General features: G+C 60.9%; 208 protein-coding genes and 1 pseudogene (1 of these 209 cut by a window edge). 93 read left to right on the top strand and 116 right to left on the bottom strand.

What is annotated here, in order from left to right:
- Positions 1–1,064 carry the 5' portion of a phosphoglycerate dehydrogenase gene (gene serA / locus J2X19_RS10105; protein ID WP_310373034.1) on the bottom strand. It extends 166 nt beyond the left edge of the window, so 1,064 of the gene's 1,230 nt are visible here — the first part of the coding sequence; the start codon lies at positions 1,062–1,064; its stop codon lies off the left edge, out of view.
- A 282-nt stretch (positions 1,065–1,346) separates the two neighbouring features.
- Here serA and ugpB point away from each other — a divergent pair, with 282 nt between their 5' ends.
- The 6 genes from ugpB to J2X19_RS10075 all read left to right on the top strand — a co-directional run bounded on the left by ugpB (position 1,347) and on the right by J2X19_RS10075 (position 7,384).
- Entirely contained in the window at positions 1,347–2,660 is a 1,314-nt protein-coding gene (gene ugpB, locus J2X19_RS10100; RefSeq protein ID WP_310373033.1) for a sn-glycerol-3-phosphate ABC transporter substrate-binding protein UgpB, read from the top strand.
- 20 nt (positions 2,661–2,680) lie between these two features.
- Positions 2,681–3,562 carry a sn-glycerol-3-phosphate ABC transporter permease UgpA gene (gene ugpA / locus J2X19_RS10095; protein WP_092756668.1) on the top strand — a complete coding sequence of 294 codons (882 nt, stop codon included), beginning with the start codon at positions 2,681–2,683 and terminating at the stop codon, positions 3,560–3,562.
- 12 nt (positions 3,563–3,574) lie between these two features.
- Entirely contained in the window at positions 3,575–4,426 is an 852-nt protein-coding gene (gene ugpE / locus J2X19_RS10090) for a sn-glycerol-3-phosphate ABC transporter permease UgpE (RefSeq protein ID WP_116603960.1), read from the top strand.
- Positions 4,427–4,641: 215 nt separating this feature from the next.
- Positions 4,642–5,670: a sn-glycerol-3-phosphate import ATP-binding protein UgpC gene (locus J2X19_RS10085; protein ID WP_116603961.1), complete on the top strand. Its 1,029-nt coding sequence runs from the start codon at positions 4,642–4,644 to the stop codon at positions 5,668–5,670.
- Positions 5,671–5,746: 76 nt separating this feature from the next.
- Positions 5,747–6,496: a glycerophosphodiester phosphodiesterase gene (gene ugpQ, locus J2X19_RS10080; RefSeq protein WP_310373032.1), complete on the top strand. Its 750-nt coding sequence runs from the start codon at positions 5,747–5,749 to the stop codon at positions 6,494–6,496.
- A gap of 42 nt (positions 6,497–6,538) precedes the next feature.
- Complete coding sequence (locus J2X19_RS10075) at positions 6,539–7,384, top strand: GGDEF domain-containing protein (protein ID WP_310373031.1); 846 nt, start codon at positions 6,539–6,541, stop codon at positions 7,382–7,384.
- Here the strand turns inward: J2X19_RS10075 and J2X19_RS10070 are convergent.
- Positions 7,381–7,650 (bottom strand): hypothetical protein, encoded by a 270-nt coding sequence (locus J2X19_RS10070; protein ID WP_310373030.1) that lies wholly within the window; start codon positions 7,648–7,650, stop codon positions 7,381–7,383. The two genes, J2X19_RS10075 and J2X19_RS10070, sit on opposite strands and share 4 nt — an antisense overlap.
- Positions 7,651–7,717: 67 nt before the next feature.
- On the opposite strand from J2X19_RS10070, the gene hemA reads away from it, so the two are divergent.
- From hemA to J2X19_RS10045, 5 genes are all read left to right on the top strand, one after another.
- The gene (gene hemA, locus J2X19_RS10065; protein ID WP_116603965.1) at positions 7,718–8,986 is read left to right on the top strand and encodes a glutamyl-tRNA reductase; all 1,269 of its coding nucleotides are present in this window, start codon (positions 7,718–7,720) and stop codon (positions 8,984–8,986) included.
- Positions 8,987–9,068: 82 nt separating this feature from the next.
- Positions 9,069–10,151, top strand: coding sequence for a peptide chain release factor 1 (gene prfA, locus J2X19_RS10060; protein ID WP_310373029.1), 1,083 nt, complete (start codon positions 9,069–9,071; stop codon positions 10,149–10,151).
- A gap of 14 nt (positions 10,152–10,165) precedes the next feature.
- On the top strand, positions 10,166–11,170 hold the full coding sequence (gene prmC / locus J2X19_RS10055) for a peptide chain release factor N(5)-glutamine methyltransferase (RefSeq protein WP_310373028.1): 1,005 nt from the start codon (positions 10,166–10,168) through the stop codon (positions 11,168–11,170).
- 167 nt (positions 11,171–11,337) lie between these two features.
- Entirely contained in the window at positions 11,338–11,664 is a 327-nt protein-coding gene (gene grxD, locus J2X19_RS10050; RefSeq protein WP_116604272.1) for a Grx4 family monothiol glutaredoxin, read from the top strand.
- Between the two features lie 148 nt (positions 11,665–11,812).
- Complete coding sequence (locus J2X19_RS10045; RefSeq protein WP_116603968.1) at positions 11,813–12,808, top strand: AAA family ATPase; 996 nt, start codon at positions 11,813–11,815, stop codon at positions 12,806–12,808.
- Between the two features lie 12 nt (positions 12,809–12,820).
- Here the strand turns inward: J2X19_RS10045 and J2X19_RS10040 are convergent, their stop codons facing one another.
- The 5 genes from J2X19_RS10040 to J2X19_RS10020 are packed head-to-tail and all read right to left on the bottom strand — an operon-like array spanning position 12,821 to position 21,378.
- Positions 12,821–13,630, bottom strand: a complete 810-nt coding sequence (locus J2X19_RS10040; protein ID WP_310373025.1) for a S1C family serine protease — start codon at positions 13,628–13,630, stop codon at positions 12,821–12,823.
- A 37-nt stretch (positions 13,631–13,667) separates the two neighbouring features.
- The gene (gene prsT, locus J2X19_RS10035) at positions 13,668–16,445 is read right to left on the bottom strand and encodes an XrtA/PEP-CTERM system TPR-repeat protein PrsT (RefSeq protein ID WP_310373023.1); all 2,778 of its coding nucleotides are present in this window, start codon (positions 16,443–16,445) and stop codon (positions 13,668–13,670) included.
- Between the two features lie 33 nt (positions 16,446–16,478).
- Positions 16,479–17,840 (bottom strand): PEP-CTERM-box response regulator transcription factor, encoded by a 1,362-nt coding sequence (gene prsR / locus J2X19_RS10030; RefSeq protein WP_116603970.1) that lies wholly within the window; start codon positions 17,838–17,840, stop codon positions 16,479–16,481.
- Positions 17,837–19,948 carry an XrtA/PEP-CTERM system histidine kinase PrsK gene (gene prsK / locus J2X19_RS10025; RefSeq protein ID WP_310373020.1) on the bottom strand — a complete coding sequence of 704 codons (2,112 nt, stop codon included), beginning with the start codon at positions 19,946–19,948 and terminating at the stop codon, positions 17,837–17,839. The genes prsR and prsK overlap by 4 nt, the downstream gene beginning before the upstream one ends.
- A 53-nt stretch (positions 19,949–20,001) precedes the next feature.
- A complete protein-coding gene (locus tag J2X19_RS10020) occupies positions 20,002–21,378 on the bottom strand; it encodes a TIGR03013 family XrtA/PEP-CTERM system glycosyltransferase (protein WP_310373017.1) in 1,377 nt (458 codons plus the stop codon).
- 354 nt (positions 21,379–21,732) lie between these two features.
- Between J2X19_RS10020 and J2X19_RS10015 the strand changes: the two genes are divergently transcribed.
- Complete coding sequence (locus J2X19_RS10015) at positions 21,733–22,938, top strand: FAD-dependent monooxygenase (RefSeq protein WP_310373016.1); 1,206 nt, start codon at positions 21,733–21,735, stop codon at positions 22,936–22,938.
- 45 nt (positions 22,939–22,983) lie between these two features.
- On the opposite strand, the gene kynA is transcribed toward J2X19_RS10015, so the two are convergent.
- From kynA to J2X19_RS09985, 6 genes are all read right to left on the bottom strand, one after another.
- Entirely contained in the window at positions 22,984–23,823 is an 840-nt protein-coding gene (gene kynA / locus J2X19_RS10010) for a tryptophan 2,3-dioxygenase (RefSeq protein ID WP_310373014.1), read from the bottom strand.
- Between the two features lie 13 nt (positions 23,824–23,836).
- Positions 23,837–25,123, bottom strand: a complete 1,287-nt coding sequence (kynU, locus tag J2X19_RS10005; RefSeq protein ID WP_310373013.1) for a kynureninase — start codon at positions 25,121–25,123, stop codon at positions 23,837–23,839.
- 18 nt (positions 25,124–25,141) lie between these two features.
- Positions 25,142–25,780 carry an arylformamidase gene (gene kynB / locus J2X19_RS10000; protein ID WP_310373011.1) on the bottom strand — a complete coding sequence of 213 codons (639 nt, stop codon included), beginning with the start codon at positions 25,778–25,780 and terminating at the stop codon, positions 25,142–25,144.
- 64 nt (positions 25,781–25,844) lie between these two features.
- Complete coding sequence (locus J2X19_RS09995; RefSeq protein ID WP_310373010.1) at positions 25,845–26,153, bottom strand: YkgJ family cysteine cluster protein; 309 nt, start codon at positions 26,151–26,153, stop codon at positions 25,845–25,847.
- A gap of 56 nt (positions 26,154–26,209) precedes the next feature.
- On the bottom strand, positions 26,210–27,121 hold the full coding sequence (gene argF / locus J2X19_RS09990; protein ID WP_116603978.1) for an ornithine carbamoyltransferase: 912 nt from the start codon (positions 27,119–27,121) through the stop codon (positions 26,210–26,212).
- Positions 27,118–28,320 (bottom strand): aspartate aminotransferase family protein, encoded by a 1,203-nt coding sequence (locus J2X19_RS09985; RefSeq protein ID WP_310373008.1) that lies wholly within the window; start codon positions 28,318–28,320, stop codon positions 27,118–27,120. The genes argF and J2X19_RS09985 overlap by 4 nt, the downstream gene beginning before the upstream one ends.
- A gap of 303 nt (positions 28,321–28,623) precedes the next feature.
- Between J2X19_RS09985 and J2X19_RS09980 the strand changes: the two genes are divergently transcribed.
- Complete coding sequence (locus J2X19_RS09980) at positions 28,624–28,929, top strand: DUF3579 domain-containing protein (protein ID WP_310373006.1); 306 nt, start codon at positions 28,624–28,626, stop codon at positions 28,927–28,929.
- 170 nt (positions 28,930–29,099) lie between these two features.
- Here J2X19_RS09980 and rpsT read toward each other — a convergent pair whose 3' ends face one another.
- A complete protein-coding gene (gene rpsT / locus J2X19_RS09975) occupies positions 29,100–29,405 on the bottom strand; it encodes a 30S ribosomal protein S20 (RefSeq protein WP_176954981.1) in 306 nt (101 codons plus the stop codon).
- Positions 29,406–29,500: 95 nt separating this feature from the next.
- Here rpsT and murJ point away from each other — a divergent pair, with 95 nt between their 5' ends.
- Together murJ and J2X19_RS09965 are read left to right on the top strand one after the other, a co-directional pair.
- Positions 29,501–31,081: a murein biosynthesis integral membrane protein MurJ gene (murJ, locus tag J2X19_RS09970; protein WP_310373004.1), complete on the top strand. Its 1,581-nt coding sequence runs from the start codon at positions 29,501–29,503 to the stop codon at positions 31,079–31,081.
- 31 nt (positions 31,082–31,112) lie between these two features.
- Positions 31,113–31,964, top strand: a complete 852-nt coding sequence (locus J2X19_RS09965) for a SirB1 family protein (RefSeq protein WP_116603982.1) — start codon at positions 31,113–31,115, stop codon at positions 31,962–31,964.
- 36 nt (positions 31,965–32,000) lie between these two features.
- On the opposite strand, the gene tcuC is transcribed toward J2X19_RS09965, so the two are convergent.
- The 6 genes from tcuC to J2X19_RS09935 all read right to left on the bottom strand — a co-directional run bounded on the left by tcuC (position 32,001) and on the right by J2X19_RS09935 (position 38,034).
- Positions 32,001–33,287 (bottom strand): MFS transporter, encoded by a 1,287-nt coding sequence (gene tcuC, locus J2X19_RS09960; protein ID WP_310373000.1) that lies wholly within the window; start codon positions 33,285–33,287, stop codon positions 32,001–32,003.
- A gap of 144 nt (positions 33,288–33,431) precedes the next feature.
- Entirely contained in the window at positions 33,432–34,688 is a 1,257-nt protein-coding gene (gene hemW / locus J2X19_RS09955; RefSeq protein WP_310372998.1) for a radical SAM family heme chaperone HemW, read from the bottom strand.
- Positions 34,685–35,287 carry an RdgB/HAM1 family non-canonical purine NTP pyrophosphatase gene (gene rdgB, locus J2X19_RS09950; RefSeq protein ID WP_310372996.1) on the bottom strand — a complete coding sequence of 201 codons (603 nt, stop codon included), beginning with the start codon at positions 35,285–35,287 and terminating at the stop codon, positions 34,685–34,687. Before rdgB ends, hemW begins: the two co-directional genes overlap by 4 nt.
- 20 nt (positions 35,288–35,307) lie before the next feature.
- Positions 35,308–36,060 (bottom strand): ribonuclease PH, encoded by a 753-nt coding sequence (rph, locus tag J2X19_RS09945; RefSeq protein WP_310372993.1) that lies wholly within the window; start codon positions 36,058–36,060, stop codon positions 35,308–35,310.
- A gap of 61 nt (positions 36,061–36,121) precedes the next feature.
- Positions 36,122–37,030, bottom strand: coding sequence for a PP2C family protein-serine/threonine phosphatase (locus tag J2X19_RS09940; RefSeq protein ID WP_310372991.1), 909 nt, complete (start codon positions 37,028–37,030; stop codon positions 36,122–36,124).
- Complete coding sequence (locus tag J2X19_RS09935) at positions 37,027–38,034, bottom strand: serine/threonine protein kinase (RefSeq protein ID WP_092756803.1); 1,008 nt, start codon at positions 38,032–38,034, stop codon at positions 37,027–37,029. Before J2X19_RS09935 ends, J2X19_RS09940 begins: the two co-directional genes overlap by 4 nt.
- Before the next feature lie 73 nt (positions 38,035–38,107).
- Here J2X19_RS09935 and J2X19_RS09930 point away from each other — a divergent pair, with 73 nt between their 5' ends.
- Both J2X19_RS09930 and J2X19_RS09925 read left to right on the top strand, forming a co-directional pair.
- Positions 38,108–39,025, top strand: a complete 918-nt coding sequence (locus J2X19_RS09930; protein WP_116603992.1) for a YicC/YloC family endoribonuclease — start codon at positions 38,108–38,110, stop codon at positions 39,023–39,025.
- A 111-nt stretch (positions 39,026–39,136) separates the two neighbouring features.
- Positions 39,137–40,984, top strand: coding sequence for a diguanylate cyclase (locus J2X19_RS09925; RefSeq protein ID WP_310372987.1), 1,848 nt, complete (start codon positions 39,137–39,139; stop codon positions 40,982–40,984).
- A gap of 66 nt (positions 40,985–41,050) precedes the next feature.
- Here the strand turns inward: J2X19_RS09925 and hisF are convergent, their stop codons facing one another.
- The 9 genes from hisF to J2X19_RS09880 form a co-directional block, all read right to left on the bottom strand.
- A complete protein-coding gene (gene hisF / locus J2X19_RS09920) occupies positions 41,051–41,830 on the bottom strand; it encodes an imidazole glycerol phosphate synthase subunit HisF (protein WP_116603994.1) in 780 nt (259 codons plus the stop codon).
- Between the two features lie 21 nt (positions 41,831–41,851).
- The gene (locus J2X19_RS09915; RefSeq protein ID WP_310372985.1) at positions 41,852–42,694 is read right to left on the bottom strand and encodes a D-hexose-6-phosphate mutarotase; all 843 of its coding nucleotides are present in this window, start codon (positions 42,692–42,694) and stop codon (positions 41,852–41,854) included.
- On the bottom strand, positions 42,687–43,433 hold the full coding sequence (gene hisA / locus J2X19_RS09910) for a 1-(5-phosphoribosyl)-5-[(5-phosphoribosylamino)methylideneamino]imidazole-4-carboxamide isomerase (RefSeq protein ID WP_092756808.1): 747 nt from the start codon (positions 43,431–43,433) through the stop codon (positions 42,687–42,689). Before hisA ends, J2X19_RS09915 begins: the two co-directional genes overlap by 8 nt.
- A gap of 31 nt (positions 43,434–43,464) precedes the next feature.
- Complete coding sequence (hisH, locus tag J2X19_RS09905) at positions 43,465–44,136, bottom strand: imidazole glycerol phosphate synthase subunit HisH (RefSeq protein ID WP_310372981.1); 672 nt, start codon at positions 44,134–44,136, stop codon at positions 43,465–43,467.
- Between the two features lie 51 nt (positions 44,137–44,187).
- Complete coding sequence (gene hisB / locus J2X19_RS09900; protein WP_116603997.1) at positions 44,188–44,790, bottom strand: imidazoleglycerol-phosphate dehydratase HisB; 603 nt, start codon at positions 44,788–44,790, stop codon at positions 44,188–44,190.
- Positions 44,787–45,851: a histidinol-phosphate transaminase gene (gene hisC, locus J2X19_RS09895; protein ID WP_310372977.1), complete on the bottom strand. Its 1,065-nt coding sequence runs from the start codon at positions 45,849–45,851 to the stop codon at positions 44,787–44,789. Before hisC ends, hisB begins: the two co-directional genes overlap by 4 nt.
- Positions 45,848–46,816, bottom strand: a complete 969-nt coding sequence (locus tag J2X19_RS09890) for a bile acid:sodium symporter family protein (protein ID WP_092756812.1) — start codon at positions 46,814–46,816, stop codon at positions 45,848–45,850. Before J2X19_RS09890 ends, hisC begins: the two co-directional genes overlap by 4 nt.
- A gap of 147 nt (positions 46,817–46,963) precedes the next feature.
- Positions 46,964–47,776, bottom strand: coding sequence for an NUDIX hydrolase (locus J2X19_RS09885; RefSeq protein ID WP_310372974.1), 813 nt, complete (start codon positions 47,774–47,776; stop codon positions 46,964–46,966).
- Positions 47,773–48,765 (bottom strand): quinone oxidoreductase family protein, encoded by a 993-nt coding sequence (locus J2X19_RS09880; protein WP_310372973.1) that lies wholly within the window; start codon positions 48,763–48,765, stop codon positions 47,773–47,775. Before J2X19_RS09880 ends, J2X19_RS09885 begins: the two co-directional genes overlap by 4 nt.
- 64 nt (positions 48,766–48,829) lie before the next feature.
- Between J2X19_RS09880 and J2X19_RS09875 the strand changes: the two genes are divergently transcribed.
- Complete coding sequence (locus J2X19_RS09875) at positions 48,830–49,729, top strand: DMT family transporter (protein ID WP_092756815.1); 900 nt, start codon at positions 48,830–48,832, stop codon at positions 49,727–49,729.
- On the opposite strand, the gene J2X19_RS09870 is transcribed toward J2X19_RS09875, so the two are convergent.
- The 23 genes from J2X19_RS09870 to J2X19_RS09760 all read right to left on the bottom strand — a co-directional run bounded on the left by J2X19_RS09870 (position 49,726) and on the right by J2X19_RS09760 (position 77,076).
- Positions 49,726–50,952, bottom strand: a complete 1,227-nt coding sequence (locus J2X19_RS09870; protein ID WP_310372970.1) for a carboxylate--amine ligase — start codon at positions 50,950–50,952, stop codon at positions 49,726–49,728. The genes J2X19_RS09875 and J2X19_RS09870 overlap by 4 nt on opposite strands.
- On the bottom strand, positions 50,936–52,039 hold the full coding sequence (locus tag J2X19_RS09865) for an acyltransferase family protein (RefSeq protein WP_310372968.1): 1,104 nt from the start codon (positions 52,037–52,039) through the stop codon (positions 50,936–50,938). Before J2X19_RS09865 ends, J2X19_RS09870 begins: the two co-directional genes overlap by 17 nt.
- A gap of 12 nt (positions 52,040–52,051) precedes the next feature.
- Positions 52,052–53,005 (bottom strand): polysaccharide deacetylase family protein, encoded by a 954-nt coding sequence (locus J2X19_RS09860; RefSeq protein ID WP_310372965.1) that lies wholly within the window; start codon positions 53,003–53,005, stop codon positions 52,052–52,054.
- A complete protein-coding gene (locus tag J2X19_RS09855; protein ID WP_310372963.1) occupies positions 53,002–53,595 on the bottom strand; it encodes an arsenate-mycothiol transferase ArsC in 594 nt (197 codons plus the stop codon). The genes J2X19_RS09860 and J2X19_RS09855 overlap by 4 nt, the downstream gene beginning before the upstream one ends.
- A 134-nt stretch (positions 53,596–53,729) precedes the next feature.
- Positions 53,730–54,695: a polysaccharide deacetylase family protein gene (locus tag J2X19_RS09850; protein ID WP_310372961.1), complete on the bottom strand. Its 966-nt coding sequence runs from the start codon at positions 54,693–54,695 to the stop codon at positions 53,730–53,732.
- A gap of 4 nt (positions 54,696–54,699) precedes the next feature.
- Complete coding sequence (locus tag J2X19_RS09845) at positions 54,700–56,004, bottom strand: putative O-glycosylation ligase, exosortase A system-associated (protein WP_310372959.1); 1,305 nt, start codon at positions 56,002–56,004, stop codon at positions 54,700–54,702.
- 17 nt (positions 56,005–56,021) lie between these two features.
- Positions 56,022–57,170, bottom strand: a complete 1,149-nt coding sequence (locus J2X19_RS09840; protein WP_310372958.1) for a phenylacetate--CoA ligase family protein — start codon at positions 57,168–57,170, stop codon at positions 56,022–56,024.
- Between the two features lie 205 nt (positions 57,171–57,375).
- Complete coding sequence (locus tag J2X19_RS09835) at positions 57,376–58,626, bottom strand: glycosyltransferase (RefSeq protein ID WP_310372956.1); 1,251 nt, start codon at positions 58,624–58,626, stop codon at positions 57,376–57,378.
- The gene (locus J2X19_RS09830; RefSeq protein ID WP_310372954.1) at positions 58,619–59,839 is read right to left on the bottom strand and encodes a TIGR04063 family PEP-CTERM/XrtA system glycosyltransferase; all 1,221 of its coding nucleotides are present in this window, start codon (positions 59,837–59,839) and stop codon (positions 58,619–58,621) included. The genes J2X19_RS09835 and J2X19_RS09830 overlap by 8 nt, the downstream gene beginning before the upstream one ends.
- The gene (locus J2X19_RS09825; protein WP_310372952.1) at positions 59,836–61,770 is read right to left on the bottom strand and encodes an XrtA/PEP-CTERM system amidotransferase; all 1,935 of its coding nucleotides are present in this window, start codon (positions 61,768–61,770) and stop codon (positions 59,836–59,838) included. Before J2X19_RS09825 ends, J2X19_RS09830 begins: the two co-directional genes overlap by 4 nt.
- A gap of 5 nt (positions 61,771–61,775) precedes the next feature.
- Complete coding sequence (locus tag J2X19_RS09820; RefSeq protein ID WP_310372951.1) at positions 61,776–62,966, bottom strand: TIGR03088 family PEP-CTERM/XrtA system glycosyltransferase; 1,191 nt, start codon at positions 62,964–62,966, stop codon at positions 61,776–61,778.
- Complete coding sequence (locus J2X19_RS09815) at positions 62,954–64,234, bottom strand: nucleotide sugar dehydrogenase (protein ID WP_310372949.1); 1,281 nt, start codon at positions 64,232–64,234, stop codon at positions 62,954–62,956. Before J2X19_RS09815 ends, J2X19_RS09820 begins: the two co-directional genes overlap by 13 nt.
- Before the next feature lie 25 nt (positions 64,235–64,259).
- Complete coding sequence (gene xrtA / locus J2X19_RS09810; RefSeq protein ID WP_310372947.1) at positions 64,260–65,810, bottom strand: exosortase A; 1,551 nt, start codon at positions 65,808–65,810, stop codon at positions 64,260–64,262.
- Positions 65,807–67,039 (bottom strand): TIGR03087 family PEP-CTERM/XrtA system glycosyltransferase, encoded by a 1,233-nt coding sequence (locus tag J2X19_RS09805; protein WP_310372945.1) that lies wholly within the window; start codon positions 67,037–67,039, stop codon positions 65,807–65,809. Before J2X19_RS09805 ends, xrtA begins: the two co-directional genes overlap by 4 nt.
- Before the next feature lie 5 nt (positions 67,040–67,044).
- Entirely contained in the window at positions 67,045–68,112 is a 1,068-nt protein-coding gene (locus tag J2X19_RS09800) for a FemAB family XrtA/PEP-CTERM system-associated protein (protein WP_405048629.1), read from the bottom strand.
- Positions 68,093–68,956, bottom strand: a complete 864-nt coding sequence (locus tag J2X19_RS09795) for an XrtA system polysaccharide deacetylase (RefSeq protein ID WP_310372941.1) — start codon at positions 68,954–68,956, stop codon at positions 68,093–68,095. Before J2X19_RS09795 ends, J2X19_RS09800 begins: the two co-directional genes overlap by 20 nt.
- Before the next feature lie 17 nt (positions 68,957–68,973).
- Complete coding sequence (wecB, locus tag J2X19_RS09790; protein WP_310372939.1) at positions 68,974–70,119, bottom strand: non-hydrolyzing UDP-N-acetylglucosamine 2-epimerase; 1,146 nt, start codon at positions 70,117–70,119, stop codon at positions 68,974–68,976.
- Positions 70,109–71,218 carry an XrtA/PEP-CTERM system-associated ATPase gene (locus J2X19_RS09785; protein ID WP_310372936.1) on the bottom strand — a complete coding sequence of 370 codons (1,110 nt, stop codon included), beginning with the start codon at positions 71,216–71,218 and terminating at the stop codon, positions 70,109–70,111. The genes wecB and J2X19_RS09785 overlap by 11 nt, the downstream gene beginning before the upstream one ends.
- Positions 71,219–71,221: 3 nt before the next feature.
- Complete coding sequence (locus J2X19_RS09780; RefSeq protein WP_310372934.1) at positions 71,222–72,781, bottom strand: TIGR03016 family PEP-CTERM system-associated outer membrane protein; 1,560 nt, start codon at positions 72,779–72,781, stop codon at positions 71,222–71,224.
- 23 nt (positions 72,782–72,804) lie between these two features.
- The gene (locus J2X19_RS09775; protein ID WP_310372931.1) at positions 72,805–73,737 is read right to left on the bottom strand and encodes an XrtA-associated tyrosine autokinase; all 933 of its coding nucleotides are present in this window, start codon (positions 73,735–73,737) and stop codon (positions 72,805–72,807) included.
- Between the two features lie 6 nt (positions 73,738–73,743).
- Positions 73,744–75,321 (bottom strand): XrtA system polysaccharide chain length determinant, encoded by a 1,578-nt coding sequence (locus J2X19_RS09770; protein WP_310372930.1) that lies wholly within the window; start codon positions 75,319–75,321, stop codon positions 73,744–73,746.
- A gap of 64 nt (positions 75,322–75,385) precedes the next feature.
- A complete protein-coding gene (locus J2X19_RS09765; protein ID WP_405048664.1) occupies positions 75,386–76,021 on the bottom strand; it encodes an XrtA/PEP-CTERM system exopolysaccharide export protein in 636 nt (211 codons plus the stop codon).
- 173 nt (positions 76,022–76,194) lie between these two features.
- Positions 76,195–77,076 carry a ThiF family adenylyltransferase gene (locus J2X19_RS09760; protein WP_310372928.1) on the bottom strand — a complete coding sequence of 294 codons (882 nt, stop codon included), beginning with the start codon at positions 77,074–77,076 and terminating at the stop codon, positions 76,195–76,197.
- An 81-nt stretch (positions 77,077–77,157) separates the two neighbouring features.
- Between J2X19_RS09760 and J2X19_RS09755 the strand changes: the two genes are divergently transcribed.
- Positions 77,158–78,267, top strand: coding sequence for a nitroreductase family protein (locus tag J2X19_RS09755; protein WP_310374499.1), 1,110 nt, complete (start codon positions 77,158–77,160; stop codon positions 78,265–78,267).
- Here the strand turns inward: J2X19_RS09755 and J2X19_RS09750 are convergent.
- A complete protein-coding gene (locus tag J2X19_RS09750; RefSeq protein ID WP_310372926.1) occupies positions 78,233–79,129 on the bottom strand; it encodes a DMT family transporter in 897 nt (298 codons plus the stop codon). The genes J2X19_RS09755 and J2X19_RS09750 overlap by 35 nt on opposite strands.
- A 195-nt stretch (positions 79,130–79,324) precedes the next feature.
- Here J2X19_RS09750 and J2X19_RS09745 point away from each other — a divergent pair, with 195 nt between their 5' ends.
- Positions 79,325–80,152 carry a PEP-CTERM sorting domain-containing protein gene (locus J2X19_RS09745; protein WP_310372924.1) on the top strand — a complete coding sequence of 276 codons (828 nt, stop codon included), beginning with the start codon at positions 79,325–79,327 and terminating at the stop codon, positions 80,150–80,152.
- A gap of 207 nt (positions 80,153–80,359) precedes the next feature.
- On the opposite strand, the gene J2X19_RS09740 is transcribed toward J2X19_RS09745, so the two are convergent.
- Genes J2X19_RS09740 through J2X19_RS09715 form a run of 6 tightly spaced genes read right to left on the bottom strand, consistent with a single transcriptional unit; the run spans position 80,360 to position 86,688 of the window.
- Positions 80,360–81,343 carry a PIG-L deacetylase family protein gene (locus tag J2X19_RS09740; RefSeq protein WP_310372922.1) on the bottom strand — a complete coding sequence of 328 codons (984 nt, stop codon included), beginning with the start codon at positions 81,341–81,343 and terminating at the stop codon, positions 80,360–80,362.
- Positions 81,336–82,481: a glycosyltransferase gene (locus J2X19_RS09735; RefSeq protein WP_310372920.1), complete on the bottom strand. Its 1,146-nt coding sequence runs from the start codon at positions 82,479–82,481 to the stop codon at positions 81,336–81,338. Before J2X19_RS09735 ends, J2X19_RS09740 begins: the two co-directional genes overlap by 8 nt.
- Positions 82,482–82,490: 9 nt before the next feature.
- Positions 82,491–83,762 carry a hypothetical protein gene (locus tag J2X19_RS09730; protein ID WP_310372919.1) on the bottom strand — a complete coding sequence of 424 codons (1,272 nt, stop codon included), beginning with the start codon at positions 83,760–83,762 and terminating at the stop codon, positions 82,491–82,493.
- Positions 83,763–83,766: 4 nt separating this feature from the next.
- Entirely contained in the window at positions 83,767–84,537 is a 771-nt protein-coding gene (locus J2X19_RS09725; protein ID WP_310372918.1) for an outer membrane lipoprotein-sorting protein, read from the bottom strand.
- A 19-nt stretch (positions 84,538–84,556) separates the two neighbouring features.
- Entirely contained in the window at positions 84,557–85,954 is a 1,398-nt protein-coding gene (locus J2X19_RS09720) for an ABC transporter permease (RefSeq protein WP_310372917.1), read from the bottom strand.
- A complete protein-coding gene (locus J2X19_RS09715) occupies positions 85,951–86,688 on the bottom strand; it encodes an ABC transporter ATP-binding protein (RefSeq protein ID WP_116604030.1) in 738 nt (245 codons plus the stop codon). Before J2X19_RS09715 ends, J2X19_RS09720 begins: the two co-directional genes overlap by 4 nt.
- Positions 86,689–86,897: 209 nt before the next feature.
- On the opposite strand from J2X19_RS09715, the gene J2X19_RS09710 reads away from it, so the two are divergent.
- Positions 86,898–87,395, top strand: coding sequence for a low molecular weight protein-tyrosine-phosphatase (locus J2X19_RS09710; protein WP_310372916.1), 498 nt, complete (start codon positions 86,898–86,900; stop codon positions 87,393–87,395).
- Positions 87,396–87,398: 3 nt separating this feature from the next.
- Here J2X19_RS09710 and J2X19_RS09705 read toward each other — a convergent pair whose 3' ends face one another.
- Entirely contained in the window at positions 87,399–88,406 is a 1,008-nt protein-coding gene (locus J2X19_RS09705; protein ID WP_310372915.1) for an NAD-dependent epimerase, read from the bottom strand.
- Between the two features lie 96 nt (positions 88,407–88,502).
- Between J2X19_RS09705 and J2X19_RS09700 the strand changes: the two genes are divergently transcribed.
- The gene (locus J2X19_RS09700; RefSeq protein WP_310372914.1) at positions 88,503–88,787 is read left to right on the top strand and encodes a ComEA family DNA-binding protein; all 285 of its coding nucleotides are present in this window, start codon (positions 88,503–88,505) and stop codon (positions 88,785–88,787) included.
- On the opposite strand, the gene J2X19_RS09695 is transcribed toward J2X19_RS09700, so the two are convergent.
- Positions 88,784–90,001, bottom strand: coding sequence for an MFS transporter (locus J2X19_RS09695; protein ID WP_310372911.1), 1,218 nt, complete (start codon positions 89,999–90,001; stop codon positions 88,784–88,786). The two genes, J2X19_RS09700 and J2X19_RS09695, sit on opposite strands and share 4 nt — an antisense overlap.
- Positions 90,002–90,338: 337 nt before the next feature.
- Between J2X19_RS09695 and J2X19_RS09690 the strand changes: the two genes are divergently transcribed.
- Positions 90,339–90,806 (top strand): META domain-containing protein, encoded by a 468-nt coding sequence (locus J2X19_RS09690; RefSeq protein ID WP_310372909.1) that lies wholly within the window; start codon positions 90,339–90,341, stop codon positions 90,804–90,806.
- Between the two features lie 72 nt (positions 90,807–90,878).
- Here J2X19_RS09690 and gshA read toward each other — a convergent pair whose 3' ends face one another.
- The 4 genes from gshA to J2X19_RS09670 form a co-directional block, all read right to left on the bottom strand.
- Positions 90,879–92,471, bottom strand: coding sequence for a glutamate--cysteine ligase (gene gshA, locus J2X19_RS09685; RefSeq protein WP_310372907.1), 1,593 nt, complete (start codon positions 92,469–92,471; stop codon positions 90,879–90,881).
- Positions 92,472–92,589: 118 nt separating this feature from the next.
- Complete coding sequence (locus tag J2X19_RS09680; RefSeq protein WP_310372905.1) at positions 92,590–94,047, bottom strand: efflux transporter outer membrane subunit; 1,458 nt, start codon at positions 94,045–94,047, stop codon at positions 92,590–92,592.
- A complete protein-coding gene (locus J2X19_RS09675; protein ID WP_310372903.1) occupies positions 94,037–97,189 on the bottom strand; it encodes an efflux RND transporter permease subunit in 3,153 nt (1,050 codons plus the stop codon). Before J2X19_RS09675 ends, J2X19_RS09680 begins: the two co-directional genes overlap by 11 nt.
- 14 nt (positions 97,190–97,203) lie before the next feature.
- Positions 97,204–98,439: an efflux RND transporter periplasmic adaptor subunit gene (locus J2X19_RS09670; protein WP_310372901.1), complete on the bottom strand. Its 1,236-nt coding sequence runs from the start codon at positions 98,437–98,439 to the stop codon at positions 97,204–97,206.
- Positions 98,440–98,603: 164 nt separating this feature from the next.
- Here J2X19_RS09670 and J2X19_RS09665 point away from each other — a divergent pair, with 164 nt between their 5' ends.
- From J2X19_RS09665 to J2X19_RS09625, 9 genes are all read left to right on the top strand, one after another.
- A complete protein-coding gene (locus J2X19_RS09665; protein ID WP_310372899.1) occupies positions 98,604–99,242 on the top strand; it encodes a TetR family transcriptional regulator in 639 nt (212 codons plus the stop codon).
- Positions 99,243–99,265: 23 nt separating this feature from the next.
- Positions 99,266–99,658, top strand: coding sequence for an S-adenosylmethionine decarboxylase family protein (locus tag J2X19_RS09660; protein ID WP_310372896.1), 393 nt, complete (start codon positions 99,266–99,268; stop codon positions 99,656–99,658).
- Positions 99,658–100,461, top strand: coding sequence for a glycine-rich domain-containing protein (locus J2X19_RS09655; protein ID WP_310372894.1), 804 nt, complete (start codon positions 99,658–99,660; stop codon positions 100,459–100,461). The genes J2X19_RS09660 and J2X19_RS09655 overlap by 1 nt, the downstream gene beginning before the upstream one ends.
- Before the next feature lie 311 nt (positions 100,462–100,772).
- Positions 100,773–101,801 (top strand): SPFH domain-containing protein, encoded by a 1,029-nt coding sequence (locus J2X19_RS09650; RefSeq protein ID WP_310372892.1) that lies wholly within the window; start codon positions 100,773–100,775, stop codon positions 101,799–101,801.
- Positions 101,802–101,813: 12 nt separating this feature from the next.
- Entirely contained in the window at positions 101,814–103,316 is a 1,503-nt protein-coding gene (locus tag J2X19_RS09645; RefSeq protein WP_310372891.1) for a DUF4178 domain-containing protein, read from the top strand.
- Positions 103,317–103,361: 45 nt separating this feature from the next.
- On the top strand, positions 103,362–103,580 hold the full coding sequence (locus J2X19_RS09640) for a DUF350 domain-containing protein (protein WP_310372889.1): 219 nt from the start codon (positions 103,362–103,364) through the stop codon (positions 103,578–103,580).
- The gene (locus J2X19_RS09635) at positions 103,577–105,133 is read left to right on the top strand and encodes a polyamine aminopropyltransferase (protein ID WP_310372887.1); all 1,557 of its coding nucleotides are present in this window, start codon (positions 103,577–103,579) and stop codon (positions 105,131–105,133) included. The genes J2X19_RS09640 and J2X19_RS09635 overlap by 4 nt, the downstream gene beginning before the upstream one ends.
- Positions 105,134–105,155: 22 nt before the next feature.
- Entirely contained in the window at positions 105,156–105,611 is a 456-nt protein-coding gene (locus J2X19_RS09630) for a thiol-disulfide oxidoreductase DCC family protein (protein ID WP_310372885.1), read from the top strand.
- Positions 105,612–105,615: 4 nt separating this feature from the next.
- A complete protein-coding gene (locus J2X19_RS09625; RefSeq protein ID WP_310372883.1) occupies positions 105,616–107,292 on the top strand; it encodes a saccharopine dehydrogenase family protein in 1,677 nt (558 codons plus the stop codon).
- A gap of 11 nt (positions 107,293–107,303) precedes the next feature.
- On the opposite strand, the gene J2X19_RS09620 is transcribed toward J2X19_RS09625, so the two are convergent.
- Positions 107,304–108,233, bottom strand: a complete 930-nt coding sequence (locus tag J2X19_RS09620; protein ID WP_310372881.1) for a delta(1)-pyrroline-2-carboxylate reductase family protein — start codon at positions 108,231–108,233, stop codon at positions 107,304–107,306.
- A gap of 8 nt (positions 108,234–108,241) precedes the next feature.
- Positions 108,242–109,252, bottom strand: a complete 1,011-nt coding sequence (locus J2X19_RS09615; protein WP_310372879.1) for a proline racemase family protein — start codon at positions 109,250–109,252, stop codon at positions 108,242–108,244.
- Between the two features lie 173 nt (positions 109,253–109,425).
- Here J2X19_RS09615 and J2X19_RS09610 point away from each other — a divergent pair, with 173 nt between their 5' ends.
- A complete protein-coding gene (locus J2X19_RS09610) occupies positions 109,426–110,613 on the top strand; it encodes a DUF418 domain-containing protein (RefSeq protein ID WP_310372877.1) in 1,188 nt (395 codons plus the stop codon).
- A gap of 74 nt (positions 110,614–110,687) precedes the next feature.
- A complete protein-coding gene (locus J2X19_RS09605; RefSeq protein WP_310372874.1) occupies positions 110,688–111,146 on the top strand; it encodes a tetratricopeptide repeat protein in 459 nt (152 codons plus the stop codon).
- Positions 111,147–111,155: 9 nt separating this feature from the next.
- On the opposite strand, the gene soxR is transcribed toward J2X19_RS09605, so the two are convergent.
- Positions 111,156–111,614: a redox-sensitive transcriptional activator SoxR gene (soxR, locus tag J2X19_RS09600; RefSeq protein ID WP_310372872.1), complete on the bottom strand. Its 459-nt coding sequence runs from the start codon at positions 111,612–111,614 to the stop codon at positions 111,156–111,158.
- A gap of 157 nt (positions 111,615–111,771) precedes the next feature.
- On the opposite strand from soxR, the gene J2X19_RS09595 reads away from it, so the two are divergent.
- Both J2X19_RS09595 and J2X19_RS09590 read left to right on the top strand, forming a co-directional pair.
- Positions 111,772–112,887, top strand: coding sequence for a hypothetical protein (locus J2X19_RS09595; protein WP_310372870.1), 1,116 nt, complete (start codon positions 111,772–111,774; stop codon positions 112,885–112,887).
- Positions 112,888–112,979: 92 nt separating this feature from the next.
- Complete coding sequence (locus tag J2X19_RS09590) at positions 112,980–114,557, top strand: FAD-dependent oxidoreductase (protein WP_310372868.1); 1,578 nt, start codon at positions 112,980–112,982, stop codon at positions 114,555–114,557.
- Here the strand turns inward: J2X19_RS09590 and J2X19_RS09585 are convergent.
- The 3 genes from J2X19_RS09585 to J2X19_RS09575 form a co-directional block, all read right to left on the bottom strand.
- The gene (locus tag J2X19_RS09585; protein WP_310372865.1) at positions 114,554–115,846 is read right to left on the bottom strand and encodes a gallate dioxygenase; all 1,293 of its coding nucleotides are present in this window, start codon (positions 115,844–115,846) and stop codon (positions 114,554–114,556) included. The genes J2X19_RS09590 and J2X19_RS09585 overlap by 4 nt on opposite strands.
- A gap of 57 nt (positions 115,847–115,903) precedes the next feature.
- Positions 115,904–117,586 carry a subtype B tannase gene (locus tag J2X19_RS09580; RefSeq protein WP_310372863.1) on the bottom strand — a complete coding sequence of 561 codons (1,683 nt, stop codon included), beginning with the start codon at positions 117,584–117,586 and terminating at the stop codon, positions 115,904–115,906.
- Positions 117,587–117,861: 275 nt separating this feature from the next.
- Positions 117,862–118,776: a LysR family transcriptional regulator gene (locus J2X19_RS09575; RefSeq protein ID WP_310372861.1), complete on the bottom strand. Its 915-nt coding sequence runs from the start codon at positions 118,774–118,776 to the stop codon at positions 117,862–117,864.
- Positions 118,777–119,032: 256 nt separating this feature from the next.
- On the opposite strand from J2X19_RS09575, the gene J2X19_RS09570 reads away from it, so the two are divergent.
- From J2X19_RS09570 to pip, 9 genes are all read left to right on the top strand, one after another.
- Positions 119,033–119,632, top strand: coding sequence for a TetR/AcrR family transcriptional regulator (locus J2X19_RS09570; protein WP_310372859.1), 600 nt, complete (start codon positions 119,033–119,035; stop codon positions 119,630–119,632).
- Between the two features lie 83 nt (positions 119,633–119,715).
- Positions 119,716–120,528 carry an oxidoreductase gene (locus J2X19_RS09565; RefSeq protein WP_310372857.1) on the top strand — a complete coding sequence of 271 codons (813 nt, stop codon included), beginning with the start codon at positions 119,716–119,718 and terminating at the stop codon, positions 120,526–120,528.
- A gap of 53 nt (positions 120,529–120,581) precedes the next feature.
- Positions 120,582–121,568 (top strand): acrylyl-CoA reductase (NADPH), encoded by a 987-nt coding sequence (gene acuI, locus J2X19_RS09560; RefSeq protein ID WP_310372855.1) that lies wholly within the window; start codon positions 120,582–120,584, stop codon positions 121,566–121,568.
- A gap of 20 nt (positions 121,569–121,588) precedes the next feature.
- Complete coding sequence (locus J2X19_RS09555; RefSeq protein ID WP_310372853.1) at positions 121,589–121,975, top strand: hypothetical protein; 387 nt, start codon at positions 121,589–121,591, stop codon at positions 121,973–121,975.
- Between the two features lie 88 nt (positions 121,976–122,063).
- Entirely contained in the window at positions 122,064–122,513 is a 450-nt protein-coding gene (locus J2X19_RS09550) for a DUF2147 domain-containing protein (RefSeq protein ID WP_310374498.1), read from the top strand.
- A gap of 8 nt (positions 122,514–122,521) precedes the next feature.
- Positions 122,522–123,523, top strand: coding sequence for an NADP-dependent oxidoreductase (locus J2X19_RS09545; protein WP_310372851.1), 1,002 nt, complete (start codon positions 122,522–122,524; stop codon positions 123,521–123,523).
- 33 nt (positions 123,524–123,556) lie between these two features.
- Complete coding sequence (locus J2X19_RS09540; protein ID WP_310372849.1) at positions 123,557–124,261, top strand: SDR family oxidoreductase; 705 nt, start codon at positions 123,557–123,559, stop codon at positions 124,259–124,261.
- 309 nt (positions 124,262–124,570) lie between these two features.
- Positions 124,571–124,999 carry an Hsp20/alpha crystallin family protein gene (locus tag J2X19_RS09535; RefSeq protein ID WP_310372845.1) on the top strand — a complete coding sequence of 143 codons (429 nt, stop codon included), beginning with the start codon at positions 124,571–124,573 and terminating at the stop codon, positions 124,997–124,999.
- A 73-nt stretch (positions 125,000–125,072) separates the two neighbouring features.
- Positions 125,073–126,038: a prolyl aminopeptidase gene (pip, locus tag J2X19_RS09530; RefSeq protein ID WP_310372843.1), complete on the top strand. Its 966-nt coding sequence runs from the start codon at positions 125,073–125,075 to the stop codon at positions 126,036–126,038.
- 9 nt (positions 126,039–126,047) lie between these two features.
- Here the strand turns inward: pip and J2X19_RS09525 are convergent, their stop codons facing one another.
- Positions 126,048–126,806 carry an IclR family transcriptional regulator gene (locus J2X19_RS09525; RefSeq protein WP_310372841.1) on the bottom strand — a complete coding sequence of 253 codons (759 nt, stop codon included), beginning with the start codon at positions 126,804–126,806 and terminating at the stop codon, positions 126,048–126,050.
- Positions 126,807–126,900: 94 nt separating this feature from the next.
- Between J2X19_RS09525 and J2X19_RS09520 the strand changes: the two genes are divergently transcribed.
- From J2X19_RS09520 to J2X19_RS09510, 3 genes are all read left to right on the top strand, one after another.
- Positions 126,901–127,884, top strand: coding sequence for a Bug family tripartite tricarboxylate transporter substrate binding protein (locus J2X19_RS09520; protein WP_310372839.1), 984 nt, complete (start codon positions 126,901–126,903; stop codon positions 127,882–127,884).
- A 113-nt stretch (positions 127,885–127,997) separates the two neighbouring features.
- Entirely contained in the window at positions 127,998–128,687 is a 690-nt protein-coding gene (locus J2X19_RS09515) for an RraA family protein (RefSeq protein ID WP_310372837.1), read from the top strand.
- Entirely contained in the window at positions 128,684–129,616 is a 933-nt protein-coding gene (locus J2X19_RS09510; protein ID WP_310372835.1) for an NAD(P)-dependent oxidoreductase, read from the top strand. Before J2X19_RS09515 ends, J2X19_RS09510 begins: the two co-directional genes overlap by 4 nt.
- A 34-nt stretch (positions 129,617–129,650) precedes the next feature.
- Here the strand turns inward: J2X19_RS09510 and J2X19_RS09505 are convergent, their stop codons facing one another.
- The 5 genes from J2X19_RS09505 to J2X19_RS09485 all read right to left on the bottom strand — a co-directional run bounded on the left by J2X19_RS09505 (position 129,651) and on the right by J2X19_RS09485 (position 136,935).
- Positions 129,651–131,723, bottom strand: coding sequence for a LamG-like jellyroll fold domain-containing protein (locus J2X19_RS09505; protein ID WP_310374495.1), 2,073 nt, complete (start codon positions 131,721–131,723; stop codon positions 129,651–129,653).
- Positions 131,724–132,076: 353 nt separating this feature from the next.
- Entirely contained in the window at positions 132,077–134,197 is a 2,121-nt protein-coding gene (locus J2X19_RS09500) for a putative bifunctional diguanylate cyclase/phosphodiesterase (protein ID WP_310372833.1), read from the bottom strand.
- Positions 134,198–134,271: 74 nt separating this feature from the next.
- Complete coding sequence (locus tag J2X19_RS09495; RefSeq protein WP_310372831.1) at positions 134,272–135,594, bottom strand: HAMP domain-containing sensor histidine kinase; 1,323 nt, start codon at positions 135,592–135,594, stop codon at positions 134,272–134,274.
- A 2-nt stretch (positions 135,595–135,596) separates the two neighbouring features.
- On the bottom strand, positions 135,597–136,280 hold the full coding sequence (locus tag J2X19_RS09490; protein WP_310372829.1) for a response regulator transcription factor: 684 nt from the start codon (positions 136,278–136,280) through the stop codon (positions 135,597–135,599).
- A 169-nt stretch (positions 136,281–136,449) separates the two neighbouring features.
- Positions 136,450–136,935 (bottom strand): Spy/CpxP family protein refolding chaperone, encoded by a 486-nt coding sequence (locus J2X19_RS09485; RefSeq protein WP_310372827.1) that lies wholly within the window; start codon positions 136,933–136,935, stop codon positions 136,450–136,452.
- Positions 136,936–137,734: 799 nt separating this feature from the next.
- On the opposite strand from J2X19_RS09485, the gene J2X19_RS09480 reads away from it, so the two are divergent.
- Positions 137,735–140,563 carry a putative bifunctional diguanylate cyclase/phosphodiesterase gene (locus J2X19_RS09480; protein ID WP_310372825.1) on the top strand — a complete coding sequence of 943 codons (2,829 nt, stop codon included), beginning with the start codon at positions 137,735–137,737 and terminating at the stop codon, positions 140,561–140,563.
- A 70-nt stretch (positions 140,564–140,633) separates the two neighbouring features.
- On the opposite strand, the gene J2X19_RS09475 is transcribed toward J2X19_RS09480, so the two are convergent.
- A complete protein-coding gene (locus J2X19_RS09475; protein WP_310372822.1) occupies positions 140,634–141,587 on the bottom strand; it encodes a tRNA dihydrouridine synthase in 954 nt (317 codons plus the stop codon).
- A 154-nt stretch (positions 141,588–141,741) separates the two neighbouring features.
- Positions 141,742–142,251, bottom strand: coding sequence for a DUF1993 domain-containing protein (locus J2X19_RS09470; RefSeq protein ID WP_310372821.1), 510 nt, complete (start codon positions 142,249–142,251; stop codon positions 141,742–141,744).
- Between the two features lie 488 nt (positions 142,252–142,739).
- On the opposite strand from J2X19_RS09470, the gene J2X19_RS09465 reads away from it, so the two are divergent.
- From J2X19_RS09465 to J2X19_RS09450, 4 genes are all read left to right on the top strand, one after another.
- The gene (locus tag J2X19_RS09465) at positions 142,740–143,228 is read left to right on the top strand and encodes a hypothetical protein (RefSeq protein WP_116604073.1); all 489 of its coding nucleotides are present in this window, start codon (positions 142,740–142,742) and stop codon (positions 143,226–143,228) included.
- Positions 143,229–143,315: 87 nt separating this feature from the next.
- The gene (locus tag J2X19_RS09460; protein ID WP_310372817.1) at positions 143,316–145,430 is read left to right on the top strand and encodes an EAL domain-containing protein; all 2,115 of its coding nucleotides are present in this window, start codon (positions 143,316–143,318) and stop codon (positions 145,428–145,430) included.
- Between the two features lie 73 nt (positions 145,431–145,503).
- The gene (locus tag J2X19_RS09455) at positions 145,504–147,081 is read left to right on the top strand and encodes an EAL domain-containing protein (RefSeq protein WP_310372815.1); all 1,578 of its coding nucleotides are present in this window, start codon (positions 145,504–145,506) and stop codon (positions 147,079–147,081) included.
- Positions 147,082–147,197: 116 nt separating this feature from the next.
- On the top strand, positions 147,198–147,665 hold the full coding sequence (locus tag J2X19_RS09450) for a CHRD domain-containing protein (protein WP_310374493.1): 468 nt from the start codon (positions 147,198–147,200) through the stop codon (positions 147,663–147,665).
- A gap of 48 nt (positions 147,666–147,713) precedes the next feature.
- Here the strand turns inward: J2X19_RS09450 and J2X19_RS09445 are convergent, their stop codons facing one another.
- The 11 genes from J2X19_RS09445 to J2X19_RS09395 form a co-directional block, all read right to left on the bottom strand.
- Positions 147,714–149,291: a methyl-accepting chemotaxis protein gene (locus J2X19_RS09445; protein ID WP_310372813.1), complete on the bottom strand. Its 1,578-nt coding sequence runs from the start codon at positions 149,289–149,291 to the stop codon at positions 147,714–147,716.
- A 46-nt stretch (positions 149,292–149,337) separates the two neighbouring features.
- Complete coding sequence (locus J2X19_RS09440) at positions 149,338–152,934, bottom strand: hydantoinase B/oxoprolinase family protein (protein WP_310372811.1); 3,597 nt, start codon at positions 152,932–152,934, stop codon at positions 149,338–149,340.
- A gap of 37 nt (positions 152,935–152,971) precedes the next feature.
- Positions 152,972–153,505: a nuclear transport factor 2 family protein gene (locus J2X19_RS09435; protein WP_310372810.1), complete on the bottom strand. Its 534-nt coding sequence runs from the start codon at positions 153,503–153,505 to the stop codon at positions 152,972–152,974.
- Positions 153,506–153,514: 9 nt separating this feature from the next.
- Complete coding sequence (locus J2X19_RS09430; protein ID WP_310372808.1) at positions 153,515–154,489, bottom strand: TRAP transporter substrate-binding protein; 975 nt, start codon at positions 154,487–154,489, stop codon at positions 153,515–153,517.
- 48 nt (positions 154,490–154,537) lie between these two features.
- Positions 154,538–155,305: a putative hydro-lyase gene (locus J2X19_RS09425; RefSeq protein ID WP_310372806.1), complete on the bottom strand. Its 768-nt coding sequence runs from the start codon at positions 155,303–155,305 to the stop codon at positions 154,538–154,540.
- A gap of 27 nt (positions 155,306–155,332) precedes the next feature.
- Positions 155,333–156,037 carry an ABC transporter ATP-binding protein gene (locus J2X19_RS09420; protein WP_310372804.1) on the bottom strand — a complete coding sequence of 235 codons (705 nt, stop codon included), beginning with the start codon at positions 156,035–156,037 and terminating at the stop codon, positions 155,333–155,335.
- 1 nt (position 156,038) lies between these two features.
- Positions 156,039–156,749 carry an ABC transporter ATP-binding protein gene (locus J2X19_RS09415; protein WP_092756893.1) on the bottom strand — a complete coding sequence of 237 codons (711 nt, stop codon included), beginning with the start codon at positions 156,747–156,749 and terminating at the stop codon, positions 156,039–156,041.
- Positions 156,746–157,762 (bottom strand): branched-chain amino acid ABC transporter permease, encoded by a 1,017-nt coding sequence (locus J2X19_RS09410; RefSeq protein ID WP_116604081.1) that lies wholly within the window; start codon positions 157,760–157,762, stop codon positions 156,746–156,748. The genes J2X19_RS09415 and J2X19_RS09410 overlap by 4 nt, the downstream gene beginning before the upstream one ends.
- Positions 157,763–157,767: 5 nt before the next feature.
- Positions 157,768–158,637: a branched-chain amino acid ABC transporter permease gene (locus J2X19_RS09405; protein WP_116604082.1), complete on the bottom strand. Its 870-nt coding sequence runs from the start codon at positions 158,635–158,637 to the stop codon at positions 157,768–157,770.
- A gap of 34 nt (positions 158,638–158,671) precedes the next feature.
- Positions 158,672–159,937, bottom strand: a complete 1,266-nt coding sequence (locus tag J2X19_RS09400; protein ID WP_310372799.1) for an ABC transporter substrate-binding protein — start codon at positions 159,935–159,937, stop codon at positions 158,672–158,674.
- A 150-nt stretch (positions 159,938–160,087) separates the two neighbouring features.
- A complete protein-coding gene (locus J2X19_RS09395; RefSeq protein WP_310372797.1) occupies positions 160,088–161,008 on the bottom strand; it encodes a LysR family transcriptional regulator in 921 nt (306 codons plus the stop codon).
- A 118-nt stretch (positions 161,009–161,126) separates the two neighbouring features.
- Between J2X19_RS09395 and J2X19_RS09390 the strand changes: the two genes are divergently transcribed.
- From J2X19_RS09390 to crcB, 4 genes are read left to right on the top strand one after another with little or no spacing between them, the layout of a single operon-like run.
- Positions 161,127–162,113: a TRAP transporter substrate-binding protein gene (locus tag J2X19_RS09390; protein ID WP_310372795.1), complete on the top strand. Its 987-nt coding sequence runs from the start codon at positions 161,127–161,129 to the stop codon at positions 162,111–162,113.
- A gap of 3 nt (positions 162,114–162,116) precedes the next feature.
- Positions 162,117–162,650, top strand: coding sequence for a TRAP transporter small permease (locus J2X19_RS09385; protein ID WP_310372793.1), 534 nt, complete (start codon positions 162,117–162,119; stop codon positions 162,648–162,650).
- Between the two features lie 15 nt (positions 162,651–162,665).
- The gene (locus J2X19_RS09380; protein WP_116604087.1) at positions 162,666–163,976 is read left to right on the top strand and encodes a TRAP transporter large permease; all 1,311 of its coding nucleotides are present in this window, start codon (positions 162,666–162,668) and stop codon (positions 163,974–163,976) included.
- Entirely contained in the window at positions 163,973–164,356 is a 384-nt protein-coding gene (crcB, locus tag J2X19_RS09375) for a fluoride efflux transporter CrcB (protein ID WP_310372790.1), read from the top strand. The genes J2X19_RS09380 and crcB overlap by 4 nt, the downstream gene beginning before the upstream one ends.
- Positions 164,357–164,506: 150 nt before the next feature.
- On the opposite strand, the gene J2X19_RS09370 is transcribed toward crcB, so the two are convergent.
- Positions 164,507–164,908, bottom strand: a complete 402-nt coding sequence (locus J2X19_RS09370) for a hypothetical protein (protein WP_116604089.1) — start codon at positions 164,906–164,908, stop codon at positions 164,507–164,509.
- Between the two features lie 138 nt (positions 164,909–165,046).
- On the opposite strand from J2X19_RS09370, the gene J2X19_RS09365 reads away from it, so the two are divergent.
- From J2X19_RS09365 to J2X19_RS09340, 6 genes are all read left to right on the top strand, one after another.
- Complete coding sequence (locus tag J2X19_RS09365) at positions 165,047–166,855, top strand: glutamine--tRNA ligase/YqeY domain fusion protein (RefSeq protein ID WP_310372788.1); 1,809 nt, start codon at positions 165,047–165,049, stop codon at positions 166,853–166,855.
- 28 nt (positions 166,856–166,883) lie between these two features.
- Entirely contained in the window at positions 166,884–168,176 is a 1,293-nt protein-coding gene (locus J2X19_RS09360; protein WP_310372786.1) for an AAA family ATPase, read from the top strand.
- The gene (locus J2X19_RS09355) at positions 168,173–169,024 is read left to right on the top strand and encodes a DUF4435 domain-containing protein (protein ID WP_310372782.1); all 852 of its coding nucleotides are present in this window, start codon (positions 168,173–168,175) and stop codon (positions 169,022–169,024) included. Before J2X19_RS09360 ends, J2X19_RS09355 begins: the two co-directional genes overlap by 4 nt.
- Positions 169,025–169,346: 322 nt before the next feature.
- Positions 169,347–169,841, top strand: coding sequence for a helix-turn-helix domain-containing protein (locus tag J2X19_RS09350; RefSeq protein ID WP_310372780.1), 495 nt, complete (start codon positions 169,347–169,349; stop codon positions 169,839–169,841).
- The gene (locus tag J2X19_RS09345; protein ID WP_310372778.1) at positions 169,831–170,544 is read left to right on the top strand and encodes a nucleotidyl transferase AbiEii/AbiGii toxin family protein; all 714 of its coding nucleotides are present in this window, start codon (positions 169,831–169,833) and stop codon (positions 170,542–170,544) included. The genes J2X19_RS09350 and J2X19_RS09345 overlap by 11 nt, the downstream gene beginning before the upstream one ends.
- Positions 170,545–170,595: 51 nt before the next feature.
- Positions 170,596–170,922: a hypothetical protein gene (locus J2X19_RS09340; RefSeq protein ID WP_310372776.1), complete on the top strand. Its 327-nt coding sequence runs from the start codon at positions 170,596–170,598 to the stop codon at positions 170,920–170,922.
- Positions 170,923–171,142: 220 nt separating this feature from the next.
- Here the strand turns inward: J2X19_RS09340 and J2X19_RS09335 are convergent, their stop codons facing one another.
- Positions 171,143–172,558, bottom strand: coding sequence for an RNB domain-containing ribonuclease (locus tag J2X19_RS09335; protein ID WP_310372774.1), 1,416 nt, complete (start codon positions 172,556–172,558; stop codon positions 171,143–171,145).
- Positions 172,559–172,706: 148 nt separating this feature from the next.
- On the opposite strand from J2X19_RS09335, the gene udk reads away from it, so the two are divergent.
- Positions 172,707–173,348: a uridine kinase gene (udk, locus tag J2X19_RS09330; RefSeq protein ID WP_310372772.1), complete on the top strand. Its 642-nt coding sequence runs from the start codon at positions 172,707–172,709 to the stop codon at positions 173,346–173,348.
- A 78-nt stretch (positions 173,349–173,426) separates the two neighbouring features.
- On the opposite strand, the gene J2X19_RS09325 is transcribed toward udk, so the two are convergent.
- Positions 173,427–174,338, bottom strand: coding sequence for a M14 family metallopeptidase (locus J2X19_RS09325; protein ID WP_310372771.1), 912 nt, complete (start codon positions 174,336–174,338; stop codon positions 173,427–173,429).
- Positions 174,339–174,435: 97 nt separating this feature from the next.
- Here J2X19_RS09325 and trxC point away from each other — a divergent pair, with 97 nt between their 5' ends.
- From trxC to J2X19_RS09305, 4 genes are all read left to right on the top strand, one after another.
- The gene (gene trxC / locus J2X19_RS09320; protein ID WP_310372769.1) at positions 174,436–174,876 is read left to right on the top strand and encodes a thioredoxin TrxC; all 441 of its coding nucleotides are present in this window, start codon (positions 174,436–174,438) and stop codon (positions 174,874–174,876) included.
- Between the two features lie 112 nt (positions 174,877–174,988).
- Complete coding sequence (locus J2X19_RS09315) at positions 174,989–176,044, top strand: alkene reductase (protein WP_310372767.1); 1,056 nt, start codon at positions 174,989–174,991, stop codon at positions 176,042–176,044.
- A gap of 143 nt (positions 176,045–176,187) precedes the next feature.
- The gene (locus J2X19_RS09310) at positions 176,188–176,436 is read left to right on the top strand and encodes a hypothetical protein (protein ID WP_092756915.1); all 249 of its coding nucleotides are present in this window, start codon (positions 176,188–176,190) and stop codon (positions 176,434–176,436) included.
- 154 nt (positions 176,437–176,590) lie between these two features.
- Positions 176,591–176,803, top strand: a complete 213-nt coding sequence (locus J2X19_RS09305; RefSeq protein ID WP_092756916.1) for a hypothetical protein — start codon at positions 176,591–176,593, stop codon at positions 176,801–176,803.
- 64 nt (positions 176,804–176,867) lie between these two features.
- Here the strand turns inward: J2X19_RS09305 and J2X19_RS09300 are convergent, their stop codons facing one another.
- On the bottom strand, positions 176,868–177,908 hold the full coding sequence (locus J2X19_RS09300; protein ID WP_310372761.1) for a GlxA family transcriptional regulator: 1,041 nt from the start codon (positions 177,906–177,908) through the stop codon (positions 176,868–176,870).
- A gap of 72 nt (positions 177,909–177,980) precedes the next feature.
- Between J2X19_RS09300 and J2X19_RS09295 the strand changes: the two genes are divergently transcribed.
- Both J2X19_RS09295 and J2X19_RS09290 read left to right on the top strand, forming a co-directional pair.
- A complete protein-coding gene (locus tag J2X19_RS09295) occupies positions 177,981–178,739 on the top strand; it encodes an SDR family oxidoreductase (RefSeq protein WP_310372759.1) in 759 nt (252 codons plus the stop codon).
- A complete protein-coding gene (locus J2X19_RS09290) occupies positions 178,736–179,743 on the top strand; it encodes a bestrophin family protein (protein ID WP_310372755.1) in 1,008 nt (335 codons plus the stop codon). The genes J2X19_RS09295 and J2X19_RS09290 overlap by 4 nt, the downstream gene beginning before the upstream one ends.
- Positions 179,744–179,829: 86 nt before the next feature.
- On the opposite strand, the gene J2X19_RS09285 is transcribed toward J2X19_RS09290, so the two are convergent.
- On the bottom strand, positions 179,830–180,456 hold the full coding sequence (locus J2X19_RS09285) for a dioxygenase family protein (RefSeq protein WP_310372753.1): 627 nt from the start codon (positions 180,454–180,456) through the stop codon (positions 179,830–179,832).
- A gap of 264 nt (positions 180,457–180,720) precedes the next feature.
- Between J2X19_RS09285 and J2X19_RS09280 the strand changes: the two genes are divergently transcribed.
- From J2X19_RS09280 to J2X19_RS09260, 5 genes are all read left to right on the top strand, one after another.
- Positions 180,721–181,902 carry an S-methyl thiohydantoin desulfurase domain-containing protein gene (locus tag J2X19_RS09280; protein WP_310372751.1) on the top strand — a complete coding sequence of 394 codons (1,182 nt, stop codon included), beginning with the start codon at positions 180,721–180,723 and terminating at the stop codon, positions 181,900–181,902.
- A gap of 8 nt (positions 181,903–181,910) precedes the next feature.
- Positions 181,911–182,942, top strand: a complete 1,032-nt coding sequence (locus tag J2X19_RS09275) for a sensor domain-containing diguanylate cyclase (protein WP_310372749.1) — start codon at positions 181,911–181,913, stop codon at positions 182,940–182,942.
- A gap of 30 nt (positions 182,943–182,972) precedes the next feature.
- Positions 182,973–183,512, top strand: coding sequence for a DUF924 family protein (locus J2X19_RS09270; RefSeq protein WP_310372746.1), 540 nt, complete (start codon positions 182,973–182,975; stop codon positions 183,510–183,512).
- Between the two features lie 82 nt (positions 183,513–183,594).
- Positions 183,595–184,155, top strand: a complete 561-nt coding sequence (locus tag J2X19_RS09265) for a cytochrome b (protein ID WP_310372744.1) — start codon at positions 183,595–183,597, stop codon at positions 184,153–184,155.
- Positions 184,156–184,293: 138 nt separating this feature from the next.
- Positions 184,294–186,321 (top strand): spermidine synthase, encoded by a 2,028-nt coding sequence (locus J2X19_RS09260; protein WP_310372742.1) that lies wholly within the window; start codon positions 184,294–184,296, stop codon positions 186,319–186,321.
- Positions 186,322–186,383: 62 nt separating this feature from the next.
- On the opposite strand, the gene J2X19_RS09255 is transcribed toward J2X19_RS09260, so the two are convergent.
- Genes J2X19_RS09255 through J2X19_RS09240 form a run of 4 tightly spaced genes read right to left on the bottom strand, consistent with a single transcriptional unit; the run spans position 186,384 to position 190,475 of the window.
- Complete coding sequence (locus J2X19_RS09255; protein ID WP_310372740.1) at positions 186,384–186,917, bottom strand: hypothetical protein; 534 nt, start codon at positions 186,915–186,917, stop codon at positions 186,384–186,386.
- Positions 186,918–186,938: 21 nt separating this feature from the next.
- Positions 186,939–188,264, bottom strand: a complete 1,326-nt coding sequence (locus tag J2X19_RS09250; protein WP_310372738.1) for a TgpA N-terminal domain-containing protein — start codon at positions 188,262–188,264, stop codon at positions 186,939–186,941.
- A gap of 59 nt (positions 188,265–188,323) precedes the next feature.
- Positions 188,324–189,490 carry a DUF58 domain-containing protein gene (locus tag J2X19_RS09245; RefSeq protein WP_310372736.1) on the bottom strand — a complete coding sequence of 389 codons (1,167 nt, stop codon included), beginning with the start codon at positions 189,488–189,490 and terminating at the stop codon, positions 188,324–188,326.
- Between the two features lie 22 nt (positions 189,491–189,512).
- Positions 189,513–190,475 carry an AAA family ATPase gene (locus J2X19_RS09240; RefSeq protein WP_310372735.1) on the bottom strand — a complete coding sequence of 321 codons (963 nt, stop codon included), beginning with the start codon at positions 190,473–190,475 and terminating at the stop codon, positions 189,513–189,515.
- A gap of 110 nt (positions 190,476–190,585) precedes the next feature.
- Between J2X19_RS09240 and J2X19_RS09235 the strand changes: the two genes are divergently transcribed.
- Positions 190,586–191,470, top strand: a complete 885-nt coding sequence (locus J2X19_RS09235) for a peptidoglycan DD-metalloendopeptidase family protein (protein WP_310372733.1) — start codon at positions 190,586–190,588, stop codon at positions 191,468–191,470.
- Between the two features lie 61 nt (positions 191,471–191,531).
- On the opposite strand, the gene J2X19_RS09230 is transcribed toward J2X19_RS09235, so the two are convergent.
- Positions 191,532–193,253, bottom strand: a complete 1,722-nt coding sequence (locus J2X19_RS09230; RefSeq protein WP_310372731.1) for a phage tail sheath family protein — start codon at positions 193,251–193,253, stop codon at positions 191,532–191,534.
- A 144-nt stretch (positions 193,254–193,397) separates the two neighbouring features.
- Positions 193,398–194,777 carry a GGDEF domain-containing protein gene (locus J2X19_RS09225; protein WP_310372729.1) on the bottom strand — a complete coding sequence of 460 codons (1,380 nt, stop codon included), beginning with the start codon at positions 194,775–194,777 and terminating at the stop codon, positions 193,398–193,400.
- Positions 194,778–194,872: 95 nt separating this feature from the next.
- Here J2X19_RS09225 and J2X19_RS09220 point away from each other — a divergent pair, with 95 nt between their 5' ends.
- The 3 genes from J2X19_RS09220 (at position 194,873) to J2X19_RS09210 (ending at position 198,682) form a co-directional block, all read left to right on the top strand.
- Entirely contained in the window at positions 194,873–195,331 is a 459-nt protein-coding gene (locus J2X19_RS09220; RefSeq protein ID WP_116604113.1) for a tellurite resistance TerB family protein, read from the top strand.
- Positions 195,332–195,774: 443 nt separating this feature from the next.
- Positions 195,775–197,328 (top strand): EAL domain-containing protein, encoded by a 1,554-nt coding sequence (locus J2X19_RS09215; RefSeq protein WP_310372724.1) that lies wholly within the window; start codon positions 195,775–195,777, stop codon positions 197,326–197,328.
- Positions 197,329–197,455: 127 nt separating this feature from the next.
- Positions 197,456–198,682, top strand: a complete 1,227-nt coding sequence (locus J2X19_RS09210) for a 6-phosphofructokinase (protein ID WP_310372722.1) — start codon at positions 197,456–197,458, stop codon at positions 198,680–198,682.
- Positions 198,683–198,754: 72 nt separating this feature from the next.
- Here J2X19_RS09210 and J2X19_RS09205 read toward each other — a convergent pair whose 3' ends face one another.
- The 5 genes from J2X19_RS09205 to J2X19_RS09185 form a co-directional block, all read right to left on the bottom strand.
- A complete protein-coding gene (locus J2X19_RS09205; RefSeq protein WP_310372721.1) occupies positions 198,755–200,482 on the bottom strand; it encodes a methyl-accepting chemotaxis protein in 1,728 nt (575 codons plus the stop codon).
- 77 nt (positions 200,483–200,559) lie between these two features.
- Positions 200,560–201,636 (bottom strand): sulfotransferase family protein, encoded by a 1,077-nt coding sequence (locus tag J2X19_RS09200; protein WP_310372720.1) that lies wholly within the window; start codon positions 201,634–201,636, stop codon positions 200,560–200,562.
- Positions 201,633–202,643 (bottom strand): hypothetical protein, encoded by a 1,011-nt coding sequence (locus J2X19_RS09195; protein ID WP_310372719.1) that lies wholly within the window; start codon positions 202,641–202,643, stop codon positions 201,633–201,635. The genes J2X19_RS09200 and J2X19_RS09195 overlap by 4 nt, the downstream gene beginning before the upstream one ends.
- Positions 202,640–203,287: an adenylyl-sulfate kinase gene (cysC, locus tag J2X19_RS09190; RefSeq protein WP_310372718.1), complete on the bottom strand. Its 648-nt coding sequence runs from the start codon at positions 203,285–203,287 to the stop codon at positions 202,640–202,642. Before cysC ends, J2X19_RS09195 begins: the two co-directional genes overlap by 4 nt.
- 25 nt (positions 203,288–203,312) lie before the next feature.
- Positions 203,313–203,867, bottom strand: coding sequence for an acyl-homoserine-lactone synthase (locus J2X19_RS09185; RefSeq protein ID WP_116604119.1), 555 nt, complete (start codon positions 203,865–203,867; stop codon positions 203,313–203,315).
- A 212-nt stretch (positions 203,868–204,079) separates the two neighbouring features.
- Here J2X19_RS09185 and J2X19_RS09180 point away from each other — a divergent pair, with 212 nt between their 5' ends.
- The 3 genes from J2X19_RS09180 (at position 204,080) to J2X19_RS09170 (ending at position 205,708) form a co-directional block, all read left to right on the top strand.
- Positions 204,080–204,793, top strand: coding sequence for an autoinducer binding domain-containing protein (locus J2X19_RS09180; protein ID WP_116604120.1), 714 nt, complete (start codon positions 204,080–204,082; stop codon positions 204,791–204,793).
- Between the two features lie 114 nt (positions 204,794–204,907).
- On the top strand, positions 204,908–205,318 hold the full coding sequence (locus J2X19_RS09175) for a DUF4902 domain-containing protein (protein ID WP_310372717.1): 411 nt from the start codon (positions 204,908–204,910) through the stop codon (positions 205,316–205,318).
- A 156-nt stretch (positions 205,319–205,474) separates the two neighbouring features.
- Positions 205,475–205,708, top strand: coding sequence for a hypothetical protein (locus J2X19_RS09170; protein ID WP_310372716.1), 234 nt, complete (start codon positions 205,475–205,477; stop codon positions 205,706–205,708).
- Positions 205,709–205,728: 20 nt separating this feature from the next.
- Here the strand turns inward: J2X19_RS09170 and J2X19_RS09165 are convergent, their stop codons facing one another.
- On the bottom strand, positions 205,729–206,346 hold the full coding sequence (locus J2X19_RS09165; RefSeq protein ID WP_116604123.1) for a TetR/AcrR family transcriptional regulator: 618 nt from the start codon (positions 206,344–206,346) through the stop codon (positions 205,729–205,731).
- A 111-nt stretch (positions 206,347–206,457) separates the two neighbouring features.
- Between J2X19_RS09165 and J2X19_RS09160 the strand changes: the two genes are divergently transcribed.
- From J2X19_RS09160 to J2X19_RS09150, 3 genes are all read left to right on the top strand, one after another.
- Positions 206,458–207,123, top strand: coding sequence for a DUF3313 domain-containing protein (locus tag J2X19_RS09160; RefSeq protein ID WP_405048625.1), 666 nt, complete (start codon positions 206,458–206,460; stop codon positions 207,121–207,123).
- A 133-nt stretch (positions 207,124–207,256) separates the two neighbouring features.
- Positions 207,257–207,712 carry a hypothetical protein gene (locus J2X19_RS09155; protein ID WP_116604284.1) on the top strand — a complete coding sequence of 152 codons (456 nt, stop codon included), beginning with the start codon at positions 207,257–207,259 and terminating at the stop codon, positions 207,710–207,712.
- Positions 207,709–208,629: a DUF2145 domain-containing protein gene (locus tag J2X19_RS09150; RefSeq protein ID WP_405048624.1), complete on the top strand. Its 921-nt coding sequence runs from the start codon at positions 207,709–207,711 to the stop codon at positions 208,627–208,629. The genes J2X19_RS09155 and J2X19_RS09150 overlap by 4 nt, the downstream gene beginning before the upstream one ends.
- Here the strand turns inward: J2X19_RS09150 and J2X19_RS09145 are convergent, their stop codons facing one another.
- The 3 genes from J2X19_RS09145 to J2X19_RS09135 form a co-directional block, all read right to left on the bottom strand.
- Entirely contained in the window at positions 208,630–209,775 is a 1,146-nt protein-coding gene (locus tag J2X19_RS09145) for an L-talarate/galactarate dehydratase (protein ID WP_310372714.1), read from the bottom strand.
- A gap of 64 nt (positions 209,776–209,839) precedes the next feature.
- Entirely contained in the window at positions 209,840–210,799 is a 960-nt protein-coding gene (locus tag J2X19_RS09140; RefSeq protein ID WP_116604126.1) for a Bug family tripartite tricarboxylate transporter substrate binding protein, read from the bottom strand.
- Positions 210,800–210,862: 63 nt separating this feature from the next.
- The gene (locus J2X19_RS09135; protein WP_310372710.1) at positions 210,863–211,957 is read right to left on the bottom strand and encodes a lactonase family protein; all 1,095 of its coding nucleotides are present in this window, start codon (positions 211,955–211,957) and stop codon (positions 210,863–210,865) included.
- Positions 211,958–212,531: 574 nt separating this feature from the next.
- Here J2X19_RS09135 and J2X19_RS09130 point away from each other — a divergent pair.
- The 5 genes from J2X19_RS09130 to J2X19_RS09110 all read left to right on the top strand — a co-directional run bounded on the left by J2X19_RS09130 (position 212,532) and on the right by J2X19_RS09110 (position 216,981).
- Positions 212,532–212,822, top strand: a complete 291-nt coding sequence (locus J2X19_RS09130) for a co-chaperone GroES (RefSeq protein WP_092762839.1) — start codon at positions 212,532–212,534, stop codon at positions 212,820–212,822.
- 53 nt (positions 212,823–212,875) lie between these two features.
- Complete coding sequence (groL, locus tag J2X19_RS09125) at positions 212,876–214,528, top strand: chaperonin GroEL (RefSeq protein ID WP_092762841.1); 1,653 nt, start codon at positions 212,876–212,878, stop codon at positions 214,526–214,528.
- Positions 214,529–214,841: 313 nt separating this feature from the next.
- Positions 214,842–215,402 carry an isochorismatase family protein gene (locus J2X19_RS09120; RefSeq protein ID WP_310372707.1) on the top strand — a complete coding sequence of 187 codons (561 nt, stop codon included), beginning with the start codon at positions 214,842–214,844 and terminating at the stop codon, positions 215,400–215,402.
- Positions 215,399–216,004 carry a DJ-1/PfpI family protein gene (locus J2X19_RS09115; protein ID WP_310372706.1) on the top strand — a complete coding sequence of 202 codons (606 nt, stop codon included), beginning with the start codon at positions 215,399–215,401 and terminating at the stop codon, positions 216,002–216,004. The genes J2X19_RS09120 and J2X19_RS09115 overlap by 4 nt, the downstream gene beginning before the upstream one ends.
- Complete coding sequence (locus tag J2X19_RS09110; protein ID WP_310372705.1) at positions 215,986–216,981, top strand: GlxA family transcriptional regulator; 996 nt, start codon at positions 215,986–215,988, stop codon at positions 216,979–216,981. Before J2X19_RS09115 ends, J2X19_RS09110 begins: the two co-directional genes overlap by 19 nt.
- A 12-nt stretch (positions 216,982–216,993) precedes the next feature.
- Here J2X19_RS09110 and J2X19_RS09105 read toward each other — a convergent pair whose 3' ends face one another.
- The gene (locus J2X19_RS09105; RefSeq protein ID WP_165830776.1) at positions 216,994–217,653 is read right to left on the bottom strand and encodes an outer membrane beta-barrel protein; all 660 of its coding nucleotides are present in this window, start codon (positions 217,651–217,653) and stop codon (positions 216,994–216,996) included.
- 305 nt (positions 217,654–217,958) lie between these two features.
- On the opposite strand from J2X19_RS09105, the gene J2X19_RS09100 reads away from it, so the two are divergent.
- Genes J2X19_RS09100 through J2X19_RS09090 form a run of 3 tightly spaced genes read left to right on the top strand, consistent with a single transcriptional unit; the run spans position 217,959 to position 221,732 of the window.
- Positions 217,959–218,906, top strand: coding sequence for a UDP-glucuronic acid decarboxylase family protein (locus J2X19_RS09100; protein ID WP_092762850.1), 948 nt, complete (start codon positions 217,959–217,961; stop codon positions 218,904–218,906).
- A gap of 13 nt (positions 218,907–218,919) precedes the next feature.
- Positions 218,920–219,861 (top strand): hypothetical protein, encoded by a 942-nt coding sequence (locus tag J2X19_RS09095; RefSeq protein WP_310372688.1) that lies wholly within the window; start codon positions 218,920–218,922, stop codon positions 219,859–219,861.
- Positions 219,861–221,732, top strand: a complete 1,872-nt coding sequence (locus J2X19_RS09090; protein ID WP_310372683.1) for a glycosyltransferase — start codon at positions 219,861–219,863, stop codon at positions 221,730–221,732. The genes J2X19_RS09095 and J2X19_RS09090 overlap by 1 nt, the downstream gene beginning before the upstream one ends.
- A 14-nt stretch (positions 221,733–221,746) precedes the next feature.
- Here J2X19_RS09090 and J2X19_RS09085 read toward each other — a convergent pair whose 3' ends face one another.
- The 5 genes and pseudogenes from J2X19_RS09085 to J2X19_RS09065 form a co-directional block, all read right to left on the bottom strand.
- Complete coding sequence (locus J2X19_RS09085) at positions 221,747–223,573, bottom strand: glycosyltransferase family 4 protein (protein WP_310374490.1); 1,827 nt, start codon at positions 223,571–223,573, stop codon at positions 221,747–221,749.
- A gap of 5 nt (positions 223,574–223,578) precedes the next feature.
- On the bottom strand, positions 223,579–224,352 hold the full coding sequence (locus J2X19_RS09080; RefSeq protein WP_310372681.1) for a hypothetical protein: 774 nt from the start codon (positions 224,350–224,352) through the stop codon (positions 223,579–223,581).
- 42 nt (positions 224,353–224,394) lie between these two features.
- Positions 224,395–225,750 (bottom strand): HlyD family type I secretion periplasmic adaptor subunit, encoded by a 1,356-nt coding sequence (locus tag J2X19_RS09075; protein WP_310372680.1) that lies wholly within the window; start codon positions 225,748–225,750, stop codon positions 224,395–224,397.
- Positions 225,747–227,822, bottom strand: a complete 2,076-nt coding sequence (locus J2X19_RS09070) for a peptidase domain-containing ABC transporter (protein ID WP_310374489.1) — start codon at positions 227,820–227,822, stop codon at positions 225,747–225,749. The genes J2X19_RS09075 and J2X19_RS09070 overlap by 4 nt, the downstream gene beginning before the upstream one ends.
- A 232-nt stretch (positions 227,823–228,054) precedes the next feature.
- Positions 228,055–229,678 (bottom strand): annotated as a pseudogene (locus J2X19_RS09065) (hypothetical protein); the annotation flags it as partial.

Here is a 229,678-nt window from a genome sequence, read left to right as displayed (position 1 = left end):
ACCGCCGACAGCACGCCGGGCACGTTGTGGTGGATGTGCAGCAAACGGTGCTTGCCCGAATGGCTGGACAAAGCGACTTCGGGGAAATTGACCGACGAGGTGGACGTGCCGTTGTCGCTGTACTTGACCAGCTTTTCCGCCACTTCCAGGCCGATATTGGCCTGCGCCTCCATGGTGGAGCCGCCGACATGCGGGGTCAGGATCACGTTGTCCAGACCGCGCAGCGGCGACTGGAACTCGTCCTTGTTGCTGCGGGGCTCTTCGGGGAACACGTCGATGGCGGCGCCCAGCAGCTTCTTGCTCTTCAGCGCTGCGGCCAGGGCTTCGATATCCACCACTGTGCCGCGCGCGGCGTTGATCAGGATGCCGCCCTGCTTCATGGCCGCGATCTCGGCCGGGCCGATCATCCACTGGGTGGCGGCGGTTTCAGGCACGTGCAGGGTGACGATGTCGCTCTGGCCCAGCAGATCGTGCAGATTCGCCACCTGGCGCGCATTGCCCAGCGGCAGCTTGGTCACCACGTCATAAAAGCAGACCTGCATGCCCAGGGCCTCGGCCAGCACCGACAGCTGGGTGCCGATGGAGCCATAGCCGACGATGCCCAGGGTCTTGCCGCGGATCTCGAACGAATTTTCGGCCGACTTGAGCCAGCCGCCACGGTGCGCGACCGCGCTTTTCTCGGGGATGCCGCGCAACAGCAAGATCGCCTCGGCCAGCACCAGCTCGGCCACCGAGCGGGTATTGGAAAACGGCGCATTGAACACCGCAATGCCGCGCTCGCGGGCGGCGTCCAGGTCCACCTGGTTGGTGCCAATGCAAAAGCAGCCCACGGCAACCAGCTTGCTGGCATGGGCAAACACCTCGGCGGTGAGCTGGGTGCGTGAGCGGATGCCGATGAAATGCGCGTCGGCAATCTTTTCCTTCAACTGCTCTTCGGGCAAGGCACCAGACAAGCTCTCGATCTGGGAATAGCCAGCACTGCGCAGCACCTCCAGCGCGGAAGGGTGCACCCCCTCTAATAAGAGAAACTTGATCTTGCTTTTGTCCAGAGAAGTCTTGCGCATGCGGTGCCCGGCGTCAGAGGTGGAAAGGGGAAACAAGCTCCCCCAAGGGACGGCGATCCTAGCATGCTGCAACGCAGCAAACGGCGCTATCAAGGCACGGCATTGCTCGCAGCATGGGCTTCCATATTCGCGCCGAAAACGCGGCAAAACGCATCAAAACGCATCCATACGAACGGGTTTTCCCGCTGGTGGACTTGTCAGCTAAGCGACAAAATTTCATTGTTTTGTCATTTCGTGCACCTAGCATCAGCCCCTTTGTCAACCGTTCGCCCAGGAGTTTCCATGCAAATCAACCGCTTGGCAGTGGCTGCCGCCATCGCCGCCGCCACCGCCTTTTCTGCCCAGGCCCAGACCGAGATCCAGTGGTGGCACTCCATGAATTCCGTCAATGGCGAATGGGTCAACGACCTGGCCAAGGACTTCAACGCCAGCCAGAAAGACTACAAAATCGTGCCGACCTACAAGGGCCAGTACGACGAATCCATGACCGCCGCGATTGCCGCCTTCCGCGCCGGCAATGCGCCGCACATCCTGCAGGTGTTTGAAGTAGGCACCGCCACCATGATGGCCAGCAAAAAAGCCATCATGCCGGTCGGCCAGATGATGAAGGACGCTGGCGAGAAGTTCGACCCCGCTGCCTACATCCCTGCGGTGGCCAGCTACTACACGGCGGCCAATGGCCAGATGATGAGCTTCCCGTTCAACAGCTCGACCACCGTGTTCTATTACAACAAGGACGCGTTCAAGGCCGCCGGTCTGGACCCTGAAAAAGCCCCCGGCACCTGGCCCGAAGTCGCCCTGGCCGCCGCCAAGCTGAAAGCCAGTGGCCACAAATGCCCGTTGACCCTGGCCTGGCAAGGCTGGACCCAGTTGGAGAGCTTCTCCACCTGGCACAACGTCGAGTTCGCCACCAAGGCCAATGGCCTGGGCGGCATGGACGCGCGCATGAAGATCAACTCGCCGCTGCACGTACGCCACATCGAAAACCTGGGCAATATGGCCAAGCAAGGCCTGTTCGTCTACAAGGGCCGGCAAAACATCCCCGAGGCCAGCTTTGTGTCGGGCGAGTGCGCCATGATCACCACCTCCAGCGGCTTCTATGGCAACGTGAAGAAGAACGCCAAGTTCGGCTTCGGCCTGGCCCCTCTGCCCTACTACCCCGACGTGCCCGGCGCACCGCAGAACACCGTCATCGGCGGCGCCAGCCTGTGGGTGCTGGCCGGCAAGAAACCTGAGGAATACAAGGGCATCGCCAAGTTCTTCAGCTATCTGTCCCGCCCCGAAGTGCAGTCGGCCAGCCACAAGCGCACCGGCTACCTGCCGGTGACCACCGCCTCCTTCACGCTGACCGACAAATCGGGTTTCTATAAAGAGAACCCCGGTACCGACGTGGCACCCAACCAGATGATCCGCAAGACCACCACCAACTCGCGCGGCATCCGCCTGGGCAACTACCTGCAGGTGCGTGCGATTGAGGACGAAGAACTGGAACAAGTCTGGGGCGGCAAGAAGTCGGCCAAGGAAGCCCTGGACGCCATCGTGCTGCGCGGCAACGAGCAGCTGGAACGCTTCGAAAAAGCAAATAAGGGCGGTTAAGCCGGAGCCCATTAGTCACTATGGAAAAACGCGTCGTCTTTCAATCAGGTTGGCTGCCCTGGGTCCTGATCACCCCGCAGGTCATCGTCATCACGGTGTTCTTCTTCTGGCCTGCGGGCCAAGCCATGCTGCAGTCGCTACAACAGTCGGACGCGTTTGGCACCTCGGTCGACTGGGTCGGGCTGGAGAACTTCCGCAATCTGTGGAACGACGCCAGCTACCTGGCTTCTTTCCAGACCACGGCGGTGTTCTCCATCCTGGTGGCGGTGCTGGGCATCGCCTTGTCGCTGATGCTGGCGGTGTTTGCCGACCGCGTCATCAAGGGCGCCAGTTTCTACAAGACCCTGCTGATCTGGCCGTATGCGGTAGCCCCGGCCGTGGCCGGTGTGCTGTGGCTGTTCATGTTCTCGCCCAGCATCGGCATCGTGGCCTATTGGCTGGGCCTGCTGGGGCTGGACTGGAACCATTTGCTGAACAGCACCCACGCCATGGCCCTGGTGGTGATGGCGGCGGTGTGGAAGCAGCTGTCGTACAACTTTTTGTTCTTTCTGGCCGGCTTGCAGTCGATCCCCAAGTCGCTGATCGAAGCCGCTGCCATGGACGGCGCCCGGCCCTGGCGGCGCTTCTGGACCATCCAGTTCCCGCTGCTGACGCCGACCAGCTTCTTCCTGCTGGTGATCAACATCGTCTACGCGTTTTTTGACACCTTCGCCATCATCGACGCGACCACCAAGGGCGGGCCTGGCAAGGACACCGCCATCCTGGTCTACAAGGTGTATTACGACGGCTTCAAGGCCATGGACCTGGGCGGCTCGGCCGCGCAGTCGGTGGTGCTGATGGTGATCGTGGTGGCACTCACGGTCGTGCAATTCAAGTTTGTCGAAAAGAAAGTGAACTACTGATGGCGGATATTTATGGTTGAGCGCCGTTCCTTTGCGGGCATGCTGGCCCACGTGATTCTGATTCTGGGCGTGATCATCGTGGCCTTCCCGGTCTACATCACCTTCGTCGCCTCCACCCACACCGCGAGCGAGATGGTGCAGATGCCCATCCCCATGCTGCCGGGCTCGCACTTTGTCGACAACTACGTGGCCGCGCTGAAGGGCGGCACCGGCAGCGGCGGCTCCAGCGCTTCGGTGGGCCGGATGATGGTGGTCAGCCTGGTGACGGCGCTGACCATTGCCATCGGCAAGATCGCCATCTCGCTGCTGTCGGCGTTTGCGCTGGTGTACTTCCGCTTTCCGTTCAAGCAGTTCTTCTTCTGGGCGATCTTCGTTACGCTGATGCTGCCGGTCGAGGTGCGCATCGGCCCGACCTACAAGGTGGTGGCCGACCTGGGCATGCTGGACAGCTACGCCGGCCTGACGATTCCGCTGATTGCCTCGGCCACCGCCACCTTTTTGTTCCGCCAGTTCTTCATGAGCGTGCCGGACGAACTGGTGGAAGCCGCGCGCATGGACGGCGCCGGGCCGATGCGCTTCTTCTGGGACATCCTGCTGCCGCTGTCGCGCACCAGCATGGCCGCGCTGTTCGTGATCCAGTTCATCTACGGCTGGAACCAGTACCTGTGGCCGCTGCTGGTGACCACCAGCGAAGACATGTACCCGGTGGTGATCGGCATCAAACGCATGATCTCCGGCGGCGACGGCCAAACCGAATGGAACCTGGTGATGGCCACCGCCATCCTCGCCATGCTGCCACCCGCGCTGGTGGTCATGCTGATGCAGAAATGGTTCGTCAAGGGTCTGGTCGATACCGAAAAATAGTGGCTCACCCCCAGGCTACAGTGCTTCGCATCTTTCGCTACCCCCCTTGCAGGGGGCAACACCAGCAGCCTGGCAAAGCCAGTTCTGCGGTGTTTCTGGAAAAGGTGATTTGCACTGCACATGAGGTTTATTGACACCGGTAATTTATAGAAAATCGGGCTCTGGCGCAGGTACCACCTGCGCCAGCAGCTATTAAAAAAGTAGCAACACAGTTTATGGCCGCCATCACACTCAAGAACGTCATCAAGCGCTACGGCAAAGGCGCCAGCGCCAACCAGGTGATCCACGGCGTCAACGCCGAGATTGCCGACGGCGAATTCATCGTCATCGTCGGCCCCTCCGGCTGCGGCAAATCCACACTGCTGCGCATGGTGGCCGGGCTGGAAGAAATCAGCGACGGCACCATCAGCATCGGCGGGCGCGTGGTCAACGACCTCGAACCCAGCGAGCGCGACATCGCCATGGTGTTCCAGAACTACGCGCTGTACCCGCACATGACGGTGTTCGACAACATGGCCTACGGCCTGAAGATCGCCAAGGTGCCGGTGGACGAGATCAAAACCCGGGTCGACAAAGCCGCCAAGATCCTGGAGCTGGGCCAGTACCTGGCGCGCAAGCCGCGCGAACTGTCGGGCGGCCAGCGCCAGCGCGTGGCCATGGGCCGGGCCATCGTGCGCCAGCCGCAGGTGTTTTTGTTCGACGAACCGCTGTCCAACCTGGACGCCAAGCTGCGCGCCCAGACCCGGCTGGAGATCCAGAAGCTGCACCGCGAACTCGGCATCACCTCGCTGTTCGTCACCCACGACCAGGTCGAGGCCATGACCCTGGCCCAGCGCATGGTGGTGATGAACGGCGGCGTGATGGAGCAATTCGGCACGCCCGAAGAGGTCTACACCCGGCCCGCCAGCACCTTCGTCGCCAGCTTCATGGGCAGCCCGCCGATGAACCTGCTGCGCAAGGCGCCGAACACCGCCCTGGGCGGCCCGGCCGGCGCCACCCTGGGCATCCGCCCCGAACACCTGCAGCTCAGCCCGCAGAACGGCAGCAGCTGGGCGCTGCAGGTAGAGACCACCGAAATGCTGGGCGCCGAGCGCCTGGTCTATGCGCGCCTGGGTGACGAGTTGCTGATCGTCCGCACGGATGAGAGCACGCCCTCCCCGGCCATCGGCAGCACCATCCACGCCGCGCCGCGCCTAGACCGGCTGCACTGGTTTGATGGCGATACCGGCAAGCGCCTGAACTAAGCCGCCTAGGCAGCGCCAGGCCCGCGCTGTGGCTATAGTTTGGGTTTGATCCATTGCATTTTTAAATCCATAACCCATGCAAGTCACCGCACACCACTGGCCCTACCCGCGCTGGATCGCCCACCGCGGCGCGGGCAAACTGGCCCCTGAAAACACCCTGGCCGCGTTCCGCCTCGGCGCGCAGCACGGCTACCGCATGTACGAGTGCGACGTCAAGCTCAGCGCCGACGGCGTGCCGTTTTTGCTGCACGACGACACTTTGGAGCGCACCAGCACCGGCACAGGCCTGGGCGGCGACCACGCCTGGGGCGCCCTGGCCCAGCTGGACGCCGGCAGCTGGCATTCGCGCAGCTACGCAGGCGAAACCCTGCCCACGCTGGACAACATCGCTGCCTTCTGCCTGCGTAACGGCCATTTTCTGAACATCGAGATCAAGCCGACCACCGGCTTGGAGCGCCTGACCGGTGAGGCCGTAGCCCACCACGCATCGCGCCTGTGGCGCGGCCAGGCGGTGCCGCCGCTGCTCAGCTCCTTCAGCACCGATGCCCTGCACGGCGCGCTGGCCGCCCAACCAGCCTTGCCGCGCGGCCTGCTGCTCGACGAGCTGTGGGACGGCTGGCTGGACGCGGCCCAGCAACTCGGCTGCGTGGCCATCATCTGCAACTACCGACTGTGGAATGCCGACACCGTCGGCCAGGCCAAGGCCGCCGGCATGCGCACCCTGAGCTACACCGTGAACGACGCCGAATCCGTCCAGCGCCTGATAGACCTGGAAACCGACGGCCTCATCACCGACCGCGTCGACCTGTTCAGCCCCGTCGCCTGACACCGACTCTCTTCTTGCGCGCTTCTTGCTTGCCTGACCCGCATGCCCAGTCGTTCCGCTCCCCGCCATCAAAGCGATGCCCCGGTACTGACACCGCTGCTGCAGCGCTGTTCGCGGGCGGTGGTGCGGCTGGGTGTGTGGCGCACCACCTTGCTGTTCAGCGCCAGTATCTCGCTGCTGTCGCTGGCTTTTACCTGGGCCTATCTGCGTCTCAGCGGCTACACGGAAATGGGCGAGGCCTTCTACATCTCGCTGCTGGTGCCGTTGCCGATGACACTGCTGCCCGGCAGCCTGATCTTCGCCCTGGTGTCGGCGCTGGAGCAGGCCCGACATACCGCCCACACCTTGGCGATGACCGACAGCCTGACCAATCTGCGCAACCGGCGCTACTTCATGCACACTGCCCAGCGCGAACTGGACCTGGCCCAGCGCCACCAGCTGCCACTGGCCCTGCTGATCCTGGACATCGACCATTTCAAGCGCGTCAACGACCTGCACGGCCACGACATGGGCGACCAGGTGCTGGTCGAGGTGGCCCGGCGCTGCGAGAAAGTGCTGCGCACCACCGATGTGCTGGCCCGCTGGGGCGGCGAAGAATTTGTGGTTTTGCTGCCCAACACACCGCTGGAGCAAGCCCACCAGCTGGCCGAGCGCATGCGCGAAAGCGTGGCCTACTCGGCCCAGCTGTATGCATCGGACGACGCGGTGCGGGTCACCATCAGCATCGGGGTGGCGGCTACGACCACCGGCCAGCCGACCACGCTGGACTTGCTGGTGCAGGCCGTCGACCGGGCCTTGTTCGACGCCAAGCGGGCCGGCCGCAACCAAGTCTGGCTGGCACCGCAACGCCACCCGAAGCTGGCCGCTGGGCCGGCCTTGGTCGGTTAGCTACGCGTCATCCACCACTGGCTGGAGGCACAGGCCAGCACCAAGGCTGCGTAGGTTGCCATCTTGCCGTCGTGGCCAAAAAACCAGAGGCCGCCCAGCAACACCGCCAGGCACACTACAAAATTAATAGCAGCCTGCGCATACAAAGACTGTGCTGCAGGTCTTTTTTTCATAAATAGGCGGGCGGCCAGCGCCGTCAACACGGCCACGGTCAGCGCGGGCGCAGCGAAATTCAGCAAGTGGATCAGTAAATCTATAGGTCCCATAGAGGCAATTTTCAGTCTTTAGGACCAGGTGGGCGGTTTTGCTTCACACAAATTTTATAATCGGGGGATGGCAGTTTGGGCATTAGGCATTAACCACACCACCGCACCTCTGGATTTGCGCGGTCGGTTTGCGTTCGCCTTGGACCAGATCGGCCCGACCCTGCAGGGCTTGCGCTCGGCCCTGTCGGGCCCGGAAGCCGCCATCATCTCCACCTGCAACCGCACCGAAGTCTATTGTGCGGGCAGCCAGCAGGCGCTGGACCGCACCGTCGATTGGCTGGCCCACAGTGGCGGCGTATCGCCGGCCTTGCTGCGTTCGCACTCCTACACCTTGCAAGACGGCCCCGTGGCGCGCCACGCCTTCCGCGTCGCCAGCGGGCTGGACTCCATGGTGCTCGGCGAGCCGCAGATCCTGGGCCAGATGAAGGACGCAGTGCGCGTGGCCGAACAGGCCGGCGCCCTGGGCACCACCCTGAACCAGCTATTCCAACGCTCGTTTGCCGTGGCCAAAGAGGTCCGCACCTCGACCGAGATCGGCGCGCACTCCATCAGCATGGCCGCCGCCGCGGTGCGCCTGGCCAGCCAGCTATTTGAAGACTTGGGCAAGGTGCGGATTCTGTTTGTCGGCGCTGGCGAGATGATCGAGCTGGCGGCTACCCACTTTGCGGCCAAGAACCCCAAATCCATCGCCATCGCCAACCGCACGCTGGAGCGCGGCGAAAAGCTCGCCACCCGCTTCGGCGGCGAAGTCATGCGCCTGGCCGACCTGCCCAGCCGGCTGCACGAATTCGACGCCGTGGTGAGCTGCACCGCCAGCACCCTGCCCATCATCGGGCTGGGCGCGGTCGAGCGGGCGCTGAAGATCCGCAAACACCGCCCAATGTTCATGGTCGATCTGGCCGTGCCGCGCGACATCGAGCCCGAAGTCAAGGCGCTGGAAGACGTCTACCTCTACACCGTGGACGACCTGGCCCATGTGGTGCAGAACGGCCAGGCGAACCGCCAGGCCGCGGTAGCCCAGGCAGAGGTCATCATCGACGCCGGCGTGCAAAGCTTTCTGCACTGGATGGACCAGCGCGACCCGGTGCATGGCGTGGTGCCGCTGATCCAGCAGCTGAACGCCCAGGCCGACGAATGGCGGGCCACAGAACTGGCCCGCGCGCGCCGCCTGCTGGCCAAGGGCGACGACATCGAGGCCGTGCTGGACATGCTGTCCAAAGGCCTGACGCAGAAGATGCTACACGGCGCCATGGCCGAGCTGCGCGCCGGCGATGCCCACAGCCGCGAGCACACGGTGCAGGCCATCCACAAACTGTTTTTGCGCAAAGAGCGTTAGCGACGCTGCTGTCTGCGCCCTCCCCGTTGCACGGGGAATATTGCCCCGACCCTCGGGGTTGTCACTTTTTGAATTACCCGCTATGAAACCCTTTCTCCGCCAACAGCTTGAGCGCTACGCCTTTCGCCTTGCCGAACTCGACTTTCTGCTGTCCCGCGAGGACATCATGGGCGACATGAAGCAGTTTTTGCTGCTGTCGCGCGAACACACTGACGTGGGACAGGTGGCGGCGCGCTTTGCCCGCTACACCCAGCGCGAGGCCGACCTGGCCGCCGCGCTGGAGATGCAATCCGACCCGGAAATGGCCGAGATGGCCGAGGAAGAAATCACCTCGGCCCAGGCCGAGCTGACCCGGCTGGAAGCCGAGCTGCAGCGCATGCTGCTACCCAAGGACCCGGACGACGCGCGCAATGCCTTCATGGAAATCCGCGCCGGCACCGGTGGCGATGAATCGGCGCTGTTCGCCGCCGACCTGCTGCGCATGTACACCCGCTACGCCGAGCGCCAGGGCTGGAAAACCGAGATCATGAGCGAGTCGCCGAGCGAACTCGGCGGCTACAAGGAAGTGGTGCTGCGCCTGGAAGGCGACGGCGTCTACGGCCAGCTGAAATACGAGTCGGGCGGGCACCGGGTACAGCGCGTGCCGGCCACCGAAACCCAGGGCCGCATCCACACCAGCGCCTGCACCGTGGCGGTGCTGGCCGAGCCGGACGAGCAGGAAGCCATCAAGATCAACCCGGCCGACCTGCGCATCGACACCTACCGCGCCAGCGGCGCCGGCGGCCAGCACATCAACAAGACCGACTCGGCAGTACGCATCACCCACATCCCCACCGGCATCGTGGCCGAGTGCCAGGACGGCCGCAGCCAGCACAGCAACAAGGCGCAAGCGCTGAAGGTGCTGACAGCCCGCATCCACGAAAAAGACCGCTCGGAGCGCGCCGCCAAAGACGCCGCCGAACGCAAAGGCCTGATCGGCAGCGGCGACCGTAGCGACCGCATCCGCACCTACAACTTCCCCCAGGGCCGCTGGACCGACCACCGTATCAACCTCACGCTGTACAAGCTGCTGTTCATCATGGAAGGCGACCTGGCCGAACCGCTGGGCGCGCTGCGCGTGGCACAAGAAGCCGAACAACTGGCCGAACTCGAAGTCGGCACTTAAACCCCAAGGACACCATGGCACGCTCCATCAATAAAGGCCCCAAGCCCAGCGGCGGCTACGCCAAAGTCTCCAGCAAGTCGCTGAAAGACGCCCAGGAGAAAAGCGCCAAGCGCCTGGCGCCCCGGCCCGAACATCCGGGCCTGGGCAAAGCGGCGCGCACCGCCAAACGCCCGCCGGCCTCGGTGTATGGTGACGCCGCCAATAGCTTGCAGATCGCTCTGCTGGGCGCACAAAAGCACGGCATCGACAAGCTGGACGCGCGCATGCTGCTGTTGCACGCGCTGGGCAAAGACCCTATGGACGCCGCCTGGCTGCTGGCGCATAGCCAGGACGCACTGAGCCCCGCCCAGGCGGCGGCCTTTGGCAGCGCCTGCACCCGCCGCCGGGCCGGCGAGCCCGTGGCCTACATCACCGGCCACCGCGAGTTCTACAGCATGGATTTGCAGGTAGATGCACGCGTGCTGGTGCCCCGGCCGGACACCGAAACCCTGGTCGACTGGGCGCTGGAGCAACTGACTGGACAGACCGCGCCACAGGTGCTGGACCTGGGCACCGGCAGCGGCGCCATCGCCTTGGCGATCCAGAAAACCCGGCCAGATGCACGGGTCACGGCGGTGGACGTGAGCGCCGATGCCCTGGCCGTGGCGCAGGCCAATGCGGCGCGGCTGGCGCTGCCGGTGCAATTCATCCAAAGTTCCTGGCTGGCGCAGGTGGAAGGCAGCTTCCAGCTGATCGTGTCCAACCCGCCCTACATCACGGACACCGACCCGCATCTGCCCGCGTTGGCCCACGAGCCACGCAGCGCCTTGACCGCTGGCTGCGATGGGCTGGACGACATCCGACAGATCATCACCCAAGCAAGCCCGCAGCTGCTAGCCAAGGGCTGGCTGCTGCTGGAGCATGGCTATGACCAGGCTGCGGCGGTGCGCGCCCTGCTGGAACAGGCGGGCTACACCCAGGTGCAGTCGCGGCAGGATCTGGCCGGCATAGAGCGCTGCAGCGGTGGGCAAAAAATATAAGTGTTTTAGGCCTCTAGCGCTTATTTAATATGCGCAAGCAGCTACAAGATATGTAGCAATCCAAGATATCGGGCATCCCTGGTCAAAACGGGGACACCCACAGGCGTACGCCCCGTCGCCGCACCCGAGGTGAAATAATGGGGGTTTGCTTTCCAAGGAGTCTCATGATGAGCGACACACAACAACGCATCGATGCACTGGTCAAATCCAACGAAGTTCTGCTGTTCATGAAGGGCAATGCCAGCTTCCCACAGTGCGGCTTCTCCGGCCGCGCGATCCAGCTGCTGAAGGCTTGCGGCGTGGACACCAAGACCATCAAAACCGTCAATGTGCTGGAAGACGACGAAATCCGCCAGGGCATCAAGGAATACAGCCAATGGCCCACCATTCCGCAGCTCTACGTCAAGGGCGAGTTCGTCGGTGGCTCGGACATCATGATGGACATGTACGAATCTGGTGAGTTGCAACAGGTACTGGGCACCACGCCCACCTGAGCCCGCACGCTTTTGTGCGCCGCGCTGTGGCGGCCAGCCCACAGCCCGCAAATAGCTCCGCTTAGCGGCACTATTCCACGTCTCCCGCCATGGTGCGCTGGCACGGCTTATGCTGAAATGAAGCTGTGCCAGCAACCAGGAGAAATCGATGGAATCCCGCAGCCTTGTACCGCATGCATCCTCGTTCCAATTGCCTGTCGCCAACGTGCGCAGCGTGTTCCAGCCGCACGACGTAGAGCGCAAGCTCGCCAAACTCCCCAGCCGCGAACACGAAAACCTGCGCAGCACCTATGAGCGCATGCTGGAGCGCGGGCCCGACCGCTTCCAGGTCAAGCCCTCCGGCATCCCCGAGATGTCGGCGCTGTACCAGACCCTGCCCAATTTCACCGAAGTGCTGGACGACGTGAAACGCCACGTCGCCCTGAGCCAGGACAGCCGTGACGGCCTGGAGGTCACGCCGATTCTGCTGCTCGGCCTGCCCGGTATCGGCAAGACCCATTTCGCCAAGAAGCTGGCCGACCTGCTGGGCACCGGTATGAACCTGGTCCCCATGAGCTCGATGACCGCAGGCTGGCTGCTGTCGGGCTCCTCATCCCAATGGAAGGGCGCCAAACCTGGCAAGGTGTTCGAGGCGCTGGTGGACGGTGAATACGCCAACCCGGTGATCGTGGTCGACGAGATCGACAAAGCCAGCGCCGACGCGCAATACGACCCGCTGGGCGCGCTCTACAGCCTGCTGGAGCACGACACGGCGCAGAACTTCATGGATGAATTCGCCGAGGTGGCCATCGATGCAAGCCAGGTGATCTGGATCACCACCGCCAACGACGCACGGGGTATCCCGGAGCCGATTCTGAACCGCATGAATGTGTTTGAGATCGAACCGCCCTCGCCAGAAGCAGCAAGGCAGATCGCCCGCAATCTCTATACCTCCATCCGCGCCGAGCATGGTTGGGGCGAACGCTTTGCGCCGGATCCCCACAACGACCTGCAGGATGCCTTGTCGGAACTTGCCCCTCGGGAAATGCGCCGGGCGCTGATGACAGGCTTTGGCAATGCCCGGCTCGACGGGCGCGACACCGTACGGGTGGACGACCTTCCGCGTGCCACGCAGCACAAGGGACGTATGGGTTTTATCCAGTAGCGGGGAGCCGTCTCAGTTGGCTTTGTGTCGCTGCAAAAGCTGCTTCACAAAGTTGGCTGGGATGGCATAGGTAATGCCGGAAGGCTGGCTCATGGCCGACTCCTTGGTGCCTTTGATAAACACCATGTTGATGATGCCCACCACCTCACCAGTATCCACATCAAACAAGGGGCCACCGCTATTGCCGGGATAGGCGGTTCCGTCCAGCTGGAAGATATCGAAGCTGCCGTCTCGGAGGCTGCGAATGGACTTTTCCGTGAGCTGCTGGCCCGTAGGAGCCGGCAACACAATCGGGGTGATGGACGACACCACGGCCCGGTGCGTTACCGGAGAAAACCCCAGTGCGCCGCCAATCGGAAATCCCATCAACGCCAGCGACTGGCCTTCGCGCACCGTCTCCGAATCTTTCAGCCGGAGACCGACCACAGGCTCGCCGCTAAACCGCAGCAGGGCCAGGTCGTGCAAGCGATCCACCTCCAGCACCTGGGCTTGCCGCGTCTGCCAGCCACCCTTGGCATCGCGCACCTGCACCACTAACTCCGAGCCGGAACTGTCTTCCGCACCGCTGTACAAGACATGGGCATTGGTGATCACCAAATTAGCACCCACGTTCTGGTCAGCGACCACAAACCCAGACCCCCGCATCGTAAAACGCGGGCTGTTTGTACTTTTGTAATAGCCCACCACCGAAATAGCAGGCTTGACTTTGGTGATGGCATCCGACAAATCAGCCTTTGCCGGATTCATTTGAGAGTAAATGAGCAAGGCAAAGATCGGCAGGAAAAACTTCCATGCAATATTTTTCAACTTAGGCAATATCATCCTTACCGCCTTTCTGGAGAATAAACTCCTTCAAATATCACATCCCCTTAAGAACAGCGTCCACCTCGGCATGCTCGGTGAATTTATCGCCAAGCTTGGCCAGATCTTCGAGCAATGGTTTTGCCTTAGCTTTATCGCCTGACTTTAAGTATATTTTTGCAATATTCAACTTAAATGTAAGATTGGCCGGCTGTAGTGCAATCGCCTTGTTTTGCCATTCCAGGGCCTTTGCATAATCCCCTTTTTCCGACAGAAGCATGGCCAAAGTATCCATAAACGGGGCCTGGTTAGGCGCCAAGGCATTGGCCTTTTCCGCATAGGAAATTGCAGTATCCTTTTTCAACTGACCATGCACCCAGGCCAAGTTGTTATAAGCGACTGCACTACTTGGCTGCAACTGAACCACGGATGCATACAATTTTTCAGCCGCTGCATAATCTTTCTTCAGCAACGCAGCATCTGCAATATACATCATGAAGTCGATATCTTTGGGATTATCCTTCAACCAGGACGCTGCAAATTTATCGGCTTCAACCTTGTTTCCAGATGCCACAAACACATTGTGGATCTTTATAGCAGGCTCTGAAGATGTGCCTTGCTTCGAGGCCAGTCTAAATGCAGTTAAAGCGTTATCCCACTTCTTTTGAACCACATTTACTTCACCCTCCAATATGTAACCAATAGCATCCTTGGGGCGCTGTTTTTGTATTCCACGAGCGACAGTGATAGCATTTGAGTAGCGTTCGGCAGTAATATTTAGTGCGACTAAACCGCGCTGAGCCTCCAGCAAGTCAGGCTTCAACTCTAAAGCCTTGGTCAGATTCTGTATTGCAGCATCTGTATTTTTGGCAGCCACGTTAATATTAGCCATACGCAAAAATGGTTGCGGCGATGAAGGCTGAATACTGGCAAGCTTGGTGTAGGTAGAAAGTGCCTGGTTGGTATCACCCATTGCCTGCTGCGTTCTTCCCAACGCGTCCAACAGCTCAGGACTCTCAGGCATTGCAGTGACTGCATTTTGAGCCGTTGAAAATGCTTGTTTGTATTCTTTATTTCTTAACAACAAGTCAATCAGTAAAATACGGGGTCCTACTTCTGCAGGGCTGGCTGTCACAGCTTTGCCGATCAACTCTGCCACCTCCTCTTTGCTGCCACCGGCCATCGACTTGAGTCCAGCCAAACCAATATATGCTTGGCTATTTTTTGGATCTTTAGCTAGAACACTTTCAAATCTCTTTCTAGCCTCATCTGGTTTTTTTTCCGATACATCCAATGCGGCAAGACTCGCAATTGCAGGAAAGTAATCCGGATTCATCACCAAAGCAGATTCAAAGCTCTTTCTGGCCGCCACCGCATCCTTTTGAGCATTCTGAATATTTCCACGCAAATTGGCGATAAATGGATTTTTTGGCTTCTTTTTATCCATAACATCGATGGCCTTCATGGCCTTATCGAACTCACGCCGGCGTATATGCGCACTGATCAAAGCCAGATCTGCGGTAGTTCCACTGTCCGATGCCGCAATATCTTGCAATTCAGTGAATGCAATCTCCGTCTCACCTGCCATCATATGGGCCAATGCCAACGATGTCCGTTTACGCCCATCCTTCGGGTCCAGTTTCGCCGCTTTCGAAAAGAAATCACTGGCTTTCTTAAAATCGCCATTCTGCAAATAGACTTCGCCTGCAATTGAATAAAGTGCTGTATCAATCGGCTCTGACGTCAACGCAGGGGTTAATGTCGCCAATGCTTTTGCAGGCTGACCTGTGCGCAAGTAGGTTAACGTCAGCAACCGACGCGCCAACAAGTATTCAGGAGCCGCAACCAATGCTTTATTCAAATATACTTCGGCTTGCACAAATGAATTCAACTGGAATTCCGTCGCGCCCGCCAATTGTAAAACCTTGGGAGCATCTGGCGCAATCTTCACAAGTTGTTGAGATAGTTCCCTGGCTAATTTGAAATCTTTCTTTTGATATGCAAGCTGAACTTCGAAAAATTTGACCTGCGGGTTATTTGGCGCAATCTTCTTTAGAACATCAAGCTGTTGCCCCCCAACATCAAGTTTATTTTGCTGCAGCAACAAGGTTATCAAACCCATGTGACCCAACAAATAATCCGGCTTTATTTCTATCGATTTTTTATATAACCCAATTGCTCCATCCAAATCATTTTTTGAGCGAAGAATAATATCGCCCTTTGTTTTAAAAAGATCTGGATTATTAGGGGATTTTGCGATCAGAGCATCAATTTCCGTCAAAGCTGCTGCATACTCACCCTTGCCGGCCAAGCGTCGAACCACAATAATTTGAGCTTCTATATTTTCAGGCTCTGCTGAAATGGCCGCATTTAAATATTTTTGCGACTTATCTACCAAACCTTGAACAGCGTAAGCATTGCTCAAAGAAATATTTAAATTTGCCTTGGCACTTGCTGAACCCAACTCGATTCCAGACAACTCATCCGTAACCTTCTTGTAATTTCCTTGCAACAACAAGACCTTAGCAAGCTCAGGAACAACCAAATCATCTGAATACTTCAAGCTACGCGCTTTATCAAATTCAATTTCTGCACCAGCCAAGTTTCCTTCATGAAAAAGTGCTCGACCTAATAAAAATCTTGCCTCCCCCATATTGGGATTAGCCTGCAATGCATTTTTTATCTGGATAATGGCTGTTTTCTGATCATTTTTCGCCAAACTCTCTTTCGCTGATGCAATAAGTACCTCCGGCTTCTCTTCACCACATGCGGCAAGCAATAGCGCCATAGCCAGTACAGAAATAGCACCCCGTGCATAAGTATTTTTTGATATCATTTTTATCCCAATGCAAGCCAGTTGGCAAATTATTTACTTCAAACCCAAGCGATACATCAAATCATACAAAGTAGGACGGCTAACGCCAAGCAGTTCTGCCGCCTTGACAATATTCCCATTTACCCGCCCAAGAGCTGAAATAATCGCATTTTTCTCCGCATTATCGCGAACCGCCCTTAAATCAAGAGAGCTGTCACCAATTTCCAAATCAGGCGACTCCAGACCTACGTCTTCTGGAAGAATTTGATTGCTATCGGCCATAATCACGGCTCGCTTAATGCAATTTTCCAGCTCACGAATATTGCCTGGCCAAGGATGGCGTTCAATAGCGCGAACACTTTCTTCACTCAGGTTCAAAGAGCCTCTGTTTTGCTCGCGGGCAAAGCGCCGCACAAACGAATAAGCCAGAAGTGCAGCGTCTCCTTTGCGCGAGCGCAACGGCGGGATATTGATAACGATCTCTGCCAGTCGATAGTAAAGATCTTCCCGAAACCGGCTTTCCTTGCTCAGGGCCTTCAAGTCTTGGTGGGTGGCGCACACGATGCGAACGTCCACTGGGATTTCTTGACGCCCGCCCACGCGCTCGATGGTTCTTTCCTGGATGAAGCGCAGCAATTTGGCTTGCAGTGAAAATGGCAGATCGCCGATTTCATCGAGCATCAAAGTGCCGCCATTGGCGAGTTCAATCTTCCCTAGGGTAGTTTTGGCTGCGCCTGTAAAAGCGCCTTTTTCGTAGCCAAACAACTCGCTTTCGAGCAGATTCTCGGGAATGGCCGCGCAGTTGATGGCGACGAACTTCTCGTTTTTACGAGATGAGGTCTGGTGCAAACCGCGCGCCAAGACCTCTTTACCAGTACCGCTCTCGCCCAGCAACATCACGGTGGCCGTGGTGTTGGCTACTTTTTCAATGGTGCGGCAGACGCGCAGCATCTCTGGATCTCGGGTGACCAAGCCAGCCAGCGCATCCGGCTGGTACATGGACTGCAGGCGCCGGTTCTCCTTTTGCAACTCGAACATCCGGAACGCGCGCTCTATGGTCAGATTCAGCAATTCGGGCTCGAACGGTTTCGCAAAAAAGTCATAGGCCCCCAAAGCTACCGCACGCAAAGCATTCGCCTGGTCGTTCTGACCGGTCAAAACAATGACTTTGGTATCTGGCTCGACCGTCAGGATTTGTTCCAGCAACTTGAAGCCCTCGGTCACTCCGTCCTGGTCGGGAGGCAGTCCCAGGTCCATCGTCACGACGGCAGGACTGTGCCTGCGCAATTGCACCATGGCACTGTCGCGATCATTCGCAGTCACCGACTCAAACTTATCCACCGACCATTTAATCTGCTTCTGCAAGGCCAGATCGTCTTCCACGATCAGCAGTGCACGTGCGCTATCAGAACTCATGAAGCCCCCAATACATTCAAATCCGACTCTTGCTGGACTTCAAACAAAGGCAGTAACAATGTGACCAAAGTTCCCTTGTTGAGCGCACTTTTTACCAAAATCTTCCCCCCCAATTCCTGCACGTACTGAAAACTCTCATAGGCGCCGATACCCATACCGGCCTGTTTGGTCGTCTGAAACGGCTTGAACAGCCGCTCTTGCACGAACTCTTCCGACATCCCATGACCGGTGTCGCCGATCTCGATACGCGCTTGTCCGCTAGCCCGGTCCAGGGTGAGCCATACGCGCCCCGATGGATCTGTGGCATCAAAAGCATTCTGCACGACATGCCCGATGATGCGTTCCAGGCGTTCCTCGTGTCCACGCGTAATCACCTTGTCGACCAAGGTTACTTCCAGCTGGCGCCCTCGCTTGGCTGCTACAGCCGAAATACGCTGGATGATGGCCCCCAAATCCACGCCTACGGCCGTACCCGGCGGTGTAGCCCCCTCGCGCAATTGGAGCATTAGCTGGCGCATCCTGTCTAATGAATTCTCCACCGTCATCAGCATGTCTTGCTGGAACTCGGGGTTGGCATGCAAGCGCTTGGCGTTCTTCAACATCAACGACAGCTGGGTCACGATGTTTTTAAGGTCATGCACCACAAATGCCGACATGCGGTTGAACGCATCAAACTTGCGCACCTCCAGCAATGCCTCTGTGGCCCGCATCTGCGCCAAATAGCTGGCGGCTTGGCGGCCAGCTGTTTTGAGTAGATCGTTGACCTCCCAGTTCACATCTATCGTGGTGCGGGCCCGCGCCAGCACCACAAAACCAATCAGTTCCCCCCCTGATGTCAACGGCACCACCAGCCATGCCTGCGCAATACTGTGCAACCACAGGGGCAAAGTCAGGTCGCCATAACGCTTGGAATAGGAGCGAAATTCCTCCAAATTGATAACCCAACCGCTAACGGCCAAGAACTGGCACAGAGGGGAATCTGCATCCTCTTTGTCCAGCGTGGTCACCAGATTCCAATGGGCGGTTTGGCGAAATACCGGCTCCCCGGTGCTCTTCATCCACAAGCCTCCGCCTGGGCTTTCCAGCATATCGGCAAGCGCCCGTACCACCTGCTGGCCCATGTCCTGGGGCGAATGGTTGCTGGACAAGGTCTGTGTGAATTTAAGCCACTCTTCCCGGTAGTCGTAGCGGTAACGAAAGAAGTGCTTGCCCACCAAGACCCGCAACTTGGCCCGAAACGACCCCGACACTGCCAGCACCATCAATACGATCAGGGCAGAAAACACGACACCCACTTGCAGGGCACGCCCCCACTCTCCACCGAAGTAGCGTACGTAATAGCCGACCGCCGAAATAAACAGCAGATACGCCCCCGCCACCAGCAATGTCGCCGAGTGGAATGCCGCCTTTTGCGACACCCGGATGCTGGCAATCCAATCGTTGCGCCGCGTGGTCGACAGCAGCAGCAGCAGCACCATCAAGGCATGAACAGCGCCGCGGATGCTGAGTACATCGGAATCCAGGCGTTTGAACAAAACGGCTTGGGAATACAGGTACAGATCAAACAAGAAGGTGCCCGCCAAGCCCAGACTGAGAGGCTTGACATTCCAACGCGAGTCTTCCGTAACGTTTCGGTAGATCTGCTCGAGCAACACCATGGCCAGGACGGGAAGAGCCATGGCACTGATCAGCAACAACCGCTCAGCATCACCCGCAGCGACGATGTTGAGCAACCCGATAAAGGGCGCCAATACGCCAAAAGCGATGATGCACACGGCCAGCCAAGGTAACCACGCCATGCCCTGAGGCAACTTCCCGTTGCGGCTGGAGCGGCATAGCGTCAGCATGAAACCATACCAGCATCCGTAGCGCAAAACGTCGGCCAAGATACCCAGCAACAGCCAATACAGGGGGCGTCCGTCCCGAACCACCAGCTCCAACCAGCCCCACAACGCAGTAGACGCCACAGCGCCGAACAGATAGACAGCGGAAGGATTGCGGGGTGCCCGCAAATAGCCGGTCAGCCACAGACGCAACACAAATGCGGTGTACGCCATCCCCACCAAGGCATAACCCAGGGCAGTCAACGTCACGGTTTGGCTATCCATGGGCGGGCACGCGGTGCAACGTGAAAGCGCGGTCGACTGCCACTAAGTACGCATCAACGCGAACCCTTGGCCATCAGCACCACTCCCACAGTTTCAAACAGGATGACGATGTCCAAGAACAGCGAGTGGTTCTTGACGTAGTACAGGTCGTACTGCAGCTTCTCAGCCGAGTCCTCCAGCGTAGAACCATAGTGGTAGCGTACCTGTGCCCAACCGGTCACGCCTGGCTTGACGCTTTGGCGGACCGCGTAATAAGGAATTTGGCGGGTCAACTGGTCGACGAAATAAGGACGCTCTGGCCGTGGCCCAACCATGCTCATATCGCCGTTCAACACGCAAAACAGCTGGGGCAGTTCGTCGATACGGACTTTGCGGATGAACTTGCCGACCTTGGTCACACGGTCATCCTGGGCAGCGGCCCAGCGCGGGGTTCCATCCTTCTCCGCATCGGTGCGCATGCTGCGGAATTTGATGACATTGAACAAGCGGCCGTTAAAACCCACGCGCTCCTGGCGGTAAAAAACCGGCCCCGGACTCTCCAGCACAACCAGCAGCATGGTCACGAGCATGATGGGCAAGGTCAGCACAATCAACACCAGCGCACTCGCAATATCGAACAAGCGTTTGACTGCGGTGCGCAAGCCGCCCTGGCTAAAGCCGTCGCCAAAAATCAACCATCCCGCATTCACCGAATCCAGCCGGATCTGGCCTTTGGTCTTCTCGAAATGGGTCGCCACATCCACCACCCGCACACCGTGCAGTTTGCAGTCCAGCAACTCGCGCAAAGGCATGCTGCCGCCCCGGCGCTCCACCAAGGCCACCACGATCTCATCGACTTCCAGCTCCAGCGCGGTATCGGTCAAGGACTTGTGCTTGGACAGAATCCCCCAGGCCGAGACTTCGGACTCGGCTTCATTGGGGCTGGCGTAATAACCTACCACGTCCACGTGGGGGTCTTCGTTCTTCAAGGTCTTGCCCACCAGAGCGGCGCGCGGTCCAGTACCAAAAACCAATACCCGGTGGCGCATCATGGACTGCGGCATGGAATGCACCACGTACACCCGGTGCAGCAACACGATCGCGAAACCCACCATGGCCGCCATGGCCAGGGTTTCCCGGTTGGTCGACTGGGGGAACAGCGAGAACATCGTGTAAGTCAATGGCACAGCCAGCAGCAGCGACAAGGCCGCACGCGCACGCGATTGGTTCAATGAACGGTTATGGATACGCTGGTAAAAGCCCAACGTAGAGTTGATCACCAGCATCCCCAGCGACAGCAGACTCGCATGCCCCAGTAAAGACACCACGGCAGTCAGGTCTTCACCCTTCCAGATGACCACTGCCATCACGGCAATGATGACCAGCCCGAGATCAAAAAAGATCTGCTGCAGCGTCCGCCGGTGCAGGTAATGGTTGAATATCTTGATCACGCCCGGCCTCCCTCTACAGGGCCATGGGCGTCCTGGAACAGCCCCCATGCCGCAGACCTATGGCGTAAATCACCCCCATGGGCCGCTACAAACTGTGTTTGGCGTGCAGACTTTTTAAAAAAAGGCATCGATTATCTTTAAATGCGTCTTGGTATATCTAAGAACTATACGGCTTGCTTGCGCGCGCCCCAAAGCGACATGCACCGCCCCTCCCGCATAGCTTTTGCCACCGCATTATGGGCTTTTTTTGGTACAGATTAACCAGCGAAAGACCGGCATTTCCCCTGGTTCTTGGCAAACTTCACGCTAGCATCCCCGCTTTATCCGGCGCGGCGGCGCGGCACAATCCACGGCATGGGAAAAAGACTACTCATAGCAGGCGCTGGAATCGGCGGAATGGCGGCGGCACTGGCAGGCGCCAAGGCCGGCTGGGAGGTCCAGCTGATGGAGCGGGCGTCCACTTTCAGCGAGATTGGCGCGGGTATCCAGATCGGCCCCAATGTCACCCGGCTGCTGTACCGCTGGGGATTGCAGCACGCCGTGGATGCGGTCGCCGCCTTCCCGCAACGCCTGCAGGTACGCGATGCACTATCGGCACGCGAACTGGGAGTACTCACCCTGGGTGCGACTATCCAGCAACGCTATGGAGCGCCCTACGCCGCCATCCACCGCGCCGATCTGCATGCCCTGCTGCACAGCGCGGTAGCGCGGCACAGCGGCACCACGCTGCTATTGAACCAGGACTTGCAGCAGTTCGGCCAGACCCGCAATACCGTCACCGTGCGCAGCGCCAGCATGGAGCAGTACGAAGGCGACGCCCTGGTCGGCGCCGATGGCCTGTGGAGCCCCGTGCGCCAATGGCTGCTCGGCGATAGCCCACCCCGTGCCACCGGCCACCTGGCCTACCGGGCCCTGGTGCGCCAGTCCGATCTGCCAGCCGCCCTGCGCTCACAGCAGGTCACCGCCTGGCTCGGCCCCCGGCTGCACGCCATACAGTACCCAGTGCGCGGCGGTGACTGGCTGAATCTGGTCGCCTTTGTGCAGGGCCAGTTGCCCGGCCAGCCCACCCATCTGGACCATTGGGACCACAGCGCCAACGCCGCCGACCTGCGCACCCACCTGGCCCAGGTATGCACGCCCCTGCAGGACATACTGCACGCCATCACCGCATGGCGCCTCTGGGTGCTGTACGACCGACCGCCCATGCAGGGGCCGCACCAGCATGCCCAGGGCCGGGTCGCGCTGCTCGGCGATGCGGCCCACCCGATGCGCCCCTATCTGGCACAGGGTGCGGGCATGGCCATAGAAGACGCAGCCACCCTCGGCCAGGTGCTGGAGCACAGCGCAGACATTCCCGCAGCGCTGGCCCAATATGCCCAGCAGCGCTGGCAGCGCAATGCCCGGGTCCAGGCCCGGTCGCTGCGCAACGGCAAAATCTTCCACGCCCAAGGCCTGCTGCGCTGGGGCCGGAACCGTGCGATGCAGCTCGGCGGCGAGCGCCTGATGGATTTGCCCTGGCTGTACGGCGGGGGACTGACACCGCAGATTGCTACAAAATAAGTAGCTGCTTGCGCTTATTGAATAAGCGCTAAAGCCCTAAAAGGCTTAAAGATTTGTACGAAGGGTCCATATCTCGGGGAACAGCACCACGTCCAGCATCTTGCGCAGATAGCTCACACCGCCCGTGCCACCCGTGCCGCGCTTGAAGCCAATCACCCGCTCCACCGTGGTGACGTGGCGGAAGCGCCAGAGGCGGAACGCGTCTTCCATATCGGTCAGCTTCTCACCCAGTTGGTAAATGTCCCAGTGCTCGCGCGGATCACGGTAGGCCACCAGCCAGGCCTGCTCCACGGCGGCGTCGGCCACATAGGGTTGGGTCCAGTCGCGCTGCAAGTGGCCGGCCGGAATGGCCAGTCCACGCCGCGCCATCAGGCGCAGCGACTCGTCGTACAGCGAAGGTGCCTCGTACGCCGCCTGCACCAGCGCCAGCAAATCCGGCCGGTGCGCATGCGGCTTGAGCATGGCCGCGTTCTTGTTGCCCAGCGCAAATTCGATGCAGCGGTACTGCGCACTCTGGAAGCCGCTGGAACTGGCCAGGTAGGGCCGCATGGCGCTGTACTCGGGCGGCGTCATGGTGGCCAGCACGTCCCAGGCATGGACCAGCTGGGCCATGATCTTGGACACACGGGCCAGCATCTTGAAGGCGCTGTGCAGATCGTCCGCCGCCACACAGCGCATGGCCGCGTGCAACTCGTGCAGCATCAGTTTCATCCACAGTTCGCTGGTCTGGTGCTGGACGATGAACAGCAGCTCGTCGTGTGCCGGCGACAAAGGCTTTTGCGCACCCAGCAAGGCGTCCAGCTGCAGGTAGTCGCCGTAGCTCATGGACTGGCTGAAGTCCAGTTCGGCTTTTTCTTCCTGTACGATTTTCTCGCCGGAGTTCATAGGGCAGCTCATCTCAGGTCACCGCGTGCTTCTGGTTGAACTCGGGCCGGCGCCATTCTTCGCTTTCCAGCACCTGCTGCAGCTGGTCTACCGCATTCCACACGTCTTCATAGCCCAGGTACAGCGGCGTAAAACCAAAGCGCAGGATGTCCGGGTGCTGGGCGCCATTGCCCGCACGGTAGTCGCCAATCACGCCACGGGCGATCAGCGCCTGGACGATGGCATAGGCGCCTTCGGACTTGCTCAGGCAGACCTGCGAGCCGCGTTGGGCGTGTTCGCGCGGGGTTGCCAGGCCGAGCCCGTGGCCGGCGCAGCGCTGCTCGACCAGTTCAATGAACAAATCGGTCAGGGCCAGCGACTTCTGGCGCAAGGTCTGCATGGCGCTCTGGTTTGGCACGATGCGGCCGGCCGCATCGAACACATCCAGCCCGCATTCCAGCGCCGCCAGGCTGATCATGGGCTGGGTGCCGCACAGATAGCGCGTCACGCCGGGGGCCGGCCGGTAGTCGGGGGTGAACTCGAACGGCGTGGCGTGGCCCCACCAGCCGGCCAGCGGTTGCCAGAAGCGCTCGGCATGCGCAGTGTTCACCCACACAAAGGCCGGCGCGCCGGGGCCTCCGTTCAGGTATTTGTAGCCGCAGCCGACCGCGAAATCAGCCTTGGCAGCCGTCAAATCCACCGGCACGGCGCCAGCACTATGCGCCAGGTCCCATAGCATCAGCGCGCCGGCCTCGTGCGCCGCTTGCGTGACGGCCGGCATGTCGTGCATGGCGCCGGTGCGGTAGTTCACGTGGGTCAGCATCAGCACCGCCACCTGCGATGTCAAGGCGGTAGCGATCTCTTCGGGCTCGACCAGTTGCAGCGTGAATCCATGCTGGCGGCACAGCGATTCGGCGATATACAGATCGGTAGGGAAGTTGCTGCGCTCGCTGACCACCAGCTTGCGCTGCGGCGCATCGGCAGCCGCCATGTTCAGCGCGGCGGTCAGCACCTTGAACAAATTGACCGAGGTGCTGTCGGTGGCCACCACCTCGCCCTGGCCCGCACCGATCAGCGGTGCAATCTGGTTGCCCAGGCGCTGCGGCAGGTCGAACCAGCCGGCACTGTTCCAGGACTTGATCAGGTCGGTGCCCCACTCCTGCGTCACCACCTGGGCGACGCGGGCGGCGGTGGCCGCGGGCAGCACGCCCAGCGAGTTGCCGTCCAGGTAAATCACGCCGGGTGGCAGGCTGAAATGGGCGCGCAGCGGCGCCAGAGGGTCCAGCGCGTCCAGGCGCAGGCAGTCATGCAAAGTCGTCACGGTTCTTCCTTCTCAGATTCAAAGTGAGCGCAAAACAGCGCGCACGGGGGATGCGTCGGCGGTCATCAGCTTCAGCGGCAAGGCGATGAGTTCGTAGTCGCCCTCGGGCACGTCATCGAGCACCAGGTTTTCCAGCACCCGCAGGTTCAGGCGGCGGATGGTCTGGTGGCTGTCCAGGGTCTTGCTGTCAGCCGGGTCGATGCTGGCGGTGTCGATGCCGATCAGCGTCACACCCAGCGCAGCCAGGCGCTCTACCGTGTCGGGGGCATAGGCGGCCAGGTCGCCATCCCAGCGGTCCACCGGCATGTGCTGGTAGGTGCGCACCAGTACACGGGGAGGTAAGTGCGGCGGCAGATCCTGCACGGCATGGGCCAGATGCTCCCACAGCACCAGCGGGCCACGGCCGATGCAGTGGATGACGCGGCAGGGGCCGAGATACGGGCTGAGATCGACCGCGCCGATCGCCTGGCCTTGCGGGTCGTAGTGCAGCGGCGCATCGGCGTGGGCGCCGACGTGAGGGGAAAGAGTGAGCGCGCTGACGTTGACCGGGCAGGCCGGCGAGATGCTTGCCGTCCACTGCTGTTGGTACGGCGTATCACCCGGAAACACCGGGCTGCCAGGGGCGACGGGGGGTGAAATATCCCAGAGGTTTTGCATAGTGCGGCGAAGGTATCACCGCTAAAAACCGCGTGGTGTCGGTTATTTCCAACAGGCCGGAAATTCAGATGGCTGGCAGTCCGTGGCGCATGCGGGCCTGTTGGCAGGCAGAGCTGCCGGCCTCGAATTCCCTGCAAGGCGAGGGGCGCCACTCGTAGATGCCGCAGGCGACTTGCTCGCCCAGCTTGCCCATCAGGGCCGCGCAGCGCGGCGGGCTGTGGTCGGTGCCGCGCATGCGGCAGGTGCTGCCGGTGACCTCGACCGACAGGCCTTCGGGCACCGAGCCACCTTCGCTCTGGCTCTCGTACACCGAGAAATCCACGCGAAAGCTGGCGCAGCACACGCCACAGCTTTGGCAGGGGTTGTCATGCATAAAACAGGCCTCTAGCGCAGATAAACCGTGCGCAAGCAGCTATATAAACAATAGCATCACGCCTGGCGACCGAGCAGCAGGTATTCCATGAGCGCCTTTTGCACATGCATGCGGTTCTCGGCCTCGTCCCACACCACCGACTGCGGGCCGTCGATCACATCGGCTTCGACCTCTTCGCCGCGGTGCGCGGGCAGGCAGTGCATGAACAGCGCGTCCGGCTTGGCAGTACGCATCATTTCCGTATCCACGCACCAGTCGGCAAAAGCTAGTCTGCGTGCCTCGTTCTCGGCCTCGTAGCCCATGCTGGTCCACACATCGGTGGTGACCAGATCGGCGCCAGCACAGGCCTGCATCGGGTCTTTGAAGACCTTGTAGCTGTCGCTGGAACGCAGGCCGGCCACGGACTGGTCGACCTCGTAGCCGCTAGGGGTGCTGACGTGCACGGTAAAGCCCAGGATCTCGCTGGCCTGCAGCCAGGTATTGGCCATGTTATTGCCGTCACCCACCCAGGCCACCGTCTTGCCGGCAATGCTGCCGCGCTGCTCGATGTAGGTGAAGATGTCGGCCAGTATCTGGCAGGGGTGGAACTCGTTGGTCAGCCCGTTGATGACCGGCACGCGCGAATGCTCGGCAAAGCGCTCGATCTTGGTCTGCTCAAAAGTGCGGATCATCACCAGGTCGACCATGCGGCTGATGACCTTGGCGCTGTCTTCGATGGGCTCGGCCCGGCCCAGCTGGCTGTCGCCGGTGGTCAGGTGCACCACGCTGCCGCCCAGCTGGTACATACCGGCCTCGAAACTCACGCGGGTACGGGTGGAGGCCTTTTCAAAGATCATGGCCAACGTACGGTCCACCAGGGAATGGTGTTTTTCGTAGGACTTGAACTTCTTCTTGATCAGCGCCGCACGCTCAAACAGATACGCGTATTCCTCGGCGCTGAAGTCGCTGAATTGCAGGTAGTGCTTCATACGGGTTCTGCCAAAAATTGCTTGATCAAGGGGCACAGAATGCCAACCAGTTCATCGGCCTCGGCGGCCGTCATGATCAGCGGCGGCACCAGGCGGATCACGCTGTCGGCGGTCACGCTAATCAGCAAGCCGGCATCCACCGCACGCTGGGCCAGCACGCCGCAGGGGCGCGCCAGTTGCACGCCAATCATCAGGCCCTGGCCACGCACTTCCACGAAGCCTTCCACGCCTGCCAATTCACGGCGCAGCGCGGCTTGCAGGTGCGCCCCCACCGTGGCCGCGTTCTCCAGCAGGCCCTCTTCTTCCATGATGCGTATGGTTTCCACACCGGCGCGCATGGCCAGCGGATTGCCGCCGAAGGTGGTGCCGTGGTTGCCGGGCTGGAAAATGTGGGCGGCTTTGGGGCCAGCGACCACTGCGCCCACCGGCACGCCCGAGCCCAGGCCCTTGGCTAGCGGCATCACATCGGGCTTGATACCCGCCCACTGGTGGGCAAACCATTTGCCGGTACGGCCCATGCCGCATTGCACTTCGTCGATCATCAGCAGCCAGTCGCGCTCATCGCAGAGCTTGCGCACCTGCTGCAGGTATTCGATGCGCATGGGGTTCACGCCGCCCTCGCCCTGGATGGTCTCGAAGAACACCGCCGTCACATTGGGGTTGCCCTCGGTGGCCTTCTTCAAGGCCTCGATATCGTTCAGCGGCACACGGATGAAGCCTTCGACCATGGGGCCAAAGCCCTTCTGGATCTTCTCGTTGCCGGTGGCGCTGAGCGTGGCAATGCTGCGGCCGTGGAAGGCTTTTTCATAGACCACGATCTCGGGGCGCTCGATACCCTTGTCATGGCCAAACTTGCGCGCCAGCTTCAAGGCGGCTTCGTTGGCTTCCAGGCCGGTGCAGCAGAAAAACACATTGGTCAGGCCCGACAACTCCACCAGCTTGGCGGCCAGCGCTTCCTGGTTGGGGATATGGTAATAGTTGCAGCTGTGGATGATCTTGGCGATCTGGTCCTGCAGGGCTGGCACCAGCTTGGGGTGGTTGTGGCCCAGGGTGTTGACCGCGATGCCGCCCAGACCGTCCAGGTAGGACTTGCCATTCACGTCCCACACACGCACGCCTTGGCCATGCGACAGCGCAATCGGCAGTCGGCCATAGGTGTTCATGGTGTGGGGTGAGGAAGCCTCAATGAAAGCGGTCATGCAGTTCTCCAAAATAAACGGGATTCAGGGTCAACAGAACCGCTGAAACGCAATTTTAGGCGCAGAGATTGCTTGGTTTTTTGACAATTGCGCATTACAGCGATGCGCCAATGCCGCCAGAACCTGGCTGGCAGCCCGTCCGAAAAGAGCCAAGTCTTATATAAGATACAATTATTGTGCACTGCAGCAAGCCCACCCAACCAGTGCCATTGGCGCTATCATTAACGTATTGGTTGTGGCATGGACGGCCCCATGATGGGACTGCTCCGGGACACTCCAACCACCTCTGAAAAGCCCCACCCGATGGTTTCCAACTCAGCCAAAGAAGTATTTATCCAGGGTGTTACCTGCGACGGAAAAACCTTTCGCCCGAGTGACTGGGCCGAGCGACTCGCCGGCGTGTTGAGCCAGTTTCGCCCCGGTGGCGCACAGCCTGGCAGCCATCTCAGCTACTCCCCCTGGTGCGTCCCCACCACCATCAACGGCGTGAAATGCGTGGTCCTGCACCGCGACCTGCGCGACTACGATGTGATGGCCTGGGACTTTGCGCTGAACTTCGCGCGGGACAATGGTTTGCAGGTGGTCGAAGCCTGCCTGATTCCCGACTGAGCTTCACCGCGCCAACGTGCGCGCGTATCCGCGGCCCGCACTTTCCATATCCAGCGCCCATAAAAAAACCACCCGAAGGTGGTTTTTTTACTTTGCTGGCAGCGCACCCTACAAAACGGCGGACTGGCTAAGTTTCAAGTTAAACAGTCCGGGCGGTTTGCTTAAAAGATTTAAGCGGCTACAGGTGCGGCAGCCAATGCCTTCACCTTGGTGCTCAGACGGCTCTTATCGCGAGCAGCCTTGTTCTTGTGGAAGATGCCCTTGTCGGCAACCGTGTCCACCACGGCTTGCATCTTGGCAAACAGCTCGGTGGCTTTGGTCTTGTCGCCAGCGAGAACGGCTTTTTCAACGTTCTTCACCGCGGTACGGTATTTGGAACGCAGCGAGGTGTTCGCGGCGTTGATCTTGATGTCCTGGCGGACGCGCTTGCGGCCCGACGCAAGGCGTGGGTTCTTTTTCTTGGGTTTGGTTGCCATAATAGTATTCCTTAGGTGTTAGAGGATGTTGCCAGCAAAGCCCACGATTATAGCAGCCAGGCTGGCAGCTTGCCCGGCCGGGCTACACTGGGCAGGTGAGTCTCTTCAAATCTGCTTCCACCATCTCCCTGTTGACCCTGGCGTCCCGCGTGGCGGGCCTGGTCCGCGACCAGTTGTTTGCCGCCACTTTTGGCGCAAATGCCATGACCGACGCCTTCTACGTGGCGTTCCGCATCCCCAACCTGTTCCGCCGCCTGTTCGGCGAGGGCGCGTTCAGCCAGGCCTTTGTGCCGGTGCTCGCCGCCAGCAAAGCCAAACACGGGATGGAAGCCACCAAGCTGCTGATCGACAGCGTCGCCACCCTGCTGACCTGGGTACTGGTATTCACCTGCGTGCTGGGTGTACTGGGCGCACCGCTGCTGGTCTGGGCCATGGCCGGCGGTTTGCAGCAGGAACCCCAGGCCTACGGTGCGGCCATCACCATGACGCGCTGGATGTTCCCCTACATCCTGTTCATCTCGCTGGTGTCCATGGCCTCCGGCATCCTGAATACCTGGCGCATCTTTGCCGTGCCCGCCGCCACACCGGTGTTGCTGAACGTGGCCATGATAGGCGCTACGGTGTGGGCCACACCCTGGTTCCGCAACCACGGCATCGAGCCGATTTATGCACAAACCGTGGGCGTAATGCTGGGCGGCGTGCTGCAGCTGGGTGTGCAAATCCCGGCGCTGAAGCGCCTGGGGTTGTTCCCAAAAATTGGGGCTAGCTGGTCGGTAGTGCGCGCTGCGTGGGCGGATGAAGCTACCAAAAATGTAGCAAAACTGATGGTACCGGCACTCCTGGGCGTGGGCGTAGCGCAGATCTCGCTGTTCATCAACACCCAGATCGCCTCGCGCCTGGCGCCGGGTAGCGTCAGCTGGCTCAGCGGCGCCGACCGGCTGATGGAATTCCCCACCGCCATGCTGGGCGTGGCCCTGGGCGCGGTACTGATGCCGCAACTGGCCGGCGCCAAGGCCGCCAATGCGCCGGAGAAATACTCGGCCATGCTGGACTGGGGTCTGCGCCTGGTCGTACTGCTGGCCGTGCCCTGCTCGGTGGCCCTGCTGACCTTTGCCACGCCGCTGGTGGCGGTGATCTTCCACTACGGCGCCTTCACCGAACGCGATGTCGGCCAAACCGCGCTGGCGCTGATGGGCTGGGGCGTGGGCTTGCTCGGCGTGGTCGCCATCAAGGTACTGGCACCCGGCTTCTACGCCAGCCACAACATGAAGACGCCGGCGCGCATCGCCATCGTGGTGTTGGTCATCACCCAACTGATCAACCTGGCGCTGGTGCCCCTGCTCCAGCATGCGGCGCTGACGCTGTCGGTCGGCCTGGGCGCACTGATCAACGCCTTGTGGCTGCTGATTGGACTGCGCCAGCGCGGCAGCTACCAGCCGCGCCCCGGCTGGTGGAAATTCAGCCTGCAAGTGGTGGCGGCCAGCGCTTTGCTGGCGGTGTTTTTGATCTGGGCCGCTGGCGCGGTGCCATGGACCCGCTTTCCCGACGCAAAATTAGAAAGAATTGGGCTTCTAGCGCTGGTACTGCTTGCGTCAGCAGCTATTTATTTCGTAGCACTCTGGGCAGCCGGCCTGAAGTTACGTAAATTGCTCCGTCCAGACGGCAATCTAGCTTGACGCTGCCCCAGCGCTCCACTACAAACACGTTATGCAGATCCGCTTTGAAGCCCCCACCGCTCTCGAGTATTTCTCTACCCTGGTGCAGAGCGACGAGCAGTTTCCCCTGCTGGAAGCGGTCGCCAGCCTGGCGCAAGACGAATACCCCGAACTCGACATGCAGCAGGTGCTGGGCGACGTAGACCAGCTGCAGGCCCGCATGAAGCGCCGCCTGCCCAGCGATGCCGCGCCGCTGCAGCGCCTGCGCGCCCTCAACCAGTTCTTCTACCGCGACCTGAACTTTGGCGGCAACGTCAACGACTACTACGACCCCGACAACAGCTACCTGAACGCCGTGCTGCGCACCCGCCGCGGCATCCCGATCTCGCTGGCAGTACTGTGGATGGAGCTGGCCCAGGGCATAGGCCTGGTGGTGCGTGGCGTGGGTTTTCCGGGCCACTTCATGGTCAAGGTCAACCTGCCCAAGGGCCAGGTGGTGATGGACCCGTTCACCGGCCAGTCGCTGAGCCGCGAAGAGCTGAGCGAGCGCCTGGAGCCCTACACCCGGCGCAGCGCCCTGGTGGATGATTTTGAAGTACCCCTGGGCCTGTACCTGCAATCTTCGCCGCCGCGCGACATCGTGGCCCGCATGCTGCGCAACCTGAAAGACATCCATACCGCGCAAAGCGACTGGCCGCGCCTGGTCTCGGTGCTGAACCGCCTGATCGTGTTGCTGCCCGAGGCCTGGAGCGAATACCGCGACCGCGGCCTGGCCCACGCCGCGCTGGGCCACAGCGCATTGGCGGTAACCGATCTGGAAAAGTACCTGATCTGCTCGCAAGACGCGCTGGACCTGGACGCGATCTCCGAGCGCCTGAGCCTGCTGCGCCGGGCCAAAAACTGAGCCGCAATCCTACTAACTTCGCGGCGGAGAATTTGTTTACACCGTTGCCAATTGCGCGGCGCGCTTGCGGTACAACACCAGGGTTGCAATCAAGCCGCAGGCTGCGGCGAATGACATCCACAGCGCAGGCGCAGCTTTGTTCCCGGTGGATTCAATCAAGGCCGTGGCAATCGCCGGCGTGAAGCCGCCGAAAATCGCGGTGGCCAGGCTGTACGCCAGCGAGAAGCCCACGGTGCGCACCTCCACCGGCATCACCTCGGTCAGCGCCACCACCATGGCGCCGTTGTAGCTGGCATACAGAAAGGACAGCCACAGCTCCACCGACAGCATCTTGTAGAAGCTGGCGTTCTCGGTCAGCCAGGCCATGGCGGGGTACGCCGTCAGAATGGTCAGCACCGTGAAGAACAGCAGGATCGGGCGACGTCCGATGCGGTCCGACAAGCTGCCCATCACCGGCAGCCAGATGAAATTGGAGATCCCCACGCACAAGGTCACGACCAAGGCGTCGGTGGTGCTCAAATGCAGCACGCTCTTGCCGAACGTGGGCGTGTACACCGTGATCAGGTAGAACGACACGGTCGTCATCGCCACCAGCATCATGCCGGAGACCACCAGGCCCCAGTTGTCCAGCATGGAGCGGAAGATCGCCCGTGTATCCGGGCGGTGTTTACGCTGTTTGAACTCTTCGGTCTCCTGCAAAGACCTGCGCAGCACAAACAGCACCGGCACGATCAGGCAGCCAATCAGGAACGGAATGCGCCAACCCCAGGCGCCAATCTCCAGCGGCGTGAGCCACACATTCAGTGCATAGCCCAAAGCAGCCGCCACGATGATGGCCACCTGCTGGCTGGCCGACTGCCAGCTCACATAAAAACCTTTGCGGCCGGGGGTGGCCATCTCGGCCAGATATACCGACACCCCGCCCAGCTCGACGCCTGCCGAGAAGCCCTGCAGCAAGCGGCCCGTCAGCACCAGCGCCGGTGCCAGATAGCCAATCGAGGCAAAACCGGGAACGCAGGCGATCAACACCGTGCCCAGCGCCATCAGCGCCAGGGTCACGATCAGGCCCTGGCGGCGCCCCACCCGGTCCACATACGCCCCCAGAACGATCGCCCCCAGCGGGCGCATCAAAAAGCCCGCACCAAAGGTCATGAAGGTCAGCATCAGCGATGCAAACTCGTCCCCCGCCGGAAAGAAGGTCTTGGCGATATAGGTGGCGTAGAACCCGAACAGAAAGAAGTCGAACATCTCCATGAAGTTACCGCTGGTGACACGGAGTACCGTGCCAAACTTCGAGGGAGCCGGTGCAGTGGAAGCTGTCATTTTTTGTACGTTGTAAACAGTGGGGAACGGCATAGCCTGCTTAGACCGGGAGATAGCCCCGGGCGCAGTAAAGACCGGCGCCAACCGGTCTAGGTTCCACTCTTTACCTGTTTACCGCCCAGCTTTACACACCGGGCGCCCGCCTCAACGGGTAGCCGGTTTGTCGGCCAGAAACAGCGCCTGCAAGTCGTTCAAAAAGTCAAAGCCGCGCTCGGTCGGCCGCACCCGCACGCCGTCGCGCTCCAGCAGGCCTTTGCGCTCGCCCTCGGCCAGGCCCTTCTGGATGCTGGTCAGCGGCAGGCCGGTGCGCTCGGTGAACTTGGGCAGCTCAAAGCCGTCGCGCAGGCGCAGCGCGTTCAGCATGTATTCAAACGGCAGATTGGCGCGCGGCACATCGTCGTCCTGCGCCACAGCCTTGCCGGCCAGCGCGTTGTCCATGTACAGCTTGGGTTCGCGAAAGCGCACCTGGCGCACGATGCGGTGGGCAAAGCTGAGCTTGCTGTGCGCGCCCGCGCCAATCCCCAGGTAGTCGCCAAACTGCCAGTAGTTCTGGTTGTGCACGCAGGCGTGGCCGGGCAGCGCGTAGGCCGAGATCTCGTAGCGCTGCATGCCGGCGGCCGTGGTCATCTCGGTGATTTTGTCCAGCATGTCGTAACCCAGGTCGTCCTCGGGTACCTGCGGCGGGAACTTGGCGAAATAGGTGTTGGGCTCGATGGTCAGCTGGTAAATACTGATGTGTTTGGGCCCCAGCGCAAGCGCTGTCTGCATATCCCGCTCTAAATCCTGTAGCGTCTGGCCAGGCAGCGCGTACATGATGTCGAGGTTGAAGGTGTCAAACGACTGCGCCGCCTCCTGCACCGCTGCCAGCGCCTGGGCGCTGTCGTGGACACGGCCCAGGGCTTTCAGATGCGCGTCGTTGAAGCTCTGTACGCCCACCGACAAGCGCGTCACGCCGGCGCTACGGTAGGCGCGGAAGCGGTCTTTCTCGAAGGTGCCAGGGTTCGCCTCCATGGTGATTTCGCAGTCCGGCTCCAGCTTCAGCCGGGCGCGGATGTCGCCGATCAGCCGGTCGATGGCCTGCGGCGAAAACAGGCTGGGCGTGCCGCCGCCGATAAAGATGCTGTGCACAGTACGGCCCCAGATCAAGGGCAATGCGGCCTCCAGATCGGCCATCAGCGCGTCGATGTAGCGCTGCTCGGGCACTTCAGCCGTGGGCACTGGCTCGGCCAGGCTGGCAGCTGGGTGCAGGGTCTGCGCGCCATCGGCCCGCAGCTCATGCGAGTTGAAGTCGCAGTACGGGCATTTCTTCAAACACCAGGGCAGGTGCACATACAGCGACAGCGGCGGCAGCGCGGCCAGCTGCAGCAAGCCGGGGCGCATGTAGTGCTGCAGATCTTTCATGGCAACCAGCGCTCGCGCATCAGGGCCAGCATGGCGCGCGACGACTGGCCGCGGTGGCTGTTGGCGTTCTTCACCTCGGGGCTGAGCTCGGCAAAGGTCTTGCCGAACTGCGGCAGAAACATCACCGGGTCGAAGCCAAAGCCGTTCTCGCCCTGGGGCGCACGGGTGATTTCGCCCACGGCACGGCCGACAGCGATCAGCGGCTCCGGGTCTTGCGGGCTGCGCACCGCCACCAGGGTGCTGACCAGCGCTGCACGGCGGTTGTCTATGCCCTGCATCTGCTCCAGCAGCGCGCGCACATTGTTGTCGTCGCCCTTGGGGTAGCCGAACTGGGTGGCGTAGTAGGCCGTCTGCACGCCGGGCAGGCCGCCGAAGGCGTCAACGCACAGGCCCGCATCGTCGGCCACCGCCGGCAGGCCGCTGTGCTCAGCCGCATGCCGGGCCTTGGCCAAGGCGTTTTCTACAAAGGTATGGAAGGGCTCGGCGGCCTCGGGGATGCCCAAGGCGCCTTGCGCCACCAGCTCCAGGCCCAGCGGGGCGAACAGGGCTTGCAGTTCAAACAGCTTGCCGGCGTTGTTCGATGCCAATACGATTTTCATAAAAAATAGGTCTCTAGCGCTTATTCCATCTGCGGTAGCAGCTCATATTTCGATAGCGATTGCTGTTGCAGGGCCATCAGTTCCACAATGCCTTTTTCGGCCAGGCCGAGCAGCGCGTCCATCTCGGCACGCGTAAAGGCCACGCCCTCGGCCGTGCCCTGCACTTCGACGAAATGGCCGGCGCCAGTCATCACCACATTCATGTCGGTGTCACAGGCGGCATCTTCGGTGTATTCCAGGTCCAGCAGCGGCGTGCCACCGACGATACCGACGGATATCGCAGCCACCGGCTGGGTGATAGGTGTGGCGCTGAGCTTGCCGCTGGCCAGCAAGGTATTCACCGCATCCTGCGCCGCCACGAAGGCGCCGGTGATGGCGGCGGTGCGGGTGCCGCCGTCCGCCTGCAGCACATCGCAGTCCAGGTGGATGGTGCGCTCACCCAGCTTCTTCAGGTCGAACACCGCGCGCAGCGAACGGCCGATCAGGCGCTGGATCTCTTGCGTGCGGCCGCTCTGCTTGCCGCGGGCGGCTTCGCGGTCGCTGCGGGTATGGGTGGCGCGCGGCAGCATGCCGTATTCGGCCGTGACCCAGCCCTCGCCGCTGCCCTTTTTATGGCCCGGCACTTTCTCTTCGACGGAGGCGGTGCACAGCACCTTGGTGTTGCCGAACTCGATCAGCACCGAGCCTTCGGCGTGGATGGTGTAGCCGCGGGTGATGCGCACCGGACGCAGCTGGTGGGCGGCGCGGCCGCCATTTCGGAGGAATTCGGTCATGGTCTGGACTTTAAAAATAGGGGAACACAGGGCCCGAACGCAGAGGTTCAGGCGCGAAAATTCAGGTGCGCTTGGCGGCCGTGCGGCGGATGGCTTCGTTGATCTCGGCAATCGAGCGCTCGATGGCCGCATCGTCCAGGTCGTCCATGCCGGTGTCGGCACCGCCGGCCTGGAACGAGGAGGCAAACGCTCCGTCCTGGATGGCGTCGGTAGAAATGCCGCGGGTGGACTCGAACATGTCCGGGGTTTCCCACTCCAGCGCCATCACGGTGACGTTGTCGCTGCGAGCCCCGGCCACGCGCAAGGCCTGCTCCACCAGATCGGGCACCGCCTGCGATACCGGCCCGGAGCTAAGGCCTTTGACGATTTCGTCGTCGCTCAGGCTGTCCCACAGGCCGTCCGAACACAGCATGATCTTGTCGCCCTGGTGCAGCACGATGGGGCCGCCGACCTCGAAGGCCGGCTTCACCGGCGAACCCAGGCAGGTATAGAGCACGTTGCGGTTGATGTTATTGCCCAACTGCGGCCCGCCTTCGGCGCGGTGCTGCTCGGCGTAGGAATGGTCGCGGGTGCGGGTCAGCAGCACGCCGTCGCGCACCACGTAGAGCCGCGAGTCGCCGCAGTGCACCCAGGTTGCGCTGCTGCCCTGCACCACCGTTGCCACCAGGGTGGTACGCGGCGTGTCCAGCATGCCTTGCTTGCCTGCATAGCGCAGGATCTGGTCGTGCGCCGCCAGCAGTGCACTGCCCAGGAAGGCGCCCACCTGGGCCAGCAAGGGGCGGGCCTGCTTCTGGTACAGCGCCGACATGGTTTGCAGCGCTACCTGGGCGGCGATTTCGCCCTGTGGGTGGCCGCCCATGCCATCGGCCAGCAGGAACAGACCCGAGCCGCGGGTGTAGCAGTAGCCCATGCGGTCTTCGTTTTTCTCGCGGCCGCCCTTGCGGCTGACTTGGAATACGGAAAACTTCACTTGGCGGGCGCTCCGAAGCCGGTGGCTTCACGCACGTTTTTCTTGGTGTCGGATACCAGGGTGTCGAACTGCAGGCGCAGCTTTTCGGCCACGGTCAGCTTGGTGTAGCGGCGCTCGCCTTCGCGGCTGAGTTCTTTTTGCAGCGCAAACACCGACTGCGGGCGCGACAGCGGGTCGATGGACATGCACCATTCGACCACTTCGATCAGGTTGTCGGAATACACGCCGCGCAGTCGCGACAAGGCCAGGGTGATGCGGTCTTTCTCCACCCGCTGCGGGGCTTCGTTCGGCGGGTAGCCCTGCATGCAGGCATAGATGCAAGCGCCGATCGCGTAGATATCGGTCCAGGGGCCCATGGAGGCGTCGCGCCGGTACATCTCGGGCGCGGCGAAGCCCGGGGTGTACATGGGGCGGATGAAGTTGCCTTCTTTGTTCAGCACTTCGCGGGCCGCGCCGAAGTCGATCAGCACCGCCTTGTTGTCGTCGGTGATGAAGATGTTGGCCGGCTTGATGTCCAGGTGCAGCATCTTGTGCTGGTGCACGATGCGCAGGCCGCGCAGGATCTCGTCGAACAGGCTGCGGATGGTGGATTCGCGGAACACCTTCTGTTTGCGCAGGTCGCGCGAGGTGATGATGAAGTCCTGCAGGGTCGCGCCCTCCAGGTAGTTCATCACCATGTAGACGGTTTCGTTCTCGCGGAAGAAATTCAGCACGCTGACCACCGAGGGGTGGGAAATCTGCGCCAGCGAGCGGCCTTCTTCAAAAAAACTCTTCAGGCCCAGGCGGTACAGCGACAGTTTTTCGGGCGGCACCTGCGGCAGCAGCTCGCCGGTAGCCCGGGTGGCCAGCGAGCTGGGCAGGTATTCCTTGATGGCCACCTGCCCGCCCGAGGTATCGCCGGCCAGGTAGACCACGCCGAAGCCGCCGGACGACAGCCGCCGCACGATACGGTAACCACCAACTACGGTGCCAGGGGGAAGCGTGGCCGGCTTGATCTTGGACATAAATTTGGGTGGGTGGGGCAACGCCGCAAGCGAACCAGTTATTCTCGGGCCATTGCAACGATATGTACCTCTAATGCCAGTTTACAGCATGACCGGCTACGCCAGTGCCCAGCACAGCAGCGCCACCAACAGCCCGGAATCCGAGTCCAAAAGCACGGCCAACCGCCGCCTGGGCATCGAGATCCGCTCCGTCAACAGCCGTTTTCTGGACCTGTCATTCCGCCTGCCGGACGAGCTGCGCAGCCACGAGCCGGCGCTGCGCGAAAAAGTCATGGCCCAGCTCAAGCGCGGCAAGGTCGAAGTCCGCGCCGCCATTGAAAGCAGCGGCTCCAACACCCTGCCCGACCCCTCGCCGCGCCTGATGCAGCGTGTCAACTCGCTGCAGGACTCGGTCAAGGCCTGGCTGCCACAGGCCGCGCCGCTGAGCGTGGCCGACGTAATCCGCCTGGCCAGCAACGAGCAAGCCCCGGCCCACGACTGGGCCGAAGACGTTCTGCCGCTGGCCGACACCGTGCTGAAAGCCCTGGTCGCGGCCCGCCAGCGCGAGGGCGATCGGCTGGCGACGATGCTGGTCGGCCACCTGAAACAGCTGCGCAGCCTGGCCGCCAAAGCCCTGCCATTGGTGCCCCAGCTGGTGGAACAGCAGCGCCAGCGCTTCATCGAGCGCTGGAAGGAAGCCATGGCCCTGGCCGATGGTGCCACCCTGCCCGAAGCCGCGCAGGACCGCGCGCTGACCGAAGCCACCGCCTTCGCCATCCGCATCGACGTGGCCGAGGAGCTGACCCGCCTGCACTCGCACCTGGACGAGATGGAAAACATCCTCAAAAAGGGGGGCGAAGTCGGCAAACGGCTGGACTTCCTGATCCAGGAACTGCACCGCGAAGCCAACACCATGGGCTCCAAATCGGCGGCCTTGGAGCTGACCCGTATCTCCGTAGACATGAAGGTGCTGATCGAGCAGATGCGCGAACAGGTGCAAAACGTCGAGTAAGCCACATTTGCTATACTATGTATAGCAATCTACGCTTGAACCATAAGCGCTGGATGCCGATTTAACCCAAATCCAGGCTGACCGGGCACTGCATTCACAGTGCCCTCCCCCATGAACCTGACTTCCCTCCTGCTGCGCTGCGCGTGGCTGCTCTACGGCCTGGCGCTCTGGGCCACTCCCGCGTCGGCTGAACCGCCCGCGCTGGATGCCCGGCTGCTGGACGCGCCCATGGCCTCGCTCACCCCCAGCATGGCGATCCTGGAAGACCCGGACCACAGCCTGGCCTTGGCCGATGCCATGCAAGCCCGCATGACCGAACGCTTCCAGCCGCCGGCCAGCGCCGCCGCTGCGCTGAATCTCGGCCATTCATCCTCCCGCTACTGGCTGCGCCTGCGTCTGCAGAATCCCGGCGACCAGCCGATTGAACGCATGCTGGAAGTCGGCTACGCCCGTTTGTCCCAGCTCACGCTGTTCCAGCCGCAGGCCGACGGCTCTTACCAAGCGCAAGCAACCGGCAATGCGCTGCCGTTTGCCACGCGCGCGTATGCGAACCGCTATTTCGTCTTTCCCATCGCACTGCCCGCCCATGCCGACCAGTGGCTGTACCTGCAGGTCCAGTCCAGCAGCCCGCTGATCGTGCCGGCCCGGCTCTGGACCCCATCGGCCTTCCACGCCTACGAGCGCAAGGACTACAGCGCCCAGGCCCTGTACTTCGGCATGGCGCTGACCATGGTGCTGTTCAACCTGCTGCTGTACTTTGCGCTGCGCGACCGCGTCTACCTGCTGTATGTGCTGTTCGCCAGCTGCTTCACGCTGACCCTGGCCGAAGAAAATGGCCTGGCCAAGGAGTTTCTGTGGGGCGACGCGCCGCTGTGGTCGAACATCGCCACCGGCGTCGGCTTCTCCTGGTCCTGCGGCATCTTCCTGGTCTTCATGCGGCAGATGCTGAATACCGCCAGCCTGCTCCCGCGGCTGGACCGGGCCATCCCATGGCTGGTGGCGCTGTTCCTGCTGTCGCCGCTGGCCTTCCTCACCGACTTCGACGCCGCCATCCAGCCCGCCGTGGCGCTTTGGAGCCTGACCATGCTGCTGATACTGGGCGTAGGCCTGTACGGCGCATTCCGGCGTCAGCGCACCGCCTACTTCTTCGTTGCAGCCTTTGCCATCGGCTGTTTTGGCGGCATTGCGGCAGGCCTGAAGGCCCTGGGCTGGATGCCCAGCAACCTGCTCAGCGTGAACCTGCTGCAGCTGGGCTCGGCCATCGAAATGCTGCTGATGGCCCTGGCCCTGGCGGACCGCTTCAACCTGATCCGGCGCGAAAAAGCCGCCGCCCAGCAGGCCGCGCTCGACGCCCAGCAGCTGATGCTGCACAACCTGCAATCGCACGAACGCCTGCTCGAAGCCCGAGTGGCCGAGCGCACCGATGCGCTACAGCTCCTGAACCGCCAGCTCGAAGCCCTGAGCACCACCGACGGCCTGACCGGCATCGCCAACCGCCGCCACTTCGACCAGGTGCTGGCCCGCGAATGGCGCCGCGCGGCCCGCACCGGCGAGCCGCTGGCCCTGGCCATCCTCGACGTGGACTGGTTCAAGAAATACAACGACCACTACGGCCACCAGGCCGGCGACGACTGCCTGCGCCAGGTGGCAAGTATTCTGGCCAGCCACGCCGGCCGCGCCAGCGATCTGGTGGCGCGCTACGGTGGCGAAGAATTCGTGCTGGTGACTCCGGCAACCGACGGCCAGCGCGCGCTGCAGCTGGCCCAGCGCATGTGCGCCGACATCCAGGCGCTGGCCCTGCCACATGCGGTGTCGGAGTTCAGCTGCGTCACCGCCAGCATAGGCGTGGCCGCGATGCTGCCGCAAGAAGGGCAAATGCCCGAGCTGCTGCTGCACAACGCCGACAAAGCGCTCTACCAGGCCAAGGCCCAAGGGCGCAACCAGGCGCTGCTGGCCTAGGCCAACGCTACAGCAAATATAGCTACCAGCGCAGGTGGAATATGCGCCAGGCCGGATTTTATTGAGTTACAGGCGGACGGGGATGCCACGCTCGGCCATACGCGCCTTGGCCTGGGCCACGGTGTATTCGCCGTAGTGGAAGATGCTGGCGGCCAGCACCGCGTCGGCGCCGCCCAGGCTCACACCGTCGGCCAGGTGGTCCAGGTTGCCGACACCGCCCGAGGCGATCACCGGCACGCTGACGGCGTCGGCCACAGCCCGGGTCAGGGCCAGGTCGAAACCGGACTTGGTACCGTCGCGGTCCATGCTGGTCAGCAGAATTTCACCCGCGCCGCGGCGCGCCATCTCGGCAGCCCAGGCCACGGCGTCCAGGCCGATGTTCTTGCGGCCGCCATGGCTGTACACGTCCCAGCCCGGGCCGCGGATGGCCGCGTCTTCCGCGCTTCGGCGCTTGGCGTCGATGGCGACCACGATGGCCTGGGCGCCGTACTTGGCCGAGGCCGCGTCGATCACATCCGGGTTGCTGATGGCGGCCGAGTTGAAGCTCACCTTGTCGGCGCCGGAATTCAGCAGCCGGCGCACGTCTTCCACGGTGCGCACGCCACCGCCGACGGTCAAGGGGATGAAGACCTGCGAAGCCACGGCCTCGATGATGTGCAGGATCAAATCGCGGCCGTCGCTGGTGGCGGTGATGTCCAGAAAGGTCAGTTCGTCGGCGCCCTGGTCGTTGTAGCGGGCGGCAATCTCCACCGGATCGCCGGCGTCGCGCAGTTCGACAAAGTTGATGCCTTTGACGACCCGGCCGCCGGTCACGTCCAGGCAGGGGATGATGCGTTTGGCCAGCATGGAAACTCCAGGAGAAACAGATTAAACGAGGCTCAGGCTTTGCCAGCCAGTCCAGTGCGCGTCGGCTGCCAGGGTGATGGGCGTGTTGACCTGGGCGGCCTCGACGCAGACCATCTGCAGATAGCCGTCGGCCGGCATGTCGGCGATGCTGGCGCACTTGGCCGCGCCCGGGTTCCAGACCACGGTGTCGGCCAGGTTCTCGCTCTGGGCGACGCGCAGCTGCTGCGCGCCATCGACCAGGATCAGCGGCTCGGCTGGGGCCTGGTAGACGCGGTCGACCTCGCCTTCCAGCTGCACCACGCCGGGCTCCAGGCGGTTCGTCTGGGCCACATCGTCCCAATAGGGTTGCGCGGCCAGGCCGTGCAGCTCCAGGTGGGCCAGGTTCTGCACCCGCAGATAGCTGTGCAGGGCCAGCGCAAAGTCCAGCGGTTGGCTGCCGGTGTTGTGTACCGAGAAGGCGAACTTCAGAATGCCGGGCGCCAGCTCGACCCGCAGCGTGGCGCTGAAGGCATGCGGCCAGAGGGCCAGCATGGCCGGGCTGCTGTGCAGCTGCAGTTCCAGCGCATCCACCTCGGCATCGGTGGCCGTGCCGGCCGTCCAGGTGCTGGTGCGCGCAAAGCCGTGCTTGGGCAAAGGGCCACGCATGTTGAACTGCGGAAAGCACAGCGGCACGCCACCGCGCAGCGCGCTATGGCCGTCGAACAGCGCATGCGGACTCAGGTACAGGCGCTCGCGGCCATCGCTGGTCCAGGACAGGATGTGCGCACCATGCAGAGCGACCAGCACGCTGTCGCCACAGGCGTGGCGTAAGCGCAGACAGGGCTGGTGGTGGAAGCTTTCGGCGCTGATCTGCAGATCAGACATCGCCGTAGAAGGTGTCGGCGCGCTCTTGGGCGGATGCAAAGTCCAGGTCGCCGGTGTAGATGGCGCGGCCGCAGATCACGCCTTCAATGCCCTCTTCTTCGACTTCACACAGGCGTTCGATGTCGGTGATGTTGCTCAGGCCGCCGGAGGCGATCACCGGTGTGTTCAAGGCCTGGGCCAGCTTGACCGTGGCTTCGATGTTGATGCCGGTGAGCATGCCGTCGCGGCCGATGTCGGTGTAGATAAAGGATTCGACGCCGTAGTCCTGGAACTTCTTGGCCAGATCGACCACCTCGTGGCCGGTGAGCTTGCTCCAGCCGTCGGTGGCGACCTTGCCGTCCTTGGCATCCAGGCCGACGATGATGTGACCGCCGAACGCGGTGCAGGCATCCTGCAGGAAACCGGGGTTCTTGACCGCTGCCGTGCCGATGATGACGTAGCGCAGGCCCGCATCGAGGTAGCGCTCGATGGTGTCTAGATCGCGGATACCGCCACCCAACTGCACGTCGATCTCGCCGCCCACCTCCTTGAGGATCTTGCGGATGGCCATTTCGTTCTTGGGCTTGCCCGCGAACGCGCCATTCAGGTCCACCAGGTGCAGCCTACGCGCACCCTTGTCCACCCAGCTACGGGCCATGGCGGCGGGGTCTTCGCCGAACGTGGTGGTTTGGTCCATGTCGCCTTGTTTGAGGCGCACGCAATGGCCGTCTTTCAGATCTATCGCAGGAATGAGAAGCATGGTGCCGTGAACAGCAAGTAGAGAAAGGAGATTAAGGGGCCCAGTGCAAGAAGTTGCGGTACAAGGCTAAGCCGTGCTCAGCACTTTTTTCTGGGTGGAATTGGGTTGCGAAAATGTTATCACGTGCAATGGCTGCAGTGAACGTGTCGCCATAGTCCGCCAGGCCTGCGCTGTGGTGCGCATCCGACGTTTTGACATAAAAACTGTGGACAAAATAGAAGTAGCTGTTGTCCGGCACCTCGCCCCACACCGGATGGCGCCGACCGCCAGGGCTTTGCTGCTGCACCTGGTTCCAGCCCATTTGCGGCACTTTGAAGCGGCTGCCGTCGGCCTGCAGGCGGCCGGCCAGGTCAAAACGCAGCACGCGGCCGGGGATCAGGCCCAGGCCGGGGGTATCTTGTTCTTCGCTGTGGTCCAGCAGCATCTGCATGCCGACGCAGACGCCCATCAGCGGCTTGTTGCGGGCCGCATCCAGCACGGCTTCTTTCAGGCCCGAGTCGTGCAGCTCGCGCATGCAGTCGCGCATCGCGCCCTGGCCGGGCAGTACCACGCGCTCGGCGGCCAACACGTCTTCGGGTTTGGAGGTGACCACCACGGTATAGCCGCTGGCGGCCGCCACATGCATCACTGCCTGGGATACGGAAAACAGGTTGCCCATGCCGTAGTCCACCACGGCGACCGTTTTATTTGCTATCAATGTCATAGCTGCTTGCGCAGAAGGAATGTGCTTGAAAAGCCGATTCTACTGAAAACTTTACAGGGAGCCCTTGGTCGACGGGATCACGCCGACGGAACGCGGGTCCAGCTCCAGCGCGGAGCGCAGCGCACGGGCAAAGGCCTTGAACACGGTTTCGGCCTGGTGGTGGGCGTTCACACCCTTCAGGTTGTCGATGTGCAGGGTCACAAACGCGTGGTTCGCAAAGCCCTGGAAGAACTCATAAGTCAGCTGGCTGTCGAAGCTGCCGATCATGCCGCTGGTGAACGGCACATGCATTTCCAGGCCGGGACGGCCCGAGAAGTCGATGACCACGCGGCTCAGCGCCTCGTCCAGCGGCACATAGGCATGGCCGTAGCGGCGGATGCCCTTCTTGTCGCCAACCGCCTTGTGCACCGCCTGGCCCAGGGTGATGCCCACGTCTTCCACCGTGTGGTGGCCGTCGATGTGCAGGTCGCCCTGGCAGGCGATGTCCAGGTCGATCAGGCCGTGGCGGGCGATCTGGTCGAGCATGTGGTCGAAGAAGCCGATGCCGGTGCTGAGGGTGGACTTGCCGGTGCCGTCCAGGTTCAGCTTGACGGTGATTTTGGTTTCGGCCGTGTTGCGGCTGACTTCGGCGGTGCGTGGAGCGTGGGTGGTCATATGGAGGTTTGGAAGGCGGCCAGCATGCGTTCGTTCTCTTCGGCGGTGCCGATGGTGATGCGTACGCAATTTGCCAGCAATGGGTGCATTTTAGAAACGTTCTTGACCAGCACGCCTTTCGCCTTCATGCCGTCGAAGGTTTTGCCGGCATCGGGCACGCGCACCAGCAGCATATTCGCGTCGCTGGGCCACACTTTGACACCGGGCAAAACCCCCAATGCTGCGGAAACGATAGCGCGCTGTGTCCGTATTTCCTGCGCCTGGACCGCAAACACTTCCAGATGCGCGAGCGCAAACAGCGCGCACTCGCAGTTCAGCACGCTGACGTTGTAGGGCGGGCGCACCTTGTCGATCTCGGTCACCAGGGCCTGCGGGCCGATCAGGTAGCCGAGGCGCACGCCGGCCAGGCCGAACTTGCTCAGGGTGCGCATCAACAGCACGTGGGGGTGGCGTGCCAGCCGGTCCAGGTAGCTTTTGCTGGAAAACGGCTGGTAGGCCTCGTCGATCACCACCAAGCCGGGCGCGGCTTCGATGATCTGCTCAATCGCCGCATCATCCCAGAGGTTGGCCGTGGGGTTGTTCGGGTAAGCCAGGTAGACGATGGCGGGCTGGTGCTGCGCAATCGCAGCCAGCATGGCGGGCGTGTCCAGCTCGAAGTCGGCGGTGAGCGGCACGCCGACGAAGTTCAGGCCCAGCAGCTGCGCGCCCATGGCGTACATCACGAAGCCCGGTACCGGGGCCAGCACGGTGGCACCCGGCCGGTTGCAGGCAATGGCCAGCAGGTTGATGATTTCGTCCGAACCATTGCCCAGGATCAGCCCGTAGCCTGCGGGTAGGCCGGTGTGGGCGGCCAGCACCTGGCGCAGGTAGTCGACCCGGCCATCGGGGTAGCGGTTCAGCGCCACAGCACCAAGCCGTTCGCCCAGTTCGGCCTGCAGCGCGGGCGACAGCCGGTGCGGGTTCTCCATGGCGTCCAGCTTGACCATGCCGGTCGCATCCTGCACCACATAGGAATGCATGGCCCGTACATCGGGGCGGAGGGTGTCTAAGGGGTTTCTCATGGGGCTCTTTTGGCGTAACGCTGTGCCAGCACGGCGCAAACCATCAGCTGGATCTGGTGGAAGATCATCAAGGGCAGCAGCATCACACCCACGGTATGGGCGGCAAACAGCACCTTGGCCATGGGCACGCCGCTGGCCAGGCTTTTCTTGGAGCCGCAGAACACAATCGTCACCTCGTCCTCCTTGGAGAAGCCGAGCCAGCGGCTGCCCCAGGTGGTCAAGGCCAGCGCCAGTGCCAGCAACAGGCAGCAGGCCGCCACCAGGCCGATCAAAACGACGGGCGGCACCTGCTTCCACAGGCCTTCGACCACGGCAGCGCTGAAAGCGGTATAGACCACCAGCAGGATCGAGCCCTGGTCGACAAACTTCAGCCCCGCCGCGTGGCGCTTCACCGTGTCGCCCACCCAGGGCTGCAGCAGCTGGCCGGCCACGAAGGGCAGCATCAGCTGCAGCATGATGCGGCCAACCGCATCCCAGGGGTTGGCGGTAGACACGCCGCCCGCCACCACGATCAGGCTGACCAGCAACGGCGTAATGAACACCCCGATCAGGCTGGACGCCGAGGCGCTGCACACTGCCGCCGCCACATTGCCGCGCGCCATCGCGGTAAACGCGATCGCCGACTGCACCGTGGCCGGCAAGGCGCAGAGGAACAGCATGCCCAGCGCCAGATCGGGCGTCAGCATGGCCGAGAACAAGGGCTTGAGCCCCAGGCCCAGCAAGGGGAACAGCACAAAAGTGCAGCCCAGCACCAGCAGATGCAGCCGCCAGTGGCTGAGGCCGGCAACCACCGCCGCGCGCGACAGCCGGGCGCCGTGCAGAAAGAACAGCAGCGCAATCGCCGCCGTGGTCAGCAGCTCAAAACCCTGGGCCACCAGGCCTTGCGCGGGCAGGATGCTGGCCAGGGTGACGACGGCGATCAAGACCAGGGTGAAGTTGTCCGGCAGGAAACGGGGGCGTGTCATGGGATTGGGATGGGCAGTGTTGGCCTGCACGCTATTTATTTAATAGCTACACAGGAACGAGGGATATGCGGCAGCGGCCTATTTTACGTTTGGATCTGACTCCCTTGCAGCAGCCGGGCTATGGCCGTACACGCGTGGCCGCAGCACCTACAGCCCCCAGTAGTCCGCCAGGATCAGCGCCGCCTCGGCGGTGAAAGCGCCCTGCTCCATCTGCTGCAGCGTCGTCGCCTGGTCCCAGAGTTCAAAGCGCTCAACCTCACCGTCCTGGTTTACGGGTTCCATGCCATCCGGCACGGTGCAGGCAAACCAGTCTATGTGCTCGACCACATAGCCGGCGCCCCCACCGTCGTCGGCCGGCCGGCGCGTAGTGACCTGGCCGCCGTAGCGCAGACCGTGCAGCTGCTGCAGGTGCAGGCCGGCCTCCTCCCAGGTTTCGCGCTCCAGCGCGCTGTCCAGCGTGTCGGCGGCGGACACCATGCCGCCCATCAGCGTGTCCCACAGGCCCGGGTCGTTGGGCTTGCTGAAGGCGCGCTGCTGCAGCCAGACGCGGCCGTCGGGCGCCGCGCCGACCAGGTGCACCGCGCGCGTCGTCGTGCCGAGCACGCGGATCACGGCGCGCTCTATGGTGGCGACGACCTGGCCGTCGGCATCGGGCACGGCCAGCTGTTCGTTGCGCCAGACGTGGGCCAGGCCGGCGTCGCGCAAGGCATGGGCCAACACAGCCAAACTCTGCGTGGGATCGCCATGGAGCTGCCACCCCCCAACACCTGCACGCTCCACTTTAGATAGCACCTCGCGCAGCTCAAATAAGCGCTGCGGGCCGATTTGGCTTAAAAATCCGGGCTCGACCGAACCGATCTGCACGGTACCGGCCCACAAGGGCACGCGCGGGCGCAACGGCGGCTGGTCGGCCCCCACCCGCAGTGCGGCCAGCCAAGACGCAAACGACGGCGTGCTCACAGCGTGAGGATGGTGCAGCCGGTGGTCTTGCGTGCTTCCAGGTCGCGGTGCGCCTGCTGCACCTGGGCCAGCGGATAGCGTTGGCCGATGTGGATCTTCACCTGGCCGCTGGCGACCACGGCGAACAAATCGTCGGCCATGGCCTGGGTGCTTTCGCGGGTGGCGATGTGGGTAAACAGCGTGGCGCGGGTCAGGTACAGCGAGCCCTTGGCGCCGAGTACGCCGGGCGCGAACGGCGGCACCGGGCCCGAGGCATTGCCGAACGAAGCCAGAAGCCCGAAGGGGCGCAGGCAGTCCAGCGATTTCTCGAAAGTGTCTTTGCCCACCGAGTCGTAGACCACTTTCACGCCGGCTCCGCCGGTGATCTGCTTGACCCGTGCCACAAAGTCTTCTGCTGCGTAATTGATAGCATGTGTCGCACCATTGGCGAGCGCCAGAGCACATTTCTCTGCAGAGCCCGCAGTGCCGATGAGCTGCAGACCCAGGGCCTTAGCCCACTGGCTGGCGATTAGGCCGACGCCGCCGGCAGCAGCGTGGAACAGCACAAAGTCGTCGGGCTGCAGACCGCCCTGGGGCAAGGTTTTCTTCAGCAGGTACTGCGCCGTCAGGCCTTTGAGCATCATCGCCGCGCCGGTCTCGAAAGAGATCGCATCGGGCAACTTGCAGACGCACATGGCCGGCATGACGCGGCGCTCGCAGTAGCTGCCGGGCGGGTTGCTGGCATAGGCGGCGCGGTCGCCGACCTGCAGGTGGGTTACACCCTCGCCCACCGCCTCGACCACACCGGCCGCTTCCATGCCCAGCTGCACCGGCAGGTTCTGCGGGTACAGGCCGCTGCGCTGGTAGACGTCGATGAAGTTCAGGCCAATGGCATGGTGGCGGATGCGGATCTGGCCGGGGCCGGGCTCGCCGACGGACACGTCGACCAGTTGCAGTTCTTCGGGGCCGCCATGCTGGCGGATCTGTACGGCTTGGCTGGAATGGGACATCAACAAGGCTCCTGAAAATAGTTCGCCCGCATGGTGCCACGAAACACGCGTTACAGTGCGCGCCATGCACCAACGCCTGACATTCCAAACTGCCTTGCTTCTGACCTTGCCGCCCCTGCTGTGGGCGGGCAATGCGGTGGTCGGACGCCTGGTACACACGCTGGTGCCACCGGTCACGCTGAACTTCATCCGCTGGGCGCTGGCCTTTGCCATCCTGCTGCCGCTGGCCGGCTGGGTGCTGAAGCGCAACAGCGGGCTGTGGTCGCACTGGCGCCGGTTTGCGCTGCTGGGCCTGCTGGGCGTAGGCCTGTACAACGCGCTGCAATACATGGCGCTGCAGACCTCGACGCCGATCAATGTGACCCTGGTGGGCGCCAGCCTGCCGATGTGCATGCTGGCCGTGGGTGGGCTGTTTTTTGGCGCCACGGTGACGCGCCGCCAGGTGCTGGGCGCCCTGCTGTCGCTGGCCGGCGTGCTGTTGGTGCTGAGCCGCGGCGAATGGCAACAGCTGCTGGGCCTGCGCCTGGTGTTGGGCGACATCTTCATGCTGCTGGCCACACTGTCCTGGGCGTTCTACAGCTGGCAGCTGAGCCAGCCCAAAGACCCGCCAGCGATACGCGCCGACTGGGCGGCCTTCTTGCTGGCGCAGATCACCTTCGGCCTGCTGTGGTCGGGTGCGATGACGGCGGCGGAATGGGGTTTGGGCGCGGCCCCCATCCAGTGGGGCTGGCCGCTGGCCGCCGCACTGGCCTATGTGGCCATCGGCCCGGCGATACTGGCCTACCGCTGCTGGGGTGCAGGGCTGCAGCGCGTGGGACCGAATGTGGCCGGTGGCTTCATCAACCTGACGCCGCTGTTTGCCACCGTGCTGTCGGCCGCCTTCCTGGGCGAATGGCCGCACCTGTACCACGGCCTGGCGTTTGTGCTGATCGTCGGCGGGATCGTGGTGTCGTCCAAGCGCTAACGCCGAACGACTTTACGCAGCAGGTTCTTCACATCGGTATAAAACGGCTGCGGATCGCCTGCGTTCCACACGTAGTAGCCGACGCCGGGGCGGAAGAAGTCGCGCACAAACCGCCATACCTCGGCCAGCGGGCGCACCTGGAAGGTCCGGTCGACGATCTTGCCCGGCTGCAGGCAAATGCGCACCAGGCGCTTGAGCTCGGTACTGACCATGCGGCAGCGCTGGCCCCAGCGCACCGGCGGCAGCACCGGCATGTCCAGGCCGCTTTCCAGCGCATAGGAGATCACGCCAAAGCCGGCGCCGCATTGCACCGCCAGCGGAAAGCTGCCCCAGTAGCGGCCATTGATTTCCATCAGCACGGTGCGGCCGGTGGCGGGGTCCCAGCGGTACTCGACCATGGCCACGCCTTCCCAGCCGATGTGGCGCAGCAAGGCAATCGACTGCTCTTGCAGGTCGGCATGCTGGTCCAGCGGCACGGCATCGCAGACGCTGGAGAAACCGCCCTCGGGCGGCCACTCGGCCACGCGCAGATGCTGAAAACGGCGCACCGCTTGGCCTTTGTGCATGTAGAAAAACTGGCCCAGGCCGGTGCCCGGGCAATAGGCCTGCACCATCGGCCATTCGCCCACCGGCTGGTAGCGCGCGGCAACGGCCAGGAACTCGGCGGGGGTGTAGACGTATTCGGCCTTCAACAACTCCAGCCCGGCCTGGCCGAGCTTGCGGGCGATGGCGTTCGGGTCTTTCCACTTCAGCACCGCGGGAAAATGGAAGCGCGCCGCCAAGGCCTCGGCCTCGGCCATTGAGGTGGGTTCGGCAGTCTCGGGCACGGCAATGCCGACCTCGCGCGCGGCCTGCAGGGTGCGCTGCTTGTCCAGCACCATGGCCAGGGTTTCGGGCGTGGGCACCACGGGGCGCACACGGCCGAACGCATGGCGGTTCTGGGCCAACCAGCCCATATTGACCTCGGACACGGCGATCAGGCAGCAGGGGCCGAGTTCTTCGCCCAGCGCCACGATGGCTGCGATCAGCTCGGGGCTGCGCGGCTGGGTGATGACCAGCTTGCGCGCCAGGTAGCGCGATGACAGGCCGATGGCGTCCGGGTCGTAGGCGATGCCGATGACGGTGACACCTGCGCGGCCGAGTTCGCGCACCAACCCCAGGCCGATCTGGGTTTCCAGCCCCAGCACGATGCAGGGCGGGTGGGGTTCAAGTATTTGCGGCATGGGAAGGATAAAGGCGCGTGTGGGCACGGATAAAGAGCTGCTCCAGCCAATGTTTGAGGACATGGCGTTTGTTTTCCGTGAGCCAACCGATGGCCCAGACGGACAATGCCACCATAGCGGTAGTCTGGCCCCAGTAACCGTGGCCTTGCGGGTCACCACGCAGCACGGCCGCCCAGAACAAGAACAGCGGCTGGTGCAACAGATACAGAGATAAGGTGTAGCCTGCCAGGAAGCGTATTGGCCGCTCCAGGCGTAACAGCAGCGGTGCCAGGCTATCACTCACCCTGCGCATGCCGACAAAGTTTAGAAATACCAGGCTACCCAGCAGATAGTCACTGGGGAAGAACTTGGAAAAAGTCAGTTGCGCATGCCAACGCTCGCCGATCAAGGCTTTGGAATAAGTCGCCACCTGTTCGGACACCCCGCCCCAGTGGAAAGCCACGATACCAGCGCAGGAGCCCAGAACCAGCAGCCAACCCTGTAACGCCGAGATTTGGCGCAAACGCTGCCAACGGTACAACAGCACGCCCAACATCCAGATCGGGGCCAGCAAAAACACCTTAGGCCCCAACACCAGCGCCAAAATTACCGCCGCAAACCAGCCCACGCGACGCGGCATAAACATGACCAACCCGAAAGCCACGTAGTACCACATCTCGTAGCAGATCGACCAGTACGGCACATTAGAGAAACTGGTGATAGAGATAAACCAGGTTTCATTGAGTAGGACCAGGCTGGCCGCCGTGCGCACCAGAAACTGATCGAACGGATAGTCGTACAGTGCCGGGTACAAATGACGCCCCACGGCGTCTAGCCCAATAGTCAGAAACACTGCGGGCAGCGCCACCGAATAAACCCGCGAAATGCGGCTGGCCGCATATGTAGCCCAGTGTCGCTCCTTGGTGTCGGTGATGTAGGCGATGACGAAGCCGGACAGCACGAAGAAGACGGTGACCGCGCTATGGCCGTAGTCGCTGGCTGGCAGTATGTCCTGCACCAGCAGACGCTGGTTCGAATGGTACATATAGACTAGGCAGGCGGCGACGAAACGCACCAGATCGAGATAGATGGAAAAGGTTTTACCCACGGACACGGCCCCTTAAAGTACGCGCCGCACGGTTTGTTCCAGGTGCCGGCGGGCCGTGGAAGCCCAGCCCGTGCACGGTTGCTGCGCTGTGGATGCGAGCACCGACTGCATAGGATCAAAGCTGCCGACGATGAAGGTATCCCGGTGTTCGCCCAAGAACGCACAGAGCTGGGCAAAACGTTTGACCACAACCCAGTCGGGCTCGCTGCTACCAGGCTTGAGCATTTCGAAGTTATGCGACACCACCACGAAATGCTGGGCACCGAGATCCTCTGCGTTGAGCAGGGCATCGCGCATTTCTGCAAAGCTGCATGCGCCCACCTGGGCGGGTCGGTCTTTCCCGAAACCGTCCCGGAACACCGTGACCGGGAAGGTGGTGACACCATCGACGACAAACACGGATTCCTGGTCGCGGCCCTTCAACACATCCGGCGCGCTCACCGCATGGCAACGGTTCAGGCTGCTGTCGAGAAGCAGTTGGTTGCGGCGCAGCGCGGTAAATGTGTCCTGGTTGGCGGCAAAGCTGCCGGAACGGAATGCGGTGATGGGACCGCTGCCCGCGGCCTCCAGCATCTGTTTGCCGCAGGCTATCAGCTTCGTCTGCTCTTCCAGGGTGTAGTAGCTGAGATGCTGGCGTTTGGTGGTGCAGTCGGGAATCAGCGGCTGCAGGGCTTCGTCGGTCCACTCAGGGTGCAAATGCAGCTGTACATCCTGCCCGGCGGCGCGGATCAGGCTGACAATGGTATCCAGGTGCTGCTGGCCAAAACGGGCAGCAAACAAGGGCTCGACAAAGAACACACCGCGCAGACCATGCTGGTTGAGCAACTCCAGGGTTTTGGGCAGGGCATAGTCGCCGTGGGCCGAGTGGCCGTAGACATAGCGCTCGAAGCTGGCGGGAAACGCACGGTCCAGGTCATTCCAGCCATTGCACCAGACTTCGATATCGAATGTCAGGTAGACATTCATTGCTTGATGCACGGGCTGCCGGCCGCGCGCAGGTCGGCGACCAGGCCACTGACAGCCGAGTGGAGCAAGGTGAAGCAGGTTCGGAAATAGGCATCCGAAAGCACATGGGGGTCATGCAGATGGATGCGATGCGGTGCCGCCCAGTGGCCCAGCAAGGCAATCGACGCAGGCGGGATGCCCGCGGCACGCAATTTTTCGGCATGGCGGATCTCCATGACCAAGAGCAAATCGGTAGGACGAAATTGGTAGTCCGTCAGGTCGGTGGCAGTATGGGCAGACAGGTCCAAGCCGAATGGACGGGCCGTCGCCACCGCTTTATGGAAAGCCGGTTGCCCGGTCATAGTGGACAGGCCCAGCGAGCAGGTCGTGACGCCTTGTGCCCGCGCCACAATTTCCGAGAACGCACTGCGGTTGATATTGCCCAGGCAGACAAAGACCAGGCGGTCCACGTCCTGCAGGCGCGGGTGCAGGTACTGCTCTACGCGGCCGGTCGCAAACTCCAGTTGCCCCAGTACGACACGTACCCAGCCGCGCACGGTGCCGTAGTTGGTGTCGACCATCTTCTGCACACGGGGTAGCCAGCGGTTCATGCGCAGGCTCCATTACAGACCCAAGGGCTGGTACGCCGATGCGGGGAGGCACGCCATACCGATGAGGAAAAGAGAAGCGTCATGGAGAGGGAAAGTACCCGAGTTACAGCGTGCACAAGCAAGTTAGGTGGGTTTTATGCGCGCAGCAGATTGCCGGCAAACCGGGCACCGAAGCGTATCTTGCTGCGGTCCCAGGGGGTGAAGCGTGGGATCTGGAATACGTCGGTCTCGGCATGGGATGCGCCCCAGGTGGTGGACACCGCAGCGTCGAAGCCGAGGTCACGCACAATGGACACGCTTTCGGGTGAATAGTCAGCACCCGGTTTGCCATTGGGGTAGGCAAAAAGGCCCACCCGCTCACCCAATATTTGCTCCAGCAAGCGCCGGCTATCGGCAATTTCTGCCTGGGCCGCATCGGCGCCCAACTTGGCCAGAATCGGATGGGAACGGGTATGGGCTCCGATTTGCATGCCGGCACTGCGCATCTCACGCACTTGCTGCGAGGTCATCATCAGGTCATTGGGCAGCTGTACACCTGCGCAGACGGCGATTTGCTCGGCCAGGGCTTTGCGCGCCACTACGGGTAGGTACTTGATGTGGCCGATGATGGACTCGATGGCCTGGCGTTTTTCTGGCAATGTATCCAGTGCATAGCGGCCCAAATGCCCTGAGCCATCGGGCTTGGCCAAGCTGGATAAATCAAGCTCTGCCAAGGTGCAGCCCCGCACCGACTCGATCACCGAGTCGTTCCACATGCGACCACCATCCAGGAAGTCGGTGGCGATGAAAAAAGTGGCAGGCAGACCATAGCGCGCCAAGATGGGCTGGGCGACGGTGCGGTTGTCGGCATAGCCGTCGTCAAAGGTAATGGCGACGGCCCGTTCGGGCAACGTGCGCGACTGCAATTGTTGGGTAGCCAAGTCGAGCGGGAGTACATTGCACCAGGATTTCATCCACCGGCAAATGGCATCGAACGTGGTGGCATCGACTTCGCTCGGGAATATCGGATCAGGCTCTAGAAGTACCCGGTGGAAGATCAGGACCGACAAGCGACCACGCTCACCCGCAGGCGACAGCTGCTTCAAAACAGTTTTAAACATAGGTTCAGGCCACGACGGGCTTGCGTGCCAGCCCGGGGATATTTCTCCAGCCTGGTACATAGGCGGGCTCGCGCTCCCAGCTACGTTTCTCCACCCATACCCGGGTAAGAACTACCAGCACCATCACGTTGTACGGCAAATCAAAATAAGCAAGACTCAGGAATGCGCCCCCCACGGCATAACCGACCAGGCAGACCTGGCACATCGCACCGAGGTCGGCACACCAGGCTGCTTCGGGAATTTTTGCGGCCTTGGTGCGCAACCATCCAGCCGAACGCCAGGTTGCGATCCAGAGAACCAAGAACAAGAACAATCCGACAAAACCGTGGTTACCTAAAACCTGAAAATAAATGCTGTGGGCCGCATGCACCTTTTCGGGGTAAGGCGAATAAAGAGCAAACAATTCAGGCCTAGCCGCGTCAAAACCGACGCCTAATGGGTAGTGGAAAGCTATGTTCCACGCATTCCACCATGCAGAAATACGTCCCATGGATGAATCATCCTCTTGATAGTCCCCCATAGAAGACATACGTCCCATCCATGCATCGGGCATGAATGCCACCAGCAAAGGAACCACCAGAGCTAAGGCGGCGCCCACCACAAACTTGTTCTTGCCATTCCACCAAAGGAAGATCGCCATAGCACTAATGGCCAGCAAAGCACCACGTGAATAGCTACCAAGAGACGCAACCGCACATAAAACAATACCTGCGGTCATGGCATAGCGGGCCCAACGCCCCACCAACTGCATCTGCAGGAACCGTAGCAAAGGAATAGCCATCACCAAAGACAACGCAAATTCATTGTTGTCTTCGATAAAAGAACCCGGCGGACCCCACACCCTAAAGTTTCCACCCGTCAGCAAAGTAAATAAGCCGCCTTTAGCTCCGAGCAATGCCAATGAGCCAGCAGCCACCCACATCAAAGCCAGAATATGCTTCTTGGAGTGCAGCAGCATCAAAGCCACCAGAATCATCACGTCAATCTTCATGACCTTGTTCCATTGCCAGTAGTCTCCAGCTCGATCGACCCCGAACAGCATGGATAAGGTCATCCAAATCATGAAGATAAACAATACAACGACCACCCGCGATTTGAACGGAGAGGCTCGGTCTTTGGTGATGATTAAACCCAAGATTGTTGCAAGAACAGATATGGCTGCCAACGGTGCATCGTACGCAAACCCATACGAATAGCGATGCGGATTCATGATGCTCAACCAAGTCCAAAGCATCACACCGATCCAAGGCTGGCGCAGTGCAGCAATGGCACCAGCGAGCACGATAGCTACGATCAGAATGTCACGCATGTGGAGAGCTAACTTGGTTAAACAGCATGGCTGATGATGTAGCGAAATTTACCGGATTTTTCTGCCGCGATGGAGTCCACCAACTCCACCTGCACAGCAACCTCTTGGCCCAGCCGGCGCTGGAACCCGATCACGATCTGCTCCACCATGGATGGCTGGAACTCAGGCCCTGCAACCACTTGCACGCGGGTTAGCGCGCGTGACTCCTGCACCACCTTGAACGATTGCACGCCCGCCAGGTCACGCAAGATATAGATCAGCGAAAGTCCATGCATGACCGTGCCATCGGCGGCAATCACGAAGTCGGTGCTACGGCCCTGAATTTCCTTGAGCATGGGTAGACCCCGGCCACAGCTGCAAGTACCCGTGTCGAGTACGCCAATGTCGCCCGTACGGTAACGAATGAAAGGGAAATCGTTGGTTGCCAGATGGGTTACGACAATCTCACCCGCAACACCCGGCGGCTGTACGACACCCGCTTCATTGATGATTTCCACGATCAGATCTTCTGCCGTGAGGTGCATGCCACCTGCAGGACACTCGTGGGCGATGAAACCAGCGTCCCGCCCACCATACCCGTTGGCGACTGGACAGCCAAATACCTGGCTAATGGTGGCTCGTTGGTTGTCGTACAGGCGCTCAGACGTGACGAATGCGACTTTGATGCCCAGGTCGTTCATGGCTACACCCCGCTTCTGTGCATGCTGGGCAATGTGGGTCAGAGCCGAGGGGTAACCGAAAAGCATCTTGGGCCGGGTACTGCGAATAGAGGCAATAAAACTATCGAGTTTGGCCTCGGACATTTCAAACGCAGGCAGCAATTGGGTCCGCAGGATCTGGTCACGAACCTGCTTGATGCGGTCTTGCCCGCCCAGCTCGATAGGCGAGCCCCACACCACGATTTCGGTGTCTCCAATGTCCACATCCCACCAACGGGTGGCTCGCCATTTAGCGGCCACATCATGGCTGACACGCTGGCTGCCAATAAAGAAAATGAGCGGCTCTCCACTGGAGCCACCGGTATTGAAACGAGCGAGTCCTTGGGCGTTATCGGCTTTCAGCGCCTCGGTGTTGGCCCGAATTTTCGATTTATCGAGAAACGGAAGCTGCGCGAGCTCTGCCACAGAGCGAATCAGGTCTGGCTGGAAACCGATCTCGGCAAACATGGTCCGGTAGTAAGGAACATGGGCTTGTGCATGGCTCAGCAATTGGCGTAGCCGCGATAACTGAAGCGCACGAAGCTGGTCTGCTGGCCACCACTGGGATGCGTCCATTTGCTTACGTACGGCTAGCGTAGTGTGCTTCTTCAAACGCTCTTGCAGCGGGAAAAGCAATCCCGATACCAGACGGGTATACAGTCCAGACATGGCTTTAAGGCCCCTTCACGGACGTCGGCTGCAGAAGCAGCTCTTGTGCAGAGCCCGCTGCAATGGTTTGGAACTCTTGCACCAGTACAGCGACCCGCTGATCCCAGGAGTTGTCACGTGCATAGTCCATGATGTGCTGTTGATTCCAGGTTTGGTCAAGCGACTGCCGCATGGCCTGTAGCAGAGCAGGCTGGTCTTCAAAAGGAACGACGTAGCCCAAATCGGGCTGGCAAATCACTTCGCTATTGCCCCCCACGTCGGTGGTCACCACAGGAAGGCCGCATGCCATGGCCTCCAGGAATACATTGGCCCAACCCTCGTTACGGGTGGAAAGCACGAACACATTGGCTGCGGACAAAGGCAGCTTGAGCTTATCGGGAGGTAAGGCGCCAAGAAAGTGCACCACGTCTTGCAAGCCCAAATCAGCAACTTGCTTATGCAGTTGCACCGTCCAATCCCCTTCAGCGCTAGGGCCTCCGACCACCAGGAAACGGATGGCAGGAAATACTTTCTTGAGGTCGGGTAGGCAGGCAATCACCCGGTGGAAACCCTTGCGCTCACACAGTCCACCAACAGACACCAATACGGGTGCATCCAATGGCAACCCCAAAGCCTGCCGCGACTCCACCTGCGGGAGGGCATGGAATTTCCCTAGGTCGACCCCGTTACCAACTACCCGCACTTTGTCTGCGGGCACCCCCATATCCACGGCTGTGCGCTTCAATGCATCTGCAACCGAAAATATCCTTGCAGCCCGGGCCATGGCCTTCTGCATCAAACGCCGGTGAGAAGAACTCTTGGCAAGGCGAGACTCCGTACCCCGCAAGGTAATCGTGACAGGTAACGCCAACCAGCGTCCTATGAGCGCAGCCGCATAGCCATCCGGATACGCAAAATGGGAATCAATGATCTGAAAATCAAACTCGCGTTTGAGCCGCCACAGCGTGGGCAAACTGCCGAGCGCCATGAATAATCCGTCCCAGGATTTAAAGATACCAGGAACAGAAAAATACCGCGGGTGAAAAACCTCTACCCCTGACTGCAACTCTGACCGCGGAGCATCGGGTCGAAAATGCGGTCGCCATTTACGAATCATGCTCTGAAATGGAAACCAGGGCACGGGAGCCACCACCTTCAGTGGCAAGGCTTGCCCCACGCGAAACATGCGCTCACGGATAAACAGCCCAGCATTCGGCTGCCCTGGATGCGGAAACAGCGAACTGAACACAACAAGCCTCGGCTTGTTGTCACGCATGCTGGGCTCGCTGCGCAAGCAATCGCTCATACACAGGACGATAACGTGCAACGCTCACGGGCCAATTGCGCTCAGTTTCTACGAAAGAGCGTGCTTGTGCCCGTAGTGCTGGCCAACGATCTTGATTCGCCAGTAAATCGAGTACTTTGCTTGCCAGCGCATCCGGATCATCCGCCTTGAACAGGGTCCCTGTTTTACCGTCTTGGATGAGCTCCAAATGCCCGCCCACGTCGGAAGCGGCCAACAAGCGGCCTTGTGCCATTGCTTCCAGCGGCTTCAATGGAGTTACCAGCTCTGTAAGGCGCATAGAGTGCCGTGGATACGCCAACACATCGACCAGGTCGTAATATCGACGAACCTCGGCATGTGGCACACGCCCTGTAAAAACCACTTTGTCTTGTATTCCCAAAGCTTGCGCCTGCGCCTTCAGAGCTGCGTCTTGCGGCCCGCCGCCCACCAATAACACACGTACATTGGGCATACGCTGCAAAATCTGCGGCAAAGCGTTTAAAAGGACATCGAGACCCTCATAGGCATAAAAGGAGCCTATGAAACCGACAACTGTGCTACCGGCCAGACCTAGTTGGTTCTTGAGCGCCATATCCGGCACTCCTCCAACATCAAACGATTCGATATCCACCGCATTAGGAATCACCGTCACATTCTCGGCAGGAATTCCACGTGCCACGATATCGGCCCGTAGGCCTTCGCAGATGGTGAATACATGGTTGGCGCGCTTGAGTGCCCTGGTCTCGAGGCGGCGCGTAAATCGGTAACGCAAACTGCCCTCCTGCGTTGTTCCATGGTCTACGGCAGCATCTTCCCAGAAAGCCCGCACTTCATAGACGACAGGAATTCCCAATCGCTTGCCAACCCGCAGCGCCGGAAGCGCATTCAGTACGGGAGAGTGGGCATGCAGTATGTCTGGACGTACCAGCTCTGCGACCTGTTGCAAGCGACTCTCCACTTGGCGCATCAATGCCAGTTCGCCCAGACCGGGCAAACGCCCAGCTACCGCTGGGGCAGCAGTGCGATAGAAATGCCAACCGTCTACGGTTTCCTCCAACGGACCATCCGCGGTGTGCTTAGGTGTCGTGAGGTGAAAAGTTTCCCAACCCAGCTTGCGTTGCTCCCGCAAAATAGACAGCGTTCGAAAGGTATAACCACTGTGCAAAGGAATGGAATGGTCCAGCACATGCAATATCCGCGTCATACGGGCGCAGCCTCCATCGGGGCAGACACCGGTACGTCCGACTGCATAACATTGCGCAAAAATGCCTCAAACATCAGCAGAGTCCACAGCGGCGCACTGTAATCACGTGCGCCAGAATCGTGCGAATCCACCAAATGCTCCAAGTATTTACGATTGAACCAGCCCGTTTCCGCTAAACGTGGACCAAGTACAGCATCACGTACCCGCTGGCGCAATGGCCCCCGAAACCAACGAGCCAATGGCACAGAAAACCCCATCTTGGGACGGTACAGAATATCGTGGGGCAAACGAGGCTCCATAGCTTTCTTCAACAGATATTTGCCTTCTTGCCCCTGGATCTTTAATGACGATGGCAATGTAGCCATCCATTCAACCAACTCGTGGTCCATCAACGGCTCTCTAACTTCCAATGAATGGGCCATGCTGGCTCGATCCACCTTGGTATTGATATCACCCACCAGATAGGTCTTCAAATCAAGATATTGGATCAGCGCGAGTGGATCATCTGTATTCGCACGGCCGGCATGGTAGTTAAATACCTCCTGCGCGTTGTATCCCGCAAGCTCGGTCTTGAAGCGACCGCTGAACAACTGCTCACGCATGGGGTCCCGCAAAATAGATACTGAATGGAAATAGGCTTCTACCGAGTTGCGAGAAAGACCTTCAAAGGTAGTTTTTGCCCTGAACATGCGCGGCGCCCAATCGGCCTTTGGATACATGCGCCCCAGGGTTTTAAACAGGGGTTGCCGCAGCGCCAACGGCATAGAGGAACGCATCTTCTCTTCCATCAAGTGCAAGCGGTAGCGCCGATAGCCGCCAAAGGTCTCATCTCCACCATCACCGGATAGAGCTACCGTGACATGCTTGCGCGCAAGCTGGCACACCCGATAGGTAGGGATGGCTGAACTGTCGGCAAACGGTTCGTCGTACAAACTCGCCAGGGTGTCAATCAGATCAAAATCATCACTCTTCACCATCTCCACATGGTGGTTGGTGTGGTAGCGATCGGCCACTGTTTCGGCAAACTCGGATTCGTTGAAGGCCGGGTCATCAAAAGCAATGGAACAGGTATTAACGGGCCCTGTGGATATCTGGGCCATTTCGGCTACGACCGCGCTAGAGTCAACACCTCCGGACAAAAACGCACCCAAGGGCACTTCCGCAATCATGCGCAGGCGCACCGACTCCTTGAGCCGCTCATCAAGTTCCGCACAGGCCTCTTCCACGCCGATCTGGTTGTCGAGCGAGAAACGCACATCCCAGTATTGCTCTGGCTCCGGGATTGCATGTCCACGGCGTATGGTCAATGTATGGGCGGGCGATAGCTTCTTGGCCTGTCGAAAAATCGTTCGAGGCTCGGCGACATAGCCCAGGGCAAAATACTCCTCGACAGCCAAAGGATCCATATCACGCTTGAGGCCACCATGGGCCATCAGAGATTTGAGCTCGGAACCGAAAAGCAACATGCCGTCGTCCAGCAAGGCGTAGTACATCGGCTTCACCGCCAAGCGGTCACGGGCCAGAAAGAAGGTGTCAAGATTGCGGTCCCACAAAGCAAAAGCAAACATGCCACGGAACCGTTTGACGCAATCTTTGCCCCAAGCCTCCCATGCATGAACGATGACTTCGGTATCACTGCGAGTGTGGAATACATGACCCAGGGCTTGCAGCTCAGGAATTAGCTCTTGGTAGTTGTAGATTTCGCCGTTGAACACCACTACAACCGAACCATCTTCATTGAAAAGCGGTTGCTGACCGGTAGCAAGATCAATGATCGATAAACGTCTATGCCCTAAGCCAACACCAGGCTCCAGATGCATTCCACCCTCCACGGGTCCCCGATGGCGCTGGGATTCATTCATCCGGTGCAAAACAGCCCGATCAATGTCACGGCCACCACGAGTATCAAAAATGCCGGTGATTCCACACATGGTATTTATCTGGTTGTTGGAGGTAATTGCAAATTGCCCAACACAGGGCGCAGCAGCTGATCGTACAAGCCTTGGTAAGTACCAACCATCGCTTGCAGACTAAATTTTTCGAAAACACGCAAACGGCCTGCAAGGCCCATGGATCGGGCGAGTTCTGGTTCAGAAGCCAACTGCAGCAAACTTAAGGCCATGGCTTCAACATTGGCCGCCGGGACGATGTGCCCGGTAATCCCATGAACGACCAAATCGGCATTCCCCCCAACATCGGTCGCGACCACAGGAAGACCACTGGCCATGGCCTCCAAAATAGTATTAGAAATGCCTTCAGCCAAAGATGGAAGCACAAAGCAATCCAAGCTTCGCATAATGTCAGGAACATCGCTGCGCTCCCCTGGTAACCACGCAAGATCAGATACGCCAGCAGCATCCAGTACAGCCTGACATTGAGCACGCAAGTCGCCATCGCCCACCAGAACAAGACGCAAGCGGGACCTGAGCACCGGAGCCTTTTCCAGAACGCGAACAAAGGCATACGCCAATGTGACTTGGTCCTTCACTGTTTGCATGCGCCCCACCGTACCTGCAATCCACAAATCAGGACCAACGAATGGACATCCAACGACAGTCAAATAACGCCGCCCCTGCGACGGAGAGAACAGAGCCAGATCAACACCGTTGTAAACCTGGGTCACCTTGGCGGGCGATATTTTCACCCTCTCCACCAAGTAACAGGCTAGATCCCGAGATAAAGCCAAGTAATGGTTAACAAATGGACTGTAAATACGACGTATCCATTGAAATTTCCGATTACTACCGTCTAAATCACCAACATCACGGCCATGCTCACCGTGAATCCGAACACGAACACCCGCAAACCAAGCAGGAACGACAACCTCCAAAGCGGCAAGATTACGAGTATGGACAATATCCGGACGCAGTTTTCTGAAAATACGAAACAACTGGGGATACAACTTAAAAGCATGGCCCGGGGATTTATTCAGTGCAAAAAAATCCACATCACCCCTAGTAATTCTATGGCGAAAATCAGTAACCTCTGTCAAAGCCAAAATCACATGCCGATAAGCATTTATCGGCATGTGATTAATCAGATTTACAACTCCATTTTCCAGCCCGCCGGTATCAAATCGATACACAACATGCAGCACCAAAGGACGCTTATCCGTCACAGTCGCCACAATTTATAGCCGGCGGCCTGTATTGCAGCGCCATCAAATGCCGATTTAACATCGATAAAAGCACCACCCTTAATTAATTTTTTTCCAAAATCCTCTACGGAAAGTTCGGAATACTCTTTATGCGCAACTGCAGCGACGATGGCATCAGCGCGAGGTAAATCATCCCACGACAACAATCGAACGCCGTATTCATGCATGGCCTCCTCGGCCTCTGCCTGCGGATCAGTTACAAAAATCTCAACGCCATAGGATTTCAATTCATTGATAATATCAATGACTTTAGAGTTACGCAAATCCCCACAATTCTCCTTAAACGTCAACCCAAGTATATTAACGCGAGCCCCCTTAATATAGCTACCCGCAGAAATCATATGTTTGATAGTTTGCTCGGCAATAAATTTACCCATACTATCATTAATTCGACGACCCGCCAAAATAACCTCTGGCTGATAACCCAACATAGCAGCTTTATGGGTAAGATAATAAGGATCCACACCAATGCAATGTCCACCAACCAATCCTGGCTTGAACTTTAAAAAGTTCCATTTTGTTCCAGCCGCCTCCAATACTTCGGTAGTATCAATCCCAATTTTATCAAAAATAATTGCCAGCTCATTCATGAGTGCAATATTCAAATCACGCTGCGTATTCTCAATAACCTTGGCAGCCTCGGCTGCTTTAATTGAAGATGCACGATGAACACCAGGAATAATAATTTTCTCGTAAAGCTCAGCTACTTTCTCCAAAGTAATCGGAGTATCACCTGAAACAACCTTTAGAATCTTGGTAAGCGTATGCTCTTTATCACCAGGATTTATACGTTCAGGTGAGTAGCCCACAAAAAAATCCTGCTTCCATTTCATGCCGGACTCACGCTCCAAAACCGGGATGCAAACCTCTTCTGTCGCACCAGGATAAACCGTAGACTCATATACGACGATCACACCCTTCTTCATGTTTCTACCTACACTGGTACTAGATCCAATGAGAGGATGAAAATCCGGAATATGCGCAGCATCAACTGGCGTTGGCACGGCAACAATAATAATATCTGCTTCAGTCAGCATTTTCGGATCAGATGTATAAACTGCGTTCGATGCCGAACGCATCTCCTCATCCGACAATTCCCTAGAAGGATCTACACCCTTTTGACAAGATTCAACTTTGGAAATTGAGATGTCAAAACCTATAGTTCGAAAATGCTTACCAAACTCAACGACCAAAGGGAGACCAACATAACCCAAGCCAATTACTGCAACAATACTCATATCAAAATCTCATTCAAAATTAAAACTAAAACCCATTCTTCAGATATTCGTCAACGATATCAAAGTTATTATTCAGAAAATTATTCAACAACAGAATAGATTTACCATCATTCTTTTTTTCTGTATATAAAATTATCACGGCAGAATCGTCTCTCTGGCCAAGCAGTCTTTGCATCACGCTATAAATTTTAGCCAGATAATCACTTTTAGTGAGCATTCCATTTATCCAGTAGACCTGCCAGACAAGCAGTCGAGCGTCCGTTAGTTGCCCGTCAGCGGTAGTATTTCGTAATTCGGTAGCTTTGACTGAAAAGCGGACAGAACCCGCCTCAGCCTGCCCGCTTGTCAAGCCGACCGGCGCCCAATGCCGATCGTTACTTGCAACCAGCACATTGTCAGAGCTTACTAATTTCTTCTCATAACTTTGTCGATGATAATAACCAATATACAAACCAACATTATCAGAATTACTGGTATAACAATTATTCAATTCAATTGAAGTATTTTTAAAGATGGGCTTCAACTCTGCGCACGAAGACTCCGGGGTAAGTGACCACCCTGTATTCAAAATCAACGGCGCTTCAGAACGAGAAATATGTAAACTATTCTTACTGTATACAAACTTTTCAGCCAAATACGGCAAAGAAATAATAACAACGGTTAAACAAGACAATGCAATCAAAGGGATCGTATAAAAGACTTCTGGAGGGATTTTTCTTCTGTCAGCAGATATTGTAAGAACACGAGAAGGCTCAGCCCAGCGAACTCCAACCATGAACATTAAAATAATGACCAGACCGAAAAATAACCATCCATAAATAATATGATCGACCCCCACCGCAAGCTTATTTCCCGAAAAATGTCCCAACATGACAATGAGATAAGCACGGATCCAATTTGCAAAAATCGGAACAATGATGGAAATCAGTACAAAAATAACTCGGCGATGGAACGACTGATAGTTAAGATAGGCAAAAAGGGTTCCTACCGTCAACGAAGCGATCAGATAACGAACTCCACTACAGGCTTCCACAACTGACCAATTCCCGGATGGAATAACAAATTGCAGCCCTTCACGGTAAACAGGAACACCGCTAAGTCGCAATGCAAAAACCGTAAAATTAGCGGTCCATTCCATCAATTGAGGAAACAGAAACTCTCCGAGAGGCACGGAAAAGAATAAAAAAAACAAGGGGAAAATAATTATTGATGCCACAGACCATCCAAAAATGGCTGGCACCAACAAAACCAATAATGCCACCGCACACAATTGTGTGGCAGAGTTCACAAATGCAAGGTCACCCAAAGACCAGAAAAAAATGACTGTTAGCAGAGGAATCAAGAACCAGAAATTTACTTGAGGAATTTTTTCAGAAATTAATTCCCGCTGTCGCCAGACAAGCCAAAATACAATAGGGGCAACAAAAAATCCATGTGTAAAAGTTTCGGAGCGAAGCCAAATAGATACCATTCCCCAAAAAGTATTGCGGAACAAAAATAACACACAAATAAAAAGCGCAACAAACGCCAATATAGATTGACGCCAGCCTCTGGAATAATTATCTTCTCTATTCACAATACGTACTGAATTTCAGGAATATCAAGGTATTTATCTATTCCCATCAAGTGGGCCGTCCAACTGTAACTCTCTAAGACTTTGAGCCTACCGGCACGTCCCATTTCTTTAGCTAAATCTGGTGTATCCAGCAGCATACTAATCTTCAAAACAAAATCATCAACGCTCTCAGCAGCAAAGATTTCCTTATCAGCTCTTGCATTAATGGCATCAACACAAGTTGCCGAGGCAACTACTGCCCGAGCCATTGCCATAGCCTCCAGAATCTTATTTTGAATTCCGCGGGCAACTCTCAATGGAGCGACAACAACCGAAGCGTGCTGTAAATAAGGCCTCACATCGGAAACAGTGCCTGTAACAATAACGGTGTCCGAAGCCAAATCGAGCACAGCAGATGACGGATTCCTACCCACAATATAAAAGCATAACTGCGGATATTTCTCACTCAACTTCGGAAGTATTTCGTTCACAAACCAAAATACTGCATCGATGTTTGGCCAATAATCCATCGCACCGGTAAATACAATGGAATGCCCAATGGATTCTTTCGAACTCGATAAATATGGCGATATACGTAATTTATTCGGTGAAAAATACTCAGCATCAACTCCGTTATTTAACGCACTTATTTTTCCTTCGGAAAAATCAAATGACAAGCTTTTAAATAAATTTACCTCATTTTCAGTCACAAAAAAAGAATGCTCTGCCTTTTTAGAAATTTCACCTTCATACCTCAATAAAAGCCGACCTTCCCTACGATACAACCATGACATCGGCCATCTATGTCGATTAGCATACTCAGTCCATTTAGCTGAATCAACATCTACAAAATCCACCAAAAATCTGAGATTCGGTATATCTGATGCATACTGAGCCATCGCCGAGGAAAAAACCACTGCTATATCGATATTATTTTTTTCTACAACATGTGACACCCATTTCTCAAGAGACGCACTACGATAATATGTCAATGTAAGAGAGTTATTATTCAAAAGCCCCGCAACACTGCGTATTTTTGAAAAAAAAGGATTTAACTTTTCTATATGAGCATCAACACACAAATTTTTGACGAAATCCGCATACTTTAAATCATCGGAATCATCGACAAATGTTCCAAGAAATATATTGTATTGAGAAGAAAGATGTTTAAGAAGATTGTAAGATCTAACCTTATCGCCTTTATTTGGAGGATATGGAAGTCGATGTACCAGATATAGTAAATTTCGCACGATACTTAGCCCAAGCTTCTAACTATAAACGGGCCAATAGCATTTGCCATAGAAATAGGCATACAGCGCCAAGCACTAATTAAAAACTTATATTTAGCATTGCTCGGATTATTCTGTGGAACATCATCACGTCTATATAAGCAATATTCATAACTCAAAGGAGTCGGTTCGAACCCCCAATTTTTTTTAAAAGAAAATGAGCCGGTACCATTTTTACTCCGCCCGTAATCAAATACTTTCAATCCACGCAAACAAGCTCGGCGCATCAACTCCCAATATTTGAAATCATTTGCCGCCAATTCCCGAGCAGACAAATCATCACCAGCATAATATGGAAGAACTTCATCTCGAAAATAGAAGCTAAACACACTACTCAATGGTCGCCCATCAACGGAAGAAATTGTTAATATTTCACAACTGTCGCCGAATTCATCAATTAGCGCTTGAAAATAAGACCTTGGCATTGCGGGTGTTCCATGCCTGTGTACATTATCCGCATATAAACTAAAGAATCGCTGTACGTCAGAGTCTATTTCGCTAGTCAAACTATTTTTTATACCTTTGCGAATCATGGCGCGCTGCTTTCGTGGAACCGCCAATAAATTCTCTTCTTCCGTTCCTAATATTTCTTTTCGAAAAGTAACGTATAAATCCTGCAAAGGCCAATCTTGATGCCGGCGCACGGTATTTCGGAACTCTAAGTGCGAAACTTTAAGTTGAACAGCTATTTCTTTTGCCTCTTTTTCTAATGCATCTACGGCTAAGGAACTTGACGCAGCACATCCCCCATAAACAGCAAAGGGTAAGCTGGAGATTGAATTACCAAAGAGAAAACTGTTTACATGGGCCAGAGGTAAAACACCTTCAATTTCCCCATTGACCTCTACGTATAGGAAATAGGTGTCGTGTCGAAATACTCTCCGTATAACGTTTTGCCATCCCGCAAGATGAAAAAAAGTAGCCGTCGAGCACTTAGATACGAAAGCATCCCAACGCTTTGCTGTGGCAATATCTCCAAATACAAGTCGCTTGACGAGCAGTACGGGTGCAGGCTCAGACACTGTAGATATCATTATATTTTTTATTCAAAAACACATAATCCATTCTATTCCAATGAAAATCATTTAGTAGCTTATTTAAGCGATCTTCCATTTTATGGATATTGACGTAATGCCTAAATTTCGTCTTTCTATTAATACCCATCACACGTGGTTGATGAATATCGATCTCCCAAGGATGGAAATAAAAAATAGCTGGATTATTTTCCTTGTTGTTTATTTGATTCAAAAGCCATTTCGACAGAGAATATGGAAAGAATCTAAAATACCCACCCCCGCTAGACGGAAGATTTCTATTAAAGAATTGAACGGTTGTGATCGGTATTTCCAAAAAGTTATCGCTTATTTGCACAGGGTATCTAGAGAAATTTGGCATACCATAATGGTCATGTTTAATAGGGTAGATACTTGAGCTATATCTATAACCAGCACGCTCCAAACACTCAAATGCCCAAAAATTACCAGCACCAATAGAAAAGCTAGGTGCTCTATAACCTATTACTTGTACGCCAGAAATATCTTCAAGAATTTTTTTTGATGAATCGACATCGATAAAAAATTCTTTTTCCGAAAGATCACTAACTCTTTCATGCCCATATCCATGACTCGCCAACTCATGACCCTCACTCACAATATCTTTGACTAATTTTGGATATCGTTCGGCAATCCATCCTAAAGTAAAAAAAGTAGCCTTAACTTCATGGAAACTCAATATTTCCAATATTTTTTTTACATTTTTCTCGACGCGACACTCGCAATCTTTCCAGCTAGAACGGGCAATATATGGCGCAAATGCAGATACCTGGAAGTAATCCTCCACGTCAATAGTAAGAGCATTAGAAATAGTATTATTTTTCACAAAAAATAACTACAAGACTAAGACTGCATCCACTGAGCCAAGTCAGCTACGATACGTTTAGCGGTATTACCATCCCATAACTCTGGAATATTTCCGTGCTTTCCATTGCCCAAAAATATTTCATTAATTCCAGAAATGATCGCATTCCGATCTACCCCAACCAGGGTATTAGTACCTTGTTCTATGGTAATGGGTCGCTCTGTATTTTCACGCAAAGTCAAACACGGAATACCCAAGGCAGTCGTTTCTTCCTGTAATCCACCAGAATCAGTCAACACCACAGTAGCATCAAGCAACAAACCTAACATTTCAAGATAGCCTTGCGGAGGCAGAAGAACCATCCGGCTCGAATCAATCAAGGCTGATAGTTCAAATTTTTCAATATTGGCTCGCGTGCGTGGATGAAGTGCAAAAATCAAAGGTAACCTTTTGGAAACTTCAGCCAAAGTTTCTAGTAACCCACGCAATGTCTCGGGTTGATCGACATTGGACGGACGATGCATGGTCACAACACCGTAAGGCTTGCTAACTCCAAACAGGCTGTAGTCAACACCAGACAAGCGCAGAGTTTCCAGGAAACTACGTGCATGTGCTCGACTATGTAGCAATGAATCAATCATGACATTACCGACGAAGCACAGCCGATCGAGGCCGATACCCTCTCGTCTTAAATTGTCTTCGGCACTACGCTCTGTCGTGTAGAGTCGATCCGCAATTTGGTCTGTCAAAATACGATTAATCTCTTCAGGCATAGCACGATCATTACTGCGCAAGCCCGCTTCGACATGCGCAACAGCAATCCCCTTCTTGACTGCCACTAAGGTACAAGCTAGCGTTGAATTGACATCACCCACAACAATGACACACCGCGGTTGGTGCGTATCAAGAATGGGTTCAAAACGCCGCATGACCTCTGCTGTCTGCACCGCGTGGGAGGCAGATCCCACTTCTAAGTTGATATCCGGACGAGGCAGTTGCAAATCGTCGAACAACTGGTCACTCATATCACGGTCATAGTGTTGGCCTGTATGAACCAGCAAAAAAGGCAAAGGTGGTACATGTTCTGCGAGAGCTCGCAAAATAGGCGCCATTTTCATAAAATTAGGTCGAGCACCCACTACGCAAATAATAGGGCCAGAACCAAATGAAATTTTATTCAACATTTTTATTTTTTTCTATGGATTGATCAATTGGCTTAAATATCTCTTTAAAAAAAGATAACATTTCTGAATTCACCCTCTCTAACCGTAGCATACTTTGCTCCAAGCGATCAAAGCGATTTTCTTGCTGCGCGGTCTCAATTTCGTTAATTTTACCTACTATAGATATATCCAAGTTTTCATTTAGGTTGAATTTCTTTGAATTAAGAATCTGAGCAGCATTAAATCCAACATCCTCATTTTTAGGCAATGAATTTAAATATGCTGGGAATATGGATTTTTGAGCTGGCCCGGATTCTTCGTGAATTTCACGAGCAACTTCACTTACATCAGCAGCTGTAAGTGTGTCTTTATTTTCCAAAAAACCCAACAGCAATAATCTATCGCATACAGAATTTATACGTCTTGGTATACCACCACTCACATTAAAAATTTCGTCAAATGCGGCCGCATCAAAATTGGGACGACCAGTCCCACCCGCACATTTCAAGCGATGTTCTATATATCCCTGCGTTTCTTCCAAGTCCATCGGACCAATGTGGCAGGCAGCAATAACTCTTTGTCGAAGTTGCTGCATTTGGGGATTCTGCAAAATATCCCGGAACTCTGGTTGCCCAACCAAGAAACTTTGCAATAATGCCTGCTTACCAAATTGAAAATTGGACAACATTCGCAACTCCTCAACCGCACGAGAAGTTAAATTTTGTGCCTCATCAATAATAAGTAAACACCGCTTACCGAGACTTGTTTGACTTACTAAAAAAGCTTCTAAGGCCATTAATAAATCCGCCTTTGATACATCTTTAGTACGTACTCCAAACGCAGCTCCCACCATACGCAGTGTATCTTCAGCATCTAGCTGTGTACTAACAAGATTGCCCGCAACAACCTTCTCAGAATCCAAACTATCCAATAATCCACGAACGATAGTTGTTTTTCCAGCGCCTATTTCACCCGTAATTACAATAAACCCTTCATTTCGAAGAACACCATACTCAAGATATGCTTTAGCTCTCTTATGTTGTTTGCTAGCAAAATAAAAAATAGGATCTGGATTAAGTTGAAAAGGCTTAGTGGTCAAGCCATAAAATGATTCATACATAAGCTAAAACTGAACAGTTAAACTGCCTAAAACAGCAGTTTCTTGATATGGCGTAACCGTACTCGAAGACAGTACACGTCGCGCCCCCACCGTAGCAAATATCTTTTGAGACAACTTAGAGGATATATTTAAATTTATTGATTTTGTTCTTGATCCCTGAGTAACAACATCGCCATATATTCTTTGTAAAGAATACTGAGAACTCAATGAAGAATCCTGTGTTAATCGATGGGAATAGCTTACACTTAATCCATTTTGTCTTATATTATTAGAATTAGAAAAATCATCTACACTTAGAGAGGATCCATTGATACTATGGCCAGCACTTTTCGTTATTGAGAATCTAACTGTATCCCGAATACCCAACAACATGAAGGATAGATCTTTTGTGCGTTGAACAGAGGTACTCGAGGTTAAATAACCATTTACCGTAGATGGATCAGAAGTTAACCCATTTGACTTTAAAAAATCTCGAACCAACTGAGCCCTCTTGATTGGATCTGGCTCAATTGATGAAAATTGTATGAAAAGCAAGTCATAAAGTGTACTTGAAGTGGAATTCAAAGTATTGCTATTTGATATAGAAACACTTTTGGAATCACTGTAGGTCCAACTCGTCCTTGGAGTACGGTGCTCAATAGTTAATTGATGCATTCTCCCCAATAATTTATTCTCAGCATTGAACGACAACCGTGTGGTTTCCGCCGGAGACCAATTAACACCAAAACCCGATGTTCCATAGCTCTGCTTTTGAGAGACTATATAATTCGCTGTCTCACGCCCCTTCGTAGCAGAAAAGCTCAATTGTCTATCTAATGAATAGGTAAGAGATACTTTTAAATCATCAATTTGAGTTTCTTCACCATTATTTCGTGTACTTTCTTGGCGTGACGCACTAGTACCCCAACGCAATTTTCCGAATAACTCATCCCCATTCATTGTCAACGAATAAAGACTCTGATTCGTGTTTGCACTTTCCAATGTTTTCGCTCGTGTAGAGGAGAATCCATATCTCGCCTCATAGTTTGCTTTATTTAAAAATCGACCGCGAAGATAAGGAGAAACATTATAAGTAGAAACTTCCGTCTTATTTGAATTGTTCAAACCAGAAGCTACCGATTGCGGCCCAAATGCGGAAATTGTCTGCTGTGAAATCGCCGCCGACATATCAACAAATGCAAAATTATCTAAAACTTCAGCAGAAGCAGAGGATGCAAGTAAGTTTTGTAAAGAATTTTTTGTATTTCCACTATAAATATACTGATGCAAAGAATAATCAACATATCCCTTGACGCGGCCAGATTTACTGTCGACTCTAATGCCAGGACTTATTTCACTAATCCATCCGGAATCACCGTCACCGCTTTTTAGTGATAAATTATTACTCCATGTCTCACCCAAATATAAACGAGGGGCTATTGACAGGCCCAAAGAAGATACGGTATTGGGCTTAAATGCTTCTGCATCATTTTGCGCACGGGAACTAGATAAGCAAAAAAATAATAAAATAATAGAAGAGATACAAGATCTTCCAGCCATGCGCTCCGCCGTCATTTTATTCATGAATAAATTTTTAGTAAAACCAGTCACGTGCTTTGCTGACCATATCCATATCCATATCCACCGTAGCCACCATAGCCCCCTTGCGAGCCACTTCGAGCTTGATTCAAGACCATTAACTTTACAGGGCAAGCCTCAATTGAAGAAAGCGCATGTTGCACATCTGCCTGCAACGTCTTCTCAGCATGAACCACCATGACTATCTGCCCCATATGGGTAGCTAAAACTCTTGATTCGGTAGTGAGCAGCAGTGGAGGGGAATCAAATATAATAATTCGATCAGAATATCTATTTGCTATATTCTTAATAAGCTGACTCATTGCATCACTTGCAAGAAGCTCCGTAGCACGCAGATGAGGAGTTCCACTCGGAAGCAATGTAAGCTTATCAATATTAGTTTTTAGTAAAACACTCGATAAATCCTCAACATCACCAACCAATAAATCCAGTAATCCAGGACTAGCAGGTAAGCCCAACATCCTCAGTACCGAGGGTCGAGCAACATCCGCATCAACAAGCATTACCGTGTTATCTAGTTCGGTAGCTATGCTCATAGCCAGGTTAATTGCTGAAAAACTCTTACCCTCGCCTGCCAACGCACTTGTAACCATAATAAGATTACCATTTTCAATGGTTGAAGCACCGCGACCCATTGCATTAGTAATCAGCGGTCGCTTAATAACACGATACTGATCTGCTATTTGAGAACGAGGGGCATTGGGGCTTACTATCCCAGCAGCAGCAATTGCATCTAGATCTAAATCCACTTTCCTAGAAACTGAAGTGGTCTTTTTTGGAAAATCCGGTGAAGTTATCGGCTTCACTGAAGCATCTTCGGTATTACTTAGTCCGTCATCCAACTTAATAATTGATGTAGGTTGCGCATTATTTTCCAAATCAACACCTGCCCGACGAAGCTGCTCCAAGCGCTTCGTAGCTTGTTCAATTAAGCTACTCATATAATGTTAACCCACCTGTCCAGAAATAAAGGCCAACGTACCAATAGCCACAATAAAGAATCCAATCAATCCGCATGAGGCAAATGCGAATTTTTTCAAATCTAAATGTTCACGACGCTTTGCTGCGTCATTCATAACCAAGGTCACCACCCCCAACAATGGCAGATCAACAGCACTGCGCAATGCTCTAGCATCGTGAAATACAGGTCGCAATTGACTTGCCGCAAATGATGCAAAACCACCTGCACCCAACGCGACAGCCAAAGCAAGAAGCAATAACAACAGGCGATTAGGAGCAACAGGTTTCGGCGAAACGCGAGGTGGGTCAATCAGTCGAAAATCTGCCACACCCGCCGCGGACTCTAAATCACCAGACAAAGAAGCAGATTCACGACGACTTACCAAATCTTCGTAATTTTTCTTATTAATTGCATAATCTCGATTTAACTGCGCATACTCGGCCTCAGTTTGTGGGGCTGTTTTCATAGACTCACGCGCACGCTCATAGCGAGAACTATATTCTGCAACCCTAGCTCGAAGCGAAGCAACCTGCACTTCAGATGTTGCCAAAAGACGACCTAATTCTTGCACAGCTAGGCTATTATTGCCGGGAGAAACTGGATTAGCTATCGCAGTTTTTCGCAGCTGCAAGACTTCCTTTCGTTTGAGCTCCTCTAATTCTTTTACCATGCGGCGGGCACCAATTACGTCAGGATGTTGCTCTGTAAATCGTTGCAACAGGCCATCCAAATTTCTTTTCTGTGCCTCAATTCTCGAATCAATTTCAGGCGTTGCTAAAGACTGGGCAGATTCTTGCAATAAGCTTTTTGAGGAATTATTAGCATTCTGTGCTTTCTCTCCCTCCAGCTGAACTTTCGCAGCATCACGCGCATTTTCCGCCTCCCGTAACTCCAATTTTGCTTGGTTAAGCTGCGCACTCACCTCCCCCAACCGCCCGGCGATATCCGTACCACCGTTGGCAGTTTGAACCTCTATATTTCTCAATTTAAATTCTTTTAACCGTGCTTCTGCAGATTCGAGTTTAGCTTCATACGTTTTAATTTGTTCATTAATAAATTTCTTGGCAGCATCAGTATCTTTTCGACTATCACCAAGACTAGATTCAACAAATATAGAAACTAAAGATTGAACCACTCGCTTCGCCTTATCGGGACTCGAATCTTGGAATGAAAGTGTGTATAAGTTATCACGTGCAGTGCTTTTTATCTGAAGCGTACTCATTAGACGTTCAATTAAGCCGTCTTGTGCGCTTTTTGATGCATTACCCAAATCAAGATCAGCCATGCGAATTAATTTTTCCACATTGGGTCGAGTTATCAGTGTTCGGCTAAGCATTCCCACTTGTTGATCAACATTGGGTTGTACCGCAAGACCAGACATCAGAGGTTTAAGGATAGATTGGGTATCAACGTAAATGCGAGCAGATGCCTCATATTTATCTGGAACACGCAAAACTATGCCTGCACCAACCAATCCAACAACCCAGGCAACAATTACACCAAGCCAACGATGCTTCCATGCACCTTTGGCAAAGGTTAGAATTTGACCAATTAACTCGTCCATTGATTTATTTTATTAAATGTTAACTAAGCACGTGCGACGATATTATTTATGGCAGCACTAGCAATTAAAACCAGCCTTGCGGAATAATTAAAATGTCACCCGGCCTCATTTCTACGTTCCCGGAGACGTCCCCACGCCGAATCAAGTCTTTAAGACGAACCGAATATCTTTTATCCCCCTCGGATGTACGCAATATAGTCGCGCCATTTCCATCAGCAAAATCTGTTAATCCGCCAACTGCAATCATTACATCCAGAACTGTCATTTTGTTTTTATAGGGCAGGGTTTGTGGTTTAGCCGCCTCCCCTACCACACGAATCTGTTCACTGTATGGCCCAATAAACCCAGTAACAATGACAGTCACAACGGGATCACGAACAAATTTGGATAGTAGACCCTCAATTTCACGAGCAACTTCAACTGAAGTCTTCCCTTGTACGACTAATTCATCGACCAGCGGCGTAGTCAGTTTTCCATCAGGTCGTACCGGTACTGACATAGACAATTCAGGATTGCGCCAAACAATAATATTAAGAGAATCCCCGGGCCCAATAATATAGTTATAGCCGGAAGCGGCGGCAGCAGCCGGTGCCGCAGGAAATTTTGTGGAAAAAGTGGAACATGCCGTCAACGAACAAGCAGCAATTGCCAGAATCCACCGAGCGCTCTTTTCCCAAACAGCGTTGAAATTTTTCAAAATATATCCCCTGTGCATAACTTAAATTTTACCTATCGCGTCTATGAATGTAACTTACTTCACCATGTATACGTTATCGAAAAAGTCATCCTTTTCACACTAAATCACACCGTCAAAGTTGCCACTACAACTCAAAAGCGTCAACCCACCCCCTTGAGGCGAAAATATCTGATCTGTCAAGGTAATTTTCCGCGCAAAATTGGCCTAATAAATTGAAGCAGCAGCCGTTGAAGGGGATTTGAATTACCAAAGGGACGCCAGGTAAATTTAAGCTTTTGATGGTAGCTGTCAAATTGCATGCCCCACGGAGCAGCCCTGATTTCCCCACGATTCAGCAATACCTTAAGCACCGAAGTGCCCATGACGCCGGAACACAGATCACATGCCATGATTGTGGATGGGCCACGTTTTTCCTGAAAATTTACCGCCTCAGGTGCAACTAGATAGTTCCGGTTAAGCATGGCTGGAGATAAGCCAGCAATGAAACGGGCGTACTGCTCCTGCTGATCAAAGCCCTCCACTTTAAAGTAGTCCTCAAAGCTCATGCCATCTGGGCGGAAGTATAGAAATGCAACGCCCATTCCCAGAGGCGCAGCTGTCAATGCCGGTATACCCATTTCTCGACATTTAGCAAACACCAAGCGTCGAGCTGGTAACGCAAAGAAATCTAGGCTGTCTACATAGATATCTACGTCGCGCAAAAACTCATCTATGTTGCCCGCGTGAACGCCCTCGGGAAGAAGGCGCAGATCCAGCTCTGGATTGACATCACGAGCCATGTTGGCCAACGTATCAAGCTTTGACTGCCCCATCGTCGACACAAATGCACCCGCTTGGCGGTTGAGGTTATGCACATCGAACTCATCAAAGTCACTAATAGTGAATTGACTAATTCCAAGCCTTGCTAGTGTCAACAAGTGCCCACCTCCGACCCCCCCAAGCCCGGCTATCGCAACCCGCGATTTTCGCAATCTATCCTGCTCAGCGAGTGTGACCCAGCCGACATTGCGCGAAAAAGCACGGTCATAGTCGAAGGTGATCGGGGTAGCTATAGACAACGTTCACTCCCTAAAATTTGTATTGTGCCCGGACGTCCAAATGAGTCATCTCTTATCTCGTTATAGTAGTAGAGAGACAACATTCGACTGTGGCGCTGCAGGCGCATTCACAAGGAAACCTCCGTGGGCCGTGACACACTGACGCAGATTCTCGAACTCGCTCGCTGGGCACCGAGCGGGGACAACACGCAACCTTGGCAGTTCGAGATTGTGAACGATCTACACGTTCGGGTATACGGCAGCGACACGCGCGAGCATATCCTGTACGACTACGATGGTCACCCTAGTCATATAGCCCATGGCGCCTTGTTGGAAACGATGCGGATAGCCGCATCGGGTTTTGCGCTAGTAAGCAAATGGACCATTTCGTCCGACAACGACCGCCATCCCATCTATGATGTTTGGTTCGAAGGTCGCCCCAACATGGTCCGTGACCCGTTGTTTGAGTCCATCGAACTACGAACGGTACAACGCCGTCCAATGAAGACCTCTCCGCTTACAGACAGGCAACGCAAGGCACTTATCGACGCCGCGGGTCCAACTTTCAACGTAGAACTGTTCGAATCATTCGGCGATCGCCTGCAGATAGCCAAACTGCTTTGGCATAGCGCAAAAATTCGCCTAATCTGTCCAGAGGCATATCCGGTCCATAAAGAGATTATTGAATGGCGTGCTCGCTACAGCAAAGACCGCATACCTGAGCAGGCTGTGGGCGTCGACCCCGCTACCGCCCGCCTGATGGAGTGGGTCATGCAAAGCTGGGAGCGTGTTCATTTTTTCAACCGGTATCTCATGGGCACCGTAGCGCCTCGCATCCAACTTGATCTGTTACCCGCGATATGTTGCGCAGCCCATTTGTTGGTACGCCCTAAGCGCAAACCTGCAGAGCTTATAGACTGGATACATCTGGGGGCTAGCGTGCAACGAATTTGGCTAACCGCAACGCACGAAGGTCTTCATTTGCAGCCACAAATGACACCCGTAATCTTCCGCTGGTACGCTCGCGCGGGACGCCATTTTTCCACCGAGCCAGGGTTGTTTGATTTAGCTCTCAAATTAGCAAATAACTTTGAGCATCTAGCGCAAGCATCTCAAACCGAAGATTTTGGATTCTTCGCACGGGTCGGTGTGTCGCAACAACCCAAAAGCCGTTCCATCAGGCAAGACCTTGCGACACTGTTGAGGGCTTAAGGTGTAACAAAGTCGTCCCCCCTAAGATCAGCACGATTCCAAAAGTACGAAGGGGGGTAATTTGCTCATTAAAGATTATCCCCCCCGCAAGCACCGTAATGGCATTGGCCATCGCAAGTTGCAAAGGCACTATCACAGCAGCCCGACCACGCTGAAAAGCGGCTTGCAATAAGATCAGGCCAAATACATTGGCCAGAACAACGGCCAATAACAGGGGGTCAATTAATACAGCCCACGTCATAATAGTTTGTCCAGGGCCGGAATATGCAACCGTCATAGCCTTAGTCAACACGGCACCAGAACCAAAGCAAAGCCCCACAACCAACGCCAACGAAACCTCTGGCCTCAGTGCCCAACGGTTGGTGAGCAACAACGTCAATCCGATAAGCATCGCGCATCCCAATAGTATTTGCAGGTGCATGCTATTGAATGAAGTGACGTACGAAGCCTCAGCGTTCCAAGCGAGTGCCACGGCCCCCAGTACCGTCATCAAGACGCCTCCCCATTCAACCAGCAGTAACCGCTCTTTGAGAAAGACTACTGCCAAAATAACTAGCAATAAGTCACCTGCAGACATCAGCGGCTGCACCAAGCTGATATCGCCCATGGCGGTTGCCTGCACAAACAGCACCCAACCTAAACTCGTCATGACAAATCCCAGCATCCAGCGCCAATCGGTCGCAAGTGCACAAAGCACCTGCCATGCCGGAGCACCTCCAATCTTTGGCTGGCCGTCGGCCGACAGCTTCCAAAGAAAGTAGCCCAACTGAATTAACACAGTAGCGGTGAGCGTGACAAGGACTACGACCATATAAGGGATGAAATTATGAGTCCCCATAATATACGGAGCGAAGCCAGCCAAGGCATCAATTTACTGTCGACATTTCTTACACCGACTCCTAGAGTATCGGTACATTTCACCGAAATTCCATCGCAAGCCATTGATTTATATAAGGAACCAGAAGTCTGGCACGGACTGTGCATTTGTTCCATAGGCAGGTGCGGGATTGTCCTCACTGGCAATCAGATCTTCAACAGGTTTTCAGGAGTTAACGAAATGAAAAAATTTGCAAAGTTCGCTTTGACAGCATTGATCGCAGGGATGACGATGGCTGCTCAAGCTTCGGTTGTCATTGATGACTTTGATGTCAACCAAGGTGTTGGTCAACTGAGTGATTCGACCGCAGATGGTTCTGGTGTTTACAACAGCGTTGTTGGCCCCGTCTCGAGCATCTTGGGTGGCGAGCGTGACATGTTCATCACGGCACTGACCACGGACGGCTTCGGCGCACAAGTAACAACCAATGTAAGCGGTGGACTGTTGAAATACAGCACGGAAACTGGTTCTTCTGGTCGCTCCATTCTGAAATGGGACGGCGTTAACGGCGTCGCAGGCGTATCAACTGGTAGCGAAGCGAACTATCTGGCAACCTTGAACCCTACCGGCTTGGGTGGTTTGGATCTGGCTGCAAGCGGATCTGGTTTCAAGATTAAGGTCAAGGAATCCGATCTGGGCTTTGATTTCGCAATCACTGTCTACACAGATGCTACCCACTGGACCACCCTGGTTCTGTCGTCGGAAGCCCATCACAACTTCCTGCCCGACAACACTCCTATCGATTTTGCTGACTTCTTCGGTGTAGCCAATGAAGCAGGCACGATCCTGAGCAGCGGAGCACTGCGCTTCACCGGTACCGGCGGTTCTGCCGATCTGTCCAGTGTTGGCGCAATTCTCGCAACGATCAATTTCACCGGTAGCGAAGCCGAGATCGATCTGCAAATCGGCGACGTACGTACCGTGCCTGAGCCAACATCGATTGCATTGTTCGGCGCAGCTCTGCTGGCCATGGGTGCAGTTCGTCGCCGCAAGACTGAAGTTAAGTAATCAGCTTACTGCTTGAAAAAAAGGGCACTTCGGTGCCCTTTTTTTATCTCTGCGCGTTTATGACGCTATTGATAGGCGACAACTAATTAGCAATGCCTCACCCTGCCAATGTAGCAAGTGGATCAGAATCAAAGCAGTTCTTGATGAAAGCAAACAGGTACACGCAGGAAATGTACTGAATCGCGATAAACGGCGATCAGCTATCAATCAAACCGGCAATTCATACCGATCTATTCGACTCGATGTGGTAACCGGCACCCAATACCGCTCTATGGCTGCGGCTTCAGCTATGCCCTGTACACGGTCAGCGTAAGCCTGTAGGGTTGCTACACAGTCCTGTCGAGACGCGAAAAACTCGTTAAATTGGCTGCTGTAAAGTGCCATGGCGTCTATTTTTTTCCCTAACCGATCTGCAATCTGAACCACCAAGGGTTCAAGAGTCAGCTCAGGCACCATAGTGACTTGGTTGCGATACCGCGCCATCAGACGATATAGATAAATACTCACCGCAGGGACTGCCAACTGGCGGACGATCCACGGCTGGAGGTTCTTCATCAATGCAGTCTGCCCATAAGCCCTAGCGGCTTGCCGCCAGGCGTTTAGCGCATTGGATGGTGCCAGACTGAGATCCGCTAGGCCACCCTCATAGTGAGCAATTCCGTTGAGGCGGTAACGGGTGCTATGGGGTATACAGCAATAGGGGGCATCCTCATAAAAAAGCAGCTTTTTACGATCAATCCAGGGCTCGAAAACCAAGTGCGCTAGAACATGGTCCACGTGCCAACCTATGCCCAGCGGCACGTAAATCTGTTCGAAATCCAGCTCACCAAGCAAGGCGAACAACTTTTCGCGTAGGGTTGACAGCCATTCCATATCTTGCGCGACGGGTGGACGAAACAGATTTCCCAAACGCTGATAAGCATCGCGGCGAAAAGGTGCGTCCAATTCGTGCAAGCTGACCGACTCAAATCCCAAAAACTCGGCCGCATCCGCCTCCTCTTGATGCCGCTCATCGCCCAAAACGGCGCCATGCAATTTCAGCCCTGACAAGTACCGGGTGAACAAGTTGAGCACCAACACTGGCCCTTCCTCAACCAGCTTGGAAATGACCCCGCCGCAGGAAAAAACTGCATCATCGAGATGGGGAGAGATAAAAACAGCCTGGTAGCGCGTGTGACGAGGCTTATCCATGGTGACTTATTGCAAGAGTATTGCGATAGGCGACCTCCAATGCCTCCACCACCAACTCCGGTCGATAGGCACTGGCACGCTCACGGCCTGCTTCGCCCTGCGTGGCACGGGTAGCAGGTTCTGCTGCCAGCAGTAGCAAACGCTGGGTTAAATCATTGACCGAATCCGGATCAACGATAAAACCGTTGACGCCTTGCGCAACCAACTCCTCTGCAGAAACGATAGCGCTGGTAACAATGACAGGACGCCCAAACCACATAGCTTCCATCACCACCAAGCCTTGTGTCTCCATCAAAGATGGCAACACAAACACATCACAGCCAGCGTAGTAACGTGCGAGTGTCGGATGATCAAGAAAGCCTAGGAACTTGACCTTATCTTCCAGGCCCAGCTGCGAACACAACGCCTCCAATGCATCGCCTTCTGGCCCATGGCCGGCAATCCACAAAAAAGCTTCCGGCACGTTCCTTTGTAACTCTGCAAAAGCCTTGATGAGATAAGGAATATTTTTCTCAGGTCCAAGCCGTCCAGCATACAAAATTGTGAAACCAGATGGGCGTTCAGCAGGCACCACATCTGCGCTGGCTTTGAATACCACTGGATTGGTAATGAAGCGTACTTCAGTTTGCACACCCTCCCTGGATATCTGCTGTGCCAGTTTGAGTGAAGGTGCAATGACCAGATCAAAACGATTATTAAAGGCCACCATCATCTTCCGAATCAAACCTCGGAATGGCCGCATGGGCAATGGCTGCGTTAGGACCTCCGCACTGAAATGGTAGGTGGATATCTGAGGCAGCTTGAGCGATTCGGCCACACGACAAACCTGCCACATCATGAAGCCCACGTAATGGTGGTGCACAAGATCGGGTTGTATCCGCTTGAGGATTTCACGCACAGTCGCGGCTGAGGGTAGTGCCTGGTAAAACCCATACGCCTTGAGAGTAAACACCCGATAGACGGTAACTCCCTCCCATTGCTCGATTTCCGGTTCATCTTTGCGTCGGGTGGTGATGACTGAAATTTTGTGACCACGCCGGACTAATTCAGACGCCACAAGCTTGATATGAACACCCACCCCGGTCGCTGCAGGCAGAAAATCGTCGGAAACCATGCAGATACTCAGCAGTGTTGCCATATTCAAACCTCAAAAATAATAGGTTCCAAGCATTTGTATGACACGGCGATCAGGCAACACTCCATATTCACTGGAGGATCGCCCCATATGCTGCTGAAACTGCAGGGCCACGTCGAATTTGGACCAATGGTGCCGCAGCTCGACCCAAGCCAATCGACTATGGTCACCCGCATTCACGCGCAAAAAAGCCGTCAAATCCAGATCCTTGAGCCATAAGCTTTTTTGGGTCACATAGATCAAGTAGGCCTTGCGGGATACCAGCTCCTGCAGCCGCTGAGCCTCCAGCAAATAGGCGATCTGGCTCGCAGGCATTGCCCCCACAGCAGCCCAGTCGGACTGATTCAATGCAAAGCCGTTGTACTGGTACTCGGTCGTAACAGAAAGCTTGCCCAGCGTCGTATAGGTAACACCACCTGTAAATCGATTTCGGGCAACATCAGCACCCGGTAATGCCAATGCACGGCTCAACAGATCCTGCTCCTTGCCGCGCGACCATTCCAGATGGGCAACAGCAGCATCCGACAACAGCGCAGTAAGACTACTTCCCAGCGTCGCCGATCTATCTTGCTCCTTGTAGAGCAGTACCTGGCTGCTCACGCGTTGGGAAAACTGGGTACTGAGCGCAATCAGGCCACGGTTCCGATTATTGGTAGATCCAAGGTCAAGACTCCAGCTATCGCTACTCGGTTGGCTGGCTAATTTGGGGGAATATGCTACTGACAACGCTCCATCGGACCACAGCCGCTGGCCACGCAACATGACGGTGCCAAGACGATTTTCCCGTAGCGCAAATGGATTTACTGTGGTCTGGTTGCGCAAGCTGCCATCACGAAAGAAGTCCGTCGGGTTGTAACCATAGCCGGGACCATAGCGCAGATTGATACGGCCAAACTCCACGACCGTATTGTTGCCTTCGGGCTGCCAACTCAGATAGGCCTCACGCAGACTATTGATCGTTGCGTCGGCACCAGCATCTGCTGGATAAACACGGTCAAGGCGATCGGAGATGACGGCGCTATAACCTTGACCAAGCTTCGCCGAGTGTGAGAAGTCGAGGGACGCCCGCCCGATATTCTTGCTATCCGTCTGGTATCGCTGGCTGGCATTACCCAATGCACCCTCGACAAAAATCTTGGTACGTCCGTTAGATTCGGGCGCAACTTCGGTGGCGCTCTCGAGACTGAGTGCATCTGCATCCATGTCAGCGCACTGCGCAGGCAGTGCCTGCGCCAAAGCCATAGTCAAGACAAAATAAAAGACGGAACGGTTGAAAAAATGCATAGGCTTACTCGGGTTGGAAACGAGGCAAATAATCTCGCTGCAGCCATGTATCGGGAATGGCACGTGCAACATAGTCAGAAAAACGCATCAGCGTGACCGATTGCGGATTCAGTCCGTCAATGATGACGGTCTCGGTAGGCCGCTCCACACCAAGTTGCGGCTGAAATCGGCGGTAGTAAGCCGTCTTGAGCAGGCGCGACGACTCGGCGAAAAAGCGCGCCTTGATAGGCCGGTTGTTCTCTACGTCAACCCACATCTCTATGCTGGCGTACGTTACATCCGGCGCAGACGCAGTAAGACCCAGCTTATGCGCCTTGCGGGTACGGCGCTCTCCATCCTGCACCTCTTCTTCGCCCAACAATGTTGCGCGGTAGTCCTTTGCCCAGTTCACGGTTGCCACATCGCCATTCGATGCCTGCCCCAACAGCCGCTGTTGCGGCGACAAGCGAACACTCGCCTTCGCCACCGGGTCGTAGAACCAAAGATCATTGCCATTCTTGAGCATCAGCTTGCCGGCATCTCGGGCCGGCAGGACAAACCGGATCAGGCTGGAGAACTGGCCACTTTGCGGCAATGTACGGGAATAGGTGACCAGGGTACTGGTGTCAACTTGTTTGCTGGCCTGGAACTCAGTCAGCGTCACTGTCACGCTGAACGGCCGTCCAGGATTGCGAATGGCGTCACTCGCGGCCAGGATTTCGTCCGCATCGGGTGCAGCATGTACACCCCCGCAACCCAGCATGCAAGAAAAGAAAAATACAAACAGAGACTTCATGGTGATGCAGCTTTCTTTGTCAAACGTGGCGCAAGGCCTCCACGACATCCAGCTTCGCGGCCCGGTGCGCAGGCCACCAGGCAGACAGAACGGCAATGCAGATGAGGCCGACGGTCGTGCCGAGGATCATGCGGGTTTCGCCCCAGACCGTCAGAGTCAGAGGCAAGGGGTCAACGCCGCCGGGTGGCGACCATGTCAAACCCATCTGATTGGCAATGCCAGAAAAGACCAGCGCCACCACGACGCCAAGCACCGCACCACCCATGCCCAACAACATGCCCTCGGTCACGAACAGTTGCCGAATACCCGACCGCCGCAGCCCAATGGCACGCAAAGTGCCTATCTCCACGGTGCGTTCAACCACCGCAGTGTTCATGGTGTTACTCACCGTGAACAGAACGATAGCGCCGATCAAGGCAAAAATGAATCCAAAAATCGTATCGAACAACTGGATGGTTTGGACATAAAAAGGGTTCAAGGTCCGGAAGTCCAACACAGCCAATGGCTGACTCACCGAGAACTTTTCCAATATCGGCGCCAGCCGTACCAGAGCTGCCGGGATCTGCTCAGAGTGCTTGAGCTGGATGACGATAGATGTGACTTTGGGTTCAGACTTGCCGTAAATCAGCTGCTGCGTCTTTGCCAGATGCATCATCACGTAGACCTCATCGAACTCCTTGAATCCCTGCTCTTCCGCACGTATCACCTCCAGCGACGCAACATTCGGCGCGCCACGGGAATTCCCTGCAAGCACTTCAATTCGGCGTGAACTGCCCTGCGCGGGGCCGGATGCCGCAGGCGTTTCCAGCAAACTGAGCTGGGCAATATCGTCTGGGGCCGCAGGGCCGTCCACCTTTTTCTCTTTTTCTGGCTTGGGGCAGCGTGCAATCTTCAAGGCATCGCACAACTGCAGCACGCGCGCCACACCTGTGCCCACAATGGCCGCATCGGCCGGGGCTCCCTCGAGCGCAAACACCGGAGAGCCGCTGCGTAGGCCAAAGTCATTCCAGCGCCGCATACGGTTCACATCCTCGGCCACAAATCCATTCCCCGTAATCGTGCGGGACACCCCTGCCGCGTAATTACCGGCAATGCCGCCAAACTGCAACGTAGGCGTGGCCACCAAGACCATGTTGCGCAGCACCTCATCGTTCTGGATGGCGGCCAAGATTTTCGTGTAGTCGGCAATGCCGTAAGAAGTCGGGTTGCCACTGCCGTACAGAAAAAAGTCCCGGTGCTGGATCTGCAGATGGCCACCATTCTGTACATACTCCGTATGCATAGTCTGGTTGATATTCGTGCTGTAGCCGCCAAACAGCAAAACGGAGGTCGAGCCAATCGCCATTGCCAGCAAGGTCGCCAAGGAGCGGCGCCGGTTCCGCAGCAGATTGCGCACCGCCAAAGACAAAATCATCATGCGGCCTCCCCCACGCCTTTACGGCGCACACCACGGATCGCACCATCGTGCAGGAAGATCGTGTCGTCCGCAGCCTTGATCACCTCCGGGTCGTGGGACGAAAAGATGAAGGAAATCTGGTAACGGTCGACCATGCGGCGCATCAGTGTCAGGATGGCGGCCCCGGTCTGGCTATCCAGGTTCGCAGTGGGCTCGTCGGCGATCACCAGTTTGGGCTTGCGGGCCAAGGCGCGGGCAATCGCGACACGCTGGCGTTGGCCACCCGACAGCTGCCCAGGCAGATTTTTTGCGCGGTCGCTCAAGCCTACGGCCTCCAGCAGCTTGGGCACACGCTCACCGCGCTTCTTGGCCGAGATTCCCGCTAGCAGCAGCGGGTACTCTATGTTTTCATAGGCGCTCAGAACCGGCAGCAGATTGAAGTTCTGAAAAATGAACCCGATGTTCTTGGCGCGAAAGTCGGACAGCGCATCGTCGGTCAACTCACCCACCTTGCAGTTCGACACGATGACTTCGCCCTTGTCCGGCTTGTCGATGCAACCAATCATGTTGAGCAGCGTGGTCTTGCCACTGCCCGAGGGGCCTAGCAACACGGTAAAGCAGGCCTGGCGCACAAAGATATCGACACCGCGGATCACCGGGACGCTGACGGAATCCAGGTGGTAGGTTTTTTCGATCTGGGTCAGAACGGCCACGGGCCGGTAGCCTTTGGCTTGCTCCTCGGTTTGTTCAGTCATCTTTCGCCTTTATTCATGCCGTAGCAGCTACAACTTATCGGCAAGCCGGGACAAGCAATTATTACCGGATACTGTAAGAAATTATTTCGAAATGATAGGGTTTAAACCCCGCCAATTCACTATTCACCCGCGGCGCTGGCCAGTCAAGCCGTGCTGTCACGGGCCAGCGCCACCGCAGCCGCTAAACTGAAGATTTTCGGCGTCACTCCATGAACTTCCTGCGGCCTCCCCCTGCGACCAAATTCCTGATGGTCTGCAGAGCCAATATCTGCCGCTCGCCGATGGCGCAGGCGGTGGCGCAGCATCTGGTGGAACAAGCCGGCCTGGCCCGCGATATCGTGGTGGATTCGGCTGGAACCCATGTGGGCAGCGCCAAAGCCAAACCGGACGCCCGGGCCCAAACGCTTTTATCCCAACGCGGATATGCGCTCGGTAAAAACCGCTCGCGCCAAGTCATTGCCAAAGATTTTGTCCATTACGACCTGGTCCTGGCCTTGGACCAGGCGAACCTGAACGACCTGCGCCAGCTGTGCCCCGCCGAGCACACCCACAAGCTGCGCTTGCTGCTGGAATACGCCGAAGGCACAGACCTGCGCGATGTTCCCGACCCCTACTACGGCAATCTCCAGGGCTTTGAACATGTGCTGGAACTCTGCGAGGCCGGCGCACGCGGCCTGGTCGCGTCCTACCAAGCCTTCAAGCGCTAAAACTTAAACTTTGTAGTAGTCGCGGTACCAGGCGACGAAATTGCCGATGCCGGTCTGTACGCTGGTGCCGGGCACGAAACCGACCCAATCCTGCAAGGCATCGGTATTCGCATAGGTAGCCGGCACATCGCCGTCCTGCAATGGCAGCAGGCGCTTTTCAGCCTTCTGGCCCAGTGCGTCCTCGATGCAGCCTATGAAGTCCAGCAAAGGCACGGGGTTGTTGTTGCCGATATTGAACACCCGGTACGGCGCATTGCTGGTGGCCGGGTCGGCCAATACGGGGTCGTACTGGGGGTCGGGAGCGGCAACGCGGTCCAGCACCCGGATCACGCCTTCGACGATGTCATCCACATAGGTGAAGTCGCGCCGCATATTGCCGTGGTTGAACACGTCGATAGGCCGGCCTTCGAGGATGGCCTTGGTGAACAGGAACAAGGCCATGTCTGGCCGTCCCCAGGGGCCATAGACCGTGAAGAAGCGCAGGCCCGTGGTCGGCAAGTTGTACAAATGGCTGTAGGTATGGGCCATCAGCTCATTCGCCTTCTTGGTCGCCGCGTACAGGCTCACGGGGTGGTCCACGCTGTCATGCTCGGAGAACGGCATCTTGGTATTGCCGCCGTATACGCTGGAGCTGGACGCATACACCAGGTGCTGCACCTGGCTGTGGCGGCAGCCCTCCAAAATGTTCACAAAACCCAGCAGATTGCTGTCCACATAGGCATGCGGGTTCTGCAGCGAATAGCGCACACCGGCCTGGGCGGCGAGGTGGATTACGCGGTCGAATTTTTCAGTGGCAAACAGCTCGGCGATGCCGGAGCGGTCACCCACGTCCAGCTGCACGAACTTGAAGTTCGCATGCGAGGTCAGGCGCTTCAGGCGGTTGTGCTTCAGGTTGACGTCGTAGTAGTCGTTCAGATTGTCCAAACCCACCACCTGGTCACCGCGCGCCAGCAGCTTCAACGATGCTGTCATGCCAATGAAGCCCGCGGCCCCCGTCACCAAAATCTTCATGACCCAATCCTTCGACTTGTACTATTGAAGGTCGATCTTAACTGGCCTGCCGCGTAGTATTCTCATTTAAGGCACACCTGCGAAAGGAAACCGACCATGTTGAAAAAGATACTGCTGGCCAGCGCCCTGCTCGCCGCCCACCTGGCCTGCACCGCGCTCGACGTAAACCAGGCCACGGTTGCCGAGCTGGATAGCATCAAGGGCATAGGGCCTAGCCTGTCACGGCAGATTCTGGCGCAGCGCGACCAGGGCAAGTTCAAGGACTGGGCCGACTTCCTGGCCCGGGTGCCCGGAGTCAAGGCCAAGACCGCCGCCCGGTTTTCCGACCAAGGATTGACGGTAGATGGCACAGCCTATCCAGCGGCGCCGGCCAAACCCTAGGCCGCCGCGCGCAACGCCTGCCGATTCGCCGCAGCCCGCAAGCGGCTGAAGTTCAAAGCCACCAGCAAGACGCCCAGCGCCCCGGCCAGCAGCACCCAGCGGGTGCCCGCGTAGGCTGTCAGCGCCCCGCCGGCCGCCACGCCCGCCGCCTGGCCCAGGAAGAAGCAGGAGGCAAACGACGACACTGCCGCACCCCGGCGCTCGGGCGCCATCTGCGTGGCGTTGATCTGCAAGGTGTTGTGCAGCATGTAAAAGCCCAGGCCCATCACAAAGCAGGCCGGAATCGCCCACCACCAGACCGGCGCCAGGCCCACGGCCAGCAAGGACGCCGCGATCAGCACGCCGCCCCAACTGGTCAGCCCGACCTCGCCCAGGCGCCGCACCAGGGTGGCCGAGAAGATGGCGAACAGCAGACCGCCAAAGCCAAACCACATCACCACCGCACCGGCGGTCGACAGCGACACGCCAAACACCGCGTGCAAATGGCTGGCGATGAAAGCAAACGCCCCGTACAGAAAAGCCCCCTCGGTAAACACCGTCAGCAGCACCACCCGGGCCCAGGGCTGGGACAGCACCTGGCCGAACTCGCTCAGCATGGTGCGCAGCGGATGGCCTTGCACCGCCCTCTGCTGCCGGGCCATGGCCGGCAACTGGCGGTTCACCGAGAACAGTAGCAAGCTGATGGCCGCGAACCCGCCACCGATGAGCAGGAACGGCAGGCGCCAGCCCACGCTGTCGGCGGCAAAGCCGCCCATCCACACCCCGACCGACAAGCCCATGATCTGGCCGATCAGAAACCGGGCCAGCACCGGCTGGCGCCGCGCATACGGCACCACATCGCCGATCCAGGCCATGGACAGCGGGATGATGGCCGCCGCGGTTGCCCCGGCCAGCAGGCGTGCCACCAGCAGCTGGGGAAAACTCTGGGCCAGGCCGCACAGCGAGGCGGTGATGGCGCAGGCCGCGCAGCCCCAGGCGATCACCAGGTACTTGCCAAAGCGGTCGCCCAGCGGGCCGAACAGCAGCTGGGCAAGCCCATAAGCCACCGAGAACACCGTGATCACCCCGGCGGCATGGCCGAGGGAGATGGAGAAGTCGCCGGCCAGCCGCGGCAGCAAGGCGTCGTTGATGCGCAGGGACACACCGCTGGCAAATGCAGCCAGCGACAGGGCGAGAACCGCCGTGCGGGGGATAGGAAGGTCGGCGTTGGGCATGCGCGATTGTCATGCCCCAGGGCAAACCCTTGCCGGCCTAGGTCCAATGCGGTTGCTATATTTTCAATAGCTGCTTGCGCAATCAGTTTCTGCGCCAAAGGCCGATTTACCTCTGCATCTTGGTTGCCAGCAAACCAGACCGGCAAAGTTTTACCCGTTGGCACTGGACAAACTTGTGGATAAGTCCGGCAAACCACTGTATGCCGTGGCTAAGTCCATGTTTTCAAAAGGTAAAGCTTATGCTGCCCATTTAATAGGCAGGTCGAACAAAGCCCCTTCGGCGGCGGAATCGCCTACCATGGCCACCCCGTATTTATCAGCGTGAAGGAGTTTTTTTATGTGGCGACCTCTTGCCCATGCACTCGCCGTACTGCTGGCTGGCACGGTGACGGCCTGCGCAGCCCCGGTGGCCCACACGCTGGATAGCCAGCTCCAGGCCACGCGCTGGCAGCTGCAAACCGCCACCGATGGCCAGGGCCAGCCCATCGCCGCCCTCTTCCCCACGGTGGCGGGTGCCGAACGGCATTTCGTGCTGGAGTTTGCCGAAGAACGGCTAGGCATCCGTGGTGGCTGCAATGCCATGGGCGGCAGTTACCAGATCAGCCCGGACTCTCAGCTGCAGGCCGGCCCGTTGATGGCCACCCGCAAAGGCTGCGAAGCCCCGCTGATGCAGGCCGATACTGCGATCAGCGCCCTGCTGGCCCAGCCCTGGCAGCTGCGGCTGGACCAGGGGCCGCCCCAGCTGCTGCGGCTCCGCTCGGCAGATGGCAAGACCCTGGTGTGGACCCGCATGCCCAAGCCCTGAACGCTATATTTTAAATAGCTGCCAGCGCTTATAGACTAAGCGCCGACAGGCGATTCGGCCTCAAAAAACGGATCAGGCCGCAGCCGCGACTACCGGCTGGGCGCGCTTGTGCTTGACCACCAGCCGGTCGGGCGACAAATACTGCGTGAGGTAAATGTCGAAGGGCATGGTGTCGGCGGCTTCGATGTCTTTCTGGGCCTGCACCGAAGCGACGCTCATGGCCTCGAACTTGGCCTGCTGCTCGGCCGAGAACGGCAGGTCCAGCAGCGTGGCCTGGGTCTGCGCCGACTGGGCGGCGATGAAGGGCACGAAGGCGCTGCCGTAGTCGTTCTGCATGGCTTGCAGCACACGCGCCGATGACAGCAGGTCCGGATTCGCCAGCGCGGCATCGGCAGCAACCAGCGCGTCGCTGTACTGCGTGCCGCCATGGACTGCATCCAGCGCCGCCGCAATCGGCCGGCACTGGGCCACCAGCTCGGCGCCCCACGCGGTCAAAGCCACTTCCTGCCCCGCGCGCTCCAGGCGCAGACCGGGTTCGCGGCCGCGGGCGGCCACGCTGTGCTGGTTGTGTGCGAGTTCGGTAATTTCCTGCGGTGTGTCGGGCGGGCTGTCGGACAGCAGGCAGTGCAGCAGGAACACGTCGATGAAACGCATGGTCTGCGCGGTGATGCCGACGGGCACAAACGGGTCCAGGTCCAGCAGCCGCACTTCCACATATTCCACACCGCGCTCGCGCAGCGCATGCAGCGGGCGTTCGCCGGGGTGGATCACGCGCTTGGGGCGGATGGTGCCGTAGAACTCGTTCTCGATCTGCAGCAGGCTGGTGGCCAGCTGGTTGTAGTCGCCGCCGGTGCCGCGCACGCCCACTGCCTTGTAGGCCGGATAGGGCCGGGTCAACGCATCCTGCAGCGAAGCGCCATAGCCTTCCAGGCTGTTGTAGCTGACGGCCAGCGAGGCCTGGGCATCGCTCTGGTACCCCAGGCGGCCCATGCGCAGCGAGGTGCCGTGCGGCATGTACATGGTGCGCTCGTTCAGCTGCTGCAGTTCGTGCTGGCGGCCGGCAACAAAGCTGGAACAGACGGCGGGCGAAGCGCCGAACAGGTACAGCAGCAAAAACGCATGGCGGCGGAAGTTGCGGATCAGGCCGAAATACTGCTCGCTGCTCACCCCTGGCAGCGACCAGTTGTAGTGGATGCCGGAGATGGTCTGCATGCGCCGGCCGTAGCGGTGGCCCAGGCCCATGCGGTAGACGCTCTTGGCGCGGCCGACGTTCGATGAGCCGTAGCGGCCGATCGGAATGGTCTCGTCGGTGGGCAGGCCGCAGGGCATGCTGGAGACCCACAGCATCTCATTGTCGCCCTGCGCTTGCAGGGTGCGGTAGGTGAACTGATGCACTTCGGTGAGTTCGGCCAGGCAGTCTTCCACGCCGGCATGCACACCGGTGATCAGCTCGACCTGGGACTCGCTGAAGTCGGTGGTGATGTGCGGATGGGTCAGCGCCGAGCCGAGGGCTGCGGGGTGCGGCGTCAGCGCCAGGCTGCCGCCGGGCTGGGCGCGCAGGCTTTCCTTCTCCAGGCCACGGCGTATGCCCTTGAGCCTGTCGGGCGAAAGCGCGGCGAGGCGTTCCAGCAAAGCGGCTGGGGTAGGCACTGGGGAACTGCTCATCGGGGGTATATCCATATAACGAAACCGGGCACGGAAGGTATCACAGGCTGGCCCGGCGTGCAGCGCATACAAAAACGCCCCCACCCGCATTGGGAGGGGGCGACAGGCGCTGTGCGGCTCAGGGTTTTGTGGTTTGCGCAACCACGCTGCCGGCATCCCAGCCGCCGCCCAGGGCCTTGTACAGGCTGACCACGGCGTTCAGCTGGCTGCGCTGGGTGTCGATCAGGCCGGATTCGGCCTGCGCCAGGTCGCGCTGGGCATTCAGCACTTCCAGGTAGCTGGAATAGCCGTTCTTGTAGCGCAGGTCGGCCAGGCGCAGGGTGCTGCGCAGGGCTTCGATCCGCTTGGCGGTGGTGGTGGTGATCTCGCGGCCGGCGGCCACGTTGTTCAGCGCGTCGTGCACATCGCGGAAGGCGTTCTGCACCGTCTGGGTGTAGGTGGCCACCGCCTGCTGCTGGCGGGCGTTGGCCGCAGCCACCACGGCATCGATGGCACCGGCGCGGAAGATCGGCTGGGTCAGGTTGCCCACCAGGTTCCAGAACAGGGAGGCCGGGTCGAACAGGTCCGACAGGTCTTTGGACTGGTAGCCCACCCCGGCCGTCAGGCTGAGCTTGGGGAAGTAAGCGGCGCGGGCCTGGCCGATGTCGGCATTCGCCGCAATCAGGCTTTGCTCGGCGCTCACCACGTCGGGCCGGCGGGTCAGCACATCCGAGGGCAAATCCGCAGGAATCGCCTGGGCCGTGTACAGCGCGCCCAGATCGGCACCGCGGGCCAGTACCGGGTTCATGATGTCGCTGGGCTTGCGGCCCAGCAGCACGGTCAGCGCCGACTCGGCATTGGCGCGGCTCTGCCGGGTCTGCTGCAGCGTGGCCTGGATGCCCGCGGCTTCGGATTCGGCTTGGCGCAGGTCCAGCTCGCCGATCACGCCACCGTCAAACCGGCGGTTCTGCAGGCGCAGGTTTTCCGTGCGGGTGGCCATGGTCTGCTCGCCCAGCACCAGCTGGGCATCGAGTGCGCGCAGAGCGAAGTAGCTTTGCGCCACGTTCGCGTACAGCGTGGTCAGCACCGTGCCGCGGCTGGCGGCCTGGCCGAGCAAACGGGCCTTGGCGGCCTCGTCGGCACGCGCGTATTTGCCCCAGAAGTCGATCTCGTAGCTGGCACTCAGGCCCAGCTGGCGGTCGTTCGAATAGGGGTTGGCGCCCGGGGTAAACGAAGCCGAATTCTCGCTGCCCTTGCGGCGCGTGGCGCTGGCGTTCAGATCCACCGTGGGGTAGAAGTTGGACGCGTTCTGGTCCAGAGTGGCGCGGGCTTCGGCGATGCGGGCGGTGGCCAGGGCCAGGTCCTGGCTGTTGCTCGCGGCTTCCTGCAGCAAGGCATCCAGCACCGGGTCGTTAAAACCCTTCCACCAGGCCAGCCAGTCCACATTGGTGGCCGTGCCGTTGCCCGTCAAGCTGGTGGGCAGATCCAGCGCCGGGCGCTGGTAATTAGGGCCAACAGTGGCTATACCGCAGGCGCTGACTGCACAAGCAGCTACCAAAGTAATAGCAAATGACCGGATTGTGCGCTTACAGACCATGTTGCGCTCCTTCGCCATGGGCGGGTTTGTTCAAGCTCTTGAAATCGTCCGGCGTGCTGCGGAAGTTCCAGTCGTTGACCAATTTGAAGAACAGCGGCACCAAAAACACCGCCAGGAAAGTCGCGGCCAGCATGCCGCCCAGCACACCGGTACCGATGGACTGGCGGGCTGCCGCACCCGCACCGCTGGAGAATGCCAGTGGCACCACCCCCAGGATGAAGGCCAGCGAGGTCATCAGAATCGGCCGGAAGCGCAGGCGGGCCGCTTCCAGCGCGGCGGCGACGGGCGACAGCCCCTCGTGCACCTTCATCATGGCGAACTCGACGATCAGAATCGCGTTCTTGGCCGACAAGCCCAGCAGCGTCACCAGACCGATCTGGAAGTACACGTCGTTGACGTAGTTGCGCAGATACACCGCCACCAGGGCGCCGAAGATACCGAACGGCAAGGCCAGCAGCACCGAGAACGGCAGCGACCACTTTTCATACTGCGCAGCCAGGATCAGGAAAATCATCACAAAACCTGCCACCAGCGCCAGCGAGCTGGAGCCGCTGCTGCGCTTCTGCTGGAATGCGGTACCGCCCCAGTCGAAGCCCACGTCGGTCGGCAAGACCTTGTTGGCCGCGCGTTCCATGGCGGCAATCGCCTGGCCCGAGCTGTAGCCGGGCTTGGGGTCGCCCAGGATCTGGATCGAGGGCAGCGCGTTGAAATGCTGCACCGAGTCCGGGCCGGCAACAAACTTCACGTCGGCCACCGAGCGGATCTGGATCATCTGGCCGGTCTTGGAGCGCACATACAGCGCACCGATGTCGTCCGGCTTGGAGCGGAACTGGCCCTCAGCCTGCATCAGCACCTGGTAGATACGGCCGCTCTTGTTGAAGTCGTTCACGTAGTAGCTGCCCAGCGTCGCCGCCAGGGTGTTGTAGATGTCGGCCACGGCGATGCCCATGGAGCGGGCTTTTTCGGTGTCCACGCTCACGTAGAGCTGGGGCGAATTGGCCTGCCACAGGGTTTTGACGCCTTGCAGCTCGGGCTGCTTGTTGGCTTCTTCCAGCAGGGCTGGCAACAGCTGCGCCAAGCGCCGCACACCGCCGTCACCCTTGTTCTGCATGTAGAACTCAAAGCCGCCGGTCTGGCCCAGGCCCTGGATCGCAGGCGGGCTGAACGCCAGCGGCAAGCCTTCCTTGATGCCGCCGGTCTTCATGAAGAACTCGCCCACCAGGTCTTTGGCCGACTGGTCGCGGTGTTCCCACGGCACCAGCGGGAAGAACATAGTGGCTGCCGACGACTTCAGGCCGCCGCCACCCAGGAAGTTCAAGCCCACCAGGCTGAAGGTGGTGTCGATGTTTTTGTTCGAACCGACAGCAGCTTCGATCTGCTTCACCACATCGTCGGTACGCGCCAGGGACGAGCCTTCGGGCAAGATGGCCGCGGCAATAAAGTAGCCCTGGTCCTCATCGGGCACCAGGCCACCGGGCACGATCTTGAACAGCACGCCGGTCAGCGCGCCCATGCAGACGAACAAGACCAGGCCCAGCACGCCGCGCTTCAGGAAGAAGGCCACGCCCTTGGTGTAGCGGTGGGTCAGCTTCTCGAAGCTGCGGTTGAACCAGCTGAAAAATGCGTTCTTGCGCTCGGCACCCGGCTTGAGCAGCACGGCGCAGAGGGCCGGCGTCAAGGTCAGCGCGACGACGCCGGACAAACACACGGCGATGGTGATGGTCACCGAGAACTGCCGGTACAGCTCACCCGCCAGGCCGCCCAGGAAGGCGACAGGGATGAAGGCCGCACACAGCACCAGCACAATCGCAATCACCGGGCCGGTCACTTCGCGCATGGCTTCGATCGCCGCTTCGCGCGGGCTCATGCCCTCTTCGTGCATCAGGCGCTCGACGTTCTCCAGCACCACGATCGCATCGTCCACCACGATACCAATGGCCAGCACCATGCCGAACAGGGTCAGCGTGTTGATGCTGTAGCCCAGCAGATGCAGGCCGGCCATGGTGCCGATCAGCGATACCGGCACCGCCAGCGTCGGGATGATGGTGGCGCGCCAGCTTTGCAGGAACAAATACACCACCAGGAACACCAGCACCATGGCTTCGGCCAGGGTCTTCAGCACTTCGCGGATCGATTCGGTCACGAAGGGCGTGGTGTCGTAGGGGGTCGAATAGGTCAGGCCGTCGGGGAACTTGGTCTTGAGTTCGATCAGGGTTTTTTCCAGCGCTTCGCGGGTGTCCAGCGCATTCGCGCCGGTTTGCAGGAACACACCGATAGGCACGGAGGGGTGGCCGTTCACACGGCCATAGAAGTTGTAATCCTTGGAGCCGAGTTCGACCCGCGCCACGTCGCGCAGGCGCACGATCGAGCCCTTGTCGCCGCTGCGCACCACGATGTTGCCGAAGTCTTCAGCCTCCAGCAACCGGCCTTTGGCGGTCACCGTCAGGGTCAGTTCTTCGGTGTTGTTCGGCGGGGCGCCGATCTTGCCGGCCGCGTACTGGGCGTTCTGCTCGGTGACGGCGCTGCTGATGTCGCCCACGGTGATGCCCATCTGTGCCATGCGGTCGGGGCGCAGCCAGATCCGCATCGCGTAATCCTTGGCACCGAAGATCTGCACATTGGTGGTGCCGGGCACGCGCTTGATCGCGTCCAGCACGTTCTGCGTCAAGTAGTTGGAGATGTACAGCGCATCGTAGCGGTCGTCGGGCGCATAGAAGGCCGCCACCGCCATGAAACTGGACGAGCTCTTGGCTACCGTCACGCCCTGGCGCTGCACTTCCTGCGGCAGCTTGTTCAGCACCTGGTTGACGCGGTTGTTCACGTTCACCGCGGCGATGTCCAGGTCGGTACCCACGTCGAAGGTGATGCTGATGGCCACCGCGCCGTCGCCGGACGAGGTGGAGCTCATGTAGAGCATGTTTTCAACGCCGTTGATGGCCTGCTCGATGGGCGCGGCCACGGTGGTTTCCAGCACTTCGGCCGAAGCACCGGGGTAGACCGCGCTGACGCTGACCACGGGAGGCGAGATTTCCGGGTAGCGCGAGATCGGCAGCACACGCATGGCGGCCAACCCGGCAAGCACCAGGAACAGCGATAGCACCGTCGCGAAAATCGGACGGTCAATAAAGAACTTGGAGAACATGGGTCTGTCGCTCCTTATTTCGCAGCAGCAGATGCAGCACTAGCGGGCGCTGCAGGTGGTTTTTCTGCTGCGGCAGGAGCGACAGGCGGTTTGCCGTCGGCGGCCTTGGCCACATAGGGCACGGGTTTGACCGTCATGCCGGGCTCGTGCGCCTTGATAAAGCCTTCGACCAGCACCCGGTCGCCGCTTTGCACGCCCTTGGTGACGATCCATTCACCCTTGGTCCAGCCGTCCAGCTCGACCGGGCGCGGTGCCAGCTTGTTGTCGGGGGTGACCAGGAACACGATCTTGCCCATCGGGCTGTCGATCACCGCACGCTGGGGCACGCTGATGGAATTGGGCCGGCTGGCGCCGCCCAGCAGCACGCGCACAAACTGGCCGGGGCGCAGGCTGCCATCGGGATTCGGGATCTCGGCGCGGGCGTCGAAGCTGCCGGTGGTCGGGTTCACTTTTTCGCTGGCGAAATTCAGCTTGCCGGTGCGCGGGTACAGGCTGCCGTCGGCCAGCTTCACATTCACGCTGAAGCCCAGGCTGCCATTGGCCGAGCGCTGGCCGGGCACAGCCAGCTGGCCGGACGAGACCTGCTTGGTCATGCGCAGCAAGTCGCTTTCCGAGATGCTGAAATTCACGTAGATCGGGTTGGTCTGCACGATGGTGGTCAGCAGACTGTCGCTGGCCGTGACCAGGCTACCGTCCGACTTGCTGGCGGTGCCGGTGGTGCCGCTGATGGGCGCAACCACCTTGGTGTAGCCCAGGTTCAAACGGGCTTCATTGGCCTGGGCCTGGGCCTGCTTCAGCGAAGCCTCGGCCGATTCCAGCGCCGACTTGCTGTCGTCGAATTCCTTCTGGCTGATGGCCTTCTCGGCAATCAGGGGTACCAGGCGGGCCTGGTCGCGGCGCGCCTGGTTGACCTTGGCTTGGGCGACCGCCACGTTGGCTTCTGCAGAGGCCACCTGGGTCTGGAAGTTGGAGGGGTCGATCTGGAACAGCGGCGTACCGGCCTTGACGGTCGCGCCTTCTTCGAACAAACGCTTGTTCAGGATGCCGGCGACGCGGGCGCGGACTTCGGTCTCACGCGAACCAGCGGTCTGGCCCACATATTCGAGCTCTACGGAATGCGACTGGGCCTGCACCGTCACCACCGACACTTCGGGCGGCGGCATCTGGCCACCCGCAGGACCGGCCTGGGAGGCAGACTTGCCACAGGCCACCAAGGCCAATGGCAGTGCAGCGAACAGAAAAGGTGCCATCCACCGCCGGCGCAACGAGCGCACATGGGGGTGATCGGTCGATGGAGCGCTGGAGGGTGCAATAGACATAGACATAGAAGTGTTTAAATGGTTGATGTAGTATTACATACATTCATGCATGTTTATCTCAAATTGGGTAGTAACCCTTAAGCAACCCCCATACCATGGCTAGAAAAACCAAAGAAGACGCAGAGCTTACGTACGCTGCGTTACTGGACGCCGCGGAACAGGTGTTTTTTGATAAAGGTGTGGCCCAAACCACGCTGAACGATATTGCCGCTGCCGCGGGCATGACCCGTGGCGCCATCTACTGGCATTTCAAGGACAAGGCCGATGTACTCCAGGCCTTGTTCAAGCAGGCCATGTTACCCATGGAATCCATGCTCGTCGAGTTGGACATGTGCGCCGAGACCGATCCGCTGGGCGCACTGCGCTATATGTGCATCCATGCACTGAGCAACCTGGCCCGGTCGACCCAGCAGCAGCGGGTGTTCAGCATCATGTTCCTGAAATGCGAAAACGTCGGCGAAGTCGTCACGGTGATGAAGGACAAGCTGGAGCGCCGCGACGAATGCATGGCACGGGTGCGGCGCAAGTTGCTCAAGGCGGTGGAAATCGGCCAGCTGCCAGCTGACACCGATGTGTTCCTGAGCCAGCAGGTGCTGAACAGCTTCATGGGCGGCACCATGCGCGAATGGCTGCTGGCCCCGCACCTGTTTGCGCTGGACACCGCGGCCCCGGCCATGGTCGACATGGTGCTGGCCGGGCTGCGCACGAACCCGCCGCGCTTGCCGGCCAGCTGAGTTCCTCGGCTACAGTGCAGGCCATGCAAGGCCTGCACCTCACCGCCGATCTCCACCGCTGCCGCTGCGCCTCGGCCTGGCTGCTCGACGCCACCCTGCTGGGCGTGGCCTGCCGCGATGCGGTGCAAGCCGTAGGCCTGCAGGCGGTGGGCGAACTCTTCCATACTTTTCCGGCCACAGCGCAGGGCCCTGGAGGGGTTACAGCTACTATTTTGCTAGCAGAATCGCATTTGTGCGTGCACACCTGGCCAGAGCAAAGCGCGGTCACCTTAGACGTGTATGTGTGCAACTTCGGTGCCGACCACTCGGCCAAGGCCCAGGGGTTGATCGATGCGCTGATTGCACTGTTCATGCCGGCGCAGGTGCAGCGCAACGCCTTGCAGCGCGGCACCATCCCTGGCACCACCCACACCTGATGCTCCGACCGCAGCTCAACTTCCACCAACGCATCACCGCCCTGGTGTGGGCGCGCCGCGGTCTGTTCCTGCTGCTGGTGCCGGTGTGCATCGCAGGTTTTGCACGGCACCCCTGGTGGCCCGCCCTGGTACTGGCCATGGGCGCCATGCTGTGGACGGCGCTGCGCTCCTGGGAACTGAGTGTGCGCCGGCAGTTCATCCGCGATGCCGAGTTGCCGCGTTTTCTAGTGCCGAAGATTCTGGCCGCCCACCCTGGCCTGCAAGAGCGGGACGCCGAGCTGGTGCTGCGTGGGCTGCGGCAGTTCTTCATGGCGCATTTGCGCAGCGACCGCAAATTTGTGGGCATGCCCTCCAAGGTGGTCGACACCGCCTGGCACGCCTACATCCTGCACACCCAGGGCTATGCGCTGTGGTGCCAGCGGGCTTTTGGCCGCATGCTGCACCACACCCCTGCTGAAGTGATGGGCAGCAATAGCCGGCACAACGACGGCCTGCGCCGCACCTGGTATTGGGCCTGCAAGGAAGAAAGCATTCATCCACGCAAGCCCACCCGCTTGCCCCTGCTGTTCGCGCTGGACGCCAAGTTCGGCATCGAAGGCGGCTACCACTACACCCCCGACTGCCGCAGCGTGGGTGCGCAAAGCGATGCCGGCGGCTACTGCGGCACCGACCTCAGCAGCAGCAGCAGCGGAGGCTGCGGTGGCGGAGATTCCGGTAGCTCCGACAGCAGCTCCAGCAGCGGCGACAGCGGGGGTTCCGACGGCGGCGGATGCGGGGGTGGCTGCGGTGGCGGCGGCGACTAGGGCCTGTTCACGCTATGGATACAAGATGCGTTGCTGTCCAAGAGGCCAGAGGCAAGGCGTAAAACGCAGCCGGGGTGAACCCCGGCAAGGCTTTGCAACGCTGCGGCTGGTCTTTTGGGCTGCAACCCGCAGGGAACGTGGCTAGAAAAGCGCCAATCAAGGCGCGGGACGACGGCCAGGCTGGCCGCCTGGCCTAGGACCGCAACGCGGAGTGGCGTTTTTCTAGCCACGTTCGCACTTGCATCCATAGCGTGAACAGGCCCTAGCCGCCGGGTATCATTCCCTTTCAACCCCAGCTACCGGAGCACACCATGGCCTTGATGGACTTCATCCGCAAACAGTTCATTGACATCATCCAATGGACCGAAGACAGCGACGGCACACTGGCCTGGCGCTTCCCCATGGCCGACATGGAAATCCAGAACGGCGCCGCACTGGTGGTGCGCGCCTCCCAGGTGGCGGTCTTCGTCAACGAAGGCCGGGTGGCCGATGTGTTCGGCCCCGGCACCCACAAGCTGACCACCCAAACCCTGCCAGTACTCACCTACCTGAAGAACTGGGACAAGCTGTTCGAGTCGCCCTTCAAGAGCGATGTCTACTTCTTTAGCACGCGCCAGCAGATCGACCAAAAATGGGGTACGCCCCAGCCCATCACCATCCGCGACAAGGACTTCGGTGCGGTGCGGCTGCGCGCCTTCGGCAACTACAGCTTCCGCATTGCCGACCCCAAACTGTTCCACACCGAAATCTCCGGCACCCGCGACAGCTACGGCGTGAACGACCTGGACGGCCAGCTGCGCGGTCTGGTGCTGCAAAACATCAGCAACGCCATCGCCAGCAGCGGCATCCCGTTCCTGGACCTGGCCTCGAACCAGTTGGTGTTTGCCCAGGCGCTGGCCACCCAGCTGGCGCCCGAGTTCGCCAAGATCGGCCTGCAGCTGGACGGCATGACGGTGCAAAACGTCTCGCTGCCCGAAGAGCTGCAAAAAATCCTCGACCAGAAGATCGGCATGGGCATGGTAGGCAACGACATGGGCAAGTTCATGCAGTACCAGACCGCACAAGCCATCCCCAAATTCGCCGAAGGTGCGGGCTCGGGTAGCGGCATTGCCGGCGATGCCATGGGCCTTGGCGCAGGCGTGGCGCTGGGCCAAGTGCTGGCGCAGAACATGCAGGCCGGCCTGCAAGGCGGCGCAGCGCCAGCAGCACCGGCGATAGGCGTCAAACCCGAGGAAGTCATGGCCACACTGGAAAAGCTCGGTGAGCTCAAGACCAAGGGCATCCTGACCCAAGAGGAATTTGACGCCAAAAAAGCCGAGCTGCTGAAGAAGCTGGTTTAAGCCCTTCGCTGCGTGGCGTCCCCTTCGATCCAGCGCGCCTACCGCGCGCCCTGCCCTGGCTGCGGCGCGCCGGTGGACTTCCTGAGCGCGCAGTCCAGCCACGCAGTCTGCGGGTATTGCCAGAGCACGGTGGTGCGCAATGGCGAAACCCTGTCGCGCATCGGCAAGATGGCCGAGCTGTTCGACGACCACAGCCTGCTGCAGCTGCAGGTCTCCGGCCAATGGAAGTCGCAGAATTTCACCCTGGTCGGACGCCTGCAGTACAAGTACGCCGAGGGCACCTGGACCGAATGGCACGCGGTGCTCACCGATGGCAGTAGCGCCTATTTGAGCGAAGACAACGGCTCCTATGTGTTCAGCACGCCACAGTTGTCGCGGGCAGCGCTGCCCCCGGCCGATCGCTTTCGCATTGGCGCTACCACCACCATCAATGGCAAGAGCTTCAGCGTCGCGTCGAACCAGCAGGTTTCGTTGCTGTCGGCCCAGGGCGAGCTGCCGCACCTGCCCGCACTGGGAGTGCCATTTGCCATGGTCGAGCTGCGCAGTGCCGCGGGTGAAGTGCTCAGCCTGGATTACGGCGTGCAGCCGCCTGCAAGTTCCCTCGGCAGCGCAGTGCTGCTGGACGATCTGCAACTGGTCGGCCTGCGTGCCGAGTCCAGCAAGGAAGAAAAAGGCCGCGAGTTCAGCTGCCCCAGCTGCGGTGCGCCGGTCACGGTGGCCCTGGCCAGCAGCAAGAGCATCACCTGCGGGTCTTGCCACAGCCTGATCGACCTGACGTCCGGCATAGGCGCCGAGCTGCGGCACGCCAGCCAGGACGAGCCGGTGCAGCCGCTGATTGCGCTGGGCAGCACCGGCAAGCTGCAGGGCGTGGACTGGCAGGTGGTCGGCTTTCAGCACCGCATGGGCAGCACGCCGGGCGACGACGAGCAGTTTGGCTGGGAGGAATACCTGCTCTTCAATGCCAAGCGCGGCTTCATCTTTCTGGTCGATTCCACCGAGGGTTGGAGCGTGGTCAAACCCACCACCGGCGCGCCCGAAATGACCGGCAGCGGCCAAAGCGCCACCTACCTGGGCAGCCGCTACCAGCTGAAGGAGAGCTACAACGCCGAAACCACCTATGTGCTGGGCGAGTTCTACTGGCAGGTGCAGCGCGGCCAAAAGACCAGCAACCGCGATTTCAGCAGTGGCAAAAGCCTGCTGTCGCTGGAGCAATCGGCCCAGGAAGTGACCTGGTCGGTGGGCAGCAAAATCGACAGCGCCCTGGTGGCCAGCGCGTTCAAGCTGGAAGGCAAGAAAGAGCTGCTCAAACGCAGCGACGCCAGCCCCCTGAGCAGCGGCTTGAATGTGAGCCTGAGCACGGTGCTGTGGATTTTTCTGATTTTGCTGGTGCTGGCACTGGTGTTCAGTCGGCGCAGCAATTGCGACCCGAATGTGCAGAACTGCAGCTCCTCGGGCAGCTACCGCAGTTCGGGCGGCTCGTTCGGGGGTTTTTCCACCGGCGGCGGGCATAAATAGTTACGGCTTGCCACGCAAGTCTTCATCATTTCAAAGGAGATTCCCATGGATATTGAATGGTTGAAAGCCGGAGTCGTCGTGGGCTCCATCCTCTACGCGCTGATCGGTGTCTTGATTTTTGGGCTCTGCTTCATCGTGATGGACAAGCTCACGCCCTACAAGCTGTGGGAAGAAATCATCGAGAAGCAGAACCTGGCACTGGCCCTGGTGGTGGCCGCCATGTCGCTCGGTATCTGCATCATCGTAGCGGCCGCGATCCATTGAAGCTGGCTGAAAAATCCGGGCCGCGCCCGGTCGAGGTGGCGCTGCTGGCCTCGGTATTCGTGGTCTCGGCCTGCGGCCTGGTGTACGAGCTGGCGGCGGGCGCGCTGGCGTCCTATCTGCTGGGCGACTCGGTGCTGCAGTTCTCCACCATCATCGGCACCTACCTGTTTGCCATGGGCGTGGGCTCGTACCTGTCGCGCTTTTTCGAGCGCCAGCTGCCAGCGCATTTTTTACGCATAGAACTGCTAGTAGCGCTGATAGGTGGTGCGCTACCAGCTCTTCTTTTTATAGCAAACGCCTACCTGCCCGGCACCTTCCGCCCGCTGCTCTACAGCCTGGTGCTGCTGGTTGGCACCCTGGTTGGGCTGGAGATTCCGCTGGTCATGCGCATCCTGCAGCGCAACGTGGCGCTGAAGGACCTGGTGTCGCAGGTGCTGACCTTCGACTACCTGGGCGCACTGGCGGTGTCGCTGGCCTTTCCGCTGCTGCTGGTGCCGCAGCTGGGGCTGATACGCACCGGCCTGCTGTTTGGCCTGATGAACGCCGCCGTGGCGGTCTGGGCGCTGTGGCTGTTCCGGCACGACCTGCGCCAGTTCAAAGCCCATGCACTGGCCTGCTTTTTCACCCTGGCCGCCCTGGCTGCCGGCATGGCGGCTGCCGACCACATCACCAGCTGGGCCGAAGACAAGCTCTACCAGGACCGCGTGGTGTTCGCCAGCACCAGCCCCTACCAGCGCATCGTGGTGACGAACGGCGTGGGCGACGGCAAGGCCGGTTACCGCCTGTTCCTGAACGGCAATCTGCAGTTCGCCCAACGCGACGAATACCGCTACCACGAAGCCCTGGTGCACCCCGCCATGTCCGCCTACTCGGCCACGGGAGCTGCACCCAAGAAAGTCGCTGTGCTCGGCGGCGGCGACGGCATGGCGGTGCGCGAAATCCTCAAATACCCGGGCGTGGAAAGCATCACCCTGGTCGAGCTGGACCCGGCCATGACCACGCTGTTCAGCCAGCAACCCGCGCTGGTCCAGCTCAATGGCGGCGCACTGCAGTCCCCCAAGGTCCACGTCATCAACACCGACGCCTTCCACTGGCTGCAAACCACCTCGGACAGCTTCGACGTCGTCATCGTCGACTTCCCCGACCCGACCAATTTCGCCATCGGCAAGCTCTACACCAACTCGTTCTACAGCCTGCTCGACCAGCGCCTGTCGGTCAGCGGCTACGCCGTCATCCAGACCACATCGCCACTGGTGGCGCGCAAGAGCTTCTGGACCGTCGCGACCACCATCGAATCGGTCGGCCTGACCGCCACGCCCTACCACGCCCACGTGCCCAGCTTCGGCGAATGGGGCTTCGTCATCGCCAGCCGCCGGCCCTACCGCATCCCCAGCGCGCTGCCGTCCGGCCTGCGCTTCCTCAGCCCGCCCAGCCTGCCCGCGCTGTTCGACTTCCCGTTGGACATGGCGCGCGTGCCGACCGAAGTGAACCGGCTATCGAACCAGGTACTGGTGACGACCTACGAGGCCGAATGGGGCAAGGTTGGACGCTAAGCACATATTTCAATTTGCCAACATGACCCAGTTCCCCTACAGCTACCGGACCGACGCGCAAGTTCCTGCGTTTCCAGACGAGAAGCCGATCATCGTTTTTGATGGCCATTGCGTGTTGTGTTCTGGCTGGGCGAACTTCGTACTGCGACATGACAAGCGCAAGACCTACCGTCTGCTTGCAGCCCAATCCCCCATAGGCCAGGCGCTCTATCAGCACTATGGTTTGGGTGGCGATGATTACCAGAGCAATCTGCTGATCCAGGACGGAACGGTCTTCATCAAATCCGAGGGGACCATACGCATGTTCCGCGGCCTAGGTTGGCCCTGGCGCGCCGTCGGCCTGCTGCGCGCCCTGCCTCCGGCATGGCGTGACTGGCTATACGACGGGCTGGCGCGCAACCGCCTGCGCTGGTTTGGCAGCCAAGATAGCTGCTACTTGCCAGCGCCCGAAGACCTCGACCGTTTCATTGTGGGCTGAACCCATGAACATACTGATCCTGGGAGCCTATGGTGTTTTTGGCACGCGCCTGTGTGAATTGCTGGCCGGCTATCAGCAGCTCTGCCTGCTGGTCGGCGGCAGAAACCTACCCAAAGCGCAAGCCCTGTGCAGCGCACTACCAGGACCGGCGAAATGTGAGCCCCTGCTGGTGGATCGTGATCGGCTCAAGGCTGAGGATTTACAACGCATGCAGATTGCCATCGTCATCGATGCGAGCGGTCCGTTTCAGGCATATGGCGATACGCGCTACAACGCTGTCCGGGCATGTCTGGAAGCCGGCGTGAACTACCTGGACTTTGCCGACGGTGCCGATTTCGTGGAAGGTATCTCGGTATTTGATGAACAAGCCCGGCAACGCGGCATTTTTGTACTGTCGGGTGCCAGCAGCTTTCCCGTACTGACGGCTGCTGTAGTCCGCATGCTGACGCGGGACATGCCCACCGTGCAGTGCATCACGGGTGGTATCGCTCCCTCGCCCTTTGCAGTAGTGGGTAAAAACGTCATCCGCGCCATCGCAGGCTATGCGGGCCAACCAGTGCAACTGGTGAGAGACGGCAAAACCCACACAGGCCATGCGCTGATGGAGATACGCTACTACACCATCGCTCCTCCGGGCTACGCTCCATTGCGACACACCCGATTTTCCCTGGTGGAAGTGCCCGATCTGCAAGTACTGCCCAAGCTATGGACTGGCCTGACAGAAATCTGGATGGGCGCTGGCCCCACACCCGAAATACTGCACCGCATGCTCAACGGTATGGCCTGCTTGGTACGCTGGCGCCTCATCTCGTCGCTTGCCCCGTTCAGCCTGCTTTTTTTCCATGCCATCAACCTGCTGCGCTGGGGCGAACACCGTGGCGGCATGTACGTGGAAGTCCGTGGGCTGTCTGCGGAGCAACAGCCCATGCACCGCTCCTGGCACCTGCTGGCCGAAGGCGAAGACGGCCCCTATATTCCCTGCATGGCCTTGCAAGCCATCGTGAAGAAAGTGCTCCGTCACCAGCCTCCCGCACCCGGTGCCAGACCGGCCACCAACGACCTGGAAGTCGCAGACTACGACGCCCTGTTTGCGCAGCGGACCATTTACACCGGCGTGCGAGAACACAGCCCCGGACAGCAGATACAAGGAGTGTTCCCGCTGCTGCTAGGCAATGCGTTCAACCATCTGCCCTCAGCGGTAAAAGCCGCCCACCAGGTTCAGCAGCAACAGACTTTGGCAGGCCGTGCCAGCGTACAACGCGGCACTGGATTCTGTGCGAACAGCATCGCAACTTTGTTTGGCTTTCCTACAGCCAGCCCCGACATCGCCGTTAGCGTGCAGATGCAGCAGCAAAATGGCAACGAGGTATGGCATCGGCGCTTCGATACCCAGCGCTTTACCAGCACGCTTTCCACAGGTGCCGGCCCGCTCGAATGGCTGCTGGTCGAGCGATTTGGTCCGCTGCGCTTTCACATTGCTTTGGTGGTAGCAGAAAAAAAATTGCACTGGGTGGTGCGCGGCGCAACTTTCTTAGGCCTGCCCCTTCCGCGTTATCTGGTGCCCGGCGGCAACAGCTACGAATATGAATCCCAGGGCCGCTTTCACTTTCATGTTGAAGTGTGTCTCCCGCTGATCGGCCTGATCGTGCGGTACCAAGGCTGGCTGGAGCCAGCCGCATAGAAGATACGTGTTCAGTTCGAACGCTGGATTGCGGCCAGCGCCACCCGTGCAGCCGCCAGATCCCAGGCCGCCTGGCCCACGGTTTTGAACACCGGCACTGCAGCCCCCGGGGCAAGTGGCGTATCCAGCACCGAAGACAGATCCCGCACCTGGGCCCAGTCCACGCCGGCCTGCAGCAAATCGCCGGCTTCGTGCCGGGCGCCGCCCAGGTCGTCCACCACGATCTGCCGGCAGTGCAGCAAGGGCGGGGGGAATTCCGCCATATCCGGCTTGAACGCGCCCACGCCTATGGCCAGGGTCTGCGCACCGATGTGCGCGGGGATCACCGGCGTACGCGATGTCGTCAAGGCCAGCACCAGATCGGTGGCGGGCAAGACATTGTCCATTTCGCTCACAGCCATGGCAGTGGCACGGGCGTGCGGATGCCGGGCCTGCAGGGCTGCGCAGAAGGCCTGGGCGGCCTGCAGGCTGCGTCCCGCAATCCAGAACTGCGCCAAGCCCAGATGCTCGACCAGCGCATCCACATGGGCGGCGGCCTGGGCACCGGTGCCGATCAGCAACGCCGTCTTGGGCGTATGCGGTGCCAGGGTCTGGATGCCCAGCAGGGTGACGGCCGCGGTGCGGCGCGCGGTGACGGTGGGACCGTCCAGCAAGGCCAGGCGGCGGCCGCTGGCGGTATCCATCACCACCACCTCACCCTGGATCACCGGCAGGCCTTGCGCGGCATTGCGCGGGTGCACGGTGACCAGCTTGGTCACGCTGAAGTCGCGCCCCACGGCGGGCATGGCCAGCAGCACGCCGCCTTCGGTCATGGGCACGACCAGACGCTCGGGGGCCTGGATCTGTTGCTGCGCCAGCTCGCGCGCGGCCTGGGCTACTGCGGGCACCAGCTGCGCATAGGGCAAGGCCCGGGCAGTCTGTTCGGCATTCAGTATCTGCATGGCGGGCCTCAGCGCAAAAAGAAACCGATGGGGAACGGGTCCAGCTCTTCCAGCACCCACTGGTGGTGGCCCATGATGTGGGCGCTGCCGGTGACCTCGGTGAGCGCGCCGTCGAAGTCGCCAACCTTGACCGCCTGCGCGACCTTCACCTCGAACTTGCTGCCGACGATGCTGCCGTTCACATAGGTTTGCCCCAATGGAAGTTGCCCTCGCAGGAACAGCTGGGCGGCCCGGCCCGAGGTGCCGGTGCCGGTGGGCGAGCGGTCCACCTCGCGGTCGGCAAACACGCAGACGTTGGACTGGTCCACGCCCGCACAGTTGGGTGCGCTGTCGATGATGCTGCCGTACAGCTGGTCCAGCCCCGGCTCCAGCGGGTGCTGGATCTTCACCTGGGCCATCACTGCAGCCTTGGTTTCGGCGCCTAGCTGGATCAGCGAACGGACCAGTTCGGGTTTCACCGTCAGCCCGGCCTGTTCGGCATTCAGGTAGTAGTAGAACGCGCCGCCAAACACGATGTCGCCACGCACCCGGCCAAAGCTGGGGGTCTGCACCTCCAGGTCGCGCAGGTAGATGAAGGCCGGCACGTTCTTGAAGGTGACCTTGCCGGCGCGCTGGCCATCCCACTCCACAAAGGCTTCGATAAAGCCGGCGGGCGCGTCGAAGCCTATGCGCGTCAGCGGGCTGGTGCGCTCCACATAGCCCAGCTCCACCAGCACCTTGCCCAGGGCGATGATGCCGTGGCCGCACATATCGCTATAGCCCTCGTTGTGGATGAAGATCACGCCGAAATCGGCACCGGGCGTGGTCGGCGGCAGCAGGTAGGCGCCGTACATGTCGGCATGGCCGCGCGGCTCGTTCATCAGGAACTGGCGCAAATCGTCGCGGTGGGTCTTGAGCCAGGCGCGCTTGTCCAGAATGCCGGTGCCAGGCACGGCGGGCATGCCAGATACCAAGATGCGCAGTGGCTCACCACCGGTGTGGGCATCCACGGTCTGGATGGTTCGGACGAGATTCAACATGGCGGGCTTTCGGTACAGTGGGGGCGAGAGAACCCAATCTGGCTTTAAATTCAGCGCATCGTATGAAGAATCCTACCCTCCCCGCCACCGGCAAGCAGAAAGCAGCAGGGTTCTATGCGCACCATCGCCTGGCGCGGGCGCCCAAAGACGGGCTGAGCGCTTAAGCTTGCCGTATGCAAGACACACAACGCCTGCACACACTCCGCGAACCCTGGATCGACGCGCTACGCGCGCTGGCGCTGCTCGGCGTTTTTGTGGTCAACATGGTGGGCTATGCGCAAACGCCGGACTACCCCTTGCCCATAGGCGCGCCGCAACCGGCCGACTCGCTGCTGGCCCAGGTACTGCACGGCCTGCTGCTGGCCCTGGTGCAGGGCAAGGCCTGGCCGCTGCTGTGCTTTTTGTTTGGCTACAGCCTGTGTGCGCTGGCCTTGCAGACGCGCGCCCGCGGCCAGCCGGTGGGCAGGCTGTTGCGCGCCCGTTACGGCAAACTGCTGTGCGTGGGCCTGCTGCATGGCAGCCTGGTCTACTTTGGCGACATCCTGACGGCCTACGCCGTGTGCGGCTTGGTGGCAGCCGGCTGGGCCAGCGCGCGGCCGGCCCGGCTGCTGCGCATCTGGCGCCGGCTGACCCTGCTGGTGGTGGTTTTGCTGCTGGGCAACGGGGTACTGCTCTGGCAATGGAAAGACGGCGTCTACCCACCCTATTCGGAGGCCGATAGCCTGGTGGCTACGGAGGGCCTGCAGTCCTTTCTCGCGCTGAATGCCAGCAGCTACCTGGAGGGGCAGATCGGCTCCTTGACCGCCTTCTTCCCCCTGCTGCTGTGGCTGACCGTGACCGGCATGCTGGCCCGGCGCTTTCGCCTGCTGGGCAACCGGCGTGCGGCGCGCCAGTTCTGGGCCCGGCGCTTCGGCCACGGGCAGCTGGCGCTGGCGCTGCTGCTGAACCTGGCGTTGGGCACGGCCTCGGCCTGGCTACACCACACGGGCACGCCCCACCCCATCACCCTCAGCGCCTTCTTCGTGCTGGGCGCGCTGCCCGGCATCTGGCTGGTGGCGTGTTTGCTGGGCTGGGGCCAGCGCCATCTGCACCGCCAACCACAGCTGCCGCGCTGGGCCGGCTGGTTGGCCCCGGCCGGCCACCACACCTTGGCGATGTATTTGCTGCTGTCGCTGGGCATGGCACTGGGCCATGGCGCGCTGCGTCCGCTCGGCGGCGACACCGCGCTGACCCTGGCAGTCGCGCTGCTGGCATGGCTGGCCGCAGTAGCCGCGGCCCGTTGGGCCAGCCGGCATGGTTGGCGCGACCCGCTGGCGCGCTGGCTGTCGCGCCGCCCGGCCCCCGCAACAGCGCCTGGTTAGAAAAATACGCCCGCCACTAGGGTCATACGCATGGTCGAAAATGCGGGAGCCCCCAGATCCCCAAGGAGACCGATATGCGTCCAATGATCTACAGCGTGGCAGCCGCCTGCCTGCTCGCCTGCGGCACCGCGCAGGCCATAGACACCAGCGCACCCAGCGCAAGCGAGCGCCTGCACAATGCGCAAAAAGCCATCCAGTCCAAGGACTGGCGCCGCGCCCAGTTCGAGCTGAACGCCGCGCTGCGCGACGAGCCCCGCAACGCCGACATCCACAACCTGCTGGGCTATACCGCCCGCAAAAGCAGCACACCCAACCTGCCCCAGGCCTTTGAGCACTACAAGATCGCGCTGCAGATCAACCCCCAGCACCGGGGCGCACACGAGTACATTGGCGAAGCCTATCTGATGGACAAACAACCGGCCGAGGCCGAGAAACACCTGGCCGCATTGGAGAAAATCTGCGGCAACCAAAGCTGCGAGGAATACGCCGACCTCGCCAAGGCCATCACCGCATACAAAACCAGCCACCCCTGATCGGCCCTATCACCTAGCCTGGACCGGCTTGTCCCCCAGTAAATAGCGGGGGCCGCTGCCACGCTGCTGCGCCACATCACCGGGGTTGTACAGCGCGCAGCGCTCCAAGGACAGGCAGCCGCAACCAATGCATGCCGAAAGCTGGTCGCGCAGGGCCTTGAGCTGGGCGATTTTCTGGTCCAGCATCGGCTGCCAGGCGGTAGACAGGCGCTGCCAATCTTCCGGGCTGGGCGTGCGCTGCTGCGGCAAGCTGGCCAGGGCGGCACGGATGTCGTCCAGGCTCAGCCCCACCGTCTGGGCCACCCGCACAAATGCCACCCGGCGCAATACCTCGCGTGGGTACTGGCGCTGGCCTCCGGCACTGCGTGTGCTGCGGATCAAACCGGCATCTTCGTAGAAGCGCAGCGCGCTGGCGGCCACTCCGGAGCGCTTGGCCAGCACGCCAATTGACAGCATTTCAGCAGACATTGCAGTGGCTTTCTTTCATCAAAATCCTCTTGACTTAAAGTTTACTTTAACTTGCAGAATACCGACCATGGATACCACCACTGACCTTCTGCGAAAGCTCCCGCTGGACACTTTTTCCGAAGCCTGGGCACGGTGTCCGGCGCACCGGTGGAGCGACATGCGTCTGGTGTCTGCCGTGGCCGCGGCCATCACAGCCCCCAAGCAGCGGCCACCCTCGTCGATTGTCTTGCACGCTCCATTGGAGCTGCTGGCGCGGGCCGCCTTGTTGCCACGTGTAGCACCCAGCGCCCGCGACCTGGCCCGCCAGCAGATCGCCGCCATCGCCAGCCGCTATGCCGCCGAAGGGCCGGAGATCACGCTCCTGTCACCCACTTTTGCCACACCCCGGCACGCACAGGAGGCCTTGCTGGCGGCGCTGCGCAACGGTGATGCCGATGGCTGCAACGGCGCATTGGAATTTCTGCTGAAAGCCCTGCCGCTGTGGCAACTGCGGGCTGCACTCGTGGACGTACTCACGCCGCAACTGGGCGCGGCCGCGCATACCCCGATATTGCTGGCCGCCCTGCCTCGTTTCGTACATACGATCCCGGGACTGGGCGGCTTGCTGCATGCGCCCTTGCGTTCGGTAGCGCGCCAGGCCGATCTACAGTTGACCTGGCACACCCAGCCCGGCCCGGAAGGTGGAACGGATGCAGATCCGGCCAGCATCCTGTGGCAACGGCTAGCCCAGGTACCGGCATGGGCGCTGGCATCGACCGCCATCGCACCAACTCTGCTGGCCGTACAAAACAACGGCATGGCCACCCGGCTCTTGGCCGGCCCGTGCCAGACCCTGACCGTGCCCCAGGCGCAACGGGTGCTGTTGCGCCTGGCGGCACTGTCCATGCTGCAAGACACCCCGCAGCATGCGCCTTACGGCTGGACCCACTGCCTCAGCTTGCCGCAAGCCGTGCTGGCCAACGCCGATGCCAGCCGCGACCCGCAGGCATTGGTTGCCATCGCCGCCACCCATGTGCTGGCCTTCCGCGCCACACTGGGCACCGTGGCACTGGAAGTCTCGGACGTAATCGCTGATCCGCAAATATCGGCCACCGCCCTGGCCAGCCACGCTGCCACGCACCCGGATGCCCACCTGGCCAAGTACACCCTGGCCTGCCTGGATGCGGCAGACAACGACCCGCAGGCCGCTCCGCTGTTTTTAGCGGCAGCCGCCCATTTGGGCCGATGGTGGAAAACGCAGGACGCATCCCACAGCCTGGGAATGAGAAGCTGACCTTGCCGGCCTCGGTGCGCGCATGGTCCATATGCAACAGCAGGCTGCAGCGAAGGCACTGCCTATACTGACCGCCGCCCTCCTACCCACCCATGCACCGCCGCCACTTCCTCGCCACCGCCACCCTGCCCCTGCTGGGCTGCACATCGACCCGTGAGATCGCCGGCGGCTTCACCGGCATCGCCTTGGACCGTGGCCACCGGCTGCGCGATACCCGCAGCTGGCCGACGCCATCGACCACCCACCGTACCGAGGTAGTGATCGCCGGCGGCGGCGTGGCCGGCCTGGCGGCGGCGCGGGCCTTGCGCCTCAAAGGCGTGGAAGACTTCGCGCTGCTGGAGCTGGAAGACAGCGCCGGCGGCAACAGCCGCAGCGGCACGGTGAACGGCATTGCCTGCCCGCTGGGCGCGCACTACCTGCCAGTGCCTAGCGACGACGCGCCCGAGGTACAAGACCTGCTGGAAGAACTGGGCCTGCGCCAGCGCGTGGCGGGCCGCTGGCAGTACGCCGAGCGCCATCTGTGCCACAGCCCGCAGGAGCGGCTGTTCTTCAACGGTGGCTGGCAGGACGGCCTGCTGCCGGTGCAGGGCGTAGGCCCGGCCACGCTGGCGCAGTACCAGAAGTTTGCGGCGCTGGTGGAGCAGCTGCGGCAACAGGCGGGCTGGACCATTCCCGCATCCAAACTGCCGTTTACGCAGGTACACCAAGCATTGGCAGCTATCACTTTCGCAGCATACCTGGACCAGCAGGGCCTGGACGACGTGCAGCTGCGCTGGTACCTGGACTACTGCTGCCGCGACGATTACGGCGCCGGCCTGGCCATGGTGTCGGCCTGGGCCGGCATCCACTACTTCGCCAGCCGGCATGGCTTCCACGCCCCGGGGGCCGACAGCGGCGAACGCAAAGATGTCGCGGATGGCGTGCTGGCCTGGCCCGAGGGCAATGCCTGGCTGGCCCAGCGGCTGGCCGCGCCGCTGGGTGCGCGCCTGCATAGCGGCCAGGTGGTGGTGCGTATCGCCGAAACCCGACAGGGTGTGGAGGTCGATGCCTTCAACACCGCCACCCAGACGCTGGAGCGCTGGCAGGCACGCCGCGCCATCGTGGCGCTGCCGGTGTTCATTGCCGCACGGGTCATGCAGAATCCGCCGGACTTTCTGCGCGCTGCCGCGGCCCGCACCACTTACGCGCCCTGGCTGGTGGCGAATATCCATATCGACGCGCCGCTGCAAGACCGGCCCGGCGCCGCGCCCAGCTGGGACAACGTGCTGTACCGCAGCCCCGGCCTGGGCTATGTGGACGCCATGCACCAGAGCCTGCTGCCGGTGCCCGGCGCCACAGTGCTCAGCTACTACCGCGCGCTCGGCGATGTACCTGACGGCCGGCGCCTGCTGCTGGACAAACCCTGGGCCGCCTGGCGCGACGAGATCTTGGCCGAGCTGGGCACCGCCCACCCCGACATCGCCACCAAGGCCACCCGCATCGACATCACCCGCTACGGCCATGCGATGGCCATACCGACGCCTGCAGTTTCAAGCCAAATCGGCCTGCAGCGCATATTGCACCAGCGCCAGCAGCTACAAAAAACGCAGCGCCTGGTATTTGCGCACAGCGACTGGGCCGGCTACTCGGTGTTCGAGGAAGCGTTCACGCTGGGGCACCAGGCAGCCTAGGCCGCGGGCTTGTCCCAGATCGGGGCTGTGCCGCCGCTGCCCGCCACCGAGTACAGGGCATTCGGTGCATTACGGGTTTGCTGGAACACCTCCAGCGTCTCGCCGCGCATGGCGGCGTAGATGTGCAGGTTGGACACGCCGAGCACCGCGCCCAGCTTCTCCAGCCCGAAGAAGATCGCGCCGTAGTGGATCAGGCCGCGCCAGTCGCGCCGCTGTAGCAAGTCGCATTCCTCGTCGTTCAGGCCCGCCTCCCGCATGTGGGCCGGGCCATCGGCCAGGAAGCGCTGGCGGTGCGCGGGCACGGCCATGTCGCGCAAAAACCGGTTCAACCGCAGCGCCTTCACGCTGCGCGCAAAGTTGAACGGATAACTGCCTTGCAGGCGCTCGGCCCCGGCCATCTGCACGGCCATGGCGGCGCGGTGCCGCTCGACCTCGCCGGCGATCACCGGGCCGGCCAGGTTTTCGTAGACCACCGCCGCGATGCCGGTCATGGACGGCAGGTAATAGGCCTGGTGCAGCTTGCGCACCTGGGACGACAACGCGCCGCGCATGGTCAGCCACATCATCACCTCGGCGCCTTCCATGCCGCCCAGCGTGGCCAGCTCGGCGTGGGTCAAGGAGGCCAGGCGCTCGGGGTCGTTCTCGAACAGCTCCAGGAACTGCATGTCCCAGGGCGTGTTGTTGAAGCCCGCGCGCTCGCCGTGCACCTGGTGCGACAGGCCGCCGGTGGCGACGATGACCACGCGCAGGTCTTCCGGGTAGCTCTCGATGGCGCGGCGCAGCCCCTGGCCCAGCTTGTAGAAACGCCGGGCGCTGGGCAGCGGAAACTGCAGCACGCCCATTTGCAGTGGCACGATGTTCACCGGCCAGCCCTGCGCGTGCTCCCACAGCACCGACAGCGGCGAGAAGCAGCCGTGGTCCAGCGGTTTATCCTGGAAGAAAGACATGTCGAATTCGTCGGCCATCAGCGACTGGCCAATGTGCGCTGCCAGCGCGGGGTGGCCGTGGATGCCCGGCAGATCGCGCGCGCCACCGCCCTCGTCGGCCACTTCAAAACGCTCGCCAATACCCAGCACAAACGCCGAGTAGTGGTCGAAGAAGAAGGAGGTGACGTGGTCGTTGTAGGTGACGATGGCCACATCCGGTTTGACTTCGGCCAGCCATTGCTTGACCGGCTCCAGCGCCGCGAAGATGGGAGCCCACACCGGGTCGGCCTGCTTGTCGCGGTCGAAGGCGAAGCCGATGGTGGGGGTGTGCGAAACGGCTACGCCGCCGATGATGCGGGCCATGGAGGACTCCTAGGGTGTATTGGAATGGAAAGCACCACACGCGTGTGGTGCAGGGGGTCAGGGATTGGCTGCCAGCTTGGCTTTGATCCAGGTGAAGGCTTCCTGCACGTCGTAGTTGCCGCTGTGGGGCACGAGGTAGGGGTACTTGAAGTCCACCTCTTTCACCGATGCATCCTTCTTGATCGCGTAGTACAGCAAGGTCTGCATGGCGAACGCCGTGTCGCGGTCAATCATGCCGTGGCGCACATACCAGTAAGGTGCGGTATCCGCGGTGGTGTTGAGGTAGGCCATCGGGTTGATGAGCTTGAGCTGGGTCGCCAGTTTGCTGGTCGAGCTGGCCAGGTACGCATCCCATGCCAGTGCCGTGTCGTCCACGCCCGAACCGTCGCCCTTCACGGCATTGTTGGCCCAGCTCCAGGCGGTGAAGTTGGAATAGCTGTAGTAGTCTGAACCGAAGAGTGTGGATTCCCCGCTGATGTTCGGGTTGCCGGTAACGCCCACTGCATCAAATGCCACGACCGTCTTGAGTGCCCGGATCTTGGTCACGAACGCCAGGTACTTGGCGTAGTCGATGCTGGCCACCGTGGCGCTGGTGCCCGTGCCCGCCAGGGTGAGCCAGTCGTTCAGATAGGCGACTCCGCTGACGCTGAAGTTCGCGCCCAGCGCGGGAACGGCCGTGCCTTTGGCGATCTGGGCTTCGATTTCCTTTTTCACGAGGGCCATGGTGGCGTCACGCAGATTCGCATCGCTCAGGGCGGAGCCGTCTTCGCGGGTCAAGCCCAGGCCATTCAGGTAGGCCGGAAAGCTGGCCGCGATCGCCGTGGAGGCTGCGACTTGCGGGCCGGCCGAGTAGGCCACGCTGTTCAGTGCGCCTGTGTTGCTATCCGTGCGGGTGGCGTTGTATTCCCACTCGTAACCGGCATCGGCATTGCCCAGATTGTTGATCGGGCAGTAGGCCACCGCGGCAAACACGTCGTCCTTGAGGGTGCTGGTGGCGGTACTTCCAGAGCCTGATACGCCAGCCGCGCCGATTTCTGCCAGGTACGGCAGGAAGTCAGCACTGTTGCCGCTGGCGGCGACGGCGGATGTCAAACCGCCACCGCCGCTGGTGCCGGTCAAGATGATGCGGCTTGTGCTGCCCGGCAAAAGGCTGTCGTTGAGCCGCAGGTAGCGGATGGCGGCCTTGGTATCGACCACCGGTGCCGGAGCCTTGCCCGCCCAGCGTCCATCCTCGGCACGGGCGCCCCGGCTGCGGGTGCCCAGGTTGACCACGACATAGCCGGCCTTCAACGCCGCACCCATCGCATCCGTGTCGCTGGTACTGACGAAAGCCGCGCCTTCGGTCACGGTGGTGGACACCGGGCTGGCGAACCAGCCGGCGTTGTTGACCACCATGTAAATCGGCTTCGTTTGGTCATTGACCAAGGCCTCAGCCACCGAGATGACCATGGTCTGCATGGCGTAAGGATCGGCCAGCGTGGTGGTGTTGAAGGTCGTCAGCGTGGTCGCCATCTTGACCGGCTTGGCCACATAGACACGCCGGTACTGGCGCAGCTTCAACGCCACCCCGTCCAGTGTGACGTTGACCGTGGTGTAGGTGCTTGCGTCAAACTTCAGCGCCGCGTCTTCAGCGCTGACCGCCGCCGCATCATCGCCGCCACCGCAGCCCGCCAGCATGCCAACGCTTGCCATGGCCGGCATCGCAGCCATCAAAGAGCGGCGTGTGAGTTTGAATGTCATGGAGTCTCCTCAACCCTTGTGGGTTATTTTTTGATAGAAAAGTAGTGCGCAAGGCACAGGGAAGCAGTCAACCGCCGAAGCATGCGGATGCAATCCGAGGCCAGGCCGGGCACCACGCCGGGAAAGGCCTCTTTGCGGGACGGATTGTGCGAAGCGCTCCACTGCCTGGGGAGACGTTGATTTCAGGCCCGCGATAACCCGAAGCTATCGCTGCAAGCGCATTTTCCCGGCAGGATCGGCCTGCGAAGCGGGGAGTTTCCGAAGCAGATGCGGTATCAGGACGGCAAGGCCTGCGCCCGCTCGATCTGGTGCGCGGCCCGGTGCAAATGCGCAATCAGATGGCGCAGCACCGGGGATACCGCGGAGTCGCTGCGCAGAATGGCCCCCACCTGCAAGGGGTAGCCTTTTTCTTCGATATCGACGATGGAGATGAACTGCGCGACCACGGGGTGCACCGCAATCTGCCGCGGCATCAGCGCCACGTAGTCGCCCGAGCTCACCAAGGCCAGCAGAGCCAGGGTCGAATTCACCACCGCGCCCACCGCCGGCGCCGGCAGCTTGTGGCGTTCAAAAAACAGCTTGGCATAGCCGGATTCGCTGTTCGGCCCGGTGTAGACCCACCGGGCAGTTTGCAGGTCCGACAGCTTGCGCGCCTTCAGCCAGGGACTGGCCTTGCACACGGTCGCCACCATGCTGGTCTGCATCAGCGGTTCGACATAAAACTCGCCGGTGGACAGATCGTCCGGGATGCCGCCCACGGTTATATCCACTTCGCCCGAACGCAGTTTCTGCAGCTGCGCCACATACAGTTCCTCGCTGACCCGGAGCTTGACCTCGGGGAATTCCTGCCCGAAGGTACGCAGGGTTTCGGGGATCAGCAGCATCACGGCCAGGGGCACGGCGCCGACATGCAGATGGCCGACCATGCGGCCGCCGATCTGGTTGATTTCGTCCACCGCCGCAGTCAGCTCGCGGTCCACTTTGACGGCGCGGTCGTAGAGCACCTTGCCCTGTGCCGTGGGCACCACGCCGCGGGAGGTGCGCAGCAACAGGGGGGCGGCCAGCTCCAGCTCCAGTTCGCGGACCATCTTGGTGATCGCCGGCTGGGACGCCCCGACCCGGCGCGCAGCACCCCGCAGGCTGCCCTCTTCAATCGCCGCCACAAGCACGTTCAGGGTTGCAAGTTTCATTGTCTGGTTCCGGTCAAAAGGCATCTACCCTCACGGGACAATGTACCGATATTCTGAGGTTATCGCGCCCCGAGTTTCGGCATAGTTTGGATAGCACTGACCACACCCAGAATTTGCGCCCGCTCGGATCGTCGATGCTTGGCCTGCGGCTGTGCCTGGACGCAATCCTGGTGAACCGCTGCCGTCGAAACGCATGCCCCAGCTATGCCCAACGGTATCGCCAAAACCGTCACAGCACGGATTCTTGAAATTATGTATGATATGCATCATGCGAAACACAAAGCAAACCGCCAGAACCACCGCCAAGGAAGCCTCACACGAGCGCATCGTATCGGCCGCTGCACGGGCGATCCGGCGAAGCGGCTACGACGGAACCGGTGTCGCCGACATCATGAAAGAGGCCGGCCTGACCCATGGCGCCTTCTACGCCCATTTCGCATCACGCGAAGCCATGCTGGCCGAGGCCGCTGATCGGGCGTGCGCGGAATCCGCCGCCGTGGCGACCGGCGTTGTCGCCAACGTCCCGCCCGAGCAGGCCTTGGCATCCATGCTGCACGCCTATCTGTCGCCAGAGCACCTGCAGCAAGTCGAATTGGGCTGCCCGCTGGCCGCGCTGGGCTCGGAGACGCCGCGCCAGGCCCCCGAAGTCCGCCGGGTGACCACACGGCACATCAAGGCCATGGTCGATCTGGCCGCCCGCCAGTCGCCCGACTGGGGACAGCCCGCCGCCCACGAGCGTGCGCTGGTGACCGTCGCCACCATGGTCGGCACCCTGCTGTTGGCCCGCGCGGTGGACGAACCCGCGCTATCCGACAGCCTGTGCGCGGCCGCATTGAAACACCTGCTCCCTGCCTGAAGCCGCCGTAATACGCTGGCTTTTCGCACGCTCAAAAATATGATGGTCATCATACGTAAATCACACCCTGAAGGAAAAACCCCATGAACACGAAGCAGAAAATTGCCCTGGTAACAGGCGCCTCCTCCGGCATCGGCGAAGCCACTGCGCAGCAGCTTGCACTGGCCGGCTACAGGGTCTACGGCACCAGCCGGCGTGGCGGCCAGGTGGCTCAGCGAGCATTCCAGATGCTGGCCCTGGACGTAACCCAGGACGCATCGGTCGACGCCGCAGTCCGGCAGCTGATCCAGTTGGAGGGCCGCATCGACCTGCTGGTCAATAACGCCGGCTTCGGCGTCGCAGCGGCCGCTGCGGAAGAGAGTTCGATGGCCCAGGCCCAGGCCATCTTCGACACCAACTTCTTCGGCATGGTGCGGATGACACGCGCCGTTGTACCGCACATGCGCCGCCAAAAAAGTGGGCGCATCATCAACATCGGCTCGGTGCTGGGTTTCCTGCCCATGCCGTATATGGCGCTGTACTCCGCCACCAAGCATGCGGTGGCGGGCTATTCGGAATCACTGGACCACGAGCTGCGCACCCAGGGCATCCGTGTCTCGGTGGTCGAGCCCGCCTACATCAATACGCCCTTCGATGCGAACCAGGTGCCGCCCGATGCCCCGCTGGACGTGTACCGCGAGATCCGCGCAGGCGTGGAAAAGCGCGTCAAAGAGGTGCTGGTGGGAGCAGACGGCCCCGGCGTGGTGGCCGACACCGTATTGCAGGCGGCTGCGGCAACGCAGCCCAAGCTCCGTTACGCCCCCGGCCTGGCCCGCCGCATGCGCCTGCTGCGCAGGTTTGCGCCCGCCAGTGTGCTGGACGCCGGGGTGCGCAAAGACCTTCGGCTCGCAGCATAAGCGGTTAGCCGTTTCGCACTCCACGCTGCATAACACTCCATTGAAAGAAAACCATGACATTCCAAGCACTGCTCACCAGCAAGACGGGCGACAAGATCACCACCAGCATGGTCTCGCTGAGCGAACAAGACCTCATGCCCGGGGACGTCCTGGTCGACGTCGATTACTCCACCGTGAACTACAAGGACGCGATGGCCATCACCGGCCGCTCGGACATCATTCGCCAGTTCCCTTTGATTCCCGGCATTGACTTCGCCGGCACAGTCAAAACCTCGGCCTACCCCGGCATCGCTGCTGGCGACCGCGTCGTCGCCAATGGCTGGGGCTTGAGCCAAACCCACCATGGCGGCTATGCACAGCAGGCGCGCGTGAAAGGTGAGTGGCTGCTCAAGCTTCCAGCAACCTTGTCCACCAAAGACGCAATGGCCATCGGAACGGCGGGCTACACAGCGATGCTGTCGGTGCTGGCGCTGGAGCATGGCGGGCTCACGCCCCAGCATGGCGACGTTCTTGTGACGGGCGCCAATGGCGGCGTCGGCTCCATCGCCATCGCCCTCCTGTCGGGTCTCGGTTACCGGGTCGTTGCCTCCACAGGGCGACTGGAGGAAAGCGACTATCTGCGCAAGCTAGGGGCCGCCGACATCATCGATCGCCGGACGCTTTCGGAGAAGGGTGCTCCGATCGCCAGAGAAAGGTGGGCCGGCGCCGTCGACTCGGTCGGTAGCCACACGCTGGCCAACGTACTGGCACACACAAAGTATCGGGGCGTGGTCACGGCTTGCGGCCTGGCCCAGGGCCTGGATCTTCCGACCTCGGTGCTGCCTTTCATCCTGCGCAATGTGACGCTGGCCGGCATCGATTCGGTCAATGCCCCCCAACAGGTGCGCATCGAGGCTTGGGCGCGACTGGCGCGGGATCTGGATTTAGACAAGCTCGCGCGCACCACGCATGTGGTGGGCCTGGCCGAGGTACCGGCAGTCGTTGAGCGCTTGTTCGCAGGAACAATCCGGGGCCGTACCGTTGTCGACGTCAATGCATGAGCATGCAGAGGCATCTACCCATGAACACCAGCTTTCGCAATGCGGCGATCTTGGCCGCATGCATCTTCTTGGCGCTGGCGCTCACTTGGATGTTCGCGCCCGGTGTGCTGCTATCCCGTTGGGGCGTTGATCTTTCAGACTCCACGGGCTTGATGGGACGTCGGGCGGCGGCTCTGTATGCGGGCATCGGTGTCATGTTCCTCCAGGCAAGGAATGCAGCGCCATCGCCCGCCCGCTCGGCCTTACTCAGCGGGGCTATCGTCGCTTGCCTGCTGCTCGCGGCTCTAGGCACCGTTGAGCTCATCAACGGCCATGCCGGACCCGGCATCCTGGTGGCTGTTGCCATCGAGATCGTGCTTGTTATGGCCTTCTTGTATGCCGCTCGCACCCGGCAAACCCATCGTTAAAACAGAAACCCATATGCATCCCATACTACCCAAGCGGCTGTTCACGGCCCAAGCAGCTTCAACCGCTGGAGCCATAGCCCTACTGCGCTTGAAACAAGCGGGCTCCATCGCTCTGGTACTGGCTGCAACGCTGGCGGCTCCGCCGATCCGGGCGGACGATATATCGCCTGCGGGCCTGTGGAAAAACATGGATGACGTCAGCGGCAAGCCACGGGCACTCATCCGCATCACCGAATCGAATGGAAGCCTGCAGGGCAAGATCGAGAAAGTATTTCCCGCCCCGACGGAAGATCCAAATCCGAAGTGCGACAAATGCGAAGGCGCGAACAAAAATGCTCCCGTGGTGGGTCTGGTGATCCTCAGTGGCCTGGCGAAAGAGGGCGAGGAATACGGCGGTGGCCAGATTCTTGATCCGGACAACGGCAAGGTCTATCGCAGCAAAGTGCGCCTGATCGACGAGGGCAAGAAGCTCAGCGTGCGCGGCTATATCGGCGTGCCCGTCCTGGGCCGCTCGCAAACCTGGATACGCCAGGAATAAGGAAAACCATGAAAGCATTCATTCTCGAAAGATACGGAAAAAATCGCGTATTGCGGGCGGCAGACATGCCAGAGCCAGAGCTGCGCGACGACGAGGTTTTGGTCCAGGTGCACGCCGCTGGCGTGAACCTGGTGGACTCGAAGATCCGCGACGGCGAGTTCAAGCTCATCCTGCCCTACCAACTCCCCCTGATCCTGGGCCACGACGTCGCAGGGGTGGTTGTCAAGGTCGGCCCGCGCGTGCGCCAGTTCAAGCTGGGCGACGAGGTCTATGCGCGGCCGGATGATTTTCGGATCGGCACATTCGCCGAGTTCGTCCCGGTCAAGGAAGCATCGCTGGCGCTCAAACCCAAGAACCTCACGATGGAAGAAGCCGCCTCGATTCCCCTGGTGGCTTTGACGGTATGGCAGGCGCTGGTCGAAAAGGCCCAGCTGAAGAAGGGGCAGAAGGTCTTCATCCAGGCCGGCTCCGGCGGCGTAGGCACGTTCGCCATCCAGTTGGCCAAGCACCTGGGCGCCACCGTCGCCACGACAACCAGCGCGGGCAATGTCGCACTGGTGAAGAGCCTGGGCGCAGACGTGGTCGTGGACTACAAGACGCAGGATTTCGAAGATGTCTTGAAAGACTACGACGTGGTGCTGAACAGCCAGGACGGCAAGACGCTGGAAAAATCCCTGCGCGTGCTCAAGGCTGGCGGCAAGCTCATCTCGATCTCCGGGCCACCGGACCCGGCATTCGGCCAGGAGATCGGCGCCCCCGGGTTCGTACGGCTGGTCATGCGCATGCTGAGCGCAGGCATACGCCGCAGAGCCAAGAGCCGCGGCGTGGGCTATTCGTTCCTCTTCATGAAGGCGAACGGCAGCCAACTGCGGCAGATTACCCAGCTGATCGATGCTGGCGTCATTCGCCCCGTGGTCGACAAGGTGTTCCCGTTCGAACAAACCAACGAGGCCCTGGCCTACGTCAAAGCCGGCCGCGCCAAAGGCAAGGTCGTTGTCAAGCTCAAGTGAGCCTGGTTTCCCATCCCATTTTTGGAGTTTCCTATGAAGATCGAAAATTCTGTAGTACTCGTCACGGGTGCTAACCGCGGCATCGGCTTGGCGTTCACGCGCGAACTACTTGCCCGCGGCGCTCGCAAGGTCTATGCAGCCGCGCGCGACCCTGCAAGCATTACCCAGCCTGGCGTACACGCCCTGCGACTCGACGTCAACAAGCCAGAAGATGTGGCCGCCGCCGCGGCACTGGCATCGGATGTGACGCTGGTGATCAACAATGCCGGCATTGCCCAGCCCGGCGGCTTTCTCGACGTCGATAGCGAAGACCTTGCCCGACGCATCTTCGAGACCAACTTCTTCGGCGTATTGCGCATGAGCAAGGCCTTCGCGCCTATCCTCAAGGCCCATGGCGGCGGTGCCTTTCTCAACGTTTTGTCGGTCGCCTCGTGGGTGAACGGTGGTGAATTGGCCGCTTATTCGGCCAGCAAGTCCGCAGCCTGGTCGCTCACCAATGCGCTGCGCCACGAACTGGCGGCGCAGAAGACCCAGGTGCTGGGGCTACACATGGCCTACGTGGATACCGATCTCACGCGCGGGTTCGATGTCCCGAAGTCCAGCCCCGAGGAGATCGTTCGGCGCGCGCTCGGCGGGCTCGAGTCCGGCTTCGATGAGGTGCTGGCCGATGAACTCACCCGGCAGGTCAAACAAGGCATGACGACCACGCGGCCCAGCTACCTGCCGCAGACATCCTGAGGCTGAACCCCATAGGGCCGCCAGCCAGCCAACGGGGCCCGCGAACCCCATTGGCTGGTCACGGCCGGTCTGCGCATGGTCGAGTTTGGGCCTTTGCGCTTATTTCATAAGCGCCAATAGCTATCAAAAGCAGAGCACTCTAAATGGGTATGCAAGCCGGGGCGCCGCACCCACCGGCGCCCCATTTTGATCCGACGCCAACCTCTTTCAAACGGCTCTTGAAAACCGAAACAGCAGACACCACCATCGGTTTACGGTGGTTAGCAGAGTTGGCCACCGGCTTTTCATCCACTCATTAAGGAGCCCAAAATGAATGCACTGACGAGCCGCAACAACAGCCTGTTTGACGAATTCTTCCGCGACATGGCGCCTGGCTTTTTCATCCACCCCCTGCATGGCGACCCGCTGCCCTCACCCACCCAGATCAAGGTAGACGTGCAAGAGGACGCGGAGGCCTACAAGGTGGTGGCCGAGCTGCCCGGCGTCCGCAAGGAAGACATCCAGGTATCCGTGGACGGCAGCACCGTCACCCTGCGGGCCGAAATCAAGCAGCAGGATACGCACAAGGACGCCAAGACCCTGCGCAGCGAGCGCTACTACGGTGCCGTGGCACGCAGCTTCCAGCTGCCGCAAGAGGTTGACGCGGGCAAAGCCCAATGCCAGTACAACGACGGCGTGCTGAGCGTGGCCTTGCCCAAGAAAGCCGGAAACAGCGTGCACCGGCTGAGCATCAACTAAGCCGCCCCGCCCTGTATCGGCCGGGTTTCCTTTGCCCGGATGGCCTACCATCCGGGCAAAGGAATTGACCGCCATGCCCGACGCCGCACTGCACACCCCCTACCCACCCATCGAACCCTACCGCACCGGCATGCTGCCGGTAGACGCAATCCACACCCTGTACTGGGAGGAATGCGGCAATCCGGACGGCGTACCGGTGCTGTTTCTGCACGGTGGCCCGGGCGCTGGCCTGTCGCCCAAGCACCGGCAGTTCTTCGACCCGGCCTATTACCGCATTGTGTTGTTCGACCAGCGCGGCGCAGGCCAATCGACACCGCTGGGCGAGTACCGCAACAACACCACCCAACTGCTGATCCAGGACATCGAGCAGATCCGCGAGATGCTGGGCATTGCCCAATGGCTGGTGTTTGGCGGCTCCTGGGGCTCCACGCTGTCGCTGGCCTATGGCCAGGCCCATCCCGAGCGCTGCACCGGCTTTGTGCTGCGCGGCATCTTCCTCTGCACCCGGTCCGAGGTCGACTGGTTCCTGAACGGCATACGCTGGTTCTTTCCCAAAGAACACGCGGCCTTCGCCGGCCATATCCCCGAGGCCGAACGCGGCGACTTGCTGAAAGCCTATGCGCAGCGCCTGTTCAGCGACGACCCGGCCGAAAACTTGGCCGCGGCCCGCAGCTGGAGCCGCTACGAGGGCAGCTGCCTGCACCTGCTGCCGCACCCCGAAGTGGCCGACCAGTTCGGCTCCGACGCCGTGGCCCTGGGCGTGGGCCGGCTGGAGGCGCACTACATGCGCAACGGCGCTTTTCTGGACGACAACCAACTGGTCCGCAACGTCGGCCGCATCCGCCACCTGCCGGCCGTCATCGTGCAGGGCCGCTACGACGCGGTATGCCCGCCGCGCTCGGCCTGGGCATTGCACGAAGCCTGGCCCGAAGCCCGCTTACAGGTGATTGAAGACGCCGGCCATGCGGCCTTCGAGCCCGGCATTGCCAGCGCGCTGGTGGCGGCCACCGAGCAGTTCAAACGCGACGGCACGCTATAGGGCGAACGCTCAGGGATGCCAGGTGGTCGGGCGCGCCACCCGCACCGGCTGCTGGCCGCCGGCCAGGGCGTAGGACAGCTGGTTCGCCGCGTCCATCACCGTGGTCGCCAACTCTTCCAGCCGGGCCAGGTGCAGCCGCGAAGTCGGGCCTGAGATGCACACCGAACCCAGCAGCCGCCATTGCACGCCGAAGATGGGCGCCGAGACGCTGGAGACCTCGGGCTCGCGTTCCCCCTGCGACAAATGGTAGCCACGCCGACGGATCGCTTCGTACGGTTCCCCCGGCTCGCCGGAGAACGCCAGGATCACCCGCCCGGGTGCACCCAAATCAAGTGGCAGCGCCGCGCCTACGCGCACATGGTGGCGGATCGCCTGCGGCCCCTCGACCCGCACCAGGCAGGTCCGGCTATCGCCTTCGCGCACATAGAACGAGGCGCTTTCGCCTGTTTTCAGCGCCAGGTCGCGCAGCACCGGCTCCACCACTTCATGCACATTGAAAGTCGCCTGGTAGCAGGCGCCCAGCCAACCGGCGGCCCGGCCCAGACGCCAGCTGCCGTCTTCTTTTTGCACCAGGTACTGGTCCATGGCCAGGGTGCGCGCGATGCGCAGCACCGTGGTCTTGTGCAGGCCGGTGGCGCGGCTCAGCTCGGCCAACGTGAGTTGCGCATGGCTGGTACCAAAGGCCTCCAGCAGCCGCAGCGCGCGCGTCACGGCGACCACGCCGCCCTCGTCCGGGGTGGCGGTTTCAGGAACAGGTGTGGGGTTCATGCTTTGGCATTTGTTTCGACAGACGCAACGCAATTGTACAGAACGAAACGAGCGATGAAAATTCAGCCATCGACCACAACAACGGAGACTTTCCATGCAACCCATCCGCCACGGCCTTTTGTGCGCTCTTACCGCGGCCTCGGCTTTTTCCCTTCTGGCCGCCCCGGCGCTGGCGCAGAACTACCCGAACCGGGCGATCCGCGTGATCGTGCCCTTCCCGGCCGGCGGCGGCACCGACATCATTGCCCGCGAGGTGGTCAACAAGGTCGCCACCACCCAGGGCTGGACGCTGGTGATCGACAACAAGCCGGGCTCGGGCGGCAACCTCGGTGTCGACGCGGCGGCCAAGGCCGCACCCGATGGCTACACCCTGGTGTTGGGCCAGACCAGCAATCTGGCGATCAACCCCACGCTCTACCCCAAGCTGCCCTACAGCCCGGAAAAAGACCTGGCCCCGGTCGGCCTGGTGGCCAGCGCCGCCCTGGTACTGGTGGTGGCTGCCGATTCCCCGTACAAAACCCTGGCCGACGTGGTGGCCGCAGCCAAGGCCAAGCCTGGCGCGCTGAACTACGCAAGCTCGGGCAACGGCACGGTGGCCCACCTGGCCACCGAACAGTTCCAGAAGACCGCCGGCATCCAGCTCACCCACGTGCCCTACAAGGGCGCGGCCCAGGGCGCGACCGACCTGATCGGCGGCCAGATCCAGATGTATGTGTCCTCGGTGCCCACGCTGATCGGCCATATCCGCAACGGGAAAATGCGCGCCCTGGCGGTGACCTCGCTGAAGCGCAACGCCGACCTGCCGAATGTGCCGTCGATGGACGAATCCGGCTACAAGGGCTTTGAAGCCGTGACCTGGTTCGGCCTGGCCGGCCCGGCCGCCATGCCCAAGGAAGCCATCAGCAAGCTCAACACCGCCTTCAACCAGGCGCTGGCCAACCCCGAGGTGAAGAAGAAGCTCGACGCCCAGGGCGCCGAAGTGCTCGGCAGCACGCCCGAGGCCTTTGCCACGCTGATCCGCAGCGACATCCTGCGCTGGGGGGCCATCGTCAAGTCCTCGGGCGCCCGGGCCGACTAGGCACCCACCGCTCCACCGTCCTGGTACGCCATGCCCCGCCCTACTTCACCGTATGGCGCGGGGTGGGAACCGGCACGCCTGTTCCATCCCCCCACCCCTAGCGAAAGACTCCCATGAGCTCTACCCAAGCCGACATCCTGCGTGACTTTGCCCGCGTCCCCGCCGACATCGTGCGCCAGGCCGCCACCTTCCAGCCGGCCATCCTGGCCGATGTCGCCGGCCGCCGCGGCGCGCTGCACGGCCGCATCAAGCCCCTGCATCCGCGCATGAAGCTGGCCGGCACGGCCATCACGGTGGAAGTGCGCCCCGGCGACAACCTGATGATCCATGCCGCCATCGCCCTGGCCCAACCGGGCGACGTGCTGGTGATCGACGGCAAGGGCGACCAGACCGCGGCGCTGATGGGCACCATCATGATGACCGCCTGCCAGCAGCTCGGCATTGCCGGCGTGGTGATGGACGGCGCGGCGCGCGACAGCCTGGACATCGACGCCATGGACTACCCGGTGTTCTCGGTCGGCACCAACCCGAACGGCCCCACCAAGAACTGCGGCGGTCGCATCGGCCACCCGGTGACGGTGGGCGGAGTCACCGTGCATGCCGGTGACTTCGTGATCGGCGACGCCGACGGCGTGGTGGTGGTCGAGCGCGAAAAAATCGCGTCCCTGCTGCCGCTGGCCACCAAGAAGGTGCAAGACGAAGCCGCCCGCATCGCCGCCATCAAGACCGGCGACACCGCCGCCAAATGGCTGACCAGTGCACTGCGCAACGCCGGCGTGCTGCGCGAAGGAGAAACACTGTGAGCGCCATCCTCGTCACCGCCGCCGACCTGGCGCCGCAGGCGCTGGCACTGCTCACCGGCTACGACATCGTTTACGCCGGCAAGACCCCCAGCGAGGCCGACATCGTGGCGCTGTGCCGCCAGCACGACCCGGTGGCCATCATCGTGCGCTACAGCAAGGTCGGCGCCGCCGCCATGGACGCCGCGCCCTCGCTGAAGGTCATCTCCAAGCATGGCAGCGGCACCGACACCATCGACAAGGCAGCGGCCCAGGCGCGCGGCATTGAGGTAGTAGCCGCCGTTGGTGCCAATGCTGCAGCCGTGGCCGAGCAGGCCCTGGCCTTGCTGCTGGCCTGCGCCAAGTCGGTGGTGACGCTGGACGCGCGCATGCACGCCGGCATCTGGGACAAGGCCACGCACAAGAGCCTGGAACTCGGCGGCCGTACCATCGGGCTGGTCGGCCTGGGTGCGATCGGCCTGCGCTTTGCCAAGATGGTGGATGCGCTGGGCATGCGGGTGATCGGCTTCGACCCCTTCGCCAAGAACCTGCCCGACTATGTGCACAGCGTGGACCTGCCCACCCTGTGGCGCGAAGCCGATGCGGTCTCGCTGCACTGCCCGCTGACCGACGACAACCGCCAGTTGCTGAACGCTACCACCCTGGCCCAGTGCAAGCCCGGCGTGCTGATCGTCAACACCGCGCGCGGCGGCCTGGTCGACGAAACCGCGCTGCTGGCCGCCGTACGCAGCGGCCAGGTCCGGGCAGCCGGCCTGGACAGCTTCGCCATCGAGCCCATCGTGGCCCACCATCCGTTCCAGCACCAGCCAGGCTTTGTGCTCAGCCCGCACATCGGCGGCGTGACCGGCGACGCTTACGTCAACATGGGCGTGGCCGCAGCGCAGAACGCGCTGGCCGTGATCGCCCACCACAGCGAACAAAGCCCGGCCTGAGGCCGGTTAGAACCTTTTCAATACAGGCGGCAGTTCAGGCGCGGCGCGCGGTCAGCCACTTGGTGGAAGGCAGGGCTTCGGCCACCACCCGGACTTCGCCGATCTTGCCGAAGAAGCCATCGGCGCGGTCGCCGTCCCAGGAGCCGCCGCCAACCACCCAGGGGGACGTGGCGGACAGCGTGGCCAGACCGGGCACATTGCCGCTGTTGCGCAGCACCGGTGCGCCTTCCACGTACATGATGGTGTCGTGCGTAGTGGGGTCGTTGACGATGGCGATGTGCACCCAGGTGTCGGCAATGATCTCGCCCGACCAACTGGCCTCGCCTTCACGCGCGCCGCTGGTGTCAGGCACCACCTCCCACTGCACTTCGCGCAGACTGGAGATAGCGAACAGCAGGGGCGGCGACTCTGGATCACCGCCATTGAAGCCGGGCAAATCGCCGCGCTTGCCGTCGCGCGTCATGATGTTCATCCACGCATGTTTGGACTTGTCCCAGGTTTTGTCGATCTTGATGAAGGCCTCGACCGTATAGCCGCCGCTGGCAAAGGTTTGCGCATTGATCGGGGCCGCGGCATCGGTCAAGAAGTAGCTGAGGCGCGGCGTGTTCTTGTTGGTATTGAGAAAGCCCACCGAACCCGGCGCGGCCGACAGGCGGTGGTGGTCGCTGCTCCAGACAATGTCGCCGACCTCGGCGCCGACGATCACGCTGGTGTTGAGCTGGTCGCGCTTGAGCGGGTTAGCGCCGGTCACATCGGCGATCTGCGTGCCGGGGGCCACGGCCGCGCCATCGACACCGCCGAAGAAGCGCCAGTGGGCCACGGTGGACGCGATCTTGGGGTAGTCGTCGCTGTCCCGGGCCGGCACTTGCACCACGGCCGTGGGCTCGGTAAAGCCCTTCAACACCAGGGCTTTGGCCTGCTCCACCAGTGACGAAGCCACCGTCGCCTTGCCCACGCCGAACGTGGGGTTGAAGCGGGCAAAGCGCTGGGCAAAATTGATCGCGATGTTGAAACTGTGGTTGGGCTCGGTCAGCACCGCCTGGTCAAACGCATTCAGGCTGTCGGCGGGCTTCATCGGCACCCAGGGCGAGAAGGACAGCACCTTGATCAGGTTGTTGGTCAGGTCAAACTCGTACAGCCGCATCAGGCCGTTGCCACCCTGGTAGGCCATCTGGTAGTCCACCACCATCTCTTCCACCGCATTGCCAAAGTCGTTGGTCTTGGTCAGGTGCGCGCCGCCATGGTGGTGGCCGTTGAGGGTCATGAAGATCTGGTCGTTGTCGCGGATCAGCTTCTCCCACAGCATCTTGCCGTAGTTGGTCTCTAACGGACTCACAGCATCCGGCGCAATATTCAGCAGCTGGTGGTTGACCAAAATCACCGGCAGCTTGGGATGCGCGGCGATCACGCTTCGGGCCCAGGCAATGCCGGCGTCCGAGATACGCCAGGACAGCGACAGCACCAGAAACTGCTGGTCCTGCGCGGTGAAGACGTGGTACTCATGGAAGCCCGTGCTGTCACGCTCGCCAAAAGTGGTCTGGCGTTTGGCGCGCTTGGCACTGAACCACTGCAGATAAGGCTCATTGGCCAGTACGCGCTGGGTGTCGGTGCCGGTGCTGGGGCTGAAATCAAAGTCCACGTCGTTCAACACGTCGTGGTTGCCGGCCAGGATGGAATACGGCACCTTGGCCACTTCCAGTACCTGCATGGCGGTATCGGCGACCTTCCATTGCTCGGGTTTGCCGACCTGGTCCACCACGTCGCCCAGGTGGATCAGGAACGGGATATTGAGCTTGGCCGCGTTGTCCGCCACCCATTTGGTTTGCGCGTAGTAGGGCTCGCTGCCGTAGTGCCGCTCGTACTGGCTGCTCTCGCCCGACGTGGCATAGCGGGAATAGAACTGCGTGTCGGGCAGCACCGCCAGCGCAAAACTGGAGATGGGCGCAGCAGCAGCCGCACCGCCCCCATCGCCGCCGCCGCAGGCGCTGAGCAAGCCGCCCGCGGCCAGGGTGGAGGCCGACGCCAAACCCATCTTCAGCAGATTGCGGCGCTGCAGCGCGGCGCCCGCAACACCAGCATCAGACACCAGCGGCATCGGCATCGGCATCGGCAAAAACGTCTTCATGGGGCACCCAAAAAATAGTTGATATGCCCTTAATATATTTACCGAAAGTTAAACAAATATTACAAATCCAACCGGCTCGTCGCCCTCCGCAGGCCGAACTTCCAGCCTCAAAAAAATCACATGAAAACAGGCTTTAGCGCATATAAATACTGCGCCATCAGCTATTCAAAACATAGCATAGAGGTTTCATCTACCCACGGATGGATGTGGTCTGTAACCCGCGCACTGGGCGGGGTTCGATGTGTAAAGACCGCAAAAACAACAGGCCGACGCGGACGCCGGCATACCGCAAGCTGGCAGCCGCCATCTGCCCTGCCGGCCCGACCTCGGCCCGCTCAGAGTTCCAGAAACACCGATTCGGTGAACGCCAGGCCCTGCGGCCGGCCAATATTGGCCGCCCAATCGCCCATCACCATCGCCGTCATGGGCCGGGCGTACAGATAGCCTTGCAGCTCGTCGCAGTGCAGCGCGGTCAGCACATCGCGCTGGGCGGCGGTTTCCACGCCTTCGGCCACCACGCTCAGGCCCAGGGCGTGGGCCAGTTGGACCACGGCCTCGACGATGGCACGCGCGTCGGCGCTGTGCTCCAGGTCCTGCACGAAGGACTGGTCGATCTTCAACTGGCTGACCTGTAGGCGACGCAGATAGGACAGGCTGGAATAGCCGGTGCCAAAGTCGTCGATAGACAGCTTGACGCCGATGCTGCCCAGACGCTCGCAGGTCTGCAGCGTACCTTCGGTGTCTTCCATGGCCACCGACTCGGTGATCTCGAAGATCAGCAGCGCGGGGTCCAGCGCATGCTGTTGCAAGGCGCGCTGGATGCGCGGCACCAGGTCTTCCTGGCGCAGCTGGTGTACCGACAGATTGATCGCCACGCGGATCTGCAAGCCCTGGTCGCGCCAGGCGTGGGCCTGGCGGCAGGCTTCTTCAATCACCCAGTTGCCCAGGGCGTTGATCAGGCCAAAGCGCTCGGCGACCGGAATGAACAAGCCCGGGCTCAGCATGCCGCGCACCGGGTGCTGCCAGCGCACCAGCGCCTCAACGCCGGTGATCACCCCGCGCGCGGAATTGATCTTGGGCTGGTAATGCAGCGCCAGCTCGCCGCGGTCCAGCGCCAGACGCAGGTCGCGCTGCAGCTCGATCTGCTCGCGCACGCCGGCGTTCATGTGCGGCTCAAAAAACGCATAGGCCGAGCCGCCTGAACGCTTGGCCGCGTACATGGCCGCATCGGCATGCGCCATCAATTGCTCGCGCGGGCCATCGGACGGGTACATGGCAATGCCCAGCGAGCAAGACAGCCGTACATCGTGATCGCCCGCAGAGAAGGGCTGGTTCAGCGCGTCGATGATGCGCTGGGCGATCTGGGCCGCGGCCGCGGTGTCAGGCTTGCCTTCGAGCAGCAGCACAAATTCGTCGCCACCCACCCGGGCCACGGTATCGGAGGCCCGGGCCTCGCCGGCGATGCGCTGGGCCATCTCGCGCAGCACCAGGTCGCCCACGCCATGGCCGAACGAGTCGTTCACCGGCTTGAAGCCGTCCAGGTCGACAAACAGCACGGCCAGGGTCGAACCATCGCGGCTGCAGCGCTCTACCGCCACGGCCACGCGGTCGTCAAACAGCAGGCGATTCGGCAAACCGGTCAGCGCATCGCGGAAAGCCAGGTGCTGCAGCTCGGTATTGGCGGTCTGCAGCGACGCGGTCAGCACCGCGGTCTTGCTTTGCATGCGCACATCGATCATCGAGGTGAACATGGTCAGGCTCAGCAAGACGATGGTCGCCGCCGACACCAGCAGACCCAGGCTGTCGCCGCGCAGCTGGTCAGCGCTCAAGCAGACCGAATCCAGCGGGAAAGACGCGGCCGCCATGCCGGTGTAGTGCATGCCGCAGATGGCGGCGCCCATCACCAGGGCCGCCACCAGTTGCCACCAGTGCTCTGCATTGCCGCTGAGCCGGCGCAGCCAGAAGAAGATTTGCAAGGCCACGGCCGACGCCGCCACCGCAATCCCTGCCGAAGCCAGCACCCAGCCCGCAGACCACTGGATGCCGGGCGCCATGTCCATGGCGGCCATGCCGGTGTAGTGCATGGCGCAGATGCCCAGGCCCATCGCCAGTGCGCCGCCGGCCAGGCGCGGTAGGGTCAGGCGGTTCCGGCTGGCCAGGTACAGCGCTATCGCCGACACCGCCACCGCCGCCACCCAGGACAGCGCAGTCACCGCATAGCCATAGCCCACCGCAAAGGGCAGGCTGATGGCCAGCATGCCGACAAAGTGCATGGACCAGATACCGGTGCCCATGGCCACCGAGCCGCCGACCCACCAGCCCAGCGCAACGACGCGGTCGGGGGTGCGCACGCGCTTGGCCAGGTCCAGCGCCACGTAGGACGCGAAGCTGGCAATGAAGTACGACAAGGCCACGATGCCCGGGGCGTAGCGTACGGCAATAAAAGAGGTGTCCATGGTCGACCAGGTGACGGCCGGCAACGATTTGCGGGCCGCAGAAGTGCAGCCGCATTATCGAAGATTGCAGTAACCTAGGAAGCCGGAGTGCCGGGCAGATCCACCACCGCCTCCAACCCGGGTTGCGCGGGCCGCAGAGTCAGGTGCCCGCCATGCGCCTGGGCCACCAGCCGGCACAGGTACAGACCCAGGCCCACACCGCCGGTACCGCGGTGGCGGGCCGCGTCGGCGCGGTAGAAGGGTTCGGCCAGCTGTGCCCACTGCGCAGGCGGCACGCCCAGGCCGTGGTCGCGTACCCGCAGCTGCAGGCCGGTATCGGTGCGCTGCAGATGCACGTCGATCTGCCCCTGGCCGTGCTGGCGGGCGTTGTCCAGCAGATTGCGCAGCAGCAGGCGCAGGCGGACCCGGTCCAGCGGCCACAGCGGCAGGCCGGGTTGCAGATGCAGCTGGATGGCGGTGTCGCTGGCCATCTCGCGTACCAGTTCACGCACTAAGGCGGCCAGATCCGTCGGCTCCAGGTGCAGGGCCGCATGCGGGCTGGCCAGGCGCTCGCTCTCCAGCAGGTCGCTGATCAAGTCGCGCATCAGCTGCAGGTCGCGCAGCAGCGGTTCGCGCAGCGGCTGCAGCTCGGCGGTTTCGGGCAGCAGCTCGGTGTTCAGCCGGGCCCGGGTCAGCGGCGAGCGCAGCTCGTGGCTGATGGCCAGCAGCAGGCCGCGCTTGGCTTCCAGCATGCCGTGGATGTCGTGCGCCATGGTGTTGATATGCTGGGCCAGATCGCCCAGCTCGTCGCGGCTTCTCTGGGGGATGGGCTGGCTGAAATCGCCCGCGCCAAAGCGCTGCGTGCCCCGGCGGATGTCGTCCAGCGGGCCGAGCAAATAACGCACCACCGCAAAGGCCACGCCGGTCAGCAGCAGCAATACGGCCAGTGTGGTCCAGACAACGTGCTGGCGCGGTTGCTGCCAATCTATATCACCCCAACCCAGCACCACGCGGGTGCCGTCGGCGGTAGTGCGAGACAGCAGATGGGGTGCGCCCTGCGCATCCTCACGCCGCTGCCACGGGCGGTCGCGCTTGTCGGGATGCGAATCCCAGTGCCCCTGCGGCCCGTCCATGCGCACCGACAACGGCAAGCGCTGCACCAGCGCCTGGGCGCGTTCGATGCTGGGCGGGCTACCTAGCTCGGCAACCAGGTGGTCCACATAGTCCGTCACCAAGGGCAAGGCCGCGTCGCGCCAACCCACGGTAAAGGCTTTTTGCATACCCACGACGAACACCGCCGACATGGTCAACGCCAGCCCCATGAACAGCACCACCAGCCGCCAGCGCAGCGAATGGCGAATGGCCTGGCCTGCGCGGCGATGCCAGCGGATTTTTCCCTTATTTTTGAGTCGGGCCATCGCTACACTCGGCCGACGGCCAATGAGTACCCGGCGTTGCGCCAGGTCTTGATGCAGTCCAGCGGCTCCAGCTTCTTGCGCAAGCGGCTGACCAGCAGGTCCACGGCGCGGGTCTGCAGCTCGGCCTCGTGGCCGCGCAGGCGGTTCAAGATGTCGTCGCGGCCCAGCACCTTGCCGGGCTCGCGGGCCAGCAGGGTCAGCAGCTCGAATTCGGTGCTGGTGAGTTCCAGCTCCACCATGCCGTCCGGGCCCTGGCGCAGCACGCGGCGGGTGTCCAGGTGGATGTCCAGGCCGTCAAAGTGGAGGCTGGGCGTAGCGTCCGGCAGCCGCTGGCGGCGCAGCACCGTCAACAGCCTGGCCACCAGTTCACGCGGCTCGAAAGGCTTGGGCAGGTAGTCGTCGGCGCCCAGCTCCAGGCCGACCACCCGGTCCATCACCTCGCCGCGGGCGGTGAGCATGATGATGGGCAGCTGGCTGTCCTTGCGGATGGCGCGGCACAGCGCAAAGCCATCCATCTCGGGCAGCATCACGTCCAGGATCGCCGCGTCAAACCCGCCCTGGCGCAGCAGGGCCAGGCCGGCGCTGGGGGTCAGCGCACAGGCCAGCTCCAGGCCGAAGCGCTGGAAGTAAACCGCCAGCGGCCCGCCGAGCTCGGCGTCGTCGTCAATCAGCAGGATTTTGGGCATGGTAACTACGCACACCCCCAGGCTGCAGTGCTGCGCATCTTTCGCCACCCCCCTTGCAGGGGGCGATGCCAGTGGCCCGGCAAAGCCGGTTCCACGGCATCTCTGGGTGGCGTACGTTCTGCCTGAACACTGAGAGGTGAATAGTTACTGGGCATGGCCTATTGTCATATCAGCCGTGGCGGAACCGACCGCCACGGTGTTGCATGAAGTCACGCACCTGCTGCTGTTGCGCCGGGTTCAGGGCGTCGAAGAAGTCGGCGGCGGCGGCAACCACCTCGGGGCTCTTGCTGCGCAGGGCTTCGGTCTTGTCGGTGACCAGGGCCTGGGCCTTGGCGCGGTCGAACTTCGGGCCGGCGACCAGCGCCTGGATCTCGGCGCGTGGGTCGGAGCCGCTGGCAAGCAAGGCCTTGCGCTGCTCCTGCAGCTTGTCGCTGAGCACGCCGAGCAGCTGCTTCTGCTGCTCGTTGAGCTCCAGCTTCTTGCCGACTTTCTCGATCATCTTGCCGCGGAACTCGGCCGAGCGCTGCTCGTTCATCGGGCCGCCCCAGCCGTGCTCCTGGCGGCCAGCGCACGCGCTGAGCCCCCCGAGCAAAACAGTGGTGCCCAGCAGCCCGATCAGGCCGCGCTTGAGGGTTCTAGGAAGGCGAAATCGCATGGTGGTATCCGGTGGGTTGAACAAGATAGCCATGGTGCCGACACACCCGCTGCGGGTCTTCTCTGCGCGGTATCGGTTTATGTCGTTTTATGTCGTTCGCTATGTTTTGTATAGCTACCTGCGCTGGTGCAATATGCGTGAAAGCATGATTCTACCCATAAACATGCAAGCAATGGCTGGAAGCTGTGACGATTCTTTACACAGAGAAGTAGCGCGAAATCCCAGCGGATCCTCTTAATTTGATAAATATGATTGGACCAACCACGTTTTTCCAACCAAGGCTTCTTTGTACTAAATAAAAATCGCTATCATTCGATAACGATGCAATAAATATGATTTATTTGATAGGCTCATAACACTCCATGTCCGCCGGCAGTCAGGCCAACCTCTGCGGTGCAGGCCTCTGGTTTGAACCTGGCAGGTGTAGCAAGGCTCTTTTTTAAGACCATTCCAGCCGTGGGTCACACCTGCGGGTAAGACGCCAACCAGACTACACCCCAGGTGGCGCAGGGCGGATGGCTCGCACATCCAGCCACCCAAGGGCGTGTTCCGCTGCACCCAAGGTCGTGGTTTACTTTCATTTCAATAGCATCTTGTGCAGTCCATACCAGCGTGAAACCAGGTTTTCGCTCCCATACCAGCAGCGTTGCGACCGGGCCATCCACAGATGGACCACTCCTAGCACGCCTGCGGGCAGAACTACCACCGAATGGGGGATAAAACGATAAATGTTTACAAAAAGTAACACCTTATGTGATAAAACTTCGGCCATTCCAGATTCTTATGTAGCCCACCCGCCATGCTCTTGATCCGAAAAGCCGTTCGCGCATGGCAGGCGTTGGGGGCCCGCACCCGTTTATTCCTGCCGATACTGCTGCTCATCGTGCCCTTCAGCGCGGCCAAATACCATTTGCTGATGGCCGCAGCAACCACCACGGCCCAGCAGCAGATCGCGCTGGAGCTGCCGCAGGTGCAACGCTATCTGCGCGAGGTCTTGCCCCTCCCCACCCAGCGGAACGACCTGCCCACGTTGCAAAAGCTGCTGGACACCGAGCTGCAGGCGAATCCCAACCTGGCATCCATCCAATGGCGCTGGGGCGCACAGCAGGTGGTGGCCCACGCGCCGGATTTGTTGCGCGCGCAGTATCCCGCCTGGTTTGCCCAGCTGGTCCACATTGCCCCGGTCACCGCCCGCCTGGTGGTCGTGCAGCCCAATGCCGAACCGGGTGAGCTGACGCTGCAGACCAGCACGGTGGAGTCGATCAACAGCGTATGGCGTGTGGTGGCCGCGCAGTTCTGGGTTACCGGCATGAACATCTTCACGGTGTTCTTTCTGCTGGGGCTGATCCTGCAGGCCACGAACCGCATGCTGCGGCGCATGGCGGATGCGGCTCAGCAATTCAGAAGCGGCGCCCATGGCTTTCGCATGGCGGTGAGCGGCCCCCGCGAAGCCCGGGCCTTCGCCCAGGTATTCAATGACATGGCTGCCGAATTGCAAAGCCTGGTGCGCACCCTGCAGCAAACCCAGGCCGCGCTGCGTACCGAAAAGGAACGCGCCGAGGTCACGCTGTCCTCCATAGGCGACGGCGTGATCACCACCAACCTCGCCGGCCAGATCGAAACCAGTAACGCCATGGCCCAGCAGCTGACCGGCTGGAGCCAGCAGCAAGCCCAGGGCCGGCCGCTGGAAGAAGTGTTTGAACTGCTGGACGATGTGCACCAACTGGCCGGCAGGAACAGCCCCACACCGCTGCACCAGACCCATAGCGTGGTGCATGCCAGCAACCAGGTGCTGCTGCAGCCCTCGGGCGAGCGCTGTGCCATCGAATACACCGCCGCCCCGATCCGCCAGGCCGATGGCAGCGCCGTAGGCTGCGTGCTGGTGTTCCGCGATATCAGCGAAAAGCACCAGCTGATCCAGGAAATCTCCTGGCAGATCGGCCACGACCTGCTGACCGGCCTGCACAACCGCGCCGCCATGCAGGAGCCGTTCAACCTGGCGATCCTGCAGGCGCGCCACCACCACAAGCTGCTGGCCGTATGTTTGCTGGACCTGGACCATTTCCAGGCCCTGAACGCACGCTACGGCAGCGCCTGCGGCGACAGCCTGTTGCAGAAAGTGGCCCTGCGGCTGGCCGCGTTTGCCGGCGACGACCATGGCCTGGCCCGCCTGGGCGGCGACGAGTTTGTGCTGCTACTCAAAGGCCAGAACGATCTGGCCCAAGTGACCGAACATATTTTGCAAGTTCAGACAGCGCTGTCCGATCCGTATCTGGTCGACAACCAAAGCGTCCACCTCACCGCCAGTATCGGCATCGCCATCTACCCGCGCGACGATACCCAGCTCGACGCCAACCTGGAAACCCTGCTGCGCCACGCCGACCAGGCCATGTACCAGGCCAAGCAGACCGGGCGCAACCGCTTCCATGTGTTCGACGCCCAGCACGACCAAGAGGTGCAGACCCACCACGACCAGCGCGCGCGCATCGCCCAGGCGCTGCAGGACGGCGAGCTGCGGCTGTACTACCAGCCCAAGGTCAACATGCGAACCGGCAAGATCTTCGGCATGGAAGCGCTGCTACGCTGGCAGCACCCCGAGCAAGGCATCGTCGGCCCCTACCACTTCCTGCCGCTGGTGGAAGACACCGACCTGATCATCGACATCGGCGAATGGGTGCTGCACCAGGCGCTGCAGCAGATGCAGCTGTGGGCCGCGCAGGGCCTGCACTGGGCAGTCAGCGTCAACATTGCCGCGCGGCATTTCCAGCGCGCCAACTTCGTGGCCCGGCTGGGCGAGATATTGGCCGGCTTTCCCCAGGTGTCGCCGCACAAGCTGGAGCTGGAGATTCTGGAATCCGCCGCGCTGGAAGACGTGCAGCACATGCGCAATGTGATGGCTTCCTGCCAGCAGCTGGGCGTGCAGTTTGCGCTCGACGACTTCGGCACCGGCTACTCCTCGCTGGCCTACCTGAAGCGCCTGCCCGCCAACACCTTGAAGATCGACCAGACCTTTGTGCGCGACATGCTAGACGACCCCGACGACCTGACCCTGGTGGACGCCATCGTCGGCCTGGCCAAGGCCTTCGACCGCCGGGTCGTGGCCGAGGGGGTGGAAACCGTGGAGCACGGCCTGCTGCTGCTGCAACTGGGCTGCGACCTGGCCCAGGGATATGGCATTTCCCGCCCCATGGCCGCCGACAGCGTGGCTGGATGGGCCGCCAGCTATGTGCCGGCCGAGGCCTGGCGCGCCTGGGGTTCTACCCAATGGGAACAGGCCGACTTCCCGTTGCTGCTGGCCGAGCACGACCACCGCATCTGGGTCAACCGCATCGTGGCCCAGCCCGCGGCCCAGGCGGTCGCCGAAGCACCTGCCACCTACCCTGCCAGCTTCAGCACCTGGTATGCCCTGCGCGGCAAGTCGCTGTACGGCCACCTGCCGGCATTCATCGCGGTCGGGCCGGTACTGCAGCGGCTGCGTACCCAGGGCATGGCGCTGCTGCGCCTGCAGATCGAGGGCGAGGTGGCGGCCTTCAGCGCCGGCATCGCCAGCCTGCAGGAGCTGCAAAGCAGCCTGGCCAGCCACCTGGCCACCCTGCTCTCAGTAGCCGCCGCCGAAAAAGCCATGTAGGCCAGCCACTTCAAATACTATATTTTTGATAGCTTCTCGCGCTGGTACTGCCTGCGCCAGAGCCACATTTCTAACAATTATTCTGCTGCAACCAGGCCGTCACCTTGGCCTGGTCGGTCTCGGTGCGCAGCGCCTGGAAGGCCAGCTCGGCTTCGGGGTAGCAGCGCCGCATGAAGTTCAGCCATTGCTTGAGCCGGCCGGCGCGCTGGCGCGGCTCCAGTTGCAGGCACACCAGCTGCCAGAACGCGCCGACCAGCGGCTGCAGGCTGCTCCAGGGCAAGGGCACGGCCGCGGCGCCCGTGCCGTCCTCCGCCCGGATGGCCAGCGCCAGGCCCGGGTCGGTGACCATGCCACGGCCCAACATCAAGGTGTCGCAGCCCGAAGCCTGGCGGCAGCGCAGCGCGTCGTCCACGGTCCATATCTCGCCATTGGCGATCACCGGAATGCGCACCGCGGCACGGATGTCCTGGATGCGCTCCCAATAGGCTGGCGGTCGGTAGCCATCGGCCTTGGTGCGGGCGTGCACCACCAGCTCGTCGGCCCCCGCCTCGGCAATCGCCAGCGCGCATTCCACGGCCCGGCTGTCGTCGTTGAAACCCAGGCGCATCTTGGCCGATATCGGCTGGCCGGCCGGCACCGCGCGGCGTACCGCGGCCACGATGCGGGCCACCAACTCGGGTTCGTCCAGCAGGGCCGCACCGCCGCCATGCCGGTTCACCACCTTGGCCGGGCAGCCGAAATTCAGGTCGATACCGGCCGGCCCCAGGCCCGCAAGCCGCGCCGCATTCTCCGCCAGGCACTGCGGGTCCGAGCCCAGCAACTGGCCACGCACCGGCACGCCGGCCAGGGTGCGGCCGCCGTTCAGCAGCTCGGGCACGACCCGGACAAACGCCCGTTCGGGCAGCAAGGTATTGGTGACGCGGATGAACTCCGACACGCAGCGGTCGATGCCACCCACCCGCGTCAGGATGTCGCGCAGTACAAAGTCGAGCAAGCCCTCCATCGGAGCAAGAAGGAGCTGCATCAGAGGCGATTCAACATGGGTTCAAGGCCAGCCCACCCACCACAGGCGCCGACAGCGCCCTTCCAGAGATTCCGTGGAACCGGCTTCGCCGGGCCACTGGAATCGCCCCGTGCAAGGGGGTTGGCGAAGACACGCAGTGCGTCGCCTGGGGGTGTTACCAGGTTCCGACGAAGTCCTTCTTGCCGATTTCAACACCGTTGTGGCGCAGGATGTCGTAGGCCGTGGTGGTGTGGAAGAAGAAGTGCGGCAGCGTGTAATTCAGCAGGTACGAGGTGCCCACAAAGGTCTTCTCGTTCGGCGTGCCGGGGCGCAGCACGATGCTGCGCTCGAAGCCGGCGTCGATGTCGGCAGCCGGTACGCTCTGGATGAAAGCCAAGGTCTTGGCGATACGGGCCTGCAGGTCGGCAAAGCTGGTTTCACTGTCTTCATAGGCGGGCACGTCCACACCGGCCAAGCGGGCGGCCGCGCTCTTGGCGAAGTCGGCGGCGATCTGCACCTGGCGGGTCAGCGGGAACATGTCGGGGAACAGACGCGCCTGCAGCAGCGCATTCGGGTCGATCTTCTTGTCCGTGGCATGGGCCTCGGCCTTGCGCAGCACGGCGCTCAGGCCGCCCAGGATCTGGGTGAACAAGGGGATGGAAGCTTGGTAGAGAGAGAGGGACATGGGGTTTCAGAGTTGGTCAAAGAAGCAGGAGTCTACGGGGTTCTGCGTGGCCAGGCGCGGGCGGTGGCATTTGCGATGCTCGCGTGGCATGCGGCTGCGCTCAAGCACGGCAAAACTGTATTTGCTCCACCACCCGCACAATCACCGGCTGGACTGGGCCGCACCCGGCTTGCTGCTATAAATATAGCTACTTGCGCTGGTGAAATAAGCGCTACAGGCCTCTTTTTTCTCAAAACCCCAGTAGCCCTCCACGCGGCTTGGCTAGGTACAAGCACTATGCCGATCGGCGTGGGAAAGCCCACACTCACTAGGGGTCACCCGCCAGGCGGGGGCCTGCGACGTACTGCACGCACAACGGGCAGCATGCACTTCCGGAATTCTCTCGGATTGGTGCCAAAATGACCGGGATGCGCGCGATGGATGCGTAGGGGGCGTACGCGTAAAGCGCGGTACGGATCGGTTCAAACGAGGGACAGAGGAGCGCCTCCATGGTCTCAGACTCAGAGAAAAAAATATACGCCAAGCTGGCCGAGCTGGAGAGCGAAATGCACGCTCTGCGCGAAGGCTATCTGGTGGTCAACAAGCGCTACGCGCTGGCGCTGGATTCGATGAAAGCCTTGACCGCCAACGCGCTGGAGGCCGCCACCCGCGCCGCCCTGGCGGCCGAGAAATCGGCTCTGGCCAGCAAAAGCGCGACCGAGGCAGCCAAGGCAGCATCCGTCAAGCTGGTGATCGAAGCCACCGAAGCCGCGGCCGAAGCCGCGAGCCTGGCGGCCCTGGCGGCGTCCGAAGCCGCCGCGGCAGCATCTGCGGCGGCGGCCGCAGCGGCATCGGCGGCCGCGTTCCAGGCAGAAGAAACCGCGCTCCAGGCATCGGCGGAAGCGGCCAACGCCACCTCGCGCGCCACCGCAGCGGCGGCCACCGCCGCCAAAATGGCCAACGAAGCCGCCGCCATTGCGCGCACGGTGCGCAAGTAAAGCAGCCCCCCTGCCATGGCCACATCCACCGCACGCCAGCATTGCTGGCACGCATTCAGGCCGGAGCCTGGCTACAGGTAGCGCAGCATGGGGGAGTCGGCCATTACCAGCTATTCCAACGGCTCCCGGTCGGCCTTCACCCATCCCAGCCTGGCCAGCCGGCTGGTAGCCATAGAAAACGAAATCAACAGCCTGTTCGAACGCGTGCCCTTCGGCAGCCATTCGCTGGACGCCGAGGGCACCTACAAGTCCATCAATGCACTGGAACTGGCCTGGCTCGGCTATACGCGCGACGAGGTGATTGGCAAGAAAAAGCTGGTCGACTTCCTGACCCCGGCCAGCCAGGATAAATTCCACGCCTATTTTGACCACCCGCATCCGCGTGCTGCGGTGAACGACCTGGAGCTGGACCTGGTGCGCCGCGACGGCGTCAGCATGCCGATATCCCTCAGCGTCACCGACCATCTGGACGACGCGCACCAGCTGCTGAACCGCCGGGCGGTGATTTTTGACCTGACCGAAAGCCGCGCCAACCGGGTCAGGCAAAGGGTGTCGGCAGTGGCTTTCGAATCGCTGTCCGGCATGTTCATCACCGACCGCAACCAGATGATCCTGCAGGTCAACAACGCCTTCACCGAGCTGACCGGCTATACCGCGCAAGAAGCCGAAGGGCAGACGCCGCGGCTGCTGAGCTCGGGCCGGCACAACAAGGCCTTCTACCAGGCGATGTGGGCCGCGCTGAAGGAAAAGGGCTGCTGGCACGGCGAGGTATGGAACCGGCGCAAGGACGGCAGCATCTTCGTCGAATGGCTGAGCGTGTCCACGGTGCTGGACGTGGCGGGCGAAGTCACCCACTACGTGGCCAGCTTCATCGACATCACGGCCCGCAAGAGCGCGCAGGACCAGATGGCCCACATGGCCTACCACGACGCGCTGACCCAGCTGCCGAACCGCCGCCTGCTGCAGGACCGGCTGAACCAGGCGCTGGCCGCGGCCCGGCGCAGCGGCCTGTATGGTGCGCTGCTGTTCATCGACCTGGACAACTTCAAGAAGATCAACGACAGCGCGGGCCACGAGGCCGGCGACCTGGTGCTGGTCGAAGCGGCCAACCGCCTGCGCCGCACCGTGCGCGAAGGCGATAGCGTGGCCCGGCTGGGCGGCGACGAGTTCGCCATTCTGCTGGAAGACCTGGACACCGACCGGCTGGAATCGGCCGCCAAGGCCCAGCAGCTGGGCGAAAAAATCATCGAGGTGCTGGCCCAGCCCTATGTGTTCGGCCGGCACAAGTTCCATTGCTCGGCCAGCATCGGCATCGACCTGTATGCGCATACCGAAAGCGGGCCCGACCTGCTGCAGCATGCCGACCTGGCCATGTACCAATCCAAGCGGGCCGGCCGCAATACCCTGCGCTTCTTCGACCAGGCCATGCAGACCGCACTGAACTCGCATGTGGCCCTGGAAAACGAGTTGCGGCTGGCCTTGGAGGAAGGGCATTTGCAGCTGTACTTCCAGCCGCAAAGGGACCGCACAGGCAAAGCCATCGGTGCCGAGGCCTTGCTGCGCTGGCCGCATGGGGAGCGGGGCTTTGTCGCGCCGGCCGAGTTCATCGCCCTGGCGGAAGAAACCGGGCTGATCCTGCCCATAGGCCAGTGGGTGCTGGAGGCCGCCTGCGCCCAGCTCAAGGACTGGGAAGACCAGCCACGGACCCGACAGCTGCGGCTGGCCATCAACGTCAGCGCGCGCCAGTTTCGCCAGACCGAATTTGTGGCCCAGGTGCGGCAGGCGATGGAACACCACGCGGTCAATCCGGCCCTGCTCAAACTGGAGGTGACCGAGAGCGTGCTGCTGGACGTGACCGACACGGTGCGCAAGATGGAAGCGCTGCGCGCGCTGGGCGTGCAGCTGTCGCTGGACGACTTCGGCACCGGCTATTCCTCGCTGTCGATACTGACCCAGTTGCCCATCACCCAGCTGAAGATCGACCAGTCTTTTGTGCGCAACATCGGCGTCAAGCCCAGCGACGCCAGCATCATCCAGACCATCATCTCCATGGCCCAGATCCTGGACATGGAGGTGATCGCCGAAGGGGTGGAAACCGAGGCCCAAAGCAGCTTCCTGGAACAGCAGGGCTGCCAGCTTTTCCAGGGCGCACTGTTCGGCCCGGCGGTGCCCATAGCGGTGTTTGAGGCGCAGCTGGCCTAGCCTGGATTTCCCTGGCGCTGGCCGCTGGATTGCGTCTTATCATGCTGCGCATATCCCCCACAGAAGGAGACCCATGCGCAGAAACGCTGCCACCACGCTTGCATGGGTCGCCGGCCTGGCGGCCATCGTCGCACCCGTGTGGGTCTCCATCCAGCTGTCGAAGCACCAAAGCCTGAACGAAGAACTCAGCTATGCCCTGGTCTACGCCCAGGACGTGCTGCAGCGCTCGGACCGTACGGCAGACCAGATCTACGATGGCATAGGCCGACTGGTGCGAGCCCGCGCGGCCGACCCCTGTTCCGACGCCAATCTCACCCTGATGCGCCAGATCGACCTCGGATCCAGCAACATCCAGGCGATCGGCCATATGGTGGGCGAGCGCCTGGTCTGCTCGTCCCTGGGCCGGCACGGCGATGGGCTGGCGCTCGGCCCGGTGGAACTGGTATCGCAAACCGGCTCCTCGGTGCGCAACAACGTCGAACTGCCGATCGCCCCCGGCACCCAGTTCATCGTCATCGAACGCCAGGGCTACGCAGCCGTCATCCACAAGGCGCTGCCCATCGACACATCCACCGCCGTGAAGGACGTTTCGCTGGGCACCTACACCCCCGACAACCGGCAGTTTCGCACCTCGCGCGGCACCATCAAGCCGGCCTGGCTGGACAGGCTGCAAGGCAGCAAACAGGCCAGCTTCTTCGACGGCGAATACGTAGTCGCGGTGGTCGAATCCCAGCGCTATGCAACGGGCGCGGTGGCCGCCATACCGGCCACCTACATGGAACAGCGCTGGCGCGATGTTGCCCTGGTGCTGGTGCCCATCGGGCTGGTGGCCGGCATCACGCTGGCGTTTGCAGTGCTCTACCTGTCGCGCCTGCAGCTGTCCTTGCCGGCCATGCTGCGCAACGCGCTCAAGCGCAAAGAATTCTTTCTGGCCTACCAGCCCGTGGTAGACCTGCAGAGCCGCGAATGGATAGGTGCCGAAGCCCTGATACGCTGGCGGCGCCCCGGCGGTGAAATGGTGCGGCCGGACATCTTCATCCCCGCCGCCGAGGACTGCGGCCTGATCCAGCGCATCACCGAACGGGTGTTCCAGATGGTGGCCCAGGACGCATCGGCCCTGCTGCACCAGCACCCGCGCTTCCACATCGGCATCAACCTGTCGGCAGTGGACCTGCAGTCGCCGCACACCGTGGCACAGCTGGAGCAACTGGTGCACGCGCTGGGCGTGGGCGCGGCCAATATCCAGGTAGAAGCCACCGAGCGCGGCTTCCTGAACGCCGACGTGGCGCGCCAGATCGTGCACGACATCCGCGCCCGCGGCTTCAGCGTGGCGATCGACGATTTCGGCACCGGCTATTCCAGCCTGTCCTACCTGGAAACCTTCGATTTCGACTACCTGAAGATCGACAAATCCTTCATCGATGCCGTGGGCACCGAGGCACCTACCAGCCAGGTGGTGCTGCACATCATGGCGATGGCCCAGTCCCTGCACCTGAAGATGATCGCCGAAGGCGTGGAGACCGAGGCCCAGGCCCAGTTCCTGCGTGAGCACGGCGTGCAATACGCCCAGGGCTGGCTGTTCGGCAAACCCATGTCCATGGCCGAGCTGTCGCGCCAGCTGGCGCAAGCCCGCCACGCGGACCCGGCCTAAACCCACCGGGCTATGGATAAACACAGCTGCGGTGCTAGACTGATTTGGCTCTGGCGATGCAGCCGGCTGCCATGGCGTCCCGCGCAATCAGCGCATTCCAACAGGAGACCCACATGATGGACACCCGCCGTATTTTCTCGAAGTCACTTTTCGTGGCCAGCGCCCTGGCTTTGGGCCTCGCCGGTTGTGGCGCGATGAAGCCGTCCAACACCGTGCGCCTGAGCGCCCAGCTGGCCGGCGCCAACGAGGTGCCTGCGGTCGCATCGCCGGGCACCGGCACCGCCGAAGCCTGGCTGAACAAGGACACCAACCTGCTGACCTGGAAGGTCAGCTTCTCCGGCCTGACCGGCCCGGCCACCGCCGCCCACTTCCACGGCCCGGCCGTGGCCGGATCAAATGCCGGCGTGGTCGTACCGTTCAGCGGCACTACCAGCCCGCTGGAAGGCCAGGCCACGCTGACACCCGCCCAGGCCGCCGACCTGCTGGCCGGCAAGTGGTACGCCAATGTGCACACCGCCACCAACAAGGGCGGCGAAATCCGCGGCCAGATGGTGCCATCCAGCGGTGGTGCTTCCCGCTACTGAATCGATAGCTTCTAGCGCAGTATCTACCTGCGCTAGCGGCCTATTTATCTAAATAGCCACCCGCTCCAGGCGGAACGTCCCCACCATACCCGCCAGACCCAGCGCCTGCTCCTTCAGCGAATCGGCCGCCGCCGCGCTCTGCTCGACCAGGGCGGCGTTCTGCTGGGTCATGTGGTCCAGCGCAGTGACAGAGGCGTTGACCTCGGCGATGCCGGCCGACTGCTCGGCGGCCGCAGCAGTGATCTCGCCAATGATGTCGGACACGCGCTGCACCGAGGTGACAATCTCGCCCATGGTGCGGCCGGCGTCGCCCACCAACCGGCTGCCCGAGCCCACGCGCTCCACCGAGGCGCCGATCAGGCTCTTGATCTCTTTCGCGGCCTGGGCCGAGCGCTGGGCCAGGTTGCGCACCTCGGACGCCACCACCGCAAAACCCCGGCCCTGCTCGCCAGCGCGTGCCGCTTCCACGGCCGCATTCAGCGCCAGGATATTCGTCTGGAAGGCGATGCCGTCGATCACACCGATGATGTCGGCGATCTTCTTGGACGCGCTGTGGATGTCTTCCATGGTGGCCACCACTTCCGACACCACCACGCCACCGCGGGCGGCCACCGCGGCCGCCGAAGACGCAAGCTGGTTGGCGCGCTGGGCCGAGTCGGCCGAGTTGCGGACGGTGGCGGTCAGCTGCTCCAGCGAGGCCGCGGCCTGCTGCAGATTGCTGGCGGTGGTTTCGGTGCGCTGGCTCAGGTCGAAGTTGCCGGTGGCGATCTCACTGCTGGCGGTGGAGATGCTGTCGGTCGACAAACGAATGCCGCCGACCAGGCTGCGCAGCGACACCACCATGGCCTCCAGGCTGTGCAGCAGGCTGCCGGCCGGTGCCTGGGCCAGCGCACCCGACAGATCGCCCAGGGCCACTCTCTCCATCGCGCGCTGGGCCTGCACCGGGTCGCCGCCCAGCTGGGCCATCACCGTGCGGTTCACCCGCCAGGCCACCCCGCCGACCACCAGCACCACCAGGCCGCCGAGCAGCAGGGTCAGCACAATCTTCTGGCGCACCACGGCTTGCAAATCGTCCATGTACAGGCCCGAGCCGATCATCCAGCCCCAGGCCTGCAGCTGCATCACGTACTGCAGCTTGGGCACCGGCACCGTGCCGCCGGGGCGCGGGAAGTTGGTGTCCACAAAGGCCCGGCCATTCGGCGCGGCGCGGGCGGCGTTGATCATGTTGACCACAATCATCTCGCCCTTGCCGTCCTTCACGTTCTCGGACCGCTGCTTGCCCGCCCATTCGGGCTTGAAGGGGTGCATCACGTTGACGCCCTCCATGGCCCAGATGTAGAAGTACTCGCGTTTGCCATCGTCGCCGCCAAAGCGCGCCTCGCGGATCGCGGCGATGGCGGCGGCCTGCGCCTGCTCCTGGGTCATGCTGCCGGCGGCCTGCTTGGCCGCGTAGCCGGCGGCGATCTGGTAGACCGACTCGACCGAGGCCTGCAGCAGCTCGCGGCGGCTGGTGGCCGCGTCGCGGCCAGCCGCAAACGCCTGGGCCAGGGTCAGCGCCACCAGGCCGGCAATGGCGGTGACGGCCAGCGCGGCAATGCGCTGGCGGAACGTAAGTTGCAAGGCCATGGCCTACTTTCTGGAACAGGTGGTGGGAAGGCTGCGCAGGGCCGGATCAGGCCCGGCCAAAGCCACCGCCGCCCGGCGTGTGGATCTCGAACACATCGCCCGGCGCCATCTCGGCCTGGCCGATGTGGCCGAGTTCTTCCACCCGGCCATCGGCACGCACCACGCGGTTCAGCCCCACCTGCCCCGGCTGGCCACCGGCCATGCCGAAGGCACCATGGACCCGGCCGTTGCTCAGGATGCTGGCCGTCATGGGTTCCAGAAACTGGACCCGGCGCACACCGCCGTTGCCGCCCTTCCAGCGGCCGGCGCCGCCCGAGCCCGGCTGGATCTCGAAGCTATTGAGCCGCACCGGGAAGCGGAACTCGAACACCTCGGGGTCGGTCAGGCGCGAATTGGTCATGTGCGTCTGGACCACGCTGGTGCCGTCGAAACCCTCGCCCGCACCGCTGCCGCCGCTGATGGTTTCGTAGTACTGGTGTTGCGCATTGCCGAAGGTGAAGTTGTTCATGGTGCACTGCCCGCCAGCCAGCACGCCGAGTGCACCGAACAGCGCATTGGTGATGCAGGTCGAGGTCTCCACATTGCCCGCCACCACGGAGGCCGGTGGGTTCGGGTTCAGCATAGAACCGGGCGGGATGATCACGTTCAGCGGCTTCAGGCAGCCGGCGTTCAGCGGAATATCGTCGTCCACCAGGGTACGGAACACATAGAGCACGGCCGCCATGCACACCGCGGTAGGCGCGTTGAAGTTGTTGGTCTGTTGCGGGCTGGTGCCGGTGAAATCCACCTCGGCGCTGCGATTCGCGGCATCGACGCGGATCGCCACCTGGATCTGCGCACCGTTGTCCAGCGGCAGGCTGAACCGGCCATCCTTCAGGCGCGAGATCACGCGGCGCACGGATTCTTCAGCGTTGTCCTGCACATGGCGCATATAGGCCTGCACCACCGGCAGGCTGTACTGTTCGACCATGCGGCGCAGCTCTTGCACACCTTTCTCGTTGGCGGCGATCTGGGCGCGCATATCGGCCAGGTTCTGTGCCGGATTGCGGCTGGGGAATTCGCCGCTTTGCAGCAGCACCACCATCTCGGCTTCGCGCAGCACGCCGCCGTCGACCAGCTTGAAGTTGTTGATCTGCACGCCCTCTTCCTCGATGCGGGTGGAGAACGGTGGCATCGAGCCCGGCGTGGTGCCACCGATGTCGGCATGGTGGCCGCGGCTGCCCACATAGAAGGCCACTTTGCCGTCCAGATAGACGGGAGTGATGACCGTCACATCCGGCAGATGGGTGCCGCCGTGGTAGGGATCGTTCAGCGCATACACATCGCCGGGCTGCATGCTGCCGGCGTTCTCGCGCATCACGGTCTTGATGCTTTCGCCCATGGAACCCAGGTGCACCGGCATGTGCGGTGCGTTGGCGATCAGGTTGCCGTCCGCATCGAACAGCGCGCAGCTGAAGTCGAGCCGCTCCTTGATGTTCACCGAGTAGGCCGTGTTCTGCAGCTGCAGGCCCATCTGCTCGGCGATGTTCATGAACAGGTTGTTGAACACCTCCAGCAGCACCGGGTCCACCGTGGTGCCTGCTGCGAATTTAATAGCACGCTGTGCAGTCCGCTCCAGCGTCAAGTGGTCAAACACCGTCACAGTGGCGGTCCAGCCGGGTTCGACCACGGTGGTGGCGTTCTTCTCGGCAATGATGGCCGGGCCGGGGATCTGGTCGCCGGGCCGCAGGTCTTCGCGCACCACCAGCAGTGCGCCGTGCCACTGGCCGCCCGAGTACATGCGCACCGTCTCGCGGCTGGGCACGGGGCGCGGGTCGTGCACGGTGTGGCGCGGTTCGGCAGGCGCATCGCCAGCCACCACCGATTCCACCGACACGGCTTCCACCACCAGCGACTTGCCCTGCATCAAAAAGGCGAAGCGCTGGCGGTAGGCTTCTTCAAAGCCGGCCTGGATCTGCGCCACCGTGCCAAAGGCCACCACCAAGGCGGTGTCGCTGCCGTCGTAGCGCACATGCACGCGGCGCTGGGTGTGGATGGCGCCGGCGCTGACCTGCTGGCGCTGCAACTCGGCCTCGGCGGTGCCAGCCAACACTTCCAGCCGGGCGGTGATGCTGAGCAGATTCGATTCGTCCAGCGCCAGCTCCACCGCCTGCTCGCGGATCACGTTCTGGTCGGCCAGGCCCATTCCGTAGGCGCTGAGCACGCCGGCCAGGGGGTGCACAAACACCTTGGTCATGCCCAGCGCATCGGCCACCAAACACGCATGCTGGCCGCCGGCGCCGCCAAAGCATTGCAGGGTGTAGCGGGTCACGTCATAGCCGCGCGCCACCGAGATCTTCTTGATGGCGTTGGCCATTTGCTGGACCGCGATGTCGATGAAGCCCTCAGCCACTTCCTCCGACTGGCGGCCGGTCTGGTCGGCCAGCACCGCGAACTGGGCTTGCACCGCTTCCAGGCTCAGCGCCTCGTTGGCGTTCGGGCCGAACACCTTGGGGAAGTAGCGCGGCTGCACCTTGCCCAGCATCACATTCGCGTCGGTCACGGCCAGCGTGCCGCCACGCCGGTAGCTGGCCGGGCCAGGATTCGCGCCCGCGCTCTGCGGGCCGACGCGGAAGCGCTCGCCGTCGAACTTCAGCAGCGAGCCGCCACCGGCCGCTACCGTGTGGATACTCATCATCGGCGCGCGCATGCGGACACCGGCCACCTGGGTCTCAAACTCACGCTCGAAGGCGCCGGCATAGTGGCTGACATCGGTGCTGGTGCCGCCCATGTCGAAGCCGATCACCTTCTCGTGCCCGGCAATCGCCGCGGTGCGCGCCATGCCGACGATGCCGCCGGCCGGGCCGCTGAGGATCGCGTCCTTGCCCTGGAACACATTGGCATCGGTCAGCCCGCCGGAGGACTGCATGAAGAACAGCTTGACGCCCGGCATCTCATGCGCCACCTGCTCGACATAGCGGCGCAGGATGGGCGACAGATAGGCATCGACCACGGTGGTGTCGCCGCGGCTGACGAACTTCATCATCGGGCTGGTTTCATGCGAGGTGCTGATCTGCGTGAAGCCGATCTCGGCCGCGATGTGCTTGGCCGCCTGCTCGTGCAGGGTGAAGCGGTAGCCGTGCATGAATACGATCGCAACGCTGCGCAGCCCTTTTGAGTATTGCGCCAGCAGCTCCTGTTTCAATAGCACTTCGTCCAACGCCTCAACCAGCTCGCCCTGGGCGCCGACCCGCTCATGGGCTTCGATCACCGCGCTGTACAGCAACTCGGGCAGCACGATGTTGCGGTCGAACAGGCGCGGCCGGTTCTGGTAGGCGATGCGCAGCGCGTCGCGGAAGCCGCGGGTGATGACCAGCAGCGTGGGCTCGCCACGGCGCTCCAGCAGCGCATTGGTGGCCACGGTGGTGCCCATCTTCACGCACTCGACCAGCTCCGGAGTCACCGGCTCGCCGGACTGCAGGCCCAGCAGATGGCGGATGCCGGCCACGGCCGCGTCCTTGTACTGCTCGGGGTTTTCGCTGAGCAGCTTGTGGGTGGTCAGCGAACCGTCGGGCCGCTTGGCCACGATGTCGGTGAACGTGCCGCCACGGTCGATCCAGAATTGCCAGCGGTCGCCACCTGGTTTGGAGATGTTGTCTTGCATGATTTTTAAAGGTTGAAAGTTGAACGTGATGGATGGACTAAACGGCTTCTCGGCCAAGGTATGCAAGAACGGGGCTTACACAAGCCGGCGCGTCCTGCATGGCCGCCTGGAGGCTGCACCATGGATAGGCGAGACCGGACACCCAGTGCATGACGCCACCGAGCTCCTGTGCCGGCAATGACTGCATGGCCTCGATGGTGATCAGCAAGCGGTCCGCCAGCTGCGACGCCGGGGCAAAGTGCCAGTCGTAGCGACCGCAGCCCACGCGCACGGCGCGGCTGTCTTTCTCGGTCATGGCGACCAGCCAATCGCAGCGGAAACTGTCGGTCGGCCGCTGGGGCGGCGACGCCAGGCATACGGTGTAGACGTTCTCATAGGTTTGCGCGAAGCGACGCACCAGAACTTCGGCAATCGCCTCGCGTCCCGCCGAAACGGGCGGAAACGCAATGTTCCCGGTACGGACGTCCATGGTCAGCGTCGCATCCTCGGTGAATGCCTGTGCCAGCAGGTGCGGGCGGTTGCCATCCTTGGCACGCAGATAGGCCGCAATGGCGTCAGCAGGTGTTGTCATAAGCATGGCTCAGTTGAAGTAATACGGGACGAAGATGGCGCTGGCCTCGTGGCCCATGCTGCGCACCCATTCCCGGGAGAATCGTTCGCCCATGCGCTGCAAGTCGCGTTCCATATCGGCGGGCAGGCGGTCGAGTTTGATGCCATGGGCTTGCAGGGTCTGCACGGCTTTGCGGGCTTCGGCCTCGCTGCTGGCCCAGCCCCGGCGCTCGGCCAGCGCAGCGGCTTTGAGCAACTGGGCGCGGACCTCGGCGGGCAAGGCGTCCAGGCTCTTGGTGCTGGCGAACACCAGGTTCTTGGGGAACCATGCGTTGATGTCGTAGTAGTAATGGATGGCGCCCCAGACCTTGTTCTCCACCCCGGTGACGGCCGAGGTGATCATGCTGTCGACCCGGCCGTCCTGCAGCGCCTGGCCTACGTCGGCCATGGGCACATCGACCGGCTTGGCGCCCAGCATCTCGGCGATGCGCAGCGTGGTCTGGTTGTAGCTGCGCATGCGGGTGCCGCGCAGGTCGGCCAGCGAGCGGATCGGCTTGGTGGAATACAGGCCCTGCGGCGGCCAGGGCACGGCGTACAGCACGCTCAGGCCGCGCTCGGCCAGCTTGGCTGCCAGCACCGGGCGCTGCAGCTGCCACAGGCGCTGCGCGTCCTGGTAGGAGCCCACCACGAAGGGCACGGAGTCGGCACCCGCCAAGGGAATGTCCTGCACCATGCCGCTCATGATCGTTTCTCCGGCCTGCAGGCGGCCGTCTTCCACCGCCGGGCGGATCTCGCCGAGCTTGAAGGCCTGGCCGTTCGGCAGCAGCTCTATCTTCAGCTGCTGCTGGGTGGCCGCTGCCACATCCTTGGCGAACTGGGCCAGGTTTTCCACTTGGAAGGACTCCGCGCGGTAGCCCGAGGCCAGCTTCCAGGTGGTCTGCGCACCGGCCAGGGCCGCATGGCCAAGGGCTGCCGCACACAGTGCGGTTTTCCAGACTTGCTTCATAGGGGCCTCGCAGAATATGGTTGGGGGCGGCGATGGACTACCGGGCTTTCAGCCCAGGATGTCGGTGACGAACATCTTGCCTGGCGCGTGGGTGATGCACAGCGGCAGGCGGCTGGCCTGGGCCACAGCCTGCGGGGTCACGCCACAGGCCCAGAACACGGGGATTTCGTCGGGCAAGATCTCCACCGCGTCGCCATAGTCCGGCTTGGACAGGTCGTAGATGCCAATCGTCTGCGGATTGCCGATATGCACCGGCGTGCCATGGGCCAGCGGGAAGCGGCCCGACACCTCGACCACCTTGGCCACATCGCGGCTCTTGATGGGGCGCATGGTCACCACCATCGGGCCCTGGAAAATACCCGCTGGCGCGCAGGCCATATTGGTACGGAACATTGTCACATTGCGCCCCTGGTCCACGTGGCGCAGCGGTATGCCGGCCTGCATCACGGCGGATTCGAAAGAAAAACTGCAACCGATCAGAAAAGTCACGAAGTCGTCTTGCCACAGCGCCGAGATGTCGCTCCGCTCTTCAACCAGTTCGCCGTCGCGGTACACGCGGTAGCCCGGCAGGTCGGTGGCGATATTGGCGCCCGGTGCGCAGGCGGGCTCCACCTGCCCGGGCCCCAGCACTTCGACCAGCGGGCAAGGTTTGGGGTTGCGCTGGCAGAACAGCAGGAAGTCGAAGGCCTGGGCCTGCGGCACGATCATCATGTTGGCCTGGATGAATCCGGGCGCGCAGCCTGCGGTGGGCTGGGTAAATTGGCCGCTGCGGCCCGCCAGCCGCACGTCGGCCGGAATCGTCATCAGTGTGTTCATCAAAATTTCCTGTCAATCATGGATGGGTCAAAGACCGAGGTAAGCCTTTTTGACCCGCTCGTCGTTCAGCAGCTCCTGGCCCGTGCCCTGCATCACGATGCGGCCGGTCTGTATCACATAGCCGTAGTGGGCAATGCCCAGGGCCTTCTGCAAGTTTTGCTCCACCAGCAGGATGGACACGCCGGTCTGGTTGACCTGCTGGATCACGTCCAGCACCTTGGTCACGAACTTGGGTGCAATGCCCCAGGACGGCTCATCCAGCATCAGCAGCTTGGGGCGGGCCATCAGGCCGCGGGCGATGGCCAGCATCTGCTGTTCGCCGCCGCTCATGGTGCCGGCCAGCTGGCTGGCGCGCTCCTTGAGGATGGGGAACAGGTCCAGCATTTCCGCGATGCCGCTCTTCACCTCGTGCTTGTCCAGCCGGGTGAACGCGCCCAGCTCCAGGTTGCGCAGCACTGTCAGCCCGGGGAACAGGCGCCGGCCTTCGGGCACCAGCGACAGGCCCAGGGGCACGCGCTTGTGCGCCGGCATGCGGTGGATGGCCTGGCCGTTGAAACTGATGCTGCCGGCGGCCGCGGCGTTTAAGCCCGCCACGGCCCGCAAGGTGGTGGACTTGCCGTTGCCGTTGCCGCCGACCATGGCGACGATCTTGCCGGGCTCGACTTTCAGGCTGACATCGGAGATGGCCAGCACGTCGTCGTAACAGACCTTCAGATTGGTGATTTCTAGCATCTCAGTCTCCCAGGTAGGCGGTCAGCACCGCAGGGTCGTTGGACACCTGCTGCGGCGTGCCTTCGGCGATCTTCACGCCCCGGTCCAGCACCACGATCTTGTCGGCAATCGGCATGATGCCTTCCAGCACATGCTCGACGATCAGGCAGGCGATGCCGCGGTCGCGGATCTTCAGCACCACGTCGACGGCCTCGCGCACTTCAGACGGGTTCAAGCCCGCCATCACCTCGTCCATCAGCAGTATCTTGGGCTCGATGGCCAAGGCGCGGGCCACAGCCAGGCGGCGCTGCTCACTGATGGTCATGCTGGCGGCCGGCTTGTCGGCAAAACGCTGCAGGTTGGCAAACGCCAGCCAGCCCATGGCCGCGGTGCGCGCCTTGGCCACGTTGTGCTGCAGCAGCATGGCGGCGGCCATCACGTTCTCGCAGGCCGTCATGCTGGTGAAGGTGCGCGCCACCTGGAAGGTACGCGCCACGCCGGCCCGGGCGCAGGCCTCGGGCGGCAGGCCGCCGATATTGCGGCCATCCAGCTGGATGCTGCCTGCGCTGGGCACGTAGTAGCCGGCCACGCAGTTGAACATGGTGGTCTTGCCTGCACCGTTGGGGCCGATCAGGCCGACCACGGTGCCTGCGTCCACGCTGAACGACACGTCCTGGTTGGCGGTGAGCCCGCCGAAGCGCTTGCTCACCTGCTTGACTTCCAGCAAGCTCATACGGCCTCCTTGCCGGTGGGTTGTGCCGTGGCCGCATGGGCGGCGATCTGGCGGGATGCGTCGGCCCGTGCGGCGCGGCGCTCTTTGAAGCTGGTCCACCAGCCGAGGATGCCCGTGGGGTAGAACACCGCCACAAAGATGATCAGGCTGGCATAGATGATCACGTCGGTACCGCGCCCGCTACCACCAAACAGGATGCGCGAGAACTCTTCGATGCTGGTCAGGATCACCGAGCCCACCACCGGCCCGAGCAGGGTGCCGACGCCGCCCAGGATGGACACCAGGGCCATCTTGATCGACAGCGCCGTGCTCAGCACCGAGCCGGGGTCGATGTACAGCTCTTTCTGTGCGTACAGGCTGCCGCCCAGCGCGGTAAAGAAGGCGCTGACGGTCAAGGCCACCTGCTTGTAGCGGGCGATGTTGATGCCAATGCTGCGCGCGGCATCCGGTTCGTCCTTGATGGCGCGGAAGTAATAACCCAGGTAGCTGCGCTCTATCCACCAGTTGGCGGCCAGGGTCAGCAGCAGCAGGCCCAGCGCCAGCCAGTAGTACGGCAGCTTGGTGGCGAAGTTCATCCACAGCCAGCCATGCTTGTCCATGGGCACATACAAGCCCACAGCGGCACCGCCGTATTCCCATTCGGTGAAGAATATCTGCACCAGCTCGGCCACGGCGATGGTGGCCATCGCAAAGTAGTGGCCCTTGAGCCGGAAACACGACCAGCCAAAGGCCAGGCTCAACAGCGCAGCCACCAGCCCACCGGCCAACACGCCGAGCCAGGGATTCACCCCGAAGTTGATCAGCAGCACGGTCGAGGTGTAAGCCCCCAGCCCATAGAAGGCAGCGTGCCCCAGCGACACCTGGCCGGCATAGCCGCCCACCATGTTCCAGGCCACGCCCAGCTGCGCGGCCATCAGCACCAGGATCACCGTGTTCAGGTGCGAGGCATCGACCACCGAAGGCAGGGCCAGCGCGACCGCGGCCAGGACGGCAGAGAGAAGAATGTTTTTCATATGCTTTATGCCTTCTTGCCCATCAGGCCTTGGGGGCGGAACATCAGCACGGCGAGGAACAGCACCAGCACGATGGCGGTCTTGTACTGGGGCCCTAGCAGCAGCCCGCCCATGACCTCGATCACGCCGACCAGAATGCCGGCCCAGAAGGCACCCGACACGCTGCCGAAGCCGCCCAGGTTCACGACGACGAAGGCCAACAGAATGAAGCTGGCACCTACGTCAGGGAAGATCGGGAAGAAGGTTGCCAGCAGGCCACCCGCCGCCCCCGCACAGGCCGCACCAATGCCCCAGGCCAGCGCAAACATCTTGTGCGAGTCGATGCCCATCAGGCGCGCAGCTTCCTTGTCGGACGCCGTGGCTTCCAGCGCCGCGCCCAGGCGGGTGCGGTTCAAGAAGAAGTAGACCAGGCCGGTCACCACGATCGCCCCCAGGCCGGCCACCAGCTGCGGCCTGCCCAGCTGCAGGCCCAGCAGCTTGACCGAGCCGCTGACGGCCGAATTTTCGATCGAGCGGAAGTCGGGCTTCCAGAGAAACTGGGCCACGCCGCGCAGCAGGATCATGATGCCGAAGGTGGTGAAGATTTGCGACAGCATGGGCGCATTGATGATGCGCACGATCACCAGCTTGTAGAGCAGCATGCCAAAGGCAAACAGCATGATCACCGTCAGGGGTAGCGTGATCATCGGGTCCAGCGCATACAGCGAGAACAGCCAGAAGGTCGAGTACATGCCCAGCATGAGGAACTCGCCATGCGCAAAATTCACGATGTCCATGACGCCGAAAATCATCGTCAGGCCAATCGCCACCAGCGCGTAAATCAGTCCGATCAGCACACCCGAGGCGAGCGTCTGCAGCAGAATTTCCGTGGTCATAGTTTTCTTTCAGAACGGAGCGGTCAACGCAGATTTATTTGCGCTGGTCCCACTTGGGCATGGGCCAGACCACGTCGCGCGCCGCCAGATTGAACGGCCAGACGGTGTTGTATTTGCCGTCGACGATCTGGGTCAGGATGCCCTGGCCGAGCACGTTCTGCCCGGTGGCGTCGAACTTCACGCCCTTCCACGGCATGATCAGCTTGCTGCCCGGCATGTCGGTGGCGACCAGCGCCTTGCGGATGGCCTCCGGCTCGGTCGATCCCGCGCGGTTGATCGCGTCGGCCATCACCATCAGCCCGGTGAAAGTGCGCGAGGAGTTGCCGGTGAAGTTGATCTTGTAGCGGCTGTTGAACAAGTCGTTCACCTGCTTGATCAGCGGGTTGCGCGATGCCAGGTCCAGCGCCCAGACCTCGCGGGTGATCACGTACTCGGCGTCCTTGCCCAGGGTCTTGACGAAGTCGGTATCGGTGAAGCCGGCGTTGTTGGCCAGAATCATGTCCGGCAGGAAGCCCAGCTCCTTGTAGGTCTTCATCGACAGAATCGCGTCGGCCGTGTACGAGGACTGCAGCACCAGGTTCGGGTTCGCCGCCTTCAGGGTTTGCACCTCGGAGGTCAGCTGCGTGGTCTTGGCCGGGTACATCACCTGCTTGGCCAGGTTCAGCTTGTACTCGGGCGCCAACTTGGTCTGCAGCTTGGTGGTTTCGGTGCCCCACAAGCCGTTCTCGTTCAGCGACACCACCACGCCGGGCTTGATGCCCTTCTTGGCTTCCAGCTCCTTCAAGAACTCAAAGGCGTTGTGCACGAACAGGTCGTCGTGCGGCGTGGTGCGGAAGAACCATTTGAAGTTGCGCTGCGTCAGCGATGCCGACGAAGACTCGGGGTTCAGAAACGGCACACCTGCGCGCTCGGCCACCTGGCTGGCGGTGGCGGTGACGGCGCTGTTGTAGGCGCCGACGATGGCCACCACCTTTTCTTGGGTAATCAGGCGCTCGGCTTCGGACGCGCCGGTCTGCGGATTCGCCTGGTGGTCGGAAAACACCAGCTTGATCTTGGCGCCCTTCAGATTGGGCAGGCCCTTGCCGGCAGAGAACGGCAAATCGGCAATGCCGGGCGAGCCGTTGTTGATGATGTCGGCCGCCAGCTCCAGCGCGCTGCGCAGCTCGGCACCGACGGCGGCGCCCGGGCCGGTGAGTGGGTAGATCACCCCGATCTTGACCTCTTGCTGGGCTTGCACGCCGGCGCTGATACCGGCGCCAATCAGCACCGCAGCCAGCCGAAATTTGAACGAACTTTTCATAACAAAACTCCTCGTGAGACATGACGTTTAGATGACATGCCGCGGAGTGTGCGTCGTCGAAAAGAACAGATCAAACAAGAAATTTTTCGCTTACATCATCGATTTTTTCGATATTAAGCGTTTACCCTGATGCACCATTTTTGCCATTTTTCAGAGCTTGGCCACGCCCTTTTTGGTGCCCCGTTGCGCACCCATGGTCCCGCCCGCAAACTCCACCGCCGACTTCACCAGGGTCTCCACCGTGGTGGCCGTGGGGTCGGTGCGGTAGCTGACGTAGATCGGCAAATCCTTCAGTGCCGTGTCGCTGGAGAGCAGCTTCAGCTTGGCCGATGCAGTCAGGCGCTGGGCTGCGATCCGGGGCAGCAAGGCCACACCAAAGCCGCCCTGCACCAGCTGCACCATCGCTGAAATCGAGGAAATGGCGTGCACCTTTTTGGGCTCCAGACTGTGCTGGCGGAACAGATCCAGCAGGGTCACATGCGGTTGCGAGCCTTTCTGGAAGGTCATCAACTCCATATCCGCCAGCTCGCCCAGGCGGTAATTTCTTTTTTTATGCAGTGTCGGATTGCCCACAAACACCATTTCCATCGCCGGCAGCGCATGGTTGCGCACGCCATCGCCCGATGCCGGCATGGCGGCAAACACCAGATCCAGCGTGCCGCGCTGCACCTGGTCGGTCAGGATGGGCGTGGTTTCCACCGCCAGTTCCAGCTCCAGGCCCGGGTAGTCGATGCGCAGCTTCTCCAGCCAGGGGATCAGCCAGGAATGCAGCACCGACTCGATAGCGCCGATGCGCATCGCCACTGCCATGGTGGTGGCCGCGCCCATTTCGGATTTGGCTTCGCGCTGCAAGGCCAGCAGCTTCTCAGCAAACACCAGAAAGCGAGCGCCCGCAGCGGTCAGGCGAAACTGCTTCTCGCTGCGGTCAAGCAGCAGCACGCCCAGTTCTTCCTCCAGCGTGGAGATGCGGCTGGACATGGCGGACTGCGTGAGAAATAGCTTTTCGGCCGCCCGCGTCACGCTCTTCAGCGATGCCACCCAGTAGAAGGCTTCGACAAAGCGCAGGTTCATGGCGTGGCCTCCGCGGCCTGGCGTATCAGGGTTAACAGTGGCGCGGTAGGGTCCGCTGGCCCAAGAATTGCACTTATGCTTTCTGATTCATTCATCGGCATATTGTCTTGGAGAGAGCATGGAACACAAATTCAGCCTGGCAACCGGCGCCCTGGTCATCCTGTCGGGCCTGAGCGCCCCCCTCGCCGCGCAGACCAAATGGGACTTGCCCTCCGGTTACCCGGCCAGCAACTTCCACACCGAAAACCTGGTGCAGTTCTCCAACGATGTGGACAAGGCCAGCGCCGGCAAGCTGAAGATCACCGTACATGCCAATGGCTCGCTGTTCAAGGCCAACGAGATCAAGCGTGCAGTGCAAGGCGGCCAGGCCCAGGCCGGAGAAATCATCCTGGCCAACTTCGAAAACGAGAGTCCTATCTACGGCCTGGACGGTGTGCCGTTTCTAGCCAGCTCGTACGCCGAATCCAAACGCCTGTACGACGCGCAAAAGCCGGTGCTCGACGCCGTGCTGGGCAAGCAGGGCATGAAGCTGCTGTACTCGGTGCCGTGGCCGCCGCAGGGCATCTTCACCAAGAAGGAAATCAACTCGGTGGCCGATCTGCGCGGCATCAAGTGGCGCGCCTACAGCCCGGCCACGGCCAAGATCGCCGAGCTGGTGGGCGCGGTGCCGGTCACCATCCAGGCGGCCGAACTGTCGCAAGCCCTGGCCACCGGCGTGGTCGAGAGCTACATCAGCTCGGTATCCACCGGCTACGACAGCAAGACCTACGAGAGCACCAAGTACTTCTACGACACCCAGGCCTGGCTGCCCAAGAACGCCGTGTTCGCCAACAAGAAAGCCTTTGACGCGCTCGACCCCGCCACCCAGGCCAGTGTGATGAAGGCTGCGGCCGACGCCGAAGAGCGCGGCTGGAAGACCAGCCAGGAAAAGACAGAGTGGTACAAAAAAGCCCTGACCGACAAGGGCATGAAGATCGTGCCGCCCAGCCCCAAGCTGATGGCCGACATGCGCCAGCTCGGTGGCATCATGCTGGCCGACTGGCAGAAGAAGGCCGGTGCCGACGGCGAAGCCATCCTGGCCGCCTACGCCAAGAGCAAGAAGTAAACGATGCGCCGCTTTCTGGACCGGCTGTACGACGCATCGGGCGCGCTCGGCGCCATCTTTGTGGCCTTGATCTGCGTCCTCATGCTGGGCCAAAGCCTGCTGCGCACCATGGGCATACGCACCGGCGCGGTGAACGATGTGGTGTCGTGGTTCTGCGCGGCGGCGGCCTTCTTTGCCATGGCCCATGCGTTCAAGCACGGCGACTTTGTGCGCGTCACCCTGCTGCTCGAAAAAGTCAACGCCAAAACCCGCCGCGTGCTGGAGATCACCTCGCTGCTGATCGGCACCGTGTCCACCGCCTTCCTGGCCTGGTCGGCGGTCAAGTTCACCTACGAGAGCTGGGAGTTCAACGACCTGGCCCAGGGTCTGCTGCCCATGCCGATGTGGATTCCGCAGCTGAGCTTTGCCTTCGGCTCCATCCTGCTGCTGGTGGCGGTGGTGGACGAACTCATCATCGTGCTGCGTGGCGGCGTGCCCACCTTTGTGCGGGTGGTGGAAGAGCGCCACGCGCGCGGCGATTTCTCCTCCGACGTCTAGCCAGGGCTCTATTCCATGGAAATCTTGTTCATCGGCGGGCTGCTGCTCGTCATCATGATGCTGCTGCTGTCGGGCGGCGTCTGGATCGCCATGACCCTGGCCATCTGCGGCTGGGTCGGCCAGGCCTTTTTTACCAATACCGAACCGGGTAAAAACCTGTTCTCGGCCTTCTGGGAAAGCAACGCCAGCTGGGAGCTGGCCGCGCTGCCGCTGTTCATCTGGATGGGCGAAATCCTGTTCCGCACCAAGCTCAGCGAAGAGATGTTCGAAGGCCTGCGCCCCTGGCTGAACCGCATCCCCGGCCGCCTGGCACACACCACCATCCTGGGCTGCGGCATCTTCGGCTCGGTCAGCGGCTCGTCGGCCGCCACCTGCGCCACCATTGCCAAAGTGGCCCTGCCCGAGCTTCGACGCCGCGGCTACAACGAAGACCTGGTGCTGGGCGCGCTGGCCACCGGCGGCACGCTGGGCATCTTGATACCGCCGTCCATCACCATGGTGGTCTACGCGGTGGCGGCCGATGCGTCCATCATCCGCATCTTCCTGGCGGGCTTCATCCCGTCGGCGGTGCTGATGGCCTTGTTCATGGGCTATATCGCCTGGTGGTCGATCCGCAACCCCGACAAAGTGCCCGCCGCCGACCCGCCCAGCAGCTGGGCCGAGAAGTTCCGCAAAAGCGGCAACCTGATCCCCTGCACGGTGCTGATCATTTTCATCGTCTGGGTGCTGGTGGCCGGCTATGCCACGGCCACCGAATGCGCGGCCTACGGCGTGGCCGGCTCGCTGGCGATTGCCGCCTGGGGCCGGGCCCTGACCTGGAGCAACTTCTGGGAAGGCCTGATGGGCGCCACCCGCACCAGCTGCATGATCATGTTCATCCTGGCCGGCGCCGCCTTTTTGACCAAGACCATGGCTTTCACCGGCGTACCCCGCGCGCTGGCCGAATGGGTGATGGCCATGCACCTCTCGCCCTATGCGCTGATCGCCGCACTGGTCGGCATCTACCTGGTGCTGGGCACCGCGCTCGACGGCATCAGCATGATCGTGCTGACCAGCGCCGTGGTGCTGCCCATGATCCAGGCGGCCGGCTTCGACCTGATCTGGTTCGGCATCTTCATCATCCTGCTGGTAGAGATTGCCGAGGTCACGCCGCCGGTGGGCTTCAACCTGTTTGTGCTGCAGAACATGACCGGCAAGGACAGCAACACCGTGGCCCGCGCGGCCCTGCCGTTCTTTGGCTGCCTGGTGCTGTGCATCGTCATCATCACCGTCTTCCCGCAAGTGGTCACAATACTGCCCGACCTGGTAATGGGAACCGATAAATGATGGCTGTGTTTGCGATATGTGTAGGCGCCTGCTTTGGCGCGCTGGCCCGCTGGGGCCTGGGCCTGTGGCTGAACCCGGGCACCACCATCCCCATGGGCACGCTGGCCGCCAACCTGATCGGCGGCTACCTGGTGGGCGTGTGCGTGGGGGTGTTCCAAAGCCTGCCGCAGCTCGACCCGGTGTGGCGGCTGCTGCTGGTAACCGGCTTCCTGGGCGCGCTGACCACCTTCTCCAGCTTCTCGGCCGAGGTGGTGGGCATGCTGATGCAGCAACGCTACGCCTTGGCGCTCGGCACGTCCGCCATCCACCTGCTGGGTTCGCTGCTGCTGACCGTGGCCGGCATCAAGACTGCTCTGTATTTCATAGCGCCTGGCGCTTGATCTACCTGCGCTAAAGTCCGATTTGTCTTAAAAAATCGGCATAGCCAACCAACGCCAGCAACGCAAAAGGCCCTTTCGGGCCTTTTGCTACTTATTTAATAGCTTCCAGCGCAGCTTCTATCTGCGCCAGAGGCCATTTTTATTCAAAGATTAACGATCCCAGCGGCGACCATCTCCGCGGCCATCGTTATCCCAGCCGCGGTGGTGGCCGTGGCCATGGCGCCAGCCGGGGTACACCACCTGGGGTTGTACATAGACCGGTGGGCGTTGGTACACCACAGGCTGTGGCTGGTAGTACACAGGCGCGGGCCGTACATAGACGGGACGCGGCTGTACGTAAACGGGGCGGGGCTGCTCGTAGTACACAGGCTGTGGCTGGTAGTACACCGTGGCGGGCTGCACATAGACAGGGGCATTGCCCACCACCACTTGTGCGCCAGGTGCGGCTACGCCAATGGACCACGACACATCGCTGCGCGCCTGGGCCACGCTAGCGGCGCCCAGAGCGGCAACCGCCAAAACACCCGCAAAAACCGAACGGTGGAACTTCATACAGATCTCCTTGTTGCAATTCCAGAAGCGCATTGCTTCCTACTACTGACAACGCGATAGACAGCATCTGGTGGACAAAGGTGCCCACAGAAGAGTTGCCAAACGTAACAGTACGGCCCGCGCCCCTAAAATCAGAGCATGAGCGCACTCCCCCCCTCCAAAGCCCCCGCCGCAGCCCCTGTCGAAGCCACCAAGCCCAGCAACTTCCTGCGGCAGATCATCGAAGCCGACCTGGCCAACGGTACCTACGCCGCCCGCCAGTGGGCCGGCAGCCCCGGCGACGCCGCCCACCACGCCGCCGGCCTGCCCGACCCGGCCAAGATCCGCACCCGCTTCCCACCCGAACCCAATGGCTACCTGCACATAGGCCACGCCAAAAGCATCTGCCTGAACTTCGGCCTGGCGCGCGACTACGGCGGCGTATGCCACCTGCGTTTTGACGACACCAACCCCGAAAAAGAAGACACCGAATACGTCAACGCCATCATCGACACCGTCAAATGGCTGGGCTTCGACTGGAACGGCGCTGCCGACGCCGCGCCCTACCAGGCCAGCGACTACTTCGACTTCATGTACCGCGCCGCCGAATACCTGGTCACCGCCGGCCATGCCTACGTGGACGAACAAACTGTCGAGCAAATCAGGATCAATCGCGGCGACTTCGGCAAGCCTGGCGTCGACAGCCCGTTTCGCAGCCGCACCCCGGCCGAGAACCTGGCCATCTTCCGCGAGATGCGCGACGGCCAGCACGAGGACGGCTCCATGGTGCTGCGCGCCAAGATCGACATGGCCAGCCCCAACATCAATATGCGCGACCCGGCCATCTACCGCATCCGCCGCGCCACCCACCACCACACCGGCGACAAATGGTGCATCTACCCGATGTACACCTTTGCCCACCCCATCGAAGACGCGCTGGAGCAGATCACCCACAGCATCTGCACCCTGGAATTTGAAGACCAGCGCCCGTTCTACGACTGGCTGCTGGCCCGCCTGTGCGAAGGCGGCCTGCTGGCCAGCCCGCCACCGCACCAGTACGAATTTGCCCGCCTGAACCTCACCTACGTGGTCACCAGCAAGCGCAAACTGGCCCAGCTGGTGTACGACCACAAGGTCAGCGGCTGGGACGACCCGCGCATGCCCACCATCGTGGGCCTGCGCCGCCGCGGCTACACCCCCGAGGCGCTGAACCTGTTTGCCGAACGAATCGGCGTCACCAAGAGCGACAGCTGGATCGACTACAGCACCCTGGAAGGCTGCCTGCGCGAAACCCTGGACCACAGCGCCCCCCGCGCCATGGCCGTGCTCGACCCCGTCAAGTTGGTGCTGACTAACTGGAACAGCGTGATGGGCGCTGGCCAGCTGGACGCCTGCAGCGCCCCCGTGCACCCGCATCTGCCCGAACTGGGCAAGCGCCAGTTCAACATCGGCAAAGAGGTGTGGATCGAACGCGGTGACTATGAAGAAACCCCGCCCAAGGGCTTCTTCCGCCTGTTCCCTGGCAACAAGGTACGCCTCAAATACGGCCACGTCATCAGCTGCACCGGCGCCGTGAAAGACGCCGACGGCCGTGTGACCGAAGTGCATGCCGAACTCATCCCCGACACCAAGAGCGGCACCCCCGGCGCCGATGCCGTCAAGGTCAAGGGCGTAATCACCTGGGTCGCCGTAGCCGACGGCCTGCCCGCCGAAGTCCGCATGTACGACCGCCTGTTCATCGACGCCCAGCCCGACGCCGGCGGCAAAGACTTTATTGAGAGCCTGAACCCGAACAGCCTGAAAGTCGTGCAAGCCATCGTCGAGCCGTCGTTAGCGGCAGCCAAGGCGGACGACAAGTTCCAGTTTGAGCGGCATGGCTACTTTGTGGCGGACCGGGTGGACCACGTTCAAGGCACGAAGTTGGTGTTTAACTTGGCTGTGGGGTTGAAGGATAGTTGGGGGAAGTAATCGCGTACCAAAAAGCAAGGAATTTTTAATGATATTGTCATCTGTACTAATAAGTGGTTTATGGGGCAAACCGCCACTGAAATTAAGTTTCAATGATTCAGTGAATTTCATGGTGGGTCAAAATGGAACCGGAAAAACAACAATCATCAACTTAATTGCAGCGGGATTAGCTGCAGATTTTGAAAGACTTGATCGAATTGACTTCATGACAATGGAGCTTGTTTTAAAACCTTTAAAAAAGGGAAAAAATACAAAAATCTCCATTACAAAAAAACAAAAATCCGATCTCCCTTATTACGACATAAACTACACCATTCGTCACGGAAGCGATGGAAAACCGGTAACATATGATTTAGATCGCCTCGCAGAGGAACGCCATTATAGAAGCGTACCCCCTCGTCACTTACGCGAGTTATTAATGCGCAATGGAGGTTTTGCCGACCTCAACAAAACATTATCAGAACTAGTCCAAGTAACTCTTCTTTCAGTAAATAGATTTGTTATCGATGCAAAGACGGAGCCAAGACCTACGACAGAGAGAAACATCTCCAACCCTGTCGATCAGAAACTTGACACAATCATTAACCAGTTAGTTCGATTATTCTCAAAATTAGACCGTGAGAGTGCCGATGCGGCAGCCAATTTTCAGCGAGATAGCTTCGTCTCGTTACTATCAATTGAAACCACATCATTATTTAAATCGGCAGTACAAAAACTTGAAGTAGCAAAAGAAACTGATTCGTTAACACGCGCTCTAACTGAGATAGGAGTAGATCAGAAAAAGACATCCTCAGTTATTACAACATTATTTAAAAATTTCGATATTGCACGTCGAAAAATTCAAAATGGTGACGGAATGCTTCTTCAAGAATTTATGGTATTAGCGGGAACGTTAAGGGCCAATTCTCTTGTTCAGAAATACGATGCCTTACAAGTTCAACGCAGAAAAATATTTGCATTACGCGACTCCTTTCTTGAGGAAGTAAACGCACTCCTAGGACCAAGAAAAATAGTTGTTATCAATGAAAGAAATGAAATTGAAGCTAGGTCCCCTGAGGGGCGAGTCATCAGACCAATGGATCTTTCTTCCGGAGAAAAACAACTCTTAATTATTCTTGGCGAGGCATTACTGCAAGATCAACAATCAGTAATATTTATCGCCGACGAACCTGAACTTTCTTTACATGTTAGCTGGCAAGAGAAACTCGTCCCGGCAATCACGCGAATAAATACAAATGCCCAAATAATATTCGCAACACACTCCCCAGATATTGTTGGATCATATGCTGATTGTGTTAGTGTAATGGAGGATATTTGGTGAGTTTTACGCGATCACAAAGCGGAATCCGCAATACATCACTATTTTTTGGCGTAGATAGGACGGTGTACGTTGAAGGAACGGGAGTCGATCAAAGATTTTGGCAATCTGTTTTTTCCGTATTCTATAAAGGACCTTTAAGTTTTCACTTTAAATCGATTGGCCCTCGTTCTGCCGTAATGTCCTATGTAGAAAAAATCGCAAAAAGCGAAGCTGCAAACACCATTGCAATAATGGACAGCGACTATGAAGGCTTAAAATTTTCAAAATTTGATATACCCAATATAATTTATACTTTTGGATATAGCTTTGAAAATGACCTTTTCTCCATAAAACAAGCAATAAAAATATCATCCCAACTTAGCAATGGAGTCGGCATCAAAAAATTTCGCTCAATAGTACGTAGCCTAAATACAGCACTAAATGAGTTACCGCAACTCGCTGTACTTGATTTTTGTGCTCAGTTTAATGACAACTATTTTTTAGAAAAAAATGGAAATACTTGCAAATTAGACATTAAAAATAACGCGCACGGAGTAATTTGCAAAAAGTCAATTGCATCAGCCCGGGCAAATGCAATTGCAAGAAAAGTACTATTTTCATCGAGACCGAGCAAAGCCATGCGTGACAAGATGCTGATTAAACCTCGGTATCTTTGGATATATGGTCATCTATGGCGCGCCGTCTTCTCCAAGTGTGTTGCAGATGGGCTCAGGAAAACTTCATCAGTAACAATTAATCCTGATGGAATTGAAAATTTGGCAATAAACAATATCCGAGATTCTAACGGTTCAGTTTTTACAAGACGACAAATTGAAGCGTACAAAATGATGTTGACGAATTTAATATAATTAATATTTGATGTAAAAATTTTGGAGCGCACACCCAGCAAAGGCGGCGCAGCGTTTTGGGGTTGTAGCAACTACCCGCGATGCAAGTCACGGCTGCAAATGCTGGCAGCACGGTAGCACCAAATTGCTACTAGTTTCATAGCTTCCCGCGCATTGTCGGCAAACGCTAGCGACCTATTTTCCTTGAGCTTCTGGATGGTCCCACCATTCCCTACTGACCCAAGGAATAGCGAAGACCTCTTTGCTCGTCGATACCAAGTATAGAAAAAATATGTTTCTCATTATTGACAAAAATTAGATTTTGAAAATAATGAGAAACACAATGCCATCAAAACCACCAACCACCACCGACACCTGCACCACCCAGCTGCAAGCCCTGGGCGCGCAGATCCGCAGCCAGCGCAAGGCCCTGCGCATGAACGCCACGGTGACGGCCGAGGCGGCGGGCCTGTCGCGGGTGACGCTGCATCGCATCGAGAAGGGCGAGCCGTCGGTCACCATGGGGGCATGGTGCAGTGCCATGGCGGCACTGGGTATGGCGCTGCAGGCTCGCAGCGGAACCGATACGGCAGCGCAAGCGACGGACCGCACAGGCTGGATTCCGGCGCGGGTGGCGCTGGCCGACTACCCACAGCTGCGCGCACTGGCCTGGCAGGTGCACGGCACCGACACGCTCACGCCCATGGAGGCGCTGGACATCTACGAACGCAACGCACGCCACCTGGACTTGCAGGCCATGTCCGCCGATGAGCAGGCTTTGCTGCAGGCGTTGCGGCTGGCCTTGTCGCGCAAGCCTGGGGCGGAAGATGCAGTTTGAACGCCCCCACCACCAGCGCATTGCCCATGTGCTGAGCGCGCTGGATGCTGCCACGCTGCGCCAGTACGGCTGCCTGTTTGGCGGTGGCACCTGTATTGCGCTGCGCTACGGCGAATACCGCGAATCGGTGGACATCGACTTTCTGGTGTCCGACGCAGCGGGCTACCGCGAGCTGCGGCAGCTACTGACCGGCCCCGAAGGTTTGGCGGCCATCGGCCATGCGCATGCCGTGCCCCTGGTGGCGCTGCGCGAGATACGGGCCGACCAATACGGCATACGCACCCAAGTGCAGATGGACGGGCAGGCCATCAAGCTGGAGATCGTGCGCGAGGCGCGCATCACCCTGGAGCCCCCGGTGGCCGACGACGCGGTGTGCGGCATCAGCACCCTGACCCGGCTGGACCTGGCCACATCCAAGCTGCTGGCCAACTCCGACCGCCAGGCGGATGACGGCGTATTCAGCCGCGACGTGATCGACCTGGCCATGATGGGCCTGCCCCTGCCCGCTTTGCGTGCCGCGCTGGCCAAGGCGGCCGAGGCCTATGGCCCGTCCGTGGCGCGCGACCTGGGCAAAGCCATTGACCGGCTGCAGAACCGCACGGGTTGGCTGGAGCGCTGCATGCAAGCCATGGCCATGCAAATGCCCAAGGCCGTGCTGTGGCAAAAGGTGCGGGCTCTGCGGCGCATCGTGCCGGCCGCCTGAAGCCCTTGCACTAGCGACTACCCCATCTGAGCCACAACCAGCCAAGCCACCATGGCCCGCCGCAAACACCACCACGTCTACGTGGTCGAACTCTCCAAAGACGTGCTGCTGGAGCCACGCTTTCGCAAGGGCAACCCCGGCTACTTGGAGGGCAAGCCCTGCGTGTATGTGGGCATGACGGGGCTGGACCCGGATGTGCGCTTTGACAAGCACAAGGCCGGCATCCAGGCCAACCGCTATGTGCAGCTGTACGGGCTACGCCTGCTGCCGGACCTGTACGAGGGCTTTAACCCCATGGGCTATGACGACGCGGTGGACAAGGAGATCGAGATCGGCATCGACCTGCGCTCGGCGGGGTTTGGGGTGTGGCAGGCCTGAGGCAACGCTGAACAAATCCCTCGCGGTCTGCGCATCCCTGGCCTAGGGCGGTCTGCAGCGTTGCAAATCCTCGCCATAGCCCCAGCTATGTCTGCGGTTTGCGCCTTGCATCCCATCCCGATCCAGGGCCCGCAGCCTCACGGGGACTTATTCAACGTCGCCTTGAGCCCCACACCTGGCTTCAAGGACCTAAGGCCGGGCAGCCTGGCAATGCCCTGCCCTACGGGGCGGCCTCAAAGTCAATGAAGCCGCGCTCGACATTGGTGGCCAAGAGTTTGACGCGCACTTTGTCTCCCACCTTGAGCGCACTCAAGCCTCGGAGCAGCTTGCCCTCGGCAGGCGGATTCAGCAGGCGCACCCACATGCCATCGGCGGCGTTGCCGGTGACGACGGCGTCAAAGCGCTCGCCTATGCGTGGCTCCAGCAGCAGCGCTGCCTCGGACTTGCGCATCTGGCGCTCCACCTTTTGCGCCGCATCTTCCTGGCGGGTGCAGTGGGTGGCCAGCGCGTCCAGCTCGGCGTGGGAATACGGTGCAGGCTGATGCGCCAGCGTGGCCTTGAGCAGCCGCGCGGTGACGAGATCGGGGAAGCGCCGGTTGGGCGCGGTGGAGTGGGTGTAGTCCGTCACCGCCAGCCCAAAGTGCCCCACGGCCAGGCTACCTGGGATTTCGAGCACGTATTCGCCCCGCCCCATGAGCTTGACGATGACCAGCGACAGGTCGGCAAAGCGCAGCGGGTCCGCCCGGCGCCGCTTGGCCAGAAAGTCCTCCAATGCTTTGGAGTCAGGGTCGGACGGCAACACCTCACCATATTCCTTGGCCACGGCCACGATGCGCAACCAGCGCTCGGGCGAGCGCACCACGCGGCGCAGCGAGGCAATGCCCCGCCCGGCCAGGTAGCGCGCAGTGCAGGTGTTGGTGGCAATCATGACCTCTTCAATCAACTGGCGGGCACGGTTGTGCTCTTGCAGGCGGATGTCGGACACCCGCTCGCCATCAAACACCACGCGCGGCTGAAAGGACTCAAATTCCAGCGCACCGGCCGTGTGGCGGCGGGCCCGCAGTTGCTGGGCCAGAGCGTCTTGTGTGCGCAGCTGCGCGTCCATGCCCGGCACGGCAGCTGCCTGTGCAGGCAACGCGCCCTGGCCGGTAAGCCAGGCGCTGACAGCGTCATAGGCCAGCTTGGCCTGGTTGCGCACCTTGGCCCGGTAGACGGTGGAGCCGGCCAGTGAGGCGTCGGCGTGGAATACCATCTCGGTCACCATGGCCAGCCGGTCTTGCTGGGGGTTGAGCGAGGTCAGGTCGGTAGACAGGCGCTCGGGCAGCATGGGGAAGATGCGCGCCGACGTATAGACCGAGGTGGTATTGGTGCGGGCGTGCTGGTCGATGGGAGTGTCGCGCGGCACCAGGGCATCCACATCGGCAATGGCCACCCACAGGCGCACGCTTCCATTGGGCAGGACTTCGGACACGGTGAGCTGGTCCAGGTCCAGCGAGTCGTCGTTGTCGATGGAGCACCACAGCAAGGCGGTGAGGTCATGCACGGCAGGATCTGCGCTGTCGCCGGTGACGGTGATGCCGGCCAATTGGCGATCTGCAGCGGGTGCGAACTCGGGCAGCAGGCCGCGCTCAGACATGGTTTGGATGGCAATACGAACCAAATCGCTGCGGTGGTGGACATTGTGGTTGGCTTGCATCGCACCAATATACGCCTGCGCATCCCCCAAGGGCTGAACTGCTGGCTTGTAAGATCACGGCCTTTGTCAGCCTGGAACCGGAGATCGCATGAGCAAACCCAACAACAAACCCTTCGTGATCGGCGTCGCAGGTGGCAGTGGCAGCGGTAAATCGACGGTGACACGCCAGGTGCTGGCGTCCATCGGGCCGGAAATGACGGCGGTGCTGATCCAGGACGATTACTACTGCGACCAGACGCATATGTCGCCCGAAGAGCGGCGCAAAACCAACTACGACCACCCCGACGCCTTTGACTGGCCCTTGATGGTGCAGCATGTGCAGGCCCTGCGCCGTGGCGAGGCGATCGAGATGCCCACCTACGATTTCACGCAGGACAACCGCGCCAGCAAAACCATCACCGTGCAGCCCGCGCCGGTGATCGTGATCGAAGGCCTGTTTGCGCTGTTTGACGCTGATTTGCGCAAGATGATGTCGTTGAAGATCTTTGTCGATACCGCCGCCGATGTGCGCTTCATCCGCCGCCTGCAGCGCGACATGGCCGAGCGCGGGCGCAGCGCCGAAAGCGTGATCAACCAGTACCTGGAAACCGTGCGCCCCATGCACAAACAGTTCGTCGAACCCACCAAGCGCCGCGCCGATGTGATCCTGCCGCACGGCGCCAACGGGCCGGCGGTGGACATCATCACCACCAAGGTGGTGAGCCTGATCCGCGATCTCGAGCGCGGCTGACGCCTGTGCAGCGTCGTAGCTATTTCGCTACTCTTTTCGTAGCTGCTGGCGCAGATTCCCCCTGCGCCAGCGGCCTATTCAGCCCACAAACTCCACGCCCGCGCAAACCGCCGCCACCTGCGCGGCAATGCACTGCTCGGGCGTAGCCTGCGGGCTGTCGGGATACACCTCGGTCGTCGTGGTGTAGCGCGCACCCGAGATGCCGGCGCACAGGCCCAACTCTTTCATCGCATAGTGGATCACGCCATGGGCCACCAGCGGCGAGCCAATGATGCCGCCGTGTGCATCGGCCGGTGCGATGTGCGTCACGCGCTCGACCGCTTCGATGATGGCCTGCTGGAACGCGGGCTGCGGGTTGGCCGTGTCGTCCACCAGGTAGAAGCCGTCGGGGATGCCATGGGACCCGAAGGGCTTGCCGTCGCGCGCGGCCGCGGCGGGCAGGTATTCAGAGCCGTCGGTGTCGGTGGTTTCGTGCAGATCGATATGGGCGGCAAACTGGCCGCGCAAGGGCGCCACCAGGCGCATCAGGGCGGCGGATTCCTGCGCCGGGCTGTCTGCACGGAACGAGCGGTTGGGGTCGATGGCGTCGAAGTTCCAGCGCTGGATGCGCTCGTAGGCCCAGGGGCTGACGCAGGGCACGACCAGCAGGTTAACCCGGCCCGCGTAGCCTGGCGCATGCGCATCCAGAAAGCGCAGTGCGCCATGCACGCCGCTGGTCTCATAGCCGTGCACGCCGCCGGTGACCAGCACATTGGGCAGATGGGCCTGCCAATGGCGGCTACGGATAGCGAACAAAGGAAAGCGTTCGTCCGCATAGGTCACCTCGCCATAAGGCGCCACATCGAAGCGCTCACGCAGGTGGTCCACGGCGCAGAGCACATCGTCCGCATAGCTGCGCTGCCGCACCTGGCGCGCGCGCCACTGGGCCAGCTCTGCCGCGCCCCAGGCCTGGCCGGGGGTGCCGATAGGGTAGAAATGGGAGTTGCGCATGGAGTGTTTGCTAAAAAAGACAGGGCATTATGGGCTTCGCCATGGCTGCCAACATGCAGCCCTTGCAATCCTGGACCTGCGCCACTATCTAAATGTGATGAGCGAATCCCTGCACATCGTCTGCCCCCATTGCCATACCACCAACCGCGTGCGCACCGACCAGCTCGGCAGCGCGCCGGATTGCGGCAGCTGCAAAAAGCCCTTGTTCACCGGCAAGCCAGTCGACCTGGACGTCGCCGCTTTCGACAAGCACCTGCAACGCAACCAGATCCCGCTGCTGGTGGACTTTTGGGCGCCGTGGTGCGGCCCGTGCCGGCAGATGGCGCCCGCCTATGTGCAGGCCGCGGGCCAGCTGGAGCCGCGCATCCGCGTGGCCAAGGTGGACACCGAAGCCCACCAGGCCTTGGGTGCGCGCTACCAGATCCGCAGCATCCCGACCCTGGCGCTGTTTGTCGGCGGCCGCGAGGTGGCCCGCCAGGCCGGTGCCATGGGTGCGGCCGACATCCTGCGCTGGGTACAGCAGCACAGCCCAGGCTAAAACGCCTACCTTAGTTTGCAGTAACCCGACAGCAGTACAAGTATTCGCCGGCTGCTACCTTTCGCCACCTGTTATTTCCTTTCCCATTCACCCTCCACCCACAGTCAACACCATGCTATTCAATCCCCTGCAACTCGGCGCCCTCACCCTCCCCAACCGCATCCTGCTGGCGCCGCTGACGCGCACCCGCGCCGACGCCGGCCACGTGCCCAATGACCTGATGACCGAGTACTACAGCCAGCGCGCCACCGGCGGCCTGCTGATCACCGAATGCACCATGGTGGCGCCCGGCACCTCGGCCTTCATCAACGAGCCCGGCATCTACAACGACGCGCAGATCGCCGCCTGGAAGAAGGTCACCGCCGCGGTGCACGCCAAGGGCGGCCGCATCTTCATGCAGATCTGGCACGCCGGCCGCGCCGCACACCCGGACATCAACGACGGTACGCCCATCGTGTCGTCCAGCGCTACAGCAGTCGAAGGCGACATCCACACACCCAACGGCAAAGTGCCGCACGCCGTGCCGCGCGCGCTGGCCGCCGAAGAGATTCCGGCCATCGTCGCCGCCTTCGCCCAGGGCGCCAAGAACGCCATCGCCGCCGGCTTTGACGGCGTGGAAGTGCACGGCGCCAACGGCTACCTGATCGACCAATTCCTGCGCGACACGCCGAACCAGCGTACCGACGGCTACGGTGGCTTGCTGGAAAACCGCGCGCGCTTCCTGTTCGAAGTGCTGAACGCCGTGACCGCCGCCATTGGCGCCGACAAGGTGGGCCTGCGCCTGTCGCCGCTGAACAGCTACAACAGCATGCAAGACAGCGACCCGCTGGCGCTGATCGGCTTCCTGGCCGACAAGCTCAACGCCTACAAGCTGGCCTACCTGCACGTGATGCGCGCCGACTTCTTCGGCGTGCAAAAAGGCGATGTGCTGGGCATCGCCCGCGAAAAGTACCAGGGCGTGCTGGTCGGCAACATGGGCTACACCGCCGAAGAAGCCGAAGAAGCCATCAGCGCCGGCAAACTCGACGCTGTGGCCTTCGGCACCAGCTTCCTGGCCAACCCGGACCTGCCCGCCCGCATCCAGCTCAAGGCCCCGCTGAACACGCCCGACCAAAGCACCTTCTACAGCCCGGGCGCCAAGGGCTATACGGACTACCCGACGCTGTAAACCGCTAGTTAGTTGCAGCCACTGCAGCTGATTCCACAAGGGCTGGGGACCAATTTAGCTTGGACCCCAGCCCTTGTCGCATTCCAGCCCCACCCCCCCGCTTCGGTTACCCTCGCCGCATCGCAAACGAAGAGAAATCTGCCATGAAAAAACTCAACATCACCATCCAGCTCGAAATGTCCGTTCCCGACGACTGGGAGCTGAGCAAGACCTCCGAAGGCGGCCAGGTGCTGAAGCTGCCGAACGGCCAGTTCATGGACATCGCCATCGAGCCGCTATTTGCCAACGACCCCGAAGACACCTGGACCAGCACCGGCGACGACGACGTGCTGAACGACGTACTGGACATGATCGAGAGCGAAGACGTCACCTACCAGTTCGTCACCCACTAAACAGCTGGCCGCAGGCCTGTGCCGGGCAACACGCGGCGCTGTGCGGCATGCAAACGGGCGGTTATCTGACACGTTTTAGCGGACGCCCGGTTTGTAATGGGATTCAGCTGCGCCACTGTGCGTACCCTATTCCACCAAGCTACAGGAGTCCGCCATGACCATCTATGCCTCTATCACCGGCCTCGTCACCTACACCCCCGGCGACGGTGCGCCCATCGAGATCCCCAAAGGCCCGGTAGAAATCGATCTGGCGCCCGACAGCGCCACCCTCAGCTGGACCTCCGAAGGCGTTGCCGGCCTGACCGCCATCCCGCTCACCCAGTACAAAGAGTACGTGCGCGACAAGAAGATCACCCTGGTGCCATAGCCCCATTCGCTACGGTTTTCATAGCTGCCTGCGTAGGCAGTCTATGCACCAACGCCCGATTTCCTCATGCATCCACCGCAGGTAGGCTAGCCGCAAAGCGCTTGCGGTAGTCGCGCGGCGCCACGCCCAGATGGCGCTGGAAGGTAACGCGCATCCGCTCCTCGTCGCCAAAGCCGCACTGTCTGGCGATCTGGTCGATGTTGCGGCTGGAGTCTTCCAGCAGGCGCCGCGCCGCTTCCAGCCGGAACACCTCGACAGCCTTGGCCGGAGTCCGCCCGGTCTTCTGCTTGTAGGCGCGGGCGAAGTGACGCGGACTCATGTTCGCCTGCCCGGCCAGAAATTCGACACCCAGATTCGGTTGGCCCAGGTTGTCGGCAATCCATAGATTCAGCGCATCGAAGGCCGCGGTGTCGTCGGTCTGCGCCTGCAGCAGAGCGCTGAACTGCGACTGCCCACCGGGTCGCTTCAAGAACACCACCAGCTCGCGCGCCACCTCCATCGCTACCTCGTGGCCGCAGTCGGCCTCGACCAGCGCAAGCGCCAGGTCGATACCGGCGGTGACACCGGCCGAGGTCCACACCGCGCCCTCCTGCACAAAGATCGCATCGCGGTCGATCTGCACCTGGGGGAAGCGCTGGACCAGCATGTCGCACATGGCCCAGTGGGTGGCGGTGCGCTTGCCGTCCAGCAGGCCGGCGGCGGCCAGCAGAAAGGCGCCGCTGCACACCGAGGCGGTACGCCGCGCAGCCCGCGATGCACGCCGCAGCCAGTCCACCTGGAGTGCCGAGCGCTCCAGCACAAAAGCGATGTGCGGCGAGCCGGGCACCACGATGGTGTCGATGGACGCGGGCCGGAAATCCGCCAACGCCGTGGTCTGCACTTCCAGCCCTTCAGCGCTGCGCACCAGGCCACCGTCCAGGCTGGCGGTGCAGCGCTCATAGCCCTTGCGTCCACGCGCCTCCATGGCCTTGGTGGCGGCCCAGAACACGGTTTGGGCGCCGGTCAGGTCCAGCAGGCCCACATCCGCAAACGCCAGGAACAGCACGCGCCTGGCACGCTGGTGCTTGGGCGGAATTTTTGGCAGTAATTCAGGGATATTAGTCATTTCAGACAAATTCTTTCACGCCTACGATCAACCGTCAAACACCGCAGCACCCGCTGCACAGAAAGGCTTGCAATGAAAATCGTCGTCATCGGTGGCACCGGCTTGATCGGAACCAAACTCGTCCAGCAACTGCGCCAGCGCGGCCACGAAGCGGTTGCGGCCTCGCCGGCTTCCGGCGTCAACACCCTGACCGGCGAAGGGCTGGCGGCTGCGCTGGCCGGCGCCCAGGTGGTGGTCGACGTGGCCAACTCGCCTTCGTTCGAAGACCAGGCGGTGCTGGACTTCTTCCAGACCTCGGGCCGCAATCTGCTGGCCGCCGAGGCCGAGGCCGGCGTGCAGCACCATGTGGCGCTGTCGGTGGTCGGCACCGAGCGCCTGCAGGCCAGCGGCTACTTCCGGGCCAAGCTGGCGCAGGAGGCGCTGATCAAGGCCGCCCAGATCCCCTACACCATCGTCCACGCCACGCAGTTCTTCGAGTTCCTCGGCAGCATCGCGCAGTCGGGCGCCGACGGCCAGACGGTGCGTCTGTCGCCGGCCCTGGTGCAGCCCATCGCCTCCGACGACGTGGCCCTGGCCATGGCCGATGCAGCGCTGGCCGCGCCCCTCAACGGCACGGTCGAGATCGCCGGCCCGGAACGCGTCGGCCTGGCCACGCTGGTGCAACGCTATCTGGTTGCCACCGGCGACCCGCGCACCGTGGTGGCCGATGCGCAAGCGCCCTACTTCGGCGTCGTGCTGAATGACCAGTCGCTGACACCGGGCGAGCAGCCGCGCCTGGGCACGATCGGCTTTGAAGCCTGGATGGCGCAGGCCAAGCCAGCCCGCAAATGAACGTCGGCAAATCCTACCGCCTGTCGGAGTTCATTTTCTGGACCCGGCGGGAGATCTACGTGCTGCTGGCCCTGGGCACGGTGCCCGTGTGCCTGTACCAGCTGGCGCACTGGCGCTGGCTGGCGATTCCCTGGACGGTGGTGGCGCTCATCGGCACCGCCACGGCGCTGGTCGTCAGCTTCAAGAACACGCAGACCTACAACCGCACGGTGGAGGCGCAGCAGATCTGGACGGCGATTCTGAACAGCAGCAAGGCCTGGGGCCTGCTGACCCGCGACTACCTGCAAAACGAGGCCAGCACCCGGCAGCTGGTCAAACGCCACCTGGCTTGGCTCACGGCGCTGCGCTACCAGATGCGCCGGCACCGCGTATGGGAAAGCACCAACGGGCAAACCAACGCCGAATACCAGGCCTTTTACTGCGTGCCCGAAAAGGACACCCCGCTGCAGGCAGAACTGGCCCAGTACCTGGACGGTGATGAACTACAGGCCATCCTCGGTGCGCGCAACAAGGCCACCCAGCTGCTGGCCCGCCAGAGCCAGGCGATCAGCGCCCTGTACCGCAGCGGCGAAATCACCATCAATTTCTTCATCGAGATGGAAAAATCCATCAAGGATCTGCTGGACCACCAGGGCCGCAGCGAGCGCATCAAGAACTTCCCCTACCCGCGGCAGTACGCCATCATCAACGTGCTGTTCATCCGCTTCTTCTGCGCACTGCTGCCCTTCGGCATGCTGAAGGAATTCGACGCGCTGAACACCCCCATGGTCGGCGCCTTGCAAGGCCATATGGTCTGGCTGGTAGTGCCGTTCAGCGTGGCGATATCCTGGATGTATACCTCGCTCGAGCAAGTGGGTGCCAGCACCGAGAATCCGTTCGAGGGCGGCGCCAACGACGTGCCGATTGCCCAGATCTGCCGCATGGCCGAAATCGAGATGCGCGAGATGCTGGGCGACACCGATCTTCCGCCGCTGCTGCGGACCAAGAACAACATCATTCTGTGAAGCCGCCCAGGCAACCCCGATTGCTAGGCTTTGCATAGCTGCTCACGCAGATACAACCTGCGCCAGCGGCCTGTTTGACCCAAAAACTACGCCGCCACCACCAGCCCGTAGCGGGCGCGCAGCCCGTCGGCCACCCGCACAAACGGCGCCGACACCGCCGCCTGGTCCAGCGGGTGCAGGCGGCTGTAGATGCCGTCGCGGGCATTGCCCGGGTCGCCGGCCACATACAGCTGGGTGGTCAGCAGTTCGCGCGGACCGAGCTTGATCTTGGCGTGGATGTGCGGCGTGCGGCCGGTGTAGGGCGCGGGCTGGATGGTGCGGAAGCGGAAGGCACCCTGCGCATCCAGCCGCAGCCGGCCAAAGCCCTGGAACGCCGGGTTCACCCGGCCGCCGTCGCCCGGGTGGTCGTAGTGGCCGGTTTCGTCGCACTGCCAGATCTCGATGCTCGCGCCTTTGAGTGGCCGGCCGTCCAGGTCGGTCACCACGCCTTCGACCCAGGCGGGGTGGCCAGCCGCATAGGCCAGGCTGCCGTTCTTCAGCAAATCGAAATCGGCATCCTTGGGCTCGCGCACCGGGTAGTACGGGCCTTCGGTCTGCGCCGGTGTGGCGCGCAGCCGGGTCTGGGCGCCGGCCAGCGGCCAGGCTGTGCCGAGGGCGGCGGCGCCGGCCCAGCCGAGGGCGTGGCGGCGGCTGAGGGCTTGTGCGATGGGCATGGTGGAACTCCGAGTGTGCTGTCATGTACGAGACAGCAGATGCCGCGAAGTTCCGGTGAACATGGCGAACAAAATTACTCTTTTTTCAATAGCATATTGCGCTGATGGAATATGCGCTACAGGCCGATTCGGCATCTGGACCACCCGGTCGTTGGAATGGTCCGTGCTTGCGGCCCATGCAAAGCCGTGGTGCTTGCACACGCAAATGTTACAGTTTGTGTCCGACCGACCGCATCCCCACCACTGCATAGTTCAAAGGAAACAATGACGTCTTACCGCTATGGAATTGCCGATTTTCGATCGATTGCCGCAGGTGCTGCGGTGCTGGCCAGCGGGGGCGGCGGCAGCTACCGCGACGCGCTGACGATATTGCAACAATTGGCCGACAGTGGCTGGAGCGAGAGCGTCACCGTCCAGCCCTACGACGGCACAAGCAATGCCTGCGTGCTGGCCATGATGGGGTCGCCCGACGCCGGCGACCAACTGACGCTGACCGACATCCAGAACTCGGTGCGCAACACGCTGGGGCTGCTGCAGGCGAATACCGGCTGCACCGTGGGCTGCGTGATCCCGGTAGAGATCGGCGCCATCAACTCGCTGGTGCCGCTGATCGCCGCCGCCATGACGCCGGCCAGCATGTGGGTGGTGGACGGCGATGGCGCCGGCCGCGCCGTGCCCGAGCTGCCGCAAACCACCTTCAGCGGCAGCAGCAGCCTGCCGGTCAGCCCCTGTGCCTTGGCCACCGACGTGGCCGATCCCAGCGCGGTCGAGTCGGCCCTGCTCACCGCCAGCAACGCGGCCAAGATGGAATCGCTGGCCGGCGGGGTGGTGGGTGGCTTTGGCGGGTTCTCCGGCATCGCGCTGTGGCCGTCCAACCCCAGCAATAGCTATGGACTGAGCGGCAGCTACATCCCCGGCACCCTGGGCCAGGCCTGGGCGCTGGGCCAGTTTCTGCTGACGGCGGGCAGCGCGCCGACGGCGGCCGAAGTAGCCGCCCAGATCACCCAGATCACCGGGCGCGCGGCCTCGGTGAGCGTGGCCAACTTCTACATCACGGCGATTTCCCAGTCCACCACCACGGCATCGCTCGACGCCGGCGTGATTCGTCTAGACAATACGCCCGATCCGGCCACCAGCACGCAAACGCACACCATCTACAACATGAACGAGAACCTCATCATGTATTCGAGCCAAAGCGCCGTGCCCGACACCATTGCGCCGGACTCGATCTGCTACTACTCGGAGAGCACCGGCCTGGGCTTCTCCAACGCCAGCGACGATCTGGCGGTGTACTTCGACAGCGCCACCGGCAAGAGCACCGGCCAGACTGTCAGCATCATCCAGGTGGCCACCGTGCCCCAGCTGTACAGCGCGCCCGGCGTGCTGGCCTCGTTTGCCAGCCTGCTGCGCACCGTGGGCTATGCGGGCGCCATGCCCGGCAACTGATCCCGGCCATGGGCGAAATCGACCTCAACAAGGAGCGCCTGGAGCTGGCGCTGGAAGCTGCAGGTCTGGACCTGTGGGAAAACAACCTGCTGACCGGCGAAGTCACCCGCAAGGCCTTGAAAACCTTCTCCGAGCTGGGCTATAGCGACGAGGAGGTGCTGCACCACCTGGACCATCTGTTCGAGTTTGTCCACCCCGACGACCTGGCCATGATCCAGTCGGCGGTGGGCGAGCACATGGCCGGCCGCACGCCCGAATACCGCTGCGAGTTCCGGCTGCTGGCCAAGGACGGCCGCTGGGTCTGGTATGCGAACTACGGCCGCATCATGGACGTGCACAGCGCCACGCCCGGCCAGCGCTTCATCGGCGTGACCTTCAACATCGACCACCGCAAGCGCCGAGAGGACGAGATCGACCAGATCAACCGCCAGCTGGCCGAGCAGAACGCCTTGCTGCAAAGCCTGAACAGCGCGCTCGAGCTGCTGGCCGCCAACGACTCGCTGACCGGCCTGGCGAACCGCCGCACGCTGATGGACCTGGGCGCCAAGGAATGCAAACGGGCCGAGCGCTTCCAGCACCCGCTGTCGGTGCTGATGGTCGACATCGATTCCTTCAAGAACGTGAACGACAACTGGGGCCACCTGGTCGGCGACCGGGTGATCTGCGCGGTGGCCGACATCTGCCGCCTGCGCACCCGCAGTGGTGTGGACGCGGTGGCCCGCCTGGGCGGCGAGGAGTTCGTGGTGCTGCTGCCGGAAACCAGTGTGGTCCACGCCCAAGCGCTGGCCGAGGCCTTGCGCGAAGCCGTGGCGCAGCAGGAACTGGTGGTGAACGACGACGGCGAGCGGGTGGCGTTCACCGTCAGCATAGGCGTGGCACCGCTGGGCGCCGACGGGCAGTCGTTCGAACAGCTGCTCAACAACGCCGACAAGGCGCTGTATAAAGCCAAGCAGACCGGTAGAAACAACGTACAGTGCTTTGACCCCGCCAGCCCCCGTCTGCGGTTGGCGGCCAACAGCGCCGACGGCGCCAAGGGCTGACGCCCGCCTCTCTTCCGCTGGAGACCGACCATGCAAGCCCAAGACATCCTGCATTTCTGGTTTGAGGAACTCAGCGACAAACAGCATTTCGCCAAAGACCCGGCGCTGGACGCAGCCATGCGCAGCCGCTTCGGCGCCACCCTGGCGGCCGCCGCGCGCGGCGAGCTGTTTGCCTGGCGCTCCACGCCGCAGGGCCGGCTGGCCGAGATACTGCTGCTCGACCAGTTCACCCGCAACATCTTCCGCGACACACCCCAGGCCTTTGCCCACGACGCCGTAGCCCTGGTGCTGGCGCAGGAACTAGTCGCCAGCGGGCAAGACCGCAACCTGCCGCTGCCGCAGCGCTGCTTTGCCTACATGCCGTATCTGCACAGCGAATCGCTGCCCATCCAGGAACAGGCGGTGCAGCTGTTCTCCCAGCCCGGCCTGGAAGCCCACCTGGACTCGGCGCAGCGGCACAAGGCCATCATCGAGCGCTTTGAACGCTTTCCGCACCGCAACCAGATCCTGGGCCGCGCCTCCAGCACGCCGGAAATCGCCTTCCTGAGCGAGCCGGGTTCTTCGTTCTAAACGCAGCGCGGCCTGCACGGGCGCTGAACTTTCTGCGCATAGCGGGGTCTGCAAACCAACCCGCCACGACAGACACACGCCCATGCCCACATCCACACCCTGGCTCCAGCCCGATTCACCCACCCGCTATGGCAGCGTCAGCCGCTGCTTCCACTGGGGCATGGCCCTGGGCTTTGCCTGTATGTTCGCCGCCGCGCTGACCCGCTTCTTTGCCAAGGACTCGGCGTTGTACGAGCTGCTCTGGCCGATACACCGGCCGCTGGGCACGCTGATGCTGTTGTTGGTCGTGCTGCGCGCAGCCTGGTCGCTGCTGCATGCACGCCAGCGGCCCGCGCACACCCACCAGGCGGCGCGTCTGGGCCACCTGGCCCTGTATGCGCTGATGGCGGCCGTGCCCTTGGTGGCGCTGCTGCGCCAATACGGCTCGGGGCGCGGCTTTGCGCCCTGGGGCATACCGCTGATGGACGCGCGTACCGACGACAAGATCGAATGGATGACCGAACTCGGCAGCCTGCTGCACGGCCCACTGGGCTGGGTGCTGCTGGCCTGCGTGGTCGGCCATGTGGGGATGGCGCTGTGGCACCGCCGCCCCGGCCATACCGATGTACTGCCGCGCATGCTCGGCCAGGCGGAACCCCGGTAAGCGCTGGCGGCGGCCGCCGCGATGGTGGCCTGATTGTTGCGTTTGCAGCGGCGTACCCATGCGCCGCCCGCAGAGTCCGACACAGCTGTCGGCTATGCTGGTCCGTCCGCCCCCCATCGAGCCCGCCAGAAAGCCGCCATGCCGCCTGCCCTTTTGAAGAGCTTGTTTGCCGCCACCATTTTCAGCAGCGCCTTCTTGCTGTTTCTGGTGCAGCCGCTGATCGCCAAACAAATCCTGCCGTGGTTCGGCGGCTCGGCGGCCGTGTGGTCGATCTGCATGGTGTTCTTCCAGGTGGTGCTGCTGGCCGGCTATGCGTATTCCGACTGGCTGACCCAGCGGCCCGCGCGCCTGCAGGCCGCCGTGCACTGCACGCTGTTGCTCATCAGCCTGGCCTTCCTGCCCATCGTCACCGCCGCGCACTGGAAGCCGACCGGCGCCGAAGACCCCTCGCTGTGGATACTGGGCCTGCTGGTCGGCACCATCGGCCTGCCGTATTTTTTGCTGTCCACCACCGGGCCGCTGGTGCAGTCCTGGCTGGCGCGCACCCATTGGGGCGTCGAGGTGTACCGCTACTTCTCCTTGTCCAACCTGGCGTCGCTAGCCTCGCTGCTGGCCTACCCGGTGCTGATCGAGCCCTACACCGCCTTGCGCGAACAGGCGCTGGGCTGGTCCTGGGGCTATGCGGGCTTTGTGCTGCTGTGCATTACGGCCAGCCTGTACGCGGCGGGGCTGCAGCAGCCGGTGCGCAGCAAGGCCACGGCCCAGGCCAGGCCGGGCGACACCGCCCCCAACTGGTCGACCTACGGCGTCTGGCTGGCACTGCCAGCCCTGGCCACCTGGCTGCTGCTGGCGGTGACCAACCACATCACGCAGAACGTGGCGGCCGTGCCCTTTTTGTGGGTACTGCCGCTGTCGGTGTACCTGCTGAGCTTTGTGTTCACCTTTGAAAACGACCGCTGGTACCGGCGCAGCCTGCTGCTGCCGGCCGCCGCGGTAGCGCTGCTGCTGTGCGCCTATGGCCTGCAGCACAGCATAGGCTATGGCCTGGCCACCGGGGTGCCACTGTATGTCGTGGGCCTGTTCGTGCTCTGCATGTTCCTGCATGGCGAGATGGCCGCCATGCGGCCCGGCCATGCCTACCTGACGCGCTTTTACCTGCTGCTGTCGCTGGGCGGCGCACTGGGTGGCGTGACGGTCGGCCTGGTGGCGCCGCATGTGCTGCCGGCCTACTACGAGATGGGCGTAGGCCTGGTGCTGGTGGCCGTGCTGGGCGCGGTGATCTTCCGCCGGCAGCGGCTGCGCGCCGCCGTCTGCGTGCTGCTGGTGCTGGCCTGCAGCTACTGCGTCTGGGAGCAGGTGCGCGACGAGCAGGACGGCACGCGGCGCATGGCGCGCAACTTCTATGGCACGCTGAGCAGCCTGGACAGCATCGACAAAGACGACCCGCAGCAGAGCGTGCGCCAGCTCTACCACGGCTCGGTCAAACATGGCGAACAGTACCTGGCTGCCGAACGGCGCCGCGAGCCCACGGCCTACTACGGCAAGACCTCGGGCGTGGGCCGGGCCTTGCTGTCGGCGCCGGCCACGCCGCGCCGGGTTGGCCTGATCGGCCTGGGCGCAGGCACCCTGGCGACCTATGGCCGCGCCGGCGACGTGTACCGGGTGTATGAAATCAACCCCCAGGTGTTCGACTTTGCCGACAGCGAATTCAGCTTTCTAAAAGACAGCCCGGCGCAGATCGAGCGGGTGCTGGGCGACGCGCGCCTGGCGCTGGAGCGCGAGGCACCGCAGCGCTTCGACGTGCTGGCGGTGGACGCGTTCTCGGGAGATTCCGTGCCCATCCACCTGATCACAGCCGAAGCCATGCAGGTCTATCTGCGCCACATGCAGGCCGACGGCATCGTCGCCTTCCACGTCACCAACCGCTTCCTGAACCTGGCCCCGGTGGTGGAGAAAATCGCCCTGGCCCAGGGCCTGCAGGTGGCCTTTGTACACGACGAAGCCGCCGACAGCGACCTGCGCCGCACCGACTGGGTCCTGGTCAGCCGCAGCGCCCAGCGCCTACAGACCCCGCTGGTCCAGTCCGCCAGCAGCGCGATCCAGGCCATACCCGGCCTGCGCCTGTGGACCGATGATTTCAACAACCTGTTCGGGGTGCTGAAGTAGCAAGAAACGCTATTTATTTATATAGCTACCAGCGCTTATTTCTCCTGCGCAAAAAGCACTTTTCACTTCGAATTTTGCGCAGTCCACAGAATCACATTCCATTCCAAGGGATTCCAGCTGCGGCTGCGGCTGAACTCCAGCTGCCCGTTGGGCATCTTCCAGCGTAGCATCGCGCCCAAGCGCTGCGGTTGACCCAGCTGGGTATTGAAACGCTGCAGCCATGTGCCATGGACCCACCAGGGTACTTGCACCATGGCACGCACGAGCTTTCCTTGGTTGAAAAACGTGGCGAGCATCAGTGCGGCATCTCCATCGACCTTGTCGACCTGGGCATAGCAAACCCGCTCCCCTAGGTCGTCGGCACCCGGCGCTTGCGCCACACAACGCAACGGAACACCTGCGAAGTGCTTGAGCACCGCCGCTTCATCCATGTCCTGCGAAAGCTCTGCCAGGCGGACCGTCACCGCCGGCGATGTCTCGCGGATATAGGTGCCATACACATCCATGCGATGGCGGTTCAAGAACACCAGCAGAGCCAGCGATACCAACACTGCAATACCAACAACTTGCAGCCACTTGGGCAGATCTCGGTTCATTCTTTTTCTTCCTCGGTTCAATCACCTGGCCAACTCGGGCGCCAAGCCCATGATGATGTCGCACGCACCCTGGGTCGCTTTGCGCATATGGCGTGCGCGTTGTGGACTGGCTGCAACGCCGCCAAACCGTGTCTCACCATAGATTTCCAGCGCCTGGCCCATCCAGCGTCGCGCCAGCGGGGCCGGAGCCGCCGCCCCCCAGTGCTCGCGCACCGATTGGCCCGCTTGTCTTTTGTGGCCGTGCGCATGCAGGCACCAGCCCATGGCCTGGGCTGACAGGCGCATGGACTGCGCCGGGAATCGGCGCGCCAACAACCAAGCGCACCCCAACGCGAAACTTAGACCGACACGGTATCTGCTTCGCCACAAAAAATAGGCGGCAAGCAGGAACAGCAACCAATACAGCCAATGGATGGTGATGGTGTACGTCTCGTACGCAGACTGGGACCCAGTACCTTCGCCCACGACACCATCCGATGGCTCGGCTGATCCGCCGGCCAGGCTGTCCAGCAAGCTCTGCGCTCCATCCAGCAGGCCTTCAATCAGGCCACGCTGCCACTGGGGAATGAAAGGGTCCGTCAAAGTGCTGCGCATGCCGCCCAGCATCGAGCCCCATTGCCGCATCCACGAACCTTGCAGGGCTGTGCCACTCCCGCCCAAGCCTGCGCCAGATGCTTGCGCGCCGGACACACCGCCAGTGGCCTGGGCCGGCTGCTTTCCCCCCTCGCCTGCAGGCTGCGAGAACATCCCGGGGGTATCTGTGCCAGGCGGAAGAAAGCCAAACCCCAGGGTTGCGGGTCGGGGCATAAACAGGAACAGCAATGCCGTCACCGCGAATGAAATGCCAATGAAACCCAGCGTCATGGACAAGCGGGTCCAACGCGGCAAACGCGTGCCAGCGGCATGCTGCCAGGCCAGTGCCAAGCCACCGAATACCCAGGCAGGCCCCAGGTAGAACCACAAGCTCCAGTCGGCCCTGAAATGGGTGGCAACCATGAAGCTGACGCTGAAGATCACGGTCAACGTCAGGTAAAAATCGCGCTGCGTGGCGAGCATGGCTGCGCGGGCACCCATGGTGACCATCAGAACCAGGCAGATCCACCGGGCAAAGGCGTACAACGCAAAACCGGGAAACAAGGCCAGCACAAAGCCCGTGGTGCCCAGCACCATCCACAGGGTCTGACCGTTCGAGCCGGGCTTGTTCACATGCAATGCACCGGCACCGAAACCCAGCAGCGCCCACACCAGCCACAGCAGGCTTTCAACCCCAAATGACCTGAATTGCCGATCAAGATAGGAGAACCCAAGGCCCACAAAAAGATAACTCAGACCGGTCAGCACAACCACCGCACGGCTCTCCAGACGGGGCGAGACGGCAGCCGGTGTAATTGCTGCGGATGCAGTCTTCATGGTGCCTCCATGAAAGTGGCAAAACCGGCCTGCACCACCGCGCGCTGCAGCGCATCGGCCTGGACCGCATCCTGTGGCGTTCGGTGGCGCCCCATGGCGATACAGACCACCACGCCGCAAGCTTGCCCCACCAGAGGAGATAAAGCGGATAGCAACGCATCCTGCGCCATCGACCCCGCCACCACGACAGCAATCTGCTCGCCGGGCGCCGCATCACCAGCCACCCGCGCCACGATAGGCTGCAAGCCGCCGTCGGTTGGCAAGGCCTCGGCCAATGCCCGGTACAGCAAGGACCGGTCTTGCACAGCCGCTGCGTAGGGATGCAGGTAAAGAAACACTTGTGTAGCGTTGGCCAGCGCGGCATCGCACACGCCTGCCGCCAGGCGCACCGCCTGCTCACCGGCACTATCCGGTGACCCCAGTGCCGGCGCCCGCGGGACATCGACGACAACCCGTAAACGCACCGACCCACTGTGCTGAAAGTGCTGGATGACCAGCTCGCCCACCCGCGCAGACGCACGCCAGCTGACCCGGCCAACCGACTCGCCCTGTTGGTAAGGCCGCAGCATGCCCAGTTCAAACGACTGCCCCATCTTGCGGGTAGTCAGCTCGCCCAGCGGGTCTTCCGTCACATCCCATGGCAGCGGCCAGTGCACTGGCTGGGCCTGCGGCAATACGTGCAGCGCAATCGCAGGCCGCGCCATGCTGTGCTGGGCGCGTACCAGGCCCAAAGGGAATCCGCTGGACAAACGCACCGCCACCAGTTCGTAGCTGCCCCGGCAAGGAAACAGCACCCGCCGGCCCAGCTCGGGCATTTGGCCGGCGCGCACCACAGGCAGAGTCTGGCGCAGCACGATGCGCTGGGATGCCCATTCCCACTCGGTCTCTACATCCACCATAAAAGCCGGCCAGGGCACGCTGCGTTCAATCCACAAGCCCAGGTCACACGCAGCGCCCTCCACCACTTCGCTGCTGCCCGTGGATTGCAAATGCACGGTCATGGAGCGCAGCGACAGCCAGGGCAGCACAAAACCGAGGAAGCTCACCACCGCAAGGAACAGGAACATGCCATAGACCATCGGGTCCTGCCGGTTCAGCGCGGCCATCAGCAGCACCGCACACAGCCCGAGCAGCACCCGGGACTTGGACAGCCAACGTTCCATACGGTGTAAGCCTTATCGCAAACTATTGCGGCGTGCGCTGCGTCTGCAGGATGCCCTGCACCAAGGCAGCCGCAGACTGCGACTGCCCGCCCTGGGTTTGCACAATGATGCGGTGCGCAAGCACGGGTACGGCCAGCTCCCGCACCACGGAAGGGTCGACATAGGCACGGCCGCGGATACAGCTCAGAGCCCGCGCCATGCGGGCCAGACCCAGGGTGCCGCGCGGGCTGGCGCCAAAGCGGATGGCCGGGTGCTTGCGCGTGGCCGTGACGATGGCGGTGATGAAGTTGGCCACTTCGGGGGTGATGGTCACGTCTCGCGCACCGGCTACCAGCCGGGCGAAGCCATCTGCCTCGCAAACCGGCTGCAGACTGCTGATGGGATGCGCGAACTGCTGGGTGCTGATCAGTCCCGCCTCGGTCTCCGCATCGGGATAGCCCAGAGACAGGCGGATCAGAAAACGGTCGAGTTGCGCTTCTGGCAGCGGGTAGGTGCCAGCCATGTCGATAGGGTTTTGCGTAGCCAGCACCGCAAACGGTGCGGGCAGTGGCACGGTCTGTCCATCCAGCGTGATCTGGCCTTCTTCCATGCATTCCAGCAGCGCCGACTGGGCCCGGGGATTGGCCCGGTTGATTTCATCGGCCAGCACGATGTTGGCAAACACCGGCCCTGGGCGCAGCAAGAAGCTGCCGTCCTTGGGGTTGTAAACCGGCCCACCGACGATGTCGGACGGCATCAGGTCGGCGGTAAACTGGATGCGTTTGAAGGACAACCCCACAGACACCGCCAGCGCCCGCGCCAACATGGTTTTGCCCAGGCCGGGCACGTCTTCGATCAGCAGATGCCCGCCGGCCACCACCGCAGCCAAGGCCAGTTCCACCTGCTGGTGCTTGCCCTGCAAAACTTTCTCTACATTGCCGACAATGGTTTGCGCGAGGCGCGCGCAGTCCTGTGCGGACCACGCAGTTGCTTGTACTTGGCTCAATCGACCTCTCCCTTTGTGAAAAATTGTAACTACCACTGCACAGTTTTCAGGGCCAGCGAAGCCGGCCGCACACCTGTCCATCCCCCAAACTAATGACAAGCCGACCGCCCATGACCACACCTACATTGTTCGCCTTCGGCAACCGGCCACTCACCCGCCGCACCACCCTGCTCGCCACCCTGGGCCTGCTGGGCACCCGCTTGCACGCCGCCCCACCAGCCCCTGCCGTCTGGCCGCATGCGTTGCAGGTGCCGGGTGGCGTGGCGCGCTTGTCGCTGGGGCCGGCGGCTGAGCGGCCGGTGGCCCATCTCACCACTACAGCGGGCGATGTGCCGCTGCTGGTGCTCGGCGATGCGATCGAGTGGACGGCGTTGGTGGGGATTCCGCTGGCGGCGACGCTGGGCCAGGCCTTCATCACGGTGCAGAGTGCCGATGGCGGCAGCCGGCAGGTGGCCTACACCGTGGGGCCCAAGCAGTACCGCGAACAGCGGCTGACGGTGGCGCCGGGCACGGTGGATTTATCGCCCGAGGACGAGGCGCGCTACGAGCGCGAACGCGCGCATCTGGCGACTGTCACCACCACCTTCAGCGAACCGCTGCCGCAGACGCTGCGCATGCAGGTGCCGGTGCCGGGGCGGCGCTCCAGCTCCTTCGGGCTGCGCCGGGTGTTCAACGGCCAGGCGCGCAATCCGCACAGCGGCATGGACATCGCGGCCGCTACCGGCACGCCGGTGCGCGCGCCGCTGATGGGCAAGGTGATCGACACCGGCGACTATTTCTTCAACGGCAACACGGTGTGGCTGGACCACGGCGGCGGCCTGCTGGGCATGTTCTGCCACCTTAGCGCCATCGGCGTGCAAACCGGCGATGTGCTGCAGGCCGGCGAGCGCCTGGGCGCGGTGGGCGCCACCGGCCGGGTCACCGGGCCGCATCTGCACTGGTCGGTCAGCCTGAACCGGGCGATGGTGGACCCGGCGCTGTTCATCCCGGCCTGAGCCCTATTACTATCAAATCAATAGCTGCTTGCGCAATCTCTACCTGCGCTAGCGGCTCTTTTTACTTCAAAGTCGCCTGGCCGATGCGGAACAGCATGAATTCCGCCGGCTGCAGCACAGCCACGCCGACCAGGCAGACCAGCTGCCCGGCGTCCAGCTCGGCCTGGGTCATGGTGGTGCGGTCGCAGCGCACGAAGAAGGCTTCTTCCGGCCGGCTGCCGAGCAAGGCGCCGTCACGCCAGGTTTGCAGCAGGAAGTCGCTGACCAATTGGCGCACGCGGGCCCACAGCGGCTCGGCATTCGGCTCGAACACCGCCCAGGCGGTACCGCGGACGATGGAGGCCTGCAGGTAGTCGAGCAGGCGGCGGATGGGCACGTACTTCCACTCCGGGTCGCTGCTGGCCAGGCGCGCACCCCAGACCCGCAGGCCGCGGCCGGCAAAGCTGCGCAGACAGTTCACGCCCAGCGGGTTCAGCAGGTCTTGCTCGGTCTGGTCGATGTCGTATTCGCAGCGTAGCGCCCCGGCCACGGCCAGGTTGGTCGCGGCCTTGTGCACGCCCTGGGTGGCGTCGCTGCGCGCGTACAGGCCGGCTACATGGCCGCAGGGCGGCACGCTGATTTCGCGCGGCGCCGCGGCGGGCGCCAGCGGGTCGGCCACCACCAGCCAGGGGTAGTAAAGCGCGGCATGGCGCGAATCGATGCCGGCACGCTGCTGCTGCACCCCGCCCAGACTGAGCTGCGGTGCGCTGTCGAGCACGGCCAGTTGCCAGCGCTGCGGCTGCTCCACATGGGCCAGCAGCGCGGCCTGGATGGCGGCCCGGTCGGGGTAGGCGCTGCTGCCCGGCGTGGCGACGGTAGACACATCGGGCACGGCCTGCAGCGCGGCCAGGGCCGCGGCGTAGCTGCCGCGGCTACTAGCAATGCCAGCTATCGGTGCCAGGCCGTCCCGGCCGCGCTGCAGCAGCAGCCGGCGCCAGGCAAGGCCATCGCCCGGCGCCGCCGCCAGTATTGGCAGAGCCCGCACAGCAGCCAGCAAGGCGTAGGCGCTGACCTGCGCGCCGATGTCGGCCCACAGCGGCGCCGCGTCGGACTGCGGGGCCAGCACCCGGCCCAGCCAGCGCGGGTGCTCGGGCGCAAAGCCAAGCCGGCTCCACTGCACAGCGCTGCCGTCGGCTGCGCTGGCCTGCAGCTCCAGCGTCAGCAGCTGGGCGGTGGCGCCCAGGTCGGACAGGGCCAGGGACTGGCCGGTGGCGTCCAGCCAGACCGCGCCGCTGCCGGCGTAGACGGTTTCCACACCGTCGCGGTCCATGCTGATCAGGCTGCCGACGGGCGCGGCGGACAGGTCGATGGCGCGCACCGGCACGCCGACCACGCGCAGCCGCACCGGGCCGTTGCCGGCGGCGCCCACATGGCGTGCCCGCAGGGTGGCGCGGCCGGCCTGGGTACGGGCAGCCAGCAGCACACCGGCGGCGGCGGCCGCGTTGCGGGCGGTGCGCAGCACGACCAGGCAGTTGCCGCCGTTGGCAAAGTAGGCGCGCACCGCATGGGCCATGAAGTGCAGACGGTAGGCGGGATCGCGCACGTCGCTGAGCGCCAGCGCCTGCGGCCCGCCGTAGCGGTGCTCGAATTCCGCCAGGCTGTACAAGGGCGGGGACGCAAGGCCCACCGGCCCCGAGCGCGTGGGGCCGATGAAGGCGGCAGTGCTGGTGGCCACGCCGGCGATGGCGCGGCCGGACGGGCCGGCTTCTTCTACGTAAACACCGGGGCTGGGGTAGTTGGGCATGCGGTACTCCTGCCCGGCCATGGTGGCACAGCGGGCCGCGTGCGGCAAGCCCGCCGGGCGATGGACTGGATGCTATTTTTTAGATAGCTGCCTGCGCTGACAGAATATGCGCTGCAGGCCTGTTTCTTATCAATTGCCGTGGTATCAGCCCACAGCCCGTACCTGGTTACGGCCGTTTTCCTTGGCCTTGTACAAGGCCCGGTCGGCGTCGTGCAGCAGCTCCTGGAAGTTCTGGTAATTCGCCTGCGCATGCCAGGTGGCACAGCCGGCGCTGATGGACACGTTCTTGTCGGCAAACTTGGTGGGGATGTACAGCGCGGCCACGGCCAGCCGGGCTTTTTCGGCCACCCGCAGCGCCTGCTCCTGCGGGGTATTGGGTAGCAGCAACACGAACTCTTCGCCGCCGTAGCGGGCCACCATGTCGGCCGGCCGCTTGACGCTACCGGCCAGCGCCTGGGCCACGCTGCGCAGGCAGGTATCGCCCTGCAGATGGCCGAAATGGTCGTTGTAGAGCTTGAAGTGGTCGATATCCACCAGCACCACGGACAGCGGCTCGGCGCTGCGGTGGGCGCGCGGCCATTCCTTCTTGGCGGCCTCGTCGAAGCTGCCGCGGTTGTGCAGGCCGGTGAGCTTGTCGCGCGCCGAGGTGATCAGCAGCGACTCGTGCGACACCGCCAGTTCCTGGTAGAGCCGGGTGATCTGCAGTATCAGCGCCGTCAGCAGGCTGGTGGACGAGACGATGCTGAGCAAGCGCGCTGCATACCAGCCCAGGCTGTAACGGGCCGACGACAACAGGGTCAGGGACACATTGGCCAGCGCCGCCAGCAGCGCGATGAACAGGAACAGGCTGGTCACCTCGCGCCGGGAGCGAGTCAACAGAATCAACAGCACGGCGGCTGCGTTCAGGCCCCAGACCACCCACCCGACCGCACTGTGGCTCAGGCTGCTGAAGCTCTTGCCGGAGATCAGCACCGGCAGCACCTCCAGGCGGATTGCCAGAAAAGCCAACGCCAGCGCCACCAACGGCACCAGCAGAAACACCAGCAGACCCTGCCAGGCGGTGATTCGGCGGCTGAGCTCGGCGTGCCAGCTGGCGTTCTTGGCCAGTATCGCCAGGCCCAGAAGCACCGCAAAGCCGCCGTGCCAGAACACCCACAGCCAGACTGCCGACTGCGTGTTCGCCCCCAGCAAGCCGGTGGGCGCAAACACGCCCGGGAACACCAGCAGCTGGATGGAGGCCATCAGCGCCACATACGCATAGCCGCCGGCCAAGGGCACCAGGAAGAACTGGCGCGTCACCATGAACTGCACCAGCAGCAGGTAGGCGGTCAGGCTCTCGGTCAGGGTGACGGTGGCGGCAAAGATCGGCAGAAAGGGCTGGACCACCGGCAGGGGCAGGCCCGCATACGGCACGGCCAGCAAGGTCGCCAGGACGACGATCAAGGCCAGCAAGGCCGCCAGAGACTTCTGTGGGCCGGTGGCTAAGGTGTTGTGGAGGGCTTCGGGCATGGAGTTGAATGGCATGGCGCTGCAGGAATTGTGCAACGCCTCGGTAAACGCCCGGAACCAAGCGCTACGGCCCGCGCTCGTACAACCCGATTCATCTACCGCCATTCCCCATGCTGCATGCACTGAAAGAGCTTTTTGACAACCTGACCGCCGCGGAACCGGAGCTGCCCCCAGCCCAGCAGGTACAGCTGGCCACCGCCGTGCTGCTGGTCGAGGTGATGCGGGCCGATGCCGGCAAGACGCCGGCGGAGCGCCAGGCCGTGCTGGCGCAGCTGCAACAGCGCTTTGCCCTGCAAGGCCCGGCCCTGGCCCAGCTGGTGGCCCAGGCCGAACAATCGGCCGAGCAGGCCTACGACTACCACCGCTTCACCGCCAGCATCAACGACCACTGCAGCCAGCCGGAAAAGCTGCAGATCGTCGAATCCATGTGGCAGGTGGCCTATGCCGATGCGCAGCTGGGCGCGCACGAGCACCAGGTGATCAGCAAGATCGCCGACCTGCTGTATGTGACGCACGGCGAATACATAGGCGCCAAGATGCGGGCCAAGGAAGCCGCCGGCCTGGTGTAAGAAGCTGTCCGGAGGCGGTGTGGCTCAGCCAAGCCAAGTGGAGGCTCACGGAAAGCGTGCAGTAAGCTATGCATTCCGGCCAGAAAGTTACTACTTTTTTGATAGCTTCCTGCGCATATACGCTGTGCTCTAGAGCGAAAATACACCAATAAAGTGCATGCCGCGCCAGAAGTAAATTTCAATCTGTTTGCGCAATGCAACAAACTGCAACAGAAATTCCTCCATAATTTCCCCTGCTTGGCACAAAGCCGATGGACTTCGCCACGGTTTTTGTAGCTGTCCGTGACACGGCCCGTTTTGAGGAAACAACACATGCAGGGGTGGTGGTATTTAACCGATTCCAATCCATGCAATGCCTGCTGCGCAGGCCGGTGCCTGGACGCATGCGGGCGGTAAAACGAAAACCCGCTTCCCCGCGCTGGCCAGCGTTCCTGAGCCGCAATTTGGGCCGCTACCCCCGTATCGTGGGTTGGACCTGCGGCTACGCCCTGGCGCTGGCCATCGCCGCGGCGGTTTTTCTGGTCGCCCTGCAACTCAAACTCCAGGAAACCAATGCCGGCCATGCGCGCGTGCTGCGCGACATGCAGGCCGTGCAAACCGATGTCGGCCTGCTGCTGGCTGAGCTCAACCAAGGCCAGGTCCCTGACTGCAGCCCCGAGAACCTGAACCGGCTGCGCGGCCTGCTGTTTGGCCACCGCCATGCGCGTGGCATTGGCCTGCTGGACGCACAGAAGCGGTTGTTCTGCACCACCGAAACAGGGCGGCTGGATACGCCCTACGCGTCTACAGAAAAAGGCATAGACGGCTCCATCGGTCGCTATTACCGCAACACTCCCCTGCCTTTGGTCCAGGGTACCGTCATCGTCACCATGGTGGAACGCGGCGCCTTCCAGGTGGCGATGGAGCCGAACGCGACCCTGGACGCGTTCAGACAGCATGCCGACACCGTCTGGGCTGGCCGGACCAGCCAGCGCACCCGGATCTTCCAAGGCCCGCGCAGCGCACTGACCGATGCCCCGCTCAGCCCGAATGCGCCCCATCTGCAACTGGACTGGCACCGGGCCGCCCTGCGGGTCACCACCACTGCACCCGGCGTCAGCCCGGTGTCGGTGCAGTCGGTGCTGCAGCTGCCCGATCTGTACCGTAACCATCTGGCGGTACTGGCCGGCGCGCTGGCGCTGTGCGCGTTGCTGGGCTACCTGGTCAGCGACGCGGTGACCCGGCGCTGCCGGCATTTCCAGTCCATGGACCACCGCATCCACTACCTGTGCCAGCCGGCCAACGTGGTCTGCCACTACCAGCCCATCCTGGAGCTGGCCAGTGGCCGCACCGTGGGCTGCGAGGTGCTGGCGCGGCTGCGCGATGGCGCCCAGCTGGTCTACCCCGACCAGTTCATCCCGGCGCTGGTCAAGCAAGGCCTGGCCTGGCGCTTCGACGCCGCCGTCAGCACCCATGCGCTGCAGGAGCTGGGCGCCGCCCTACCGCTACAGACCGACTTCAAGGTGGCGCTGAACTTCTTCCCGCAGAACCTGCAACGCGACGCCATCGACGCCCATCTGCGTGCCACCATACAAGCCACCGGGCGCAGCGACCTGCAGATCGAGCTGGAAGTCACCGAATACAACTTCTCGCCCGAGATCGTGCCCGAGCTGCGCCGCCTGAAGGCCGACGGCTATTTCATCTCGATCGACGACTTCGGCACCGGCTACTCCAACCTGGGCATGGTGAAGCGGGTCGCGCCCGACTTCCTGAAGATCGACAAATCGTTTGTGTTCGAGATGGAAGACGCCACCCTGCGCTCCAGCCTGATCCCCGAGATCATCGCCATCGCCAAGGCCGTGGACAGCCAGGTGGTGGCCGAGGGCATTGAAACCGCCGCCCAGGCCCGCCAGCTGCGCGCGCTGGGCGTGCAATACGGCCAGGGCTACCACTTCGCCAAGCCCATGCCATTGGCCGAGTTTCTGCGCTACCTGGAAACCCATAGTCCCCAGGGCTAGGCGCAGCGCCATCCTTTCGCCACAATGGCTTGGCCCCCTCCTCCAACCGCCCGGGAGACACGATGAAGATCCAAGCCCTTTTTGATGCGATGTGTGCCGCCCCGGCACTGGCCCAGCAGGTGGCGCCATGAGCGCCGGCGGCGACAAGATACTAGTGGCCCAAGGCGGCGGCCCGACGGCGGTGATCAACCAGTCGCTGGTCGGCGTGGCGCTGGAGGCCCGGCGCTTTGCCCAGGTCGCGCATGTCTATGGGGCACGCCACGGTGTGCGCGGCATCATCGACGAGGATTTTGTCGACCTCTCGCAGGAGACCAGCCACAACCTGGAGCTGGTGGCCAACACGCCGTCTTCGGCCCTGGGCTCAACCCGCGACAAGCCCGACGTGCGCTACTGCCAGGAGATCTTCAAGGTCTTGCAGGCACACCAGATCGGGCATTTCCTCTACATCGGCGGCAACGACTCGTCGGACACGGTACGCATCGTCAGCCTGGAGGCACAAAAAGCCGGCTACCCGCTGCGCTGCCTGCACATCCCCAAGACGATAGACAACGACCTGGTGGGCAATGACCACACGCCGGGCTTCCCCTCGGCCGCGCGCTTTGTGGCCCAGGCGTTTGCCGGTGCCAACCTGGACAACGCCGCCCTGCCCGGCGTGTATGTGGGCGTGGTCATGGGCCGGCATGCGGGTTTTTTGACGGCGGCATCGGTGCTGGGCAAGAAGTTTCCCGACGACGGCCCGCACCTGGTTTACTTGCCCGAGCGCACCTTTGTGCTGGCGCAGTTTTTGGCCGAGGTCAAGGAGGTCTACGCGCGTTTCGGCCGCTGCGTGATCGCCGTGTCCGAAGGCATACATGACGCCTCCGGCACGCCGATCGCCAGCCTGCTGGCCAAGAACCTGGAGCACGATGCGCACGGCAATGTACAGCTCTCGGGCAACGGTGCCCTGGCCGATCTGCTGTGCGAAGAGATCAAGTCGCAGCTGAAGATCAAGCGGGTGCGGGGCGACACCTTTGGCTACCTGCAACGCTCGTTCAGCGGCTGTGTGTCCGACGTGGACCAGCGCGAAGCACGCGAAGTCGGCGAAAAAGCAGTGCAGTTTGCGCTGCGCGGCGCAGGCGACGGCTCGGTCGCCATCCAGCGCACCGGCGCCTATGCGGTGGACTATGCGCTGCTGCCGCTGGACGCCGTGGCCGGCAAAACCCGGGTCATGGAAGACGCCTTCATCACGCCCAACGGCACCGGTGTGACCGATGCCTTCCACGCCTACCTGCGCCCGCTGCTGGGCGCGGGCCTGCCCGACGCCTTCCGGCTGCGCCACCATCCGGTGGCCAAGCTGCTGCATCCGGGCCGCTGAAGCCGCGGCCTAAAAAAGCCACCCAGTTGCCTCCTTGAACCGTGGCACTGGGTCTGGCTCTTCTGCAGAAACTTAGAACGCCTCCCATTCTGGGCTACCGGCCAGACCGGTCGCCAGCACAGGCTTGGTTGGTAGGCCCAGCCGCATGGGCTTACGGATACTCGGGGCCGCTTTGCTCTTTTGCTGAGGTGGCACGGCTGCCTGCCTTGGGACGGCGGGTGGGCTGGTAGTGCCGATCGGCGGCGTACGGTTAGGACTGGCGTTGCCTAGGTGGAACACGGCCACAGCCTGGACCAAGTCCTGTGCCTGGTTTTTCATGCTGCTGGCCGCAGCCGCCATTTCTTCTACCAGCGCGGCATTTTGCTGGGTGGCCTGGTCCATTTGCGTGACCGCATCTCCCACTTGCGAGACACCTGCAGACTGTTCGCTACTGGCCGCGCTGATTTCTCCCATGATGTCGGTCACCCGGCGGATGGAACTGACGACTTCGGTCATGGTGGCGCCGGCCTTGTCTACCAAGGTTGTACCTTGCTCTACCCGTTCAACGCTGGCCGAGATCAATTGCTTGATTTCCTTGGCGGCTTCGGCCGAGCGTCCAGCCAGGTTGCGTACCTCGGTGGCCACCACGGCAAAGCCACGGCCTTGCTCGCCGGCACGGGCGGCTTCCACCGCTGCATTCAGGGCCAGGATATTGGTCTGGAAGGCGATACCGTCGATCACACTGATGATGTCGGATATCTTGCGGGAGCTGTCGTTGATGCCCTTCATGGTCGACACGACCTGGCTCACAACTTCTCCACCTTCCACCGCGACTTTGCTGGCGCTCAAGGCCAGTTGATTGGCCTGGCGGGCGTTGTCGGCGTTCTGGCGAACGGTGGAGCCCAACTGCTCCATGGAGGCAGCGGTTTGCTCCAGGGCGCTGGCCTGGCCTTCGGTGCGGGAGGACAAATCGTGGTTGCCCTGGGAGATTTCTGCGCTGGCGCTGGACACGCTCTCGGCACCGTGGCGGACATTGGCAACAATCTCGGCAAGTTTGGTCCGCATGGCGCTCAGAGCGTTCAGCAGTTGACCGGTTTCATCGCGCGAACCACTGGGAATGGTGGTGGTCAGATCACCCTCGGCAATCGCCAAAGTGACGTCGACGGCTTGCTGCACCGGCCGGGTTATGGAGCGGGTGGTCCACCAAGCCAGAAACAGACCCGCCAGAACGGCGGTGACGGCGCCTGTGCCCACCCAGATCAGGCTGTGGTCGGCGGCCTGCAAGTTTTCCTTGAGGTTCTGGCTCACGCCGGCGTCCATGTTTTCCATCAGTTGCTGGAGTACGTTGGCATAGTTTTGAAAAACCGACGACAGTGCCGTATCGGTAAGCTCGCTGACGTCTTGGCCGGCGTCTTTGAGTTTGGCCAGCTCGGAGCGCTTTGCGCGGTACAGGTCCCGAGCGACCAAGGCCTGGTCATAGAGCTGTTTTTCCTTTCCTTCACGGATATAAGTCAGCACTTCTTCCATACGTTTGCTCTGTACGGCCACCACGGAACCAACATCGTTTTTGAGCTTGGCGATGTATTTGGGATCGGTTGATTTGAGGGAAGCCTCGGTGCGCAGCCAGTTCATCTGGATATCGGTCAGCCATTGCTGGACCAAATCCTGGCGTTTCAGCTCGGTGGTTGCGATGGCTTCGTTACTATGCTTGAGCGCCACGATGCTACTGATGCCGAGCACGGAAATCAGCACGGTGATGAGCAGCAGCAGGCCGAAAGCAGCCCCTAAACGGATGCCCAGTTTCAAATCAGCAATACGCATAACGGATTCCTTCTCAATAGTTTCTTTGTTTCAACATACGGGTTGGTGCTGAAGGGGGGACTCAGGTCTCGGGGCCACTACCCCATCGCTATGTCGGACGGGGTCTGGTGCCGTTCGGCCTGCAGGCTTTCGCGCACGCTGGCCAGGTAATTCACGCGGGTCTGGCGCGCTGCGTAGTCACTCGGGTTGCTTTGGGCAAGTTGTCGCCAGGCTTGTGCACGGCTTTCGGCAGAGCGTCGCCTGCAGTCGGCCAGGCTGGCGATACTGGGTTGCTGCGCGCGCGCACCGGTCATGCATTCATAGCCGTAGAACTGCATATGGTCGAGAGCCAATGTCTCGATGGTTTCTATCTCTTCCGCACTGAGCTGGGTCTTGAACTTGTCTTTGTGGGCCGATATCGGTGCAAAGCAATTGGACGACCACAAGTCGGACATTTTGGCCAGGCTCCGCGCTTCTTCGGAATCCGCCACGTCCAACATTTGGGGCAGAAACTCCATGCCGATGAACGCACATATCTGGCGCAGTGTCCGCTCTTGGTCCGATAGAAAGTCTTCATAGCGGACGGTCAATACGCGTTCGGGGTAGCGCTCTGCCAGCGCACGGCCCGTGCGGTGGGCATCGGCCCAGGTGATAGCGTTCAAGGTGGTGTCGAAGTCATGAATAATGGCGCGGTTCATGGATGCCACTTGTGCGCGCGGGTCACGCACCACATTCAAAAACAGCAAATCGGGAAACAGCTGCATCAGCTCTGCGGCGTAGTGCACGCTGTCGAGTGACTTGTCCATCACGATCCGCGCCCGGTGTTGTTCGCCGGCGCGCAGCAACATTTCCCACACGATGCGGTGCACGCTGCGGGGTTGGTTTTGCAGGCTCGCAAAGATGTCGGCCGGGTCGAATACCACACCCGGCCACTTCACCATGCTGGCGGTATGCAAACCCACAACATCCACCACCAGCTGGAAGTAGCTGCGGTCATCTGCCAGATCGCCGTACAGAGGCAATAAGGGCATGAAATCAACTATGTGCAAGGGATAGGGCGAATAGAAATCCGGATTCATGTTCAAGCGCAGGCGCAGGGCATGGCTTCCACAGCGACGCAAAGGAACCATCAGAAGCGGACGGGGGCGCAGCGCACGCCGTTGGTACTGGGTCATCGTGAATGTCCTGTGAGATAGTAAAAAAATGCGGTGATGAAGCGGTCCAGCTCAGATGCGGGCAAGCGGTCAATACCCCCTGCTGCGTAGCGGCCACCACCACCCGGGTAGCGACTGCAAAATGAATCGGCACGCGCCTCAACTGTCGGTGTCACGCGCACGCTGACCAGAAAGTTGCCATCGGTGCGGGGCGTCAGGACGGCAATGGATTGCCCGAGCGACTGCGTAACCAATCGGTTGGCCAACGTGCCGGAAATTCGGCGCGCCCAGGCCTTGTCGGGCAGCACATACACCACAGCCAAAGCGTTTTGCGCGTGCGGCTTGAGCTCATGCAGGCAACGAAGATCGGCCGCATAGCCTTCGGCTAGGCACTGGTATTCGTGGGCTTTGGCAATGAAATCCAGAGGGCTCTCAAAGCGATGCACCGACTGGTACAACTGTGCCGGATGGAAGAACAGGTCGCTGGTGGTTTCTCCATAGGCGTTGTAGTTCAGCAGATTGCCCAGCTGCGCCAAGGCGGTGCGCACCGCCGCTGTGCAAGCGCTCGCTTGGGCCAGGTAGTCCGCCAGCGCTGGCAGGTTGTCTCCGTATGCGGCCACGATGGTCCAGTGGCGGAACAGTCCACCCAGGTGGCGATCCACCAGCAGGCTGGTGCATACATCCATGGACTGGTCGATATGGCATTCCAGCTGGGGGTGGGAGAACAGCTTGTGCGCAGCGTGGTGGTCGAAGTAAAGCACCCGACCACCCGACTGCAACACCTGGCGTACGCCGACTTCGTTGCGGTCAAACGACAAGTCCAGAACGGTGACATCCAGGGACATTCCGGATGGCAGCTTTTCGAGCAACGCAATGTCCCGTTTGGTACCCGTGAGCAAATGGCTGTTGCGGGGAGCCAGCATCCGCAACTGGTGTAGCGCACAGATGCCATCGGCATCTCCGTTGAACAGGTCATACATGCCCGCATGCGTACCGCTGGGCAACGCAGGCTGCAGGGACGGGTTCATGCGGCGCCCGCCTTCAGTTGCAGAACATCCAGCATCTGAGTGACCGCTTCCTCCAGGCTGAGGCGCCCCGTATCGATGGAGAAAACTGGGTTCAGAGGGGTTTCGTATGGCGCCGAGATGCCGGTGAACTGGGGAATCAGCCCGGTACGCGCCCTGTCGTACAAACCTTTAGGGTCACGGCCTTCACAGACGTGCAATGGCGTGCACACATGGACTTCGAGAAACCGAGAAGGGCCGATGATGGTGCGGGCCATTTCCCGGTCGGCACGGTACGGAGAAATCAACGCGGCGAATACGATCAAGCCGGCGTCGTTCATGAGGCTTGCTACTTCGGCCACGCGCCGGATGTTTTCGGTGCGATCACAAGGAGAAAAACCCAAGTCGCTATTGAGCTTGTGGCGTAAGTTGTCGCCATCCAATACAAAGCTCACCAAACCCAGGTCGTGCAGCCTATGCTCCAGTTCGTAGGCCATGGTGGACTTGCCGGCACCACTCAAACCAGTGAACCAGACGGTTACCGCACGTTGTGACAGCAGCCGTTGCCTTTGCTGCGCGGTCACGTGGCCAGCATGGGCTACCACCGTACACGGGGCAGCAAGCACAGGTCCGCTGAAAAGCGCAGATGGAGGGACAGATGCCTGCATGGTCGAAACTCCGTTGCGGAGCACCTCAGGCAAAACTGATCGAGCAAGCAAAGATGGGATGCCCATCCACAATGAGCGGTGGCGCCAAGCGGTGTGCCTGGAACCCGAGGCGGCGCAGCAAGCGTTCCACCCCCAAAGGCGATACCGTAATGAAGCGCTTGGCACCCCGGGCCGCTGCGCTAGCCATGGAGGTGCGCAGCAAGTTCATCATGATGGGTGAAGAAAACTGCTCTAGCGCCGAGCCTGTACCCGTGCTGAAGTCCACCGCCGCGAAGCGCGATAGCTCCCATACGTCGGGTGAGCTCGGTGGAGTGGCTCCGTGCAACAGCTGGGGAAAAACTTCGCTCAGCAAATATGGACGGGTAGTGGGCAGCAGACGGGCAGTGCCGATGACTTCTGCGGCGTCGTTCTGGGCCACCACGTAGACCGTATCGTCGCGGTCAAACTGGTCGTACTCGAGAGAGTTCTCGCACTCCAGCTGCCAACCCAGCTTTTCCACAAATACCTTATGCCGATAGCGTGCCATGTCCACCATCAGGCTCGGACGCAGAACCCGTGGCTCACCAGAAATGAATTGCATCTCAGCTCCTTGAATCAGTCGAACTGATTAAAGGTGCTGGCTCTTGCATTGGTAACTACCAATATTGGTAGGTCCGCGCCCAAAAAGTAAACATAGGAAGCACTCGTAAAAAATGCCCAAGAGGGACAGAATGGGCCTAGTTGTAAATACTTATGTCTGGTTCTCGCATTGAGATCAAAACCTAGGACTTATCGCAACGGCAATGGGGTTTTATGACGAGTTGGCAAGAAGATTTGTACAGCATCGTGGACAACGCGCAGAGCGAGCACGACATCTTCAAAAAGGTTGAAGCCGCGGCGTCGGCGCTCGGTTTTACCCATTGCGCCTACGGCCTGCGTATTCCGCTGCACTTCTCCAACCCCAAGACCATCGTGCTGAACAACTACGCCCCAGCCTGGCAACACCGCTATGCCGCCATGGGTTATCTGCAGATCGACCCCACGGTTGCACACGGACGGCGCAGCCAAACGCCGTTGACCTGGTCCGACAACGTTTTTGCATCGGCCCGCACGCTATGGGACGAAGCCCAGTCTTTCGGCCTGCGCTTCGGCTGGGCGCAATCGAGCCTGGACGCAGGTGGCGGGTTTGGTATGTTGACCCTGGCACGGTCGTCGGAACCATTTTCAGATGCCGAGCGCGTCGCGAAAGAGGTCAAGATGCGCTGGCTGGTCCATATTGCCCACCTTGCTTTGTCGCGTATTTTTATTGCGCAGCAAACCAAGCAAATCCAGCCCCATTTAACCGCCCGGGAGGTCGAGGTGCTGAAATGGACCGCCGACGGCAAAACCTCTGCAGAGATATCCGACCTGCTGGTGGTGTCTGAGAACACCGTCAATTTCCACGTCAAAAATGCCGTGGCCAAGCTTCAGACGGCCAACAAAACCGCGGCCACGGTAAGGGCCGCCATGCTCGGCTTGTTGGGCTGAAAATTCTCTGAGGGCGTAACAAGGTAGTTTGCTTGGCAGGCCGTAAGCGGTATATTGAACTTCCCCTAACCTATTTCGCGTGGTCAGCCCTGTTGGCCGTGCCAGGCCAGCACCATGCAAGCTTCATCCGACGGTTTGATCCGCCTGTCGATAGACGAGCTGCTTTCCATGCCCATCACGCATCTGATTTCGGGCTTAGACGTGGAGGATGCCGCCCAGGCCATGGTGTGTGGTCAAGAGACATCCATCTCGGGCTATACAGAATGGAGCAGCAATTCCACCCCGCCCATCTCTATCGGGTGGGACTGGTGCATCCAACCCACTGCTTGCCATCCCTACTGGATACGGGTTGGGGCTCCGCGCAGCAATGTCATGCTCGTCTACGCCACGGGCGATGACGCAGGCTGGTCCAAAAACCTGGAAATCCTGTCTACTGTGGTGGACGCCTTACCATGGCGAGAGCTGATCCCCCAGGTTGTGGCGGCACGCTATGGTGGATCTTCTCCGGGCGCTGGCTTGCGCTAGAGTGTTCCATCAGAGCGGCGGCTATTGCCAATGCTTGCTACTTAATTGATAGCTTCTCGCGCAAGCAACATGCGCGCTAGAAGCACATTTCATATAAAAACCCATCGCAACGCCGTTGAACTGCATTATTTGCAGCGACATTTCTAAAACTGAAGGATGAAAATGGTATCTCAGCGGGGCTTATTCTTTTCGCGCACGGTGGCACTGGACAGCGGGCACGAAATCACCGTCACCCTGCGCCGCAGTGACCAGTTCGAGATCGACACCATCGACCTGGAGACGACCGGGCTGGACGATGTGGAACAGCCCGGCGGCGGGCCGTATGCCAGCGAAGCGCTGGCTTTGGCCGCCGCCAAAGCCATGGCCGAAAAGCTGGTGGAGCCGACCTGAGGCCGTACCGGCCGGCGGCTTTAGCGGGGCGCCGCGCCCAGCAAGAACATGTCGACCGCGCGCCCGACCATCTCGTGGATCTGCTGTAACGACAAAGGCGGCGGGTCGCGTTGGTAGAGGCGGGGCTCCACTTCAGCCGACACCAGCCCCAAGAAGTACGCGGCCATGACATCAGGATGGGCCGCCCGCAATTCACCCCGGTCCATGGCTTTTCTCAAGAGGTTGCTGAGTGCAGCCACGCATTCGCCCGGGCCGGCCTTGTAAAACAGCTCTCCCACCTCTGAACGGCCCGCCTCGGCCACCACCATCCGATACACCGCAAGGGCGTTGGCGGAGTCGGTCATGACTTCCAGCATGGTTTCGCCGAAGTTCTGCAGGCTCGGCACGAGCAGCACATCCTTTTCCGTGTTCGCCTGCAGATCTGCGACCGCCTTGGACAGATGGGAGGTGGAAGAAGCCCGGACGACGGCATCGAATAAGGCCTCTTTCGAGGGGAAGTAGCGGTACAGAGTGGCTTTCGAGCCCTGCAGCCGATTCGCCAGCTCGTTCATCGACGCGCCCTCGTAGCCGAACTCCTGGAATAGCTTGCTCGCGGCCTCCACGATGGCCTCGCGTCGCACCTCAGTCAGCACTTTCATCGCGTTTCATTCCTTTTCGAAACCCAAGTGTACTTTTTTGTTGACGAGGCAAAGTTTTCCTCTATAGTGGTACCGTACGGTTTCGTTTCCATGCATGATTAACCAAGGAAGATGATGAGAAGTTTGAAAACCCTGTCGCTGCTGGCGGCCATCAGCGGTCTGTTGCTATTGACCGGTTGTGCCAGCACACGGCCCACGCCCTACGCGGGCCTGCCGTCATCGCCACAGTTGCGCCCCAACCCCGAAGACCCCTCCGGCCGGGTGCCCTACCAATATGCGTCCAACGTGAAGTGGCGGGAATATTCCAGCGTGGTGCTGGAGCCGGTCGAAATCTACAGTGGCGCGGACGGGCAGTTCGAAGATATCTCTGCGCAAGAAAAGGAAGCTCTGGCCCAGTACATGGACGCACATTTCCAAAAGGCTTTGGCGGGCCGGTTTACGCTGGTGAATGCACCCAGCCCCCAAGCCCTGCGTGTCAGAGTGACGCTGACCGGCGCCAAATCCAACACCCGCTTTCTGAGCACCTTCTTGCGCTTCGACATCGGCGGCGGCCCCTACAACGCGGTGCAAGCCGCCCGCGGTGAAGAAGGCTTGCTGACCGGATCCGTAAGTTATGCCGTCGAAATCTTCGATGCATCGAACAACCGCCTGTTGAACGCCTATGTGGCCAAGCAATTCCCGAACGCCTGGAATATCGGGGCGACCCTGGGGCGCATGGATGCGTCCAAGGTCGGCATCGATAAAGCTGCAGAGGATCTGCTTGCGCGGCTGAACTAAGCCGCAGGCCTTGGCTCCTAGCCACATCCCCTTTGGCATACTTATGCAATCGGTTTCCACAAGGGCTAGGCCTTTGGCCTTGTTGCAGTGCAATCCCTCCAACCCACTCTTATCCCATATGAAGGAATTCACCATGAAAGCATCTGCAGCCCTGCAGCGCGCCTGTCTTGTCTTGGCCATGGCTGCGACCTGCAACGCCCACGCCGACAGCTTTGCCTCTTCGGCATCCAGTGCAGGTTCGGCGTCCAGCGGCAGCGTGTCCGACTCGCTGCACGGCTCCAGCAAAAGCTCGACCCGTGACGACAAGGTTGCAGATGGCGACTACCGCATCATCGACGTGGCCGACGTGCCCGAACGCGCGGGCTTCGTCCGCGTTGCGTTGCAGGCCGATGGCCCGGATCAGCGCATTGCATTGGACCTGCCACGCGCCGTGTTCGCAAAGCAACAGCTGGATCGTGGTGACCTGGTGCATGCGCAGCGCCGGGTGTATGGCTACGAGTTTTCGCGCGGCGACACGCGGGAGGCGTTTTACCTGGTCATGGCGGACGACTGGTACGGAGAACTCGCCGCACGGCCTCTGAGCCTGTGAGCATCCGCAGCAGCTGGGTGCTGCTGGCTCTGGTGACGGCGGGTGCCGCACAGGCCGGGTCGGCTCCGGGTGGGTCATCGGCCTCGTCCCGCTTTTGCGACCGCCAGCAGCCGCTGACAGCCAGCCAACAAGACCGCGTGCTGCGCTTTGCGGCGGTGGTGCGCAACGAGTTGGCCGCGGGCGACGACGGCAGCGCGGTGCTGATCAGCCGCTCGGGCCTGGATCTTTCGCGCTTTCGCATCCGCTATTCGCACGCCGCCATCGCGTGGCGCAGCGAGGCCGGAGAGTGGTCCGCCCGCCAGCTCTACTACGCCTGCGACGAATCCCGCCCGCGCATCTACGACCAGGGTATCGCCGGCTTTGCGATGGGAATAGACAATCCTGCGCTCGGCTATATCTCGATGGTGCGGCTGCCGGCGCCAGCCGCCCAGGCCTTGCGGCAAGCTTCGCAAGACAGGTCGCTGGCGCTGCACTTGCTGGCGGCGAACTACAGCGCAAACGCCTATGCGTACAGCCTGCGTTACCAGAATTGCAACCAATGGTTGGTGGAGTTATTCGCCGCGGCCATGGGCCAACTAGCCGACGGTGACGATCTGCGCCAGCGCGCCCAGCTCTGGCTGGGCCAGGCGGGTTATGCCCCCGAACCTGTGGATGTAGGCTCGCATGCACTGATGTTCGCGGCCAACTTTGTGCCCTTGCTGCATCTGGACGACCACCCGGAGGACGACCGCTTTGCAATGAAGCTAAAAGTCAGCCTGCCGTCAAGCATCGAAGCCTTCCTGCAAGAACAGCTACCGGGCAGCGAGCGCATTGAGCTGTGCCACGATGCTCGGCAAGTCGTTGTGCACCGCGGCTGGACACCCATCGCCGACGGCTGCCGGCCCAGCGCGGGCGACAGGGTTGTTCCCCTGGACTAGTCAGCGGCGCCGGCCGATCTCGGCCTCTTCGCGGGTCCAGTGCTGGGCTTGTTCGCTCAAGCTCAGGCCCAGGCCGGGACGCGTCGGCACCAGCATCCGGCCGTCCTTGATTTCCAGCCGCTCGTTGAACAGTGGCTCCAGCCAGTCGAAATGTTCGACCCACGGCTCCGTTGCGTAGATGGCCGCCAGATGCACATGTAACTCCATCGCAAAGTGCGGCCCCAGGTTCAAGCCCGCCTGCTCGGCCTGGCCGGCGATCTTCAGGAACGGTGTGATGCCGCCTACGCGTGGTGCGTCGGGCATGAGATAGTCGGCGGCGCGGTGACGGATCAGCTCGCCGTGCTCGGCGGCACTGGTCAGCATTTCGCCGGTGGCAATGGCGGTGTCGAACTGTGCTGCCAGTGCGGCGTGGCCTTCGAAGTCATAGGCATCCAAGGGCTCTTCAATCCACACCAGATTGAACTGCTCGAAAATGCGGCACATGCGCTGTGCCGTGGGCCGGTCCCATTGCTGGTTGGCGTCGACCATCAGCGGCATATCGTCACCCAGATGCTTGCGCACGGCTTCCACGCGCCGGATGTCCAGCGCACGGTCGGGCTGGCCTACCTTGAGCTTGATGCCGCCAATGCCGCGCTCGCGGGATGCGGCGGCGTTGACCAGCAGTTGCTCCAGCGGCGTGTGCAAAAAACCGCCCGAGGTGTTGTAGCACTGCACCGACTCCCGCTGCGACCCCAGCAGCTTGGACAAGGACAATCTGGCCCGCCGGGCTTTCAGGTCGTACAAGGCCACGTCGAACGCGCCGATGGCCTGCACCGCCATGCCGCTGCGCCCGACCGACGCACCGGCCCAGCACAGCTTGGTCCAAAGCCTGGAAATGTCGCTCGGGTCTTCGCCGATCAGCGCCGGCGCCACCTCTTTCGCATGGGCGAATTGCCCGGGGCCGCCCGCACGCTTCGAGTAGCTGAAACCCAGGCCCCGGTGGCCGTCCTTGGTTTCAATTTCCACAAACAGCATGGCGATCTCGGTCATCGGCTTCTGGCGCCCGGTGAGCACTTTGGCGTCACTGATCGGGTTGGCCAGCGGCAGGTAACAAGAGGCGATGCGGACCCAGGTGATGCGATCACCTGCGCTAGATATCTCGGGCATGAGGAAGGTCTTTCCGGCGCGTGCGCTCAGTCGATAAAGCTTGGTTGGGGCAGTCGGGCTGTCGTTACTCGATGGAAATCTTGCCGGTTTCGATCACCTTTTTCCAGCGTGCATATTCGGCCTGCTGGAAGGCGGCGAACTGGGCCGGGGTATTGGCCACCATCTCGAAACCGATGGAGGTGAACTGGTCTTTCACCTTGGGGTCGTTCAGCGCTTCTACAAAAGCGGCGTGGGCTTTTTCAAGCACCGCCGGCGGCAAGCCCTTGGGCGCGACGATGGCCTGCCAGGAAGCCACTTCCACATTCTTCACACCGGCTTCGGCCAGCGTGGGCACGTCGGGCAGCACGGGCGAACGCTTGGGGCTGGTGATGGCCAGGGCGCGCATCTTGCCGCCCTTGATGTACTGGGCCACCGAGTTGATGTTCTGGAACGAGGCATCCACCTGCCCGCCCATGATGTCCGTATGGGCGGGGGCGCCGCCTTTGTAAGGCACATGGATGCCGGTCGTGCCCGTCTGCTGCCAGAACAGCTCGGCCGTGAGGTGGTCGCTGGAGCCATTACCGGCAGAGGCAAAGGTCATCTTGCCCGGATTGGCCTTCTCAAAGGCAATCACGTCGGCCACACTCTTGTGCGGCGAGTTGGCCGGCACCACCAGCACGTTGGCCGACTGCACCGCCACGGTCACCAGGTCGAAGTCTTTCAGTGGGTCGTATTGCATGCCCTTCAACAGATGCGGCACGATGACCAGCGGGCCCAGCGAAGTCACCAGAAAGGTGTAGCCATCGGGTGCGGCACGCTTCACAAAGGTGGCGCCAATCGTGCCCGTCGCCCCGGCTTTGTTGTCGATCAGGAACGACTGCTTGAATTTGTCGGTCAGCTTGGGGCCTACCGCACGCGCCACCTGGTCCGTAGACCCCCCGGGCGGGAACGGCACGACAAGGGTGACCGCTTTTTCTGGCCAGGCCTGTGCATGGACAGCCAATGCAGCCAGGCACAGGGAAATGGAGGTCAGGATCTTCTTCATACGATGTCTCTTTAAGTGGAGGGGTGGTGAAAGCCGCAAACGTGGCAGAGGCGCTGGAACGGATCAGGGCAGATCGACGATCTCGATCCAGTTCGGGTTCTTGCCCACGGCCAAACGGTTCGGCGTACCGAGCGCGCCGCTGGCGGCGTCGATGGCATGCACCGACACGCTGTGCGAGTCCTGCCCGGCAGCCACCAGGAAGCGGCCTGTCGAATCGATGGCGAAGCCGCGCGGGGTCTTTTCTGTAGCGGTCTGGCCCAAGGGCTGCAGCAGCCCGCTGCTGGCGTCGACGCGGAAAGCCGAGATCGTGCTGGAAGTGCGCTCGGAGGCGTAGAGGAACTTGCCGTCTGGCGTCAGGTGCATATCGGCCGCCCAGGGCTTGCCGGTAAAGCCGCTGGGCAGCGTGGTGGCGCGCTGCAACTCGCGCAAGCTTCCGCGCGCAGCATCCCATGCGTACACATAGAGAGAGGCATCGACTTCGTTGATGAGGTAGAGAAAGCGCTGTGCCTTGTCCCAAATAAAGTGGCGCGCACCCGACTTGGGCGCGGCCGACACCGATGCCGGGTCATTGGGCGTGAGCAGCCCCTTCTCCGCATCGAAACGCCAGATCGACAGGCTGTCGCCACCCAGGCTGCTGGCCAGCACAAACCGGTTGTTCGCATCGGCATGGATGGCGTGCGCATTCGGAGCCGTGGGCAGCAACTGCTGCACGGCGCCGACCGCGCCGTCCTTGCCAATGCTGTTGACCGTGATCTTGTGCCCTGGGTAAGACGCGGCAAACAGCCAGCGCCCCGTGGCATCCAGGTCGATGTTGGCCATGCTGTCGGCCAACGGTGCTTCACCCAGTTTGCGCAGGCGCCCATTGGAGGCGTCGATGGCAAAACTGGTCACCCGGTAGGGCTGCGAGCGTAGCGCGGCGTACAAGAAGCGTTTGTCCTGGCTCACGACCATAGGCATGACGGTGCCAGCTACGGGTACTGTTTCGACCGGTTTGACGATACCTTGGCTTCTGTCCAGCTCCAACACCGAAATATCCTGGCTGTCGGCGTTGGAAACATACACAAACGTCGCGGCGTGGACGCTGCCCATAGCGAGCAGCCATGCCGACGTTGCCACGATAGAACGGGCCGCTCGGGCAGGCCTGGTAGACACATGCATAAACCGTCTCCTTTTTGGAATTACCTTGTAAGTCAAAGATTTCTTTTTGTTATACGTTGTCATACAACATAGACATTATTCCCCCAAGAAATCCGCCATGTCAATCCTTCAAACCCTGCGTGATGGCAGAAGAAATGACGCCTACGAGACGAGAAAGCCGCCCCAGCCAACTTTTAGGTGCGCGCATTACCGAACGCCAACCATGTTGTACGACGACTGATAAATTAACAGGAATTTGATAGCAGCAACTTGGGTTGGCGCTTCAAAGCAGCAGGGAATCGCAGCTAGCTGCCAGCACGATCTCCGACGGATTCAATCGGCAGAAGTCGACAACACCCCTCCGGGGGCATAGTCGCAAGCTCTTGATTCACAACAAAATTTCTTTAGAAATAGCATCTTTTCCGGCGAGCTTGGACGAGGATTCGCCTGGGGTGGAACGCTGTGCGGTGCTCCTCATTTACAGCTTTGCCCTTGAAACGTCACAAGATGGCCTTATCATTAGCACTCGTAGGAGTTGAGTGCTAGCACTCACCCCCACGCCTCTTTTCCCAATGTTCCAAATCTAGGAGATCCAATGAACCTACGTCCTCTCGGCGATCGCGTGATCGTTAAGCGCATCGACAGCGAAACCAAGACCGCTTCCGGCATCGTGATCCCTGACTCTGCTGCTGAAAAGCCAGATCAAGGCGAAGTGCTGGCTGTGGGCCCAGGCAAAAAGAACGACAAGGGTGAAATCTCCGCTCTGACCGTCAAGGTCGGCGACCGCGTTTTGTTCGGCAAGTACAGCGGCCAGACCGTCAAGGTGGCTGGCGACGAACTGTTGGTCATGAAAGAAGACGACCTGTTCGCAGTCGTCGAAAAGTAAATCTTTTCCCTTTCTAGTCCATTCCCCCATTTATTGATTCCGGAGAAATTCTCATGGCAGCAAAAGACGTAGTTTTCGGCGGCGAAGCCCGCGCACGCATGGTTGAAGGCGTGAACATCCTGGCTAACGCAGTCAAGGTGACCCTGGGCCCTAAAGGCCGTAACGTGGTTCTGGAGCGCTCTTTCGGCGCCCCTACCGTGACCAAGGACGGTGTGTCCGTGGCCAAGGAAATCGAACTCAAAGACAAGCTGCAAAACATGGGTGCGCAGATGGTCAAGGAAGTGGCCTCCAAGACCTCCGACCTGGCTGGTGACGGCACCACCACCGCGACCGTGCTGGCACAAGCCATCATCCGCGAAGGCATGAAGTACGTGGCCGCCGGCATGAACCCGATGGATCTGAAGCGCGGCATCGACAAGGCAGTGACTGCTTTGGTCGCCGAACTGAAGAAGGCTTCCAAGGCCACCACCACCTCCAAGGAAATCGCCCAAGTCGGTTCGATCTCCGCCAACTCCGACGAATCCATCGGCAAGATCATTGCTGACGCAATGGACAAGGTTGGCAAAGAAGGCGTGATCACCGTCGAAGACGGCAAGTCGCTGGACAGCGAACTGGACGTCGTCGAAGGCATGCAATTCGACCGCGGCTACCTATCGCCCTACTTCATCAACAACCCAGAAAAGCAAGCCGCTTTGCTGGACAACCCGTTTGTGCTGTTGTTCGACAAGAAGATCAGCAACATCCGTGACCTGCTGCCGACCCTGGAACAAGTTGCCAAGTCTGGCCGTCCTCTGCTGATCATCGCTGAAGAAGTCGATGGCGAAGCACTGGCGACCCTGGTGGTCAACACCATCCGCGGCATCCTGAAGGTTGTGGCTGTGAAGGCTCCTGGCTTCGGCGACCGCCGCAAGGCCATGCTGGAAGACATCGCCATCCTGACCGGCGGCAAGGTTATCGCTGAAGAAGTCGGCCTGACCCTGGAAAAAGTCACCCTGGCTGACCTCGGCCAAGCCAAGCGCATCGAAGTGGGCAAAGAAAACACCACCATCATTGATGGCGCCGGTGCAGCTGCCGACATCGAAGCCCGCGTCAAGCAAGTGCGCGTTCAGATCGAAGAAGCGACCAGCGACTACGACCGTGAAAAACTGCAAGAACGCGTGGCCAAGCTGGCCGGCGGTGTTGCCGTGATCAAGGTTGGCGCTACGACCGAAATCGAAATGAAGGAAAAGAAGGCCCGCGTGGAAGACGCCCTGCACGCTACCCGCGCTGCTGTGGAAGAAGGCATCGTGGCTGGCGGCGGCGTGGCTCTGCTGCGCGCCAAGCAAGCTGCTGGCGACATCAAGGGCAGCAACGCTGACCAAGACGCCGGCATCAAGCTGGTGTTGAAGGCCATCGAAGCGCCTCTGCGCGAAATCGTCTACAACGCAGGCGAAGAAGCCTCCGTGGTGGTGGCTGCTGTGTTGGCCGGCAAGGGCAACTACGGCTACAACGCTGCCAACGGTGAATACGGCGACATGATCGAAATGGGCATCCTGGACCCAACGAAAGTGACCCGCACCGCACTGCAGAACGCAGCCTCCGTCGCATCCCTGATGCTGACGACCGAAGCCATGATCGCTGAGTCTCCAAAAGACGAATCCGGTGCTGGCGGCGGCATGCCTGGTGGCATGGGTGGAATGGGCGGCATGGGCGACATGGGCATGTAAATCCCGGGTCGCCGCGAAACCGGCGGCTGGGGGCATTGCACCGTCTTGCCCTCCAGTAACGCTGCAAAGCGTTACTGGACAAGGCGAGGCCACTGTCTGCGACGATGCGCCTACCCAGCCACCGGTTGCGCGACGCAACAAGCTTCCCTGTTTGATATGGGGAAACGAAAAAACCCCGCAGAGTGCGAACTCTGCGGGGTTTTTTCATGTGTGTCCTAAAATGATCGAAACTAGTCTGATGGCGAATGGCTGATTGGCTGGTGGCGCAGGAAAATTGAGCGCATCATCCACTACACGCTGCGACGCACACACCATGAAAACCTGTCTGATTTTGATCGATGCCCAAGAGTCCTTCCGGCACCGCCCCTACTTCACGCCGGCCAACCTGCCCGGCTACCTGGCGGCACAGAACGCCTTGATCGACGGCTGCGTGGCCCGCGGCATCCCCATCGTGCGCATCTTCCATGTGGCCGGCCCGAAGACCGCCGACAACGCTTTCGCCGTCGAATCCGGCCACATCCAGCCGATCCAAGGCCTGGCACCGTTCGAAGCCACCGCCACCTTCACCAAAAGCCGCCACAGCGCGCTGGTGGGCACCGGGCTGGACGTCTGGCTGACCGAAAACGGCATCGGCAAGCTGATCATCAGCGGCATCCGCACCGAGCAGTGCTGCGAAACCACCACCCGCCATGCGTCCGACCTGGGCTGGACGGTGGACTACTGCCTGGACGCTACGCTGACCTGGGACATGCAGCACCTGGACGGCTCGGTGCTGGCCGCCGCCGACATCAAGGCCCGCACCGCCGCCGTGCTGACGGAGCGCTTCGCCCGCATCTGCACGGTAGAACAGGCCCTGGATGGAGCCGCAGCATGACGCACCACGTTGCCATCCTGGTGTTCGACGATGTCGAAGCGCTGGACTTCGCCGGCCCCTACGAAGTGTTCACTACCGCCAGCCGGGTCCATGGCCGCAGCCACCCCAACGACCCACCGCTGTTTGCTACACAATGCGTAGCACGTAACACAGATACTGTGCGTGCCAGAGCCGGATTACGCATTATTCCGGATGCTACCTTCGCCAGCTGCACTTCGACTGACCTGCTGGTGGTTCCGGGTGGCGTGGTCGATGCCGCCATGGCCTGCCAACCCACCACCGACTGGATCGCCGCCACCGCAGGCACGGCCAGCACGGTGGCCTCGGTCTGCACCGGCGCCTTCCTGCTGGCGCAGAGCGGTGTGATCCAGAGCGGCCCGGTCACCACGCACTGGGAAGACGTGGCCGACCTGCAGCGCCTGTTCCCGGCACTGGACGTGCAGACCGGCCCGCGCTGGGTGGATTGCGGACGCACCATTACATCGGCCGGCATCAGCGCCGGCATCGATATGTGCCTGCACCTGGTGGCCAAGCTGGCCGGCCCCGAACTGGCGGCACGTACGGCCCGGCAAATGGACTACGCATGGCAACCCAACCCCTGATCCAGGTGCTGTTCGTGCTGATGCCGAACAGCCTGATCCTCGACTGGGCCGGACCGGCCGAGGCGCTGCGCATCGCCAACCAGTGCCTGGTCGCCCAGGGCCAGCCCGAGCGCTTTGCGCTGCAGTTTGTCGGCCCGGACGCAGACACGCCGTCGTCTGTGGGCGTCCAACTGACCGGAGTGCAGCCCATGCCTGACGCACTGCTGGCCCACCCGGCCACGCCGCACTGGGTGGTACTGGTCGGCCTGCCCGGCAGCAGCATCGCGGTAGACAACGCCGCCGCCCGCGCCGTGCTGCACTGGCTGCGCGGCCTGCGCCTGGTGACCCAGCAACTGGAGCTGGTGACGGTGTGTGCGGGCACCCTGCTGGCCGCCCACGCCGGCCTGCTGACCGGCCGCCGCGTCACCACCCACCACCAGCACCTGGACGAACTGCGCAACGTGGCCCCCGAATGCGAGGTAGTGGCGAACCGGGTATTTGTGGAAGATGCGCCGGTGTACAGCAGCGCCGGCGTGACCACGGGCATCGACCTGGTGCTGCAACGCATAGCGGATACCTGCGGCGAACCCATCGCGGCACAGGTGGCGCAGACCATGGTGGTGGCGCTGCGGCGCGGCCCGCACGACCCCGAGCTGTCGCCCTTCCTGAGCTACCGCAACCACCTGCACCCCGCCCTGCACAAAGTGCAGGACGCCGTCAGCCTGGACCCACGCCACAGCTGGACGGTGCCGCGCATGGCGAGCATCGCCCACACTTCGCCGCGCCACCTGACCCGCTTGTTCATGGAGTACGCCAAGATCGCGCCGCTGCAGTACCTGCGCCGCATCCGCCTAGCCGTGGCCCACACTGCGCTGCAGTCGGGTCACAGTGTGAACCAGGCAGCTGAGCTGGCAGGCTTCAGCTCGGACACCCAGCTGCGCCGGGCCTGGCACCAGCTGGGCCAGGCAGGCGCGCCATCGCAAGCCCGCCCCGGCTAGCCGCGGGCCCAGTTACATGAAGTGGTAGCGCAGACCGAAGTTGAACTGGTTCAACCCGGTCCTACCGGTAGAGGTAGCGTCGCCTACGTGGTTGTAGTGCACCAGTTCCGCCGTAGCGTCGACATTGCGAGAGATGGCATAAGCGGCGCCTGCGCCCAAGGCCAGCGAAGTGTGTGAGCTGCTGGCGCCGTAGCTGGTGGAACCGCCGGAGTTCGACGCTAGGTCCAGGCTGGTTTTCCAGCGCTCCACCCCGACGCGACCATACAGCGACCATTTGTCGTCCAGCGGCGCAATACCCAGCACGTGCAGGCCCAGCCCATGGCCCTTCCAGGTACCGGACGCCGAGTCGGCGGTCGGCGAACTGATGGCGGACTGCAGGTCCATCTTGCCCACCCGGTCGTAGCTGGCCTCTACCGCCACATTGGGGTTGATGCGGTAACCCAGGCGAAAGTTCGGGTTGGTACTGCTGTGGTCGGCCGAGGTGCTGCTGCCAATGCCCTGGCTGGACAATGCGGAATCGATCTTCCCGCCCAGGCCTGAGGTGCGGCTGACCGATAACCCACCGCCCACATACACATCGCCAGCCGGATCCGCGGCATGGGCCAACGGCGCTGCCAGGGCCAGACCGAGCGGTACGCAAGCGATGGAGGAAAAAAAGACGTTCAGCTTCATGGGTACTCCTAAGTTAATGCGCAGGCGGCGGATGCGGAGACCTATGCCCACCGCAACAGATGTCCGACCCGCTCTGCACCAAACCATTGCAACGCCGCAAGCTGTCTGCCCGGTGGCCGTGCGGTAAAGCAAATGTAAGAAGCTTGAGCGCGGGTTGCACCCCGGTGTAGGGCTGGCAAAGACGCCTGCTTTAAGCGCTGGACAAGCCGCTAGAACGGCATCACTTTCCGGCTATGGCCCACCTTATGATCGGCGAAGATAGGGGATCTTTGGCTTATCGACAGCCCATCAACTGAGGAGACGCAATGCGTGAGAAATCGAGAAAAAGAATCTTGGTCACCGGAGGGGCTGGGTTCCTGGGCAGCCATTTGTGCGACCGCCTGGTGGAGCGGGGTGACGATGTGCTGTGCGTGGACAACTTCTTCACCGGCAGCAAGAGCAACGTCGCCCATTTGCTGGGCAAGAGCAATTTTGAGCTGATGCGCCACGATGTGACGTTTCCGCTGTATGTCGAGGTCGATGAAATCTACAACCTGGCCTGCCCTGCCAGCCCGGTGCACTACCAGCACGACCCGGTACAGACCACCAAGACCAGCGTGCACGGAGCCATCAATATGCTGGGGCTAGCCAAGCGCTGCAAGGCCAAGATCCTGCAAGCCTCCACATCCGAAGTCTATGGCGACCCCGAGGTACACCCGCAACCTGAGGAGTACTGGGGCCGGGTGAATCCGATTGGTATTCGCAGCTGCTATGACGAAGGCAAGCGCTGTGCCGAAACCCTGTTCTTCGACTACCACCGCCAGCACCAGCTGCGTATCAAGGTGGTGCGGATCTTCAATACCTATGGGCCACGCATGCACCCGGACGACGGCCGGGTGGTGAGTAACTTCATCATGCAGGCGTTGCAGGGCAAGGACATCACGCTGTACGGCGACGGCGGCCAGACCCGCAGCTTCTGCTACGTGGACGACCTAATCGAAGCCATGTTGCGCATGATGGACAGCCCGGATGACTTTACGGGGCCGGTGAATATCGGCAACCCCGGAGAGTTCAGCATGCGCGAACTGGCCGAGCAGGTGGTGGCCCTGACCGGTACCAAGTCAGGCATTGTGAATCTGCCGATTCCGGCAGATGACCCACGCCAGCGCAAGCCGGACCTGGCCCTCGCCCGCAAGATGCTGGATTGGTCGCCCACCATCCCCTTGCGTGAAGGCCTGGAGAAGACGATCGCCTACTTCGCCCAGTTAGCCTGAACGCCGTGGACCTATGGAACAACTCACGACCTTCGTCTCCAGCCGGGGCCTGCTGAAGTCCTGTAGCAGCCACCACGCGAAGCCGGTCTCCAGCCATCCCCACATAGCGCCCGACCTGCTCAGCCACCATCGACCCGGTCGGTCCATTTATGTGTGCACCGACGGGCTGCAGAATTTTGCGCAGAATTTTCTTCCGCAGATCCGCGATCCGTTTGTGCTGGTGAGTGGCGACAGCGACGTGCCGGTGGATGAGGCCATGCTGTCCAGCCCGGCGATCAACACATTGCTGGGCAGTCCCCATCTGCAAAGCTGGTACGCACAGAATCTTGCAACCCAGCATCCCAAGCTGGTGGCGCTACCCATTGGGCTGGACTACCACACCATGTGGGAGCGGCCTGGTTTGTGGGGCATCACCGCGATGTCACCCATCGCGCAAGAGAACGCACTGCTCAACGCCCTGGCTGCCTCGCCTGAGTTCAACCAGCGCTATCTGACGGCGTATTGCAACTGGCACTTCGCCATGGGCCGAGGCGACCGCCAGGAATGCTTTGACAGGATGGACAAGTCCGTCTGCTTCTTCGAGCCCAGCGCCGTGCCGCGCAACAGCACCTGGCTGCGCCAGGCCGAATGCATGTTTGTCGTCAGCCCCGAGGGCGCAGGCATGGACTGCCATCGCACCTGGGAGGCCCTCTTGCTCGGCTGCATTCCCATCGTCAAAAAGAATGCCTTGGCCGGACTGTTTACCGACTTGCCCGTGCTGCTGGTTGACGACTGGCAGGAGGTCAACCGCGATACCTTGATGAAGTACTTCCAGGCGCTGCCCGAGCGAAAATTCGACTTCTCGCCTTTGTTCCGCCACCACTGGACGGCCAAGCTCGCGGGAGACCCGGTACAGCTGATGGAACCCATGTCCTGCGCGGAATTCCGAAAGCTGCTCACACGAAAGACCGGTTGATGGGACTCTCCACCATGCAGGACGCGCAGGTGTTCAAAGAGCGCTGCGAGGACAGCCCCGGCGTGCTGGTACTGTGTCAGGGCGATTGGCGGCCGACCGAAGAACGGGTCCGACTTTTTGAAGAACAGAACTACTACGTTCTCACCGCCGCCAATGGCTACCAGGATATCGTTGACTGGCTGCCCCAGCCGCGCTGCATTGGCGCCATGTTTGCCCACCCCGGAACGGTGAACCAGGCGCGGCAGCTTTATCCGGACAAAGTGATTGAACGCTTTGAAGGTGTGGGCGCCCGCTTTCTGCGCACGCTGACCCAGGAGCTGCCCTACGGCTTGCACAACGCCGGCCTGCCATTTACCGCCACCACGCCGCCCAGCCTGAAGACTGTCGACGTCGTGTCGGTCTTTTCGCCGGTTGCGCTCAAGCGTGGGCAGTTGCTGGTGGAGTCGCTGCTCGCAGCCAACGTCACCGCCTATTTGTTTGCCCAGTCGCTGGGCTCCAGCCCGGAACTGCTGGCGTCCTTCTTCGACGTGGTGCAAAAGGCCGGCAAGCAGATTGAATACTTCCACTACCCATTTGACCCCTACGCATTGCTACGCATAGACGGCCGTATCGTGATCGATGGCCGCCCCATCGGGGCCAACAACAGCGTGGTGTCCGCCTACCTGGCGCGAGCCCGCTTGCTGGTGCATACCTCGACGACCGAGGGTATTTCCAACTCGGTGATGGAAGCTCTGCTGAACGATGTGCCGGTACTGGTCTGTGACGATATCCGTGGCCCTCTGCAAGACCTTTCTTTGCAACTGCCTGAATGCATCTCCCGGTCTGCGCCCGAGACGGAAGCATTGGCGGGACACATACAAGCCTTGCTGTCCGCCACACGCGTACCTGGCGCGGTGCGCGAAACCTTCCGCCAGGTCATAGATCCGTTCGAAATCAACCGCAACATGGTGCGCGGAGTCCAGGAATGGTTTGCCCGCAATGGCCTGCCCTGGAAAGGGCACTGCCTGGGTTTGCTGGGTGGCGTCCAGTCGAAAATTGATCTCGCCACATCGACGGCCGAAGAGAGCTACCGCGGCCACAGGCATATCTACCCGAGCGCCGGCGAGGCGGTGCAATGCGCTGGGTTTCAGATGCAGATCGCACAAGCTCTGGGCCAGACCGCACACGTTGCCAGTCTGCGCGCCGAGATCGGTTACATCCAAGCAGGCCTAGCGGCCCCGGTCGTGGAGTCGACAGCCACGCCGAACCCGGCGCTGCATAGCTTGCTGACCACGCTCGCACAAAGCCCCAGGCTGAAACATGTGCTGGTCGTAGGGGCTGCTACCAGCCCGCACCTGGACACATTGATCGCGCAGCTGGGGCACAACACCGCCTCCCCGCAGCTGCATTGCATCGAGAACTCACCGGCCCGGCTGGAGGCCATGATGCAACGCTATGCGGGCCGAGGATTCGTGCACGGCTACCACGCCAGTTCGGTGGCGCGCGAAGCCTTCCCCAGCGAAGCAGATGTCCGCCACTTCTATGCAGCCACACCGGGGAAGTTGCAGAACTACCCCCTGGACCATGTACTGGACTGGCTGCGCCAGGACGTGGCTGAAATGGAGTCCGGCAGTTTGACCCCGAATGCCATTCCCAGCATCCTTGCCCAGTTGGGCATCCGCCAATTTGACCTGGCCGTGATCAACGGCCGCGAGTTCACAGGCTTTGCAGAGCTGCAACAGGTGTATGGCTGTGAAACCATCATCCTGGAGTGCACGCAGACGTTCAAGAACCAGCGCAACCTGGCCTCTCTTTCCCAGGACCCGGCCTACGAGCTGCTGTTTTCAGAGTCTGACATCGCCAACGGCCTTGCCGTATTTACCAAAAGATAAACTGCGCGGGTGGCTTAGAACCTGCGTTCAAACACCGCGAATCCGTTGCGCAGTTCCATATTCTGGTGGGTCAAGGCATAGGACACGTGGTTGGTCAGCATGCGGTAGGCATTGAAGCATTTGTGTGAATTCACGTCGTCCAGGGCAATCACCCTCGCGCCCATGCAGTGGTATAGCTCAGCTTCTCCGGTGAATTCCGATCCATCGATCAGCACCATGTCGAAGTCCAGAATGCCGTTTTCCTTCTTGATGAGCTCTATACCGTTCTGGGTCAGGCCCGCCTTGCGCATGTAATCAATGTCCTGCCGCAGCCACGAAAGCACCTGCTCCAAAGGGTAGGTATTCAGTGTGGTGCGCGTGTTCGCATAGAAGAACGCCACTTCCTGCTCGGAGGGAAACTCATCCAAAGCCGCCGACGACTGGTTGTACACCTTGACGAACTGGCAATCCAAGTAGGCATTGCGCAGCGCGGTAAACCGCTCGGTACTCAGCTCCATGCAGTAAAGCCGGGTGCTATCGGCATCCGCACGGTTGCGTAAAGCCGAAACGAAAGCATGCGTGCTGCCCGCGCCGCTGGAGGAGCCGATTTCCAGAAAGTTCTTCAGATCTTCTCTGCTGGCCAGTGCATTCAACACCTTGTAGAAATCGTCATTGATGATCTCAGCCGGAATGATTTCAGACAGCATATTGGCCCCCGTTTGTGTATCTATTGTGTGATGCGCTGTAGCGCTGGCGTTCCGCTCAAGCAGAGACACGTCCACCCGCAGCAAGGCTGCTTTGACTTCGGAGGCCATTCTTCCCCAGGAAAAGGCCGCAGCGCGCTGCAATCCCTTGGCGACCAATACAGCCCGCATCACCGGGCCCTGCACCTGGTACAACGCGCGGGTCATCGCTCCGACGTCGGAGGGTGGGACATACAGCACGCCATCCTCGGCCACTTCAGGTATCGACCCGGTGGGGCAGGTGATCACCGGGCATCCGCACGCCATTGCCTCGGTAATCGGCATGCCGAAGCCTTCGTACAGAGAGGGGTAGACCAGTGCAATTGCGCCCGCATAAGCACATTGCAGGCTCTGGTCGTCCACCTCGATCATGTGCACACTGGCTTCCCCCACATAGGCACTGAACTCAGGTTCGAGTGCCGACCACGGACCGGTACAGACGACAGCGTACTGACCTCGTTGATCACCCAATGCAGCGAAGGCCTGAAAGAACAGGCTCGCGTTCTTGTATGCGCCCCGGCTACCGACCAATAAAAAGTAAGGCTTCTGGATGCCGTGCTGCGCTTTAAATGAGTCGATCTGCGCAGCAGGAGGTGCCTTGAAATCCACACCGCAATGGGCAATCGATACCTGCTCAGGGCGGATTGCTGGGAAAAACCGACACAAATCATTGGCCGTGTTCTGTGAGATGGCAATGAATGCTCTCGCGTGGCGAATACCCGCGTGCTTTTCAACCCAGATAGCCATCGTGGAGGTATCCCAGTTCAACACCTCTGGAATCATGTCGTAGGCCATGAACACCGATGGCGTACCGAGCGGTGTTGTGTAGTAGCTAGACACGAACAAGCTCGCGCCTTCTTCGTCACACACCTGCTGCAGCATGGCCCTGTCGGCATCCGGTGCGGCATAGCTGTGGGCGGGAACCTGCCGGTAGGCAATGCCGGGTATGCGGGGCGCGGTATTCTGGCGGTCCAGCACCAGCAACTGTGCCGCAAACCCATCGCGGGCCCACTCCTCCAGCAAGGAATACCAGACGCGGGCAATACCCGAGCGGTTGTACTGGAAAAACACCGCGTCGATCAGAATCTTGGGAGCTTGGTAAGACATGCTGCTGGTCATCACATTCAATTAGTCGCCTCAGCCACCACATACCGCTGCCATAGCTGTATGTGGGGCTCACTGTTGTCCATTAGCCATTTGCATAGCAAAAAGCTATGCAGCCGCTCCAGCAGATAACCCGCTACACGCCGCTGGTAACCGCTGCGCTGCACATGGTAATGCGGTGAATAGCTATTCCAAACGGCCTTCAATACCCGCATCAATTTCATAAATACGTCGACATGGATGCAACACACGGCGGGCGACGGGATGATCCCGCGCAAGCTGGCAAACGACTTGATGTCCGCCGGGTCCATAACGCCGCTCTGCACGCAGGCCGCGGCAAACATGACGAGGTCGTCGATCACGTGCACCCGCGCATAGTTGCAGGAAATGCTCTCGCCAAAGTCAAATACGGAGCCCACGGCCAACCGCCCGGAAAAGGCATTCAGTTGCTCACCCGAAGGAAAAACGCCAGGCGCCAGCTGCGGCGTCAGCACCCGCACCCACGGAGAAGCCGACTCCGCCCCACCTACCGTGGTGGAGATGAATTTGCGGTACTGGAACAAATACAAATGCTCGGCCACGACATCGCCAGACAGCAGCAAGTCGTGCAGCCCAAAAAGTTGCGAATACTCCGCCAACTCCCCGCCATCCACCTGGCCGCCGAACCGATGGTCATCAATGACCAGTTCATTGGGTATGCCCAAAGATACTGGGCACAGCATTTCAAAAGAAACCGGCGGCGTAAACAGCGGCATGGTGTGGCCAATGCAATAAGCCTTCATTTCTTTGGACATGGATGATTCATCAATCTAGGTTGCAGGCTGCAAGGCCAGGCATCAGGGCTCTCGCACCGCTTCGCCGAGGCCTTTCATCAGCGGCCAGGCCAGGTAGGACATGACGGTTCGCTTGCCCACCACAATCTCCGCCGACAAAGTCATGCCAGGCAATAGCCGGGAGCTCTCCAGCATGTTTTTCAGATTCATTTTCTCCAGGGTAATGCGGCTTACATAGTAAGCATCGCCGCCCGTCTTGGTTTGAGTATCTTTGCGGAACGCATCTTCACTGAGGGTCCGCACTTTTGCATCCAGGATGCCATGGCGCTGAAAGGGAAACGCATCCAGCTTCACATGCACCGCGTCACCCAGCTTGATGTAGCCCACGTCGGTTGAATCGATATGCACTTCGGCTTCCAGCGTCACATTCAAAGGCACCAGGGTAAAGAAGGTTTCCGCCTCTTTGACGATAGATCCCGGTGACAGCTTGGCAATTTCGAGCACTACCGCATCGGCAGGAGACACCAGCGTAACCAGCCGGCTGCGCTTGTCGGCCTTTTGCAGCTGCTCTTTGACCGCGTCGCGCTCACGCGACAAGGTCAGCATATCTTCCATCGCCTTCTGCCGCCAGTTCTTCTCAAAGGCAACTCTTTCTGATTCAAAGGCACTCAGTTCCCGCCGGATCTCCTGTTCACGGCTGCGCGTGAGCTCCAGATCGCGTTCGACCTCCTTGCTTCTTTGTTGAGCCTCCAAAAGCTGCAGCGGCGCACCAATCTTCTGGGCCACCATCTTCTCTTGCATGGTCTCGATTTCCTTCAGCGACTTCAGGCGAGACGCGACGAACTGCTGGTCCTGGCGGTTGGTGGCCAGCGCCGCCCGTAGCTTGGCCGCCGTCTCGGCCATCTTCATCTGCTGGGCTTTGTAGTTGGCGCGGCGCTCAAACGACAGATTGGCCTGCAGCTGCCCATCGGCAGTCATTCCTGTCATGCCAGGTGCCACCTCGCCCAGCAGCTCACGGTTCAGGCTCTGAACCTGTGTTTCCAGACTATTCAGTTTCGTTTGCAGCTGGGTCTCATCGGCCTGCGCAAATGTGGCGTCCAGGGACGCCAGCTTGTCGCCCTTCTTGACGACCTGCCCTACGCGCACGTCCACGGTTTGCACAATCGAGGTTTCCAGCGGCTGCACCACCACATTCGGCAAGGGATTGACCAGACGCCCCTGCGCGACAATCACCTCATCCAGCTGCGAAAAGCTCGCCCATATGGCAAAAGAAGCCAGCGCAGCAAACAGCACGCGCAAGGTTATTTGCGCGAAAGGCGGCACCGGACTGCGCTCTATCTCATCCGCGTCCGGCAGGTATTCGACGGCTGTCTTTGCCTTGGGACTCTTGCCCCATTTGAAAGAAAGCCATCGCTTCATAAATGGCTTGTTTGCTGGTTCCATAAGTGCTGGTAAGTCTCACACCGGGTCAATAGCTCTTCGTGCCGTCCGCTGTCCACCAGCTTCCCTTGCTGCATCACCAAGATGGCGTTTGCGTTGACCAGGGTAGACAGGCGGTGGGAAATCATGATGACCGTGCGGCCGACAGCAATGCGGGAAAGATTGCGGATGAAGATTGCTTCGCTTTCCGGGTCCAGCGCACTGGCGGCTTCATCCAGCACCAGGATGCGCGGCTTGGACAGCAGCGAACGTGCAATCGACAGTCTTTGCTTCTGGCCACCAGAGAGGTTGGAGGCGTTTTCCTCCAACAGCGTGTTGTAACCCTGCGGCAGCCGTTCAATAAACTCTGCCGCCCCGGCCGCCTCTGCCGCCGCAACAATCTGCTCGAACGTGGATTCGGGCTTGGCGACCGCAATATTGTCCCGAACCGAGCCCCGGAACAAGAAGTTCTCCTGCAGAACCACGCCAATCTGGCGGCGCAGATGGGCCAGCTCGATCTCGCGCGCATCCGTGCGATCGAAGCGAACGATGCCTTCCTGCACGCTGTACAAGCCCTGGATCAGCTTGGTCAGTGTGGTCTTGCCTGAACCGCTTCTACCCACAATGCCGACCACAGACCCAGCCTGGATGGTGAAGCTCGCCCGGTCCAATGCTGCAGCACTGGAGCCGGGGTAGCGGAATGTGACTTCGTCGAAAGAAATCTCACCGGCCAGATCGGGCCGCAAGCCACCCGCACTGGCGCGCCCCTCCGACGGCCGGTTCATCACCTCGCCGAGCATCCGCACGGACAATGCGGTCTCCTGGTATTCATTCACCAGGCTCACAATGGCAATCAGGGGTGCAACCACCCGGCCCGAGATCATCTGGAACCCAATCAACGCCCCCACCGACAGCGTCTGGTTGAAGACCTCCTGTGCACCCAGAAAAATGATCACCACGGGCAGCAATTTGCCAATGAAGTCGGTCACCGCATTGCCAGTGATGGAAATCTTTCCTACCCGGAAATGCATATTGATGGATTGGGCCGAACGCTGGTCCCACAGGCGCCGCTGCGCGGGTTCGATTGCCAGCGCTTTCACAGTGCGCATGCCGTGGATAGTCTCCACCATCATGGACTGCCTCTCCCCCTCCGCGCTGTACAAGTCGTTCAGGCGCCGTTGAAACACCGGCACCATGGCCGCCACCACGCCGGCGATCAGGAATGTAAACACCAGCGTCACCAGTGCCAGCTTGACCGAATAGGTAAAAAGTATCGGCAGGAAAATCAGCAGAGACAGTGAGTCCAGCACCGTGAAGAACATCCGTCCGGTCAGGAAACCACGGATCTTTTCCACCTGCTGCATATGGCGCGTGATGACACCGGCCGTCGTTGTTTCAAAGTAATCGATCGGCAGGGACAGCAGGTGCGCAAAAGTGCGGCGCGTCAGCCGCATATCGATTTTGTTGGTGGCCGACAGCGTCAGTATCTGCCGCAAAAAACCAAACAGGGAGTCAAACACCAATGCAATCACAATGCCCACCGCCAGCACCCACAGGGTGGCCAGACTCTGGTGCACCAGCACCTTGTCGATCACCAGCTGGAAAAACATCGGCGACGCCAGTGCTAGCAAATGCATAGCAATTGCCGCAATCGCAATATCCCTCAGGGCCGCTTTTTGCTTCAAAATCTCCGGTATGAACCAGCGAAAGCCGAACGGCTGGTTGGGCTCTGGCAGCGCGTACAAGCGCTTCATCAAGAAAACTTCGCCATGCCAGAGCGCACAAAACTTTGCGCGGTCCAGCCGCAGGATTTCTGTCGGGTTGTCGGCCATGGGGTTCAGTACCGCGACCATGCCATCGCCGTTCACATTGGCGCGCATCACGATCACACAGTTTCCGTCCGTCATGCGGGCGATCAGCGGGAACACACCTTCCTGAACCTGCAGGCTTTCCCACGATAGCTTGTCAAACTTCGCCTTCAGGCCAATATCCGAGGCGATGCGCAGCACTGTCGCTGGGGGAGGCTCCTCCGAAACCAGGGCGTAGTCCTCAATCAGGCGCTCAGGGTTCACCGGCAACCGGTGGTGCTGAGCGAGTGCGGCAATGCACTGTATGGTTGAGTGTGGAAATCGTTCTGACATTGGTGGGTCACCCATACATGTCTTAACATTTCAACACGCAAAGCTACACATGATGTCCTGATAAAAGACCTTTTGCCGAGCCTGTTCCCTGGCTCGCGGCATAAAAAAGGGTGGAGGACATATGCCCCCCACCCTTTTTTAACGCAACCCTGACGTTGCCGGCCTACTTGCCGCCAGTGCCGGCCAGGAATCCCTTGTCGGCCGGGTCCTGGATACCAGGCAGATTCAAGGATTTCGCTACCGATGCAATGGTGCCGGATTGGCCGCCAACCATATTGCCATTCGCATCGAACTGCTTCATCACATCGACCATACTGCCAACCGCCAAGGTCGCGGCGGCCGCCTTACCCATCACGGGCAGGTCCACACGGGTGACCGCCAGGCCATCGGATGGGGCAGAGCTATCAAATGTACCCATGGCCTGCGCCAGACTACTGACCCGAGACCGCAGATCCACACTTTGCACAGCAGTCGTTGCGCTGGCGGGCAGTGCAGCATCCGCCGCCAAAGTGGGCTGGATGGATTCGGCCACCTTCGCAGTCCCCACAGCAGTCGCCATGGTTTGCACCGATGGGTTCAGAGCAGCAATCACCTGGTCCACCGTGAGCGTAGGAGCGTCAGAGTTCGACTTGTCTGCGACAAACCAGACATCGGCCGCCGCATGGGTGGCACCGTCCGATGTCTCGTAGCTGGACGTCAAGCCGATCAGGTTGCCGTTATCCTGGCTGATCTGAACTGTGGCCTGGGTGCTGATACTGGTGATTCCCAGCGACGCCAGCGTCTTGACTTCGCCCGATGCGCTCACACCGTCGGAGTTCGCATCAATCCAGACCCGCAGATCCGCGAAGCCCGCATCGTCACTGTTCACCACGCCGTCGTGGTTCGCATCCAGCTCGCTCAACGCAGCATAACCATCGCTGGCTTTGGCGCCGCTGGCCAGGGTCGTGGACGAACCAAACAACTCGGAACCATCATTGATCACCCCGTCATGGTTGCGATCCATCACCAGCAGCCCGTCGCCACCGCTGACCCAGCCGGTATTGACCTGGTTTCCATCCGCAAACAGATCAAACTTGACACCGGAGGAGATGCTTAGCGTCTTAACCCCGTCGCCATTCATATCAAGAATGATAGGCGTGCTCAAGGTCAAGTGTGATATCTGTGCCGTGGTAAATGCAGCTATCTGTGTAGATGTCAGTGCTTCAGCCTGCGTCGTTGTAAACGCCTGGACTTGGTTTGTCGTCAGCGCAACAATGTTGTTGGTTGTCAAAGCGACGACTTGCGAGGTCCTGAGAGCCGCAATATCCACCGTTTCTATCGCGGCCACTTGGCTGGTGCTGAGTGCAGCGACCGCAGCTGTCGTCAACGATGCGATCTGCGCGGTTGTCAACGCCACAACCTGGTTGGTCGTCAAGGCCGACACTTGCGCAGTTTTCAACGCCGCGATGCCGGCCGTGCTGACCGCCTGAACCTGGCTGGTCGTCAATGCCGCCACACCGGAGGTGCTCAGAGCCGCAACCTGGCTGGTCTTCAACGCCGCCACATCGACCGTTTCGATGGCAGCCACCTGGTTGGTCGTCAATGCCGCCATTCCAGCGGTGGTCAACGAAGAAACCTGGGCTGTCGTCAACGCGACGACCTGGTTGGTGGTCAGCGCTGCCACACCGGCAGTCGTCAGCGCCGCGATCTGGTTGGTCTTCAGCGCCGCTACATCCACAGTCTCTATCGCAGCCACCTGGCTGGTGCTCAGAGCCGCCACGCCTGCCGTAGTCAGTGCAGACACCTGG

The organism is Rhodoferax ferrireducens (assembly GCF_031458075.1).
GTDB classification, from domain to species: Bacteria; Pseudomonadota; Gammaproteobacteria; order Burkholderiales; family Burkholderiaceae_C; genus Rhodoferax_B; species Rhodoferax_B ferrireducens_A.
This window is presented reverse-complemented; position numbering and strand designations above follow the sequence as displayed.

Coding starts and splice junctions, on each gene's coding strand:
- J2X19_RS09545 (WP_310372851.1), top strand. CDS start 122,522: ATGAAAGCATTCATTCTCGAAAGATACGGAAAAAATCGCGTATTGCGG.
- J2X19_RS09300 (WP_310372761.1), bottom strand. CDS start 177,908: ATGACTAATATCCCTGAATTACTGCCAAAAATTCCGCCCAAGCACCAG.
- J2X19_RS09470 (WP_310372821.1), bottom strand. CDS start 142,251: ATGTCCCTCTCTCTCTACCAAGCTTCCATCCCCTTGTTCACCCAGATC.
- J2X19_RS09740 (WP_310372922.1), bottom strand. CDS start 81,343: ATGGATAAGCCTCGTCACACGCGCTACCAGGCTGTTTTTATCTCTCCC.
- hemA (WP_116603965.1), top strand. CDS start 7,718: ATGGCAGTTTGGGCATTAGGCATTAACCACACCACCGCACCTCTGGAT.
- ugpQ (WP_310373032.1), top strand. CDS start 5,747: ATGCAAGTCACCGCACACCACTGGCCCTACCCGCGCTGGATCGCCCAC.
- J2X19_RS09565 (WP_310372857.1), top strand. CDS start 119,716: ATGAACACGAAGCAGAAAATTGCCCTGGTAACAGGCGCCTCCTCCGGC.
- J2X19_RS09095 (WP_310372688.1), top strand. CDS start 218,920: ATGGAACAACTCACGACCTTCGTCTCCAGCCGGGGCCTGCTGAAGTCC.
- J2X19_RS10040 (WP_310373025.1), bottom strand. CDS start 13,630: ATGATATTGCCTAAGTTGAAAAATATTGCATGGAAGTTTTTCCTGCCG.
- J2X19_RS09120 (WP_310372707.1), top strand. CDS start 214,842: ATGAAAACCTGTCTGATTTTGATCGATGCCCAAGAGTCCTTCCGGCAC.
- J2X19_RS09715 (WP_116604030.1), bottom strand. CDS start 86,688: ATGACTGAACAAACCGAGGAGCAAGCCAAAGGCTACCGGCCCGTGGCC.
- prfA (WP_310373029.1), top strand. CDS start 9,069: ATGAAACCCTTTCTCCGCCAACAGCTTGAGCGCTACGCCTTTCGCCTT.
- J2X19_RS09575 (WP_310372861.1), bottom strand. CDS start 118,776: ATGAAACTTGCAACCCTGAACGTGCTTGTGGCGGCGATTGAAGAGGGC.
- J2X19_RS09605 (WP_310372874.1), top strand. CDS start 110,688: ATGCGTCCAATGATCTACAGCGTGGCAGCCGCCTGCCTGCTCGCCTGC.
- acuI (WP_310372855.1), top strand. CDS start 120,582: ATGACATTCCAAGCACTGCTCACCAGCAAGACGGGCGACAAGATCACC.
- J2X19_RS09460 (WP_310372817.1), top strand. CDS start 143,316: ATGGGGGAGTCGGCCATTACCAGCTATTCCAACGGCTCCCGGTCGGCC.
- hemW (WP_310372998.1), bottom strand. CDS start 34,688: ATGAAAGATCTGCAGCACTACATGCGCCCCGGCTTGCTGCAGCTGGCC.
- J2X19_RS09710 (WP_310372916.1), top strand. CDS start 86,898: ATGAACTTCCTGCGGCCTCCCCCTGCGACCAAATTCCTGATGGTCTGC.
- J2X19_RS09680 (WP_310372905.1), bottom strand. CDS start 94,047: ATGGTCTGTAAGCGCACAATCCGGTCATTTGCTATTACTTTGGTAGCT.
- J2X19_RS09220 (WP_116604113.1), top strand. CDS start 194,873: ATGCTGCATGCACTGAAAGAGCTTTTTGACAACCTGACCGCCGCGGAA.
- J2X19_RS09830 (WP_310372954.1), bottom strand. CDS start 59,839: ATGACGCGGATATTGCATGTGCTGGACCATTCCATTCCTTTGCACAGT.
- J2X19_RS09380 (WP_116604087.1), top strand. CDS start 162,666: ATGGAAATCTTGTTCATCGGCGGGCTGCTGCTCGTCATCATGATGCTG.
- J2X19_RS09400 (WP_310372799.1), bottom strand. CDS start 159,937: ATGAAAAGTTCGTTCAAATTTCGGCTGGCTGCGGTGCTGATTGGCGCC.
- J2X19_RS09105 (WP_165830776.1), bottom strand. CDS start 217,653: ATGAAGCTGAACGTCTTTTTTTCCTCCATCGCTTGCGTACCGCTCGGT.
- J2X19_RS09175 (WP_310372717.1), top strand. CDS start 204,908: ATGCAAGCTTCATCCGACGGTTTGATCCGCCTGTCGATAGACGAGCTG.
- groL (WP_092762841.1), top strand. CDS start 212,876: ATGGCAGCAAAAGACGTAGTTTTCGGCGGCGAAGCCCGCGCACGCATG.
- J2X19_RS09135 (WP_310372710.1), bottom strand. CDS start 211,957: ATGCATGTGTCTACCAGGCCTGCCCGAGCGGCCCGTTCTATCGTGGCA.
- J2X19_RS09420 (WP_310372804.1), bottom strand. CDS start 156,037: ATGCTAGAAATCACCAATCTGAAGGTCTGTTACGACGACGTGCTGGCC.
- J2X19_RS09850 (WP_310372961.1), bottom strand. CDS start 54,695: ATGTTTAAAACTGTTTTGAAGCAGCTGTCGCCTGCGGGTGAGCGTGGT.
- J2X19_RS09475 (WP_310372822.1), bottom strand. CDS start 141,587: ATGCAGCTCCTTCTTGCTCCGATGGAGGGCTTGCTCGACTTTGTACTG.
- grxD (WP_116604272.1), top strand. CDS start 11,338: ATGAGCGACACACAACAACGCATCGATGCACTGGTCAAATCCAACGAA.
- J2X19_RS09225 (WP_310372729.1), bottom strand. CDS start 194,777: ATGCCATTCAACTCCATGCCCGAAGCCCTCCACAACACCTTAGCCACC.
- J2X19_RS09405 (WP_116604082.1), bottom strand. CDS start 158,637: ATGACCACGGAAATTCTGCTGCAGACGCTCGCCTCGGGTGTGCTGATC.
- argF (WP_116603978.1), bottom strand. CDS start 27,121: ATGAAGCACTACCTGCAATTCAGCGACTTCAGCGCCGAGGAATACGCG.
- J2X19_RS09675 (WP_310372903.1), bottom strand. CDS start 97,189: ATGTTCTCCAAGTTCTTTATTGACCGTCCGATTTTCGCGACGGTGCTA.
- rpsT (WP_176954981.1), bottom strand. CDS start 29,405: ATGGCAACCAAACCCAAGAAAAAGAACCCACGCCTTGCGTCGGGCCGC.
- J2X19_RS09785 (WP_310372936.1), bottom strand. CDS start 71,218: ATGTATGAATCATTTTATGGCTTGACCACTAAGCCTTTTCAACTTAAT.
- J2X19_RS09610 (WP_310372877.1), top strand. CDS start 109,426: ATGCAAGACACACAACGCCTGCACACACTCCGCGAACCCTGGATCGAC.
- J2X19_RS09840 (WP_310372958.1), bottom strand. CDS start 57,170: ATGTTTGCCGAGATCGGTTTCCAGCCAGACCTGATTCGCTCTGTGGCA.
- ugpA (WP_092756668.1), top strand. CDS start 2,681: ATGGAAAAACGCGTCGTCTTTCAATCAGGTTGGCTGCCCTGGGTCCTG.
- J2X19_RS09735 (WP_310372920.1), bottom strand. CDS start 82,481: ATGGCAACACTGCTGAGTATCTGCATGGTTTCCGACGATTTTCTGCCT.
- J2X19_RS09145 (WP_310372714.1), bottom strand. CDS start 209,775: ATGCCCGAGATATCTAGCGCAGGTGATCGCATCACCTGGGTCCGCATC.
- J2X19_RS10075 (WP_310373031.1), top strand. CDS start 6,539: ATGCCCAGTCGTTCCGCTCCCCGCCATCAAAGCGATGCCCCGGTACTG.
- J2X19_RS09695 (WP_310372911.1), bottom strand. CDS start 90,001: ATGCCCAACGCCGACCTTCCTATCCCCCGCACGGCGGTTCTCGCCCTG.
- J2X19_RS09415 (WP_092756893.1), bottom strand. CDS start 156,749: ATGAGCTTGCTGGAAGTCAAGCAGGTGAGCAAGCGCTTCGGCGGGCTC.
- J2X19_RS09390 (WP_310372795.1), top strand. CDS start 161,127: ATGGAACACAAATTCAGCCTGGCAACCGGCGCCCTGGTCATCCTGTCG.
- J2X19_RS09385 (WP_310372793.1), top strand. CDS start 162,117: ATGCGCCGCTTTCTGGACCGGCTGTACGACGCATCGGGCGCGCTCGGC.
- J2X19_RS09870 (WP_310372970.1), bottom strand. CDS start 50,952: ATGCCGCAAATACTTGAACCCCACCCGCCCTGCATCGTGCTGGGGCTG.
- J2X19_RS09915 (WP_310372985.1), bottom strand. CDS start 42,694: ATGTCTGATCTGCAGATCAGCGCCGAAAGCTTCCACCACCAGCCCTGT.
- J2X19_RS09100 (WP_092762850.1), top strand. CDS start 217,959: ATGCGTGAGAAATCGAGAAAAAGAATCTTGGTCACCGGAGGGGCTGGG.
- J2X19_RS09590 (WP_310372868.1), top strand. CDS start 112,980: ATGCACCGCCGCCACTTCCTCGCCACCGCCACCCTGCCCCTGCTGGGC.
- J2X19_RS09540 (WP_310372849.1), top strand. CDS start 123,557: ATGAAGATCGAAAATTCTGTAGTACTCGTCACGGGTGCTAACCGCGGC.
- J2X19_RS09615 (WP_310372879.1), bottom strand. CDS start 109,252: ATGTTGAATCTCGTCCGAACCATCCAGACCGTGGATGCCCACACCGGT.
- J2X19_RS09080 (WP_310372681.1), bottom strand. CDS start 224,352: ATGTCCAAAGAAATGAAGGCTTATTGCATTGGCCACACCATGCCGCTG.
- prmC (WP_310373028.1), top strand. CDS start 10,166: ATGGCACGCTCCATCAATAAAGGCCCCAAGCCCAGCGGCGGCTACGCC.
- soxR (WP_310372872.1), bottom strand. CDS start 111,614: ATGTCTGCTGAAATGCTGTCAATTGGCGTGCTGGCCAAGCGCTCCGGA.
- J2X19_RS09980 (WP_310373006.1), top strand. CDS start 28,624: ATGGTTTCCAACTCAGCCAAAGAAGTATTTATCCAGGGTGTTACCTGC.
- J2X19_RS09640 (WP_310372889.1), top strand. CDS start 103,362: ATGGATATTGAATGGTTGAAAGCCGGAGTCGTCGTGGGCTCCATCCTC.
- J2X19_RS09585 (WP_310372865.1), bottom strand. CDS start 115,846: ATGGCCCGCATCATCGGCGGCGTAGCCGTTTCGCACACCCCCACCATC.
- J2X19_RS09925 (WP_310372987.1), top strand. CDS start 39,137: ATGAACCTGACTTCCCTCCTGCTGCGCTGCGCGTGGCTGCTCTACGGC.
- J2X19_RS10045 (WP_116603968.1), top strand. CDS start 11,813: ATGGAATCCCGCAGCCTTGTACCGCATGCATCCTCGTTCCAATTGCCT.
- J2X19_RS09285 (WP_310372753.1), bottom strand. CDS start 180,456: ATGCCCATCGCACAAGCCCTCAGCCGCCGCCACGCCCTCGGCTGGGCC.
- J2X19_RS09525 (WP_310372841.1), bottom strand. CDS start 126,806: ATGAACCCCACACCTGTTCCTGAAACCGCCACCCCGGACGAGGGCGGC.
- J2X19_RS09360 (WP_310372786.1), top strand. CDS start 166,884: ATGATATTGTCATCTGTACTAATAAGTGGTTTATGGGGCAAACCGCCA.
- J2X19_RS09450 (WP_310374493.1), top strand. CDS start 147,198: ATGGACACCCGCCGTATTTTCTCGAAGTCACTTTTCGTGGCCAGCGCC.
- J2X19_RS09835 (WP_310372956.1), bottom strand. CDS start 58,626: ATGCGTGACAACAAGCCGAGGCTTGTTGTGTTCAGTTCGCTGTTTCCG.
- J2X19_RS09430 (WP_310372808.1), bottom strand. CDS start 154,489: ATGAAGCAAGTCTGGAAAACCGCACTGTGTGCGGCAGCCCTTGGCCAT.
- J2X19_RS09465 (WP_116604073.1), top strand. CDS start 142,740: ATGGTCTCAGACTCAGAGAAAAAAATATACGCCAAGCTGGCCGAGCTG.
- J2X19_RS09345 (WP_310372778.1), top strand. CDS start 169,831: ATGCAGTTTGAACGCCCCCACCACCAGCGCATTGCCCATGTGCTGAGC.
- J2X19_RS09670 (WP_310372901.1), bottom strand. CDS start 98,439: ATGGCACCTTTTCTGTTCGCTGCACTGCCATTGGCCTTGGTGGCCTGT.
- J2X19_RS09455 (WP_310372815.1), top strand. CDS start 145,504: ATGCGCAGAAACGCTGCCACCACGCTTGCATGGGTCGCCGGCCTGGCG.
- J2X19_RS09205 (WP_310372721.1), bottom strand. CDS start 200,482: ATGCGTATTGCTGATTTGAAACTGGGCATCCGTTTAGGGGCTGCTTTC.
- J2X19_RS09930 (WP_116603992.1), top strand. CDS start 38,108: ATGCCAGTTTACAGCATGACCGGCTACGCCAGTGCCCAGCACAGCAGC.
- J2X19_RS09800 (WP_405048629.1), bottom strand. CDS start 68,112: ATGATATCTACAGTGTCTGAGCCTGCACCCGTACTGCTCGTCAAGCGA.
- J2X19_RS09275 (WP_310372749.1), top strand. CDS start 181,911: ATGGGCGAAATCGACCTCAACAAGGAGCGCCTGGAGCTGGCGCTGGAA.
- J2X19_RS09505 (WP_310374495.1), bottom strand. CDS start 131,723: ATGCCGATGCCGATGCCGCTGGTGTCTGATGCTGGTGTTGCGGGCGCC.
- J2X19_RS09705 (WP_310372915.1), bottom strand. CDS start 88,406: ATGAAGATTTTGGTGACGGGGGCCGCGGGCTTCATTGGCATGACAGCA.
- J2X19_RS09210 (WP_310372722.1), top strand. CDS start 197,456: ATGAGCGCCGGCGGCGACAAGATACTAGTGGCCCAAGGCGGCGGCCCG.
- J2X19_RS09620 (WP_310372881.1), bottom strand. CDS start 108,233: ATGCAGATACTGAATGCCGAACAGACTGCCCGGGCCTTGCCCTATGCG.
- J2X19_RS09280 (WP_310372751.1), top strand. CDS start 180,721: ATGACGTCTTACCGCTATGGAATTGCCGATTTTCGATCGATTGCCGCA.
- J2X19_RS09325 (WP_310372771.1), bottom strand. CDS start 174,338: ATGCGCAACTCCCATTTCTACCCTATCGGCACCCCCGGCCAGGCCTGG.
- J2X19_RS09825 (WP_310372952.1), bottom strand. CDS start 61,770: ATGTGTGGAATCACCGGCATTTTTGATACTCGTGGTGGCCGTGACATT.
- J2X19_RS09435 (WP_310372810.1), bottom strand. CDS start 153,505: ATGACAACACCTGCTGACGCCATTGCGGCCTATCTGCGTGCCAAGGAT.
- ugpB (WP_310373033.1), top strand. CDS start 1,347: ATGCAAATCAACCGCTTGGCAGTGGCTGCCGCCATCGCCGCCGCCACC.
- J2X19_RS09115 (WP_310372706.1), top strand. CDS start 215,399: ATGACGCACCACGTTGCCATCCTGGTGTTCGACGATGTCGAAGCGCTG.
- J2X19_RS09410 (WP_116604081.1), bottom strand. CDS start 157,762: ATGAAAAACATTCTTCTCTCTGCCGTCCTGGCCGCGGTCGCGCTGGCC.
- J2X19_RS09480 (WP_310372825.1), top strand. CDS start 137,735: ATGCTCTTGATCCGAAAAGCCGTTCGCGCATGGCAGGCGTTGGGGGCC.
- J2X19_RS09265 (WP_310372744.1), top strand. CDS start 183,595: ATGCCCACATCCACACCCTGGCTCCAGCCCGATTCACCCACCCGCTAT.
- tcuC (WP_310373000.1), bottom strand. CDS start 33,287: ATGACAGCTTCCACTGCACCGGCTCCCTCGAAGTTTGGCACGGTACTC.
- J2X19_RS09110 (WP_310372705.1), top strand. CDS start 215,986: ATGGCAACCCAACCCCTGATCCAGGTGCTGTTCGTGCTGATGCCGAAC.
- J2X19_RS09690 (WP_310372909.1), top strand. CDS start 90,339: ATGTGGCGACCTCTTGCCCATGCACTCGCCGTACTGCTGGCTGGCACG.
- J2X19_RS09995 (WP_310373010.1), bottom strand. CDS start 26,153: ATGCATGACAACCCCTGCCAAAGCTGTGGCGTGTGCTGCGCCAGCTTT.
- J2X19_RS09290 (WP_310372755.1), top strand. CDS start 178,736: ATGAACGTCGGCAAATCCTACCGCCTGTCGGAGTTCATTTTCTGGACC.
- J2X19_RS09155 (WP_116604284.1), top strand. CDS start 207,257: ATGAAAGCATCTGCAGCCCTGCAGCGCGCCTGTCTTGTCTTGGCCATG.
- J2X19_RS09845 (WP_310372959.1), bottom strand. CDS start 56,004: ATGCGTGACATTCTGATCGTAGCTATCGTGCTCGCTGGTGCCATTGCT.
- J2X19_RS09195 (WP_310372719.1), bottom strand. CDS start 202,643: ATGAACCCGTCCCTGCAGCCTGCGTTGCCCAGCGGTACGCATGCGGGC.
- hisC (WP_310372977.1), bottom strand. CDS start 45,851: ATGAGAAACCCCTTAGACACCCTCCGCCCCGATGTACGGGCCATGCAT.
- J2X19_RS09440 (WP_310372811.1), bottom strand. CDS start 152,934: ATGCAAGACAACATCTCCAAACCAGGTGGCGACCGCTGGCAATTCTGG.
- J2X19_RS09775 (WP_310372931.1), bottom strand. CDS start 73,737: ATGAGTAGCTTAATTGAACAAGCTACGAAGCGCTTGGAGCAGCTTCGT.
- J2X19_RS09985 (WP_310373008.1), bottom strand. CDS start 28,320: ATGACCGCTTTCATTGAGGCTTCCTCACCCCACACCATGAACACCTAT.
- J2X19_RS09090 (WP_310372683.1), top strand. CDS start 219,861: ATGGGACTCTCCACCATGCAGGACGCGCAGGTGTTCAAAGAGCGCTGC.
- J2X19_RS09655 (WP_310372894.1), top strand. CDS start 99,658: ATGCTCCGACCGCAGCTCAACTTCCACCAACGCATCACCGCCCTGGTG.
- J2X19_RS09720 (WP_310372917.1), bottom strand. CDS start 85,954: ATGATGATTTTGTCTTTGGCGGTGCGCAATCTGCTGCGGAACCGGCGC.
- J2X19_RS09370 (WP_116604089.1), bottom strand. CDS start 164,908: ATGAAGTTCCACCGTTCGGTTTTTGCGGGTGTTTTGGCGGTTGCCGCT.
- J2X19_RS09255 (WP_310372740.1), bottom strand. CDS start 186,917: ATGAACCGAGATCTGCCCAAGTGGCTGCAAGTTGTTGGTATTGCAGTG.
- J2X19_RS09725 (WP_310372918.1), bottom strand. CDS start 84,537: ATGAAGTCTCTGTTTGTATTTTTCTTTTCTTGCATGCTGGGTTGCGGG.
- J2X19_RS09130 (WP_092762839.1), top strand. CDS start 212,532: ATGAACCTACGTCCTCTCGGCGATCGCGTGATCGTTAAGCGCATCGAC.
- J2X19_RS09490 (WP_310372829.1), bottom strand. CDS start 136,280: ATGCCCAAAATCCTGCTGATTGACGACGACGCCGAGCTCGGCGGGCCG.
- J2X19_RS09180 (WP_116604120.1), top strand. CDS start 204,080: ATGACGAGTTGGCAAGAAGATTTGTACAGCATCGTGGACAACGCGCAG.
- J2X19_RS09425 (WP_310372806.1), bottom strand. CDS start 155,305: ATGAACACACTGATGACGATTCCGGCCGACGTGCGGCTGGCGGGCCGC.
- J2X19_RS09570 (WP_310372859.1), top strand. CDS start 119,033: ATGATATGCATCATGCGAAACACAAAGCAAACCGCCAGAACCACCGCC.
- kynB (WP_310373011.1), bottom strand. CDS start 25,780: ATGCAAAACCTCTGGGATATTTCACCCCCCGTCGCCCCTGGCAGCCCG.
- kynA (WP_310373014.1), bottom strand. CDS start 23,823: ATGAACTCCGGCGAGAAAATCGTACAGGAAGAAAAAGCCGAACTGGAC.
- hisA (WP_092756808.1), bottom strand. CDS start 43,433: ATGCTTCTCATTCCTGCGATAGATCTGAAAGACGGCCATTGCGTGCGC.
- gshA (WP_310372907.1), bottom strand. CDS start 92,471: ATGAGCAGTTCCCCAGTGCCTACCCCAGCCGCTTTGCTGGAACGCCTC.
- J2X19_RS09295 (WP_310372759.1), top strand. CDS start 177,981: ATGAAAATCGTCGTCATCGGTGGCACCGGCTTGATCGGAACCAAACTC.
- prsR (WP_116603970.1), bottom strand. CDS start 17,840: ATGAGTTCTGATAGCGCACGTGCACTGCTGATCGTGGAAGACGATCTG.
- pip (WP_310372843.1), top strand. CDS start 125,073: ATGCCCGACGCCGCACTGCACACCCCCTACCCACCCATCGAACCCTAC.
- prsT (WP_310373023.1), bottom strand. CDS start 16,445: ATGATATCAAAAAATACTTATGCACGGGGTGCTATTTCTGTACTGGCT.
- J2X19_RS09555 (WP_310372853.1), top strand. CDS start 121,589: ATGAACACCAGCTTTCGCAATGCGGCGATCTTGGCCGCATGCATCTTC.
- J2X19_RS09660 (WP_310372896.1), top strand. CDS start 99,266: ATGCAAGGCCTGCACCTCACCGCCGATCTCCACCGCTGCCGCTGCGCC.
- J2X19_RS09185 (WP_116604119.1), bottom strand. CDS start 203,867: ATGCAATTCATTTCTGGTGAGCCACGGGTTCTGCGTCCGAGCCTGATG.
- J2X19_RS09630 (WP_310372885.1), top strand. CDS start 105,156: ATGACCCAGTTCCCCTACAGCTACCGGACCGACGCGCAAGTTCCTGCG.
- J2X19_RS09935 (WP_092756803.1), bottom strand. CDS start 38,034: ATGTCCAAGATCAAGCCGGCCACGCTTCCCCCTGGCACCGTAGTTGGT.
- J2X19_RS09445 (WP_310372813.1), bottom strand. CDS start 149,291: ATGGCCTTGCAACTTACGTTCCGCCAGCGCATTGCCGCGCTGGCCGTC.
- J2X19_RS09160 (WP_405048625.1), top strand. CDS start 206,458: ATGATGAGAAGTTTGAAAACCCTGTCGCTGCTGGCGGCCATCAGCGGT.
- J2X19_RS09700 (WP_310372914.1), top strand. CDS start 88,503: ATGTTGAAAAAGATACTGCTGGCCAGCGCCCTGCTCGCCGCCCACCTG.
- J2X19_RS09340 (WP_310372776.1), top strand. CDS start 170,596: ATGGCCCGCCGCAAACACCACCACGTCTACGTGGTCGAACTCTCCAAA.
- J2X19_RS09315 (WP_310372767.1), top strand. CDS start 174,989: ATGCTATTCAATCCCCTGCAACTCGGCGCCCTCACCCTCCCCAACCGC.
- ugpE (WP_116603960.1), top strand. CDS start 3,575: ATGGTTGAGCGCCGTTCCTTTGCGGGCATGCTGGCCCACGTGATTCTG.
- J2X19_RS09580 (WP_310372863.1), bottom strand. CDS start 117,586: ATGACATTCAAACTCACACGCCGCTCTTTGATGGCTGCGATGCCGGCC.
- prsK (WP_310373020.1), bottom strand. CDS start 19,948: ATGGATAGCCAAACCGTGACGTTGACTGCCCTGGGTTATGCCTTGGTG.
- J2X19_RS09235 (WP_310372733.1), top strand. CDS start 190,586: ATGACCACACCTACATTGTTCGCCTTCGGCAACCGGCCACTCACCCGC.
- J2X19_RS09350 (WP_310372780.1), top strand. CDS start 169,347: ATGCCATCAAAACCACCAACCACCACCGACACCTGCACCACCCAGCTG.
- J2X19_RS09815 (WP_310372949.1), bottom strand. CDS start 64,234: ATGAGTATTGTTGCAGTAATTGGCTTGGGTTATGTTGGTCTCCCTTTG.
- J2X19_RS09495 (WP_310372831.1), bottom strand. CDS start 135,594: ATGGCCCGACTCAAAAATAAGGGAAAAATCCGCTGGCATCGCCGCGCA.
- hisB (WP_116603997.1), bottom strand. CDS start 44,790: ATGACCACCCACGCTCCACGCACCGCCGAAGTCAGCCGCAACACGGCC.
- J2X19_RS09270 (WP_310372746.1), top strand. CDS start 182,973: ATGCAAGCCCAAGACATCCTGCATTTCTGGTTTGAGGAACTCAGCGAC.
- J2X19_RS09485 (WP_310372827.1), bottom strand. CDS start 136,935: ATGCGATTTCGCCTTCCTAGAACCCTCAAGCGCGGCCTGATCGGGCTG.
- trxC (WP_310372769.1), top strand. CDS start 174,436: ATGAGCGAATCCCTGCACATCGTCTGCCCCCATTGCCATACCACCAAC.
- J2X19_RS09520 (WP_310372839.1), top strand. CDS start 126,901: ATGCAACCCATCCGCCACGGCCTTTTGTGCGCTCTTACCGCGGCCTCG.
- J2X19_RS09245 (WP_310372736.1), bottom strand. CDS start 189,490: ATGGAACGTTGGCTGTCCAAGTCCCGGGTGCTGCTCGGGCTGTGTGCG.
- udk (WP_310372772.1), top strand. CDS start 172,707: ATGAGCAAACCCAACAACAAACCCTTCGTGATCGGCGTCGCAGGTGGC.
- J2X19_RS09365 (WP_310372788.1), top strand. CDS start 165,047: ATGAGCGCACTCCCCCCCTCCAAAGCCCCCGCCGCAGCCCCTGTCGAA.
- J2X19_RS09085 (WP_310374490.1), bottom strand. CDS start 223,573: ATGACCAGCAGCATGTCTTACCAAGCTCCCAAGATTCTGATCGACGCG.
- J2X19_RS09665 (WP_310372899.1), top strand. CDS start 98,604: ATGGCTAGAAAAACCAAAGAAGACGCAGAGCTTACGTACGCTGCGTTA.
- J2X19_RS09335 (WP_310372774.1), bottom strand. CDS start 172,558: ATGTCTGAGCGCGGCCTGCTGCCCGAGTTCGCACCCGCTGCAGATCGC.
- J2X19_RS09745 (WP_310372924.1), top strand. CDS start 79,325: ATGAAAAAATTTGCAAAGTTCGCTTTGACAGCATTGATCGCAGGGATG.
- J2X19_RS10015 (WP_310373016.1), top strand. CDS start 21,733: ATGGGAAAAAGACTACTCATAGCAGGCGCTGGAATCGGCGGAATGGCG.
- J2X19_RS09165 (WP_116604123.1), bottom strand. CDS start 206,346: ATGAAAGTGCTGACTGAGGTGCGACGCGAGGCCATCGTGGAGGCCGCG.
- J2X19_RS10070 (WP_310373030.1), bottom strand. CDS start 7,650: ATGGGACCTATAGATTTACTGATCCACTTGCTGAATTTCGCTGCGCCC.
- J2X19_RS09650 (WP_310372892.1), top strand. CDS start 100,773: ATGGCCTTGATGGACTTCATCCGCAAACAGTTCATTGACATCATCCAA.
- J2X19_RS09890 (WP_092756812.1), bottom strand. CDS start 46,816: ATGACACGCCCCCGTTTCCTGCCGGACAACTTCACCCTGGTCTTGATC.
- hisH (WP_310372981.1), bottom strand. CDS start 44,136: ATGACATTGATAGCAAATAAAACGGTCGCCGTGGTGGACTACGGCATG.
- J2X19_RS09880 (WP_310372973.1), bottom strand. CDS start 48,765: ATGTCCCATTCCAGCCAAGCCGTACAGATCCGCCAGCATGGCGGCCCC.
- J2X19_RS09875 (WP_092756815.1), top strand. CDS start 48,830: ATGCACCAACGCCTGACATTCCAAACTGCCTTGCTTCTGACCTTGCCG.
- J2X19_RS09625 (WP_310372883.1), top strand. CDS start 105,616: ATGAACATACTGATCCTGGGAGCCTATGGTGTTTTTGGCACGCGCCTG.
- wecB (WP_310372939.1), bottom strand. CDS start 70,119: ATGTTGAATAAAATTTCATTTGGTTCTGGCCCTATTATTTGCGTAGTG.
- J2X19_RS09860 (WP_310372965.1), bottom strand. CDS start 53,005: ATGAATGTCTACCTGACATTCGATATCGAAGTCTGGTGCAATGGCTGG.
- J2X19_RS09500 (WP_310372833.1), bottom strand. CDS start 134,197: ATGGACACCTCTTTTATTGCCGTACGCTACGCCCCGGGCATCGTGGCC.
- J2X19_RS09855 (WP_310372963.1), bottom strand. CDS start 53,595: ATGAACCGCTGGCTACCCCGTGTGCAGAAGATGGTCGACACCAACTAC.
- rph (WP_310372993.1), bottom strand. CDS start 36,060: ATGACCGAATTCCTCCGAAATGGCGGCCGCGCCGCCCACCAGCTGCGT.
- J2X19_RS09170 (WP_310372716.1), top strand. CDS start 205,475: ATGAAAATGGTATCTCAGCGGGGCTTATTCTTTTCGCGCACGGTGGCA.
- J2X19_RS09515 (WP_310372837.1), top strand. CDS start 127,998: ATGAGCTCTACCCAAGCCGACATCCTGCGTGACTTTGCCCGCGTCCCC.
- J2X19_RS09730 (WP_310372919.1), bottom strand. CDS start 83,762: ATGCATTTTTTCAACCGTTCCGTCTTTTATTTTGTCTTGACTATGGCT.
- J2X19_RS09260 (WP_310372742.1), top strand. CDS start 184,294: ATGCCGCCTGCCCTTTTGAAGAGCTTGTTTGCCGCCACCATTTTCAGC.
- J2X19_RS09230 (WP_310372731.1), bottom strand. CDS start 193,253: ATGCCCAACTACCCCAGCCCCGGTGTTTACGTAGAAGAAGCCGGCCCG.
- crcB (WP_310372790.1), top strand. CDS start 163,973: ATGATGGCTGTGTTTGCGATATGTGTAGGCGCCTGCTTTGGCGCGCTG.
- cysC (WP_310372718.1), bottom strand. CDS start 203,287: ATGCAGGCATCTGTCCCTCCATCTGCGCTTTTCAGCGGACCTGTGCTT.
- J2X19_RS09535 (WP_310372845.1), top strand. CDS start 124,571: ATGAATGCACTGACGAGCCGCAACAACAGCCTGTTTGACGAATTCTTC.
- J2X19_RS09965 (WP_116603982.1), top strand. CDS start 31,113: ATGCAGATCCGCTTTGAAGCCCCCACCGCTCTCGAGTATTTCTCTACC.
- J2X19_RS09770 (WP_310372930.1), bottom strand. CDS start 75,321: ATGGACGAGTTAATTGGTCAAATTCTAACCTTTGCCAAAGGTGCATGG.
- J2X19_RS09395 (WP_310372797.1), bottom strand. CDS start 161,008: ATGAACCTGCGCTTTGTCGAAGCCTTCTACTGGGTGGCATCGCTGAAG.
- rdgB (WP_310372996.1), bottom strand. CDS start 35,287: ATGAAAATCGTATTGGCATCGAACAACGCCGGCAAGCTGTTTGAACTG.
- J2X19_RS09140 (WP_116604126.1), bottom strand. CDS start 210,799: ATGAAGAAGATCCTGACCTCCATTTCCCTGTGCCTGGCTGCATTGGCT.
- J2X19_RS09310 (WP_092756915.1), top strand. CDS start 176,188: ATGAAAAAACTCAACATCACCATCCAGCTCGAAATGTCCGTTCCCGAC.
- J2X19_RS09200 (WP_310372720.1), bottom strand. CDS start 201,636: ATGACCCAGTACCAACGGCGTGCGCTGCGCCCCCGTCCGCTTCTGATG.
- J2X19_RS09595 (WP_310372870.1), top strand. CDS start 111,772: ATGCGTCTGGTGTCTGCCGTGGCCGCGGCCATCACAGCCCCCAAGCAG.
- J2X19_RS09780 (WP_310372934.1), bottom strand. CDS start 72,781: ATGAATAAAATGACGGCGGAGCGCATGGCTGGAAGATCTTGTATCTCT.
- J2X19_RS09305 (WP_092756916.1), top strand. CDS start 176,591: ATGACCATCTATGCCTCTATCACCGGCCTCGTCACCTACACCCCCGGC.
- J2X19_RS10085 (WP_116603961.1), top strand. CDS start 4,642: ATGGCCGCCATCACACTCAAGAACGTCATCAAGCGCTACGGCAAAGGC.
- hisF (WP_116603994.1), bottom strand. CDS start 41,830: ATGCTGGCCAAACGCATCATCCCCTGCCTGGACGTGACCGGCGGCCGG.
- J2X19_RS09075 (WP_310372680.1), bottom strand. CDS start 225,750: ATGAAGCGATGGCTTTCTTTCAAATGGGGCAAGAGTCCCAAGGCAAAG.